At 71.0% G+C, this 226,575-nt stretch carries 204 protein-coding genes, 2 tRNA genes, 1 rRNA gene, 2 pseudogenes and 1 riboswitch (1 of these 210 cut by a window edge); of the genes and pseudogenes, 93 read left to right on the forward strand and 116 right to left on the reverse strand.

From position 1 onward, the window contains the following. A 16S ribosomal RNA gene (locus OG522_RS12490) occupies positions 1-341 on the reverse strand; it reaches 1,185 nt to the left of the window's first position. Between the two features lie 1,417 nt (positions 342-1,758). Between OG522_RS12490 and OG522_RS12495 the strand changes: the two genes are divergently transcribed. The 6 genes from OG522_RS12495 to OG522_RS12520 all read left to right on the forward strand — a co-directional run bounded on the left by OG522_RS12495 (position 1,759) and on the right by OG522_RS12520 (position 11,672). Continuing rightward, complete coding sequence (locus OG522_RS12495; RefSeq protein WP_329463040.1) at positions 1,759-2,736, forward strand: pentapeptide repeat-containing protein; 978 nt, start codon at positions 1,759-1,761, stop codon at positions 2,734-2,736. Positions 2,737-2,800: 64 nt separating this feature from the next. Next, positions 2,801-3,112, forward strand: a complete 312-nt coding sequence (locus tag OG522_RS12500) for a hypothetical protein (RefSeq protein ID WP_329463041.1) — start codon at positions 2,801-2,803, stop codon at positions 3,110-3,112. 13 nt (positions 3,113-3,125) lie between these two features. Then, the gene (gene eccD / locus OG522_RS12505; RefSeq protein WP_329463042.1) at positions 3,126-4,490 is read left to right on the forward strand and encodes a type VII secretion integral membrane protein EccD; all 1,365 of its coding nucleotides are present in this window, start codon (positions 3,126-3,128) and stop codon (positions 4,488-4,490) included. A 20-nt stretch (positions 4,491-4,510) separates the two neighbouring features. Beyond that, the gene (locus OG522_RS12510) at positions 4,511-6,250 is read left to right on the forward strand and encodes a hypothetical protein (RefSeq protein WP_329463043.1); all 1,740 of its coding nucleotides are present in this window, start codon (positions 4,511-4,513) and stop codon (positions 6,248-6,250) included. After that, complete coding sequence (gene eccCa, locus OG522_RS12515) at positions 6,247-10,254, forward strand: type VII secretion protein EccCa (RefSeq protein ID WP_329463044.1); 4,008 nt, start codon at positions 6,247-6,249, stop codon at positions 10,252-10,254. Before OG522_RS12510 ends, eccCa begins: the two co-directional genes overlap by 4 nt. Then, positions 10,251-11,672, forward strand: coding sequence for a DUF6177 family protein (locus OG522_RS12520; protein ID WP_329463045.1), 1,422 nt, complete (start codon positions 10,251-10,253; stop codon positions 11,670-11,672). Before eccCa ends, OG522_RS12520 begins: the two co-directional genes overlap by 4 nt. A gap of 10 nt (positions 11,673-11,682) precedes the next feature. On the opposite strand, the pseudogene OG522_RS12525 reads toward OG522_RS12520, so the two are convergent. Beyond that, positions 11,683-11,892: pseudogene (locus OG522_RS12525) on the reverse strand (SpoIIE family protein phosphatase); the annotation flags it as partial. Positions 11,893-12,051: 159 nt separating this feature from the next. Next, positions 12,052-13,134, reverse strand: a complete 1,083-nt coding sequence (gene ku, locus OG522_RS12530) for a non-homologous end joining protein Ku (RefSeq protein ID WP_329463046.1) — start codon at positions 13,132-13,134, stop codon at positions 12,052-12,054. A gap of 59 nt (positions 13,135-13,193) precedes the next feature. On the opposite strand from ku, the gene ligD reads away from it, so the two are divergent. Next, positions 13,194-14,078, forward strand: coding sequence for a non-homologous end-joining DNA ligase (gene ligD / locus OG522_RS12535; protein ID WP_329463047.1), 885 nt, complete (start codon positions 13,194-13,196; stop codon positions 14,076-14,078). Further along, positions 14,075-14,986 (forward strand): ATP-dependent DNA ligase, encoded by a 912-nt coding sequence (locus tag OG522_RS12540; RefSeq protein WP_329463048.1) that lies wholly within the window; start codon positions 14,075-14,077, stop codon positions 14,984-14,986. Before ligD ends, OG522_RS12540 begins: the two co-directional genes overlap by 4 nt. A 68-nt stretch (positions 14,987-15,054) precedes the next feature. Here OG522_RS12540 and OG522_RS12545 read toward each other — a convergent pair whose 3' ends face one another. After that, positions 15,055-15,858, reverse strand: coding sequence for a nuclease-related domain-containing protein (locus tag OG522_RS12545; RefSeq protein ID WP_329463049.1), 804 nt, complete (start codon positions 15,856-15,858; stop codon positions 15,055-15,057). Between the two features lie 152 nt (positions 15,859-16,010). Between OG522_RS12545 and OG522_RS12550 the strand changes: the two genes are divergently transcribed. The 5 genes from OG522_RS12550 (at position 16,011) to OG522_RS12570 (ending at position 19,260) form a co-directional block, all read left to right on the forward strand. Further along, a complete protein-coding gene (locus OG522_RS12550; protein ID WP_329463050.1) occupies positions 16,011-16,316 on the forward strand; it encodes a zinc-ribbon domain-containing protein in 306 nt (101 codons plus the stop codon). 92 nt (positions 16,317-16,408) lie between these two features. Then, complete coding sequence (locus OG522_RS12555; protein WP_443074688.1) at positions 16,409-16,633, forward strand: sortase domain-containing protein; 225 nt, start codon at positions 16,409-16,411, stop codon at positions 16,631-16,633. Between the two features lie 67 nt (positions 16,634-16,700). Next, the gene (locus OG522_RS12560; RefSeq protein WP_382805579.1) at positions 16,701-17,486 is read left to right on the forward strand and encodes a hypothetical protein; all 786 of its coding nucleotides are present in this window, start codon (positions 16,701-16,703) and stop codon (positions 17,484-17,486) included. Continuing rightward, positions 17,483-18,829 (forward strand): HAMP domain-containing sensor histidine kinase, encoded by a 1,347-nt coding sequence (locus OG522_RS12565; protein WP_329463051.1) that lies wholly within the window; start codon positions 17,483-17,485, stop codon positions 18,827-18,829. The genes OG522_RS12560 and OG522_RS12565 overlap by 4 nt, the downstream gene beginning before the upstream one ends. An 89-nt stretch (positions 18,830-18,918) precedes the next feature. After that, a complete protein-coding gene (locus tag OG522_RS12570; protein ID WP_329463052.1) occupies positions 18,919-19,260 on the forward strand; it encodes an SH3 domain-containing protein in 342 nt (113 codons plus the stop codon). 9 nt (positions 19,261-19,269) lie between these two features. Here OG522_RS12570 and OG522_RS12575 read toward each other — a convergent pair whose 3' ends face one another. Further along, complete coding sequence (locus OG522_RS12575) at positions 19,270-19,533, reverse strand: SHOCT domain-containing protein (RefSeq protein WP_329463053.1); 264 nt, start codon at positions 19,531-19,533, stop codon at positions 19,270-19,272. Positions 19,534-19,536: 3 nt separating this feature from the next. Further along, entirely contained in the window at positions 19,537-19,980 is a 444-nt protein-coding gene (locus OG522_RS12580; protein ID WP_329463054.1) for a DUF6325 family protein, read from the reverse strand. A gap of 96 nt (positions 19,981-20,076) precedes the next feature. On the opposite strand from OG522_RS12580, the gene OG522_RS12585 reads away from it, so the two are divergent. Together OG522_RS12585 and OG522_RS12590 are read left to right on the forward strand one after the other, a co-directional pair. Further along, positions 20,077-21,468: an FtsW/RodA/SpoVE family cell cycle protein gene (locus OG522_RS12585; RefSeq protein ID WP_329463055.1), complete on the forward strand. Its 1,392-nt coding sequence runs from the start codon at positions 20,077-20,079 to the stop codon at positions 21,466-21,468. Continuing rightward, a complete protein-coding gene (locus OG522_RS12590; RefSeq protein WP_329463056.1) occupies positions 21,465-22,910 on the forward strand; it encodes a penicillin-binding transpeptidase domain-containing protein in 1,446 nt (481 codons plus the stop codon). The genes OG522_RS12585 and OG522_RS12590 overlap by 4 nt, the downstream gene beginning before the upstream one ends. A 120-nt stretch (positions 22,911-23,030) precedes the next feature. Here OG522_RS12590 and OG522_RS12595 read toward each other — a convergent pair whose 3' ends face one another. Next, positions 23,031-24,131: a ferritin-like domain-containing protein gene (locus tag OG522_RS12595; protein WP_329463057.1), complete on the reverse strand. Its 1,101-nt coding sequence runs from the start codon at positions 24,129-24,131 to the stop codon at positions 23,031-23,033. A gap of 199 nt (positions 24,132-24,330) precedes the next feature. On the opposite strand from OG522_RS12595, the gene OG522_RS12600 reads away from it, so the two are divergent. The 4 genes from OG522_RS12600 to OG522_RS12615 all read left to right on the forward strand — a co-directional run bounded on the left by OG522_RS12600 (position 24,331) and on the right by OG522_RS12615 (position 27,622). Then, positions 24,331-25,260 carry an AurF N-oxygenase family protein gene (locus OG522_RS12600; protein ID WP_329463058.1) on the forward strand — a complete coding sequence of 310 codons (930 nt, stop codon included), beginning with the start codon at positions 24,331-24,333 and terminating at the stop codon, positions 25,258-25,260. Positions 25,261-25,289: 29 nt separating this feature from the next. Further along, positions 25,290-26,009, forward strand: coding sequence for a TetR/AcrR family transcriptional regulator (locus OG522_RS12605; protein ID WP_329463059.1), 720 nt, complete (start codon positions 25,290-25,292; stop codon positions 26,007-26,009). Between the two features lie 10 nt (positions 26,010-26,019). Beyond that, the gene (locus tag OG522_RS12610; RefSeq protein WP_329463060.1) at positions 26,020-26,319 is read left to right on the forward strand and encodes a hypothetical protein; all 300 of its coding nucleotides are present in this window, start codon (positions 26,020-26,022) and stop codon (positions 26,317-26,319) included. A 100-nt stretch (positions 26,320-26,419) separates the two neighbouring features. Continuing rightward, a complete protein-coding gene (locus tag OG522_RS12615) occupies positions 26,420-27,622 on the forward strand; it encodes a C40 family peptidase (protein ID WP_329463061.1) in 1,203 nt (400 codons plus the stop codon). Here the strand turns inward: OG522_RS12615 and OG522_RS12620 are convergent. From OG522_RS12620 to OG522_RS12640, 5 genes are read right to left on the reverse strand one after another with little or no spacing between them, the layout of a single operon-like run. Next, the gene (locus OG522_RS12620; protein ID WP_329463062.1) at positions 27,595-28,830 is read right to left on the reverse strand and encodes a styrene monooxygenase/indole monooxygenase family protein; all 1,236 of its coding nucleotides are present in this window, start codon (positions 28,828-28,830) and stop codon (positions 27,595-27,597) included. The genes OG522_RS12615 and OG522_RS12620 overlap by 28 nt on opposite strands. Positions 28,831-28,875: 45 nt before the next feature. After that, positions 28,876-29,496, reverse strand: coding sequence for a GTP-binding protein (locus OG522_RS12625; protein WP_329463063.1), 621 nt, complete (start codon positions 29,494-29,496; stop codon positions 28,876-28,878). Further along, positions 29,474-29,848: a DUF742 domain-containing protein gene (locus OG522_RS12630; RefSeq protein ID WP_329467560.1), complete on the reverse strand. Its 375-nt coding sequence runs from the start codon at positions 29,846-29,848 to the stop codon at positions 29,474-29,476. Before OG522_RS12630 ends, OG522_RS12625 begins: the two co-directional genes overlap by 23 nt. A gap of 29 nt (positions 29,849-29,877) precedes the next feature. Beyond that, positions 29,878-30,393: a roadblock/LC7 domain-containing protein gene (locus OG522_RS12635; protein WP_329463064.1), complete on the reverse strand. Its 516-nt coding sequence runs from the start codon at positions 30,391-30,393 to the stop codon at positions 29,878-29,880. Further along, positions 30,390-33,116, reverse strand: coding sequence for a sensor histidine kinase (locus tag OG522_RS12640; protein WP_329463065.1), 2,727 nt, complete (start codon positions 33,114-33,116; stop codon positions 30,390-30,392). The genes OG522_RS12635 and OG522_RS12640 overlap by 4 nt, the downstream gene beginning before the upstream one ends. Positions 33,117-33,519: 403 nt before the next feature. Between OG522_RS12640 and OG522_RS12645 the strand changes: the two genes are divergently transcribed. Then, positions 33,520-34,290 (forward strand): hypothetical protein, encoded by a 771-nt coding sequence (locus OG522_RS12645; protein WP_329463066.1) that lies wholly within the window; start codon positions 33,520-33,522, stop codon positions 34,288-34,290. A 118-nt stretch (positions 34,291-34,408) separates the two neighbouring features. On the opposite strand, the gene OG522_RS12650 is transcribed toward OG522_RS12645, so the two are convergent. Further along, positions 34,409-34,861 (reverse strand): MarR family winged helix-turn-helix transcriptional regulator, encoded by a 453-nt coding sequence (locus tag OG522_RS12650; protein WP_329463067.1) that lies wholly within the window; start codon positions 34,859-34,861, stop codon positions 34,409-34,411. Between the two features lie 344 nt (positions 34,862-35,205). Between OG522_RS12650 and OG522_RS12655 the strand changes: the two genes are divergently transcribed. Both OG522_RS12655 and OG522_RS12660 read left to right on the forward strand, forming a co-directional pair. Beyond that, positions 35,206-36,060 (forward strand): lysozyme, encoded by an 855-nt coding sequence (locus OG522_RS12655; protein WP_329463068.1) that lies wholly within the window; start codon positions 35,206-35,208, stop codon positions 36,058-36,060. Positions 36,061-36,186: 126 nt separating this feature from the next. Further along, the gene (locus tag OG522_RS12660) at positions 36,187-36,999 is read left to right on the forward strand and encodes a trypsin-like serine peptidase (RefSeq protein ID WP_329463069.1); all 813 of its coding nucleotides are present in this window, start codon (positions 36,187-36,189) and stop codon (positions 36,997-36,999) included. A gap of 151 nt (positions 37,000-37,150) precedes the next feature. Here OG522_RS12660 and lon read toward each other — a convergent pair whose 3' ends face one another. Then, positions 37,151-39,574 carry an endopeptidase La gene (gene lon, locus OG522_RS12665; protein WP_329463070.1) on the reverse strand — a complete coding sequence of 808 codons (2,424 nt, stop codon included), beginning with the start codon at positions 39,572-39,574 and terminating at the stop codon, positions 37,151-37,153. A 158-nt stretch (positions 39,575-39,732) separates the two neighbouring features. Between lon and OG522_RS12670 the strand changes: the two genes are divergently transcribed. Then, entirely contained in the window at positions 39,733-40,395 is a 663-nt protein-coding gene (locus OG522_RS12670) for a GNAT family N-acetyltransferase (RefSeq protein ID WP_329463071.1), read from the forward strand. A 9-nt stretch (positions 40,396-40,404) separates the two neighbouring features. Here OG522_RS12670 and OG522_RS12675 read toward each other — a convergent pair whose 3' ends face one another. Beyond that, positions 40,405-41,190 carry a rhomboid-like protein gene (locus OG522_RS12675; protein WP_329463072.1) on the reverse strand — a complete coding sequence of 262 codons (786 nt, stop codon included), beginning with the start codon at positions 41,188-41,190 and terminating at the stop codon, positions 40,405-40,407. Positions 41,191-41,419: 229 nt separating this feature from the next. On the opposite strand from OG522_RS12675, the gene OG522_RS12680 reads away from it, so the two are divergent. The 4 genes from OG522_RS12680 to OG522_RS12695 all read left to right on the forward strand — a co-directional run bounded on the left by OG522_RS12680 (position 41,420) and on the right by OG522_RS12695 (position 48,218). Then, positions 41,420-42,088: a spermidine synthase gene (locus OG522_RS12680; RefSeq protein WP_329463073.1), complete on the forward strand. Its 669-nt coding sequence runs from the start codon at positions 41,420-41,422 to the stop codon at positions 42,086-42,088. A 90-nt stretch (positions 42,089-42,178) separates the two neighbouring features. Further along, positions 42,179-42,916 carry a response regulator transcription factor gene (locus OG522_RS12685; protein ID WP_329463074.1) on the forward strand — a complete coding sequence of 246 codons (738 nt, stop codon included), beginning with the start codon at positions 42,179-42,181 and terminating at the stop codon, positions 42,914-42,916. After that, entirely contained in the window at positions 42,913-44,103 is a 1,191-nt protein-coding gene (locus OG522_RS12690) for a HAMP domain-containing sensor histidine kinase (RefSeq protein WP_329463075.1), read from the forward strand. Before OG522_RS12685 ends, OG522_RS12690 begins: the two co-directional genes overlap by 4 nt. 281 nt (positions 44,104-44,384) lie before the next feature. After that, on the forward strand, positions 44,385-48,218 hold the full coding sequence (locus tag OG522_RS12695) for a multifunctional oxoglutarate decarboxylase/oxoglutarate dehydrogenase thiamine pyrophosphate-binding subunit/dihydrolipoyllysine-residue succinyltransferase subunit (RefSeq protein ID WP_329463076.1): 3,834 nt from the start codon (positions 44,385-44,387) through the stop codon (positions 48,216-48,218). Positions 48,219-48,381: 163 nt separating this feature from the next. Here the strand turns inward: OG522_RS12695 and OG522_RS12700 are convergent, their stop codons facing one another. Beyond that, positions 48,382-48,573, reverse strand: a complete 192-nt coding sequence (locus tag OG522_RS12700) for a DUF6191 domain-containing protein (RefSeq protein WP_329463077.1) — start codon at positions 48,571-48,573, stop codon at positions 48,382-48,384. Positions 48,574-49,047: 474 nt separating this feature from the next. On the opposite strand from OG522_RS12700, the gene OG522_RS12705 reads away from it, so the two are divergent. After that, the gene (locus OG522_RS12705; RefSeq protein WP_003961784.1) at positions 49,048-49,230 is read left to right on the forward strand and encodes a DUF6104 family protein; all 183 of its coding nucleotides are present in this window, start codon (positions 49,048-49,050) and stop codon (positions 49,228-49,230) included. A gap of 28 nt (positions 49,231-49,258) precedes the next feature. Here OG522_RS12705 and OG522_RS12710 read toward each other — a convergent pair whose 3' ends face one another. After that, positions 49,259-50,071 carry a hypothetical protein gene (locus tag OG522_RS12710; RefSeq protein ID WP_329463078.1) on the reverse strand — a complete coding sequence of 271 codons (813 nt, stop codon included), beginning with the start codon at positions 50,069-50,071 and terminating at the stop codon, positions 49,259-49,261. A gap of 215 nt (positions 50,072-50,286) precedes the next feature. On the opposite strand from OG522_RS12710, the gene OG522_RS12715 reads away from it, so the two are divergent. Beyond that, positions 50,287-51,219: a DUF4097 family beta strand repeat-containing protein gene (locus OG522_RS12715; protein WP_329463079.1), complete on the forward strand. Its 933-nt coding sequence runs from the start codon at positions 50,287-50,289 to the stop codon at positions 51,217-51,219. A 1-nt stretch (position 51,220) separates the two neighbouring features. After that, positions 51,221-52,243 carry a PadR family transcriptional regulator gene (locus OG522_RS12720; protein ID WP_329463080.1) on the forward strand — a complete coding sequence of 341 codons (1,023 nt, stop codon included), beginning with the start codon at positions 51,221-51,223 and terminating at the stop codon, positions 52,241-52,243. Positions 52,244-52,290: 47 nt separating this feature from the next. On the opposite strand, the gene OG522_RS12725 is transcribed toward OG522_RS12720, so the two are convergent. Together OG522_RS12725 and OG522_RS12730 are read right to left on the reverse strand one after the other, a co-directional pair. Further along, positions 52,291-53,256 carry a zinc-binding dehydrogenase gene (locus OG522_RS12725; protein WP_329463081.1) on the reverse strand — a complete coding sequence of 322 codons (966 nt, stop codon included), beginning with the start codon at positions 53,254-53,256 and terminating at the stop codon, positions 52,291-52,293. 148 nt (positions 53,257-53,404) lie between these two features. Continuing rightward, the gene (locus OG522_RS12730) at positions 53,405-54,610 is read right to left on the reverse strand and encodes an NAD(P)-dependent malic enzyme (RefSeq protein WP_329463082.1); all 1,206 of its coding nucleotides are present in this window, start codon (positions 54,608-54,610) and stop codon (positions 53,405-53,407) included. A gap of 614 nt (positions 54,611-55,224) precedes the next feature. Between OG522_RS12730 and OG522_RS12735 the strand changes: the two genes are divergently transcribed. Genes OG522_RS12735 through OG522_RS12745 form a run of 3 tightly spaced genes read left to right on the forward strand, consistent with a single transcriptional unit; the run spans position 55,225 to position 57,919 of the window. Then, a complete protein-coding gene (locus tag OG522_RS12735; RefSeq protein WP_329463083.1) occupies positions 55,225-56,187 on the forward strand; it encodes an ABC transporter substrate-binding protein in 963 nt (320 codons plus the stop codon). Between the two features lie 27 nt (positions 56,188-56,214). Continuing rightward, positions 56,215-57,147, forward strand: coding sequence for an ABC transporter permease subunit (locus OG522_RS12740; RefSeq protein ID WP_329463084.1), 933 nt, complete (start codon positions 56,215-56,217; stop codon positions 57,145-57,147). Positions 57,148-57,151: 4 nt separating this feature from the next. After that, a complete protein-coding gene (locus OG522_RS12745; protein WP_329463085.1) occupies positions 57,152-57,919 on the forward strand; it encodes an amino acid ABC transporter ATP-binding protein in 768 nt (255 codons plus the stop codon). 189 nt (positions 57,920-58,108) lie between these two features. On the opposite strand, the gene OG522_RS12750 is transcribed toward OG522_RS12745, so the two are convergent. Continuing rightward, positions 58,109-58,360 carry a hypothetical protein gene (locus tag OG522_RS12750; protein WP_329463086.1) on the reverse strand — a complete coding sequence of 84 codons (252 nt, stop codon included), beginning with the start codon at positions 58,358-58,360 and terminating at the stop codon, positions 58,109-58,111. Between the two features lie 308 nt (positions 58,361-58,668). On the opposite strand from OG522_RS12750, the gene OG522_RS12755 reads away from it, so the two are divergent. Next, positions 58,669-59,283, forward strand: coding sequence for a CGNR zinc finger domain-containing protein (locus OG522_RS12755; RefSeq protein WP_329463087.1), 615 nt, complete (start codon positions 58,669-58,671; stop codon positions 59,281-59,283). Here OG522_RS12755 and sodX read toward each other — a convergent pair. Beyond that, positions 59,202-59,627: a nickel-type superoxide dismutase maturation protease gene (sodX, locus tag OG522_RS12760; RefSeq protein ID WP_329463088.1), complete on the reverse strand. Its 426-nt coding sequence runs from the start codon at positions 59,625-59,627 to the stop codon at positions 59,202-59,204. The genes OG522_RS12755 and sodX overlap by 82 nt on opposite strands. Positions 59,628-59,804: 177 nt before the next feature. On the opposite strand from sodX, the gene sodN reads away from it, so the two are divergent. Continuing rightward, positions 59,805-60,200 carry a superoxide dismutase, Ni gene (sodN, locus tag OG522_RS12765; RefSeq protein ID WP_053730656.1) on the forward strand — a complete coding sequence of 132 codons (396 nt, stop codon included), beginning with the start codon at positions 59,805-59,807 and terminating at the stop codon, positions 60,198-60,200. A 129-nt stretch (positions 60,201-60,329) separates the two neighbouring features. On the opposite strand, the gene OG522_RS12770 is transcribed toward sodN, so the two are convergent. The 6 genes from OG522_RS12770 to OG522_RS12795 all read right to left on the reverse strand — a co-directional run bounded on the left by OG522_RS12770 (position 60,330) and on the right by OG522_RS12795 (position 67,059). Next, complete coding sequence (locus tag OG522_RS12770) at positions 60,330-61,526, reverse strand: amino acid kinase family protein (RefSeq protein ID WP_329463089.1); 1,197 nt, start codon at positions 61,524-61,526, stop codon at positions 60,330-60,332. Beyond that, entirely contained in the window at positions 61,523-62,572 is a 1,050-nt protein-coding gene (locus tag OG522_RS12775) for an aspartate-semialdehyde dehydrogenase (RefSeq protein WP_329463090.1), read from the reverse strand. Before OG522_RS12775 ends, OG522_RS12770 begins: the two co-directional genes overlap by 4 nt. Positions 62,573-62,604: 32 nt before the next feature. Further along, complete coding sequence (locus tag OG522_RS12780; RefSeq protein ID WP_329463091.1) at positions 62,605-63,579, reverse strand: GlxA family transcriptional regulator; 975 nt, start codon at positions 63,577-63,579, stop codon at positions 62,605-62,607. Positions 63,580-63,684: 105 nt separating this feature from the next. Then, positions 63,685-64,080, reverse strand: coding sequence for a LuxR C-terminal-related transcriptional regulator (locus OG522_RS12785; RefSeq protein ID WP_329463092.1), 396 nt, complete (start codon positions 64,078-64,080; stop codon positions 63,685-63,687). Between the two features lie 168 nt (positions 64,081-64,248). Continuing rightward, positions 64,249-65,706 carry an aldehyde dehydrogenase family protein gene (locus OG522_RS12790; RefSeq protein ID WP_329463093.1) on the reverse strand — a complete coding sequence of 486 codons (1,458 nt, stop codon included), beginning with the start codon at positions 65,704-65,706 and terminating at the stop codon, positions 64,249-64,251. Positions 65,707-65,751: 45 nt separating this feature from the next. Beyond that, a complete protein-coding gene (locus OG522_RS12795) occupies positions 65,752-67,059 on the reverse strand; it encodes a hydroxyacid-oxoacid transhydrogenase (protein ID WP_329463094.1) in 1,308 nt (435 codons plus the stop codon). Between the two features lie 625 nt (positions 67,060-67,684). Between OG522_RS12795 and OG522_RS12800 the strand changes: the two genes are divergently transcribed. The 7 genes from OG522_RS12800 (at position 67,685) to OG522_RS12830 (ending at position 76,795) form a co-directional block, all read left to right on the forward strand. Continuing rightward, the gene (locus tag OG522_RS12800) at positions 67,685-69,007 is read left to right on the forward strand and encodes an MDR family MFS transporter (protein WP_329463095.1); all 1,323 of its coding nucleotides are present in this window, start codon (positions 67,685-67,687) and stop codon (positions 69,005-69,007) included. 73 nt (positions 69,008-69,080) lie between these two features. Further along, on the forward strand, positions 69,081-70,325 hold the full coding sequence (locus OG522_RS12805; protein ID WP_329463096.1) for an ATP-grasp domain-containing protein: 1,245 nt from the start codon (positions 69,081-69,083) through the stop codon (positions 70,323-70,325). Positions 70,326-70,427: 102 nt separating this feature from the next. Then, on the forward strand, positions 70,428-71,774 hold the full coding sequence (locus OG522_RS12810) for an ATP-grasp domain-containing protein (RefSeq protein WP_329463097.1): 1,347 nt from the start codon (positions 70,428-70,430) through the stop codon (positions 71,772-71,774). A 1-nt stretch (position 71,775) separates the two neighbouring features. After that, positions 71,776-73,038, forward strand: coding sequence for an ATP-grasp domain-containing protein (locus OG522_RS12815; RefSeq protein ID WP_329463098.1), 1,263 nt, complete (start codon positions 71,776-71,778; stop codon positions 73,036-73,038). Continuing rightward, entirely contained in the window at positions 73,035-74,330 is a 1,296-nt protein-coding gene (locus OG522_RS12820) for an MFS transporter (protein WP_329463099.1), read from the forward strand. The genes OG522_RS12815 and OG522_RS12820 overlap by 4 nt, the downstream gene beginning before the upstream one ends. Before the next feature lie 87 nt (positions 74,331-74,417). After that, positions 74,418-75,776 (forward strand): dipeptidase, encoded by a 1,359-nt coding sequence (locus OG522_RS12825; RefSeq protein WP_329463100.1) that lies wholly within the window; start codon positions 74,418-74,420, stop codon positions 75,774-75,776. Then, the gene (locus OG522_RS12830) at positions 75,773-76,795 is read left to right on the forward strand and encodes a class I SAM-dependent methyltransferase (protein WP_329463101.1); all 1,023 of its coding nucleotides are present in this window, start codon (positions 75,773-75,775) and stop codon (positions 76,793-76,795) included. The genes OG522_RS12825 and OG522_RS12830 overlap by 4 nt, the downstream gene beginning before the upstream one ends. An 86-nt stretch (positions 76,796-76,881) precedes the next feature. Here the strand turns inward: OG522_RS12830 and OG522_RS12835 are convergent, their stop codons facing one another. The 5 genes from OG522_RS12835 to OG522_RS12855 form a co-directional block, all read right to left on the reverse strand. Continuing rightward, positions 76,882-77,976 (reverse strand): M14 family metallopeptidase, encoded by a 1,095-nt coding sequence (locus OG522_RS12835; protein WP_329463102.1) that lies wholly within the window; start codon positions 77,974-77,976, stop codon positions 76,882-76,884. 101 nt (positions 77,977-78,077) lie between these two features. Further along, positions 78,078-78,845, reverse strand: coding sequence for a hypothetical protein (locus OG522_RS12840; protein ID WP_329463103.1), 768 nt, complete (start codon positions 78,843-78,845; stop codon positions 78,078-78,080). A 12-nt stretch (positions 78,846-78,857) separates the two neighbouring features. Continuing rightward, complete coding sequence (locus tag OG522_RS12845; protein WP_329463104.1) at positions 78,858-79,586, reverse strand: hypothetical protein; 729 nt, start codon at positions 79,584-79,586, stop codon at positions 78,858-78,860. A gap of 21 nt (positions 79,587-79,607) precedes the next feature. Then, entirely contained in the window at positions 79,608-80,696 is a 1,089-nt protein-coding gene (locus tag OG522_RS12850) for a hypothetical protein (RefSeq protein WP_329463105.1), read from the reverse strand. A gap of 197 nt (positions 80,697-80,893) precedes the next feature. Beyond that, on the reverse strand, positions 80,894-81,979 hold the full coding sequence (locus OG522_RS12855; protein WP_329463106.1) for a hypothetical protein: 1,086 nt from the start codon (positions 81,977-81,979) through the stop codon (positions 80,894-80,896). Positions 81,980-82,188: 209 nt separating this feature from the next. On the opposite strand from OG522_RS12855, the gene OG522_RS12860 reads away from it, so the two are divergent. After that, the gene (locus OG522_RS12860) at positions 82,189-82,590 is read left to right on the forward strand and encodes a VOC family protein (protein WP_329463107.1); all 402 of its coding nucleotides are present in this window, start codon (positions 82,189-82,191) and stop codon (positions 82,588-82,590) included. A gap of 130 nt (positions 82,591-82,720) precedes the next feature. On the opposite strand, the gene OG522_RS12865 is transcribed toward OG522_RS12860, so the two are convergent. Together OG522_RS12865 and OG522_RS12870 are read right to left on the reverse strand one after the other, a co-directional pair. Then, positions 82,721-83,170 carry a DUF6304 family protein gene (locus tag OG522_RS12865; protein WP_329463108.1) on the reverse strand — a complete coding sequence of 150 codons (450 nt, stop codon included), beginning with the start codon at positions 83,168-83,170 and terminating at the stop codon, positions 82,721-82,723. A 57-nt stretch (positions 83,171-83,227) separates the two neighbouring features. Beyond that, the gene (locus OG522_RS12870) at positions 83,228-83,854 is read right to left on the reverse strand and encodes a dihydrofolate reductase family protein (protein WP_329463109.1); all 627 of its coding nucleotides are present in this window, start codon (positions 83,852-83,854) and stop codon (positions 83,228-83,230) included. Between the two features lie 65 nt (positions 83,855-83,919). On the opposite strand from OG522_RS12870, the gene OG522_RS12875 reads away from it, so the two are divergent. Beyond that, positions 83,920-84,531 carry a TetR/AcrR family transcriptional regulator gene (locus tag OG522_RS12875; protein WP_329463110.1) on the forward strand — a complete coding sequence of 204 codons (612 nt, stop codon included), beginning with the start codon at positions 83,920-83,922 and terminating at the stop codon, positions 84,529-84,531. Between the two features lie 13 nt (positions 84,532-84,544). On the opposite strand, the gene OG522_RS12880 is transcribed toward OG522_RS12875, so the two are convergent. From OG522_RS12880 to OG522_RS12890, 3 genes are all read right to left on the reverse strand, one after another. Then, positions 84,545-85,189, reverse strand: coding sequence for a GNAT family N-acetyltransferase (locus OG522_RS12880; RefSeq protein ID WP_329463111.1), 645 nt, complete (start codon positions 85,187-85,189; stop codon positions 84,545-84,547). A gap of 72 nt (positions 85,190-85,261) precedes the next feature. Then, positions 85,262-86,293, reverse strand: a complete 1,032-nt coding sequence (locus tag OG522_RS12885) for a family 2 encapsulin nanocompartment cargo protein polyprenyl transferase (RefSeq protein WP_329463112.1) — start codon at positions 86,291-86,293, stop codon at positions 85,262-85,264. A 77-nt stretch (positions 86,294-86,370) separates the two neighbouring features. Beyond that, complete coding sequence (locus OG522_RS12890; protein ID WP_329463113.1) at positions 86,371-87,768, reverse strand: family 2B encapsulin nanocompartment shell protein; 1,398 nt, start codon at positions 87,766-87,768, stop codon at positions 86,371-86,373. Between the two features lie 238 nt (positions 87,769-88,006). Between OG522_RS12890 and OG522_RS12895 the strand changes: the two genes are divergently transcribed. The 4 genes from OG522_RS12895 to OG522_RS12910 all read left to right on the forward strand — a co-directional run bounded on the left by OG522_RS12895 (position 88,007) and on the right by OG522_RS12910 (position 91,327). Beyond that, positions 88,007-88,450, forward strand: a complete 444-nt coding sequence (locus OG522_RS12895) for an RrF2 family transcriptional regulator (protein WP_329463114.1) — start codon at positions 88,007-88,009, stop codon at positions 88,448-88,450. Between the two features lie 80 nt (positions 88,451-88,530). Beyond that, the gene (locus OG522_RS12900) at positions 88,531-89,721 is read left to right on the forward strand and encodes a globin domain-containing protein (RefSeq protein WP_329463115.1); all 1,191 of its coding nucleotides are present in this window, start codon (positions 88,531-88,533) and stop codon (positions 89,719-89,721) included. Between the two features lie 123 nt (positions 89,722-89,844). After that, a complete protein-coding gene (locus tag OG522_RS12905; protein ID WP_329463116.1) occupies positions 89,845-90,435 on the forward strand; it encodes an N-acetylmuramoyl-L-alanine amidase in 591 nt (196 codons plus the stop codon). 10 nt (positions 90,436-90,445) lie between these two features. Next, positions 90,446-91,327, forward strand: coding sequence for a 1-aminocyclopropane-1-carboxylate deaminase/D-cysteine desulfhydrase (locus OG522_RS12910; RefSeq protein WP_329463117.1), 882 nt, complete (start codon positions 90,446-90,448; stop codon positions 91,325-91,327). Positions 91,328-91,382: 55 nt separating this feature from the next. Here OG522_RS12910 and OG522_RS12915 read toward each other — a convergent pair whose 3' ends face one another. Next, positions 91,383-92,981: a Na+/H+ antiporter gene (locus OG522_RS12915; protein WP_329463118.1), complete on the reverse strand. Its 1,599-nt coding sequence runs from the start codon at positions 92,979-92,981 to the stop codon at positions 91,383-91,385. Between the two features lie 56 nt (positions 92,982-93,037). On the opposite strand from OG522_RS12915, the gene OG522_RS12920 reads away from it, so the two are divergent. From OG522_RS12920 to OG522_RS12930, 3 genes are all read left to right on the forward strand, one after another. After that, complete coding sequence (locus tag OG522_RS12920; protein ID WP_329463119.1) at positions 93,038-93,298, forward strand: UBP-type zinc finger domain-containing protein; 261 nt, start codon at positions 93,038-93,040, stop codon at positions 93,296-93,298. Positions 93,299-93,553: 255 nt separating this feature from the next. Beyond that, positions 93,554-93,967, forward strand: a complete 414-nt coding sequence (locus OG522_RS12925; RefSeq protein WP_329463120.1) for an anti-sigma regulatory factor — start codon at positions 93,554-93,556, stop codon at positions 93,965-93,967. Positions 93,968-93,981: 14 nt separating this feature from the next. Further along, positions 93,982-94,914, forward strand: a complete 933-nt coding sequence (locus OG522_RS12930; RefSeq protein ID WP_329463121.1) for an RNA polymerase sigma factor SigF — start codon at positions 93,982-93,984, stop codon at positions 94,912-94,914. 88 nt (positions 94,915-95,002) lie between these two features. On the opposite strand, the gene OG522_RS12935 is transcribed toward OG522_RS12930, so the two are convergent. Further along, positions 95,003-95,437: a hypothetical protein gene (locus OG522_RS12935; protein WP_329463122.1), complete on the reverse strand. Its 435-nt coding sequence runs from the start codon at positions 95,435-95,437 to the stop codon at positions 95,003-95,005. A 100-nt stretch (positions 95,438-95,537) separates the two neighbouring features. Here OG522_RS12935 and OG522_RS12940 point away from each other — a divergent pair, with 100 nt between their 5' ends. Continuing rightward, entirely contained in the window at positions 95,538-96,503 is a 966-nt protein-coding gene (locus OG522_RS12940) for a diacylglycerol/lipid kinase family protein (RefSeq protein WP_329463123.1), read from the forward strand. A 317-nt stretch (positions 96,504-96,820) separates the two neighbouring features. Continuing rightward, positions 96,821-97,078 (forward strand): WhiB family transcriptional regulator, encoded by a 258-nt coding sequence (locus OG522_RS12945; protein WP_004937597.1) that lies wholly within the window; start codon positions 96,821-96,823, stop codon positions 97,076-97,078. A gap of 165 nt (positions 97,079-97,243) precedes the next feature. Here the strand turns inward: OG522_RS12945 and OG522_RS12950 are convergent, their stop codons facing one another. Further along, positions 97,244-98,710 carry a sensor histidine kinase gene (locus OG522_RS12950; protein WP_329467561.1) on the reverse strand — a complete coding sequence of 489 codons (1,467 nt, stop codon included), beginning with the start codon at positions 98,708-98,710 and terminating at the stop codon, positions 97,244-97,246. Between the two features lie 603 nt (positions 98,711-99,313). Here OG522_RS12950 and nagB point away from each other — a divergent pair. Continuing rightward, positions 99,314-100,099: a glucosamine-6-phosphate deaminase gene (gene nagB, locus OG522_RS12955; RefSeq protein WP_329463124.1), complete on the forward strand. Its 786-nt coding sequence runs from the start codon at positions 99,314-99,316 to the stop codon at positions 100,097-100,099. Positions 100,100-100,172: 73 nt separating this feature from the next. Here nagB and OG522_RS12960 read toward each other — a convergent pair whose 3' ends face one another. The 9 genes from OG522_RS12960 to OG522_RS13000 form a co-directional block, all read right to left on the reverse strand. Continuing rightward, positions 100,173-101,345 carry an MFS transporter gene (locus tag OG522_RS12960; protein WP_329463125.1) on the reverse strand — a complete coding sequence of 391 codons (1,173 nt, stop codon included), beginning with the start codon at positions 101,343-101,345 and terminating at the stop codon, positions 100,173-100,175. Positions 101,346-101,351: 6 nt separating this feature from the next. Beyond that, positions 101,352-101,852, reverse strand: coding sequence for a GNAT family N-acetyltransferase (locus OG522_RS12965; protein WP_329463126.1), 501 nt, complete (start codon positions 101,850-101,852; stop codon positions 101,352-101,354). Continuing rightward, on the reverse strand, positions 101,853-103,025 hold the full coding sequence (locus OG522_RS12970; protein WP_329463127.1) for a type III PLP-dependent enzyme: 1,173 nt from the start codon (positions 103,023-103,025) through the stop codon (positions 101,853-101,855). Further along, positions 103,018-104,352, reverse strand: a complete 1,335-nt coding sequence (locus OG522_RS12975; RefSeq protein WP_329463128.1) for a DUF6271 family protein — start codon at positions 104,350-104,352, stop codon at positions 103,018-103,020. Before OG522_RS12975 ends, OG522_RS12970 begins: the two co-directional genes overlap by 8 nt. Then, a complete protein-coding gene (locus OG522_RS12980) occupies positions 104,334-105,401 on the reverse strand; it encodes a phytanoyl-CoA dioxygenase family protein (RefSeq protein WP_329463129.1) in 1,068 nt (355 codons plus the stop codon). Before OG522_RS12980 ends, OG522_RS12975 begins: the two co-directional genes overlap by 19 nt. 521 nt (positions 105,402-105,922) lie before the next feature. Then, positions 105,923-107,440: a glycoside hydrolase family 3 protein gene (locus OG522_RS12985; RefSeq protein ID WP_329463130.1), complete on the reverse strand. Its 1,518-nt coding sequence runs from the start codon at positions 107,438-107,440 to the stop codon at positions 105,923-105,925. Positions 107,441-107,449: 9 nt separating this feature from the next. After that, positions 107,450-108,304, reverse strand: a complete 855-nt coding sequence (locus OG522_RS12990; protein WP_329463131.1) for a carbohydrate ABC transporter permease — start codon at positions 108,302-108,304, stop codon at positions 107,450-107,452. 29 nt (positions 108,305-108,333) lie between these two features. Then, positions 108,334-109,332 carry a carbohydrate ABC transporter permease gene (locus OG522_RS12995; protein ID WP_329463132.1) on the reverse strand — a complete coding sequence of 333 codons (999 nt, stop codon included), beginning with the start codon at positions 109,330-109,332 and terminating at the stop codon, positions 108,334-108,336. 75 nt (positions 109,333-109,407) lie between these two features. Then, entirely contained in the window at positions 109,408-110,688 is a 1,281-nt protein-coding gene (locus OG522_RS13000) for an extracellular solute-binding protein (protein WP_329463133.1), read from the reverse strand. Positions 110,689-111,161: 473 nt separating this feature from the next. On the opposite strand from OG522_RS13000, the gene OG522_RS13005 reads away from it, so the two are divergent. From OG522_RS13005 to mctP, 3 genes are all read left to right on the forward strand, one after another. Beyond that, the gene (locus tag OG522_RS13005) at positions 111,162-111,926 is read left to right on the forward strand and encodes a GntR family transcriptional regulator (RefSeq protein ID WP_329467562.1); all 765 of its coding nucleotides are present in this window, start codon (positions 111,162-111,164) and stop codon (positions 111,924-111,926) included. A gap of 192 nt (positions 111,927-112,118) precedes the next feature. Next, the gene (locus OG522_RS13010; RefSeq protein ID WP_329463134.1) at positions 112,119-112,385 is read left to right on the forward strand and encodes a DUF3311 domain-containing protein; all 267 of its coding nucleotides are present in this window, start codon (positions 112,119-112,121) and stop codon (positions 112,383-112,385) included. Then, positions 112,382-113,998, forward strand: a complete 1,617-nt coding sequence (gene mctP, locus OG522_RS13015) for a monocarboxylate uptake permease MctP (protein ID WP_329463135.1) — start codon at positions 112,382-112,384, stop codon at positions 113,996-113,998. The genes OG522_RS13010 and mctP overlap by 4 nt, the downstream gene beginning before the upstream one ends. A gap of 73 nt (positions 113,999-114,071) precedes the next feature. Here the strand turns inward: mctP and OG522_RS13020 are convergent, their stop codons facing one another. Next, entirely contained in the window at positions 114,072-114,656 is a 585-nt protein-coding gene (locus tag OG522_RS13020; protein ID WP_443074689.1) for a Uma2 family endonuclease, read from the reverse strand. Between the two features lie 101 nt (positions 114,657-114,757). Next, a riboswitch (cobalamin riboswitch) is annotated at positions 114,758-114,917 on the forward strand. 125 nt (positions 114,918-115,042) lie between these two features. On the opposite strand from OG522_RS13020, the gene OG522_RS13025 reads away from it, so the two are divergent. Together OG522_RS13025 and OG522_RS13030 are read left to right on the forward strand one after the other, a co-directional pair. Further along, on the forward strand, positions 115,043-117,418 hold the full coding sequence (locus OG522_RS13025; protein WP_329463137.1) for a ribonucleoside-diphosphate reductase subunit alpha: 2,376 nt from the start codon (positions 115,043-115,045) through the stop codon (positions 117,416-117,418). A 113-nt stretch (positions 117,419-117,531) separates the two neighbouring features. Then, positions 117,532-118,488, forward strand: coding sequence for a ribonucleotide-diphosphate reductase subunit beta (locus tag OG522_RS13030; protein WP_329467563.1), 957 nt, complete (start codon positions 117,532-117,534; stop codon positions 118,486-118,488). A gap of 73 nt (positions 118,489-118,561) precedes the next feature. Here the strand turns inward: OG522_RS13030 and def are convergent, their stop codons facing one another. The 8 genes from def to OG522_RS13070 form a co-directional block, all read right to left on the reverse strand. Further along, entirely contained in the window at positions 118,562-119,194 is a 633-nt protein-coding gene (def, locus tag OG522_RS13035; protein WP_329463138.1) for a peptide deformylase, read from the reverse strand. A 59-nt stretch (positions 119,195-119,253) separates the two neighbouring features. Continuing rightward, positions 119,254-120,234 carry a tetratricopeptide repeat protein gene (locus OG522_RS13040; RefSeq protein ID WP_329463139.1) on the reverse strand — a complete coding sequence of 327 codons (981 nt, stop codon included), beginning with the start codon at positions 120,232-120,234 and terminating at the stop codon, positions 119,254-119,256. Positions 120,235-120,350: 116 nt separating this feature from the next. Beyond that, positions 120,351-121,586: an HD-GYP domain-containing protein gene (locus OG522_RS13045; protein WP_443074690.1), complete on the reverse strand. Its 1,236-nt coding sequence runs from the start codon at positions 121,584-121,586 to the stop codon at positions 120,351-120,353. A gap of 1 nt (position 121,587) precedes the next feature. Continuing rightward, positions 121,588-123,054, reverse strand: a complete 1,467-nt coding sequence (locus OG522_RS13050) for an HD-GYP domain-containing protein (protein ID WP_329463140.1) — start codon at positions 123,052-123,054, stop codon at positions 121,588-121,590. 184 nt (positions 123,055-123,238) lie between these two features. Next, on the reverse strand, positions 123,239-123,553 hold the full coding sequence (gene rsrA / locus OG522_RS13055) for a mycothiol system anti-sigma-R factor (protein ID WP_329463141.1): 315 nt from the start codon (positions 123,551-123,553) through the stop codon (positions 123,239-123,241). Then, positions 123,550-124,194 (reverse strand): sigma-70 family RNA polymerase sigma factor, encoded by a 645-nt coding sequence (locus OG522_RS13060; protein WP_053729873.1) that lies wholly within the window; start codon positions 124,192-124,194, stop codon positions 123,550-123,552. Before OG522_RS13060 ends, rsrA begins: the two co-directional genes overlap by 4 nt. Positions 124,195-124,440: 246 nt before the next feature. Continuing rightward, a complete protein-coding gene (locus tag OG522_RS13065; RefSeq protein WP_329463143.1) occupies positions 124,441-125,094 on the reverse strand; it encodes an alpha/beta hydrolase family protein in 654 nt (217 codons plus the stop codon). Between the two features lie 65 nt (positions 125,095-125,159). Continuing rightward, positions 125,160-126,002 (reverse strand): SOS response-associated peptidase, encoded by an 843-nt coding sequence (locus OG522_RS13070; RefSeq protein WP_329463144.1) that lies wholly within the window; start codon positions 126,000-126,002, stop codon positions 125,160-125,162. Between the two features lie 50 nt (positions 126,003-126,052). Between OG522_RS13070 and OG522_RS13075 the strand changes: the two genes are divergently transcribed. The 4 genes from OG522_RS13075 (at position 126,053) to OG522_RS13090 (ending at position 129,583) form a co-directional block, all read left to right on the forward strand. Next, complete coding sequence (locus tag OG522_RS13075; RefSeq protein WP_329463145.1) at positions 126,053-126,754, forward strand: M50 family metallopeptidase; 702 nt, start codon at positions 126,053-126,055, stop codon at positions 126,752-126,754. Positions 126,755-126,780: 26 nt separating this feature from the next. Further along, positions 126,781-128,106 (forward strand): 3-phosphoshikimate 1-carboxyvinyltransferase, encoded by a 1,326-nt coding sequence (gene aroA / locus OG522_RS13080; protein ID WP_329463146.1) that lies wholly within the window; start codon positions 126,781-126,783, stop codon positions 128,104-128,106. Between the two features lie 16 nt (positions 128,107-128,122). Next, positions 128,123-129,136 (forward strand): ribosome small subunit-dependent GTPase A, encoded by a 1,014-nt coding sequence (gene rsgA / locus OG522_RS13085; RefSeq protein WP_329463147.1) that lies wholly within the window; start codon positions 128,123-128,125, stop codon positions 129,134-129,136. A 123-nt stretch (positions 129,137-129,259) separates the two neighbouring features. Continuing rightward, positions 129,260-129,583, forward strand: a complete 324-nt coding sequence (locus tag OG522_RS13090; protein WP_329463148.1) for a DMT family transporter — start codon at positions 129,260-129,262, stop codon at positions 129,581-129,583. A 20-nt stretch (positions 129,584-129,603) separates the two neighbouring features. On the opposite strand, the gene OG522_RS13095 is transcribed toward OG522_RS13090, so the two are convergent. Genes OG522_RS13095 through OG522_RS13105 form a run of 3 tightly spaced genes read right to left on the reverse strand, consistent with a single transcriptional unit; the run spans position 129,604 to position 133,629 of the window. Beyond that, a complete protein-coding gene (locus OG522_RS13095) occupies positions 129,604-131,721 on the reverse strand; it encodes an ABC transporter ATP-binding protein (RefSeq protein WP_329463149.1) in 2,118 nt (705 codons plus the stop codon). Next, complete coding sequence (locus OG522_RS13100) at positions 131,718-132,632, reverse strand: ABC transporter permease (RefSeq protein WP_329463150.1); 915 nt, start codon at positions 132,630-132,632, stop codon at positions 131,718-131,720. The genes OG522_RS13095 and OG522_RS13100 overlap by 4 nt, the downstream gene beginning before the upstream one ends. 13 nt (positions 132,633-132,645) lie before the next feature. Then, complete coding sequence (locus OG522_RS13105; protein WP_329463151.1) at positions 132,646-133,629, reverse strand: ABC transporter permease; 984 nt, start codon at positions 133,627-133,629, stop codon at positions 132,646-132,648. Between the two features lie 225 nt (positions 133,630-133,854). On the opposite strand from OG522_RS13105, the gene OG522_RS13110 reads away from it, so the two are divergent. Continuing rightward, positions 133,855-135,543, forward strand: coding sequence for an ABC transporter family substrate-binding protein (locus OG522_RS13110; RefSeq protein WP_329463152.1), 1,689 nt, complete (start codon positions 133,855-133,857; stop codon positions 135,541-135,543). A gap of 3 nt (positions 135,544-135,546) precedes the next feature. Here OG522_RS13110 and OG522_RS13115 read toward each other — a convergent pair whose 3' ends face one another. Together OG522_RS13115 and OG522_RS13120 are read right to left on the reverse strand one after the other, a co-directional pair. Continuing rightward, positions 135,547-135,882 carry a TetR family transcriptional regulator gene (locus tag OG522_RS13115; RefSeq protein WP_329467891.1) on the reverse strand — a complete coding sequence of 112 codons (336 nt, stop codon included), beginning with the start codon at positions 135,880-135,882 and terminating at the stop codon, positions 135,547-135,549. 242 nt (positions 135,883-136,124) lie between these two features. Further along, a pseudogene (locus tag OG522_RS13120) lies at positions 136,125-136,338 on the reverse strand (TetR/AcrR family transcriptional regulator); the annotation flags it as partial. A 148-nt stretch (positions 136,339-136,486) separates the two neighbouring features. Here OG522_RS13120 and hisN point away from each other — a divergent pair. Both hisN and OG522_RS13130 read left to right on the forward strand, forming a co-directional pair. Continuing rightward, the gene (gene hisN / locus OG522_RS13125; RefSeq protein ID WP_329463153.1) at positions 136,487-137,293 is read left to right on the forward strand and encodes a histidinol-phosphatase; all 807 of its coding nucleotides are present in this window, start codon (positions 136,487-136,489) and stop codon (positions 137,291-137,293) included. 253 nt (positions 137,294-137,546) lie between these two features. Further along, positions 137,547-137,945, forward strand: coding sequence for a CBS domain-containing protein (locus OG522_RS13130; RefSeq protein ID WP_329463154.1), 399 nt, complete (start codon positions 137,547-137,549; stop codon positions 137,943-137,945). Positions 137,946-138,004: 59 nt separating this feature from the next. Here OG522_RS13130 and OG522_RS13135 read toward each other — a convergent pair whose 3' ends face one another. Then, complete coding sequence (locus OG522_RS13135; RefSeq protein ID WP_329463155.1) at positions 138,005-139,456, reverse strand: catalase; 1,452 nt, start codon at positions 139,454-139,456, stop codon at positions 138,005-138,007. 145 nt (positions 139,457-139,601) lie between these two features. Between OG522_RS13135 and OG522_RS13140 the strand changes: the two genes are divergently transcribed. Then, on the forward strand, positions 139,602-140,018 hold the full coding sequence (locus OG522_RS13140) for a Fur family transcriptional regulator (RefSeq protein ID WP_329463156.1): 417 nt from the start codon (positions 139,602-139,604) through the stop codon (positions 140,016-140,018). Between the two features lie 133 nt (positions 140,019-140,151). Here OG522_RS13140 and OG522_RS13145 read toward each other — a convergent pair. From OG522_RS13145 to OG522_RS13160, 4 genes are all read right to left on the reverse strand, one after another. Then, positions 140,152-140,225, reverse strand: a tRNA-Met gene (locus OG522_RS13145). A gap of 75 nt (positions 140,226-140,300) precedes the next feature. Continuing rightward, positions 140,301-142,133 carry a tetratricopeptide repeat protein gene (locus tag OG522_RS13150; protein ID WP_329463157.1) on the reverse strand — a complete coding sequence of 611 codons (1,833 nt, stop codon included), beginning with the start codon at positions 142,131-142,133 and terminating at the stop codon, positions 140,301-140,303. 250 nt (positions 142,134-142,383) lie between these two features. Beyond that, a tRNA-Met gene (locus OG522_RS13155) sits at positions 142,384-142,457 on the reverse strand. A gap of 47 nt (positions 142,458-142,504) precedes the next feature. Then, positions 142,505-145,378 carry a UPF0182 family membrane protein gene (locus OG522_RS13160; RefSeq protein WP_329467565.1) on the reverse strand — a complete coding sequence of 958 codons (2,874 nt, stop codon included), beginning with the start codon at positions 145,376-145,378 and terminating at the stop codon, positions 142,505-142,507. A gap of 135 nt (positions 145,379-145,513) precedes the next feature. Between OG522_RS13160 and OG522_RS13165 the strand changes: the two genes are divergently transcribed. Next, positions 145,514-146,059: a PPA1309 family protein gene (locus tag OG522_RS13165; protein ID WP_329463158.1), complete on the forward strand. Its 546-nt coding sequence runs from the start codon at positions 145,514-145,516 to the stop codon at positions 146,057-146,059. Between the two features lie 34 nt (positions 146,060-146,093). On the opposite strand, the gene OG522_RS13170 is transcribed toward OG522_RS13165, so the two are convergent. From OG522_RS13170 to OG522_RS13185, 4 genes are all read right to left on the reverse strand, one after another. Continuing rightward, on the reverse strand, positions 146,094-147,182 hold the full coding sequence (locus OG522_RS13170) for a YlbL family protein (RefSeq protein ID WP_329463159.1): 1,089 nt from the start codon (positions 147,180-147,182) through the stop codon (positions 146,094-146,096). Positions 147,183-147,291: 109 nt separating this feature from the next. Beyond that, positions 147,292-147,462, reverse strand: coding sequence for a hypothetical protein (locus tag OG522_RS13175; protein WP_329463160.1), 171 nt, complete (start codon positions 147,460-147,462; stop codon positions 147,292-147,294). A gap of 282 nt (positions 147,463-147,744) precedes the next feature. Beyond that, entirely contained in the window at positions 147,745-148,206 is a 462-nt protein-coding gene (locus OG522_RS13180; protein WP_329463161.1) for a molybdenum cofactor biosynthesis protein MoaE, read from the reverse strand. Between the two features lie 78 nt (positions 148,207-148,284). Next, entirely contained in the window at positions 148,285-149,391 is a 1,107-nt protein-coding gene (locus tag OG522_RS13185; RefSeq protein WP_329463162.1) for an SDR family oxidoreductase, read from the reverse strand. 189 nt (positions 149,392-149,580) lie between these two features. Between OG522_RS13185 and OG522_RS13190 the strand changes: the two genes are divergently transcribed. Together OG522_RS13190 and OG522_RS13195 are read left to right on the forward strand one after the other, a co-directional pair. Continuing rightward, the gene (locus OG522_RS13190) at positions 149,581-151,035 is read left to right on the forward strand and encodes a zinc-dependent metalloprotease (RefSeq protein ID WP_329463163.1); all 1,455 of its coding nucleotides are present in this window, start codon (positions 149,581-149,583) and stop codon (positions 151,033-151,035) included. Beyond that, positions 151,032-151,553, forward strand: a complete 522-nt coding sequence (locus OG522_RS13195) for an NUDIX hydrolase (protein ID WP_329463164.1) — start codon at positions 151,032-151,034, stop codon at positions 151,551-151,553. The genes OG522_RS13190 and OG522_RS13195 overlap by 4 nt, the downstream gene beginning before the upstream one ends. A gap of 104 nt (positions 151,554-151,657) precedes the next feature. On the opposite strand, the gene OG522_RS13200 is transcribed toward OG522_RS13195, so the two are convergent. The 4 genes from OG522_RS13200 to OG522_RS13215 all read right to left on the reverse strand — a co-directional run bounded on the left by OG522_RS13200 (position 151,658) and on the right by OG522_RS13215 (position 155,494). Further along, positions 151,658-152,413, reverse strand: a complete 756-nt coding sequence (locus OG522_RS13200; RefSeq protein WP_329463165.1) for an AIM24 family protein — start codon at positions 152,411-152,413, stop codon at positions 151,658-151,660. A gap of 13 nt (positions 152,414-152,426) precedes the next feature. After that, a complete protein-coding gene (locus OG522_RS13205; protein ID WP_329463166.1) occupies positions 152,427-153,107 on the reverse strand; it encodes an AIM24 family protein in 681 nt (226 codons plus the stop codon). 13 nt (positions 153,108-153,120) lie between these two features. Beyond that, on the reverse strand, positions 153,121-154,791 hold the full coding sequence (locus OG522_RS13210; protein ID WP_329463167.1) for a TerD family protein: 1,671 nt from the start codon (positions 154,789-154,791) through the stop codon (positions 153,121-153,123). A gap of 106 nt (positions 154,792-154,897) precedes the next feature. After that, positions 154,898-155,494 carry a M48 metallopeptidase family protein gene (locus tag OG522_RS13215; protein ID WP_329463168.1) on the reverse strand — a complete coding sequence of 199 codons (597 nt, stop codon included), beginning with the start codon at positions 155,492-155,494 and terminating at the stop codon, positions 154,898-154,900. Between the two features lie 225 nt (positions 155,495-155,719). Between OG522_RS13215 and OG522_RS13220 the strand changes: the two genes are divergently transcribed. After that, positions 155,720-156,859: a ThiF family adenylyltransferase gene (locus OG522_RS13220; protein ID WP_329463169.1), complete on the forward strand. Its 1,140-nt coding sequence runs from the start codon at positions 155,720-155,722 to the stop codon at positions 156,857-156,859. A gap of 40 nt (positions 156,860-156,899) precedes the next feature. Continuing rightward, entirely contained in the window at positions 156,900-158,270 is a 1,371-nt protein-coding gene (locus tag OG522_RS13225) for an ABC1 kinase family protein (RefSeq protein ID WP_329463170.1), read from the forward strand. A 33-nt stretch (positions 158,271-158,303) separates the two neighbouring features. On the opposite strand, the gene OG522_RS13230 is transcribed toward OG522_RS13225, so the two are convergent. The 5 genes from OG522_RS13230 to OG522_RS13250 form a co-directional block, all read right to left on the reverse strand. Then, positions 158,304-158,495: a hypothetical protein gene (locus OG522_RS13230; protein WP_329463171.1), complete on the reverse strand. Its 192-nt coding sequence runs from the start codon at positions 158,493-158,495 to the stop codon at positions 158,304-158,306. A gap of 108 nt (positions 158,496-158,603) precedes the next feature. Beyond that, a complete protein-coding gene (locus OG522_RS13235) occupies positions 158,604-158,927 on the reverse strand; it encodes a hypothetical protein (protein WP_329463172.1) in 324 nt (107 codons plus the stop codon). Continuing rightward, positions 158,924-159,292, reverse strand: coding sequence for a WhiB family transcriptional regulator (locus OG522_RS13240; protein ID WP_053729898.1), 369 nt, complete (start codon positions 159,290-159,292; stop codon positions 158,924-158,926). Before OG522_RS13240 ends, OG522_RS13235 begins: the two co-directional genes overlap by 4 nt. Before the next feature lie 167 nt (positions 159,293-159,459). Next, complete coding sequence (locus OG522_RS13245) at positions 159,460-159,792, reverse strand: hypothetical protein (protein ID WP_329467566.1); 333 nt, start codon at positions 159,790-159,792, stop codon at positions 159,460-159,462. Between the two features lie 197 nt (positions 159,793-159,989). Further along, positions 159,990-162,173: an ATP-dependent DNA helicase UvrD2 gene (locus OG522_RS13250; RefSeq protein WP_329463173.1), complete on the reverse strand. Its 2,184-nt coding sequence runs from the start codon at positions 162,171-162,173 to the stop codon at positions 159,990-159,992. Positions 162,174-162,430: 257 nt separating this feature from the next. Between OG522_RS13250 and OG522_RS13255 the strand changes: the two genes are divergently transcribed. After that, entirely contained in the window at positions 162,431-162,673 is a 243-nt protein-coding gene (locus OG522_RS13255; protein ID WP_329463174.1) for a mycoredoxin, read from the forward strand. A gap of 101 nt (positions 162,674-162,774) precedes the next feature. Here the strand turns inward: OG522_RS13255 and nudC are convergent, their stop codons facing one another. The 5 genes from nudC to OG522_RS13280 all read right to left on the reverse strand — a co-directional run bounded on the left by nudC (position 162,775) and on the right by OG522_RS13280 (position 173,004). After that, positions 162,775-163,737 (reverse strand): NAD(+) diphosphatase, encoded by a 963-nt coding sequence (gene nudC / locus OG522_RS13260; protein WP_443074691.1) that lies wholly within the window; start codon positions 163,735-163,737, stop codon positions 162,775-162,777. 72 nt (positions 163,738-163,809) lie between these two features. Further along, a complete protein-coding gene (locus OG522_RS13265) occupies positions 163,810-165,249 on the reverse strand; it encodes a dipeptidase (RefSeq protein ID WP_329463175.1) in 1,440 nt (479 codons plus the stop codon). Between the two features lie 10 nt (positions 165,250-165,259). Beyond that, a complete protein-coding gene (locus tag OG522_RS13270; RefSeq protein WP_329463176.1) occupies positions 165,260-168,913 on the reverse strand; it encodes a UvrD-helicase domain-containing protein in 3,654 nt (1,217 codons plus the stop codon). Between the two features lie 186 nt (positions 168,914-169,099). Beyond that, on the reverse strand, positions 169,100-172,450 hold the full coding sequence (locus tag OG522_RS13275) for an ATP-dependent helicase (protein ID WP_329463178.1): 3,351 nt from the start codon (positions 172,448-172,450) through the stop codon (positions 169,100-169,102). A 161-nt stretch (positions 172,451-172,611) separates the two neighbouring features. Beyond that, positions 172,612-173,004, reverse strand: a complete 393-nt coding sequence (locus OG522_RS13280; protein ID WP_382812797.1) for an MGMT family protein — start codon at positions 173,002-173,004, stop codon at positions 172,612-172,614. A gap of 201 nt (positions 173,005-173,205) precedes the next feature. Here OG522_RS13280 and OG522_RS13285 point away from each other — a divergent pair, with 201 nt between their 5' ends. Both OG522_RS13285 and OG522_RS13290 read left to right on the forward strand, forming a co-directional pair. After that, a complete protein-coding gene (locus tag OG522_RS13285) occupies positions 173,206-176,379 on the forward strand; it encodes a lysylphosphatidylglycerol synthase domain-containing protein (protein ID WP_443074692.1) in 3,174 nt (1,057 codons plus the stop codon). Between the two features lie 299 nt (positions 176,380-176,678). After that, positions 176,679-178,265, forward strand: a complete 1,587-nt coding sequence (locus OG522_RS13290) for an alpha/beta hydrolase (RefSeq protein ID WP_329463179.1) — start codon at positions 176,679-176,681, stop codon at positions 178,263-178,265. Between the two features lie 122 nt (positions 178,266-178,387). Here the strand turns inward: OG522_RS13290 and moeZ are convergent, their stop codons facing one another. From moeZ to OG522_RS13350, 12 genes are all read right to left on the reverse strand, one after another. Continuing rightward, positions 178,388-179,566: an adenylyltransferase/sulfurtransferase MoeZ gene (gene moeZ, locus OG522_RS13295; protein ID WP_329463180.1), complete on the reverse strand. Its 1,179-nt coding sequence runs from the start codon at positions 179,564-179,566 to the stop codon at positions 178,388-178,390. A gap of 63 nt (positions 179,567-179,629) precedes the next feature. Next, a complete protein-coding gene (locus OG522_RS13300) occupies positions 179,630-180,406 on the reverse strand; it encodes a spherulation-specific family 4 protein (protein ID WP_329463181.1) in 777 nt (258 codons plus the stop codon). Continuing rightward, complete coding sequence (locus tag OG522_RS13305) at positions 180,394-181,359, reverse strand: NAD-dependent epimerase/dehydratase family protein (RefSeq protein ID WP_329463182.1); 966 nt, start codon at positions 181,357-181,359, stop codon at positions 180,394-180,396. The genes OG522_RS13300 and OG522_RS13305 overlap by 13 nt, the downstream gene beginning before the upstream one ends. 143 nt (positions 181,360-181,502) lie before the next feature. Next, positions 181,503-182,645, reverse strand: coding sequence for a hypothetical protein (locus OG522_RS13310; protein WP_329463183.1), 1,143 nt, complete (start codon positions 182,643-182,645; stop codon positions 181,503-181,505). Continuing rightward, on the reverse strand, positions 182,642-184,354 hold the full coding sequence (locus OG522_RS13315) for a DUF3492 domain-containing protein (RefSeq protein ID WP_329463184.1): 1,713 nt from the start codon (positions 184,352-184,354) through the stop codon (positions 182,642-182,644). Before OG522_RS13315 ends, OG522_RS13310 begins: the two co-directional genes overlap by 4 nt. Positions 184,355-184,545: 191 nt before the next feature. Then, positions 184,546-186,198, reverse strand: coding sequence for an ABC transporter ATP-binding protein (locus OG522_RS13320; RefSeq protein WP_329463185.1), 1,653 nt, complete (start codon positions 186,196-186,198; stop codon positions 184,546-184,548). Next, positions 186,195-187,193 (reverse strand): ABC transporter permease, encoded by a 999-nt coding sequence (locus OG522_RS13325; protein ID WP_329463186.1) that lies wholly within the window; start codon positions 187,191-187,193, stop codon positions 186,195-186,197. Before OG522_RS13325 ends, OG522_RS13320 begins: the two co-directional genes overlap by 4 nt. After that, positions 187,190-188,182 carry an ABC transporter permease gene (locus tag OG522_RS13330; protein WP_329463187.1) on the reverse strand — a complete coding sequence of 331 codons (993 nt, stop codon included), beginning with the start codon at positions 188,180-188,182 and terminating at the stop codon, positions 187,190-187,192. The genes OG522_RS13325 and OG522_RS13330 overlap by 4 nt, the downstream gene beginning before the upstream one ends. Positions 188,183-188,184: 2 nt before the next feature. Beyond that, positions 188,185-189,909, reverse strand: coding sequence for an ABC transporter substrate-binding protein (locus OG522_RS13335; RefSeq protein ID WP_329463188.1), 1,725 nt, complete (start codon positions 189,907-189,909; stop codon positions 188,185-188,187). 178 nt (positions 189,910-190,087) lie between these two features. Then, positions 190,088-190,183, reverse strand: coding sequence for an Ms4533A family Cys-rich leader peptide (locus OG522_RS13340; protein ID WP_329463189.1), 96 nt, complete (start codon positions 190,181-190,183; stop codon positions 190,088-190,090). 88 nt (positions 190,184-190,271) lie between these two features. Further along, positions 190,272-191,528, reverse strand: a complete 1,257-nt coding sequence (locus OG522_RS13345) for a DUF3152 domain-containing protein (protein WP_443074693.1) — start codon at positions 191,526-191,528, stop codon at positions 190,272-190,274. A gap of 8 nt (positions 191,529-191,536) precedes the next feature. Next, positions 191,537-192,529, reverse strand: coding sequence for an alpha/beta fold hydrolase (locus OG522_RS13350; protein ID WP_329463191.1), 993 nt, complete (start codon positions 192,527-192,529; stop codon positions 191,537-191,539). Positions 192,530-192,664: 135 nt separating this feature from the next. On the opposite strand from OG522_RS13350, the gene OG522_RS13355 reads away from it, so the two are divergent. From OG522_RS13355 to OG522_RS13370, 4 genes are all read left to right on the forward strand, one after another. Continuing rightward, a complete protein-coding gene (locus OG522_RS13355) occupies positions 192,665-192,886 on the forward strand; it encodes a hypothetical protein (RefSeq protein WP_329463192.1) in 222 nt (73 codons plus the stop codon). A gap of 144 nt (positions 192,887-193,030) precedes the next feature. Further along, positions 193,031-193,672 carry a TetR/AcrR family transcriptional regulator gene (locus OG522_RS13360; RefSeq protein ID WP_329463193.1) on the forward strand — a complete coding sequence of 214 codons (642 nt, stop codon included), beginning with the start codon at positions 193,031-193,033 and terminating at the stop codon, positions 193,670-193,672. Between the two features lie 153 nt (positions 193,673-193,825). Next, positions 193,826-194,053, forward strand: coding sequence for a DUF3107 domain-containing protein (locus OG522_RS13365; RefSeq protein WP_329463194.1), 228 nt, complete (start codon positions 193,826-193,828; stop codon positions 194,051-194,053). Between the two features lie 296 nt (positions 194,054-194,349). After that, positions 194,350-194,613 (forward strand): hypothetical protein, encoded by a 264-nt coding sequence (locus OG522_RS13370; RefSeq protein WP_329463195.1) that lies wholly within the window; start codon positions 194,350-194,352, stop codon positions 194,611-194,613. A gap of 19 nt (positions 194,614-194,632) precedes the next feature. On the opposite strand, the gene OG522_RS13375 is transcribed toward OG522_RS13370, so the two are convergent. Then, a complete protein-coding gene (locus OG522_RS13375) occupies positions 194,633-195,394 on the reverse strand; it encodes a ferritin-like fold-containing protein (protein WP_329463196.1) in 762 nt (253 codons plus the stop codon). 255 nt (positions 195,395-195,649) lie between these two features. Here OG522_RS13375 and OG522_RS13380 point away from each other — a divergent pair, with 255 nt between their 5' ends. Next, positions 195,650-198,124, forward strand: coding sequence for a DEAD/DEAH box helicase (locus tag OG522_RS13380; RefSeq protein ID WP_443074694.1), 2,475 nt, complete (start codon positions 195,650-195,652; stop codon positions 198,122-198,124). A gap of 209 nt (positions 198,125-198,333) precedes the next feature. Continuing rightward, positions 198,334-199,218, forward strand: a complete 885-nt coding sequence (locus tag OG522_RS13385; protein WP_329463197.1) for an alpha/beta fold hydrolase — start codon at positions 198,334-198,336, stop codon at positions 199,216-199,218. A gap of 8 nt (positions 199,219-199,226) precedes the next feature. On the opposite strand, the gene OG522_RS13390 is transcribed toward OG522_RS13385, so the two are convergent. Continuing rightward, positions 199,227-200,156: an NYN domain-containing protein gene (locus OG522_RS13390; RefSeq protein ID WP_329463198.1), complete on the reverse strand. Its 930-nt coding sequence runs from the start codon at positions 200,154-200,156 to the stop codon at positions 199,227-199,229. A 276-nt stretch (positions 200,157-200,432) separates the two neighbouring features. On the opposite strand from OG522_RS13390, the gene OG522_RS13395 reads away from it, so the two are divergent. Continuing rightward, a complete protein-coding gene (locus tag OG522_RS13395) occupies positions 200,433-200,585 on the forward strand; it encodes a hypothetical protein (RefSeq protein ID WP_329463199.1) in 153 nt (50 codons plus the stop codon). 115 nt (positions 200,586-200,700) lie between these two features. On the opposite strand, the gene OG522_RS13400 is transcribed toward OG522_RS13395, so the two are convergent. The 3 genes from OG522_RS13400 to OG522_RS13410 all read right to left on the reverse strand — a co-directional run bounded on the left by OG522_RS13400 (position 200,701) and on the right by OG522_RS13410 (position 203,049). Beyond that, positions 200,701-201,306, reverse strand: a complete 606-nt coding sequence (locus tag OG522_RS13400) for a MarC family protein (RefSeq protein WP_329463200.1) — start codon at positions 201,304-201,306, stop codon at positions 200,701-200,703. A gap of 135 nt (positions 201,307-201,441) precedes the next feature. Continuing rightward, positions 201,442-202,317 (reverse strand): PHP domain-containing protein, encoded by an 876-nt coding sequence (locus OG522_RS13405; RefSeq protein ID WP_329463201.1) that lies wholly within the window; start codon positions 202,315-202,317, stop codon positions 201,442-201,444. Positions 202,318-202,410: 93 nt separating this feature from the next. Then, positions 202,411-203,049 (reverse strand): DUF6758 family protein, encoded by a 639-nt coding sequence (locus tag OG522_RS13410; protein WP_329463202.1) that lies wholly within the window; start codon positions 203,047-203,049, stop codon positions 202,411-202,413. A gap of 215 nt (positions 203,050-203,264) precedes the next feature. On the opposite strand from OG522_RS13410, the gene OG522_RS13415 reads away from it, so the two are divergent. After that, entirely contained in the window at positions 203,265-204,506 is a 1,242-nt protein-coding gene (locus OG522_RS13415; RefSeq protein WP_329463203.1) for an MFS transporter, read from the forward strand. Between the two features lie 136 nt (positions 204,507-204,642). Here the strand turns inward: OG522_RS13415 and OG522_RS13420 are convergent, their stop codons facing one another. Next, positions 204,643-205,227, reverse strand: coding sequence for a suppressor of fused domain protein (locus OG522_RS13420; protein ID WP_329463204.1), 585 nt, complete (start codon positions 205,225-205,227; stop codon positions 204,643-204,645). Between the two features lie 465 nt (positions 205,228-205,692). Between OG522_RS13420 and OG522_RS13425 the strand changes: the two genes are divergently transcribed. Further along, positions 205,693-206,817, forward strand: a complete 1,125-nt coding sequence (locus OG522_RS13425; RefSeq protein WP_329463205.1) for a magnesium and cobalt transport protein CorA — start codon at positions 205,693-205,695, stop codon at positions 206,815-206,817. A gap of 53 nt (positions 206,818-206,870) precedes the next feature. Continuing rightward, positions 206,871-207,401 (forward strand): hypothetical protein, encoded by a 531-nt coding sequence (locus OG522_RS13430; RefSeq protein ID WP_329463206.1) that lies wholly within the window; start codon positions 206,871-206,873, stop codon positions 207,399-207,401. A gap of 40 nt (positions 207,402-207,441) precedes the next feature. Here OG522_RS13430 and OG522_RS13435 read toward each other — a convergent pair whose 3' ends face one another. Further along, positions 207,442-208,188: a hypothetical protein gene (locus OG522_RS13435; RefSeq protein WP_329467571.1), complete on the reverse strand. Its 747-nt coding sequence runs from the start codon at positions 208,186-208,188 to the stop codon at positions 207,442-207,444. A 200-nt stretch (positions 208,189-208,388) separates the two neighbouring features. On the opposite strand from OG522_RS13435, the gene OG522_RS13440 reads away from it, so the two are divergent. From OG522_RS13440 to OG522_RS13450, 3 genes are read left to right on the forward strand one after another with little or no spacing between them, the layout of a single operon-like run. Beyond that, positions 208,389-209,666 (forward strand): magnesium transporter MgtE N-terminal domain-containing protein, encoded by a 1,278-nt coding sequence (locus OG522_RS13440; RefSeq protein WP_329463207.1) that lies wholly within the window; start codon positions 208,389-208,391, stop codon positions 209,664-209,666. Further along, on the forward strand, positions 209,653-210,231 hold the full coding sequence (locus tag OG522_RS13445; protein WP_329463208.1) for a DUF1003 domain-containing protein: 579 nt from the start codon (positions 209,653-209,655) through the stop codon (positions 210,229-210,231). Before OG522_RS13440 ends, OG522_RS13445 begins: the two co-directional genes overlap by 14 nt. 44 nt (positions 210,232-210,275) lie before the next feature. After that, positions 210,276-211,409: an Mrp/NBP35 family ATP-binding protein gene (locus tag OG522_RS13450; protein WP_329463209.1), complete on the forward strand. Its 1,134-nt coding sequence runs from the start codon at positions 210,276-210,278 to the stop codon at positions 211,407-211,409. A gap of 94 nt (positions 211,410-211,503) precedes the next feature. Here OG522_RS13450 and OG522_RS13455 read toward each other — a convergent pair whose 3' ends face one another. The 5 genes from OG522_RS13455 to sigE form a co-directional block, all read right to left on the reverse strand. Continuing rightward, the gene (locus OG522_RS13455) at positions 211,504-212,184 is read right to left on the reverse strand and encodes a hypothetical protein (protein ID WP_329463210.1); all 681 of its coding nucleotides are present in this window, start codon (positions 212,182-212,184) and stop codon (positions 211,504-211,506) included. A 131-nt stretch (positions 212,185-212,315) separates the two neighbouring features. Further along, on the reverse strand, positions 212,316-212,768 hold the full coding sequence (locus tag OG522_RS13460; protein ID WP_329463211.1) for a sec-independent translocase: 453 nt from the start codon (positions 212,766-212,768) through the stop codon (positions 212,316-212,318). Positions 212,769-213,126: 358 nt separating this feature from the next. Then, positions 213,127-215,196, reverse strand: a complete 2,070-nt coding sequence (locus OG522_RS13465; RefSeq protein WP_329463212.1) for a S1C family serine protease — start codon at positions 215,194-215,196, stop codon at positions 213,127-213,129. Between the two features lie 89 nt (positions 215,197-215,285). Beyond that, positions 215,286-216,272: an anti-sigma factor family protein gene (locus OG522_RS13470; RefSeq protein ID WP_329463213.1), complete on the reverse strand. Its 987-nt coding sequence runs from the start codon at positions 216,270-216,272 to the stop codon at positions 215,286-215,288. Beyond that, complete coding sequence (gene sigE, locus OG522_RS13475; RefSeq protein WP_329463214.1) at positions 216,269-217,045, reverse strand: RNA polymerase sigma factor SigE; 777 nt, start codon at positions 217,043-217,045, stop codon at positions 216,269-216,271. Before sigE ends, OG522_RS13470 begins: the two co-directional genes overlap by 4 nt. Positions 217,046-217,211: 166 nt before the next feature. Here sigE and OG522_RS13480 point away from each other — a divergent pair, with 166 nt between their 5' ends. Continuing rightward, on the forward strand, positions 217,212-217,877 hold the full coding sequence (locus OG522_RS13480; RefSeq protein ID WP_329463215.1) for an O-methyltransferase: 666 nt from the start codon (positions 217,212-217,214) through the stop codon (positions 217,875-217,877). 230 nt (positions 217,878-218,107) lie between these two features. Here OG522_RS13480 and OG522_RS13485 read toward each other — a convergent pair whose 3' ends face one another. Continuing rightward, positions 218,108-218,275 carry a DUF3117 domain-containing protein gene (locus tag OG522_RS13485; protein ID WP_003966491.1) on the reverse strand — a complete coding sequence of 56 codons (168 nt, stop codon included), beginning with the start codon at positions 218,273-218,275 and terminating at the stop codon, positions 218,108-218,110. A gap of 320 nt (positions 218,276-218,595) precedes the next feature. Here OG522_RS13485 and OG522_RS13490 point away from each other — a divergent pair, with 320 nt between their 5' ends. Next, complete coding sequence (locus OG522_RS13490; protein WP_329463216.1) at positions 218,596-219,396, forward strand: enoyl-CoA hydratase/isomerase family protein; 801 nt, start codon at positions 218,596-218,598, stop codon at positions 219,394-219,396. Between the two features lie 18 nt (positions 219,397-219,414). Here OG522_RS13490 and OG522_RS13495 read toward each other — a convergent pair whose 3' ends face one another. Together OG522_RS13495 and OG522_RS13500 are read right to left on the reverse strand one after the other, a co-directional pair. Continuing rightward, entirely contained in the window at positions 219,415-219,999 is a 585-nt protein-coding gene (locus OG522_RS13495) for a DNA-3-methyladenine glycosylase I (protein ID WP_329463217.1), read from the reverse strand. Continuing rightward, the gene (locus tag OG522_RS13500) at positions 219,996-220,439 is read right to left on the reverse strand and encodes a hypothetical protein (protein ID WP_329463218.1); all 444 of its coding nucleotides are present in this window, start codon (positions 220,437-220,439) and stop codon (positions 219,996-219,998) included. The genes OG522_RS13495 and OG522_RS13500 overlap by 4 nt, the downstream gene beginning before the upstream one ends. A gap of 113 nt (positions 220,440-220,552) precedes the next feature. Here OG522_RS13500 and folP point away from each other — a divergent pair, with 113 nt between their 5' ends. Then, positions 220,553-221,437 carry a dihydropteroate synthase gene (gene folP / locus OG522_RS13505; protein WP_329463219.1) on the forward strand — a complete coding sequence of 295 codons (885 nt, stop codon included), beginning with the start codon at positions 220,553-220,555 and terminating at the stop codon, positions 221,435-221,437. A 52-nt stretch (positions 221,438-221,489) separates the two neighbouring features. On the opposite strand, the gene OG522_RS13510 is transcribed toward folP, so the two are convergent. The 3 genes from OG522_RS13510 to dapE all read right to left on the reverse strand — a co-directional run bounded on the left by OG522_RS13510 (position 221,490) and on the right by dapE (position 224,655). Next, positions 221,490-222,611, reverse strand: a complete 1,122-nt coding sequence (locus tag OG522_RS13510; protein ID WP_443074695.1) for an IS630 family transposase — start codon at positions 222,609-222,611, stop codon at positions 221,490-221,492. Positions 222,612-222,645: 34 nt separating this feature from the next. After that, the gene (locus tag OG522_RS13515; RefSeq protein WP_329463220.1) at positions 222,646-223,410 is read right to left on the reverse strand and encodes a TIGR00730 family Rossman fold protein; all 765 of its coding nucleotides are present in this window, start codon (positions 223,408-223,410) and stop codon (positions 222,646-222,648) included. Between the two features lie 165 nt (positions 223,411-223,575). Continuing rightward, positions 223,576-224,655 (reverse strand): succinyl-diaminopimelate desuccinylase, encoded by a 1,080-nt coding sequence (dapE, locus tag OG522_RS13520; RefSeq protein WP_329463221.1) that lies wholly within the window; start codon positions 224,653-224,655, stop codon positions 223,576-223,578. 49 nt (positions 224,656-224,704) lie between these two features. On the opposite strand from dapE, the gene OG522_RS13525 reads away from it, so the two are divergent. Together OG522_RS13525 and OG522_RS13530 are read left to right on the forward strand one after the other, a co-directional pair. Next, on the forward strand, positions 224,705-225,682 hold the full coding sequence (locus OG522_RS13525; protein ID WP_329463222.1) for a hypothetical protein: 978 nt from the start codon (positions 224,705-224,707) through the stop codon (positions 225,680-225,682). A gap of 321 nt (positions 225,683-226,003) precedes the next feature. Next, positions 226,004-226,456: an ATP-binding protein gene (locus OG522_RS13530; protein ID WP_329463223.1), complete on the forward strand. Its 453-nt coding sequence runs from the start codon at positions 226,004-226,006 to the stop codon at positions 226,454-226,456. Positions 226,457-226,575: the final 119 nt, after the last annotated feature.

Here is a 226,575-nt window from a genome sequence, read left to right on the forward strand (position 1 = left end):
TCCCGTAGGAGTCTGGGCCGTGTCTCAGTCCCAGTGTGGCCGGTCGCCCTCTCAGGCCGGCTACCCGTCGTCGCCTTGGTAGGCCATCACCCCACCAACAAGCTGATAGGCCGCGGGCTCATCCTTCACCGCCGGAGCTTTTAACCCCCCAAGATGCCCTGAGGAGTGTTATCCGGTATTAGACCCCGTTTCCAGGGCTTGTCCCAGAGTGAAGGGCAGATTGCCCACGTGTTACTCACCCGTTCGCCACTAATCCACCCCGAAGGGCTTCATCGTTCGACTTGCATGTGTTAAGCACGCCGCCAGCGTTCGTCCTGAGCCAGGATCAAACTCTCCATGAATGTTTACCCGCTATCGGGTGCACACATCACGTAAGAGCGGGACGACCAAGCCGGAATAAGGCCGGTCGTCCACAGCGTCCTCGCTGTGTTGTTGCCTGCCCACCACAAGAGCGGAACAGGACTTTTCAAAGGAACCTCGATCCGCCGAAACGGATACGGGGTTGTCAATCTGGCGTTGACTTTTGGCACGCTGTTGAGTTCTCAAGGAACGGACGCTTCCTTTGTACTCACCCTCTCGGGCTTTCCTCCGGGCGCTTCCCTTCGGTATTTCGTGTTCCCGACTCTATCAGACGCTTTCGTGTCCGACTTCCTCGGTGCCTTTCCGGTTCCCCCTCTCGGGTTTCCCTTTCCGGCGGTTCCGACTCTATCAGATCCTTTCGGACCTGATTCCCGGTCGAAATCGGGGTGTCTTCCCGGCCCTTGGGCCTTTCCGACGTCCCGAACTCTAGCGGATCTTTCCGGCGACTCGTAACCGAGGTTCCGGGCTCGATCGGAAATGGAATTCGGCATGCCGAATTCAACCCCGGTCGAGGGATCGTGCTGAGTTGGGTTGCCGCAGAACCTGCGGCGGACGGTTGCCTCGGAACCGTTCCGGCGCCGCGACAACTCGGAGAACACTACACGAGCCCGAGGGCCCTTCACGCCCCACCCTTGCCAGGCGTCCCACGCTCTTCTCCAGCCCCACCAGTGAGCGGCCGACAGCCTCGTCCACCAAGGCGTGTGTCCGGCTTGTCGGACACCTTGAACTATGCCGCCAATGCCCTGCGGCCTGCCGTTCCAACTTCGTAACCGATCCCTTCGGGGCCGCCGCCCCGAGCTGTCCGAACACCTGCGAACCCGGGGATTCCGGCAGGTCCCGGAGGTCCTGGCAGTGCGTTGCGCGTGCAATCCGCATTGGGTACACATGGACGGCGCGCGGGGTTGCATGCGCGTCGTTCGGGTCTGCTGTGTCTGTTTCGGGGGTGTGCGTGAAGGTCGACATGGGGTCCGCGACCCTGTCCGATCTGTCGTCGACGAACTTCGACGCCGTGCGTTTCGGCGCGCGTCACTGACCATCAGAAGGGTGGAACAAGGCCGCGAACGAGGTCCGCGACATCGTCCGCCTGGTGCGCGCGACGCTGGAGCTCAATGACGGCACGGCGCATTCGACGCTGTCCAAGGCGAAGGCCGCCGTCGACGCGATCGGCTGATTGCCTCAAGTGGCTTGTAAGCACGGGTAATTGGTGTGAAGGGGGTGGTGTGTGGTGGGTAGCTGGGATGTTTCGCCGGCGGTTGTGTCGGGTGTGCTCCAGAAGACGGGGCATGCGGCTGAGGCGATGTCGACGGCTGTCGGGGGCGGGCCGGTGGGCAAGGATGGGATCGAGTCCGGCGGGATGAGGACCGGATCGGGAACGGGAAGCGCGTGGTCATTCCGGACATGCGTAATGCCGATCAGGCCGCCATTGACGATGTCAGGGCAATTGTCGAAGTCCAGTCGAAGACCATGGGTGGGGTGATCGGGTTGTCTGGCATCCGCGACGAGGGCGGAGCGCGGATCGTCCGGGCCATGCCGAAGGATCCGGAGGCCTTGGCCGCGCTTCGCGAATGGGCCGACCAGCCGGATTCCCTGCTCGGTGTCGCAGGGCTCGATCTGACCTCGGCCGACCTGTCCGGGGCGGACTTCGGCGGCGGCATGCTGGCCGGGACCGTGCTCAGCGACGCGGTGCTGGTGGGCACGGACCTCTACCGGGCCCACCTGGAAGGCGCGGTGCTCGACGGTGCCGATCTGACGGGCGCCCGCCTCGTGAAGGCCGTGCTGGATGAGGCCTCTTTGCGGCGGGCGAAGCTGGGCGGGGCGGATCTGGGCAGTGCCGAACTGTGTGCGGCCGATGCCCGGGGCGCCGTGCTCCGCGGCGCGCGGCTCAACGCCGCCTCCCTGATCGACACGCTGTTGCAAGGGGCGGACCTCACCGGAGCCGTGGTGAAGGAGACCTCGTTCCGTGTCGTGGTCGACGAACTCACCGTGGTCGAGGGTCTGTCGGGCACGGTGTACGGGCCGATGGCGCTGGAGAGCGGCGGGCAGCGCAGCGAAATCGGCGGCCGGGCAATGGAGTTGTGGCTGAGCGACCGGGGCGCGGACGTGCGGGTGATCGACCCGGCGTCGCGGCACATCACGTACTACGCGAAGATCAGTGAGGGGTATCCCCGGAGCAGTCCGCGCGGCGTCGTCCGGCGCCGCTTTCTTGACGGGGTCGCGTACGACGAGGCTTTCACCCGGAATCTGAGGTGGGAGCCGACCGAGTACCTGCGGCTCTACGAACTCGGCCACAACGAGGTCGACCATGTGGAGATCACCGCGCAGGAAGCGGACTCCTTTGTCGAAGCGGTGACCGCGAAGCTCCGCGAGCGCCCGTAATTCCGGACCGTACCGGCAGAACTGCCGTGCGGCACATGCAGAATTCGAGGGAGATTGGCCGGGCATGACTGCCGCGCAGGACTATGACAGCCAATTGCTGGAGTCGGTTTCGGTACGACGCCGGCGACTTCGCGATGCCCTTCTGTTCGGGGGGCAGCGGGGGCGGCGGTCGGTCGACGAGCGCCTCGGCAAGGTGTTTGCCGGAATTGTGATTGCGGCGGTGCTGTGCGCGGGGTGCGTCGGCTGGTCGTTCATTTCGCACAAGCTCATCGGCAAGACGCCGTACGGGACTTCGGTCCAGCCCTCTTCTCCACCTCCTTCTCCCCTCTCTTCTCCTCCCGCTTCTTCGCCCGCCGTGAAGTCTTCGGCCCGATGATAGGTTCGCACGCGTGATAGCTACGGGATCTCTGAGCCGTACGGCATTGAGCCGGGTCACTCTGGTCGGGGAACAGCGTCGGGTGGATCTCGTTCTGCCGTCCGAAGAGTCAATTGGGCTGCTGCTGCCCGAAATCATGCGGCTGCTCGGCGACGGTCCGGGTGGCCGGCCGATGCTGCGCCATCTGACGACGGCCGACGGTTCGGTACTCGCCCAGGACTCGACGCTCGCCTCGGCGGGTGTACCGGACGGGGCGGTGCTGCGTCTGGTGCGGGTCGAGGACGCGCCTTCGGCGCCGGTGGTGCACGACGTCACCGACGAGGCCGCGGACGATCTGGACGTACGGGCCTGGCGCTGGCGGCCCGCCGCGCGGCGTGCTGTGGCGGGGCTCGCCACGGTCGGCTGGGCGCTGGCGGCCGGGGTGCTCGCGCGCGAGGAGTTCGCACTGTCGGCCGTCGGCTCGGTGCTGCTGGCCGTGGCCGCGGTCGCGGCGGTCGTGGGGGCGGTGCTCGGGCGCACCGGGCAGCGCGGCCCCGCGACCACGCTGATCGTCACGGCCGGGGTGCTCGGCGTGCTCGGGGCGTGGACACTGGCCGACGCGTACGGCTGGCCGGGCGGGGCCCGGCTCGGTGCGGTCGCGGGCGCGGGGGTGCTGGCGTTCGCGCTGCTCGGGGTCTTCTCGCCGCTCGGGCGGGGCGGGCTGATCGGCGCCGGTGCGGTCGCCGGGGCCGCGCTCTGCTGGGAGGCCGTGATCGCTTCGCAGTCGGGCGCGGGCACGGCGCTCGGGCAGGCGCGGGCCGGGGCGATCGTGGTGATCGTGGCGGCGGTGGTGCTCGGGGTGCTGCCGCGGGTGGCCCTGATGGCGTCCGGGCTTTCGGGTCTCGACGACCGGCGCTCCGGCGGGGCTTCGGTGAGCCGCTACCAGGTGTCGACCGCGCTCGCGGCCACGCACCGCGGGCTCGCGCTCGCCACGGTGGTGGTGGCGGGCTGTGCGGCGGTCGCCGGGATCCTGGTGTTGCGCACGCCGACGGTGTGGACGGTGCCGCTGGCCTCGGTCGTCGCCGTGGTCCTGGCCCTGCGTGCGCGGGCCTATCCGCTGGTCGCCGAGGTCGTGGGGCTGTTCGCGGCCGCGGCCGCGGTGGCCGGGCGGCTGGCCTGGGTCTGGTGGGAGCGCACCGGTGCGTTCGGCCCGCTGGCGCTGCTCGTGGTCCTCGCGGTGGTCCCGGTCGCGATCCTCGTCATCCAGCCCGCGGACCATGTACGGGTCCGGCTGCGGCGGTTCGGCGACGCGCTGGAATCGGTCGGCGTGATCGCGCTGTTCCCGCTGGTGCTCGGGGTGTTCGGGGTGTACGGGCGTCTGCTCGGCACGTTCGCGTAAGTATGCGTAAGGGTCGGGATGTGGCTGTGGGCGAGGACTGGCAGCGCGATGTGCTGCGCGAGCTGAACGCGGGGGGCTCGGCGGAGCCGGACGCGCAGCCGCACGCGGGTGGCTCGACGGATCCCCATGCCCAGCCGCACGCGCGTGGCCCGGTGGAATCGACCGGACAGCCGCACGCGGGCGGCCCGACGCATCCCGATGCCCAGCCGCACGCCGGGAACTCGGCGGCACCGGCCGGACAGCCGTACGCCGGGAACCCGGTGGCGCCGACCGGACAGCCATACGCGGGCCCGGCGGAGGGCACTTTCCGGATACCCCGGGCCGAACCGCGCGGCGCGTCCGCATCCGCGTCCGCGTCCGCGTCCCAAGAGCCGCGTTCGGGTTCGCCCGCGGCGGGCATGGGCGATCCGGTCACCGACCCCCGCCAGCACCCGGCCTCCCCGCACCCCGGCACCGCAGCGCCCGCGACGGCCCATGCCGCGGACTCCCGCCAAGGCCAGCCGTCCCAGCACACCAACCACCCGGCACCCACCCCCGGACCCCCTCACCCGGACCAGCGCTGGGCCGCCCCTGCCGCACCCCGTACAGATCCCCACCCGGCCCCGGCCTCCCCCCACCCCGGCACCGCGGGCCCCCACGACGCGCGGCCGGGCGGGGGCCCCCGCCCGGCTTCGCCGCAGCCCAGCTCCCCCGCGGGGCACGGTGTTCTTCAGCCGGCGCCCGGCATCGACGCCATCGCGGCTGCCCGCGACGCCTCCTTGTACGGCGCTTCGGAGGGGCGGCCCGCCACCCTGCCCGAGCTGCGGGTCCCCGGGGGGCGGGACGCCGCCGTGCCGATGGCCGCGCCCGAGTCCGTGCCCACCGTCGATCCGCGGCTCGCTGTCGCGCTCGGGAAGGCCGTGCACGGGGATTCGGCGACGAAGCGGGCCGGGCGGACGGTGCGCAAGCTGACCTCGTCCGCCGCGCAGGACGTGGCCGAGGAGACCCGGATCGGGCGGGAGTTGCAGCAGCCCGTGACGACCGGCCGGGTCATCGCGGTCACCTCCATCCGCGGCGGCGTGGGGAAGACCACCGTCGCCGCTCTGCTCGCCCGGAGCTTCAACCACTACCGGCACGATCCCGTGCTCGCGCTGGAGGCGGACGGCGCGCTCGGCACGCTCCCGGTCCGGCTCGGCGTCGAGTCGGTCCGCTGGTCCTGCGCCGACCTCGCCCAACTCCTCACCCCCGCCATGCAGTTGACCGACGTCACCGGCTATCTGGTGCCGGTCGCCGACGGCGGCTGGCTGCTGCCCGCGAGCCAGGGCCGCCTCGGCGCACCGCTGAGCATGCAGACGTACCGCACCGTGACCCTCGCGCTGCGCCGCTACTTCGCGGTGACCGTGGTGGACTGCGAGACGCTGCCCGGCGAGGTGGCGCGTACCGCGATGGACACCGCGCACGCGCGGATCGTGGTCGCTCCGATGACGGCGGAGGGCGTCGGCTCGACCCGCGTCGTCCTGGACTGGCTCGGCCGGCTTCCGCACGGGGCGCTGGCCACGACCGTCGTCGCGCTCACCGCCAACTCCCCCGACATGACACTGGACTTGAAGGCCGCCACCGCGCATCTGCGGGAAGCGGGCGTCACCGTGCTGCCGGTCCCCTACGACCGGCATCTGGCCCAGGGAGGCCCCATCCAGACCGCACTGCTCGGCCGGGCGACCCGGCAGGCCGCCGTTTCGCTGGCCGCCGAGGCGATGGAAAGGGCGGTACGGGTGCGATGACGCTGCATCAGATCCACCGCCCGGCCCGCTCCACCCGCCCGGCCGCCCCCCCGGCGCCGCGCGCCGTCGAACCGCCGCCGAACCTGCCCGAGGGCAAGACGGGCGGCGCCGCGACCGCGCTGCTGCCGATGGCCGGAGTGATGAGCTCGGTCATCATGATGACGGTGATCCGCAACAGCCAGTTCGCTGGGCTCGGCGCCATCGTCCTGGTCGTGGCGCTGCTCGGCGCGATCGCCCTGTTCCTGTCCCAGCGGGGCAAGGCGCAGCGCACCCGGCGCACCCAGCGCGAGCGCTACCTCGAATACCTGGAGGAGCAGCGCGAGGAACTCGGCGCCGTGGAGCGGGAGTCGCGGCAGCAGCTGCGGCTGCTCAACCCGCCGCCGCAGGCGCTGTACGACCTGGTGCGCGATCCGGCGCGGCTGTGGGAGCGGCGGCGCGGCGACGCCGACTTCCTGCGGGTGCGGGTGGGCACCGGCACCGTACCGACGCAGGAGCTGTCCATCGGGCAGAACAGCACGGGGGGCGTACTGACTCCGCCGGACCCGTTCATGCTGAACGAGGCGCGGGCGCTGGTGGCCCGGTACGCCACGGCCACCGAGTCGCCGCTGACGGTGCCGCTGGACCGGGCCGGGAACGTGAGCGTGGTCGGTGACCGCGAGGGCGTGCTGCGGGTGGCGCGGGCGCTGCTCGTCCAGACGGCCGTGACGCACGCCCCGGACGATCTGGCGATCGCGCTCGGTGTGCCCGGCGAGCGCCTTGAGGACTGGGAGTGGGCCAAGTGGCTGCCCCACGTGCTGGACGCGCTGGAGAGCGACGGGCCGGTGGCCGCGCGGCGCATCGCGCCGAGCATGCCGCAGCTGGCCCGGCTGATGCGGACGGATCTGCGGCAGCGGGCGTCGTACGCGGCGGAGGTGCGGCGGGGTCTGTCGGACCGCGACGCGCTGCGGATGATCGACCGGCTGCTCGTGGTGAGCGACGAATTCGGCGCCACGGCCGATGAACTGCCGCTCCCGGACACGGCGGTCGGTCTCACCGACATGGGCGTGACGGTGCTGCACCTCCTTGAGCAGCAGGTGCACGAGCCGGACCAGGTGAGCGTCCGGATCAGCGTGGAGGGCGACCGGATCACGGTCGAGGACCTGCGCGACCCCGCCAACCCGACGCCGCCGGTGTCCTACGGCCTGTCCGACGAGGTGAGCCGGGCCGGCGCCGAGGGGCTCGCGCGCATGCTGGCGCCGCTGCGCCTTTCCGCCGAGTCGGTGGCCGAGGGCACTCCGGTGAGCGGTCCGGTGGACTTTCCGCAGCTGCTCGGCATCGACGATCCGGCGGCCCTGGACGTCGCCCGGCTGTGGGCGCCGCGCGGCGAGCGGGCGTTCCTGCGGGTGCCGATCGGTCTGGACGACCGTCACCAGCCGGTGCTGCTCGACCTGAAGGAGTCCTCCGAGCTGGGCATGGGCCCGCACGGGCTGTGCGTGGGCGCGACCGGCTCCGGCAAGAGCGAGCTGCTGCGCACCCTGGTGCTCGCGCTGGTCGCCGGGCATCCGCCGGAGGATCTGGCGCTGGTCCTGGTCGACTACAAGGGCGGCGCCACCTTCGCGCCGTTCGCCGAACTGCCGCACGTGGCCGGCGTGATCACCAACCTGGAGAACCAGGCGGGTCTCGTGGAGCGCGTGCACACGAGCCTCGCGGGCGAGGTCAAGCGGCGTCAGCAGGTCCTGAAGGACGCGGGCAACGTCGCGGACATCGGGCACTACGCGGCGCTGCGCGCCGAGCGGCCCGAGCTCGAACCGCTCCCCCACCTGTTCGTGGTGATCGACGAGTTCGGCGAACTCCTCACCGCCAAGCCGGACTTCATCGACCTGTTCCTGTCGATCGGCCGGATCGGCCGCTCCATCGGCGTGCACCTGCTCCTGTCGAGCCAGCGCATCGAAGGCGGCAAGCTCAAGGGTCTCGACACCTACCTCTCCTACCGGCTCGGCCTGCGTACGTTCTCCGCCGACGAGTCGCGCACGGTCCTGGACACGACGGACGCCTTCCATCTGCCGCCGTTGCCGGGCTTCGGCTATCTGAAGGTCGACACCTCGACGTACGAACGCTTCAAGGCGGGGTACGTCTCCGGCGCCTACCGGGGTCCCGCCGTCCTGGAGCAGCAGGACGACGCTCCGCTCGCCTGGCCGTACGGAACCTTCAACTCCCTTGGCGAGGAAGAGGGTTCGGACTCGGTGGCCGAACCCGCGATGCGGGAGCGGGAGACCGGGCCGACCGTCATGTCGACGATGGTCGACCAGCTGTGCGCGGCCGCCGAGCCGGTGCGCCGGATCTGGCTGCCCCCGCTGCCCGAGGCCATCAGTCTCGATGCGGCGGCGGGGCCGCTCCAGGTCTCCGAGCGCGGGCTCCAGCTCAGTCACCGCCCCGGCGCGATGCGGGTGCCGCTCGGCCTCCTGGACGATCCGGGCCGGCAGTGGCAGGGGCCCTGGACGCTCGATCTGACGGTGGCCGGCGGGCACGTGGCCGTCATCGGCGGCCCGCAGTCCGGCAAGACCACCCTGCTGCGCACCCTCGCGCTCTCGCTCGCCCTGACCCACACTCCGGCCCAGGTCGCGCTGTACGGGCTCGACCTGGTGGGCGGCGGTCTCGCGGCGCTCGCCGGGCTTCCGCACGTCGGCGGTATCGCCGGGCGCGCCGACCACGAGCGGGCCGCGCGCACCGTCGCCGAGGTGCGGGCCATGCTGGCCGCCCGCGAGGAGCTGTTCCGCGAGCACGGCATCGACTCGGTGGACGAGCTGCGCAGCCTGCGCGCGCAGGGTCGGCTGCCCGAGCTCGGCTCGACCGATGTCGTGCTGCTCGTGGACGGGTACGGCGCGCTGCGCGACGAGTTCGCCGACCTGGACGACGACGTGGCCGACCTGCTCAAGCGCGGCAGCGGCTACGGCATCCACATCGTGGCGGGCATGCTCCGCTGGAACGACGTGCGGATCGCCACCCAGTCGATGTTCGGCACCCAGCTGGAGCTGCGGCTCAACGACCCGTCCGACTCGGCGATCGACCGCAAGCTGTCCGAGACGCTCGCCGTGGACACCCCGGGCCGCGTGCTCACCCAGGGCAAGCTGTTCGCGCAGGCCGCCCTTCCGCGCACCGACTCGGTCGCCTCGGCGACCGATCTCGGCCCCGCCCTGGAGGACGCGGCCCGCACGATCAAGGCCACCTGGCACGGTGAACTCGCCTCCCCGGTACGGGTGTTGCCGACCCGGCTGCCGGCGCAGCGACTGCCCTCGGTGGCCGCCGAGCCGAGGCGGATCCCCATCGCGCTTGACCAGGACGCGCTGGACCCCGTGCTCCTCGACCTGTTCGAGCACGACCAGCATCTGCTGATCCTGGGCGACAACGAGTGCGGCAAGACCAATCTGCTCAAGCTCATCGCCCAGCAGTTCACCGCCCGCTACAGCGACGAGGAACTGGTCTTCGCCGTGTTCGACCCGCGCCGCGGGCTGCGCGGGGTGGTGCCCGAGCCGTACCGCGGGGGCTACGCGCACAACGCGAAGATCAGCGTCGGGCTCGCGTCGGGCATCGCCACCGAGCTGGACAAGCGCCTCCCGGACGAGAGCGTCGACCACGACGCGCTGCCGGAGGGCCCGTCGTTCAGTGGGCCGCGCATCGTCGTCCTCGTCGACGACTACGACATCCTCACCACCGCGGGCCAGCAGCCGCTCGCGCCGTTCCTGCCGTACATATCGTCCGCGCAGGACATCGGGCTCCACTTCGTGGTGGCCCGCCGCGTCGCGGGTTCCTCGCGGGCGCTGTACGAACCGTTCCTGACCACCCTGCGCGAGACCGGAACCGCCGCGCTCGTGATGACCGGCGACCGTACCGAGGGCCAGCTGTTCCCGGGCCTGTACGCGTCCGCGCAGCCGCCGGGCCGCGGGTTCCTGGTCCGCCGCGGCCGCCGCCACCAGCTCGTCCAGACCGCCCTCGCGCACCAGCCGGAAGAGGCAGAGCACTCGTGACCAAGGACGTCATCGCCCTCACCCCGAAGATGCCCGACACCTGGGCCCTGCTGGCCGGGCTGTACGCGGGCGGTCCCGGCCTCACCGTCGACACCGGGCACGACGGGGCGGTGGTGCAGCTCTGCACGGCGGACGGACGGCCGCTCGTCTCCCTCGAAGCGCCGCTGCTCGTGCAGGTGCCCGGTGAGGCCGAGCGCCTCCTGGGCGCTCAAGTCCCCTCCCCCGAGGGACCGTTCTGGTGGACGGAGATACGGGCGTCCACCGCGCTGCCCGAGGCAGAACGGCTCGCCGGTTCGGTGGCGGGGCGGCTCACCATGCTGCTCGGCGGCAGCGCCTGGCCGCCCGACGCCGCGAGCACGGAGGTCGTTCCGGTCGCCGAGGACGGCGAGGTGACCGCCCGGCCCGTGTCCGGCGGGGCCCATCCGACGGTGGACGTCCTGACCGAGTCGACCGCGGTCGTCATGTGCGACCGGCCGGTCATCGCGCTGAGCGCCTGGCTCTCGCACATCCTGCGCGCCACCACCGAGAGCCGCCGCGCCCTTCAGATCGTGACGCCGCCGGGGGTGCGGCTCAGCCTTCCGCTGCGTACGGCACTGACCGGCGTCCCCAACCGCTGGGTGGTCAAGGACCCCGACTGCGGTTACTACGACGGGCTTTCCGGGGCGGTGCTGCGCTGGCAGGACGGCACGTTCGCGCCGGCCCGGGACGCTTCGGGCGGGGCGGTGGTGGCCGAGGCGTTCAGCGCGCCCGCGCTCACCTCCGAACGGCAGCTGATCGTCGCGTTCCGCACCGTGCACAACGCGGACGAGAACCTGGTGCTCGGCCGCGCCCTGGAGACCGCCTGGCAGACGCTGACCGGCGCGGGTCCGGTCGGCTGGGGCACCGCCGAGCCCGTCAACCTCCCTTGGTCCGCACGGCAGTTGACGGACCTCGCCCGCGACCGGGCCCCCGAGCCCACCCAGTTGCTTGCCGTCGGCGACCCCGCGCGGCCCGCGCTCGCCGGGCTCCGGGTCACCCGCGTCGAGCGGGGCGTGGCGGCGGACGCCACCCTCACCCTCGGGTACGGCGCGGACGAGGCGCCCCCGCTGGCGGCGGCCCAGGAACTGGCGAAGACGCTGGCCGCCGGACACGGCCTGACCAACATGCTGGTCTCCCTGCGCCGGGCCCGCCGCGACCTGGCGATTCCGGCCCACTTCGAGGCGCCGCCGATCCCGGTGTCCTACACGCTGGGCGCGGACGGCGTGCGCCGGGCGGGCCTGGCCCACGCCCAGCGGCCCCCGCTGGCCCTGCGCCCCACCCCACTCGGCCCGGCGGCCGAACCCGCGCTCCACTACGCGCTGGGCGACGGGACGGACGCGGGCACGTGGCCGATGCTGGAGCAATTGACGGCCCACTTGGAGAGCGGCTCGGCCCGGTAGCGCCCCAGCGCTACTCGCGAAGGCGGAGCAGCAGCATCGCCGCGTCGTCGCGCAACGGGCCCTTCGTGTGCTGCATCAGGTCGCGCCGCAGGGCCTCAAGCGCGGCTTCCGGGGCCGGGTCCTTCAGGAGCGGGGTGCGGGCGCCCAACGGGTAGAAGGTGCCCGCCCGGTCGCGGGCCTCGGTGACGCCGTCGGTGTAGAGCAGGAGCTGGTTGTGAGGCGGTGGGGAGTTACTTGCCGGGCACGATCAGGCACCGGCGCGCTGCTCGGCCGGGCACGGTCGGGCACTGGCACGCTTCTTGGCCGGGCGCGGTCAGGCACCGGCGCGCTGCTCGGCCGGGCACGATCAGGCACTGGCGCGCTTCTTGGCCGGGCGCGGTCAGGCGCTGGCGCGCTTCTTCGGGGACTGGGGCTTCTTCGCCGCCGTCTTCTTCGCGGTGGCCGCCGTGGACTTCTTCGCGCCGGTGGACTTCGGGCTCGCCGCGGCGGACTTCTTGGCCGACGTGCTCTTCGCGGCCGTGCCCTTCGTCGCAGTCTTCCTCGCCGGGGCGGACTTCTTCGCCGCGGTCTTCGTGGCGGTCTTCGTGGCGGTCCTGCGCGCCGTCTTCTTCGCGGGCGCGGACTTGCGCGAGCCGAGGTGGGTGACTTCGGCGACCGACTCGCCGCCGCCCTCCTCGCCCTCGCCGCGGGAGGCCTTCGCCGCCTTGACGCTGTTCTCCAGCGCGGCCATCAGGTCGATGACCTTGCCGCTGCCGGGGGCCGGTGCCGCCTCCTTGGCGGGCAGGGCGCCGTCCGCCTTGGCGGCGATGAGTTCCTCGACGGCCGTACGGTAGTCGTCGTGCAGGGTCGACATGTCCACCTCGCCGAGGGTGTCCATCAGGGCGTCGGCCAGGTCGAGTTCGGCCTCGCGGACGCTGACGTCGGTCTCGGGGGCGGCGTCCTTGGCCGCGCGGATCTCGTCCGGCCAGAGCAGCCCGTGCATCGCGATCACGTCGTCGACCACCCGCAGCATGCCGAGCCGTTCCCGCCCGCGCAGCGCGAACTTGGCGATGGCGACCTTCCGGCTCCGCTTGAGGGCCTCGCGCAGCAGGGTGTACGGCTTCGCGGCGGGCACGCCGTTGGCGGAGAGGTAGTACGCGGCGTCCATCTGGAGCGGGTCGATCGAGTCGGCCTGAACGAAGGCCACGATCTCGATCGTCTTGGCGGTGGGCAGCGGCAGGGACGACAGGTCGGCGTCGGTGATCGGGATCATCGAGCCGTCGGCCTCCTCGTAGGCCTTGCCGATCTCGTCCGCGTCGAGTTCCTCGCCGTCCAGCTCGCACACCTTGCGGTAGCGGACCCGTCCGCCGTCCGCCGTGTGGATCTGGCGGAACGAGATCGAATGGTTCTCGGTGGCATTCACGAGCTTGATCGGGATGCTGACCAGGCCGAACGAAATCGCACCGTTCCAGATTGATCGCACGGTTTCTCCTCTTCGTCCCCGAGGAGTGTGGTTCGTGTGGTTCGTGGGACTCTCATCGTATGACGCCGATCACGGAGGTGGAGGGGCGGCGGATCCCCCTCTCGAACCTGGAGAAGGTGCTGTATCCGGCGACCGGCACCACCAAGGGCGAGCTGCTGCACTACTGCGCGACCGTCGCCGGGGCGCTCCTGGCACATCTGCACAACCGCCCGGTGTCGTTCCTGCGCTTCCCGGACGGCCCCGCGGGCCAGCACTTCTTCACCAAGAATCCGCCGCCCGGCACCCCCTCCTGGGTGAAGATCGCCGAGGTTCCGCGCTCGGAGGGCAAGGCGGCCCGGCAGGTCGTGGTGTCCGATCTTGCGACGCTGATGTGGGCGGCCAATCTGGTCGTGGAGTTCCACACCCCGCAGTGGCAGGCGGACGCCCCCGCGCAGGCCGACCGGCTTGTCCTCGACCTCGACCCGGGAGCGCCCGCGAGCGTGGTCGAGTGCTGCGCGGTGGCGCGCTGGCTGCGCGAGCGCCTTGCCGCGGACGGGCTGCACGCGTACGCCAAGACCTCCGGCTCCAAGGGGCTGCACCTGCTGTCGCCGCTGGAGCCGACCCCTTCCGATCGAGTGTCCACGTATGCGAAAACGCTGGCCAGGGAGGCGGAAGCGGAGCTCGCGGGGCTGGTCACCCACAAGATGGCCAAGGCGCTGCGGCCCGGCAAGGTGTTCATCGACTTCAGCCAGAACGCGGCCGCGAAGACCACCGCCACGCCCTACACGGTGCGCGCCAAGGAGCGCCCCACGGTGTCCACGCCGGTGTCCTGGCAGGAGGTCGAGTCCTGCGCCGACCCGGCCGAGCTGACGTTCCTGATCGGCGACATCGCGGCGCGTCTGGAGCGGGACGGCGATCTGCTGGGCCCGCTGATCAACCTCAACCGGGCGGGCCGGATCCCGTGACCGCGACGCCGCTGCGACCGCCGCTCGCCGTTGCCCTCGCCCAGGCGGTGGCGACCCTGCCGCGCGGGGCGGGCTGGGCGTACGAGCCGAAGTTCGACGGGCACCGGTTGGTGGTGTTCCGGCAGGCCGAGCGGGTTGTTCTACAGGCCCGGTCAGGGCGGACCGTCACGGCCGCGTTTCCCGATCTGGCCGACGCGGCAAGCCAGTTGGCGCCCGGAACGGTGCTCGACGGGGAGGTCGTGGTGTGGACCGGCGGGCGCACCGACTTCGCCGCCGTCCAGCGCCGGGCGGCCGCCACCGCGGCCCGCGCCCCCCTCCTCGCCCGCCGCCTGCCCGCCTCGTACGCCGCCTTCGACCTCCTGGCGGACGGCGGCCGCGATCTGCGGGCCCTGCCGTACGAGCAGCGGCGCGCGCGGCTGTTGGAGGTGCTCGGCCCGCTCGGCCCCCCGCTCCAGGCCGTACCGATGACGACCTCGGCCGAGACCGCGCTGACCTGGTACGAGACGTTGCCCGCGAGCGGGGTCGAGGGGCTCGTCGCCAAGCGCCTGGACGCTCCGTACCGGGCCGGGCACCGCGCCTGGCGCAAGCTGCGGCACACCGACACCCGCGAGGCGGTGGTGATCGGCCACACCGGGAGCCCTTCCCGCCCGGCCGCGCTGGTGCTGGTGCTGCCCGACGACGACGTGCCGGTGGTGTCGGGCCCGCTGCCCGCCGCCCTGCGTGCGGAGGCCGGGCGGGCGCTGGCTCCGCTGGCGGCGGAGGGCGGTGGGACGGCGGTCGCGGCGGGCCGCGGCGAGGTGGCCTACCGGGCGGTGCGGGCGGGCCTGCTCGCGGAGGTCGAGTGGGCGACCACGCGGCACGCGGGGGCGGTGGTGCTGCGCCTGCGGGAGGCGGACGAGATGCCATAGCCCGCACGCCATGGCCCGCTCCGGGCGGGCCGAACGCCGTCGGGCCACCGGCCGCGTCCCGGCTCCCGTCAGACCCGCAGCCAGGTCCTGCGGTCCCTCGCCGTCCAGTACAGGGACTCGATGTCGGCCGGTTTGAGTACGCCGCCGAGGCGGGCGAGGTCCGGAAGCTCGGTGTCCTTGAGCACGCTCACGTCGCCGGCGCCGGATGGGCCGGGCTCCACTCGGTCCGCGCCGACCAGGACCAGCACCGGGCGCACCGCGGTCGCGAGAGCCAGGGAGGCGCGTTCGGCTTCGTGGCGCGTGCCGCGCAGGACGGGCGCGGGGGCCGCGCGGCCCACGGTGACCAACGGGTCGGCGATCCGTACCCGGTGGCGGCGGGCGTTCAGGGCGCGGATGGCGAGGACTCCTGCCGGGCCGACCAGGAGGTGGTCGATCCTGGCTCCGCCCGGCAGCGGAACGGAGTGCAGGACCCGCCAGCCCGCGGCTTCGAGGCGTTCGAGGGCGGCCCCGGTGTGCTGTTGCGCGGCCAGCTCCCGGCGCCGCGGGTCGGTCCTGAAGCGCTGCGCGGCTCCGTACCGCTCCAGCTCGGTCAGGAGCGCCTCGCCGGGCCGGTTGGGGGCGAGGTCGTCGTCCGGGTGGAGGGAGAGCCGGGCCAGTTCGGCCGGGGTCGGCACGGGCGGCGGACCGACGACAAGCTCCCCGACGACATAGGGGCGCAGCGCGGCCAGCACCTCGTCCTGGAAGGCGGTGAGCAGCAGGCAGACGCGTCCGGTGTCGCGGTCGTACCAGGCGGCGCTGCGGCCGTCGGGCAGGCTGACGTACAGTCGCGCCTGTCCGTGCCGGTGCACCGGTGTGACCCGTAGCCCTGCCATTCCCATCACCCCACGACGACCATGGGAACAGCCCGATGCCCACCAGGGCAATAAGCCGGGCGGCCATCCCCACAACACGATGGACGCGGGGCGGTCACGGCCGCGACACTGACGCGCGACACGCAGACAGTCATCCGGGAGGGGAACACTCAATGATCATCTTTGGTACCCGTCGCTATCTCCACCAGCTCGCCATGCTCACGTTGGTGTGCGGCAACTGCGGAAATCCGTCCGCGCACGCGCTGCGCAAGTACGTCACGAAGTTCACGCTGTTCTTCGTGCCGCTGTTCCCCTTCTCCACGTCGTTCCGCACTCAGTGCACGTTCTGCGGTCTTGAGCAGCAGATCACCAAGCAGCAGGCCGACGGGCTGCTCGCGCAGCAGGCCGCGCCGCAGCAGACGTACGGCCAGCAGCCGCAGCCGGGTCAGATGCAGGGCCAGAACCCGTACCAGCAGTAGCGGGCGGGGGGGGCGGGCGCCGCGCGCCTGCGAACCGGGTCGCGCACTACGACACCGCGGACGGCCCGGCGCTGATGCGCAATGTGCGGGACATGTCGGTCGGGGACACCATCGAGGTCGGCAGGGCGGACGGCTCGACCGCCGTATTCAAGATCAGGGAAAGCGAGCAGGTGGGCAAAAAGGACTTTCCAATGAATAAGGTTTACGGGACGACCGACCGCCCCGAGCTCCGCCTCACCACCTGCGGCGGCCCCATCCAGGACGGTCACCGCTCGGCCAACATCATCTTCTATGCCGACCTCCTGAGGGCGTGGTAATTCCGGGCCCTCCGGCGATGACCGGTGGAAGGTGAAATAGCCTGGGTCCCCGCACGACAGGAGCACCTTGACCCGCCACCACCGCATCGCACTCATGGCACCCCTGCTGACCGCAGCGGGTGTTCTGGTGCTGTCCGGCTGCGGCGGGGCCGGGCACCTGGAGAGTTCGGGCGCCACACCGACGGCCGTCGGCCCGATACGCCTGTGGCCGGATCTGCCCGCCGCGACGGCGACCCCCAATGACTTCGGCCCGAACGCGGAGCAGGTGCCCGGGATCAGGGTGAGCGGCGGCGACGTCCACAAGCTGAACCCGGTCGCGGTGGTGCAGGCCGAGGTGAGGGCGCACCCGAACAGCTACAGCGGCAGCGACGGGCTCTACGACGAAACGGTTCGCCAGCTCAACTCCTGCAAGCAGAAGCCGGGCAGCTGCCCGGTGCTCAAGCCCTACTACCGGGACCTGACCGGGGACGGCAAGGACGAGCTGATCGTCGGCATCAGGATGCCCGACCAGCAGCTCGCCGTGCGCTGCTACATGCCGGCCAAGGACGGCGGACTGATCCGCATCATGGCCACCTCCGAGCAGGCCACCCGGGTCGACGTGGCCGGCCGCGACGTCATCGTGCGCTCGGTGGCGGACGGCATGCCCGGATACGAGTACCGCACCGCCTGGTCCTGGGACGACCACCAGCAGGCGATGCTTCCCACCCGGGACGAGATCGTGCGCACCAAGCCGGGCAAGGCCCCCGGCGGCAGCAAGCATCCCGGTCCGTCCGGCGCCGGCCAGTCGCCGTCGCCGAAGAAGAAGCCCCCGACGGCGAACCCGCCGGACCCCAGCACGGCGGACGCCCCATGAAATCGCCCCGCATATCGCGGCTCCCCCGCATGCCGCTGCCCGCCTGGACGGCGACGCTCACCTGGAAGGCCGCGGTGTTCATCACCGCGATGTGCTGCGCGCTCGCGACACTGCTCGGCGTCCTGGTGCACGTGTCGGTGACCCGGCAGACGGTCGGCGAGGCCCGCGGCAAGGCGCTCGCCAAGCTGACCGACGTCACCCAGATGTACGAGGCCGGCGAGCAGCTGCCGCGCGACGCCGGTATCGACCTGCCCCAGCTGCCGCCCTCGCTGCGCGCGCTCGCCGTCTCCGGCAAGCGCGGCACCCTGGTCGACGACGACAACGGCCGTCCGACGATGTGGGCGGCGGGGCCGGCCGACGGCAGGGCGATCGCCGCGGAGATCGACTACACCCAGAGCGCCCGCACCATCAACGGACTCGACAAGGCCATCTTCGGCTCGTCCATCCTGGCCATCGGCGCGACCCTCCTGGTCGGGGTCTTCGCGGTCACCCGGATCACCCGGCGGCTGCACCAGACGGCGACGGTGGCCCGCCGGATCGAGGCGGGCGATCTCGACGCCCGGGTCAACGACCCCCGCACCAAGGACCCCTCCCGCCCCCAGGACGAAGTCGCAACGGTGGCCGGCGCCCTGGACACCATGGCCTCCACGCTCCAGGGCAAACTGCTCAGCGAACAGCGCTTCACCGCCGACGTGGCGCACGAGCTGCGCACCCCGCTGACCGGTCTGCACGCCGCCGCCGAACTGCTTCCCGCGGGCCGGCCGGCCGAGTTGGTGCGCGACCGGGTGCAGGCGATGCGCTCGCTCACCGAGGACCTCCTGGAGATCTCCCGGCTCGACGCGGGCAGCGAGCGGGTCGACCTGGACCTCCAGCACCTGGCCCCGGTGGTGGAGCGGGTGGTGCGCGCCTCGGTCGCCTCGGGGACCGCCGAGCAGGACACCACCCTCACGGTGGTGCGGGACGCCTGTGTGGAGACCGACAAGCGGCGCCTGGAGCGGGTCATCGGCAACCTGGTCGCCAACGCCCACAAGCACGGCAAGGCACCGGTCGAACTGACGGTGCACGGCCCGGTCATCACCGTCCGCGATCACGGCGCGGGCTATCCGGAGTACCTGCTCGACCACGGGCCCCAGCGCTTCCGCACCGACGCCGGGAGCAAGGGGCACGGCCTCGGGCTGACCATCGCGGTGGGACAGGCGGCGGTGCTCGGCGCCCAACTGACCTTCGCCAACGCCTCGGACGGCGGGGCGGTGGCCCGCCTCGAACTCCCCGAGTACGTCAGCTTCGAGGCACCCGGCGCGCCGGGCTCCACCGAGGACCCGCAGAGCCCCCACTCAAAGTGACGCTTTGCGGACTCCAAGTTGCGAATTTAATGTGAGGCAGGCGAGTTGAAGGCCGTTCAGGTGCGGCCCCGCCCCATCCAGGAGGCACCATGTCCCTGCGCTCCCCCCTTGCCGCACTAGGCCTCGTGCTGGCCACCGGCGCCGTCGCCGTCCTCACCTCGGCGACGCCCGCCGTCGCCGAGGAGTCCGCCCACCACGACTTCAAGGGCCGCGTCACCGCCACGTCCGGCCTGCTCCTGCGTGACCGGCCCACCCGGAGCAGCAGAATCGTCGGTATGGCGCCCTACGGCTCGATCGTGCACATCTTCTGCAAGACCGGCGGCGACCATGTCAACGGGAACGACCTCTGGTACCTGCTCACCGACGGCACCTGGGCCTGGGCCTCCGCCTTCTACATCGACAACATCGGGCCCGCCCCCCGCTGGTGCTGACCCGGCCCTTCACCCACCGAGCAGCTTGGACTTCGCGGTCGCGAACTCCTCGGGCGTAAGGAGTCCTTCCCTGGCCATGTCACCCAGACGGCTCAGCCGGTCCGCGATGTCCGCGCCGCCCCGGGCCACCGGCGCGGGCGGCGCGGCGGCCGCGGTCCGCGCCTGGCGGTCGGCGGCATAGGCGGGGCTGCCGGACAACAGACCGCGCAGCAGCGGCGCGCCCTCGGGGCGCGACAGGGGCTGGTCCTCGGGACGGACGGGCCTCACGTACATGACTCAGTCCTCCGACGGTCCGGTCGAAGGGGCCGCGGCCAGTGCCGCGAGCCCCGCTTTCACCTCGGCGAGGCGCCCCTGCGGGATGCGTACCGACGCCGCGATGCGCCCGCCGGCCTCCCGTACCGCGTCGGCCGCCTCCGCCGCCCAGAGGTGCTCGATCAGGACGAGCAGCGCGCAGTTGCCCCGGTCGAGCAGCCCGGCCGATTCGGCGACGTCCTCCGGGCCGATGAGCCGGCTCGCGTCCCGGCCGCCGAGCAGACCCTGGAGTTCCGAGAAATCGTCGAGCTCGGCGGCCAGCACCTGCCCGCCCGCGGTCTTCGTGACGACCAGCGCATCGATCAGACAGACCGCGCCGGACCTGCGCAGGGCACCCAGTGCGGCGATGGCCCGCACCCTCAACTGCTCCTCGGGAAAGGCGAGGACGATGAACTCCACAGGCCCCATGACGCGGCCACCTCCTTGACGGACCGTCAGGCATTGCTGCTCGGCACCCTATGACATACACGGACATAAGCCCGCCGTCTTGCTACGTTGCCTGGCATGACCGCACCGTCGGCGGCGGACGACCCCCCGCCCCAGCTCCGCCGCCCCAAGCAGCGCGGGGTCGAACTCTCGCTGCTCGTCGGTGCCGTCCTCATCGTGGTGTCCGGTTACGTGGACGTGGGCCTGGCCAAGAACGGCGCCGTGCCCCCGGACGCCCTGCGTTACGGCGCCGGGCTCGGCCTGCTCGCCCTCCTCGCCCACCTCGTGGTCCGCTTCCGCGCCCCGTACGCCGACCCCTTGCTGCTGCCGATCGCGGTGCTGCTCAACGGGCTCGGTCTGGTGCTGATCTACCGGCTCGACCTGGAGACCCCGGGCAGCCGGGCAGCCCCCGCCCAGCTGGTCTGGTCGACGCTCGGGGTCGCCCTGTTCCTCACCGTCGTCCTGGTCCTGCGCGACCACCGCGTCCTGGCGCGCTACGCCTACCTCTCGGTGGCCGCCGCGCTCGGCCTGATGCTGGTCCCGGTGTTCTTCCCCGCGGTCAACGGCGCCAAGATCTGGATCAGGCTGGGCGGCTACTCCTTCCAGCCCGCGGAGTTCGCGAAGATCCTGCTCGTCGTCTTCTTCGCCGCCTACCTCGCGGCCAACCGCAACGCGCTGGCCTACGCCGGGCGCAGGATCTGGCGGCTGCAACTGCCCACCGGACGCGTGCTCGGCCCGATCGTGGCGATCTGGCTGCTGAGCGTGGGTGTCCTCGTCCTCGAACGCGACCTCGGCACCTCGCTGCTCTTCTTCGGCCTCTTCGTGATCATGCTCTACGTGGCGACCGGGCGCATCGGGTGGATCGCGGTGGGCCTGCTGCTCGCGTCGGTCGGCGCGGCGGCGGTCGGCATGCTGGAACCCCATGTGCACAGCCGCGTCACCGACTGGCTGAACCCGTACGCCACCATCGAGGCGGGCCTCGGCCCCAGCCAGCTCGTCCAGTCGCTGTTCGCCTTCGCGGCCGGCGGCATGCTCGGCTCGGGGCTCGGCCTCGGCCACTCCATCCTGATCGGCTTCGCCGCGAAGTCCGACTTCATCCTGGCCACCGCGGGCGAGGAACTCGGCATGTCCGGGCTGACCGCGATCTTCCTGCTGTACGCGCTCCTCGTCGCCCGGGGCTACCGGGCCGGGCTCTGCCTGATCGGCCCGTTCGGGCGGCTGCTCGCGATCGGCCTCGCGTCGATCCCGGCGCTCCAGGTGTTCGTGATCGCGGGCGGCGTGATGGGGCTCATCCCGCTCACCGGCATGGCGATGCCCTTCCTCGCGCAGGGCGGCTCGTCCGTGGTCACCAACTGGATCATCGTGGGGCTGCTCATCCGGATCAGCGACTGCGCCCGCAGGCCCCTGCCCGTGGTCGAACCCGGCGTCATCGCACGCCATCACACCTCATTGGAGGGCAGCGGCAAGTGATCCGGTACATCCGGCGGGCAGCCGGTTTCTGTCTGGTGCTGCTGGTGGCGCTACTCGTCAACGCGGCCCGCATCCAGGTCCTGGGGGCCGACGCGCTCGACAGCAACCCGGCCAACCGCCGGGTGGCCATTGCCCGTTACCACCAGCCGCGCGGCGCCATCATGGTCGGCGAGGAGAGCGTCACCGGCTCGAAGGACACAGGACAGCCGCTGCGGTACGAGCGGACGTACAAGAACGGGCCGCTGTACGCATCGGTCACCGGATACGCCTCGCAGACGTACGGCACGACGCTGGTCGAGAACGCCGAGGACAGCGTCCTGGCGGGCACCTCTCCGCTCCTGTCGCCGTTCCCGCTGTGGCATCGCCGGTGGGCGGGCGGGCGGGCCGTCACCACCATCAAGGCGTCGATGCAGCGGGCCGCGTACGACGGTCTGGGCGGCAGGAAGGGCGCGGTGGCGGCGATCGAGCCGTCGACGGGGCGGATCCTGGCCCTGGTCAGCAGCCCCTCCTACGATCCCGGGGTGCTGTCGGGGACGGGCCGGGCCGTGGCGAACACCTGGTCACGGCTCACCCGGGACCCCAACCAGCCGATGCTGAACCGGGCGATCCGCCAGACATATCCGCCCGGCTCCGCCTTCAAGATCGTGACGGCGGCGGCCGTGCTCGACACGGGCACGGTCACCGACGTGAACGCGCCGACCGACACGCCCGATCCGTATGTGCTGCCGAACACGAAGACCACGCTCCCCAACGAGGTCAGCGGCTGCGAGAACGCCTCGCTCGCGTACGCGGTCACCTTCTCCTGCAACACCGTGATGGCCGGGCTCGGGGTGAAGGTGGGGCTCGCCAGAATGCTGGACGCGGTGGGGAAGTTCGGCTTCAACGACACCAGGATCAGGATTCCCTCGGGGGTCGCCAAGTCGAACTTCGACACCCGGATGAGCCCGGACCAACTGGCGCTCTCCTCCATCGGCCAGTTCGACACGACGGCCACCCCGCTCCAGATGGCGATGGTCTCGGCGGCGGTCGCCAACGGCGGGGAGCTCAAGTACCCCTATCTGGTGGACCGTACGACGACGTCGGGCGGCCGCACCGTCTCCACGACCGCCCGGCGGACCTACCGCCAGGCGATGAATCCGGCGACCGCGTTCCAGTTGCGCCAGCTCATGGTGGACGTGGTGCAGACCGGGACCGGCATGAGTGCGGCGATCCCCGGGGCGACGGTCGGCGGCAAGACCGGCACCGCCCAGAACGGCGTCGGCAACACCGGCACCCCGTACGCCTGGTTCATCTCCTGGGCCAAGGCCGACGACGCGGCTCAGCCCGCGGTCGCGGTGGCGGTCGTGGTGGAGGACGCGTCGGTGAAGCGGGGCGACGTCAGCGGCGGCGGCGACGCGGCACCGATCGCGAAGGCGGTGATGGCGGCGGCCCTGGCAAAGTGAGCACCTCGGCCCGCGGTGACAGGGGGGCTCGGCCCACCCAGCGGGAATCCGTGATCACCGGACGAAAAGGTGGAGCCGGGTCGCGCCTTTGGCGGGATGGCGCGACCGGCACGGAAGTCCTCAGACCGTTCCCTCCGCGATCGCTCCCTCCACCTCCGACGCCCTCGCCGCCTCCTCCGCCGCGAAGCGCTCCTTGTCCAGTTGCTCGGCGATCTCCTCGTCCTGGGTCATCAGGAGGTCCAGGTTGGAGTCGCCCAGGTCGAAGACGCCCATGTCGACGTACGCCTTCTGAAGGCGCTCGCCCCACAGGCCGATGTCCTTCACGCAGGGGACGATGCGGCTGAAGAGCAGCTTGCGGAACAGGTGCAGGAATTCGCTCTCCTCGCTCAGCTTCTCGGCCTCCTTCTTCGGGATGCCGAAGTTCTCCAGGACCTCCACGCCGCGCAGCCGGTCGCGCATCAGATAGCAGCCCTCGATGACGAATTCCTCGCGTTCGCGCAGTTCGGCGTCCGAGAGCTCCTTGTAGTAGTCGCGCAGAGCCATCCGCCCGAAGGCCACGTGCCGGGCCTCGTCCTGCATGACGTACGCGAGGATCTGCTTGGGGAGCGGCTTGTCCGTGGTGTCCCTGATCATGCCGAAGGCCGCGAGCGCCAGGCCTTCGATCAGGACCTGCATGCCCAGGTACGGCATGTCCCAGCGCCTGTCGCGCAGGGTGTCGCCCAGCAGTCCCTGGAGGTTGTCGTTGACCGGGTAGAGCATTCCGATCTTCTCGTGCAGGAAGCGGGCGTAGATCTCGGCGTGCCGGGCCTCGTCCATGGTCTGGGTCGCCGAGTAGAACTTCGCGTCGAGGTCGGGGACGGACTCCACGATGCGGGCCGCGCAGACCATGGCGCCCTGCTCACCGTGCAGGAACTGGCTGAACTGCCACGAGGTGTAGTGCCGCCGCAGATCGCCCTTGTTCCGCTCGGTCATCTTGTCCCAGTACGGGCTGCCGTACAGGGTCATCGCCTCGTCGGGGGTGCCCAGCGGGTCGTACGGGTCGACTTCCAGGGCCCAGTCGATGCGCTTGGCGCCGTCCCACTGCTTGTCCTTGCCCTTCTGGTAGAGGGCGAGCAGCCGGTCGCGCCCGTCGTCGTAGTCCCAGTTGAAGCGGGCGGCGCCGGAGGCCGGCACCTGCCAGGGTTCTTGCGGGCCGTTCACATAGAGGTCATGCGTCGACACGTGCGGCTCCTTCGCCTCACGGACCGCGCCCGGCGGCTGGACGGCGGTCCAACTTCTGCACAACGTTGTGCAGTTGGCAGGTTCACACGGTGGTAGACGCCGGGTCAACAAGTCGCGCGCAAGGGATTGACGGCCTTGCTGACAAGCAGTCTCATAAGAGACGACCCCCCGGTAACCCAGCCACGAGGTGCCCCGACCCATGACCACCGTGACCGAACGCGATGCGCTGCGCGACGCACTCGGCCTGCTCAGGGACCGCGAGCAGGTCGCCGAGCGCCTGCTCGAAGCGTCCGCCAAGCACTCCTTCGACCCGGACAGTGAGCTGGACTGGGACGCGCCCGTCGAGGACGGGAAGTGGTTCTGGCCGCCCGAGCTCGTCTCGCTGTACGACACCCCGCTGTGGCGCAGGATGTCCGAGGAACAGCGCATGGACCTGGCCCGCCACGAGGCCGCCTCGCTCGCCTCGCTCGGCATCTGGTTCGAGATCATCCTGATGCAGCTCCTGGTGCGGCACATCTACGACAAGTCGCTCACCAGCAACCACGTCCGGTACGCGCTCACCGAGATCGCCGACGAGTGCCGCCACTCCATGATGTTCGCCCGCATGATCAAGAAGGGCGGGGCGCCCGCGTACCCGGTGCCGCGGGTCTACCACAACCTCGCCCGCGTCCTGAAGACCGTCTCCACCACCCCCGGCTCCTTCGCGGCCACCCTGCTCGGCGAGGAGATCCTCGACTGGATGCAGCGCCTGACCTTCCCGGACGAGCGCGTCCAGACCCTCGTGCGCGGCGTGACCCGCATCCACGTGGTGGAGGAGGCGCGCCATGTCCGTTACGCCCGCGAGGAGTTGAGGCGTCAGATGGTCACCGCGCCGCGCTGGGAGCGGGAGTTGACCCGGCTCAGCTGCGGCGAGGCCGCCCGCGTCTTCGCGACCTGCTTCGTCAACCCGAAGGTGTACGAGAACGTCGGCCTCGACCGCCGGGAGGCCGTCGCCCAGGTGAAGGCGAGCGGCCACCGCCGCGAGGTCATGCAGAGCGGCGCGGGCCGCCTCACGGAATTCCTGGACGACATAGGCGTACTCAACGGAGTGAGCCGGCGGCTCTGGAAGAGCTCCGGACTGCTGGCGTAAACCCCGATCCGGAGGATTACGCTGCACTCATGACCTCCGCCACCCCCGCGTACCGCAGGCTCAGCGTCGAGGAGCGTCGCACCCAGCTCCTCGGCGCGGCGCTCTCGCTCTTCGCGCACCGGGCGCCCAAGGACGTGTCCCTGGACGACGTGGCGGAGGCGGCGGGCGTGTCACGGCCGCTGGTCTACCGCTACTTCCCGGGCGGCAAGCAGCAGTTGTACGAGGCCGCCCTGCGGTCGGCCGCCGACGAGCTGGAGTTGTGCTTCGCGGAGGTCCAGAGCGGACCGCTGACCCGTCGCCTTGCCCGCGCGCTCGACCGCTACCTCGCCTTCGTCGACCAGCACGACGCCGGGTTCTCCGCGCTGCTCCAGGGCGGCAGCGTGGCCGAGACGTCCCGGACCACGGCGATCGTGGACGAGGTACGCCGCGCGGCGGCCGAGCAGATCCTGGTCCACCTCCAGGTGGCGGACCCGGGTCCGCGGCTGCGGCTGATGGTGCGCACCTGGATCGCGGCCGTCGAGGCGGCCTCCCTCATCTGGCTGGACGAGGACAAGCAGCCCGCGCTGCCCGAACTGCGCGACTGGCTGGTGGACCATCTGGTGGCGCTGCTCACCGCGACGGCCGCCACCGACGAGCAGACCGCACGGGTGGTGAAGTCCGCGCTGGCGCTGGAGTCCGCCGAGGGCGCGGCCGGTGTGCTGGCCCGCCGGGTGATACCCGTGGTGAGCGAGGCCGCGCACCTGCTGTGAGACTTGGGGCGTGCGAAGCGAGAACACCCTTTTTGTGGGCGGCCCCCTCGACGGGCGCGTCCTGCCGGTCCTGACCGGCCCGACCGGCAAGCCGCCGCAGTGGTACGAGGTGCCCGTGCCGGATCCCGGCGGCGGCCCGGCGACCGTCCATGCCTACCGGCTCGAACCGGCCTCCCACAGCAAACGGCTCGGACTGCCGCGCGGCTGGAAGTACACGTACGTACCCGAGGGCCGCGAGCCGCGCCGCTGGCCGTGGACGAAGAAGGGGCCCGGCGCAAGCCCCCACACCGGCCTGCCACCGCACGAGTGAGCCGAATACCCCGTTCACCTCTCTCGCCGAGCCCGTCCCGAGCGGGCGTGCCACGATCCGATGGCGCCGGACGGACCGGCGCCTGACCGGAGGTGAGCACATGTCAGGTCGCGTGCGCTCGGTGTGCGCGGCGGCGGCCGTCGCCACGGCGCTGGTGACAATGGCGCCGGCCCCGCCCGCGGGTGCCGCTCCGCAGCCGCCCGGCGAGTCCTCGGCCGCGCTGCCCGAGCAGCCGTCCCTGGCGTCGCCGACCTCGCTCCTCACCCGGCTCCGGACGCTGTACCAGCAGGCCGAGGAGGCCACCGAGACGTACAAGTCGACCGATGTCGAGCTGAAGCGTCGCCAGGCCGAGGAGAAGCAGCTGGCGGGTTCGCTCGCCACGGCGCGCAGCGCGCTGGCGCGAAGCCGGGGCGCGGCCGGGCAGCTGGCCCGAGCGCAGTACCAGGGTGGTCGCAGCGAACTCTCCTCCTACATGCGGCTGTTGCTGGCCCGCGATCCGCAGAGCGCGCTCGAACAGCGCCAGGTCCTGGACCGCGCGGCCCGCGACCGGCAGGCCGCGGTGGCGCGCCTGGCCCGCGGCGAGCGGCAGGCGGCCGAGCTCGCACAGGCCTCGCGCCGGGCGCTGGACGAGCAGGAGGCGCTGGCCAGGCGGCAACAGCAGGCGAAGGACGACGTGGAGCTCCGGCTCAGGCAGGTGGAGAAGCTCCTCGCCGACCTCTCCCCCGACCAGCTGTCCGAACTCGCCCGCCTGGAACGGCAGGGCACCGCCACCGCGCAGCAGAACCTGCTGGCGTCGGGCGCGCTGAGCGGCACGCGGGCCCCTTCGTCGGAGGGCGACCGGGCACTCGCGTACGCCGTCGACCAGATCGGCAAGCCGTACGTGTGGGGCGCGGAGGGCCCCGAGTCCTACGACTGCTCGGGGCTCACCTCGCAGGCGTGGGCGCACGCGGGCCGCTCGATCCCTCGCACCAGCCAGGAGCAGTGGGCCGAACTGCCGCGCGTCCCGCTGAACTCGCTGCGCCCCGGGGATCTGGTGATCTACTTCCCCAAGGCCACCCATGTGGCGATGTACCTGGGCGACGGCCTGGTCGTGCAGGCTCCCCGCCCCGGCACCCGGGTCAAGGTCTCCCCCATCGCCGCGAACCCCCTCCTGGGCGCGGTCCGCCCGGACCCGGCGGCGGCCCCGCTGTCCTCGTACCACCCCCCGAAGCTCCCGGAGGGCGCCACGGAGGGGGTGGACACGGGGTACTCGGCCGGGTCCGGGCCCAAGGAGGACTACGCCCCCGCGACCTCGGCCAGGTAGGCGCCGGTCTTCTCCGGGTCGAAGAAGAAGTTCTCGAAGTCCGCCGGGTCGTCGAAGCCGTTGGCGAACCGGTCGGCCACGGGCTGGAGTTGGCCCGCCGCGCCGATCAGGTTCAGGACGTGCTCCGGGGGGACGCCCAGCATCGCGTTGGTCCACTTCACCACGTGCTGGGCGGTGTCCCAGTAGCGGTCGAAGGTGGCCCGCATCCACGTCTCGTCGAACTCCGCGTCGCCGTGCTCCACGATCGAGGAGAGGTACGAAGCGGCGCACTTGGCGGCCGAGTTGGAGCCCTGGCCGGTGATCGGGTCGTTGGCGACGACCACGTCGGCGACGCCGAGCACCAGGCCGCCGCCGGGCAGCCGCCCGACGGGGTTGCGGACCGTGGGCGCGTAGCGGCCCGCCAGCGTGCCGCCCGCGTCGGTCAGTTCGGCCTTGGTGGCCCGCGCGTGCTCCCAGGGCGTGAACCGCTTCATCAGGTCCAGCGTGAGCGCGAGGTGCTCGGCGGGGTCCTGCACGCCGTTGAACACGTCCAGGGGGCCGCCGGGGACGCCCTCCCAGAACAGGATGTCCGCGCGGCCCGAGGTGGTCAGCGTCGGCATGATGAAGAGCTCGCCCACGCCCGGGACCAGGTTGCAGCGCACCGCGTCGAAGTCGGGGTGCTCGGGGCGCGGGCCGAGGCCGTGGACGTACGACACGGCGAGCGCGCGCTGCGGCTCGGCGTACGGGGAGCGCGACGCGTCGCGGCCGAACATCGAGACCAGCTCGCCCTTGCCCGCGGAGACCAGGACCAGGTCGTAGGTGCGGGCGAAGAAGTCGAGGTCGGAGACGGCCGCACCGTGGATGACCAGCTGGCCGCCGCGCTGGGCGAAGGTCTCCATCCAGCCGGCCATCTTGACCCGCTGGTCGACGGACTGGGCGAAGCCGTCGAGCCGGCCCACCCAGTCGATCGGCCGCGACGAGTCGGGGGCGGCGACCGAGACGCCGACGCCTTCGATGCGCGGGGCCTGGGACTCCCAGAAGTTCAGTGCGAGGTCGCGCTCGTGCTGGAGCGCGGTGTGGAACATGCACTGCGTGGACATGACCCGGCCGGACCGGATCTCGTCCGCCGTGCGGTTGGACATCAGGGTGACCTCGTACCCCTGCGCCTGCAGTCCGAGGGCCAGCTGAAGCCCGGACTGGCCGGCGCCGACGATAAGTATTCTGCGCATGCGGAACCGTTCTCCGTTGAGTGCGTGACGGGGGGTGGGGGGTGACTATTCGGGGCTGAGTTCCAGCGCGTGGCCCACCAGGCTCAGCAGGGACTCGATCACCGAGGTCCGGTTACGTGCGTCCATGATCAGCACCGGGATGTGCGGCGCCACGGTGAGCGCCTCGCGCACGTCGACGGCCTCGAAGGATTCGGTGCCCTCGAAGTGGTTGACGGCCACGACGTACGGAATCCCGCAGCTTTCGAAGTAGTCGAGGGCGGGGAAGCAGTCCGTCAGGCGCCGGGTGTCGGCGAGGACGACCGCGCCGATCGCGCCGCGCACGAGGTCGTCCCACATGAACCAGAACCGCTGCTGGCCCGGCGTGCCGAACACGTACAGGACGAGGTCGTCGTCAAGGGTGATGCGGCCGAAGTCCATGGCGACCGTGGTGGTCAGCTTGTCCGGGGTCGCCGTCAGGTCGTCGGTGGCCTCGCTGGCCCGGGTCATCACCGCCTCCGTCTGGAGCGGGGTGATCTCGGAGACCGAGGAGACGAAGGTCGTCTTGCCCACGCCGAAACCGCCCGCGACCACGACCTTCGTCGCGATGGGGGCCCGGCTGCGGTCCTGCTGCCAGGGCAGCAACTCCTCGGCGGGTTCGAGGGGTTCAGAGGCGACGGCGGAGTCCACCCAACACCCTTTCGAGCAGTGCGCGGTCGGGCTGCCCGGAGCCGTGCCCGGTCCCGTACACACGGATTCTTCCCTGGTCGGCAAGGTCGCTGAGCAGCACCCGCACCACCCCGAGCGGCATCTTCAGGAGCGCGGAGATCTCGGCGACGGTGCGCATGGCACGGCAGATCTCCACGATGGCCAGCATCTCCGGCATGATCCGCGCCTGGCTGCCGCCGAGTTCCCTGCGTTCGGGGGCGGCTTCGATGGCCGCGACGAACGTCTCCACGAGCAGGACGTGGCCGAAGCGGGTGCGGCCGCCGGTGAGCGAGTACGGGCGGACCCGGGCGGGTTTGCGGTCCGCGCCCCGCATCGGGAGCCTCGGGGGTATCGCGGCGGGGGTCACTGGGCGGCCTCCATCGACTGGCGCAGCTCGCTGCGGACTTCGGGGGTCAGGACGTGTCCGGCTCGGCCCACGAAGAGCGCCATGTGGTACGCCACCACGCTCATGTCGCAGTCCGGGGTGGCGTGTACGCCGAGCAGCGAGCCGTCACTGATGGACATGACGAAGACGCTGCCCTCCTCCATCGCGACCATCGTCTGCTTGACGTGGCCGCCTTCCATGAGGCGGGCGGCGCCGACGGTGAGGCTGCCGATGCCGGAGACGATGGTGGCGAGGTCGGCGCTGGAGCCGCGCGGGCCCTGGCTGCGGACGGTGACCTGGCGCTGCTCCGGGTCGGAGGAGAGCAGCAGCAGCCCGTCCGACGAGACGACCGCTACGGAGATGAGCCCTGGCACCTCCTCGACCAGGTTTCCGAGCAGCCACTGCAGATTGCGGGCCTCGGTGCTCGCTCCGATCGTGCCGGTTCCGGACGCGCCGCTGCGGGGCCCACCGGTCCCGGTGCCGGTCGCACTCATCTGCGTACCTCCTCGACTGTCTCCCCCGTGTCCGTGTCTGCCTGCTGGTCGGTCTCTTCGAGTTCCGCCGCCACGTCGCGGCGGCCCTCGTTCGCACCCTGCTGGAATTTGCCGAGCCGGCGCCGCAGCGCCTCGGCGGCATCGGTGCCGCCCTTACGCTCCGGCGTGGTCGCGGGCCCGGCCGAGACGACCTTCGGGGTCCGCTTGGGCAGCCCCTTGTCCGTCACCCGCTGCTCGGGCTCGACCGAACGGGGCTCGGGGAGCCGCATCTCGAAGGTCGGCTCGTCAACGGGCACCGACTCGGCCCCGGCGGACCCGCCAACCCCCGCGAGCCGGTCGGACTCGGTGGGTTCGGGGAGGTCCGGGAGCTCGGTGGGCTCGGTGAATCCCGGGAGCCGGTCGGGCTCGGTGGGTTCGGCGGGTGCCGAAAGCTCTGTGGGCTCGGCCGATCCGGCGGGCCCGGTGAACGCGGCGGACTCCAAAAGCCCCGTGGGGTCCACGGGCTCCGTGGGTTCCGCGGGCCCGGTGAGCGCGGCGGGGTCCGTGGGCTCCGTGGCCTGCGTCGGCTCCGCGCTCTGCCTCGGCTTCGTCGGTTCGGCGGGCTGCGCCGGGGTCGGCCGGGTGACCTCGCCCGAGCGCTCCGTGCGTTCCGGCAGGACGTTGGAGTTGGCCTCGGCGAGCGCGCCCGGGAGGGTGAACCGGGGGGCGTCGCCCCCGGCCGTGTGCGGACCGGGCGCCGGCGCGGCGGTGGGCAGGATCGACGCGGGCAACACCACGACCGCCGCGACGCCGCCCTGCTTCTGCTCGCGCAGCTCGATGCGTACGCCGTGCCGCCGCGCGAGCAGCGCCGAGACGTGCAGACCGAGGCCGCCCGCCTCCGTGCCGGGCTCGCCCGGTTCGTACGCCGACGGGTCGCCGAGCCGCCGGTTCAGCTCGGCTCGCCGCTCCGGGGGCACGCCGATGCCCTCGTCCTGGACCGAGAGCATGATGTCGCCGCCCTCCAACTGCCAGCCGGAGAGCTGCACTTGGGCCTCGGGAGGCGAGAAGGAGGCGGCGTTCTCCAGCAGCTCGGCGACCAGATGGCTGAGGTCGTCGGCCGCGAAACCGGCGACCTGGGCGTGCGGCGGCAGGGCCTGGATGGCGACGCGCTCGTACCGCTCGATCTCGCTGACCGCGGCCCGCATGACGTCGACCAGCGGCACCGGGCCCGGGTGGTTGTGGTGGTGCTCGGTGCCGGCCAGGACCAGCAGGTTCTCGCCGTGGCGGCGGATGACCGTGGCCATGTGGTCGAGCTTGAAGAGGACGGCGAGCTGGTCCGGGTCCTCCTCGCGCTCCTCAAGGCTCTCGATGACGCCGAGCTGGCGCTCGATCAGACCGAGGCTGCGCAGCGCGAGATTGACGAAGGCGTGCTTGACGGTGCCCTGCGCCCGCTCCAACTGGGCGGTCAACTCCCGGACCTGACTGAGCAGTTCGGCCTTCTCCGCGGCGAGCCGGGACAGCCGGCCGCGCTGCTTGACGAGGTCTTGGTCGAGCTCGCCGGCCCGGGTGTGCTGTTCGGTGAACTTGCCGTGCAGCTCATTGAGCGACTGCACGACCCGGGCGAACTCGTCGTTGCGGCCGGTGAAGCGCACCGGTTCCTCGCTCTGCGGCGCCTCGGCGAGCCGGGCCGAGCCGCGCCGCAGCACGGCGAGCGGGCGGGTCAGGCTGCGCGCGGTGGCCGAGGAGACGCCGATGGCGAGCAGCAGCAGTGCGCCGACCAGTCCGATCCTGATTTCCAGGGCGCTCACGTCGTCGTCCCGCAGCTGCTCGAACCGCTTGACCTCCGAGGTGGCGAGCGCCGCCTGGGCGCCGCGCATCCGGTCGATCCGTGCGGACAGGGCGGCGCCGACCACGGCCGGGTCGGACTTGCGCTCGGCGGGGCTGAGCTGGGGCTGGTCGGTGAGGCGGGTGAGGAAGCCGTCGGCGGCCTCCACCTCGGGACCGGTGACGGTGGTGGCGAACTTGTCGCGGGCGTCGGCGCCGGCCGCCTGGTCGAAGTCGGCCAGCGCGGACTGCTCGCGCACGTGCGCCTGCTGGGCGGCGGCACTCAGCGCGTCCCGCGCCCGGCCCGCATCGCCGTCGTCCTTCTCCTTCTGTACGTACTTGCCCGCGATCGGGTCGTACACCTTGGCGGTGGACCCGGACGGCACCGAGAGCGCGCCAAGCAGCAGACCGCGGGTGACCGAGGCCTGTTCGACGGCCCGTCCGAGCGCACCCGGCGCCCGGACGTCCTGCGCGGCGCGCGGGGGCGTGCGCGCGGCGAGCTCGTCGGCGATGGAGAGCAGCTTGGCGATGACGTCGGAGTAGGCGTGCTGCGCCTCCAGGGCCGAGCCCTTGCCGGTGAGCGCGGTGCGGCGCACGGCGGGCACGGTGGCGAGGTCGCGCGCGAGACCGGCGGGCGCGGTGGCGCGGATCTCGTCGATCTGGCGGTCGACGCGGGCCGCGGATTCCTTGAGCGCCGCGTCCTTGCCGCTGGGCCTGCCGCCCGCGACGTACTGCGTGACGCCGTCCCGCTCGTCACCGAGCGCGTGCGCGAGGCTGACCGCCTGCTGGTCGAGCTGGGCGAGGGTGACCAGGTGCTGCGAGTCCGTGAGGTCCGCGGAGGCCGCGAAGAGGGTGGGCGCACCCGCTCCGAGCACGGTGAGGGAGACAACGGCGACGGATACGACCAGGCGACTGCGCACCCCTACGGTGCGTTGCGCGCGGGTTCCGTCGTTGCCCCGAGGCCGCTTGTTCTGCACCGGTGCTCTCAATCTTCACTCGTGTTCGCCAGTCCACCAAGGAAGCCCAGGTGACGACTGGTCATGACGAGTAGTCACTGCTCGGCCACCTGAACGAGTGAACATCACTCGGGAGTTGACCATCAACTCGCGCGGAATCCGCGGCCCCGGTCGTGCACGACGCCGGTTGGAACTTCCGCGCGGCCTTTGGCAAGATGCCCGCCCACAGCTCGGCGGAGCAATGGATTCCCCCAGGAATGCCGCAGCTGACCCACTGGTACAGGCCAATTGACGGGGTGTTCACCATCCGTCGGAAGCCGTCAAGGCCCATGAAGGCCGGGTGAAGGCGTCGTGCAGACTGGCACGCATGCGCATCCAGCTGGCGACCACCCCCGGAGACCCCGCCCGCCCCAATGAGGACTGGGCCGCCACCGCGTTGCCCGCGTCCGGGCTGGGCGGAGTGCTCGTCGTCCTCGACGGTGTGACGCCGCTGCCCGGCAATGGCGACTGCGTGCACGATGTGCCCTGGTTCACCGCCCGGCTCGGCGGAGCTTTGACCGAACTGTCGGCTTCGCGGCGGGATATGACGCTGACGAACATCCTGGCCGAGTCCATTCGGCGCACCGCCGAGGCCCACGTCGACACCTGTGACCTTTCTCACCCGCGTACGCCTCAGGCGACGGTGGTGCTGGCGCGTTGGGACGCTGCGGAGCTGGAGTACCTCGTCCTGTCGGACTCCGCGCTCCTCCTCGCATCCCCCGACGGCACGGTGCGGGCAGTCCTCGACGACCGCCTCGACCGGGTGCCGCGGGCTTTCCTGGTCAGTGACGCGGTGGCCGACGCGAGGGTCCGCAACAAGGAGGGCGGCTTCTTCACGGCGGCGGCGGACCCGTCGGTGGCGGCCCGCGCGGTGACCGGCCGCGAGCCGGTATCGCGAGTCCGTACGGTCCTCGCCCTCACGGACGGGGCGACCCGCTGGGTCGAGAAGTTCCACGAGGGCTCGTGGGCGGACTGCGTGGCACTGGTCCGCAAGGTGGGGCCGGAGGGGTTGATCGAGCGGGTCAGGGAACTGGAATCGGACTTCGTGGGGGGCGGGAAGCGCCACGACGACGCGACGGTGGTGGCAGCAGAGCTGTAGGCCCCCCGCCCCCGGGCTCCGCCCCCCGGACCCCGGACCCCGGACCCCGGCTCCTCGTACGCCGCAGAGGCCGGGCACCCCGGGCCACCGGCGGGCACCCCGTGGCAGAGCGAAGAACCTAGCCTTCCGCCGCCGCGTTCAGCTGCCGCAGGAGCCGGGCCAGTTCGGAGATCTCGGCGCGGTCCCAGCCCGCCAGCTTCCGGACGTACCGCTCGCGTCGCGCGTCCCGCACCCGGCCGAACCGCGCCTCCCCCTCCGCGGTGATGCGCACCAGCGACGCCCGCCCGTCCGCCGGGTCGGGTTCCCGGGCCACAAGCCCGAGGTCCTCAAGGGCGTGGAGTTGTCGGCTCATCGTCGCCTTGCCCACGCCGAAGTACCCGGCAAGCTCGGTCGCACGCTGCGGCCCCGCCTCTTCAAGGCGTACGAGCAGCCCGTACGCCGCCGGTTCCAGCTCGGGGTGGACCTCGCGGGCCATCTCACCGGACGAGGCCCTGGCCCGCCGCAGAAAGACCGCCAGCTCGCGTTCGAGCGCGAGGAACTCCTGATCCGGACCGTGCACATCGGCTCCCATTGCGTGGTGTGTCGTGACGGCACAGTATTTCCCAGCATGCTGTGCCCCCGGCACGCCGGCGGCCCCGGAGTCCGAAGTCGGACCCCGGACATGGCTCGTCATGAGGCGGCGGCGGGCGGGCATGACGCCCGGACCAACGGCGGATGAAAGTTTCTTCCAGGCCACGCCGTTGTCGCAGCGTGTCGCCACCGCCACAGGTCTGAACCAACGGCATACCCTGGGGCCTCTTTCGCGCCAGCGGTCTACGTGCGTAGCGTCTTTCCTGACATGTCCACAGCGACACGTCGGCATGTCGACCCAGGCCGTCAAGTCCCCAGCCCCACCGAGCCTTTCGGAGGCACGCAATGCCCGTGCACAGATCCGGAACGGCCCGCCGCGGACCCATTGCCGCGGCCGGGATCCTCCTCTCCTCCCTCGCCCTCGTCCTCGGCTTCACCGGCCCGGCGGGTGCCGCCGACGGGCCGGCGGGCGCCGCCGGCACCCCGGCACGCGGCTCCGCATCCATGGGCATGGGTGTCGCCGCGCACGACGGTGTGGGCGGTCCGCCGCGCGACACCCGCGAGCTTCAGACCGTACAGACGGAGGGCGTCGACACCAGCAGCCACAACGGCAACGTCGCCTGGTCCACCCTGTGGAACAGCGGCGTGAAGTGGGCCTACGTCAAGGCCACCGAGGGCACGTACTACAACAACCCCTACTTCCCGCAGCAGTACAACGGCTCGTACGACGTCGGCATGATCCGCGGCGCCTACCACTTCGCCACCCCGGACACCGCGAGCGGCGCCACCCAGGCCAACTACTTCGTGGACCACGGCGGCGGCTGGTCGCGCGACGGCCGGACCCTGCCGGGCGCCCTGGACATCGAGTGGAACCCGTACGGCGCGGCCTGTTACGGCAAGTCGGCGTCCGCGATGGTCAGTTGGATCGGCGACTTCCTCACCCAGTACCGGGCCCGCACCGGCCGGGACGCGGTGATCTACACCGCGGCCAGCTGGTGGAGCCAGTGCACCGGCAACTCGGGCGCCTTCGGCTCCACCCACCCGCTCTGGATCGCCCGCTACAACACCGACCCGGGCACGCTGCCGGCCGGGTGGGGCTACTACACGATGTGGCAGTACACCTCGTCCGGCCCGACGGTCGGCGACCACTCCCGTTTCAACGGCGCCTACGACCGGTTGCAGGCGCTCGCCAACGGCTGACCCGATCCGCCCCGGGGACCGGGCCTCCGGCGCCTCGTGCGCCGGGGGCCTTTCGTCGCGCCGAAACGGACCAGCACGTCGCACACCTGCCTCCCTCTCCCGCGAGGCATGCGCAAGGATGGAGCCATGCACAGGCTGGGAGTGGTGGGGCGGGTGATGGCTCTGGTCACGGCCGTCATGGTCGGTGGCGCGGGGTGCGGCGGACCGGCGGCCTCATCGCCGCAGGCGGGCGGCTCCCCGAGCGCGAGCGGTACGCCCGCGTCCTCCCCGCCCGGCATCCAGACCGCCGCCGTGGCCGCGCCGAAGATCCCGTCGGTCGGCGTGCTGGTCAGCGGCGACGACCACTACTGCACCGCGAGCGTGGTGGACAGCCCGCGGGGCAACGTCATCGCCACCGCCGCCCACTGCCCGGCCAGCCTGTCGCCCGACGGGCTCGAATTCGCGCCGGGCTTCTCCGGCGCCGCCAAGGGCACGTACCCGTACGGGAAGTGGAAGGTGCGGGCCATCCAGGTCGACGACAAGTGGAACGCGGACCAGGAGGACTCGGTGGACTTCGCCTTCCTCACCGTCGAGCCGGACGCCCAGGGCCGGAGCGTCCAGAGCGTGGTCGGCGCCTCGACGCCCGAGTGGGGCGCGGGCACCGACCAGCGGGTGACCGTGATCGGCTATCCGGTGGAGGACCACAACCCCGACAACCGTCCCATCATGTGCACCACCAACGCCGCGCGGGACCCCCAGGAGCCCGCGATGATGCGCATGCGGTGCGGCGGCTTCTGGGACGGCACGAGCGGCAGCCCCTGGCTGATCAGCTACCAGGGACCGGACCGGCCGGGGCGGATCATAGGCGTACTGAGCGGCGGCGACACGGATGCGGAGTCCACGGCCGCCCCGTTCGACGCGAGGGCCCACTCACTGTACGAGCGGGCCACTCGGGCCTGAGGCGGCCACGGCCACCCCGGAAGGCCTCATACCGGCGGACTTCGTTCTCTCCGGCACTTGGCGAGCGGGGCCGGGGGTAGAGCCCCCTGCGGCCCCGCCGCGCCGGGCGGTCACCGGAGGCCTGAAGCAGGCCCCCGGCGACCTCGTCGCGCTACGCGGCCGCCGCCACCACGACCTCCGCCGGGGCCAGCGCGATCTCCAGCACCTGCCGGACATCCGTCACCGGGTGCACCTCCAGCTTCTCCAGCACCTCCGCCGGGACGTCGTCCAGGTCCGCCTCGTTGCGCTTGGGGATCACGACGGTCGTGATCCCGGCCCGGTGCGCCGCGAGCAGCTTCTGCTTCAGGCCGCCGATCGGCAGCACCCGCCCCGTCAGGGACACCTCACCGGTCATCGCCACGTCCGTGCGGACCAGCCGCCCGGAAAGGAGCGAGGACAGCGCGGTGACCAGGGTGATGCCCGCGCTCGGGCCGTCCTTGGGGACCGCGCCCGCCGGGAAGTGGACGTGTACGCCCCGGTCCTTCAAGTCGCCCACCGGAAGCTCCAGTTCGGCCCCGTGCGAGCGCAGGAAGCTCAGCGCGATCTGGGCGGACTCCTTCATCACGTCACCGAGCTGGCCGGTGAGGTTCAGGCCCGCCGCACCCGTCTCCGGGTCGGCGAGTGAGGCCTCCACGAACAGGACGTCGCCGCCGGCGCCGGTGACGGCGAGGCCGGTGGCCACGCCGGGCACCGCGGTGCGCCGCTCGGCCGGGTCCTGGGCGGACTCGGGCACGTGGTGCGGGCGGCCGATCAGCTTGCGCAGATGGTCGGGAGCGATGGTGAACGGCAGCTCCTGGTCGCCCAGCTCGTGCTGCGCGGCCACCTTGCGCAGCAGCCGGGCGATGGAACGCTCCAGGTTCCGCACGCCCGCCTCCCGCGTGTACTCCCCCGCGAGCTTGCGCAGCGAGGCGTCCTCAAGGACGACCTCGCCGGACTCGAGACCGGCCCGCTCCAGCTGGCGCGGCAGCAGGTGGTCCCGGGCGATGACGACCTTCTCGTCCTCGGTGTAGCCGTCGAGCCTGACCAGTTCCATGCGGTCGAGCAGCGCCTCGGGGATGGCTTCGAGGACGTTGGCGGTGGCGAGGAAGACGACATCGCTCAGATCGAGCTCGACCTCCAGGTAGTGGTCGCGGAAGGTGTGGTTCTGCGCCGGGTCGAGGACTTCGAGGAGGGCAGCCGCGGGGTCGCCCCGGAAGTCGGAGCCCACCTTGTCGATCTCGTCGAGCAGCACCACCGGGTTCATCGACCCGGCCTCCTTGATGGCCCGCACGATCCGGCCGGGCAGCGCGCCGACGTAGGTGCGCCGGTGGCCGCGGATCTCGGCCTCGTCCCGTACACCGCCGAGCGCGACGCGCACGAACTTGCGGCCCATCGCGTGGGCCACCGACTCACCGAGCGAGGTCTTGCCGACGCCGGGCGGGCCGACGAGCGCGAGCACCGCGCCGCCGCGGCGGCCGCCGACGACCCCGAGGCCCCGGTCCGCGCGCCGCTTGCGCACCGCCAGGTATTCGGTGATGCGCTCCTTCACATCGGCGAGGCCCGCGTGCTCGGCGTCGAGGATCGCCCGTGCGCCCCGGATGTCGTACACGTCCTCGGTGGTCTCGTTCCACGGCAGTTCGAGCACGGTGTCGAGCCAGGTCCTGATCCAGGAGCCCTCCGGCGACTGGTCGCTGGCGCGCTCCAGCTTGTCGACTTCCTTGAGGGCGGCCTCCCGGACCTTCTCGGGGAGGTCGGCGGCCTCGACGCGGGCGCGGTAGTCGTCGCTCTCGTCCTCCTCGCCGCCCTCGCCGTTGAGCTCGCGCAGCTCCTTGCGCACGGCGTCGAGCTGGCGGCGCAGCAGGAACTCGCGCTGCTGCTTGTCCACGCCTTCCTGGACGTCCTTGGCGATGGACTCGGCGACGTCCTGTTCGGCGAGGTGCTCGCGCAGCTGCTCGGTGGCGAGCTTGAGGCGGGCCACCGGGTCGCTCGTCTCCAGGAGCTCGACCTTCTGGGCGGTCGTCAGGAACGGCGAGTAGCCGGAGTTGTCGGCGAGCGCGGACACGCCCTCGATCTGCTGCACCCGGTCGACGACCTGCCAGGCCCCGCGCTTCTTGAGCCAGTTGGTGGCGAGTGCCTTGTATTCCTTGACGAGTTCGCCGACGTGTCCGGGCAGCGGGTCGGCGAGGATCTCCTCGACACGGGTGCCCTCCACCCAGAGCGCGGCGCCCGGCCCGGTGGTCCCGGCGCCGATCCGCACGCGATGCCGGCCCCGGATGAGGGCGCCCGGGTCCCCGTCGGACAGCCGTCCGACCTGCTCGACGGTCCCGAGCACACCGGTCGCGGCGTACGTTCCGTCGATCCGCGGCACGAGCAGCACCTGCGGCTTCCCCGCCTCCGCGCGCGCATCGGCCTGGGCGGCCTCGACGGCGGCCCGCACCTCGGTGTCGGACAGGTCGAGCGGCACCACCATGCCGGGCAGCACGACCTCGTCGTCGAGCGGCAGCACGGGCAGGCTCATCGGTGTGTACGCCGCGTACGCCGTGGATTCAGCAGCCATGATCTCCCCTTCGGCAGTCAAGTTGAGCTATGCCGACTCAATGCAGCTGAGTCGAGGAATGTTCCCCAGGCGCTGTTCGCTCTGAGCGATCACACATTCAAGCCGCCCCATGTAAGACTTCCTACCGAACTTCAGCCATTACGCACAGGGGGTTGGCAATGACGGCGACAGTGACGGACGAGTCCACGGTCGGCACGCTCGTACGGTCCTGGATCGACGGCTGGATCGTGTCGCGGGGGACCTCGGACCCGGCCGACCGGCCCTGGGGCTGGACGATCGACGCCGGACACGTCAACCACGTGTCGCGCCATGTGCTTCCCGCCCCCGCCGAGGCCGACGTCCGCGCGCTCGTCGCCGCGACGAGCGCGCCCGGCACCTGGCTGAAGCTGTTCGCCGACGACGACACGGTGCGGCCCTGGGTGGGCGAGGGCTGGCACTTCGACAAGCCCGGCTACCTGATGACGGTCCCGCTCGCCGCCGAACGGCCCGCGATCCCCGCCGGGTACACCCTCACGTCGTGGACCCGGGGCGGCGTCACCCGGATCCTGGTCCGCACCGCCGAGGGCCACTTCGCGGCGCGCGGCCAGGTCGCCGCGACCGGCCCGACGGCGGTCGCCGACCAGATCGAGACCGACCCGGGACACCAGCGCCGCGGCCTGGGCAGCCTGGTGATGCGAACCCTCCAGAACACGGCGTACGAAGCGGGCGCCACCACCGGCGTCCTGGTGGGCACCCCCGAGGGCCGCTCCCTGTACACGTCCCTGGGCTGGCGCACCCACTCACCGATGGCGAGCCTGTACTTCAAGCCGACACCGGCCTGAGCGCTCTCCCTATATCGCGGAGCCGGACGCTGCCGGGCGGGGCGTTGCGGTCCGCGCGCCGACCCTGCGCACCGCCGGCCAGCACGCCACGCCCACCAGCAGGGCCACCGGATGACCCCACGCGGCGAGCGGCTCCACCAGTTCCACGAGGTCCTGGACCAGCAGCACCCCCACCACACCGAGCGCCGCCCAGCGCACGAGCGGGGTGAGCAGGCCGGTGAGCGCGCCCACGGTCGCCATCAGGCCGAAGCTGATGCCGTAGTCCAGGCGGTGCAGCGAGCTCTGGGGCAGGTGCCCGGCGAGCACCGCCACAGCGACCGGGAGCTCGGTGGCCAGGGTCGCCACGACGTGGCCGAGCAGGAAGACGCCCGCCGTGCGCCAGCCGCCGATGCGGCGCTCCAGCGCGGCGAGCACGAAGACGAAGACGAGCGCGTACGGGGACGCGATACCCCCGGCGATCCACAGCGCGCTCGCGAGCAGGGTGGGGACCGGCGCGGCCGACAGGTGGGCCACATCGGTGCTCGACCCCTGGAGCAGGGCGTCCACGGTGTGCGGGTCGCCGTACTCGGTGTACATCGAGGTCGCCAGGAGCAGCAGGGCGTAGCCGAAGGCGAACGGCGTGGACGCGGGCGAGGGCAGCAGGTCCCGGACCCGGGCGAGCCCGGTCCGCGGTCCGGGGACCGGGCTCGCCGCGGGCTCGGCGACGGTCCGCGGCGGCGGTATCGCGCCGAGGAGGCCGGGGGCGGCGAGGTCCACGGATTCGGCGGCGGGGTCGGCTGATTCGAGCGGGTGCACCGGGTGGGCCCCTTCCCGGGGCCGCGTCGCCGCGTCCCGAATCGTCAAGCCACGCCCGCCTGCCCGGCCGTGTTCCGTGCTCGCTTACGTCCCTACAACGCTCACCCTCCGCGAACGACTCCGGAGGCGTCTATGGCGTGCGCCACACCGGGCAACCTTTGACACATTCCGTGCGTCGGGAGCGGAATCCGGCTGCACCGGCGGCGCCGGGCACGGCATCCTCACAGCCATGGACGACATCGCCACCCTCGACCGGCGCCAGGGACCGCACGGGGAAGTCGTGCTGCGGCAGCGCGGAGCGCACTTCGAGATCATCGCCAACGGGTGCTTCCTGATGGACACTTCGGACGGCCGTTCGGAACGCCTCCTCATCGATGCGGCGTACGACACACTTGCGGCCGCCACCGCTCGGCCCTCCCTCCTCATCGGCGGACTCGGCGTCGGCTTCTCGCTCGCCCACGCCGCACGGGACGCCCGCTGGGGCCAAATCGCCGTACTGGAGAGGGAACAAGCCATCATCGACTGGCACCGCGGGGGTCCGCTCGGCGCCATCTCGGGCCCGGCTCTGGCCGATTCCCGTACCCGGATCATCCACGCCGATCTGGTCGATTACGTACGTACCGCGCAGGACACCTACGACGCGCTCTGCCTCGACATCGACAACGGACCCGACTGGACGGTCACGGAGGGCAACAGCGGGCTCTACTCACCGGCCGGACTCGCCCACTGCGTACGGCGGTTGAACCCGGGCGGGGTGCTCGCCGTCTGGTCCGCGCAGCCGTCCCCGGCCTTCGAGCGGACTCTCCGGTATGCCGGATTCACCGGGGTACATACCGAAGAGATCCGAGTTGCCCGGGGCGTCCCTGACGTGGTCCATCTCGGCGTTCGCCCTGCGTAGCCGAGAGGCGGAAAGTGCCTCTAGTCTCTGACCGACACAGGGGATCACCCCACGGATCCCCGGGCGAGCACAGTCAGGGCGGGGCAACCGATGGAGCAGACACACACCGGGCACAACGGCGTCGCGGCGACCCCGGGCGCCCAGCGCAGGGTGCTGGTCGTCGAGGACGACACGACGATCGTCGACGCCATCGCGGCCCGTCTGCGGGCCGAGGGCTTCCAGGTGCAGACGGCCGTCGACGGCCCCGCCGCCGTCGACACGGCGGAGGCCTGGCAACCGGACCTGATGGTCCTCGACATCATGCTGCCCGGCTTCGACGGGCTTGAGGTCTGCCGCCGGGTCCAGGCCCGCCGGCCGGTGCCGGTCCTCATGCTGACCGCCCGCGACGACGAGACGGACATGCTGGTCGGGCTCGGCGTCGGCGCGGACGACTACATGACCAAGCCGTTCTCGATGCGCGAGCTCGCGGCCCGGGTGCACGTTCTGCTGCGCCGGGTGGAGCGCGCGGCCCTGGCCGCCGCCACCCCGCGCACCGGCATACTGCGCCTGGGCGAGCTGGAGATCGACCACGCCCAGCGCCGGGTGCGGGTGCGCGGCGAGGACGTCCACCTGACGCCGACCGAGTTCGACCTGCTGAGCTGCCTGGCGAACACGCCGCGCGCCGTGCTCTCCCGCGAGCAGCTGCTCGCCGAGGTGTGGGACTGGGCCGACGCGTCCGGAACCCGCACCGTGGACAGCCACATCAAGGCGCTGCGCCGGAAGATCGGGGCCGAGCGCATCCGTACCGTCCACGGCGTCGGGTACGCCCTGGAGACCCCGGCGCCATGAGCCGGGCCGGAGACCGGGCCCGCCAGCTGCGCGGCAGCGGCGAGCGGCCCGGCTGGGACGAGCCGGCCGGGCGGTACGCCTTCGCCCGGGTGCGGCGCGGGCTCGGCGGCCGGGTCAGGGCCGGTCTGCGGTCGGTCTCGATATCGATCAAGACCAAGCTCGGCTCGCTGGTCGTGGTCTCCGTCTTCATCACCACCGGGCTGCTCATGGTGGCCCTCCAGACCCGCACCGAGGTGCGCTTCATCACCGTGTTCTCGGTGATAGCGACCCTGCTGATCACCCAGTTCGTCGCCCACGGCCTCACCGCCCCGCTGGACGAGATGAACACCGTCGCCCGCGCCATCTCGCACGGCGACTACACGCGCCGGGTGCGCGGCGCCGACCGCCGCGACGAGCTCGGAGACCTCGCGGGCACCATCAACCGCATGGCCGACGATCTGGAGGCCGTGGACCGCCACCGCAAGGAACTCGTGGCGAATGTCTCGCACGAGCTGCGCACCCCCATCGCGGCGCTGCGCGCGGTCCTGGAGAACGTGGTGGACGGCGTCTCGGCCGCCGACCCCGAGACCATGCGCACGGCCCTCAAACAGACCGAGCGCCTGGGCCGCCTGGTGGAGACCCTGCTCGACCTGTCCCGCCTGGACAACGGCGTCGTCACGCTCCGCGCCCACCGGTTCGAGGTGTGGCCCTATCTGTCGGGCGTCCTCAAGGAGGCCAATCTGGCGGCCGCCCAGCGCCGGCTGTCGTCCGGCTCGGGCAACCACCAGCGCGCCGACGTCCACCTCCACCTGGACGTGTCGCCGCCCGAGCTGACCGCGTACGCGGACGCGGAGCGGCTGCACCAGGTCGTCGCCAACCTCATCGACAACGCCGTCAAGCACTCACCGCCGCACGGCCGCGTGACGGTACGGGCCCGGCGCGGCCCTCAGCCCGAGTCGCTCGACCTGGAGGTCCTCGACGAGGGGCCCGGCATTCCGCAGTCGGAGTGGCACCGCGTCTTCGAGCGCTTCAACCGGGGCACGGCGGCCGCTCCGCACGGTCCGGGCAGCGACGGCGGCACGGGACTCGGCCTCGCGATCGCGCGCTGGGCGGTGGATCTTCACGGTGGCCGGATCGGCGTGGCCGAATCCACCCGGGGCTGCCGGATCCAGGTCACCCTCCCGGGCATCGGACGCCAGCAAAATTGACGTAAAGTTCGAACCGGAAGCAGTCGTTCTGCGTGGTGTTCAGCGGAAGCGGTCGATCAGGGGTGCGGGCCACGGGGTCGCAGCCACACTGTCGCGTACCCGAAGTGGCGCACAAAGAAGCGGAACCACGCTTGTTTCCCGCCATTTCAAGCCCCGAAACCCTGCCTTCGGTGTGACTTACGCGACTGTGGCATGCCCGGCCTGCGCGTCCCGGCCAGGGAGGCGTAGCCTTTATTTCCGCTGTCCATCACCTTGTGAAGCGGAAGAGGGCGGTTACCGCCGTGTCGTCTCAGTCCCCCAGTAATTCGAGCGTCTCGACCGACCAAGACGGGCAGGGCAAGAACCCTGCGGCCGGCTTTGGTGCCAATGAGTGGCTTGTCGACGAGATCTATCAGCAGTACCTCCAGGACCCCAATTCGGTCGACCGTGCCTGGTGGGACTTCTTCGCCGACTACAAGCCGGGCGCCTCCGGCACGGCGGACAAGCCTGTGCAGGGTGCTCCCGCCGCAGCCGCGGGGGCTGCGGCAGCCGCGCCTGCGGCCGCTGCCCCGGCCGCGCCCGCCACCCCGGCCCCGGCCACCCCGGCGCCCGCCGCCGCGGCCCCCCAGGCCGCCGCTCCGGCTCCCGCCGCGGCTCCGGCTCCGGCTCCGGCGAAGCCCGCGGCTGCTGCCGCGCCCGCCAAGCCCGCGGCCAAGGCCGCCCCCAAGGCGTCCGACGCCACGGAGGCTCCCGCCGGTCCCGAGTACGTGACGCTGCGCGGCCCCGCCGCCGCGGTCGCCAAGAACATGAACGCCTCGCTGGAGATGCCGACGGCCACGTCCGTCCGCGCCGTCCCGGTGAAGCTCCTGTTCGACAACCGCATCGTCATCAACAACCACCTCAAGCGCGCCCGGGGCGGGAAGGTCTCCTTCACGCACCTCATCGGGTACGCGATGGTGCAGGCCATCAAGGCCATGCCGTCGATGAACTACGCGTTCGTCGAGAAGGACGGCAAGCCGACGCTGGTCAAGCCGGAGCACGTGAACTTCGGTCTGGCCATCGACCTGGTGAAGCCCAACGGCGACCGCCAGCTCGTCGTCGCCGGCATCAAGAAGGCCGAGACGCTCAACTTCTTCGAGTTCTGGCAGGCGTACGAGGACATCGTCCGCCGTGCCCGCAACAACAAGCTGACGATGGACGACTTCACCGGCGTCACCGTCTCGCTGACCAACCCGGGCGGCCTCGGCACCGTGCACTCGGTCCCGCGCCTGATGCCCGGACAGTCGGTCATCATGGGCGTCGGCTCGATGGACTACCCGGCCGAGTTCCAGGGCACCTCCCAGGACACCCTGAACAAGCTGGGCATCTCGAAGGTGATGACCCTCACCTCGACGTACGACCACCGGGTCATCCAGGGCGCCGCCTCCGGCGAGTTCCTGCGCATCGTCGCCAACCTGCTGCTCGGCGACAGCGGCTTCTACGACGACATCTTCGAGGCGCTGCGCATCCCCTACGAGCCGGTCCGCTGGCTCAAGGACATCGACGCCTCGCACGACGACGACGTCACCAAGGCCGCCCGGGTCTTCGAGCTGATCCACTCCTACCGGGTCCGCGGCCACGTCATGGCCGACACCGACCCGCTGGAGTACCGCCAGCGCAAGCACCCCGACCTGGACATCACCGAGCACGGCCTCACCCTGTGGGACCTGGAGCGGGAGTTCGCGGTCGGCGGGTTCGCCGGCAAGGGCCTGATGAAGCTGCGCGACGTCCTGGGCGTCCTGCGCGACTCGTACTGCCGCACCACCGGCATCGAGTTCATGCACATCCAGGACCCCAAGCAGCGCAAGTGGATCCAGGACCGCGTCGAGCGCTCGCACTCCAAGCCGGAGCGCGAGGAGCAGCTGCGCATCCTGCGCCGCCTGAACGCGGCCGAGGCGTTCGAGACCTTCCTGCAGACGAAGTACGTCGGCCAGAAGCGGTTCTCGCTGGAGGGCGGGGAGTCCGTGATCCCGCTGCTCGACGCGGTGATCGACTCCGCGGCCGAGGCGCGTCTTGACGAGGTCGTCATCGGCATGGCCCACCGCGGCCGCCTGAACGTGCTCGCCAACATCGTCGGCAAGTCGTACGCGCAGATCTTCCGCGAGTTCGAGGGCAACCTCGACCCGAAGTCGATGCACGGCTCCGGCGACGTGAAGTACCACCTGGGCGCCTCGGGCACCTTCACGGGCCTGGACGGCGAGCAGATCAAGGTCTCCCTCGTCGCGAACCCCTCGCACCTGGAGGCGGTCGACCCGGTCCTGGAGGGTGTCGCCCGCGCCAAGCAGGACGTCATCAACAAGGGCGGCACGGACTTCACGGTCCTGCCGGTCGCCCTGCACGGTGACGCGGCCTTCGCGGGCCAGGGCGTGGTCGCCGAGACGCTGAACATGTCCCAGCTGCGCGGCTACCGCACCGGCGGCACCGTCCACATCGTGATCAACAACCAGGTCGGCTTCACCGCCGCCCCGGAGTCGTCGCGCTCGTCCATGTACGCCACCGACGTGGCCCGCATGATCGAGGCGCCGATCATCCACGTGAACGGCGACGACCCCGAGGCCGTGGTCCGCGTCGCGCGGCTTGCCTTCGAGTTCCGCCAGACGTTCAACAAGGACGTCGTGATCGACCTCATCTGCTACCGCCGCCGCGGTCACAACGAGGGCGACAACCCGCAGTTCACCAACCCGCAGATGTACAACCTGATCGACAAGAAGCGCTCGGTGCGCAAGCTGTACACCGAGTCGCTCATCGGTCGCGGCGACATCACCCTGGAAGAGGCCGAGCAGGCGCTTCAGGACTTCCAGGGCCAGCTGGAGAAGGTGTTCGCGGAGGTCCGCGAGGCCACTTCGGCGCCGGGCGAGATCCACTCGTCCGACCCGCAGGCCGAGTTCCCGGTCGCGGTCTCCACGGCGGTCTCTCAGGAGGCCGTCAAGCGCATCGCCGAGTCGCAGGTGAACATCCCCGAGCGGATCACCGTCCACCCGCGTCTGATGCCGCAGATGCAGCGCCGCGCGGCTTCGGTCGAGGACGGCTCGATCGACTGGGGCATGGGCGAGACCCTCGCCATCGGCTCGCTGCTGATGGAGGGCGTCCCGGTCCGGCTGTCCGGCCAGGACACCCGGCGCGGCACGTTCGGTCAGCGCCACGCGGTCCTGGTCGACCAGGTCACCGGCGAGGACTACACGCCGCTCCTGTACCTCTCCGAGGACCAGGCGCGCTACAACGTCTACGACTCGCTGCTCTCCGAGTACGCGGCGATGGGCTTCGAGTACGGCTACTCGCTGGCCCGTCCCGAGTCGCTGGTGATGTGGGAGGCGCAGTTCGGCGACTTCGTCAACGGCGCCCAGACGGTCGTGGACGAGTTCATCTCCTCGGCCGAGCAGAAGTGGGGCCAGACCTCGGGCGTCACCCTGCTCCTGCCGCACGGCTACGAGGGCCAGGGCCCGGACCACTCGTCCGCCCGCCCGGAGCGCTTCCTCCAGATGTGCGCGCAGAACAACATGACGGTCGCGATGCCGACGCTCCCGTCGAACTACTTCCACCTGCTGCGCTGGCAGGTCCACAACCCGCACCACAAGCCGCTGATCGTCTTCACGCCGAAGTCGATGCTGCGTCTGAAGGCGGCGGCGTCGAAGGCCGAGGAGTTCACCAACGGCGGCTTCCGCCCGGTGATCGGCGACGAGCACGTGGACCCGAACGCGGTGCGCAAGGTCGTCTTCTGCGCGGGCAAGGTCTACTACGACCTGGCCGCCGAGCGCGACAAGCGCGGCGCCACGGACGCTGCGGCTGCCAACACGGCCATTATCCGCATCGAGCGCCTGTACCCCCTGCCGGGTGCCGAGCTCCAGGCGGAGATCGCGAAGTTCCCGAACGCCGAGAAGTACCTGTGGGCCCAGGAGGAGCCGGCGAACCAGGGTGCCTGGCCGTTCATCGCGCTCAACCTGATCGACCACCTCGACCTGGCCGTCGGCGCGGACGTGCCGCACGGCGAGCGCCTGCGCCGCATCTCGCGCCCGCACGGCTCGTCGCCGGCGGTGGGTTCGAAGAAGCGTCATGAGCAGGAGCAGGAGCAGCTGGTGAACGAGGTCTTCGAGGCCTAGTCAGCGCCTGTCGCACGCGGCCGAAGGGCCCGGCATCCCGAGCTGGCGGGGATGCCGGGCCCTTCGGCGTAGCGGTCCAAGTGCCGCGCCCTGAAAGGGGCGCGGGGCCGCGACATCGTGCGGCCACGTCCCGCAGCCGACGGGCGCCCGGCCCACCGATCGCTCAGCTGTCGTCCTGCTGCTCGGCGCCCCGAGCCGTGGGCACCCGTATCACCACGCTGCCGCTGGCCAGATCTATCGGCCCGCGCCCGGGATCGGCGTCTCCCACCTCGTCCAGCGTGATCTCAAGGCGCCGGCGTTCCTCTTCCGTGTGCCGTCGACCGGGTGCGAAAAGCTCGTCCAGCCCACCGAACATCCCAAGCCACCTCCGTCAGCCGTGCCGTACTCATCCAACGCTGTGCGGCGCCTGACAAATCCCGATCATGCTTGCCGGATCTGCCGGCTGCACCCGGGGACAAGGACCCGCGGCCGTCCGGGGACGGCGACCATCGCAGTACCCCGTACCCCTCCAGCGAACCACGGCCCGCGGCCTACGACGCTCTTCCGGGACCACCGGCTTTCGGCAGCCGGGCCGCTCACATGGTCGGCACGACTGGCTCGGACGCCAACTCGGGGTGCTGACACGGGAGTTGGCCGACGAGCGGCGGCAGCCCGTGCTTCACACCGGCCCGCGGCGTCTTCCACGCGATGAACCCGTCCGACCTCGATCTTCGACTTGCGCGGCGGCGAGCCGTGCGGGGCCGACCGGGGTGGCCCACGGCCTGTCCGGGCGGACGCGGTCGCCGGATACGCTGAGGACCGAACATCCGGTACGTCCCAGGAGCAAGTTGTGTACTTCACCGACCGCGGCATCGAGGAGCTGGAGAAGCGGCGCGGCGAGGAGGAGGTCACTTTCGAGTGGCTCGCCGAGCAGCTGCGTACCTTCGTCGACCTGAACCCGGACTTCGAGGTTCCGGTCGAGCGGCTCGCCACGTGGCTGGCGCGGCTCGACGACGAGGACGAGGACGAGTAGCCCCGCCGGTCGCATCGCGTAATACGCGTCAGGGGCGGGCGCGCATCCGGTCGTACGCCAGGCCCAGGGCGCCGTGGACGATCAGGATCGCACCCGCCGCCATCCAGCCGCCGCTGCGCCGGCGCAGGCCCCACGCGGCGAGCGGAAGGCCCGCCGCGAGCTGGACGGCACCCAACAGGCGCGCCTTGGGGCCGCGCACCCAGGGCCCCAGCGGACTGTCCTCGACCGCGTCGAGTTCGGCGCGTACGGCATCGCGCCAGCCGGACCACTCGATCGTCTCGGCGCCCTGCGCGGCGGCCACCGAACGCAGCCGGTCGGTGGGTTCGCCCGGGGTGAGGCCGGCGGGCAGGGCGACGCCCGTGCGGGCCAGGATCGCGATCAGGCCGAGGAGCCGGGCCCTGGCGTCGGCGGCCGAGTCGGGGCGGGTCAGGCCACCCAAGGCCTCCACATCGTGTACGGGGTCGAGACCGAGCCGGGCCGCGAACGTACGCATCGCCTCGTCCTCTCCGACCGGTGTGCCGTCGGCGAGCCAGACGTAGCCGACCGTCCGGCGAAATCCCGCGGCCAGGGTGAAGCCGGCCCGGGACGCGTCCCACCACAGCGCGATGGCGGGCCAGCCCGCCCCGACCGTGAGCGCGCCCGCCCATCCCGCGAGCACCTGGTCCACGGGGTCGGCCCCGGTCAGCCAGGGCTTGGCCGCGGGCACCAGCACGCTCCAGCCGTCGCCCGCCGGGGCGAGCAGCATCTTCTCGCGCAGCAGGTGGGCGACGGGCCGGACCGCCGCGGGCTCGGCTCGGCAGAGGAGCAGCGCTCCCGGGGTGGCGACAGAGGCGTCGGGCATGATCCATACGCTAGGGCATTTTTGCGGTGATTTCGCCCCATTGGGGTGCCTCAGGACGTACCCGCACGGCCGGCGGGCCCTCACGCCCGCGCCTTGACTTTCCCTGAGCGCGATATATCGTGTTTATCGAGAGACACGATATGTTGCGTCTTGGAGCATCCAAGCCCCGCCACACCCTCGCCGTACCCACCCGACGTGCCCAGGAGGTCAGCACCATGTCCGAGTCCACGTGGGCCGTCCCGGAGCCGCGAAAGTTCACTTTCGACGAACCGGTGACCACGCTCAAAGTGCGCATCTTCAACGGAACGGTCAACGTCGTGGGCGGCGAGGAAGGTTCCGCCCGCCTGGAGGTCTCGGCCGTCGAGGGCCCGCCGCTGATAGTGACGCGCGAGGGGTCGACGCTCACCGTCGCGTACGAGGACCTGCCCTGGCGGGGCTTCCTCAAGATGCTGGACCGCCGGGGCTGGAACCGCAGTGCGGAGGTCTCGCTCGCGGTCCCCGCCGGCACCGACGTCGAGGTCGGCACGGTCAGTGCGAGCGCCGTGGTCTCGGGCATCCGGGGCCGTACGGAGGTGCGCGGCGTCAGCGGCGACACCACGCTGGTCGGCCTCTCCGGGCCGGTCGTGGCCGAGTCCGTCACCGGCGGCCTCGAAGCCCACGGGGTCACCGGGGAACTGCGGTTCACGTCGGTGTCCGGCGGCCTGACCGTGATCGAGGGAGCGGGGCCACGGGTCCAGGCCGAGACGGTCAACGGCGACATGGTCCTCGACCTCACCCCCGACGGACGGCCGACCGACATCCGGCTGACCACCGTCACGGGCGAGGTCGCGGTCCGGCTGCCGCACCCGGCCGACGCCCGGGTCGAGGCAAGCACCACGAGCGGCGCCGTCTCCAACGGCTTCGACGACCTGCGGGTCAGTGGCCAGTGGGGCGCCAAGAAGATCGTCGGGACCCTGGGGGCGGGCAACGGCACGCTCAAGGCGACGACGGTGTCGGGATCCATCGCACTACTGCGCCGGCCGGTGAGCGACGAGGAGCCCGGCGTACCGTCGGACGGTCCGCGCGACAGCGCCCCGGGTGACCTTGACCCTCACGACCCCGTTGACCGGTCCGAGCCCACCGGCCCGACGCACAAGAAGGTGCTCTGACATGCCCCCCGTCTTCGCCCACGGCCGCCTCCGTCTCTACCTCCTCAAACTGCTCGACGAGGCACCGCGCCACGGGTACGAGGTGATCCGCCTGCTCGAAGAGCGCTTCCAGGGCCTGTACGCGCCCAGCGCCGGCACCGTCTACCCGCGGCTCGCCAAGCTGGAGGCCGAGGGCCTGGTCACCCACGCCACCGAGGGCGGCCGCAAGGTCTACTCGATCACCGACGCGGGCCGGGCCGAGTTGGCGGGCCGGGGCGGTGAACTCGCCGATCTGGAGCTGGAGATCCGCGAGTCCGTGTCCGAACTCGCCGCCGAGATCCGCGACGACGTACGCGGTGCGGCGGGCAGCCTGCGCGACGACATGCGCCGCGCGGCCCGTGAGGCCCGAGCGGGGCAGGCCTCCGCGGGCGCGGGCCGCGGCGCCCGCAAGGGGTTCCCCGACGCTTCCGACCTCATCGACGGCGCCTGGGGCGACGGGGAGGCCTGGCAGCAGGCCAAGGAGGAGTTCAAGCGCGCCAAACAGGAGTGGAAGGAGCAGGCGCGGCGGGCCAAGGACGAGTCCCGGCGAGCCCGCGACGAGGCCAGGGAGGCGCGCCGCCAGGCCAAGGAGGCCCAGGAGAAGGCGCGCGAGGAGATGCAGCGGGTCGCCAAGGACGTGCAGCGCCAGGTGCAGGAGCACTTCGCGCGGGGCGACTGGCCGACGGGTGTACGCGAGGGGCTCGCGGAGATCACCAAGGAGCTGGGGCGGTTCGGCTTCGGCCAGCCGCCGGCCCCCGGGACGGACGTCACGGTCGAGCGCGTGGACCTCGGCAAGCCGGACGCGCCTGAGCCGGAGTGGGCCCGTGAGGAACCGTCCGAGAACCCGGCGCGGGATCTCGACCGGCTGCTCGACCGTTTCCGGGACGACATCAGGGACGCGGCACGCGACCACGGGGTGAGCGAGGCCCAACTCCGCGATGCCCGCCGCCACTTGTCGGCGGCGGCGGCCCACATCGGCGCGGCCCTGCGCTCCCCCCGGGCCTAGCCCTCGCGGGTTCAGGCCTCCGCGGGCGCGGGCCGCGGCGCGGCCCCTCAGCCCGTCGTCAGCACGACCTTGCCGAAGAGGTCCCCCGAGGCCACCTTCTGGAAGCCCTCGCGCGCCCGGTCCAGGGGGAGCACCTCGTCGATGACGGGGCGTACCCCCGTCGCCGCGCAGAACGCCAGCAGGTCCTCCAGCTCGTCCTTCGTGCCCATCGTCGAGCCGACGACCTTGAGCTCCAGGAAGAAGATGCGGGTCAGTTCGGCGTGGGCGGGCCGGTCGCCGCTGGTGGCGCCCGAGATGACCAGGGTGCCGCCGGGGCGCAGGGACTTGATGGAGTGGGACCAGGTGGCGGCACCCACCGTCTCGATCACCGCGTCGACGCGCTGGGGCAACCGCGCGCCCGGCTCACAGGCCTCGACGGCGCCCAGTTCCACGGCCCGCTTGCGCTTGTGCTCGTCACGGCTGGTGGCGAAGACCCGCAGGCCCGCCGCCTTGCCCAGGACGATCGCGGCGGTGGCGACGCCGCCCCCGGCACCCTGCACGAGCACCGAATCGCCCGGCCGCACGCCCGCGTTGGTGAACAGCATCCGGTACGCCGTCAGCCACGCGGTCGGCAGGCAGGCGGCCTCCGCGAAGCTCAGGCCCTTCGGCTTGGGCAGGACGTTCCAGGTGGGCACGGCGACCTGCTCGGCGAAGGTGCCCTGGTACTTCTCGGTGAGGATCGAGCGGCCCTCGGTGGGGCCGACGCCGTGGCCGCTCTGGCCGATGACCGAGTGCAGCACGACCTCGTTGCCGTCCCGGTCCACTCCGGCCGCGTCGCAGCCGAGGATCATCGGCAGCTTGTCCTCGCTGAGTCCGACGCCGCGCAGCGACCAGATGTCGTGGTGGTTGAGGGAGGCGGCTCGTACGTCGATCAGGCTCCAGCCGGGGCGTACCTCGGGGGCCGGTCGCTCCCCCAACTCAAGGCCGCTGAGCGGCTGGTCACGGTCGATGCGGGCGGCGTAGGCGGCGAACATGGCCCTGACCATAAGGCGCGCGGCCCGGCCGCCGGAACCTCCCACGGCTGTGACACCCCGCACGCCGGAACAACCGCCGAAAAAGCCGTGCCGGGCTCCCCCGAAGGGAAGCCCGGCACGGCTCGTGGGAGTCGCCCGGTCCAAAGGGCTACCGGCGGGCCACGCCCTCGGCGCGCGCGGCGGCCGCCACCGCCGCCGTGACGGCGGGGGCGACCCGCTCGTCGAACGGGGACGGGATGACGTAGTCCGCGGCGAGCTGGTCGCCCACGACGTCGGCCAGCGCGTTCGCCGCGGCGATCTTCATGCCCTCGGTGATCCGGGAGGCCCGGACCTGGAGGGCGCCCGCGAAGATGCCGGGGAAGGCGAGCACGTTGTTGATCTGGTTCGGGTAGTCCGAGCGGCCGGTGGCCACGACGGAGGCGTACTTGTGCGCGATGTCGGGGTGCACCTCGGGGTTCGGGTTGGCCATCGCGAAGACGAAGGCACCCGGCGCCATGGAGGCGACCGCGGGCTCGGGGACCGTACCGCCGGAGACGCCGATGAAGACGTCGGCGCCCGCGAGTGCGGTCTCCAGGGAGCCGCTCAGGCCCGCCTTGTTGGTGAGCTCGGCGAGCTCGCGCTTGACGTCCGTCAGGTCCGTCCGGTCCGTGCTGACGATGCCCTTGCGGTCCGCGACCGCCACGTCACCCAGGCCCGCTTCCAGGAGGAACTTGGCGATGGCGACGCCAGCGGCTCCGGCGCCGGAGATCACCGCGCGCAGGTCGCCGAGCGTGCGCCCGGTGAGCTTGGCGGCGTTGCGCAGGGCGGCCAGGGTGACGACGGCCGTGCCGTGCTGGTCGTCGTGGAAGACCGGGATGTCCAGGGCCTCCTGGAGGCGGCGCTCGATCTCGAAGCAGCGCGGGGCGGAGATGTCCTCCAGGTTCACCCCACCGAAGGACGGCGCGAGCCGGACGACGGTCTCGATGATCTCGTCGGTGTCGGTGGTCGCGAGCGCGATCGGAACCGCGTCGACGCCGCCGAACTGCTTGAAGAGGATGGCCTTCCCCTCCATGACCGGAAGGGAGGCCTCCGGACCGATGTCGCCGAGTCCGAGCACCGCGGTGCCGTCCGTCACGACGGCGACGACCTGCGACTTCCAGGTGTAGTCGTGCACCAGCTCCGGGTTCTCCGCGATCGCGCTGCACACCTTGGCCACGCCGGGCGTGTACGCGAGGGACAGGTCGTCCTTGTCCCGGATGGGCACGGTGGCCTGCACGGCCATCTTGCCGCCCCGGTGGAGGGCGAATGCCGGGTCGAAGGGCTCGTCCGAACCCTCCGTGCTGTCACTGCGAGGATTGACGATCTCCGCTGCCATTGTGTTTGACCCCTTAAGTCTTCATCAGTTGAGGGTGGCCACTCCTTGTTGAGGAGGGGTGGGCGGACCCGCGTACGTTCCCCGCTGAGGGCGGTTGGCCCGCCCCGCGGGGTGGAGGTACGTACGCGCGGGCGCGCCGCACACGCGCCCTGAGCCCCGGATGAGGGGTGTAAGGATCCTTCTTACCGGACAGAAGCGTCCGCCGACGAGTCCATATTGGCTCAGCGCCGAAGCTGCGCCGCAAGCGGTATCGGTACGGTGACACGACTCTTGGTGGGATGTCACGACATACCGGCCATGCGACCTGGAACGTGTCCACAACGCGAGATGAACCGGAGGATCTCCGGTCCGCGCGGAGGTTCTCCGCACGTACTCCGGTTGGCCGCGTCGTGATGTACCGGCCTGTCGGGATTCGGGGGGTGACCCGTTATCCGATTTTGACATCGCTGCGACCCTGATTTCCGCGGTCCGAATGGCAAGATGCCACTTCATACGCGGTTCACACCGCGGTCGCGACACCCGAGGACGCGTGCACGACCACCACTCAGTACCTGTGCGCCGATCGTGTACGCACTCGATGGCCACTCCTTTCACACTGCCGGAGGAACCCGACCATGACCGCAAGCACCACCCGCCGTACGACCGCCTCCAAGTCCCGGATTGCCGCGGTCGGCGCGATCGCGGTCGCGGGCGCCCTGCTGGTCACCGGCTGCGGTGACCAGACGAAGAAGGGCTCGGCCCCCGAGTCCTCGGGCGGGGCCTCGAAGTCCGCGCCGCTCTTCTCCAAGCTGCCCGCGAACATCCAGAAGGCCGGTGTCATCAAGGTCGGGACGGACGCCACGTACGCCCCCATGGAGTTCAAGCAGGGCGAGAACATCGTCGGCATCGACCCGGACATCGCCGCCGCCCTCGGCAAGCAGCTCGGGGTGAAGTTCGACTTCACCAGCGGCACCTTCGACACCCTGCTCGGCGCGCTGCCGACCGGCCGTTACGACGCGGTCATGTCCTCGGTGAGCGACACCAAGGCCCGCCAGGAGGGCCTCGACAAGGACGGCAAGAAGACCGGTACGGGCGTCGACTTCGTCGACTACTACACCGCGAGCACCGGCATCCTGGTCAAGAAGGGCAACCCGGAGGGCATCAAGTCCACCGACGACCTGTGCGGCAAGAAGATCGCCGTGCAGCGCGGCACCACCTACGAGCAGGCCGCCAAGGACCTCGCCGCCAAGTGCAAGTCGGGCGGCAAGGGCGAGCTGACCTTCGAGGCCTTCGCCACCGACGCCGAGGCGCAGACCCGCGTCAAGGCCGGCGGCGCGGTCGCCGACCTCAACGACTCCCCGGTCGCCGCGTACATCGCCAAGACCGCGGGCGGCGGCGCCGACTTCGAGTCGGTGGCCAACCCCTCGGACGCGGGCCCGTTCGGCATCGCGGTGGACAAGAAGAACACCCAGCTGCGTGACGCCCTCTCGGCGGCCCTTGACGCGATCATCAAGGACGGCTCGTACAAGACGGCCATCGACAAGTGGGGCGGCGCACAGGGCGCCGTCACCAAGGCAGCCATCAACGGCGGCTCCTGACCCGCGCACCACTGAAGGGCAGTCGCTGTGACTGACAAGCTCGACAAGACTCCGGGGTCGGCGGACGCCGCCCCGGAGCAGATTCCGCCGGACGTCATCCGTGCCATCCCGGTGCGCCACTACGGGCGCTGGATCAGCGCCGTACTGGTCGTCGCCGTGCTCGGTGCGCTCGGGTACGCGTTCGCCCAGGGCAATGTGCGCTGGGCGACCGTCACGGACAAGCTGTTCGACCCCAGCATCCTGACCGGTCTGTGGCACACCGTGCTGATCAGCGTGGTGTCCATGGCCGTGGGCCTGATCCTCGGCGTGCTGTTCGCCGTGATGCGGCTCTCGAAGAACCCGGTGACCAGCTCGGTCGCCTGGCTGTACATCTGGTTCTTCCGCGGCACACCGGTCTATGTGCAGCTCCTCATCTGGTTCAACCTGGCGCTGATCTTCCCGATCCTGAACCTCGGGTTCTACAAGGACTACATGACCGCGGTCATGACTCCGTTCCTCGCCGCCCTGCTCGGCCTCGGTCTGAACGAGGGCGCCTACATGGCGGAGATCGTCCGGGCCGGCATCCAGTCGGTGGACGAGGGCCAGACCGAGGCCTCGCACGCGCTCGGCATGACCCAGACGCAGACCATGCGCCGCGTGGTACTCCCCCAGTCGATGCGGGTGATCATCCCGCCGACGGGCAACGAGTTCATCAACATGCTCAAGACGTCGTCCCTCGTCGTCGCCGTCCAGTACCAGGACCTGCTGCGCAGTGCCCAGGACGTCGCCGCGACCTCGTTCGCGGTGATGGAGATGCTCTTCCTCGCCTCTCTCTGGTACCTGGCCCTGACCAGTGTGTTCAGCGTCGGCCAGTACTACCTGGAGCGCCGATTCGCACGAGGCTCGCTGCGCGCCCTGCCGCCCACGCCGCTGGAGCGCATCAAGGCGAACCTGGTCTCCCTTACCAACTGGCGGCGGTGATCCCATGACTGCACAACCGATGGTCAAGGCGGAGGGCGTCCACAAGTCGTTCGGCCCCGCCCACATCCTCAAGGGCATCGATCTGGAGGTGGCCGAGGGCGAGGTGTTCTGTCTGATCGGCCCGTCCGGTTCCGGCAAGTCGACCTTCCTGCGGTGCATCAACCACCTGGAGCAGATCAACGCCGGACGCCTTTACGTCGACGGCGAGCTGGTCGGGTACCGCCAGAAGGGGGACAAGCTGTACGAGCTGAAGGACAGTGAAGTCGCCCTGAAGCGGCGGGACATCGGCATGGTCTTCCAGCGCTTCAACCTGTTCCCGCACATGACGGCCGTCGAGAACGTCATGGAGGCGCCGGTCCAGGTCAAGCGCGAGTCGAAGTCGGTGGCCCGCGAGCGGGCGTTGACGCTGCTCGACCGGGTCGGCCTCGCCGACAAGGCGGGCAACTACCCCTCGCAGCTCTCCGGCGGCCAGCAGCAGCGCGTGGCGATCGCCCGCGCTCTCGCGATGCAGCCGAAGCTGATGCTCTTCGACGAGCCGACCTCGGCGCTCGACCCGGAACTCGTGGGCGACGTCCTGGACGTCATGCGGGGCCTCGCCGAGGACGGCATGACGATGATCGTGGTCACCCACGAGATGGGCTTCGCGCGCGAGGTCGGCGACTCGCTGGTCTTCATGGACGACGGGGTGGTGGTCGAAGCCGGCAACCCGCGCGACGTCCTGACGAACCCCCAGCACGACCGGACGAAGTCGTTCCTGTCGAAGGTGCTGTGACGGCCGGGCCCACCGGCCTCACCACATAGCCCCATGAAGAAGGGTGGTTACGGGAGCGATCCCGTAACCACCCTTCTTTTGCTGCCACTCGGCGCTACTGCTCGGCCCGGAGGAAGGGCACGACACCGGGCTCGCGACCCGGGCGCCGAGACCCATTTCGGTGAGCTGCGTTACGCGATTCCGCGCTGCTCAGCGACCGCCGTGTCCGCATTCGGAACCGACGCCGTCGAACTGTGCGCCTGGATTTCCCTCGCCGTTGAGCGCATTGCCCAGCAGGCCGTTGAGAATCCCGACCTGGCCGAGGACATCGACGTTCAGGTCATGGGACCTACAGCCGCCGTGCCTGCCGTCCGCGCCTTGGGCGGTGGCCGTGCCGGTGGCTATGAAGCTCAGGCTTCCGAGGATGGCGGCCGCGACAGCGGCCTTCTGAAGCTTGCGCATTGTCTTCTCCTCCTTGGGTTGAGTAGAGCGCACACCAAAGATCCACTTAGCGCTCAATCCGGAGGCTAATCCGATATGTCCCTCGGCGCTCACCGGAGCTGGCATCCGGGGGCCTGAGGCTCCATCAGCTTGCGCTCGGCCCCGATCGCGAGGGGCGCGGGGTCCGGCCCGAGCCCTCGCTCGCGGCGTCCGGGAACCTCTTGAGGGCCCGGTCCGTTTCACAGGAGGCCACTCTGTAATACCCTCGAAGGGTAATCAGCCGTTACCTGGACTCTTCACACCAAAGACCGCCGCCGTAAGGACTACAAGTGGAACTGGCCTTTTACTCGGACTATGCCGTGCGTCTGGTCAACACCGAGGAGCCGGCCCGCAACAAGGACGTGCTGACCTCGGTCGACGCGGTGCGCGAACTGTTCGGCCAGAACCAGTCGGCGGCCCGCCGGGCGACGGACGCGGACGTGACGCGCTTCCGTTCGGTACGGGCCCGGCTACGGGCGGTGTTCGAGGCGGCGGACCGGGGCGAGGAGGTCCAGGCGGTCGATCTGCTCAACTCGCTGCTGCTCGAATTCCCCGTCAGCCCCCAGGTGTCGGGCCACGACCACCGCGACGAGGACGACCGCCCACTGTGGCACATGCACCTCGCCGACCACCCCTCGAACGCGACGGCGGGCTACGCGGCCATCGCCTCGATGGGCCTGGCCTTCCACCTCACCGAGTACGGGGTCGACCGGCTCGGGCTGTGCCAGGCGGCGCCCTGCCGCAACGCCTACCTGGACACCTCGACCAACCGCTCGCGCCGCTACTGCTCGGACCGCTGCGCGACCCGGGCCAACGTGGCGGCCTACCGGGCCCGCAAGCGCCTGGATGCCGAGCGGTCGGAGAACACCGGCCGCACCGCGGAGACGGCCCACGAGGCCAAGTAGCCGACGGTGCGCCGACGTCCGGCCGCCATCGGCCGGTAGCGTCCGCGCACCCGGCCGAGCACGAGCTCGACGGGCACCGCACCGAAGGCCCTGCTGTCGACCACCTCGTCGGCGGTGTTGTCGCCGAGCACCCACCAGCCGCTCTCGCGCAGCTCAAGCAGGCGCTTGACGATGAGCAGATCCTGCTGGAGCGGGTGGCGCAGCACCGCCACGTCACCGGCCCGCAGCCCGGCCCCGTAGTGCACGAGCAGCTGGTCCCCGTGCAGCAGCGTGGGCACCATCGAGGTCCCCAGGACCTCGGCGATCCCCAGCGGGGCCCTCGGTTCCCGCCCCTCATCCGTCATACGCCACCCACCTCCCGGTCGTCGGCACCACGCGCCACCGGACCCACGGTACGTTCCGCCACGAGTCCCATGGTGACCCTGGACTTTTGGCCTAAGCCCATGGGGGCACCCGCGAAAACCCGTCTCTCACCGAGTAATGTCCCACCTGAGAAGACGATCACGAGGAAGGACAGCTCAATGCTTTCCCGCCTGTTTGCCCCCAAGGTGAAGGTCAGCGCGCACTGCGACCTGCCCTGCGGTGTGTACGACCCGGCCCAGGCCCGCATCGAGGCGGAGTCGGTCAAGGCCGTGCAGGAGAAGTTCCAGGCCAACGAGGACGCGCACTTCCGTGCGCGTGCCGTGGTCATCAAGGAGCAGCGCGCGGAGCTCGCCAAGCACCACGTGTCGGTGCTGTGGAGCGACTACTTCAAGCCGCCGCACTTCGAGAAGTACCCGGAGCTGCACCAGTTGGTCAACGACACCCTGAAGGCCCTCTCGGCCGCCAAGGCGTCGACCGACCCGGCGACGGGCCAGAAGGCGCTCGACCTCATCGCCGAGATCGACCGCATCTTCTGGGAGACCAAGAAGGCCTGATCTCGCATCAGGCTTTCTTGACCTGCAATCGCTTCGCTTGCAGCGTCCTGTCCGCACCCGGTCCGCGGGCCGCCGAAAACGGCGTCCATGGCGGTCCGGGTGCGGTCTTTTTTTTCCGCCCCCACGGAGTCAGTCCAGCGGCTTGTTCTCGCAGCGGGGGGCCGGGCTCGAACCGATCAGGACGTCGCTGTGCGCGGAACGGGCCTTGCCCGGCGCAGGCACGAACGGCCGCGGGGTGCCCGCGTCCGGATACAGCAGCGCGTGGCGTCGGCGGGCCTCGGCCGTCGCGTCGGAGCGCGGCACCACCGTGTGTTCGGCGAGGCCGTCCGCCCCCAGGCTGGTGACCAGGCACAGGCCGTCGAGGCGCCGCGCGGTCCGCAGGTGCCCGGCCACGCCCCGCGCTCCGGCCGGCACCGTCAGACAGGGCTCGCCCGCGGTGTCGAACTCGGTGGCCCCCAGGCCCTCGGCCCGCAACCGCGCCCCCACCGCCCGGCGTTCCCGGCCGGTTGGGAAGCACCACACGTCGCTGCCCTGGTGCACGACCACCGCGGCCGACTCCGGTCCCGGCCCCACGGCGGTCCCGCCGTGCGGGTCCCCGCTCCAGGGAAAGGGACGGCACAGCAGCCGTACGCCCGCCCGCTCCGCCCAGTCCACCGCGCCCTCGTGGACGACCTTGGCACCGTGCCGGGACATCCGGCGCACCCCCTCGTAGCTGATCTTGGAGACGACGCGGGCCTCCGGCACCAGGTAGGGGTCGGCGGTGCACACTCCGGGCACGTCGCTGAAGAGCTCGCACGTGTCGGCGCCCAGCGCGGCGGCCGCCGCCACCGCCGAGAGGTCGGAACTGTTGCGGCCCAGCATGACGGTCCGCCCGGCCGAATCGAGGCCCTGGCCGCCGGGGACTATCGCGATCGGGCAGTCGGCGAGCGCCCGGAAGAGCGCCTCGGGACTGGCCGATGCCAGTCGCGCCCGGTCGGCGGGGCCCTCGGCCAAAAGCCCGGTGCCGGCCGCCGGGAGCGGGCACGCGGCCACGCCCTCGGCGGCGAGTGCGGCCGCGAGCAGGGCGACGCTGACCGTCTCGCCGGTGGTCAGGAGCATCGCGGCGGCATCGGCCGGCGGGTCCGCGGACACGGCGTCCAGGGTCTGCTTGAGTCTGCCCGTGGTGCCGGACATGGCGCTCACCACGATGACCAGCGGGCGCTGCTCCTCGGTGCCGCGGCGCACCGCGTACCGGGCCACCCGGTGGAAGCCGTCGAGGTCGGCGAAGGCCGAGCCGCCGAACTTCAGCACCAGCGGACGGCTGCCGGGCCCGCGGTGGGCCGTCACCCCAACCACCCGTTCTTCACGGCGAGTTCCACGATCTGCAACGCGTTCAGCGCGGCCCCCACCCACAGGTTGTCGGCGACCACCCAGAGCGCCACCGCCCTGTCGTCCTCGGGCTCGACGCGTATGCGGCCCACGTGCACCAGGGCCCGGTCCTCGGGCCGGGCGAAGACGGTGCGCGGCATGGGGTACGACGGGCTCTGGGAGCGGCGGTAGACCCGCAGGCCCGGCGTCGCGGTCAGGGCCTCCTCGACGGACCCGGTCGTGACCGGCTCGCGCAGCCGGATGTGCACGGCTTCGGAATGGCAGTCGAAAACCGGCACCCGCACCGCCGTGGCGCTCACGCGCAGGCCGGGCAGGCCGAGGATCCGGCGTGGTTCGCGGACGAGTTTGCGTTCCTCGTGGGTGAGCCCGGTGTCGTCCTGTACCCCTATCTCCGGGACGACGTTGAAGGACAGGGGCTGTCCGAAGCGCCCGCCGGGGGCTCCCTGCGCACGGGAGTCGTCCAGGATGGCTCTTGACCCCTCCGCCAGTTCCCGCAAGCCGCGCACACCGCCGCCGGACGCCGCCTGGTAGGTGGCCACCACGACGCTGTCCAGGCCCGCCAGTTCGTGCAACGGGTGCAGGGCGCGCACCAGTTGGATGGTCGAGCAGTTGGGGTTGGCCACCAGGTTGGACCCCGGCCGGTCCGCGAGCGCGCCGGGGTTGACCTGCGGCACCACGAGCGGGACGTCCGGCCGCATCCGGAAGGCGGAACTGTTGTCGACGACCAGCACCCCGGCCGATGCCAGCCGCTCCGCCTCCCGTTCGCTCACCGGGGCGCCCGCGGAGAAGATGGCGACGTCCAGCCCCCCAGGGTCCAGGGCGTCGAGGGTGACGAGTTCCGTCATGGGCAGGGACAGCGCCAGTTCGGCGCGCAGGTCCCGGCCGACGCTGCGCGTCGATCCGACGGGCACCACCTGTTCCACGGGCACGATCCCGCCGTCGAGCAGGGCCAGGCACTCCCGGCCCACTGCTCCGGTGGCGCCCACTACCGCGATGCGCAGCATTGCCATCCTCCTGTTGACCCCCGCGCGGGGGTTCAGTGCGTGGTCGTGTCGGGTAACCGGCCCCGGAAGGTGCGCCGGTAGGCGTTGGGGGTGGTGTTGAGGAAGCGCACGAACTGGTGCCGCAGCGCGGCCGCGTTGGCGAATCCCGTGCGCGCCGCCACCACCTCGATGGTCTCGTTGGTGTTCTCCAGCATCCGCTGGGCGCTCAGCACCCGCTGGGCAAGCAGCCAGCGGTAGGGGGTGGTTCCCGTCTCCATCCGGAAGCGGCGGGCGAAGGTGCGCGGAGACATGCAGGCCAGCGCCGACAACTGCTCGATGCTGATCTCCTGGTCCAGGTGCCGCTCGGCCCAGGCGAGCACCTCGCCCACGCCGTCCCCTCCGTAGTGCGCCACCGGTCGTTCGATGTACTGGGCCTGGCCGCCCTCCCGGTGCGGGGGCACGACCATGCGCCGGGCGATGGCGTTGGCGACGTCGCTGCCCTGGAGCTTGCGCACCAGGTGGAGGCAGGCGTCGATTCCCGCGGAGGTGCCGGCCGAGGTGAGGATCGGGTCCTCGTCCACGTAGAGCACGCCGGGTTCGACCAGGGCCTTGGGGTAGCGCTCGGCGAGTGCGTCGGCGTACCGCCAGTGCGTGGTGCAGCGACGCCCGTCGAGCAGCCCCGCGGCACCCAGCACGAACGCGCCGACGCAGACGCTGACCACCCGGGCACCCCGGGCCACCGCCTGGCGCAGGGCTTCCAGAAGGGCGGGCGGGAAGTCCCGGGTGTGGAAGTCGTCCCCCACCGGGATGGCGATGAGATCGGCGGCCTCCAGCCGGTCGAGCCCGTAGGGCGTGCTGATGGTGAATCCGGGCACGGCCCGTACAGACGAGGATTCCGCCGCGACGAGCGCGAAGTCGTACGCGGGCAAACCCTCCTCCCGGCGGTCGATCCCGAATACTTCACATACGACGCCCAGCTCGAAGGGATGGACGTTGTCGAGCAGGACTGCGACTACGTTCTTCAGCATGGGACCCAATGTGGCAGTAATGCGTGGTGTTCTGACAGACCCTCCGCTGTCCCCTGACCCGATTGCCCCTCATACTCTGGGCATGGACCTCGAAGCGGTCGGGAGTCACTCACTCGCGCTCACGGGCGGGACATGCATCGGTGAGGGCTCACCAATGGAAACGATGCCGCTGCGGATGCCCATCACCACGGCTTGGGTGCGATCGGACGCGCCGACCTTCGTGAAGACGGCGGACAAATGGTTCTTGACCGTCTTCTCGGATATGCCGAGCGCCCTGGCCACCCGCCGATTCGAATTGCCCTGGGAGATGAGCTCCAGAATCTGGCGTTCGCGGGCGGTGAGCAGGGCGAGTGCCTCCCGGGCCGCGAGCACCTCCTCGGAGGGGGGCGGATCGGCGTCGGCCCGTAAACCCTCGATCAACTGCTCCTGGGTTTCCAGGGCGCCCTGCGCCTCGTCCAGTGCCTTGTGCACCTTGGCGACAACCTCGGCCAAGGCCGCCACGGACTGCCCGGGAGCCCCACAGAACTGGCAGCACCGCTGGCCTCTCAACTCCACGGCCGGCCCTCGTGCAACACGCGACATCAGTTGAACTCCCTCCACCGATGTGAATTGAACGAACCGCTCTTCTCCTCAGGTCCGGGGGCTGTGCGGGTGGGTCGACCCCACGGGTCAGTAAGGAAGCCGCGCGTGGATGGCCACCGTCTTGCACCGCGTGTATTCACGCAGCGCCTCCAACCCCTTCTCCACTCCAATTCCCGAGCGTCGGTAGCCGCCGAACGGCAGCTCGACTCCCCCGGCCGCGCTGTAGTTGTTCACGAATACCTGCCCGGCCCGCAGCCGCTGGGCGAGCCAGTGGGCGGTGGTCACGTCGGAGGTCCAGACTCCGGCGGCCAGGCCGTACGTGGTGTGTTCCGCCAGAGCGACCGCTTCGTCCAGCGAGTCGAAGACCGACACGCACAGGACCGGACCGAACACCTCCTCGTTGAACACCCGGTGTTCCGGGGTCACTTGGTCGAGGATGGTGGGCTCCACGAAGAAGCCGTCGCTGTACGCCTCCCCTCCGGGTACTCCACCGCCCGCGCGGACCACGGCGTCCCGTCGGCCCTCGGAGAGGTAGCCCAGTACCCTGTCGCGCTGTTTCGCGGAGATCAGCGGCCCCATGTCGGGATCATCGATCCCCGCGCCGAGACGTAACGAGCGAAACCTTTCAGCGAGCGCGTCCACCAACTCGTCGTGGACGGACCGGTGGACGAGCAGCCGGCTTCCGGCCGAGCAGTTCTGCCCCGCGTGCTCGGTGATCGACTCCACTATCTGCGGCACCGCCAGCGCGGCGTCGTAGTCGGGGAGCACGAGGTGCGGCGACTTTCCGCCGAGCTCAAGGGTGACCGGCACGATGTTCCGCGCGGCCGCGATCATCACAGCCTCGCCGACCTCCCGGGAGCCGGTGAAGGCGAGGCGGTCCACGTCGGGATGCGCGGCGAGTGCGGCGCCGGCTTCTCCTCCGTAGCCCGGTACGACGTTCAGGGCCCCCGTCGGCAGACCCGCTTCCTCAACGATTTCGGCCAGCCGGAGCGAAGTCAATGGTGCGTCCTCGGCCGGTTTGAGGACACAGCAGTTTCCGGCCGCGAGCGCGGGTGCCACGGTCCTGGCGGCGATCTGCAAGGGGTAGTTCCAGGGGATGATGTGACCGCACACGCCATACGGTTCGCGCAGGGTGAAGGCCAGTCGGCCCGGCTGCTGCTGGATGGTTTCGCCGCCCAGCGCCTCGACGGTGTTGGCGTAGAAATCGAAGTACCGGGCAGCGACATCGGCGTCGACGAGCGACTGACTCAGCGGCTTGCCGGTGTCCAGCGTCTCCAGCCTTGCCAGGTCCTCGCGCTCGGCGCGCAGGACCTCGGCGATGCGATGACAGACCCGCGATCGCTCCACCGGCGTCGTGAACCGCCAGAGGGTCTCGTAGGTGTGCCGCGCCGCCTCCACGGCCGCCCCGACCTCGGCCGCGCCACAACGCGCGACGCGTGCGAGCAGGCGGGCGTTGGACGGATCGAGGACGTCGATCCACCGCGTGGTGGGAACCTGCTTCCCCGCGATGACAGCCGTGTACTGCGGTACCACTGCTTCACTCACCGGTGTATCCAGCTCCTTGGCGTGGGGGGCCGCGCTGCTTCGGTGTCAGCCGGCCATCGAACCGGCGATGATCCGCCCGAGGTCCCGCGCGTCGACGTCGCGCGGGCAGCACACCAGCAGCCGCTGCTGTTTGAGCGCGCCTTCGACGAGGGCGGGGAGGTCCTTCTTGCCATAGCCGAAGTCCCCAAGGCCGGTGGGGCCTTGGGTGTCCGCGACGATGCTCAGCAGCGTGGCCGGCAGGACGTCCGAACCGTTGGCCTCGGTCACGCCGTTGAGGTTGGCGCCGAGCAACTCCGCTGCGCGCAGATGGCGTTCGGGAGACGTCGGGTACGTGAACTCGAAGGCCGCCGCCGCGGTGGAGACCACCGCGGCGCCGTGCGGCACCATGGCGTGGTCGACTTCGTATCCCGCCGGTCGGTAGTCCCGGACGAGACCGGCTATGGGATAGGCGCAGGCATGGGGAATGTGGGTTCCGGCGTTGCCGAACCCCATTCCCGCGAAGCTCGCCGCCCGGCTCATCCCGGTACGCGCCTCCAGATCGGCCGGGTTGAGGACGGCCCGCCTGAGGTAGCGGCCCACCAGCACCAGCGCCTGCTCCGCCCACACGTCGCTGATCGGGTTGGCGCCGATGTACAGCGGCCGGTCCCCGGGCGCGGGGTAGGGGGGCCGCCGGTCGTAGGCGCGTGCCGTGTACGACTCGCAGGCGTGCGTCAGGACGTCGTAGCCGGAAGAGGCGGTGACTGCCGGGGGCAGCGTCAGGGTGTTCGCCGGGTCGACCACGGCCAGGGCGGGCAGCAGCCGCAGGTCGCTGATCCCCGTCTTCACGTTCAGGCCCGTGACGCCGAGGGCGACCATGGCGGTGCACTCGCTGCCGCTGCCGGCCGTGGTGGGCACTGCCACCAGGGGCTTGAGCGGGCCGGGAATCGGGGCCCCGGCGCCGATCGGCGCGTTCAGGTAGTCGCGCACCGGGCGCCCGGGGTAACTGAGCAGCAGGTTCAGCATCTTGGCGGTGTCGATCGAGCTGCCGCCACCGAGACCCACGTAGCCGTCCACCTGGAGGGACTCCAGTTCACGGGCCGCCTCGGCGCAGCTCTCGTCGGTGGGTTCCACCCGGGCCCGGTCGAACAACGCGACCGAGACCCCCTCCTGTTCGATCTGCTTGGCGACCCGGGCGGGCAGGCCGAGACCGGCCAGGACGGGGTCGGTCACCAGCAGCACCGAGTTGATGCCGGCCTTGCGCAGTTCGTGGCCGATCTCCCGGGTGGCGCCGACTCCGAATTTCAGCGGTGGAGCCTGCCAGCTGATTATTCGTTCCTGCTCCGGCGTGTTTGCGCCATACCCGAAAGACTCCACAGTTCATCCCCGTCTTCATTGCTCACTGAACTCGAAAGATCGAACTTGAAAGATCCGAAAACTCGAATGATCCGAGAACTTGAAAGTTCCGACCGAGAAACAATATGGCGAACAACGACGCGCAGTCGGACGGCTCGGCCGAATTGGCGAAATGATGTCGCCTGCACAGAGAATTCGACCGAAGTGAGAGCCACACTAGTCAGTCGATTTCGGTCACGCCATAGGACTACAGACCTACTGCGCTACCGGGTGAGAGCCACCCTAGTCAGTGGATTTCGGACACGCCATAGGACTGGAGTCCTATGGCTGGATTAGCCTGGTGCCATTGCGCTGAAACCGGTGGATTCCCCACTTGATCGCGCAGCGGACAAGACAAGTACCCAGGTAGTCGCAGGTGATGCGCGGTCGGCATCGCACGGTGCGCGCACGGCATATACGTCATGAACGAATTCCGCCAGCGGCACGGGTGATCAGCGCGGTGGGGTCGCGCGCCCCGGTCCCGCCCTCCCCCACCGACCGCCCTCCCCCGCCGACCGTCACATGCCGGCGGCGATGGCAGTAATTCGGTGTCCCTCGTCAGTACGGTCACTGTTGCCGTCGCGACTCTTTCCTCAGAGTTGGCTGTATGGCACAGAACAACGCGACGAGTGCGCCGGACGGGACCGGGAAGCGGCACGCGGGGGTGTGGCAGGTCTGGCGCGAGTCCCCGACGGCGGTGAAGTCCCTGCTGGCCGGCACGATGATCAACCGGCTCGGCGGCTTCGTGCAGGTCTTCATGGTGCTGTACCTGACCCACCGCGGCTTCTCCACCTCACAGGCGGGTGCGGCGCTCGGCGTGTACGGCGCGGGAGCGGTGCTCGGGACGCTGTTCGGGGGGTGGCTGTCCGACAAGGTCGGACCGCGGCTGACGATGGTGTCCACCCTGCTGGGCTCGGCGGTGCTGCTCCCTTGTGTTCTCTACCTGAACAGTTACGGGTCGATCCTCGCGGTCATCGCCGTCAGCGGTGCGGCGAGCCTGGCCTACCAGCCCGCCTCCACCAGCATGATCAGTACCCTCACTCCGCCCGAACGGCACGTCATGATCTTCGCCATGGGCCGGTTGGCGATCAACCTCGGCACGACGGCCGCGCCCCTGCTCGGCGCGGCGCTCGTCAAGATCTCCTGGAACTTCCTGTTCTGGGGCGAGGCGCTGGCCGTGGTGATCTTCTCCGCGATCGCGGCGGTCACCCTGCCGCACCACGCGGAACCGGACCCGACGGGTCAGGCGGACGACGGCACCGGGGACAGCGGGAAGAAAGCGCCCAAGGCCTCGTATCTGGCGGTACTGGCCGACCGCCGCTATCTGCTGTTCCTGCTGGCGATGTTCGTCAGTTCCGTGATCTACATCCAGCACATTTCGACGCTGCCGCTGACCGTGAAGCACCTCGGTATGGGAATCGAGGCCTATGCGGCGATGATCGCGCTCAATGGTCTTCTCGTGATCGCCTGTGAACTCCTCGTCGCCAAGGTGGTGCAGCGCTGGCCGATCCGGATCGCGGTCATCGTGGGCGTACTGCTGACGGGTATCGGCATGAGCCTGTACGCCCTGCCCTGGGGGCTGGCCGCGCTGGTGATCGCCACCCTCGTCTGGTCGCTCGGCGAGATCATCGGCTACCCGTCCCTGTTCTTCGCCTACCCCGCGCAGGCGGGCCCGCCCCGGCTGCGGGGACGCTATCTGGGGGCCTCGAACGCGCTGTACGGACTCGGCAGCGCGATCGGCCCGTTCATCGGAGTGATGCTCTGGAACCGCTTCCAGGAAGGACTGTGGCTCGGCTGCGGCGTGGTGGGCCTGCTCGCCGGAGCCGCCGCGTGGAGCGGGGTGCGGCCGGCCGGCGCGGCGGACAAGGGCGAGGCGGCCCGGATCGATGACTCCGGAACAGCCGATGCGGAGATCCGAAGCGGGGCTTAGGGCGGCGGCCGCGTCCGCACAACCGAAGATCGCGTAAGCAGCGCGAACCGTTCTCAGAAGGGGAAGCGAAAAGATGCAACGCCACGTAATCCTGGTCGACCCCTATTCCGAAGCAGTCGAGTACGCGCACGCCTTTCGGAAGCGCGGTGTCGAACCGGTGGCGGTGCTGAGCACACCGGCACCACTGAAGTCCTACCTCCACGGCTGGAAACCGGATTCCTTCAGCGCGACGCACTTCCACGACGGCGACTTCGCGAAGCTCGCCCGGATCATCCGCGGCTACGATCCGATCGCCGTCATCCCGGGTAACGAGTCCGCGGTCAGGCTCGTGGACTCGCTGATCGAGGAGCTGGCGCCCGGGACGGGGAACGTGCCGGAGCTCTCCGCGGCCCGCCGGGACAAGTGGCCCATGGCGCAGGCGGTGGCGCGGGCGGGCATACCGCACCTTCGTACATTCGCCGCCGCGACCGAGCAAGAGGCGGCGAACTGGCTGCGGGAGACCGGGCTGGAGGGACAGGCCCTGGTGCTCAAGCCCCGGTGCAGCGGAGGGACGGACGGGGTGCACAAGGTGGAGGCCGGCGAGGACTGGCGGCTCCCCTTCAGGCAGTTGCTGGGCTCCGTCAACATGTTCGACCTGTCCAACGACAGCATTCTGCTACAGGAGTTCGCGTCGGGAACCGAGTTCGTCGTGGATACGTACTCCGTCAACGGAGAACTCGGTCTGGTGGCCGTGGTCCAGTACAGCAAGTCAACGAGGGGAAACCGTATCGGAGTTTATGACGCGGAGGACTATCTGCTTCCCGAAGATCCGCTGGTCGGCGTGCTGGAATCGTATACGCGCCAGGTCGCGAGGGCGGTCGGCATTCGGACGGGGTGCACCCACACCGAGATCATGATGACGGACCAAGGTCCCAGGCTGATCGAAATCGCGGCACGCCTCGACGGGGGATGCGGACAGCAGGCCGCGCGGCTCGCGACCGGCGATTGCCAGATCGACCGCGCCGTGCGCCACCATCTGGACTCCGTCTTCGTGCCCGGCTACGAGATCGTGCGGCCCACCCGGGTGGCGTGGCTCTCCGCCGCGAACAGCGGCACCATGCGCAACGCGGAAGTGCTCGACGGGGTGCGCGAGCTGGCCTCCTTCCAGAAGCTGGGCTGCCGCTACCCCAACGGCTCCCGGGTGCCCATGACCGAGGACCTCTTCACCACGCTCGGCTGGGTGCTGCTCTCCGCCCCAGACCAGGACGTCGTCGACCAGGACACCAAGCGGGTGCGGGAGATCGAGGCCAAGGTGGTGATCGATCCGCTCGGACCGTAGCGGGCCACGTCCCGGCCGGGGGCGCCGACTGGCAGCAAATCGCGGTTGCGTGGCAGTTTCGCCACTGTCGCGGTTAGCGCCCCGACCAGCACTGTTTGAGCCATGAAGTCCACTCGGCAGCGACATGTGATCGTTGTAGACGGCTACCACATACGGGACGGCGACGACCGGGGCTTCGCCAGCGCTTTCCGGGCCCGGGGCGTGCTGCCGGTGACGGTGATGAGCACCCCGCGGCCCCTGGCGAAATTCGTCAAGAAGAACATCTGGTACCCCGACGACTTCGAGGCCGTGCACTTCTACGACGGCGACTTCGAGGCGATGGTGAAACTCGTCGAGTCCTACGACCCGGTGGGTATCGTCACCGGCAACGAGAGCGGCGTCGAATTCGCCGCCCAGCTCGTGGAACGCATCATGCCGCAGTTCCAGAACGTGCCCCAGAGCGCCAAGTGCCAACGCCACAAAGGGGAGATGGCGCTCGCCCTGGAACGGGCCGGACTGCCCGGACCGCGCACCCTGTCGAGCGACGACCCGACCGAGGTCGACGCCTGGATCAAGGCCAACGGCCTCACCGACCGGCCACTCATCCTGAAGCCGCCGCACAGCGCCGGGACCGACAACGTCCACTTCGTTCCGCCCGGCGGCGACTGGCTCGGCCACTTCACCCACATACTCGGCCGGGTCAACGGGTTCGAACTCCGCAACGACACCGTCATCGTCCAGGAGTTCCTGGAGGGGCCCGAGTACATCGTGGACCTGTACTCGGTGGACGGGCAGCACGGACTCGTCGACACCTGCATCTACGCCAAGCACGACCGGGGCCCGCGGATCGGCATCTACGACGTCGCCGACTTCCTGCCGCCGGACCACCCCGACGTGGCGGTGCTCGCCGACTACGTGATGCGCGCGGCCGACGCCGTCGGCATCCGCAACGGCTCCACCCACGCCGAAGCGATCATGACCGCGGACGGGCCGCGGCTGGTGGAACTGGCCGCCCGCTACTCGGGCAGCTGCATGATGATCTCCGGATCCCTCGCCACGGGCGACAACCAGATCGAGCGCACCGTACGGCACGTCCTGGACGGGGATTTCAGGCCGTCCTTCGAGCTCGTCAAGGAGGTCCGCACGCTCTGGCTCTGTTCGGACTGGGCCGGACCCGTGCGGCACATGGAGATCCTGGAGGCGATCGCCGAGCTGCCCACCGTCCACTCCCTGTCGATCCCGCCCGACGGCCGGGACATGCCGGTCACCAACGACGTGACCACCAGTCTGGGCTGGGTCATCCAGGGCGCCGACGACTGGGACGCCATCCACCGGGACTCGGCCCGCATCCGCGAACTGGAGCAGACCTGGAACGCGGCCCGCGCACAGGACGGCCAAGCCCCGGACACCGGCGGCGGGGGCCGCACCGAGCAGCCCGGGAGCGCCGCCGCGGCGGGGAGGAACACCTGACATGTCGCACCAGCCGGCCCGCCTGCCCCATCTCCTGCTCATCTGCCCGCGCTCGGACGTCCTGGGCAAGTTCGTCGGGCTGCCGGTAGCCCTGACCGTGGTGCACCGGCCGGGCGGGGACCGGCAGTTGGAGGAGTCCCTCGCCCTCGCGGTGGTCGATGCCGACTTCACCGACCCGCACGCGCTGCTCGCCGTGGCCCGCGAGGTGCACGCCCGGCGCCCGGTGGACGCGGTGCTCGCGCTCACCGAGCTCTCCCTCCATCCGGCGAGCGTGGTGGCGCAGGCGCTGGGCGCGCGCGGCAACTCGCCCGCCACCCTCACCCTCACCCAGGACAAGGCCGCCATGCGCGGCCGGCTGCGGGACCGCGGCCTGGGCGAGGTGGCCCACCAGGTGTGCGCCACGCTCGACGAGGCCCGCGCGGTGCTGCGCCGCTGCCCGAGCGGCGTGATCCTGAAGCCGGTCGACGGCAACGGCGGAACGGGTGTCCATCTGGCGCGTACGGAAGGGGAGTTGGCCGAGGCGTGGGCCTGGGCCAGCGGCGCCAGGACCGGGTTCGTCTGGCCGCAGGCGGCAGACGCGTCCAGTGTCCTGGCCGAGGAGTTCCTCACCGGCCAGGAGTTCAGTGTCGAGTCACTGTCGGCCGCCGGGCGCCATCAGGTCCTCGCGGTCACCCGCAAGCACACCTCGGGCGCCCCGCACTTCGTGGAGACCGGCCACGACCTGCCTGCGATGCTGACGCCCGCCCAGAACCAGGTGGTCCTCGACGCGACCCTGAACGCGCTGGACGCCGTCGGCTACGCCTGGGGCCCCTGCCACACCGAGGTGATGCTCGCCGAGGGCGGCGAGCGCGCCACCGTCGTCGAGATCAACGCCCGTCAGGGCGGCGACCAGATCTGGGAGCTGGTCCACCACGTCACGGGCATCGACATGCTCCAGGCCGCGGTCCTCGCTCTCGCCCACGGGGTGCTGCCGGGCCCCGGGGTGGCTCTCGCGGGCGGCGCGGCCATCCGCTACCTCACCCCGCGCTCCGGCCGGGTGACCTCGGTGACGGGCGTGGCCGAGGCCCGCGCGATCGAGGGCGTCATCCGCATCGGCGAACTCCGCGAGGTGGGCGACGAGGTGATGCCGCTCGGCGACTCCTGGAACCGGGCCGGGCACGTCGTCGCGGCGGGTCCCGATCCGAAGGCCGCCGCGGCCGCGGCCGACGCGGCGGCCGACCGGATCACCGTGCACACCGAACCGATCGAAGGGAAGACGCCGTGACGCCCGCCGGGAACTCCGGAACGGAAACGAAGCACGCCCCGGGGGCTCGACCCGGGCGTTTCGTCGAAGGCAAGGGTCCGGCGTACGTCGTCATCCTCGGCCGCTTCACCACCAATATCGGCTTCTTCATGATCATCCCGTTCCTGGCGGTCCATCTGACCAGGGACGAAGGGCTGAGCAGCTTCCAGACCGGTGTGCTCTTCGCCGTCATGGAGTTCACCCGGCGCGGCCTCGGCATCCCCTCCGGCTGGGTCAGCGACCGTTTCGGCGCCGCCCGGATCCTGGTCCTGGGTCTCGTCGTCGAGGCGGGCGCCTACGTCGTGTTCACCTTCGCCGGCGGCAACGTGGGCCTGTGGGGCGCGGCGGTCTCGCTGCTCGGCATCGGCGGCTCCCTCAACAACAACGGCTCCCGCAGCGTGCTGGCCTCCGGCAACTCCGGCGGCGTCGCGGCCAACCTCAGCCGCTACTACGTGTCCATCAACGGGGCCGCCCTGATCGGCCCGCTGATCGGCACCGCGCTGATGGCGGGCGGCGCGATGAAGGCCGGGTTCCTGATCGCGGCGGCGCTGCACCTGGTGTTCGCGGTGACCTCCTCGGTGCTGCTGCGCGGCCTGCACGCCACGAACGCGGCGCCCATCAAGGCCGCCGCCATGGCCGAGGCGCTGCGCGACCGGCCGCTGATGATCTTCTGCGCGCTCGCGGTCGGCGGCTGGTTCCTGATCACCCAGTACCGGATCGCGCTGCCGCTGACCATCGTCCACCAGAAGCTCTCCTCCGACCTGGTCGGCCCGCTCACCGCCGGTAACGCCGTGGTGGTGATGGTGACCGTGTGGCTGCTCGGCTCGCGCATCGAGAAGCGGTCCGCGGTCGGCCGCCTCGACGTGTTCATCGCGTCCGGCGTGCTGCTCGGGGGCGGCTGGCTCCTGTGCGCGGTCGACGGGATCAGCCCGGTCGTGGCCGCGGTGATCGTGACCTCGATCGGCGAGTCGCTGTTCTGCGGCGTGGTGGACGCGGTCGTCGCGGGTCTGGCGACCGAGGGCCGCACGGGTCTCTACCTCGGCTACTCCACGATGGCTTGGGGCGTCGGCGGCATGCTGGGCGGCTTCGTCGCAGGCGGCTTCGACCTGGCCGACCACCACGGCGTACTGGTCCTGTTCTGGCTGGTGCTGGCCCTGGTGGGGGTCGGGTACGCGGTCGGCACCCGGGTGGTGCGCCGCTCTCTGGCCGCCGAGGTGGACCGGCGCCGCCCCCGCGAGACCACCCCGGCCGACGCGCCCTCCCCCGCCGGCTGACCCGCTCCCCGCCACACCCCGCGATCCCCCGGGCACTCGTACCGAACGGCCCGGAACGCCCGAACCAGCGACCGAGAAGGAGACCGCATGCCGGCCAACGCCCTGCGGGAACGTGTGCACCAACTGATGGGCCGAGCCGAGGAGGACCTGCGGGACCTGGTCGCGCACCGGTCCGTCGCCGACGCCCGGCAGTACCCAGTGGAAGAGTGCGAGCGCGCGGCCCTGCTGGTCGCGCGGCTGTTCACCGAGGCCGGCATCCCCGACATGCGCCTGCTGGACACGCCGGACGGCAGCAAGGCCGTGTTCGGCCATCTGCCGGCCGCCCCCGGCTCCCCCACCGTCCTCCTCTACAGCCACTACGACGTCCAGCCGCCGCTCGACGAGGCCGCCTGGACCACCCCGGTCTGGACCCTCACCGAGCGCGGCGACGGCCGCTGGTACGGACGCGGGGCCGCCGACTGCAAGGGCAACATCGTCATGCAGCTCACCGCGCTGCGGGCGCTCGGCGACCTGTCCCGCCTCGGCATCGGCATCAAGGTCATCTCGGAGGGCGCCGAGGAGCAGAGCACCGGCGGCCTGGCGACGCTGGTCCGCGAGAACCCCAAGCTCCTGTACGCCGACACCGTGCTGGTCTGCGACACGGGCAACTCCGCGGCCGGGGTTCCCACCGCCACCACCGACCTGCGGGGCGTGGTGCACGCCACCGTCTCCGTCCGTTCGCTGGCCGGGCCGGTGCACTCCGGTTCCTTCGGCGGCCCGGCCCCCGACCCCCTCAACGCGCTGATCGCGATGCTCGCCACCCTGCACGACGCCGACGGCAACACCACCGTGAACGGCCTTGACAACAGCGGGCGCTGGCAGGGCGCGGACTATCCCGTCGAGCGGTACCGCCGCGACATCGGGGTGCGCGACGGCGTTCGCCTGATGGGGGACGGCACCGTGGCGGACATGTTGTGGGCAAGGCCCGCCCTGACCGTCACCGGCATCGACTGCCCGCCGGTGGTCGGTTCGGCCCCGGCCGTGCTCGGCGAGGTCACCGCCAAGCTCAATCTGCGCATCCCGTACGGAACCGACCCGGACGCCGCGTGGCAGGCGCTGGCCGCGCACCTGGCGGCCGCGGCCCCCTGGGAGGTCGAGGTGGAGACCACGCTGATCTCCTCCAGTCGCCCCTTCCGCTCCCGCACCGACGGCTTGGCCTACGCGGCGCTGGCCGAGGCGATGCGCGAGGCGTTCGGGCAGGAGCTGACGACCACCGGCCAGGGCGGCTCGATCCCCGTCTGCGACGCGCTCCAGGAGACCTTCCCCGACGCGGAGATCGCGCTGATCGGTGTGGAGGAGCCGCAGTGCCTCATCCACGCGCCCGACGAGAGCGTGGACCCCCAGGAGATCGAGCGCATGGCACTCGCCCTCGCGTACTTCCTCCAGACCCAGGGGGAGCAGCCGTGACCGAGAACCTGACGAGACCTCAAGTGACCTTCGGACCGGCCGACATGGCGGACCATCTGAGCCGACTGCGTCAGGCGGCGCCCGAGCTGCACGCCTGTGTGGATCCGCAACGGGCTCGGACCTGGGCTCACGAACTGGCCCGGTCCGGCCACATCGAGGATGACTTCGCCGACGACACGGACGGCGGGAGGGGCACCTCCTACCTACGCGCGCAGGCCCGCAATCTCTCGGCCCGCGCCCAGGGCATCGGCCACCTGCTCTCCCTGGTGCCGGCCGGGACCCAGCGGCGGCCCGCCGTCGTCGTGGACGTGCTCGGCGGCGACGGCCTGGTCCGCAGGGTCGCGAAGGCCCGGAACCTCACCGGCCTATCGGTGCTGACCTGCGACGCGTCCCCGTACATGGTGCGCGCCGCCTGGGCGGCCGACTGCCCGGCGCTGGTCCAGCGCGCCGACCGGCTGCTCGTGCGGGACGGCTGCGTCGACGCGGTCCTCGTCGCCTACGGCTCCCACCACATCGCGCCCGAGGATCGCGCCGAGCTCGCCCACGAGGCGTACCGGGTACTACGGCCGGGGGGAGTACTGCTGCTCCACGACTTCCTCGTCGGGTCCCCGATGGACACCTGGTTTCGGGACGTGGTCCATCCGTACTCGCGAACCGGTCACGCCTTCGACCACTTCACCCGGGAGGAGATCTCGGGATATCTGACCAAGGCGGGCTTCGAGTGGGCCGAGGTGAGCGACATGGCCGACCCCTATGTCGCGACGGCGGCCACCGCCCGGGAGGCCGAACTGGAAGTGGGCCGCTACCTGTTGGACATGTACGGGCTCGCCGAGATCGAACGGCTGCACCCGGCGGACGCCGATCACCACACCATCGAGCGGGCCAAGGCGATATTCCGCCAGGAGCGGGCGGACGGCTCCCTGGAAACGGCCTGTGTCGAGTACGACGGGTCCGCTGGGACATGGAAGTGCACGGTGCCGCGGGTGGCCGTTCTCGGGGTGGGCCGCAAGGCCGACTGAGGGCTGAACGGTTTCGCGAGGACAACGTGCTGATGGAGGGGGCGCCTGGGCGCCCCCTCCATCGCGTGTCATATGGCTTGTGCCGGTTACTTGGCTTCCGCGAGGCCGACGACGGCCTGGTCGAAGACCTCGCGCGCCCGCTGGAGGACCTGTTCGCGCCAGCGGGCGTCGTCCGCGGGGCAGAAGGCGTCGCGGATCAGTTGCTTGAGGTCGTGGCGGACCGCCTCGGTCGGCGGATGGCTCCGGTGCAGCCACGCGTCGGCACACAGGGCGAGGAGCACCTCGGGGCCGGGCTGAGTGCCGAACTCCAGGGTGATCGCGGTCAGTCGGCCGCCGTCGCCGAGGCCGTCGGCCACGGCGGTCGCCGTGTTGCCCACGATCGGCGTGGAGGAGGAGGTGCCGTGCTCCGAGGCGGTCAGCGCCTCGCCGTACCACCGGCGGGCCCGCTGGTGGGCGTCGGCGTCGCGGCCGCCGCGGAAGATGGGTTCGCCGACGCCGCGTTCGCCGAGCCCGGTGTGCAGGTCGATGTAGCCGACGTGGGCGGCGCCGGCGACCTGCTCGGCCACCACCGTCTCGAACACCCGCCGGGACCAGGCCGGCGTGTCTCCGCCGTAGAACAGGCCGTCGCTGTGGCGGTACTGGCCCCGGGTCACGGCCTCCTGAAGGCGCTGGGGGCCGAGCCGGTCGCGGAGCGCGGTGAGGTTCGCGACCAGCTCGCCGGGAGCGAACCCGGCGGCGTCCGCCGGCACCAGGGTGCGGTGCACGGCGTCGTAGGCGTCGTTGTGCGGCGGGGCTTGGTGGTCGACGAAGTTCCGGTTGAGGTCGACGTTGTCCTCGTTGACGCGCCGCAGGTAGGCGAAACCGTACGGGTTGAGGGCATGGACGAGCAGCACGCCGGTGGTGGCCCTGGCGGCGGCTTTCGCGACGCCCTCCCGCAGCAGGACCGTGGTCTGGCAGGCCGAACCGCAGAAGCCCTCGATGCCGTGTGTCCCGGACACCGTCATCAGCAGCTTCGCCGGGTCGGGCGGCCCCAAATACGCGGTGTCAACGGCGAGTTCGGCGCCGTCGGGCCCGCGGTGCCGGGGCAGCGTGAAGTTCCTCAGGCGTGCGCCGGCCTCCTCCGCGGCGGCCAGGAACTCCGCGCGTGCCCGGGAGTAGTCGGGGGGAAATGCGTGTCCCATGCTGCCTCGCGTTCCTGGAGTGCCTGGAGTGCCTGGAAGGTGTGGCGCGGGCGGCGGGTCCGGAGCCTCGCAGGGCGCCGGACCCATCCGGTCGGCAGGGCTCAGCGCTGCCCGGAGGGCAGCGGCACACCGAGGGCCGTGAGGATCGCGTGCGCTCCCGCCTGCGTGGGCACGTGCAGCAGGCACAGCACCCGGTCGCCGGGCTCCGCGTGGTCGGCGAAGTACCGGTTGGCCTCGGGCACATGGCTCAGCGGCCGCTCCCGGTAGAGGTCGAGCGGGCGCCCGATGCCCGGGACGACTCCGTGCGCCGGGTCGAAGGCCGCTCCGGGAGCGAGCGACGCGGCCACCTCGGCCGCCAGGGCCGCCCGGCTGTCGTCCTCGCCCGCGAGGTCCGGGTACATGCTGATGTCCGGATGGCCACTGAACGCCGACATCGCGCAGTGCACCACCGGGTTGTACGTCTTGAGCGCGATCACCTCGGGGAACGGGCGGCCCTCGGCGAGCAGCCGGGCGAAGTGCAGCGCCCAGCTCTCCTTGAAGACCGCGCCGTTGCGGTACGTGTCGCCCACGAACTGGATCATGATGTGCAGACAGGGCCGCCCCGACGGGATCTCCGTCCATCGGGAGGTGAGCAGCGAGACCACCCGGTCGCGCTCCCGGTCCACCCCGACGACGACGTAGTCGGCCTTCGTCAGCATGTCGCGGCGGAGCGTGAACAGTTGCCGGGTCTGTAGTCCCGGCATGGCGAGGACCAGACCGTCCACGATCCACTTCTCGGTCTCGGTCGGCAGCTCCCGGCCGGGCGGCAAGGCCAGTACCTCTACGCCCTGCCGCCCGTCGGGACGCGTGGCGCGGTCGTCATCGGCCACCGCTGCTCCCGCTCAGGCCTCGGCCGCAGTGGGCAGCGGAACCTGGCCGTCGCTCTTGCCGAGCACCGTGAGCTGGTGCAGTTCGACGAAGTAGAGCTTCCACAGCCAGTAGATGTGGCCGAGGTGCTCGACGACCTTGTGCTGGTCGGCCTCCGACTTGACCAGCGTGGACAGCACCCGCCACACGAAGTCGTCGTGGTCGTCGTCGAGGTCGGTGTTGACGTGCGCACGGGCACCCTTGACGTTGTCCTCGCCCAGGACGTCGCCCAGGTTGTCGAGCCAGTCGGGCTGGGTGCGCGTGGTGACGTACTCCACGAAGTACACGCTGGTGATCAGCGCCAGCGGGCTGTCCTCGAACTCCATGCCGTACTGGAGGTATCCCGTGAGCAGCTTGGTGGAGAGCAGCGGCTCGGTGGAGTAGATCTGGTCCTTGGTCACGCCGACCTTGGCGAGGTCGGCGGCGAACAGCCGGTCGTGCAGCATCTCGTCGTCGGTGTAGTGCGCCCACGCCTTGGCCTGTACCGGGTCCACCTTGGTGAAGTACTTGATGGCCAGCGCGTCGACGGTCCGCTTGCGGCGCAGCCGCAGGATCGTCTCGATGTTGTGGCGCTTGTAGTAGTCGAGGTTCAGCTCGGAGGCGTTCTTCTGGTGCTGGGCGTACGGCACCGTCTCGTAGAAGTCCTTGATGAAGGTGTCGAGGATCGCGTCGACCTTGTTGCGCAGTTCGGGGTTGACCGTCATAGCGTGCTTCCCTCCTTGGGGTCAGTGGCAGCCGCAGCTCGCGCTGGACACGCGCTGCATCCGGCCGCGGCGTACCGCCTTGCGGGCGCCGAGGACGGCCGTACCGTCCGATGTCACCAGCGAGCTGCGCGGGCACAGGAAGGCCAGGGCGTAGCGCGTGGCCGGCGTGATCCCCAGCCCGAGGTTCACGACGCCACTGGTGGCGCCGTACACCTCGTTCGGGCCGCAGTTCGCCGGAATGATCTCCGTCGTGGTGTTGATCCCGAAGCCGAGTTCCCAGATGACGCGGTAGCGCGGGTCGTCGGTGAGGAGCTTCTCCAGCTCCCCCGCGGCCGACGCCGCCCCCGGCGTCTGCGGGGTGACGCCCTCGATGCTTCCGGCGGCGACGTGCAGCGTCACGGCGTTGGCGACGAGCGGCGAGAGCGCCTCGAACAGCCTTTGCTGGTCGGCGCCGTCGGCCGGATCCTCGTGGCGGTGCACGATCGGCCATCCGCGCAGGGTCAGGTCCCCGTTGAGGCCGCGCAGCCGGGCCTCCGGTTCGAAGGTCGTGATCTCGGCGGCGGTGACGCTCAGCTTGCCCGAAGGGAAGATCTGCTGGTCGCCCGGTTCCAGGACGCCGGCCTGCTGGTTCCAGACGCAGTCGCCGACCGTGTGGTCGAACTCGGCCTCGGTGGCGGAGGCGTCGTCGACGATCGTCAGCCGGTCGCTGTCGCCCACCAGGTCGAAGAACTCCTCGGCCACCCGCGCGTGTTGGGCCACGTCCGTGGCGGCGGCGGTGCGCAGGAAGTAGCGGACGTGCTCGTCGGTCAGCGGGGTGGACCCGGCGGGCAGCACGGCCAGCTTGCGTTCGCCCAGCTCCTGCGGGGTCGGCGAGTCGAGGAACCGTCCGGGGCAGACCGCGAGTACGTGTGCGTCCGCGGGGACGCTCGCGGCGATCAGCTCGCCCAGGCGCGTGCCGGGCGGAAGCCTCAGGTGGAGCACGCGGGAATACCCGTCACCGCGCAGCAGGGAAATCGGCTCGCCGCTCTGTTCACTCGTGATCAGACAGAATGTCCCGGCCGGCTCGCCGAACTGATCGAAGTCGCTTGTCGTGAGATCCAGCGGTGGCACGGACGCACTCCCTAGAAAAGACAGCGGGAACCCCGTGGCGGGGCATTTCGCATGCCCCGCCACGGGTCGGTACTCAGCCCAGGAGCGTGCCCAGGTAGTTGCGGTTCTTCTGCACCTTGATCTTCTTCATGGGGAGTCACCTCCTGTTTGTTTTATTGCCTTGCGTTCACCCCGACGGTCGGACGGTCGTGAATCCGCTAGGAAGCGGGCACGACCCTCTCCACGGTGGGGTGGTCCGGGTGGCCGATCACCGCGACTCCATTACTGGTCAGCACGCGGGTGTCGGGCGAAATGATGTCCAGGTGGTACTGGGTGTACGGAGTGAGTCCGAGGCCGAAGTGCAGGCATCCTTCGGTACCGCCGTACACCTCGTTCATGGCGTGGTTCCCGGGCAGGATGTCCAGGGAGGTGTTGAGGGCGTGGCCGATCTCCCACACGATCCGGTAGCGGGAGTCCACGGCGAACATCTGCTCCAGCATCGCCACGGCCGGCGCCGCTCCGGCATCCAGCGCCTCCAGACGCGTGATCCTGCCGTCCTCCACGGTGGCCTTGATCGCGTTGTCGCGCATCGCCCACAGCTGGGAGTGGATGCGGGCCTGGTCGGCCCGGGAGAAGGAGGGGGTGCCGTTGTGCAGGATCGGGTACCCGCGCAGCGTGATCTCGCCCTCAAGGGGCAGCTTCAGGGTCTCGCCGAACTCCCTGATCTCGACGGGCAGCACGCTGATCTCGCCGGCCGGGACGATCTGCTGGTCACCCCAGTCCAGCGGGCCGGCCTGCTGGTTCCACACCAGGCCCTCCTGCAGGTGGTCGAGGGTGGCGCGGGTCCCGTGCACGGGGTCGACGTACACCAACTGGTCGGAGTCCTCGGCCAGTTCGAAGAAGGTGTCGCAGAACGCCGCCTGCTCGGCCGCCGAGGTCCGCTCCATCACCCCGAGGAAGTGCCGCAGCTCCTCGAAGCCGGTGGGCGTCGAGTTGCACGCCATGCCCATGATCTTGCGCTGCCCCACCAGATCGGGGTCCGGTGATTCGAAGAACCGGTGGGGAGAGATCACGAGTACGTGTGCGGGTTCCGGGATCCGCTTTTCCAGAATTTCCTCGAAGCGGTCTCCCACATCAAGCGTGATGGTGAGGAATTCCCGGTACGGGGCCGTCTTGACGATGTCGATCCGATCGACCAGCTCGGAATTCGTGATCAGACAGAAGGTGCTTCCGGTGGCTTCGCCGAACTGGCTGAAGCGGCCGGGATCAATTGTTATCTGGGCGGACACGATCACTCCCGTCATGACCTTTGCGTATTTCCTCGCCGTGGTCATTACTCTCACGTGTCGCGGGGTCTTCGCGCCATAGGACGATGGTCCCGGCCCCTTGTTCCGCCGCTAGTACTTCCGCCTGCGCCGGCGCGCGAACAAGGTGGTGGAATTCGCGGGGACAGGAGGCCCGGCGTGATCGTCGGCACACGGCGGAGGGTCGTCTTCCGGGTTAGGTTTCGGGCATGGAACCTCCGTACCCGCGGCTCCTCGTCGACCGCTACGAACCGGCCTTCCGCTTTTACGAGGCGATCCTCCCCGAGCTCACCGGCTGCACGCTCGCGCGGGGCAACTCATCGTCCGGTTACGCCAGTTGGGACGCGCTGGACGGGCGTACCGCGCTCGCCCTGTTCAGCCGGGACGCGATGGTCTCGGCGCTCGGGGAGTCCAGCGTGCCGAGCCCGGGTGCCTCCCTGGTGCTCCACATGGCCACCGCCGAGGCGCTCGACTCGGCCGTCGAGCTGTGCGCGGGGGCGGGGGGCACGGTGGTGGCCGCGGCCCGCGATTTGCCGGAGTGGGGACCGGGGCTGCGAGCGGCGCACGTCCTGGACCCCGACGGAAATCTGGTGGAGTTGCAGACGTACTGATCGCCCCGCGCGAAAGGTCGCTCGCCGCCGGGCGGGCGCCCATCGGCGCCGCACCGAATCCTGACGTAGAGCGGCCGCCGTGTGCGGGAGTCATGGGACTCCCGCACACGGCGGCCGCGGGGAAGAGGGGCTAGATCGCGTCCAGCAGGGAGCGCTCAAGGCTCGCGCCGGACGGGAGCTGGCGGCGGATGTCATTCAGGACCGAGCCGAAGTCGAGCTCCGCCCGGCCGCTGGCGTACACCGTTCCCCCGAAGTGCAGGGCGACCCCGAGGTCCGGCTCCGGAGGTTTGAGGGAGAGCAGGCAGCTCAGGGTGGCCTGCTGAACGCGGCCGTCGTCGGAGGCGACGGGCACGGGCATATCCCATTCGAGTACGAAATCGCGGAGGTTCCCGCCGTCGAGCGCGAAAGTGTTGCCGCTCTCCGTTGGTATCCCCGGTACCGGGCCGAGCGAGTCAAAGCTCGCTCCGGCGAAGTCGACCCCCCTGATCCGGGTCCGCAGTTGCGTCCCGTCAGTGGTGATCGTCAGCGCTTCGGATCCTAGGCGGTCCCGGTACCAACCCGCCCATGACTGTGGTGTCATGGGCGGAGATTAGCGGCGCATCCTGCTGTTCGTCACAGGGGGTGACCGAAATGAGCGTTACCGCTTCCTTTCGTACCTCGACACAACCGCTCCGTTGTCGAACGAACGGGACTCGGTCAGACCGAACTGACGGGGTGTGAACTCACCGTCCACGGCACGGATTCCGGCGCCCACGAGCACCGGATACGTCTTGATGACCAGTTCGTCGATCTCCTCGGCCAGCTGACCGGCGAGGTTTCCGCCGCCGCAGAGCCAGATGCCGAGGCCGTCCCGCTCCTTGAGCTCGCGCACCTTGGCCACCGGGTCTCCCGCCACCAACTCGACTGCCGGGTCGGGTGATTCGATGAGGCTGCGAGAGAAGACGTACTGCCGGAGATGGGCGTACGGGCTGGTCAGCCCGTCCTTGAGGCCCAGCGCATAGGTGGACCGGCCCATCAGCACGGTGTCGTAGTGGGTGTTGGGGGCCTTGTCGAAACCGAAGTGCCGCCTCCCGGCGGTCGCCATCGTCTCGGGCCATTGCGTCTTCAGGTACTCGAAGTACCCGGTAGTCAACTGGTCCAACAGGAACTGGATCTCGCCATCGGGCCCGGCGATGAAGCCGTCCAGGGACATTCCGATGAAGTACGAGAGCTTGCGCAAGCCGACCTCTTGGGGTTCGGGGGCGTGGTCTTCCGTGCTGACCACTACGGATAGAGTGCTCCATGTGTAGTGGTTGATGCAACCCCCTTTTTCCGCAGAGGAGTTCGGACATGGCCAGTAATCCCGAGCGCAGAACCGCCCTCATCGACGCGGCCATCGAAGTGCTCGCACGCGAAGGGGCGCGCGGGCTGACGTTTCGTGCCGTGGACGCGGAGGCGGGCGTGCCCGCGGGCACCTCCTCCAACTACTTCACCAGCAGGGACGACCTGTTCACCCAGGCCGGGCGGCGCATCCACGTACGCATGACACCGGCTCCACAGGATGTCGCCGAGGCGATGCGCCCGGCGCCCTCGCGCGAGCTCATCACCTCGCTGATGCACTGGCTGGTGCGGCGGATGGCCGCCGAGCGCACCGGGTACCTGGCCCTCCTCGAACTGCGCCTGGAAGCCACCCGGCGGCCCGCGCTGCGGGCGGAGCTGACCCGGGCGATCCGCGCGGAGCTGGACGCCAACATCCAATTCCACGTCGACTCCGGGCTGCCCGGCGACCCCGACACCGTCCGGCTGCTCCACCTGGCGATCACCGGGCTGCTCGTGGAGACGTTCACGCTGCCGGGGGTCTTCGGCGACAACCTCGGACAGGGCGGCCACGGACGGAAGCTGGCGGCACTGGAGCGTGACCGGCTCATCGATCTGATCGTGTCCCGCATCGTGCCGAGTTGACCGGGCGGACGCGTCAGACCCGCGGCTCGCGCCACATCGGGTACATCGGCGGGCCGTCCGGCAGGCGCAGCGGCTCGCCCAGCGGGGCGAATCCCAGGCGCTCGTACAGCCGCGGGCTGCGCTCGCTGCTCGCCTCCAGGTAGGCGGGGCGGCCCACCCGGTCGCACTCCTGAAGTACGGGGGCGATCAGCGCGGAGCCCAAGCCCTCGCCCTGCCGCTGGGGGGTCGCCGCGATCATCATGAGGTACGCGTGGGCCCGGCCGTGCGGATGGATCGCGGCGGTGAAGCGGGCGATCTGCTCGATCCGTTCGTTGTCCGGGTCGACGAAGGCCCGAAGCTGCGCCGGTCCCTCCTCGTCACTCTCCCCCGCATCGGCGGGGACATCGATCCACAGGGCGGCCGCCGAGCCGTCCTCGGTGATGTCCACATGGCCCTCCGCCAGGGCGAGTTCGAAGAACGCGGCCATCAGGAGATGGTGCACCTCGCGCCGCCGCGCCTCGTCGGGGAAGACCCAGCTGCTCACCGGGTCGTACTGGAAGCCCTCGTCCAGGATCCGCACCACCGCCGCCCGGTCGTCCGGGCCCGCCCGCCGTATTCGTACGCCCTTCTCCGCTTCCGCACCCTCGGCTCCGGTCCCGCCCATCTCGGCCCCACCCATCGGCGTCGCTCCCCGCCGCCCGGTCGTCCGGGCGACAACTGACGGGAGCGATCCTAGAGTTGGCGGCCGGTGTCAGCGGCTGCGGCGGGTCACGAACTCCGCCAAAGCGAGGAGTTCCCCCGCGGCGGTCAGATCGGGAACCGCGCGCGAGAGGTGCCCGACCGCTCGGGCCATCCGGTCGGCGGCGTGGATCTGGGCCCAGTCGCGGCCGCCCGCCCGGTCGACCGCTTCGGCGGCCCTGCGGACCGCGGTGGCACCCATCGGGCCCTGGTACAGCTCGGCGAGTTCGGCCGCCGCCGGGGTGGCCGAGCCGAGGGCCGCGACGACCGGCAGGGACTTCTTGTGTGCGGCGAGGTCGGCGCCGACGGGCTTGCCGGTGCGTCCGGGATCCCCCCAGATCCCGATCAGGTCATCGATGAGCTGGAAGGCCAGCCCGGCTTCGCGGCCGAACGCGTCCATGGCGGCGACCTCCTCCTCGCCCGCCCCCGCGTACAGCGCGCCCAGCGCGCAGGCGCAGCCGAGTAGCGCTCCGGTCTTGGCCATCGCCATGCCGAGGCACTCGTCCAGCGACACGTCCTGCGGGCCTCGCTGCTCGAAGGCGCAGTCAGCCTGCTGGCCCGCGCAGAGCTCGATGACACAGGCCGCGAGCCGGGCGGAGGCGGCGGGCGCCGCGGGGTGGCCGTCGTCGGCGAGCAGGCGCAGCGCGAGGGCGTGCAGCGCGTCCCCCACGATGATGGCGTCCGGCGTGCCGAAGACGGTCCAGGCGGTGGGGCGGTGCCGGCGTGTGGCGTCCTCGTCGATGACGTCGTCGTGCAGCAGCGTGAAGTTGTGGACGAGTTCGACGGCGGCCGCGGCGCGCACCGCGATGTCCGGCTCGCCGCCCAGCGCCCGGGATCCGGCGAGGACGAGGGCGGGGCGGATCGCCTTTCCCGCCTGCCCGCCGGCCGGGGTGCCGTCCGCGTGCTCCCAGCCGAAGTGGTACATCGCGACCCGACGCATGGAGGTCGGCAACGACTCCACGGCCGAACGCAGTTGAGGGTTGACGATGATGCGGGTCCGTTCGAGCAGCTCGACGGCCTCGCGGCCCTCAATGGCTTCCGGCATTGTCAACTAGGGGGACCTTTCTCGGAGTTGACGGTCGACGCCGGGCGCGCCGCGGCCGGTGCGCCCGGACCGGAAGCTCAGCGCCAGCGGCTGACCTCGACGTTCTCCAGCACTCCGAGCGCGTCGGGCACCAGGATCGCGGCCGAGTAGTACGCCGTGACCAGGTACGAGATGATCGCCTGCTCGTCGATGCCCATGAACCGGACCGACAGGCTCGGCTCGATCTCGTCCGGGATGCCGGACTGCTGGAGGCCGATGACGCCCTGCTCGGCCTCTCCGGTACGCATGCAGATGATCGAGGTCGTGCGGGCCTCGCTCACCGGGATCTTGTTGCACGGGAAGATCGGCACCCCGCGCCAGGCCGGCACGTGGTGACCGGCGACCTCCACCGACTCCGGGACCAGACCGCGCTTGTTGCACTCGCGCCCGAAGGCGGCGATGGCCCGCGGGTGGGCGAGGAACAGCTTGGAGCCGCGCCGGCGCGAGAGCAGCTCGTCCATGTCGTCGGGGCTGGGCACCCCGTCGTGCGGCTGGAGGCGCTGGCCGTAGTCACAGTTGGTCAGGAGGCCGAACTCGCGGTTGTTGACGAGCTCGTGTTCCTGGCGCTCGCGCAGCGCCTCGACGGTGAGCCGCAACTGGTGCTCGGTCTGGTTCATCGGCTGGTTGTAGAGGTCGGCAACCCGGCTGTGGACCTTCAGGACGGTCTGCGCGACGGAGAGTTCGTACTCGCGTGGCGAGCCCTCGTAGTCGACGTAGGTGTGCGGGATGACGGCCTCGCCGACGTGGCCCGCGGAGAGGTCGATCGCCGCCTCGCCGTAGGTGTTGGTGCGCTGTTCCGGCAGGTGCGAGACCGAGGCGAGGTGCGTCTGGAGGGACTCGGCGCGCTCCGCGAGGTTGAGCACGTCGGCCCGGCTCAGCACGAGGACGGTGCACGCGGTCGTGGCCCGGACCGTCCACTCCCAGGTGGCGTCCCCGGAGACCAGCGCCTGATCGCCGAAGTACGCCCCGTCCGCGAGGAAGCCGAGCTCCGTCTCGTCGCCGTACGGGCCGGTGCCGATCTTCTCGACCCGGCCGTGGGCGAGCAGGAAGACCCGGTCGGCGATGTCGCCCGCGGTGGCGATGACCTCGCCCGCCGCGTACTGGCGCTGTTCGCAGCGGTTGGCCAGCTCGCCGAGCGCGCTCTCGTCGTCGTAGTCCCGCAGCGCGGGCAGCTCGCCCAGCTCCGCGGGGATGACGGCGACCCGCTCGCCGGTCTGTACGAACGTGATCCGCCCGTCCCCCACCGAGTAGCTCAGCCGTCGGTTGACCCGGTACGTGCCGCCCTGTACCTGGACCCATGGCAGCATCCGCAGCAGCCAACGAGAGGTGATCTCCTGCATCTGCGGGGCGGACTTGGTGGTGGTCGCCAAGTTCCGCGCGGCGGCTGTGCCGAGACTCTGCTGGGCGCGGTTCTCGGGACCTGCCTCGACCGACATGTGACTCCTTCTGAACTCTCACGATCAAGAAGCTGAACTGCGGGAAGAAACACTTCCAGCACGGAGAGTCGGCGCGCCATTACTCAAATGAGTGGGATTAGAACACCAGAAGGGCGGGCAGGCGGCCCCATCCTGCTCGAACAGTCCGCTCGCGCCCGTTGCGTCCCCGCCCGGAAGTCACCGGCCGGAAACCTCCACTTAATTTGCATACGAGATGCAAGTTATCTACGGTGACCGCATGCGGCTGACGAGATACACCGATCTGGCGCTGCGGGTGCTGATGCGCCTCGCGGTCATCGAGGGCGCCGAGGGCCAGGACCCGCCCACCACGCGCGCGGTGGCGGACTCGATGCGCATCCCGTACACCCACACCGCGAAGGTCGTCGCCCGCCTCCAGCACCTCGGCCTCGTCGAGGCGCGGCGCGGCCGGGGCGGCGGGCTCGCACTGACCAAAGCGGGCCATCTCGCGTCCGTGGGCGGCCTGGTGCGCGAGCTCGAAGGGCCGGGCGACGTCGTGGACTGCGAGGGCGCCACACCCTGCCCACTGGCCGCGGCGTGCCGGTTGCGCCGGGCGCTGCACCGGGCACAGGAGGCGTTCTACGCCTCCCTCGACGACCTCACGGTGGACGACCTCGTCGCCGCCCCGACCGGCCCACTGCTCGTCGGCCTCACTCCCCGCTGACACCCTGTCAGCCGCGAGCGGGTCGTCTCATGCCGCTAAATGTGATTCTCAGATACCAATTAAATCAGGGAGTTCCTTCGATGCTGTCCGAGAAGTCGACCGCGACCGTACGCGCCACCCTGCCCGCCGTTGCCGCGGCCATCGCCACCATCACCGAGCGCTTCTACGAGCGGCTCTTCGCGGCCCACCCCGAGCTGCTGCGCGATCTGTTCAACCGCGGCAACCAGGCCGCCGGTCTCCAGAAGCAGGCGCTGGCCGGCTCCATAGCCGCCTTCGCGACGCACCTCCTGGACCGCCCGGACGACCGCCCGGACGTGATGCTCAACCGCATCGCGCACAAGCACGCCTCGCTGGGCGTCACCGCCGACCAGTACCGAGTCGTCCACCAGCACCTGTTCGCCGCGATCGCCGAGGTGCTCGGCGAGGCCGTGACACCGGAGGTCGCCGAGGCCTGGGACGAGGTGTACTGGCTGATGGCGAACGCCCTGACCGCCATCGAGGCCCGGCTGTACGAGGAGCAGGGCGTGCTGGCCGGGGACGTCTGGCGCGAGTGGGCCGTGGTGGGCCGCAACGAGGAGACCGCCGACTGCGCCACCTTCCGGCTGCGCCCCGCCGACGGCGCACCCGCCCCCGCCTTCAAGCCCGGCCAGTACGTCTCCGTCCAGGTCGAACTCGCCGACGGCGCCCGCCAGATACGCCAGTACAGCCTGAGCTCGGCGCCCGGCAGCGAGCTCCGCTCGATCACCGTCAAGCGCGTCCGGGGTGACATCGACGGCGAGGTTTCCGGCCACCTGCACGCCCACGTCCGCGAGGGCGATGTGCTGCGCGTCTCGGCCCCGTACGGCGACCTCGTCCTGCACGCGGACGACGCCCCGCTGCTACTCGCTTCCGCCGGGATCGGCTGCACCCCGATGCTGTCCATGCTGGAGCAGCTGGCGGCCACCGGGCACCGTGCGCCGGTGACCGTGGTGCACGCCGACCGATCCCCCGCCGAGCACCCGCTGCGCGACGACCACGCGGCGCTCACCGCCAAACTCCCCGACGCCGCCGCCCACTTCTGGTACGAGGCGCCGGAGCCCGGTCACCCGGCCGACCGCACGGGCCTGGTCGACCTGACGGCACTCACGGTCCCGTCCGGCACCCGCGCCTACCTGTGCGGCCCGCTCCCGTTCATGCGCGCGGTGCGCACCCAGCTGCTCGCCAAGGGCGTGGCGGCGGCCGACATCCACTACGAGGTGTTCGGCCCCGACCTGTGGCTCGCGCAGGACTGACGCCTCCCCGGGGCGGGGACTGTCCGGATCGGCTCGCACGGCAAACCGAACAGATCTCCTCATAGCGGAAGTTGGGGTACAAGCGGTACGAGACATTCCGCACCGCTCCGAAAGGAGGCGGCCATGGCCCCTCCCCTGTCCGCAGACCAGTTCCTCGCCGCCCTGCGCGCCGAGGGCCTCACCGTCGTCGAGGTCGGCCAGTGGCGCAGCCACAACCGGGCCGGCCACGGCGGCTGGGGCCCGCTCAACGGCGTCGTCATCCACCACACCGCCACCAGCGGCGCCGACGCCACGGTCAGCATCTGCTACGACGGCTACGACTCCCTGCCGGGGCCGCTCTGCCACGGCGTGATCACCAAGGACGGCACGGTCCACCTGGTCGGCAACGGCCGCGCCAACCACGCGGGCGCGGGCGACGGCGACGTGCTGCGCGCGGTGATCGCCGAGAAACGGCTGCCTCCGCCACAGAAGAACGACATCGACGGAAACACCCACTTCTACGGTTTCGAGTGCGAAAACCTCGGAGACGGGCACGACCCCTGGCCGCAGGCCCAGCTCGACGCCATCGAGAAGGCGGCCACCGCGGTCTGTCGCCACTACGGCTGGACCGAGCGCTCCGTCATCGGGCACAAGGAATGGCAGGTCGGCAAGGTCGACCCGCTCGGTTTCACCATGGACTGGCTGCGCGAACGCGTGCACGAGCGCCTGAAGTGACAATGGAGCCATGACCCACCGAGCCCTCGCCCCCCGCCTCCCCTCCCCCCTGGAGGAAGCGCGGGACGAGCGGTTCGAGCGGCACGGCGCACGCCTGCTGCTCAAGCGGGACGACCTGATCCACCCGGACCTGGTCGGCAACAAGTGGCGCAAGCTGGTGCTGAACCTCGAAGCCGCCGACGGCCGCCCCGTGCTCACCTTCGGCGGCGCCTACTCCAACCACCTCCGGGCGACCGCCGCCGCCGGGCGCCTGCTCGGTTTCCCCACCATCGGTGTCGTACGCGGCGACGAGCTCGCCGGACGCCCGCTCAATCCCTCCCTCGCGCGGTGCGCGGCGGACGGCATGCGGCTCCACTTCGTGGACCGGTCGACCTACCGCCGAAAGTCCGCGCCGGACGTCCTCTCGGGACTGCTCGACCTGCTCGGCCGGGACGCGTACGTGGTACCCGAGGGCGGCAGCAACTCCCTTGCGGTGCGGGGCTGTACGGCGCTCGGCGAGGAACTGCGCGGGCTCGCGGACGTGGTCGCGGTGGCCTGCGGCACCGGCGGCACGCTGGCCGGCCTGGCCGCCGGCCTCGGACCGGGGCAGCGGGCGGTCGGCGTGCCGGTGCTGAAGGGGGGCTTCCTGGGGGAGGCGGTGGGGGAGCTCCAGCGGGCCGCGTTCGGCGAGACACGGGGCACGTGGACCCTGGACGACCGCTTCCACTTCGGGGGCTACGCCCGCGTCCCCGCCGAACTGGACGCCTTCGCGCGGGACTTCGAGGAGCGGCACGGGGTGGAGGTGGAGCGGGTCTACGTGGCGAAGCTGCTGTACGCGCTGCTGGAACTGACGCGGGAGGGGGCCTTCGCTTCGGGGACGAGGGTGGCGGCGGTGGTGACGGGCAGGCCCTGAAACACCGCTCGACACGATCAAGCCCCTCCGGCGCCCTGAGGAGCGAAGCCGCGGGCTACGCCTCGCCCTCGCGGTACGCCGCCGCCTCCTCCAGGTCCAGCCTGCGCAGCAGCGTCCGCAGCAGTTCGTCATCGATGCGGCGGGCGTCGCGCAGCTCCACGAAGACCTGGCGCTCCGCCTCGATCATGGCGCGGGACAGCCGCCGGTAGGTGTCGTCCGCCGACTCCCCCGTCGCCTCGTTCACCGCCCCCAGTCGCTCCCACACCGCGTTCCTGCGCCGCTCCAGAACCGTCCGCAGCCGGTCGGCGAGGGGCGGCGGCAAGGCGTTGCGCTCATCGGCGAGGAGTTCGTCCAGCCGGTCCTCGGCGGCACGGGAGGCCTCGCTCTGGGCCTGTGCCTCGGCCAGCGTCTCGGCCTGCGTGTCCCGCCCGGGGAGCTTGAGCAGCCGGATCAGCGGGGGCAACGTGAGCCCCAGCACCACCAGGGTGGCGATGACCGTCGTGAACGTCAGGAAGAGGACGAGGTTGCGGGCCGGAAAGGCGGCGCCGTTCGCCGTCGTCAGCGGGATCGAGAAGGCGATCGCGAGCGAGACCACCCCGCGCATCCCGGCCCAGCCCACGATCACCGGCGCCGTCCAGTCGGTGTCCGGCTCGCGCCGCCTGATCTTCGCGGACAGGGCACGCGGCAGGAACGTGGCCGGGAAGACCCAGACGAAGCGCGCGGCCACCACGAGGGCGAAGACGCCCGCCGCGCACCACGCCGCCTGGGCCATCCCGTACGCCCCAAGTCCCCTGAGGACCACCGGCATTTGCAGTCCGATGAGGGCGAAAACCGCCGATTCCAGGACGAAGGTGACCATTTTCCAGACCGCTGCCTCCTGGAGCCGGGTCGCGAAGTCGACCTGCCAGGAGTGGTGTCCGAGGTAGAGCGCGACGACCACGACCGCGAGCACCCCGGATGCCCCGACCTGTTCCGCCGCGGCGTACGCGACGAACGGGATGAGCAGCGACAACGTGTTCTGGAGCAGCGCCTCGCGCAGGTGCCGGCGCAGCCAGTGGATCGGCAGCATCAGCACGAGCCCCACCCCGACGCCGCCGATCGACGCGAGCGCGAACTCCCTGATCCCGTCCGCCCAGGTGGCCCCGGCGCCGACGGCCGCCGCGAGGGCCACCTTGTACGCGGTGATCGCGGTCGCGTCGTTCACCAGGGACTCGCCCTGGAGGATCGTCGTGATCCGGCCGGGCAGCCGCAGCCGTCGTGCGATGGCGGTCGCCGCGACCGCGTCCGGCGGCGCGATCACCGCCCCGAGCACGAGCGCCGCGGTCGCCGGAAGATCGGGCACCAGCAGATACGCGAGATAGCCGACCGCCAAGGTCGCGAACAGCGTGTAACCGACGGAGAGCAGCGCCACCTGCCGCAGGTTCGCGCGCAGATCGAGGTACGAGCTGTCCAGCGCGGCCGTGTGCAACAGCGGGGGCAGCAGGAGCGGCAGCACGATGTGCGGGTCGAGGGTGTAGGCCGGGACGCCGGGCAGGTACGAGCAGATCAGCCCGACCGCGACCAGGAGCAGGGGCGCCGGTACGGGGGTGCGGCGGGCCGCCCCCGCCACCGCCGTGCTCGCCGCGATCAGCGCCACCAGCGGCAATGCGTCCATCACAACCGTCCGTCCCCGCTCACCCGCGCCACGCGCTCCGTCGTAACCTGGCCATCATGAGCGAGTGCCCGCACGTTGCAGAACTGCCGCGCCCCGAGCCGGCCCCGCTGAGCGAGAGCTGTCCGGAATGCCTGAGGGAGGGCACGCACCCCGTCCAGCTGCGGCTGTGCCTGGTCTGCGGGCACGTGGGCTGCTGCGACTCCTCGCCCCGCCAGCACGCGACGGGGCACTTCAAGGAGACCGGGCACGCGGTGATGCGGACCTTCGAGCCCGGCGAGAGCTGGCGCTGGTGCTTCGTGGACGGCGTACTGGTGTGATCGGGGAGGTTCGACCCCGCGGCGGCTGGGTACGTCAACCCGGCGTCGGTCCACAGCAATTGGGCCCCGCAAACCCCTAGCCACTGTCCGTACTCATAGGCTTACCATGAGTGACAGCCGCCGGGAGGGCTCCGGCGACAGGGCACCATGGATCGCGATAGCGTCGCCAGTCCAGGTACGGACCCCGTACCCACGGCCCCGGGATCTCCCCTCTCCCCGGGCCTCGATAGAGCTTGTGCCACCTTGGAGGTGAGGGTGTCCCAGATCGCAGGCGAGCCCGGGAATCAGGACTTCGTGGAAGTCCGGCTGCCGGCTGCGGGTGCCTACCTGTCGGTGCTGCGTACGGCCACGGCCGGACTCGCGGCACGTTTGGACTTCACCCTCGACGAGATCGAGGACCTGCGCATCGCGGTCGACGAGGCCTGCGCGATCCTGCTCCAGCAAGCGGTGCCCGGCTCCGTGCTGAGCTGTGTGTTCCGTCTCGTCGACGACTCACTCGAAGTCACCGTCTCGGCCCCCACCACGGACGGCCGGGCCCCGGAGCGCGACACCTTCGCCTGGACGGTGCTCTCCGCGCTGGCCGGCAAGGTCGACTCCTCCGTCGCCGAGGACCGTACGGTCTGCATCAGCCTGTACAAACAGCGCGGCGCGGGACCCGGACCGGCGTGAGCGGGGAGGGTCCGGTGCGGGACGAGAGGCGCATCCCCGAGGCGGTGCGCTCCGCGGGCTTCCCGGAGCAGCAGGCCCGGCCGCACCCGGTGGACAGCGCTGTGGATGGCCCAAATGGCGTTTTGGACGCGGCGGAGCAGGCAGAGCGGGCGGCCCTTATGAGCGAGCACACCGAGCACAGGCACCACGATCCACACGATCGCAGCGGGGCGCGGGCGATGTTCATCGAGCTGCGCAAGCTGCCCGACGGCTCACCGGAGAAGGCCGAGCTGCGCAATCAGCTGGTACGGATGCACCTGCCGCTGGTCGAGCACCTGGCACGGCGCTTCCGCAACCGCGGCGAGCCGCTCGACGACCTCACCCAGGTCGCCACGATCGGCCTGATCAAATCGGTGGACCGGTTCGATCCCGAGCGGGGCGTGGAGTTCTCGACGTACGCGACGCCCACCGTCGTCGGCGAGATCAAGCGGCACTTCCGCGACAAGGGCTGGGCGGTGCGCGTGCCGCGCCGGCTCCAGGAGCTGCGCCTGTCGCTCACCACGGCGACGGCCGAACTGTCCCAGCAGCACGGCCGCTCCCCCACGGTGCACGAGCTGGCCGAGCGGCTGGGCATCTCCGAGGAGGAGGTCCTGGAGGGCCTGGAGTCGGCCAACGCCTACTCCACGCTGTCCCTCGACGTTCCGGACACCGACGACGAGTCTCCGGCGGTGGCGGACACCCTGGGCTCGGAGGACGAGGCGCTGGAAGGCGTCGAATACCGCGAGTCGCTCAAGCCGCTGCTGGAGGACCTTCCCCCGCGGGAGAAGCGGATCCTGCTGCTGCGCTTCTTCGGGAACATGACCCAGTCGCAGATCGCGCAGGAGGTGGGCATCTCACAGATGCACGTCTCCCGTCTGCTGGCCAGAACCCTGGCCCAGCTCCGCGAGAAGCTGCTGGTGGAGGAGTAGGCCCGCGAAGACCAAGCCCCATGAGGGGCTGGGCGAGATCGCGAAGTGGGGGCCGGGGGCGTCGCACCCGGCCCCGGCGACAGCGGTGCTACGCGTCCCGCATCGGCCCGCGCATGCCCAGCGCCTGGGTGGTGGCGGGGTTCACCAGGAGCACGAGCCCGGTAATGGCCACCCCCGCGAGAGCGATGCCCGCCGGGATCCACGGCGCCCCGTCGGAGTTGAGGAACGTCCAGGCGACCGGCAGCGCCATGATCTGGGTGATCAGCGCGGGTCCACGGCTCCAGCGGCGGCGCAGCAGCAGACCGCGGGCCGCGATCAGCGGGATCAGGCCGAGGACCACCAGCGTCAGGCCGCCCATTTCGGCCTGGGTGGGCTGGTCGGGCCGGCCGGCCAGGCCCATCACGAGCAGGTAGATACCGCCGGCGACCAGGGCGAGACCTTCCAGTGCGGACAGCGCCGCCGCGGCGGTCAGCCGGCCGGGGCGGGGTCCGGTGGGGGCTTCGGGGGTCTGCTCAGTACTCACCCGGCCAGGGTAGCCCGCCGCGATCCGGCGGCCCCCGCGCCGCTTGGGGCCCTCCAGCCCAAGTGCGCCCCGGTACTCCCCGGTAGGTAGTCTGGCGCCCATGCGTGCACTCCTCGTGGTCAACCCGGCGGCTACTTCCACCAGTGCGCGCACGCGTGACGTCCTGCTCCACGCCCTCGCCAGCGAGATGAAACTGGAGGCGGTGACCACGGAGTACCGCGGGCACGCCAGGGACCTCGGGCGGCGGGCGGCTGAGAGCAGCGACATCGACCTGGTGGTGGCGCTCGGCGGCGACGGCACGGTCAACGAGGTCGTCAACGGACTGCTGTACAACGGCCCGAGCCCCGAACTGCCCGAATTCGCGGTGGTTCCCGGCGGATCGACGAATGTCTTCGCGCGGGCGCTCGGGCTGCCCAATGACGCGGTGGAGTCGACCGGTGTGATTCTCGACGCCCTGCGTGAGAACCGGAGCCGCACCGTGAGTCTGGGTCTCGCCTCCGGCGTGCCGGGCACCACGGACGAGGGCGTTCCGCCGCGCTGGTTCACTTTCTGTGCCGGGTTCGGGTTCGACGCCGGTGTGGTCGGCCGAGTCGAACAGCAACGGGAGCGCGGAAAGCGGTCGACGCACGCGCTCTATTTGCGCCAGGTGGCCCGCCAGTTCTTCGGCGAGGCGCACCGCAGACACGGCCAGATCACGCTGGAGCGGCCGGACGGGGAGACGGTCGACGACCTCGTCCTGTCCATAGTCTGCAACACCTCCCCCTACACCTACCTGGGCAATCGTCCGCTGTACGCCTCCCCCGACGCCTCCTTCGAGTCGGGCTTGGACGTACTGGCGCTGACCAAGATGACCACGCCCGCCGCGACCCGTTACGCGACCCAGTTGCTCACCTCGACGCCCGAGCGGGGTCCACACGGTAAGCACGCCGTATCACTGCACGACCTGACGGACTTCACCTTGCATTCCAAGGCGCCGCTCCCCTTCCAGATGGACGGCGACCACCTGGGCCTGCGTAGCAGCGTCGCGTTCACAGGCGTACGTCGTGCACTGCGTGTGATTGTGTGAGTGGAAGGGCCCAAAGTCCTTTCACTCGAACGTTTAGGCTGCCATCCACCCCATGGAAGTACGACTGTGACCCAGTCGACACCGAGGAATCCAAAAAAACTTTCCGGAAGGGGTTGTATCCGCAGCCGAGGTTTGCGAATCTCTACATGGCGATCGGGACGGCCCGCAACACCGGCCTCCACTGAAAGCCAGAACCCCTCCTCATACCAGGACCACCACCAGTCCAACTGGAAGATGGCCCTTCCCTTGTTGAGGGATTCGTGAAAGCGTTCACATTCACAAGCCCCCTGCATGTAACACCGAGAGAGGTAGCAGCCATGGACTGGCGTCACAACGCCGTTTGTCGTGAGGAAGACCCCGAGCTGTTCTTCCCCATCGGCAACACCGGTCCTGCGCTGCTGCAGATCGAGGAAGCCAAGGCCGTCTGCCGCCGCTGCCCCGTCATGGAGCAGTGCCTGCAGTGGGCGCTCGAGTCCGGCCAGGACTCCGGCGTCTGGGGTGGCCTCAGCGAGGACGAGCGCCGCGCGATGAAGCGCCGTGCCGCTCGCAACCGGGCGCGCAACGCGACCGCCTGAGCCACCACTTCCTGCCTTAGCAACGCGCGGCGCGTACAGAGCGTACGCACTCACCGCCCCCCGAGCCGCAGCGCGCAGCAGTAACCCACAGCATTCGAGCCCCGAACCGTTCCTCGGTTCGGGGCTCGCTGCTGTGCGTGGGCCCTGGCCGCCGGCTACCGGCTGCTACTTCTCGGCTCCCACGGGAATGTCGAGGACGACCTTGGTGCCGCGGTCCGGCGCCGGCACCATGTCGAAGCTGCCCCCCAACTCGCCCTCCACCAGGGTCCGTACGATCTGCAAGCCCAGGTTTCCGGTGCGCTGGGCGTCGAAGCCGGCGGGCAGTCCGCGGCCGTCGTCCCGCACCGTGATCAGCAGCCGGGACTCCTCGCGGGTTCCGCCGCGCAGCGCCGCGACCTCGACCGAGCCCTGTTCCCCCGGAGCGAAGGCGTGCTCAAGGGCGTTCTGCAACACTTCGGTCAGGACCATGGACAGCGGGGTGGCGACCTCGGCGTCCAGTATCCCGAAGCGGCCGGTGCGGCGGCAGTTGACCTTGCCGGGCGAGATCTCGGCGACCATGGCGAGCACCCGGTCGGCGATCTCGTCGAACTCGACGCGCTCGTCCAGGTTCTGCGAGAGCGTCTCGTGCACGATCGCGATCGAACCGACCCGCCGGACCGCCTCGTTGAGCGCCTCGCGGCCCTGGTCGGAGTCCATCCGCCGGGCCTGGAGCCTGAGCAGCGCCGCGACCGTCTGGAGGTTGTTCTTCACCCGGTGGTGGATCTCCCGGATGGTGGCGTCCTTGGTGATCAACTCCCGCTCGCGGCGGCGCAGTTCGGTCACGTCGCGCAGCAGCACGAGCGAGCCGATGCGTGTCCCCTTCGGCTTGAGCGGAATCGCGCGCAGCTGGATCACCCCGCCGCTGCCCTCGACCTCGGTCTCCCTGGGCGCATAGCCGCTGGCCAGCTTGGCGATCGCCTCGTCCACCGGGCCGCGCGAGGGCGCGAGTTGGGCGGTGAGTTCGCCGAGGTGGTGCCCGACGAGGTCGGACGCGAGGCCGAGGCGGTGGTAGGCGGAGAGTGCGTTGGGCGATGCGTACTGGACGATGCCGTCGGCGTCGAGCCTGATCAGGCCATCGCCGGCGCGCGGGGACGCGTCCATGTCGACCTGCTGGCCGGGGAAGGGAAAGGACCCGGCGGCGATCATCTGGGCGAGGTCGGACGCGGACTGGAGGTAGGTCAGTTCCAGCCGCGAGGGGGTGCGCACGGTGAGCAGATTGGTGTTCCGGGCGATGACGCCGAGGACGCGTCCTTCACGGCGTACGGGAATGGACTCGACCCGAACCGGAACCTCCTCGCGCCATTCCGGATCACCTTCGCGCACGATGCGGCCCTCGTCGAGCGCGGCGTCGAGCAGCGGGCGCCGGCCGCGCGGGACGAGGTGGCCGACCATGTCGTCCTGGTACGAGGTGGGGCCGGTGTTGGGCCGCATCTGCGCAACCGACACATAGCGGGTGCCGTCCAGGGTGGGGACCCAGAGCACCAGGTCGGCGAAGGACAGGTCGGAGAGCAGCTGCCACTCCGAGACCAGCAGATGGAGCCACTCGAGGTCGGACTCACTCAGAGCGGTGTGCTGGCGTACGAGGTCGTTCATGGAGGGCACGATGCGAGCGTACCTGCGAAAACCGCCGGGAAAGACTGCGGGCCGCGGCGCCGGGGCGGGACCCTCAGCCCGTCCGGCACCGCAGCCCGAGCTGCCGGCCGACGGGTGTGCGGTCCCCTCGGCCTGTGAGGAACGGGCGCGGTCAGGGCAGAGAGCGCCGGTCCTCGGTTCCGCCCGCCTGTGCGGGGTGGGCGGAAGTCACTGTGTTCATTGTGGACTAGACCATTCTGCCTGTCCATTGGTGTGCACCGCGCAATCTACGGCCTTCGGCGCCGGGCCGCACCCCGGGGCCGCCCCCGGGTGGTCAGGGGCTCGGCGACCTCGGCGACGCGGTCGGGCCCACACGGCGGGCCGGGGTGATCGCGTGGGCCAGGGCTGGAGCCGGCGGAGCTTGGGGAGCGGCCCGGCGCCCGGTCGAGGAGGAGTACGACCGCGACACCGTCCGTGCCTCCCGATGGCCGACTCCGTATGGGTGGCGGCAACCCGTTCAGCCGACCATAGGACCAGTGCGACCGCCGACCGGAGGACCCCCGTTCTGCTAGATTGGTCTATACCACGCCCGTTGAATTCACGTCTCCAGATCGGCAGGCCCACGTGGAAGTTGTCATCGTCCCGGACGCCAGGGCAGGCGGCGAGCTCATCGCGGAGTCGATCGCCGCCCTGTGGCGCCGCAAGCCCGACGCGCTGCTCGGGGTGGCCACCGGCTCGACCCCGATCCCGATCTACGACGCGCTGACCGCCAAGGTCGCCGCCGGTGACGTGGACGTGACGCGGGCCCGCGTCTGCCAGCTCGACGAATACGTCGGGCTGCCCGCCGGGCACCCGGAGTCCTACCGCGCCACCGTCATCCGCCAGGTGGTCGAGCCGCTCGGCCTCGGCCCCGACTCCTTCATGGGCCCGGACGGCTCCGCCGAGGACGTGCAGGCCGCGTGCGAAGCGTACGACCTGGCGCTGGCCTCGGCCGGCGGCGTGGACCTCCAGATCCTGGGCATCGGCACCGACGGACACATCGGCTTCAACGAACCCTGCTCCTCGCTCGCCTCGCGCACCCGGATCAAGACGCTCACCGAGCAGACCCGCGTCGACAACGCGCGGTTCTTCGGCGACGACATCGACCAGGTGCCGCACCATGTGATCACCCAGGGCATCGGCACCATCCTGGAAGCCCGCCATCTGGTGCTGCTCGCCACCGGCGAGGGCAAGGCCGAGGCGGTCGCGCAGACCGTCGAGGGCCCGGTCGCGGCCGTCGTGCCCGCCTCCGCGCTCCAGCTGCACCAGCACGCCACGGTCGTCGTGGACGAGGCCGCCGCCTCCAAGCTGAAGCTGGCCCCCTACTTCCGGCACACCTTCACCAACAAGCCGGTGTGGCAGGGCCTGTAGATCTTCCTCCGCGTACGACGGTGCCGGGCACCCCAGCGATGGGGTGCCCGGCACCGTGGCATGCCGACCGGGATCAGGCGTCGGCGAGCACCGGGAAGCGGATGCGGGTGGTGCACAGTGAGACGACGAGCGCCGACGCGGCGACCGCGCCCATGCCCCACACAAGACTGGTGCCGCTCGCTATGAAGCCGATCATGGCGGGGCCTGCCAGCAGACCCGTCGTCCCCATGGCCGCGACGAGCGCCAGGGCGTCCGCGCCCTGCCGGGCCGCGGCGACGTACACGCACGGCGTGACGGCCGCGATGCCGAGCCCGACGCAGGCGAAGCCGAGCAGCGTCGGGACCACCCCGCCCACCAGCAGGGCCACGGCGAGGCCCATGCCGGCCAGCGCGCTTCCGGCCCGGACGATGCGGGCGTCGCCCCAGCGGGAGCGCCAGCCGTCGGCGAAGACGCGGGCGAGCACCATCATGACCGAGACCACGGCGATGCCCAGGGGGGCGAGCTGTGCCGCCGCGTTGACCACGTCCTTCAGGTAGAGCGCCGACCAGTCGTTCATGGCGCCCTCGGTCACGGTGCCGAACGCCATGGCCAGTCCCATCCAGATCGTTACGCGGGTCGGCAGGCGCAGCCCGCCCCGGCGCTTGTCCTCGGCGGACCCGGCGGCCGGTTCCGGTTTCTGATCCTCCGTCAGCAATCCGCTCCGGGTGACGAGCACCAGCAGCGCCAACAGTGCCGTCGCCACGGCGAAGTGGGCGGTCAGGGCCGAGGAGAGCGAGGTGACGCCGGAGGCGAGCAGCGCGGCGAACAGCGAACCGGCGCTGAAAGTCGCGTGCATCTTCGCCATCGTGGTGCGCCGGTACGCCACCTCAAGCGCGGCCGCCTGCGCGTTCATCGCGACGTTCAGGCAGCCCACCGCCACGCCGTCGCAGCACACGATGAGCAGGGTGACCGGATAGTTCGGCGTGAGAGCCAGGGCGAGCAGCACCAGGCCGAGGCAGAGCGCCGACACCAGGGCGAGCCGGCGCGAGCCGAGCCGCCTGGTCAGGATCGCCACGAGCGGGAAGGAGACGGCGGCGCCCGCTCCGCAGACCATCAGGAGCAGACCCAGCTCCGCCTCGGACAGGTCGAGCCTGCTCTTGAGCGCGGGTATCCGGGAGACCCAGGTGGCGTACTGGAACCCGAGGAAGCAGAACAGTGCCGCGATCGCCACTTGCGATCGACGGTATTCGTCGCGCATGCGAAACATCCGGATTCAGCCTACTTCCAGGGACATGTACATCGCGTTCGCGCCGTAGCTCGCCGGGAGCTCGACCTCGGGATGGGGCCGGTAGCCCAGGCGGCCCCACAGGACGTCGGCGCCCCGGACGGCCACCATGGAGATCCGCTCGAACCCCAACTCCCGTGCCGCGACGAGCAGATGGGTGAGCAGAGCCGGGCCGAGGCCCCGGCCGCGCAGTTCCTCGGCGATCACCAGGTCGTGCGCGTGCAGGTTGCGGGAGTCGAAGCCCAGCTCCTCCGCCCGGCTGAGGTCCGGGCAGGAGAACGGCGGGTAGGGCAGCGCGAGCAGATAGCCCCCGACGCGCCCCTCGTGCTCAAGGACGAAGCAGGTGCCGGGAGCGTGGCGGGACTTGAGCGCCGCCCGCCCCTCGGAAAGGCCGTCCCGCGCATAGGCGCCCGCCTCCAGCGCCACGATCGTGTCCCAGTCGCGCTCGGCCAGCGGGCGGACAAGGATGTCGGTGTCCAGCAGGGGCATTTACTTCGAACCTCCGATGCAGGTGTACGGCAGCGGGTCGAAGCCGTTGAAACCCTGGGTCGTGTAGCCGACGGCGTACGCGCCGCAGGAGTGGATCCACACCGGATCCCCGGAGGCGGCAGCCGCCGGCACCCGGACCGGACCGCCCTCCCGGGCGAACGCGTCGTCGCTGTCGCAGGTGGGTCCGGCGACCATGGCGTCCACCCGCTCCCCGTCTTCGTGGCCGGGGAACTCCAGGCGGTACTGCAACTCGTCCATCTCGTAGAGGCCGTTGAACTTCCCGCAGCTCAGGTAGAGCCAGTTCTCGCGCTCGCCGTCCAGCTGCCGCCGGGAGGAGAGCCGGGACACATGGGCCCGGATGGCGCCGTGGTCGGCGACCAGATGGCGCCCCGGCTCCATGAGGAACTCCAGCGGCGACGCCGACTCCCCGCTCAGCCTCTCCATGCCTTCGCGGAGCACCGCGAACATCTTGTCCAGCGGCGGATCGAGCGGCCGGCCTCGCCGGTCGAGGCAGCCGAGGGCGGGCAGACCGCCGCCGAGATTGATCCGGTCGAGCGCGATGCCCCGCCGGTTGAGCGCCGCCAGCACGTCCCCCAGCAGGTCAAGCGCGCTGCGCCAGGCCTCGGAGGTCATCTGCTGCGAGCCGACGTGCACGGAAAGACCCGACGGCGTGAGGCCGGCCGCCCGCGCCGCCTCCAGGACGAGCACGGCGTCCCGGGCCGAGCAGCCGAACTTCCGGCTCAGCCCCCACAGCGCGCCCTCCCCGCTGGTGGCGAGCCGGCAGAACACCCGGGAGCCGGGCGCGTGCGCGGCGATCGCGGCCACGTCCTCGACGCTGTCGGTGGCGAAGTCCCGTATGCCCAGGCGGTAGGCGTCGGCGATGTTCTCGTCCGACTTGATGGTGTTGCCGTAGTGGACGCGCTCCGGGGGCACGCCGGTCTTGAGGGCCTGCTCGATCTCCTGCGGGCTCGCCGCGTCGAAGCCCGCGCCCTGTGCCGCGAGGCAGGCGAGCACCTCGTCCACCGGGCAGGCCTTCATGGCGAACCGGACCGATACGCCGGGCAGTTCGCGCAGCAGCTCCCGGTGCTGGGCCTCGATCCCGGTGAGGTCGAAGACGATCCGGTCGTCGTCGGCGTCCGCCAGGGCGGCCCGGATGGCTGTGCTGTCAGGCATCGTGGGCGCTCCGGATCGGGCCGCCGGCGGTCAGGGGCTCGGCCCGGCCGGCTTCGATCAGCGGTGCCCACGCCTCGATGAGCAGCGCGAAGTCCTCGATGTCGGCCTGCGCCTCGTCCAGGAGGCGCTCGCGCAGGGGCACCAGATGATCGGCGAACTCGGCGTACCTGCCGCCCAGTTGGTGGTAGCAGCGGTCGATGACGTCGAGGCGCCGGACGTTCTCGGCCCGGTCCTCGGCCGCGCTGCGCCCGGCCAGCTCGGCGATCGTGGCCGCGCGCACGTGGTGGCGCGTGTCGAGCAGCGCCCCGCCCGCCGCCTCCATCGCGGTGTAGATCGGGTAGAGGTAGAGCATGGAGAGCAGGAACTTCGTGAACCTGAGCTGGTAGGCGGTGAAGCCGGGGCCGCTCCGCCGCTCGGGGGTGTAGTAGTTGACGATGTTGCGGTTGTGGACGACCCCGGGCAGCGTCGAATCGCGGACCAGGTGCAGCAGGAAGTAGTCGCTGCCGATGGTGCTGGTGGCGGGCAGCAGCGGCACCCGCTCGTACACCTCGTGGTCGAGCGCGATGTTGCACATGTCGACCCGCCAGATGTCGGGGGTGCCCAGGGTCGACTCGTCGCCGGTGAACGGGTCGGTTCCGGCGCCGATGAAGGACTCCTCGACCAGCTCGCGCCGCTCCTGCTCCGACGCCCCGGCCTCGGCCCACAGGCCGACGACCTCGTAGTAGACGTCGGGGTCGAGTTCGCGCATCTCGCCGATGTCCACCGACAGCTCGCCCACGAAGGAACTGCCCACCATCGCCACCGGCTTGTGGGCGTCCGCGGGGTCGAGAAGGCTGCGCGAGACGCCGGGCACGGCGTCCGCCGCCCGCTTCCCGAGCGAGAGCAGTTCGTGGTGGATGGGGAAGACTGGCCGGCCGTCGTGGATCTGGTAGCTGCTGTCGGAGTCCCTGCGGTGCACGGAGGCACATCCCAGGGCCGCCGCGATGAGGAAGGCCCGGTTGGTGCACGCCCCGTACGAGACGTCCGAGGGCAGCATGAGGTCGAGCAGCAGATCGGGCTTGGGGAGCGCGGACCGCTGGATCACCCGGTGCAGGAAGTCCCGCTGCGCGGCCTCGTCGAGGTGGTGCACGACCACGTTCGCCGTCCCGTGCAGGGCGCCCGCGACCCGGGCGTGCTCGGCGAAGGCGTCCTCGTCGCAGGAGTCCAGGATCAAAAGGTGCACCTCGACGCCGAAGTACTCCGCCGCGTGGGCGGCCTCCTCGCCGAGCGCCGAAATCGTGTCGGCGCAGGGCCTGTTCGTGGGCAGGGTCAGGCAGATTTTGCGCATGACAGCTCTCCGGTCGACTGCTCCGTGTGCTCGTCGCGCCAGGTTTCGAGCCCCAGCAGCTTGGCGCCGAGCTCGTTCAGCGAGGCGGCTTCGTACCTGAGCGACTCGTGCCGTCGCGCGTCGCCGACCAGCGTCTTGTTCCAGTCGGGGGTGCTCAGGTGGCGCCAGGACTCCACGCGGGAGCGCCGCAGCTCCTGGCTCGACTCCAGCGCCGGCATCATCGAGAGGTACTGGACGGCGCGGACACCGTTGTCAGAGCTGTTGCGGGCCACGCCGTGCGCGAGCATCCCGTTCCAGATCAGCAGGTCACCGGCTTCGAGTTCGGGCCGGATCACGGGGAACTCGGCGCGGTCGACTCCGGGCCTGATGGGGTCGCGGTCGGCGGGCTGCTCGGTCTTCCACTGCTCGAAGCGCCGGAAGAGCTCGGGCGAGCACTGGAATCCGCCGTGGTCCGGGCGGGTGTCGTTGAGCGCGATGATGCCCTGGACCCGCTGCGGCAGCACGCTGAGCGTGGTGTCCACGTCCCAGTGCAGCTCGATGTCGAAGCCCGTGTCGGTGGGCTCGATGAGCGCGCGGTCGCGGTTCTTGACGTTGGGCGGGTTCAGGTTGAGCCGGTCCAGGGTGACCCACAGCTCCTCGCAGTCCCACACGTCGACGAAGGCGTCGTACACGCGCTGGGTCTGCCGGCTGTCCCAGATGAGCTGGTGGTGGTAGGCCTCGACGAAGCCGTAGACGTACAGGTGCCGCTCCAGGTCGGTGGCGAATTCCCGTTCCTCGTACCAGGTTTCGGGGCGCGCGGGATCGAGGCCCTGGAATTCCCACGCGAAGTCGAGCAGGCTCCGCGCCGCCGCCGCGGGTATCGCCTCTTTCACGACCACGTAGCCATACGTCTGCCAGAACGCGAAGTCCTCCTCGGAAAGCACCCGCAGCGGCCGGGATTTCCTGATGTCCTTCAGCGGGGTTCGGGCCAGATACGTCTCACCGCCGTCCGAACTGAAGTAGGGAGTGTCCGAAGAGGCTCGATAGAGATAGGGGTCGGGCGTCGGCATGCAAGGGCTCCAAAGCTCGAAATGGGGTGTGGACAAGAAGATTTCGTACGAGGCACACGGGGTCACGGCCGTCCGACGGTCAGTGATTGACCTGGGAGGATCCAGGGGTGTCCGGCCGCTCCCCCCTTCGTGCGCGCACATCCCAATTCCCCCAAGGAAAAGGAATGTTACGAACGCGTACGGTCACTCACACCGCGAAAGCGTGCGGCATGGGGAAAGGCGTGCGGGTTTCGCAGTCCCACCGAACTTGCTTTCTTCCAAGCTGGACTAGACCAACTTGCGGTGTCAACCCCCGTATTACAGAGATCGATTGACATACTGTCAAACGCGCGGAGACCGCCAGGCCACACCCCCCTCCGCAGGCCGAAGGGCCCGAGCGGGCCATGCGATCTGCCCTCGTGGACATCCAAACCCGGGGCTTGCGTACCGTTCCGTGGCGGCGCGGGTCCCGGGTCCGGACATGCCGAAGAGGCGGAGTGACAGCCCGCCGGCTGTCACTCCGCCTCTTCGGCCTTGCGGTCCTAGACCCCGGTGATGGCCTCGGCGGCCGCGCGGCCGCACACCCGGGCCGCGCCGTGCGTGGCGATGTGCAGGGCGCCGCGCGGCGTGGCGCGGGGCACGCCCATCTCGACCACGACCGTGTCCGGGCGGGCCGCGAGGAGTCCGTCCAGGGCCGCCGCCATCCAGGGGTGGCGGTGTTCGTCGCGTACGACCGCGACGATGCGGCGCTCACCGGCCGCCGCGAGCACGTCGGCGGCGGCGCTGTCGGTCCCGAAGGTGCCGCCCTCGGTGCCGGGCAGCAGGGCGGCGAGCTCGCCGCCGATGCTCCAGGGGGTCTCGCTGCTCACCGCGATGTTCATGACGGGCGTGAACGTCGCCACGTACGGCGCCGTCTCCAGCGGACGCCAGGACGGCGCCGCGGTGACGCGGGCGGCCCGGCGTGCGGCCACCAGGCCGATGTCGCTGCCGGTGCCGGGCGCGGTCCCCTCCTGCACCGCCGCGCCCGGCGCCGCCACGTCCCCCCTGGCCTGCTGGGTCCACGCCGCCAGCGCACGTACCCGTGCGGCGGCGTCGGCCAGGCGTTCCTCGGCCAGCTCGCCGTCCCGTACCGCCTTGACCAGCGCGTCGCGCAGCCGCAGTACGGTGCCCTCGTCGGCCAGGCCGCCGCCGACGCACAGGGCGTCGGCGCCCGCCGCGATCGCGAGGACGGAGCCTCGCTCGATGCCGACCGTCCCGGCGATGGCCTGCATCTCCACCGCGTCCGAGACGATCAGCCCGTCGTAGCCGAGCTCCTCGCGCAGCAGTCCGGTGAGGATGCGCGGGCTGAGCGTGGCGGGACGGGCGGGGTCGAGCGCGGGAAGAAGGATATGCGCGCTCATGACCGACTTGGAACCCGCCGCGATCGCGGCGCGGAAAGGCACCAGCTCACGCTGGTGCAGCGTGTCGAGATCCACATCGATGCGGGGCATCGCGTGGTGCGAGTCGACATTGGTGTCGCCGTGGCCGGGGAAGTGCTTGGTGCAGGCGGCGACCCCGGCGGCCTGGAGGCCCTCGATGTAGGCGGCGGTGTGCCGGGCCACCAGGTCGGTCTCGGCCCCGAAGGCCCGTACCCCGATGATCGGGTTGTCCGGGTTGGAGTTCACGTCGGCGGACGGCGCCCAGTTGAGGTTGACGCCGCACTCGGCGAGCCGGCGGCCGAGTTCGCGGGCGACCTCGCGGGTCAGCTCCACGTCGTCGACCGCGCCGAGCGCGAGGTTGCCGGGGAAGGAGGAGCCGGTACGGACCTCGATCCGGGTGACGTCACCGCCCTCCTCGTCGATGGCCACCAGGAGGTCGTCCCGCTCGGCCCTCAACTGGGCGGTGAGCTCGGCCACTTGGGGCGCGGAGACGATGTTGCGGCCGAACAGCCCGACGGAGGAGAGGCCTTCGCCGATGCGGCGGAGCAGCCAGTCCGGCGCGCTGGTGCCGGTGAACCCGGGCTGGAGGACGGCGAGCGCGTCGCGGGTCAGTGTGTCGGAACCCGTGGTCATTGTCGTCATGGGGCGGGGTTATCCCTTCACTGCGCCGGCCGTCAGACCCGCGGCCATCTTGCGCTGGACGAGGAGGAAGAGAACCACGATGGGGACGGCCATCATCGTGGATCCGGCCATCATGGGGGCGTACTCGGTGCCGTGCTGGGTGGTGAAGTTGGACAGCCACACGGTCGCGGTCTGGTGGTTCTGGCTCATCAGCATCAGGGCGTAGAGGTACTCGTTCCACGCCTGGATGAAACCGTAGACGGAGGTCGCCACCATGCCGGGGGCGAGCAGGGGGAAGACCACCCGGATGAAGGCGCCGGTGCGGCTGCACCCGTCGACCATGGCCGCCTCCTCCAGCTCCTTGGGGACGTTGACGATGAATCCGCGCAGCGTCCAGACCGTGAAGGGCAGGATGAAGGTCAGGTACGTGATGATCAGGCCCGAGAGCTTGTCGTACTGGCCGAGGTCGTTGAGCAGCAGGAAGACCGGGATGATCATGGCGACCAGCGGCACCATCTGGACCGCGAGGATGCCGACGATGACGACCTTGCGGCCGCGAAAGGCGAAGCGGGAGATGGCGAGCGCGGCGAGCAGGCCGACCGCGATGCCGATCACGACCACGACCACGGAGACGGTCAGGGACCGCCCGATGGAGCCCCAGAAGTCGCCGATCTGGAGCGCCCGCCGGAAGTTGTCGAGCGTGAAGTTCGTCGGGAACAGGTGCGGATCGGGGTCGATCGCGTCCTTGGCGGGCTTGAACGCGGTGTTCAGCATCCAGTAGACCGGGAAGCCCGCGGTGACGAAGACGAGCAGGCCGAGCAGGTTCCAGCCGAGCTTGGTCTTCTTGCGGGCGGGGCGGGCGAGCGCCGCGGTTGAGGCAGCCATGACTACGCCCCCATTTCCGTTCGCGGGGCTCACTCGACGTCCCCGATCTTGAGCATCTGGCGCATGTACACCGCGATCACACCGAGCAGCAGGATCACGGTGAGCAGGGCGATCGCGGAGCCCTGGGAGTAGTCGTTGACCACGAAGGCCTTCTCGTACGAGTACGTGGTGAGCAGCTGGAAATCGGCTTCGGGGTGGCCGCCGCGCATCACGAAGACCTGAGGGAAGACGCCCATGTCCCAGATGACGGAGAGCGTCGCGAGCATCACGATGATGGGCTTGAGGATCGGCATGGTGACGTGCCGGAACACCCCCCAGGATCCGGCGCCGTCGAGCCGGGCGGCCTCTTCGAGTTCCTTGGGGACCTGGGTGAGGCCGGCACTGAGCGTGATGACGACGAACGGCACCGCGCCCCAGACCACGAGCAGCATGATGACGGCGAGGCCCTGGGTGCCGTCGGCGAACCAGTTGTGGCCGTGCATCTCGACGCCGGGCAGCTGGCTGAGCAGCCAGTTGAGGACGCCGAAGTCGGAGTCGAACATCCACTTGAAGACGGTGATCGCCACGACGATGGGCATGCCCCAACTCGCCACCAGGGCAATGTTGATGAGCGTCTTGACCCAGCCCGAGACCCGCTGGAGCAGCAGGGCGATCAGCATGCCGATGACCATGGTCAGGATGACCGCGGTGGCGGCGAAGAGGATGGTGCGTACGACGACGTGCCAGAACTCGGCGTCACCGAGGACGTTGCTGAAGTTGTCGAAGCCGACCGACTCGGCGGCCTGGAATCCCCACAGCTGCGGCTGCCCGAACTTCTGGAAGGACAGGGTGACCAGACGGACCAGCGGATAGCCGAGGACGAGCGCGAGGACGAGCAGACAGGGTGCGAGCAGTGCCCAGGGCACCGCCGCTCCCCCGCCCGTGCCGCGCTTCTTCCCCGGCTTGCCGGGTTGACCGGATCCAGCACCCGGTAGTGGGTCGCGCCGCGCCGGCGGCACCTTGGCGGTGGTTGTCTCTGCGGCACTCATCGCGTGCTCCTGGTGATCCCTCTCTGGAACTGGCCGGGCAGGGCCCCGTCGTGGTGACGGGGCCCTGCCCAAAGGTCACTTGGTGTTGATGACCTTGTCGATCGCGGCGTCCGCGTCCTTCGCGGCGGCCTCGACCGTCTGCTTGCCGGTACCGATGTTCTGCAGCATGGTCTGCAGGACCTGGGCCTTCTCGACCTGGCCCCAGCCCGGCGCCATCGGCACGAACCAGCTGGACTCGGCCGCGGTGGCCGGAACGGCCGTCTTCGGGTCCGACTTCAGCGGTGCGAGGTCCGTCTTGTTGTTGGGCAGGTTGCCCTTGGCGATCAGGCCCTTCTGGCCCTGGGTCCCGGTGAGCGCGTTGATCCACTCGGCCGCGAGGCCCTGGGCCTTGGACTTGACCGGGACGGCGAGGTCCGAGCCGCCGAGGAAGACCGGCATGGCCTTGCCGGACGGGGCCGGCATCACAAAGCTCTCGATCTTGTCGGCGAGCTTGCCGACCTTGTCGTTCTCCGGCAGGGCGGCGTTGGCGCCCTCCCAGGCCGGGCTGAAGACGAGGCCGGACTTGCCCTGGCCGTAGACGATCGGGCGGTCGGACTCGTCCTTGGTCTTGTCGCCCTTCATGTACTTGTCGACGACGTTCTTGAACTCGGTGAGGCCCTTGACGGACTCCGGCGAGGACAGGTTGGCCTTGAACTGGCCGCCGTCCTCCTTCGCGATGGAGCCGCCGGCGTCGTACACGAAGGACATGGCCGCGTACCAGTCACGGGTGGGCTGGTACCAGGCGCTGAACTTGTCGCCCTGCTTGGCCTGGATCTTGTCCAGGTCGGCGGTCAGCTCGGGGTACGTCTTCGGGGTCGCGGTGATGCCCGCATCGGCGGCGATGTCCTTGCGCCAGGTCGCCGTGCGGCCACCGGCGTAGTAGGGGACGCCGTAGGTCTTGCCGTTGTAGGTGACGGAGGACTTGAGGCCGTCCAGCCAGGCGGCGGAGTTGTCGAACTTCGAGGGGTCGACCTCGGCGAACGCGCCCTTGATCGAGTAGGACAGCATCTCGGTGTTGCCCATCTCGACCACGTCCGGCGCCTTGTCGGTGGCGAGGACGGCGTCCAGCTTGGCGTTCTTGTCCGGCCAGCCGTAGTACTCGTGGTTGATCTTCAGACCGGGGTGCTTGGCGATGATGGCGTCGTCCGCCGCCTTCACCAGTTCGGGCCAGTTCTTCTGCGCGTCGACCGTCAGCCAGACGGTGAGTTCCTTGGCGTCGCCCCCCGCGGCGCCGTCCTTCTTGTCACTGCCGCCGCAGGCCGCGGCGCCGATCATGATGCCCGCGACGCCGATTGCCGCGATGAGCTTGCGCTTCACGCCACTCTCCTCAGGGATGACTGAAACCCCCCGCCCACCGCGATGCCACATACGACGAGTACTGCCCGTGGGGCTGGGTTCTGGTCTTTAATGGTTTAGACCAGTACCGGGAGCTTGGCCTAGACCTTTAGGGGTGTCAAGAGTCGATAAGAACGCCGAGACCGTCCGTTATCGGACCGACACCTCGCCGTCCACGACTCCCCACAACTCGCCCCCCACCGGCCCCGTTCACGGCCCGTCGGCCCGCCCGGCCCACCCTCCGGAACACCGCCTGGGCTTTAATGGTTTAGACCAACTTGCATACTCCCCCGCACGTCCGCCGCGCGGCGGTGTATAAGAAGGCTGTCGATCGCGTTACCCGACCGACACCCTGACGGAGGGCGACGACCCGTGACCGGTCCGTGCCACCATGTGAGCCGCGACAGACGGAGGAGCCGGTGACGGCAGCAGCGCACCACTCGGGAAGGCAGGCCATGGCCACCGACGGGAGCGGCAGCGAGACGGAGGCGGGCGCCGGCGCCCGTACCGCCCGCGTGCCCAAGTACTACCGGCTCAAGCGCCACTTGCTGGAGATGACGGAGACCCTGCCGCCCGGCACCCCGGTGCCGCCCGAGCGCACCCTCGCCGCCGAGTTCGACACCTCCCGCACCACCGTGCGCCAGGCCCTTCAGGAGCTGGTCGTCGAGGGCCGCCTGGAGCGCATCCAGGGCAAGGGCACGTTCGTCGCCAAGCCGAAGGTCTCCCAGCCGCTCCAACTCTCCTCGTACACCGAGGACATGCGAGCCCAGGGCCTGGAACCGACCTCACAGCTCCTGGACATCGGCTACGTCACCGCCGACGACACCCTCGCCGGGTTGCTCGACATCACCGCGGGCGGCCGGGTGCTGCGCATCGAACGGCTGCGCCTGGCGAGCGGCGAGCCGATGGCCATCGAGACCACCCACCTGTCCGCCAAGCGCTTCCCCGCGCTGCGCCGCTCCCTGGTCAAGTACACCTCGCTCTACACCGCGCTCGCCGAGGTGTACGGAGTGCGCCTCGCGGAGGCCGAGGAGACCATCGAGACCTCGCTCGCCACCCCGCGCGAAGCTGGGCTGCTCGGCACCGATGTGGGCCTGCCCATGCTGATGCTGTCCCGCCACTCGCTCGACGGCGACGGCGAGCCGGTGGAGTGGGTGCGGTCGGTCTACCGGGGCGACCGGTACAAGTTCGTGGCGAGACTCAAGCGCCCCACCGACTGACGGTCCACCAGCCGGCCGTCCACCGACTGACGATCCACCGGCTGACGGTCCGCCGACTGACGATCCACCACATCCGCGCCATCGTCCGCTATCCGGACGGGGGTTCCCTTGACCGGCGACGTCCCCTAGATTTCCTGCGCATTACCGAAGTGATCCAACACACAGGTGATCGTGAGGGGACGGAGCCACCCAATGCCGGAATCGACGGAAGTGAAGAGACCGGTGATCACGCCCTTGCGCGTGGTCATCGCGCTCTGCCTGATCGCGCCCTTCGTGGCGATGATGTGGGTGAGCTCGTACGCCAAGACCGACCCGAAGCTCGGCGGCATCCCGTTCTTCTACTGGTACCAGATGCTCTGGGTGCTCATCTCCACCGCGCTCACGATGATCGCGTACAAGCTCTGGCAGCACGACCAGCGCTCGCGCACCTCTGACGAGAAGGGGGGTGCGTCCGCGTGAAGCATGGCGTGAACGGCGTCGCGCTCGGCGTCTTCATCTTCTTCTTCCTGGCCGTCACGGTCCTCGGCTTCATGGCCGCCCGCTGGCGCAAGGCCGAGAACGAGCACACCCTCGACGAATGGGGCCTGGGCGGGCGCTCGTTCGGCACCTGGGTCACCTGGTTCCTGCTCGGCGGCGACCTCTACACGGCGTACACCTTCGTCGCGGTGCCCGCCGCGGTGTACGCGGCGGGTGCGGCGGGCTTCTTCGCCGTGCCCTACACGATCCTCGTCTACCCGCTGGTCTTCACCTTCCTGCCGCGCCTGTGGTCGGTCTCGCACAAGCACGGCTACGTCACCACCTCGGACTTCGTGCGCGGCCGGTTCGGTTCGAAGGGCCTCTCCCTCGCGGTCGCGGTGACCGGCATCCTCGCGACGATGCCGTACATCGCACTCCAACTGGTCGGCATCCAGGCCGTGTTGGACGTCATGGGCGTGGGCGGCGAGTCCAGCAACTGGTTCGTCAAGGACCTGCCGCTGCTCATCGCCTTCGCGGTGCTCGCGGCGTACACCTACTCCTCCGGGCTGCGCGCCCCCGCGCTGATCGCGTTCGTCAAGGACGGACTGATCTACCTCGTCATCGCGGTCGCGATCATCTACATCCCGATCAAGCTGGGCGGCTTCGACGCCATCTTCAGCGCGGCGCAGCACAAGTTCGCGGGGCCGCCCGGCGGGAAGCCCACCGGGGCGATCGCGCCCGGCGAGGCGAGCCAGTGGACGTACGCCACCCTCGCGCTCGGCTCGGCGCTCGCGCTCTTCATGTACCCGCACTCGGTCACCGCGACGCTGTCCTCGCGCAGCCGCAACGTCATCCGCCGCAACACCACGATCCTGCCGCTGTACTCGCTGATGCTGGGCCTGCTCGCGCTGCTCGGCTTCATGGCGATCGCGGCGGGCGTCAAGGTCACCAACGGCCAGCTGGCGATCCCGCAGCTGTTCGAGGACATGTTCCCGGACTGGTTCGCGGGCGTGGCGTTCGCGGCGATCGGCATCGGCGCGCTGGTTCCCGCGGCGATCATGTCGATCGCCGCGGCCAACCTGTTCACCCGCAACATCTACAAGGACTTCATCAAGCCGGACGCGACGCCCAAGCAGGAGGCCCAGGTCTCCAAGTTCGTGTCGCTGCTGGTGAAGGTCGGCGCGCTGGTCTTCGTCCTCACCATGGACAAGACGGTGGCCATCAACTTCCAGCTGCTGGGCGGCATCTGGATCCTTCAGACCTTCCCGGCCCTGGTCGGCGGCCTGTTCACCCGCTGGTTCCACCGCTGGGCGCTGCTCGCGGGCTGGGCGGTCGGCATGGCCTACGGCACGCTCGCGGCGTACGGGGTCGCCTCGCCCACCCAGAAGCACTTCGGCGGCTCCTCCAAGGAGATCCCGGGCATCGGCGAGATCGGCTACATCGGCCTCACCGCGTTCGTCCTGAACGTGGTGGTAACGGTGGTCCTGACCTTCGTCCTGCGCGCCGTGAAGGCCCCCGACGGCATCGACGAGACCTCGCCCGCCGACTACACCGCGGACGCGGGCGACCCGGGCGTCGCCACGGAGCTGCCGGCGACGGCGGGCGCGGTGCACTGAGTTCTGGCGGTACCTGTACGCGGAAGGGCCGCCGCATCCCGGAAGGGTGCGGCGGCCCTTCTGTGCGCGTTGGTCAGCGCACCCAGTCCTTGAGCTGCTCGGTCTGGAGGGTGATGTTCACCGGGTCGGGAAGCTCGATGTCCTTACCGAAGGGCACGGTGCGGATGCTCTCGTAACGCATGCCGTCAGGCTCGCTGCGGACGGTGACCTCGCAGCGCTCCCGGTCGATGAGGAGGTACACAGGGATTCCGGTCTCTGCGTAGGCGCGCGGCTTCTCGTTTCGATCACGCGCGTCCGTGTCGGAGTCGTACGAGGTGACCTCGACAACCATGAGGACGGGTGCCGGATCAGCCCACTCCCCCTGCCCCACAAACGCGTCGTCCGGAGCCATGGACGCGTCCGGGCGCGCGCGACCCGAACGGTATTCCTGAACCGCCAACCCCCGCTCGACGTGAAGCCACAACTCAGGCCGATGCTGCATACAAATGCGAGCCAGCCACAGAACGATTCGGTCGTGGTCCCCGTCCGGCACGGCCTTGACCCCCAGCTTCCCGTCAATGAATTCAAGCCGCAGCCCCTCGACCTCGCGGGCACCTACGCGCGCGAGGGTCTCGAAGTCTTCGGTCTGCATCTGGGCCCGGTAAGTCATGACGACCATGCCTCACTCGCCTTCCTCGACGGTCTGTCATCGACCATAGCGGAGGCCGCTGACACTTGCCCGGCTTCCATCCGATGCCCCCTCACGCACACGCGACACAACATGTGGGGGGTGCTCTTGGCAGTGCCCCCCACATGTATGCTCATCCTCGCTGTCGCCGCAGGGGAATCCGGTGCGAATCCGGAACTGTCCCGCAACGGTATGACCCGTACCCCTTTGTACGGGCCGAGTCCGAAGACCTGCCGATGGCGCATCCGGTTCGACCGATCCGGGTGCCAAACGTCCGGGTCTCGCGGTTGGGCCGGTGGACGACGCGCTCAGGGCTGCCCCGACGCGCGCCGACGCCTCCCCCGAAGGCCCCGTGCCGAGCGAGGGAGTGCCCCCACGTGACCATCGCCCCAGCGGATCCCGCTTCAGCGATCACCGAAGAACCGGCGGATGCGCCGGGGACCGCGCTGCTGCGGACCCTGACGGATCTCACCGCCGATCTTCCGGACACCGACCCCGGCCGGGTTGCCGCCGCCGCGCTGCGCGGCCGTAACGCCCGCTCCGACGGGGCCGAGCTGCGGGAGCTGGCCACCGAGGCCGCCGCGGGGCTCATCTCCGAGGACCCGGCGTACTCCCGCCTCGCCGCCCGTCTCCTGACCATCACCATCGCCGAAGAGGCGGCCACCCAGGGCGCGTTGTCGTTCTCCGCTTCGGTCGAGACCGGTCACCGCGAGGGCCTGATCGCCGACCGCACCGCGGACTTCGTGCGGACCCACACGGGCCGCCTCGACGCCCTGGTCGACGCCGCGCTCGCCGACGGCGCCGACGACCGCTTCGGCTACTTCGGTCTGCGCACCCTCTACTCCCGCTACCTGCTGCGCCACCCGATCACCCGCAAGGTCATCGAGACCCCCCAGCACTTCATGCTGCGCGTGGCGTCCGGCCTCGCCGAGGACGAGTCGGTCCGCGCACTGGACGAAGTGGCGTCCCTGTACGGCCTGATGAGCCGCCTGGACTACCTCCCGTCCTCCCCCACGCTCTTCAACTCCGGCACCCGCCACCCCCAGATGTCGAGCTGCTACCTGCTCGACTCTCCGCTGGACGAGCTCGACTCGATCTACGACCGCTACCACCAGGTCGCCCGGCTCTCGAAGCACGCGGGTGGCATCGGCCTCTCGTACTCCCGCGTCCGCGGCCGCGGTTCGCTGATCCGGGGCACCAACGGCCACTCCAACGGCATCGTCCCCTTCCTCAAGACGCTGGACGCCTCGGTCGCGGCGGTCAACCAGGGTGGCCGGCGCAAGGGCGCCGCCGCGGTGTACCTGGAGACCTGGCACTCCGACATCGAGGAGTTCCTTGAGCTGCGCGACAACACCGGCGAGGACCAGCGCCGTACGCACAACCTGAACCTCGCGCACTGGATCCCCGACGAGTTCATGCGCCGGGTCGACGCGGACGGCCAGTGGTCGCTGTTCTCGCCCGCCGACGTGCCCGAGCTCGTCGACCTGTGGGGCGAGGAGTTCGACGCCGCCTACCGCAAGGCCGAGGCCGCCGGACTCGCCCAGAAGACCATGCCCGCCCGGGACCTGTACGGCCGCATGATGCGCACCCTCGCGCAGACCGGCAACGGCTGGATGACCTTCAAGGACGCCTCCAACCGCACCGCCAACCAGACGGCGGAGCCGGGCCACACCGTCCACTCCTCCAACCTGTGCACCGAGATCCTTGAGGTGACCGACGACGGCGAGACGGCCGTCTGCAACCTCGGCTCGGTCAACCTCGGCGCGTTCGTGGTGGGCGACGGGATCGACTGGGAGCGCCTGGACGAAGCCGTCCGCACCGCGGTGACCTTCCTCGACCGGGTCGTCGACATCAACTTCTACCCGACCGAGCAGGCCGGCCGCTCCAACGCCAAGTGGCGCCCGGTGGGCCTCGGCGCGATGGGCCTTCAGGACGTCTTCTTCAAGCTGCGCCTGCCCTTCGACTCCCCCGAGGCGAAGGCGCTCTCCACCAGGCTCGCCGAGCGGATCATGCTGACCGCGTACGAGGCCTCCACCGACCTCGCCGCGCGGTCGGGCCCGCTGCCCGCCTGGGACAAGACCCGTACCGCGCGCGGTGTGCTGCACCCCGACCACTACGACGTCGAGCTGAACTGGCCGGAGCGCTGGGCGGCGCTGCGCGAGCGCATCGCCACCGTCGGCATGCGCAACTCGCTGCTCCTGGCGATCGCCCCGACCGCCACCATCGCTTCCATCGCGGGCGTCTACGAGTGCATCGAGCCGCAGGTCTCCAACCTCTTCAAGCGCGAGACGCTCAGCGGTGAATTCCTCCAGGTCAACGGCTACTTGGTGGAGGATCTCAAGAAGCTCGGCGTGTGGGACGCGCAGTCCCGCGAGGCGCTGCGCGAGGCCAGCGGCTCGGTGCAGGACTTCGGCTGGATCCCGGCCGAAGTCCGCGCGCTGTACCGCACGGCGTGGGAGATCCCGCAGCGCGGCCTGATCGACATGGCCGCCGCGCGCACCCCGTTCCTCGACCAGTCGCAGTCGCTGAACCTGTTCCTGGAGACGCCCACCATCGGCAAGCTGTCGTCGATGTACGCGTACGCCTGGAAGCAGGGCCTGAAGACGACGTACTACCTGCGCTCGCGCCCGGCGACCCGCATCGCGCGCGCGGCCCAGGCAGCCCCCACCATTCCAGTCCAGCAGGCGGCCCCCGACGCCGACGCAATCGCCTGCTCGCTCGAAAACCCCGAGTCCTGCGAGGCCTGCCAGTAATGACCGCCCACCCGTCGCCCGACCGCCGCCCCTCAACGACGGCGCTTCGCGCCGACACCTCTTCTCTGCAAAAGAACCTTCTCGACCCGGGCTTCGAGCTGACTCTCCGTCCGATGCGCTACCCGGACTTCTACGAGCGCTACCGGGACGCGATCAAGAACACCTGGACCGTCGAGGAGGTCGACCTCCACTCCGACGTCGCCGACCTCGCGAAGCTCACGCCGGGTGAGCAGCACATGATCGGCCGCCTAGTGGCGTTCTTCGCCACCGGGGACTCGATCGTCTCGAACAATCTCGTCCTCACGCTCTACAAGCACATCAACTCCCCTGAAGCGCGGCTCTACTTGAGCCGTCAGCTCTTCGAGGAGGCCGTGCACGTCCAGTTCTATCTGACGCTGCTCGACACCTACCTGCCCGACCCGGACGACCGCGCGGCCGCGTTCGACGCGGTCGAGGAGATCCCCTCGATCCGCGAGAAGGCGCAGTTCTGCTTCAAGTGGATCAACGAGGTCGAGAAGCTGGAACGCCTGGAGACCCAGGCCGACCGCCGCCGGTTCCTGCTCAATCTGATCTGCTTCGCCGCGTGCATCGAGGGGCTGTTCTTCTACGGCGCCTTCGCGTACGTGTACTGGTTCCGCAGCCGGGGCCTGCTGCACGGTCTGGCCACCGGCACCAACTGGGTGTTCCGCGACGAGACGATGCACATGAACTTCGCGTTCGAGGTCGTGGACACCGTCCGCAAGGAGGAGCCGGAGCTCTTCGACGATCTGCTCAAGGAGCAGATCACCGACATGATGAAGGAAGCGGTGGAGGCGGAGCTCCAGTTCGGCCGCGACCTGTGCGGTGACGGCCTGCCCGGCATGAACACCGAGTCGATGCGCGAGTACCTGGAGTGCGTCGCCGACCAGCGCCTGACGCGCCTGGGCTTCGCCCCGGTGTACGGCTCGCAGAACCCGTTCTCGTTCATGGAGCTCCAGGGCGTCCAGGAATTGACGAACTTCTTCGAGCGCCGGCCGTCCGCCTACCAGGTGGCGGTCGAGGGCTCGGTGGGCTTCGACGAGGACTTCTAGTCCGCGAGAACATGGAAGGGGCCCGGCACCGCCACGGTGCTGGGCCTCTTCACGCGCTTCCGGGTGACCGGGATCAGGCGTTCGGCACGACCTCGTAGCGAGCCGTACCCTCCGCCATCTGCTTCAGCGCGTCCTTGCGGTCGCGCTTGGACAGGCGGTCGATGTACAGGTAGCCGTAGAGGTGGTCGGTCTCGTGCTGGAGGCAGCGCGCGAAGTAGCCCGTGCCGCGCACCTTGATCGGGTTGCCCTCGGCGTCCTGGCCGCTGACCTCCGCGTAGTCGGGGCGGGCCAGCTCCGCGTAGGCGGTCGGCACCGACAGGCAGCCCTCGTTGGACTCGTCCAGGACGCGCAGCTCGGCCGGGAGCTCTTGGAGGACCGGGTTGCAGACGACGCCGACGTGCCGGACGCCCTCGTCGTCCATGCAGTCGTAGACGAAGACCTTGAGGTCGACCCCGATCTGGTTGGCGGCCAGGCCCACGCCCTCCGCCGCCTTCTGGCTGGCGAACATGTCGTCGATCAGCTTGGCCAGCTCACCGTCGAACTCGGTGACGTCCTTGCACTCCTTGTGGAGCACCGGGTTGCCGACCACCGTGATCGGGCGGGCGGTGCCGCGCTCGCGGAAGGCCAGCTCGCGCGCCTCGCAGTCCTCCGTGTCCACGACGAACCCGTCGTTCTCGACCTGCTGGTCCGTCTCCTGCTGCGCCATGTCCGCCGTAAGCCTTCCTCAAAAACCCGATTCCGATCCCGTACAGCCTAAGGCCCGGCTCAGCAGACTTCTTCTAGATCCCGCCACTCCCGGCTGTCCGGGTTGTCGGCGACCCAGCCGTCGAGCAGGCCCCGCACCAGGCCGGCGGGGGCCGCGATGCCGCATTCGCGTTCGGGGACCCACAGGTCGCCGGAGGTGCGGTGGCCGAGCGGGCCGGGGTGGCCGGGCTCGCTGTGGTCGTGCGGGTCGAGGTGCTCGCCGTCGCCCTCGTCGCTGGGCATCTGCGATTCGGAGCAGGCCCGGCACAGCAGGCGCACGGAGGAGGACCAGTCCTCGGCGGCGAAGCCCGCGTCGGCGGCGAGCCGCTCCAGGGCGTCCCGGTCGGCCTCGGTGGCCGCCTCCAGCAGGACCACCCAGGTCGGCACGGGCGAGGGGGCCCACAGCTCGATCTCGTCGAAGACCGGGAAGGACGGGCCGGCGGCGACGGTGCGTTCGCCGTGCGGTACGCCGTCGTGCAGCACCACCTCGCCCCAGCGGCGGCCCGAGGACGGCAGCGGAATGGACAGGACCTCCATCCGCGCGGGGTCGAGCCGGCGGCCCCACACCACCTCGGCCTCGCCCTCCGGAGACAGGCGCACGGCGGCGCTGCCGAGCTCCATGCCGACCGGTTCACCGCTGCCGGTGGCCTCGCCCGGGACCTTCAGCCCGTACGCCTGCCAGGCGCGGCGGGCCAGTGGCCAGTCCTGGAGGGCGGTCGCCGCGATGCCGACGTTCCACCAGTCGGGGGCGCCGGTCTCCTTGTCGATCAGTGCGACGGCACGCAGCCCGGCGGCCCGCGCCTGCTCCCAGTCGTGCCGGAACTTGTGCAGCAGCGCCAGGTTGAACCAGGACTCGGACAGCCAGGGCTCCAGGTCCGCGGCGCGCGTCAGAAGCGCTCCGGCGTCCTCGTACCTGCCGTCACCGATCAGCGTGAACGCACGGTCTGTGGCCTGCCGCCACGAGGCGGAGGGCCGGTGCCGTCCCTTGCCGAAGATCCTCACGATTCCCGCCTGCCCAGACCGGCCCCGACTAGCGGGTCGGTCTTACGGTCGCCCAGTTTTCTGGGTTCTTTCGCATCCAACCATGCCCAGCCGGAAGGCCGCTCATTACTCCTGGGTTACCCAGGTGGCACCGGGGTCAGACTGCCTCGGGCGAGGATGCGTGCCAGGGATTCCACCACCTGCGGGTGGTAGTCGCGGCCGGTGCCGAGCCGCAGCTGTTCGAGTGCGTTCAATGAGCTGCCGGGGGCTGTGGAGCCTCCTGCGAGATCGTCGTACGCGTTGACCGCGCGGACGATCCGGGCGGGCAGCGGCTGCTCCCGCCAGGGGTCTGCCTGCCGCTCGACGATCACCGCCACGCCCGCGGGCACCCCGGTCTGTCGTACCACGGCTCCCCCCAGGAGCGCGATCCGGCGCTGCTCGGCGGCGGGCAGCGGGGCGGTGGCACCGGCGGGCACCGCGTCGAGCAGGGACAGCTGCCCGATGTCGTGCATGAGGGCCGCGTACTCAAGGACGGTCAGCTCGGGCTCGCACAGGCCCAGCTCGCGCCCGACGGCCCGGCTGAGCGCGGCGACCCGGCGGGCGTGGCCGGGCTGGGTGTACCCGGCGACCTCGGTGGCGCGGGCCAGTGAGGTGATGGTCTGGCGATAGGTGGTGCGCACCGCGGCATACCGCCGGAAGGCCAGCTGGGCCAGGAGCAGCGGCACGCAGAACACGGGCAGCGCCCACAGCCCCGCCACGGCGACCGCGAGCGCGATCACGGCGCCGGTCGCGCACACGGCGGAGCCGATCCCGAGCAGCCCGCGCAGCTCGTCGCGCAGCAGCGGCCCGTACCGGTAGGGAGTGCGGGCGTGCACCAGCAGCGCGGCCACCACGGCGTCACACAGTGCGGTCAGCACGAGCAGCAGCAGGAGCACGAGGGCGAAGTACGGTCCGTGCCCGAACCAGCGGTCCAGGAGCCCCGCGTTGTACAGCGGCTGAAAACAGACGGCGGCGAACGCGACGGTGAGCACCCGCCGGGCCGCCTGGTCCGGGCTCGGCCCGCGCCCGACGGCCACGTGCGGTACGGAGCCGACGAGGGCCGCGGCCACCACGACCGCGATCACCTGGAGCACCCCGTGCCGGGTGGGGTGGCCGGCGTTCGCCCCGAGCAGCGCGTAGGCCAGCGCCCCCGCCGAGGCGAGCGGCGCGGGCTCCCGCTCCCCCTCCCCCGCCCCCCAGCGGGTCAGCTCCCCCACGACGATGAGCCCTCCGAAGGCCATCGCGACCCCGGGCTCCACCAGCCCACCGCGCAGGGTGGCACCCAGGGCCCAGAGGGTGAGGGTGCCGGCCAGGGAGTAGAGCGCGGTGACCAATTCAAGCCCCCTTGGCGTTCGAGGGGCGGGGTCTGGGGCGGAGCCCCGGGTCGGGAAGGGGCGCGGTGGCGCGGAGCCCCGGGTCGGGAAGGGGCGGGGTGGGGATGGGGCCCGCCCCAGGCGGCACGTTTCCTCGCGCACCGGCGGCCCCCGCCTCGTCCGCGGTGACCTCCACGTGCCACCCGTACCGGGAGAGTGCCCGCACAAGGGCCCGCACCATCAACGGATCGAACTGCTCCCCCGCACACCGCTCCAGTTCGGCGACCGCGGCCGCGACGGGCCGCGCCCGGCGGTAGGACCGCGTCGACGTCATCGCGTCGAACGCGTCGGCCACCGCCACGACCCGGGCTGCCTCGGGGATCTGGGTGCCGGCCAGGCCGTAGGGGTACCCGCTCCCGTCGAGCCGCTCGTGGTGGTGCAGGATCGCCGCGCGGGCCTCGCCGAGGAAGCCGATGCCCCGCACCATCTCGTGGCCGTACTCGGGATGCAGTTCGATGACCGCCCGCTCCTCGGGTGTGAGCGGGCCGTCCTTCCTGAGCACCCGGGTGGGCACCCCGAGCTTGCCCACGTCGTGCAGGATCCCGGCGAACCGCAGGACGTCCAACCTCCCTTCCGCCATGCCGAGTTCGCGCGCGATCATCTCCGAGGCCCGGCCGACCCGTTCGCTGTGGCCGCGGGTGTACCTGTCCTTGATGTCGACGGCCTGGACGAGGGCGCGGATGGTGGCCTGGTGGGCGGCGTGCTCGCGGTGGTACTGGGCGAAGACCCAGCAGGAGATGTACATGGGCAGCAGCACGAACAGCGCGGCGGGCGGTCCGAACGGGCTGCGCCAGAGCACCGCCATCATCAGCCCCGCGAGGCCGTGCACACAGTGCGGGGCGAGCGAGCGAAGCAGGATCCCGCGCCATGCGGTGCGGGCGGGCAGCCGTTCGGCGGTGGCCCGGATGAGTCCGTCGAGGGCGGTCAGGACCAGGCAGAAGACCAGGGCCGCGGCCCCGGCGGGCAGCAGCACGTAGGGAAAGTCGGGGAGCGTCGCCGGGCCGCTCCCGCCGAGCGCGGCCCGTCCGCCGAGCAGCACGTGGGCAGTCGCCGCCGCCGAGACCGCGATGGCCAGCTGGGCCGCCCGCCACAGGCGGCGCACCGCGCGCGGTTGTTCCTCGGCGTAGGAGATGAGCGCCCCGGGCACCGCGGTGAGCGCCGCCGCGTACGGCGGGAGCAGGAAGGCGGCGGCGAGCAGTACGGGGAAGAAGGAGCCGGAGGCGATCGGCACGGCCACCCGGCCGGCCAGCACGGGGCAGCGGGCGGGCCATTCGCACAGCGCGTACAGGCCGGCGAGGAGGGCGACGGCGGCCCAGGGGGTGGGGCCGTGGAGCACGGGCAGTGCGCAGGCGAGGGCGCCCGCGACGGTGGCCGCCACGACGGCGCGCGCCGCCACCGGAAGGCTCACAGGACCCGCTGGTCCGGCCATGGCACCCCCTTCCCCTCCAGGCTCCGGAGAATAGGCCCGCACGGGACGGCGGTCAGGTCGATGGTCGTAATGAGGGGGTTCGGGCCACCGGGATTAGCACCATCGGGTGACCTCGGGCGACGCACGAGAGCGGCCCCGGCTGCCTGCCGGGACCGCTCTCAACTCCCTTGATCCAACGCCTTGTTCACTCCCGGTCGAGAGTGGGCACCTCGCCGGTGACGATGTCCTGCTCGGGGACGGCCTGGCCGGAGCGGATCAGGTCGATGCGACCCATCACCTTGGAGCGCAGGTCGCTCGGCACGTCGTCCGAACCGCAGCAGCGCTTCACCAGCTTCTTCACGGCCTGCTCCAGGCCGTACTTCTCCAGACAGGGCGAGCACTCCTCGAAGTGCACCTCGAACTTGTTGCAGTCGCTGTCGGGCATCTCGTGGTCGAGGAACTCATAGAGATGGTCCAGGACCTCAGAGCAGTCCGTCTCGTGCGGCTCTCCGCAGCTCATGAGCCCGAGCCTTTCGCTTCGTCCGACTCGCCGGCGCCCGCCGGGACGAGCCCGCGGTCCCGGGCGTAGTCCTCCAGCATTCCGCGCAGTTGGCGGCGGCCCCGGTGCAGCCGGGACATCACTGTACCGATGGGTGTACCCATGATGTCCGCGATCTCCTTGTACGCAAAGCCCTCTACGTCCGCGAGATACACGGCGATGCGGAACTCTTCCGGGATGGCCTGCAGGGCCGACTTCACGTCCGAGTCGGGCAGGTGGTCGAGCGCCTGCGACTCGGCGGAGCGCAGCCCCGTCGACATGTGCGACTCGGCACGCGCGAGCTGCCAGTCCTCGATCTCCTCCGCTGCGCTGCGCTGGGGTTCGCGCTGCTTCTTGCGGTAGGAGTTGATGAAGGTGTTGGTGAGGATCCGGTAGAGCCAAGCCTTCAGGTTGGTGCCCTCGCGGAACTGGTGGAAGGACCCGTACGCCTTGGCATACGTCTCCTGCACCAGGTCTTCCGCATCGGCCGGATTGCGCGTCATGCGCAGCGCGGCCGAGTACATCTGGTCGAGGTAGCCGAGGGCATCCCGCTCGAAGCGCGCGTTGCGCTCGGCGGTGGTCTCTTCCACGTGGCCGTCGTCGGTCCCTGTGACCGGACCCACCTCCTCGAACGGTACGGCGGGACCGAAAGCGGACCCGCTCGAATCGGAGGATAGACGACGACCCGGTCCGCCCGCCGCTCGAATAGGAGCGGTTCCGGCCGCGGAGAGCACCGTCCACTCCAGGTCAGCGGCGGTCTTGCGACTGGGGCAGATGGTCGAACCCATACGACGGACTCCCTCTCCACAACAGGTCTGCGTATCCCTACGTCCGCCATAACAGTGGCCCCTCGGCGGGCATTCCCGGTGTCAGTGGGGCAGCGCGCCGAGCCAGGCACCGGCCGCGTCGGTGATCACCGCGAGCGCGTCCTCCTGGGTGAGGGGGGCCCGTTTGGGGACGGCGAACCCGTGGTCCGCGAACGGCACTTCCACCAGTTCGTAGGCCCCGTCGGGGAAGGCGTCCGGCGCGGGGAACTCGGCGGGTCTGCCGAACGGGTCGCTGCCGCCCTGCACGACGAGGGTGGGCACGCCCGCGCCCAGCAGTTCGTCCGCCCTGGACTTCTCCGGTCGGCCCGGCGGGTGCAGCGGGAAGCTGAGCGCGAGGACCGCTACCGCGCCGAGCTCGGCCGCCGTGCGGCAGGCCACCCTCGCTCCGGCGCTGCGGCCGCCCGCGACGACCGGCGGGCCCTGCTTCGCCACGGACGGCCACAGCTCGCGCCATCCGGTGTCCAGCGTCCTGGGCGCCGGCGCCACCTTCTTGCCCGCCACCCGCCAGGGCTGCTCCACCAGGGCCACGCTCACCCCGAGCGGCGGCAGGGCCAGGGCCAGCGCCTGGAGGTCGCGGGCCTCGATGCCGCCGCCCGCGCCGTGGCTCACGGCCAGGACGAGCCGGGCCTTCTTCGCGGGGTGCCAGGTGATCCGCGCGTCCCCGGCACCCGTCTGGACGATCTCGCTGTTGGTCACGGGGCCATCCTGCCGTCAGGCCCGGCGCCGGGGACGCAGGACATGAGCACCGCCACGGCCCTCGCTCAGAACAGCGTGCCCTCCTCGGGCCCCTCCAGTTCCTTCAGGAGTTCGGGCCCGTTGTTGCGAACGTTGCTGACCGCCGTCGACACCGGGTAGGCCCGCAACAGGCCGCCCGGCGGCGGCACGAGCAGGCCGCGCAGTTCCGCCACGTCCGTACGGGACGGGTCGAGCCAGGACGACCAGCGGTCCGGCGTGAGCATCAGCGGCATCCGCGGGTGGATGTCGGCCAGCGAGCGGGGGCCCTCGGCCGGGGCGATGCCCAGCGGTCCCGGGTCCGCCTCGGTGGTGACCACCGAGCAGGTCGCCCACCAGGCCGAGGGGTGATCGTCCGGAAGTGTGCGGTCGCGCCAGAACTCGTACAGACCGGCCATCGCGAAGACCGAGCCGTCGGCCGGGGTGACGAAGTACGGCTGCTTGCGCGGCCGCTTCTTCTTCCCCTCGACCTCCAGGTCGCGCTCGCCGGCGCCGGTGACCCACTCGTAGTAGCCGTCGGCCGGGAGGATGCAGCGGCGGGCCGCGAAGGCCTTCTTGAACGACGGCTTCTCGTGGACGGTCTCCGCGCGGGCGTTGATCATCCGGGCCGCGCCCTCGGGCGACTTGGCCCAGGACGGGACGAGTCCCCACTTCAGCTTGCGCAGCTGACGAACCGGACGGGGGTCGTCGGCGTCTTTGAGAGGGCGCTCCAGGACGACGTAGACCTCTTTGGTCGGGGCCACGTTCCAGTCGGGCTCCAGCGGCTGCGCCGGATCTCCCGATCCCGCTCGACCGGAGGGGACCCCCATCTCGACCTCAAAGATTCCTGCGAGATCCTCGGGCCTGCGACTCGCTGCATACCTACCGCACATAGGTGCCACACTGCCACGGCGCCACCACCCCGTGAGGAGCCGTCCCAGAAATGTCCGCGCTGCAAGACTTCCAGCTCTTCGGCACCCAGAGCGCGCCCGCCCAGTGGCTGGTCGTCGCCACGGGCATAGCCGCGCTCGCCGTCGTCGTCCCGCACAGCCTGTGGCGGGTCTCCCGCAACGCCATCACCATCGCCCACGAGGGCGGCCACGGTCTGGTGGCGCTGGTCTCCGGCCGCCGTCTCGACGGCATCCGGCTGCACTCCGACACCAGTGGTCTCACCGTGAGCCGGGGCAAGCCGTACGGCCTGGGGATGATCCTCACCGCGGCCGCCGGCTACACCGCGCCGCCGCTGCTGGGCCTCGGCGGAGCCTGGCTGCTCGCCGCCCACCACGTCACGCTCCTGCTGTGGCTGGCGACGGCCCTGCTGCTCGCGATGCTGGTGATGATCCGCAACGCGTACGGGGTGCTCACCGTCGTGGTGACCGGCGCCGCCTTCCTGCTGATCTCCTGGCTGACCGGCCCCGACGTCCAGTCGGCGTTCGCCTACACGGCCGTGTGGTTCCTGCTGCTCGGCGGCGTGCGCCCGGCGTTCGAGCTACAGCGCAAGCGGCGGCGGTACAACGACGGCGACTCCGACGCCGACCAGCTCGCCCGGCTCACCCACGTACCACCAGCGCTCTGGCTCTTCCTTTTCCACGCCGTTTCTGTCTGTTCGCTGATCGGCGGTGGTCGCTGGCTGCTCGGCCTGTAGGTGGCGTCCCCACTAAAGTGAGCACCATGACCGAAACGCCCGTGCATCCCGCCCTCTGGCCCGCCCCCCTCGCGAGCGGAACCGTCGATGCGACGGTCTCCGTGCCCGGATCGAAATCGGTCACCAACCGCGGACTCGTGCTGGCCGCGCTCGCCGCCGAGCCCGGCTGGCTGCGCCGCCCCCTGCGCTCCCGCGACACCCTGCTGATGGCGGAGGCGCTGCGCACGCTCGGCGTCGGCATCGAGGAGGGCGTGGGCCCGGACGGCTCGGGCGAGGCCTGGCGGGTGATCCCGGCCGGTCTGCACGGCCCGGCCACGGTCGACGTCGGCAACGCCGGTACGGTCATGCGCTTCCTGCCCCCGGTCGCGGCCCTGGCCGACGGCCCGATCCGCTTCGACGGCGATCCGCGTTCCTACGAGCGCCCGCTCGGCGGCGTGATCAACGGTCTGCGCGCGCTCGGCGCCCGCATCGACGACGACAACCGCGGCGCGCTCCCGATGACCGTGCACGGCGCGGGCGCCCTCGAAGGCGGCCGGGTCACGATCGACGCCTCGTCCTCCTCCCAGTTCGTCTCCGCGCTGCTGCTCTCCGCACCGCGCTTCAACCAGGGCGTGGAGGTGCGCCACGTCGGGGCCACCCTGCCGTCGATGCCGCACATCCGGATGACGGTCGACATGCTGCGCTGCGTGGGCGCCCAGGTGGACGAGCCGGAGACGGGCGGCGAGCCGAACATGTGGCGGGTCTCGCACTCCGCGCTGCTCGGCCGCGACCTGACCGTCGAGCCGGACCTCTCCAACGCCCAGCCGTTCCTCGCCGCGGCCCTCGTCACGGGCGGCACCGTGGTCATCCCCGACTGGCCGATCCGCACCACCCAGCCCGGCGACCAGCTGCGCGAGATCTTCACGGAAATGGGCGGCAGCTGCCAACTGGCCGACCGCGGGCTGGTGTTCACCGGCTCCGGCAAGATCCACGGCATCGACGTGGACCTGAGTGAGGTCGGCGAGCTGACCCCCGGCATCGCGGCCGTCGCGGCCCTCGCCGACTCCCCGTCCACGTTGCGCGGCGTCGCGCACCTGCGGCTGCACGAGACGGACCGGCTGGCCGCGCTCACCAAGGAGATCAACGAGCTCGGCGGCGACGTGACGGAGACCGCGGACGGTCTGCACATCAGGCCGCGCCCGCTGCACGGCGGGATCTTCCACACCTACGACGACCACCGGATGGCCACGGCCGGCGCGATCATCGGTCTCGCCGTCAAGGGCGTACAGATCGAGAACGTGGCGACCACCGCCAAGACGCTGCCCGACTTCCCGGACATGTGGACTTCCATGCTGGCAGGGTCCGGAAACTGAGCGGAGCCTGACGATCATGCGCCGCTACGGCAAGAACCCGGACGAGGACGACATCCGCGTCCGCCCCAACCCCAAGGGCAACCGCCCCCGCACCAGCATCCGCCCCAAGCACGAGGACGCCGCCGAGGGCATGGTCCTCACCGTCGACCGCGGGCGGCTGACCTGCCTGGTCGGGGACCGCACGATCCACGCCATGAAGGCCCGCGAACTGGGCCGCAAGGCGGCGGTGGTGGGCGACCGGGTCGACATCGTCGGCGATCTGACCGGCAAGAAGGACACGCTCGCGCGGATCGTACGGATCGGCAAGCGCACCTCGGTCCTGCGGCGCACGGCCGACGACGACGACCCGTACGAGCGCGTGGTCGTCGCCAACGCCGACCAGCTCGCCATCGTCACCGCCCTCGCCGACCCCGAGCCGCGCCCCCGCCTCATCGACCGCTGCCTGGTGGCGGCGTACGACGGCGGCCTGGAACCGCTCCTGGTCCTGACGAAGTCGGACCTCGCCCCGGCCAACGAACTCCTGGAGATGTACGGCGCGTTGGGTGTCCCGTTCGTGGTCACTTCACGCGAGGAGCTGTACGAGGGCAACGCGGCGGACCGGGTGCGCGAGCAACTGCACGGCCGGGTAACCGCGTTCGTCGGTCATTCAGGCGTCGGCAAGACGACCCTGGTCAACGCGCTGGTCCCGGAGGCCCAGCGGCGCATCACCGGCCATGTGAACGCGGTCACCGGACGCGGCCGCCACACCACCACCTCGGCACTGGCGCTGCCCCTGGACAGCGCGGACGGCGGCTGGGTCATCGACACCCCGGGCGTACGGTCCTTCGGCCTCCACCACGTCGACCCGTCCCGCGTGATCCTGGCTTTCCCCGACCTCGTACCCGGCACCGAGAACTGTCCGCGCGCGTGCAGCCACGACGAGGCCGAGTGCGCGCTCGACCAGTGGGTGGCGGACGGCCACGCCGATCCGGCACGGCTCTACTCGCTGCGCCGGCTGCTCTCGACACGGGAGCGGCGCGAGGGCGACTGACGCCGTGGTCCGCCGCGCGGAGCCCGCGGTTTCCGGGGGCAGGCCCCAAGCGCCCATTGCATAATCGCACCAAGCGTTGACCATGCAGTCAGTGACGACGATGCGTTGTGGGAGGCCCTGGACATGGCGTGGCTGCTGGTCGTGGTGGCGGGAATCCTCGAAACGGGCTTCGCCGTCTGTCTGAAGCTGTCGCACGGTTTCACCCGGCTGTGGCCGACGATCGCCTTCGCCGCGTTCGCGCTCGGTTCGTTCGGACTGCTCACCCTCTCGCTGCGGAAGCTGGACGTGGGCCCGGCGTACGCGGTGTGGACGGGCATCGGGGCCGCCGGGACCGCGGTCTACGGCATGGTCTTCCTCGGGGACGTGGTCTCGACCCTGAAGCTGGTGTCGATCTCCCTGGTGATCGTGGGCGTGATCGGCCTCCAGATCTCCGGCTCGGCGCACTGAGCCCGGGGCCCGCGGGCACCTCAGACGACCTCTCGCACGCGCGGGAAGTGACAGGCCGCCACATGGTCGGCGCCGTGCGCGGTGGGCCGCGGGTCCTCGGCCGCGCAGCGCTCGCGCTGTTCCGCCTCCAGCTGTGCGTACACCGGGCAGCGGCCCCGGAAGCGGCAGCCCTCGTAGCGGCGGGTGGGGCTCGGCGGGTCGCCGGCGAGCAGGATGCGGCCGCGCTGCCGTTCGCGCTCGCGTTCCGGATCCGGCAGCGGTACGGCGGAGAGCAGGGCCTGGGTGTAGGGGTGGCGGGGGCGTTCGAAGACGTCCTCGACGGTGCCGGCCTCGACGGTCCGGCCCAGGTAGACGACGCTCACCCGGTCCGCGATGTGCCGTACGACGGACAGGTCGTGCGAGACGAAGAGGTAGGCGAGACCCAGTTCGGACTTGAGACGGCGCAGCAGGTTGAGCACCCCGGCCTGCACGGACACGTCCAGTGCCGATACGGGTTCGTCCAGGACGAGGAGCTTCGGCTCGACCGACAGGGCGCGGGCGATGCCGATCCGCTGGCGCTGCCCGCCGGAGAACTCGTGCGGGAAGCGGTCGGCGGCGGCCGGGTCGAGCCCGACCTGTTCGAGCAGCGCGGGAATCCGGCGCGCCGCGCTCGCCCGGTCGCCTCCCTGGGCGCGCAGCGGCTCGACGATGATGTCGCCGATGGGCATCCGGGGGTCGAGGCTGGCCATCGGGTCCTGGAACACGATCTGCATCTGGCCGCGCAGCGCTCGCCGTTCGGATGTGCCGAGCCCCGCGGGCGCCTTCCCGAACAGCTCGATCGCACCGCCCTCGGGGCGTTCGAGGCTCAGCAGCTCGAACAGGGTGGTGGACTTGCCCGATCCCGACTCCCCGACCAGCGCGAGTGTCTCCCCGGCGCGGATGGCGAGGTCGACGCCGTCGACGGCGTGCACGGTGCCCACCCGTCGTTTGAAGGCTCCGCCCTTCAGCACGGGGAAGGTTTTGATGAGGCCGTCGACCTTCAACACCGGGTCGCCCGCGGCGCGTTGGGCGGGTACGGGTATCTCCGGTACGGGGTACACGTCGAGGACCCCGAGCCCCTGTTCGGCGATCTCCGCCGCCCTCACGCACGCGGCAAGGTGCCCCACGCCCCCAGGGGGCTCCGCCCCCTCCTCAGCCGAGGCGCGGACCTGATTTCCGCCGAGGCCATCGGGTTCCACCCCGCGGAGCACGCTCCGAAGCGGCGGCACCGCCTGCGTGCAACGGGCTTCTGCCAGCGGGCACCTCGGTGCGAAGGCACAGCCGTCCACGACGCCGCCCGCCGCCGGCGGCGAGCCCGGGATCGGGACCAGCGCGCCTCCCGCCGAGTCCAGCCGCGGCACCGCGCCGATCAGCCCCATCGTGTACGGCATCGCGGGTTGCGCGAACAGCGCGTCCACCGGGGCCGTTTCCACCACCCGGCCCGCGTACATCACCGCCACCCGGTCGGCCACCCCCGCGATCACCCCGAGGTCGTGGCTGACCAGGACCATCGCCGCCCCGGTCTCGCGCTGGGCGGTGCGCAGGACGTCGAGGACCTGGGCCTGGATGGTCACGTCCAGTGCCGTGGTCGGCTCGTCGGCGAGCAGCACGTCGGGGTCGTTGGCCATCGCCATCGCGATCATGGCCCGCTGCCGCATCCCGCCCGAGAACTCGTGCGGGAAGGCCGAGGCCCGTACGTCCGGCTCCGGTATGCCGACCAGGTCGAGCAGTTCCACGGCCCGTGCCCGCGCCCGCTCGCGGGAGACGTCCTGGTGCGCGCGGACGGCCTCCGCTATCTGGTCGCCGATCCGGTACACCGGCGTGAACGCGGAGAGCGGGTCCTGGAACACCATGCCGATCCGGTTGCCCCGCACCGTCGAGAGCTGCCGGTCAAAGGCGCCGACCAGCTCGGTCGAGCCCAGCCGCACCGAGCCCCGTACCGTCGCGTTCGAGGGGAGCAGGCCGAGCATCGCGAGCGCGGTGGCGGACTTCCCCGAGCCCGACTCGCCGACCAGGCCCAGGACTTCGCCGCGGGCCAGCGAGAAGCTCACCCCGCGCACGGCGGGCACCCCGTCGAAGTCGACCGCCAGGTCCCGCACCGTGAGGACTTCGGCGCTCATCGCTCAACTCCCTTGCGCTTGCGGCGGGTTGTCGGATCGAGCGCGTCCCGCAGCCCGTCCCCCACCAGGTTCACCGCCAGTACGAACACGATCAGCAGTCCGGCCGCGAAGAAGAACATCCAGGGGTAGGTGACGGCCGCCCCGGTGCTGCTCGCGATCAGCGTGCCGAGCGAGACGTCCGGTGACTGCACGCCGAACCCGAAGTAGGACAGTGCCGTCTCGCTCATCACGGCGCCGCCGACCGCGATCGTCGCGTCGATGATGAGGAAGGAGGCGAGGTTGGGGATGATGTGCCGCCAGATGATCCGGAAGGGGCCCACTCCCATGAAGACGGCGGCCCGGACGAATTCGCGCTCCTTGAGGGAGAGCGTCATCGAGCGCACCACCCGCGCGGTGATCATCCAGCCGAACACGGCGAGCAGCCCGACGAACGCGAACCAGCCGCCGCCGCGCAGCCGCGGCGAGATGATCGCGATGATCAGGAACGAGGGGAAGACGAGGAGCAGGTCGACCAGGAACATCAGGATCCGGTCCGGCCATCCCCCGAAGTACCCGGCACAGGCACCCACCAGCGAGGCAAGCACGGTGGAGAACAGGGCCACGAGCAGGCCGATGAGCAGCGACTTCTGGAGTCCGCGCACGGTCTGCGCGAAGACGTCCTGGCCGATGCGGTTGGTGCCCCACCAGTGGTCGGCGCTCGGCGCCCCGCGCAGCGCGGTGTAGTCGATGTGGGTGTAGTCCCAGGGGCTGATCAGCGGCCCGGCGAAGGCCAGCAGGAAGAGCAGGAGGAGGAGCACCGCGCCGGCCAGCGCGCCGCGGTTGCGGATGAACCGGCGGAGCACGACGGTGGCCCGGCCGGCCGGGCGGGGGGCGGGTTCGGCGCCGAGGGCGCTTTCGATGACGGCGGTCATGGTCGGCGTACTCCTAGGCGTTGCGGATGCGCGGGTCGAGCGCGGCGTGCAGCGCATCCGCGAGGAAGCCGGACAGGAGCACGGTCACGGCGGCGAACACGTTGACGGCGACCACCGAGTTGACGTCGTTCTTGCCGATGGAGGAGATGAACCACTCGCCCATGCCGTGCCAGCCGAAGATCGTCTCGGTGAAGGTGGCGCCGGTGAACAGGGCGAGGAAGCCGTAGCTGAAGTACGTCGACATGGGGATGAGGGCCGTGCGCAGGCCGTGCCTGAGCAGGACGGTGCGCCGCGCGAGCCCCTTGGCGGCGGCCGTGCGCAGGTAGTCGGAGCCGAGCACGTCGAGCATGGTGGAGCGCTGGTAGCGGCTGTAGCTCGCGATGGTGCCGAGGCCGATGGAGATGGTCGGGAGCAGGAGGTGGACGCCTCTGTCCTTGAACACCGCCCAGAAACCGGAGTTCACGCCCGGAGTGCTCTCACCGGTGAACTGGATGGCCTCGGTGCCGGTCTTCTGGTTGAACCAGATGGCGCCGATCTTGAGCAGAACGGCCAGCAGGAACACGGGAGTTGAGAGCAGGGCGAAGGACGCCAGGGTCACGACCCGGTCGGAGAGCCGGTACTGGCGCACCGCCGTCCAGGCGCCCGCGAGCACCCCGATCACGGTTCCGGCGATCGTGCCGAGCAGCAGCAGTCGAAGGCTCACCCCGATCCGGCGCCCGAACTCGGCGCCCACCGACGTCCCGTCGATGGTCTGCCCGAGGTCGCCGCGCAGCGCGTGCCCGGCCCAGGTGGCGAAGCGGGAGAGCAGTGGGGTGTGGTCGTTGACCCCGAGCGCCGTGAGGTGGTGGTCGACGGAGGCCGCGGACAAGGGGGGTTGGCGCCCCTCGTAGTACGCGCGCGGATCCAGGGCGTACGAGGCGAGCAGATAGGACAGGCAGACGGCGGCGAGCAACAGCGCGGCGTAGTAGCCGAGTCGCTTCGCCAGGAAGGCGGCCACGGGCGTTGGTCCTCCGCAGTGGATCGTCAGGGGATCACGGCCGCGGCAGGCTCAATCGGTCCAGTACGTCGGCTTGTTGATCCAGCTTGGCCCTTGTTTGTTGCGGACATGCTAAGAAAGTATGTCGGCATTCCGGCACCCCTCGCAGCAACCTGTGTGATCGCCCTACCGTCGGCGCAAGCTGCGGCCTCGATCAGGCCGCCCAGAACCGGAGGAAGTATTCCGATGCGCAGATCCACCGTCATCGCCATCGCCGCGGCCCTGTCGGCCACTGTGGTGGTGTCCGGCTGCGGTTCCTCCGGCAAGGACGACAACTCCGCGAAGAAGCAGGCCGCCCCGCAGGCCGACGGGCAGAACATCAACGCCCGGCCGGTGGCGGACCTCAAGCAGGGCGGGTCGCTGCGGTTCGGCATCGACCAGTGGATCACGCAGTACAACATCAACCAGGTGGACGGCCAGCAGGGCGACGCCCAGGACCTGATCATGGCCGTCATGCCGGACCTGTTCGACCCCGACGCCAAGGGCGTCCAGCGCCTCAACCCGAGCTACCTCGTCTCGGCGAAGGTCGTCTCCACCAGCCCGCAGGTGGTCGAGTACCAGCTCAACCCGAAGGCCAAGTGGTCGGACGGAACACCGCTGAGCTGGAAGGACTTCGAGGCGCAGTGGAAGGCGCTGAACGGCTCGAACCCGGCGTACGAAGCCGTCGACACCTCCGGCTACGACCAGGTGTCCAAGGTCGAGCAGGGCGCCGACGAGCACGGCGTGAAGGTCACCTTCGCCAAGGCGTACGCCGACTGGCAGCGCCTCTTCGATCCGCTGTACCCGGCCGCGTACATCGACACCCCGGAGAAGTTCAACAAGGGCTGGTCGCAGAAGGCGGCGGCCACCGCCGGCGCCTTCAAGGTGGGCACGTACGACAAGACCGCGCAGACCGTCACGCTGGTGCCGGACCCCGCCTGGTGGGGCCCGAAGCCCAAGCTGGACACGATCGTCTACCGGGTCCTCGACAGCGCCGCCAAGACCGAGGCGTACCTCAACAAGGAGGTCGACGAGGCGCCCGCGCTGCTGCCCGAGGACTACAAGCGGCTGGCGAAGGACCCCACCACCGACATCCGGCGCGGCGCCCGCTGGGACGAGGTGCACATCACCCTCAACGGCGGTCACGGCCCGCTCCAGGACGTCAAGGTGCGCAACGCCGTACAGGCGGCCGTCGACCGCAAGGGCATCAACGCGAGCTTCGCCAAGGACCTCTCCTTCCAACTGGCCCCGCTGAACAACCACTTCTTCATGCCGAACCAGGCGGGGTACCAGGACAACTCCAGCGAGTTCGACACGTACGACCCCGCGAAGGCGAACAAGCTCCTGGACGAGGCGGGCTGGAAGAGTCCGGGCGAGGGCAGGACGCGCACCAAGGACGGCAAGGAGCTCAGCCTCGACTACACGCTGAGCGCGGGCGGCACCTCGGCCCAGACCGACCAGGCCGAACTGGTCCAGCAGCAGCTCACCGCCGTCGGCGTGAAGGTCAACATCAAGAAGGTCCCGGCCAACGACTACTTCCCCAAGTTCGTCAACACCGGCAACTTCGACCTCGTCAGCTTCCGCAACGTCGACGCCGTCTACCAGACGATGCTGACGCCGACGTTCCGGCAGCCCCAGGGCAAGAACCTCTTCCAGAACTTCGGCTCGGTCGGCTCACCCGAGATCGACGCCCTGCTGACCAAGGCGGGCGAGACCACCGACAAGGCGGAGTCGATCAAGCTCTACAACGAGGCCGACCAGCAGATCTGGAAGCTCGGCCACTCCATCGAGCTGTATCAGCGCCCGGAGATCGACGCGGTCCGCAAGGGCCTGGCGAACTTCGGCGCGTTCGGCCTCGGAGCCACTGACTACACCAAGGTCGGCTGGGTCAAGTAGCGCTCAGGTGCGGCCCGTTGGGCGTACGGGGACGACGGCGAGGACCGCGCGGATATGGGCCGAGGGCCCCTCGGCCGTGCCCGCGCGGGCCACGACGTAGGAGAGCCCGAGCCGCACCGCCGTCTCGCAGAACCGCCACAGCTCCGCCGGGTCCGCGCCCGGCACCTCCTTCTCCAGTGCCGCGCACGCCCGGTCCCGTACGGCGGCCAGCAGCTCGGCGGGGCCCGGCACCCCGGCATCCGCGCGGCGCTGGGCGGGCACCGGGGACACGGTGGCGGTCGTGCGGCGCGAGGGCGCCGGGAGCCGCTCGCTCCAGCAGCCCGTGAGCAGAGCCCGCACGAGGGCACTGGAACGGGCCGCGCCGACGGTCCACTCGGCGATGTGGACGAGGCGGTCGGTGGGGTCGATGGGGGTTCCCCCTGCATCGGAGCCTGTCGGAGATGCTTGGATGGGGGTTCCCCCTGCATCGGAGCCTGTCGGAGATGCTTGGATGGGGGTTCCCCCTGCATCGGAGCCTGTCGGAGATGCTTGGATGGGGGTTCCCCCTGCATCGGAGCCTGTCGGAGATGCTTGGGGGCGCTCGGCGAGCACTCTGTCGACGCCCCGCAGATAAACATCGGCCTCCCGGCGCACGAGCGCGCGGGCCAGACCGTCCTTGCTTCCGAACTCGTTGTAGAGGGTCTGCCGCGAGACCCCGGCGGCCAACGCCACGTCCACCATCCGCACCCCTGACCACGGCAGCCCCGCGAGTGCCGACAGAGCGGCGTCCAGTAGGGCTTCCCGCGCTGTGGACATGGCCGCTCCCCGGGGGCGTCCGGTGGTTCCGAGTTCAGAGTTGACGCGCTCGGGGGCACTGTCAAGGGCTCCGGATCGCGGTCACCCGGACGGTTTTGCGAGGCGGGCGCTGTGGTCCGTACCGCGGACGATCGCTACCGTGGTGGCCATGCCCGACTATCACGATGATCTGCGTCTCGCCCACGTCCTCGCGGACGCCGCCGACGCGGCCACCATGGACCGGTTCAAGGCCCTCGACCTCAAGGTCGAGACCAAGCCGGACATGACGCCGGTGAGCGAGGCCGACAAGGCGGCCGAGGAGCTCATCCGGGGTCATCTGCAACGGGCCCGGCCGCGGGACGCGATCCTCGGCGAGGAGTTCGGCCTGGAGGGCACCGGGCCGCGCCGCTGGGTGGTCGACCCGATCGACGGCACCAAGAACTACGTCCGGGGCGTGCCGGTGTGGGCGACCCTGATCTCCCTGATGGAGGCGGGCGAGGGCGGCTTCCAGCCGGTGGTCGGCGTGGTCTCGGCGCCCGCGCTGAACCGGCGCTGGTGGGCGGCGAAGGGCCACGGCGCGTTCACCGGCCGCAGTCTGACCTCGGCGACCCGGCTCAAGGTCTCCAGCGTGTCCAAGCTGGCCGACGCGTCGTTCTCGTACTCCTCGCTGAGCGGCTGGGAGGAGCGGGGCAAGCTGGACGACTTCCTGGACCTGACCCGCGAGTGCTGGCGCACCCGGGCGTACGGCGACTTCTGGCCGTACATGATGGTCGCCGAGGGGTCGGTGGACTTCTGCGCGGAGCCGGAGCTGTCCATGTGGGACATGGCGGCGAACGTGATCGTGGTCCAGGAGGCGGGCGGCACGTTCACCGGCCTCGACGGCCGGCCGGGCCCGCACAGCGGCAACGCTGCGGCCTCCAACGGCCTGCTCCACGAAGAGCTGCTCGGCTACCTCGGGGACGGCGGCGGCGCGTAGCCACCACGGCAGGGGCGCCCGGTGGGGGCCGCGGCTCGCGGCGGGGCTGAGATGCACGGCGGAGCTGAGATGCACGAGAGGCGTGAGTCGTACTTTTACGCGCCCCTCGGCTGACCTCTACCCGCCCCTTGTTGACGGCCGGTCCGGATGCGACTCTAGGAGTCCCCCCACTTGTGAACTTGTGAATTCATTCCTGAGCGGACCACGCTGGATCGCCCCGGGACCGTAATTCACCAAGGAGGTGGCTCCGTCCATGCTCGTCCGAGACGCCATGAGCACGATGGTCCTCACCATCGGACCCACACACACCCTCCGTCAGGCGGCCCGCCTGATGTCCGCCCGCCGGGTCGGCTCGGCCATCGTCCTCGACCCCGACACCAGCGGCCTCGGCATCCTCACCGAGCGCGACATCCTCAACTCCATCGGCCTGGGCCAGAACCCCGATCACGAGACGGCCAATACCCACACCACCACCGACGTCGTCTTCGCGGCGCCGTCCTGGACCCTTCAGGCGGCCGCCGAGGCGATGGCGCACGGCGGCTTCCGGCACCTGATCGTGCTCGACGGCGACGGCCCGGTCGGCGTCGTCTCGGTACGGGACATCATCCGCTGCTGGGCCCCCGCCCGGCACGAGGCCGCGATGGCCAACTGAACGCCAGAAGGCCGGCCCCCCTTGGGGAATCCGGCCTTCCGTCCTCGGCGAGCGGTCCGTCAGCCGCGAAGGGCCTGGACCGCGGCTTCGAGCCGCTTGCCGAAGTCACCGTCCGCCTGGCGGAAGTTGTTGATCGCGCGCTCTGCGATGTCGTCGCGCGAAACCTTGGCGATGAAGCCCGCCAGATTGTCGATCAGACGGGTCTTCTCCTCCTCCGAGTACAGCCGGTAGAGGTTCCCCGCCTGTACGAAGTCGTTGTCCTCGGCGTGCACGGGCGCCGCGCTGTTGCCGGTGACTCCGGAGACCGGGGTCGGCTGCCACATCGGGCGGTCGCTCTGGAACGGGCCGCCGAAGCTGTTCGGCTCGTAGTTCTTCGCGCCCTTGTGGCGGCCGTCGTACAGGTAGCCGTCACGGGAGTTGGTGCGCGCCTCGGTCGCGTGCGGGCGGTTCACCGGCAGATGGTCGGCGTTGATGCCGACGCGGTAGCGGTGCGCGTCGCCGTACGCGAAGAGGCGGCCCTGGAGCATCTTGTCCGGGGAGGGGCCGATACCGGGCACGAAGTGCGCCGGGCTGAAGATGGACTGCTCGACCTCGGCGAAGATGTTCTCCGGGTTGCGGTTGAGCTCCAGCTTGCCGATCTCGATCGGCGGGTAGTCCTCGTGCGGCCACACCTTGGTGAGGTCGAACGGGTTGAAGCGGTAGGTCGCCGCGTCGGCCGCCGGCATGATCTGCACCTGCACGGTCCACGACGGGAAGTCACCTCGCTCGATGGCTTCGCGAAGGTCGCGCTGGTGGCTGTCGGGGTCCTCGCCGGCGAGCCGGTTGGCCTCGGCCTGGGTCAGGTTCTTGATGCCCTGGTCGGTCTTGAAGTGGTACTTGACCCAGAAGACCTCGCCGGCCTCGTTGTTCCACTGGTAGGTGTGCGAGCCGTACCCGTTCATGTGGCGCAGCGTGGCCGGGATGCCACGGTCACCGAACAGCCAGGTCACCTGGTGGGTGGACTCGGGCGAAAGCCCCCAGAAGTCCCATACGTTGTCAGCCTCCTGGCTGCCGGTGTACGGGTCGCGCTTCTGGGTGTGGATGAAGTCGGGGAACTTGATGGCGTCCTTGATGAAGAAGACGGGGGTGTTGTTCCCGACCAGGTCGTAGTTCCCCTCCTCCGTGTAGAACTTCAGCGCGAAGCCGCGGGGGTCGCGCACGGCGTCGGCGGAGCCGAGGTTGCCGGCCACGGTGGAGAAGCGCAGGAAGGTCTCGGTCTGCTTGCCGACCTCGGAGAGGAACTTGGCACGCGTCCACCGCGAGACGTCCCGAGTGAGGGTGAAGGTGCCGTACGCACCCGCACCGCGCGCGTGGACGATGCGCTCCGGGATGCGCTCGCGGTTGAAGTGGGCGAGCTTCTCCAGGAGCGACTGGTCCTGGATCAGGACCGGGCCGCCGACGCCCGCGGTCTCGCTGTTCTGATTGTCGGCCACCGGCGCGCCGGCCTCCGTGGTGAGCGGTCCCTGCGTCACGTGCGCCTCCTGCGTCATTTCCTGCAAAGTCCTGTCCTGGGCGTTTACTGGTCCCGATCCTACAATGGACAATGTCTAAGTCAAGCAACGATCCAAACCCACACCCGTTCGGGACTGGGCCCCCTCCCCTGTTAGGCTGGTGTCCATGAGTGACCTGTTGGAGCGACTGCGCGGACGCGGCTGGCGCATGACCGCACAGCGACGCGTCGTGGCCGAGGTCCTGGACGGCGACCACGTACACCTGACGGCTGACGAGGTGCACGCGCGAGCGGTGGAGCGACTGCCCGAGATCTCCCGGGCGACGGTGTACAACACCCTGGGCGAGCTGGTGACCCTCGGCGAGATCCTTGAGGTGTCCACGGACCGCCGCGCCAAGCGCTACGACCCGAACGCGCACCGCCCGCACCACCACCTGGTGTGCGCCCAGTGCGGCGCGATCCGCGACGTCCACCCGCAGGGCAACCCGCTGGCCGACCTCCCCGACACCGAACGCTTCGGCTTCACGGTCTCGGCCGTCGAGGTCACCTACCGGGGCACCTGCCCCAACTGCGCGGCGGCCTGAGCACCACCGGACACACCGAAGCCCTCCGGCACTCGCCGGAGGGCTTCTTTCATGACACTGATCGAGCTGACACGTTCGAGCTGACACGACTGAGGCCCGAATCCCCCAAAGGATTCGGGCCTCAGTCTTCAAGTAGCGGGGACAGGATTTGAACCTGCGACCTCTGGGTTATGAGCCCAGCGAGCTACCGAGCTGCTCCACCCCGCGTCGGTGAACCCAACCTTACGGGACCGTGTGGACCAGTGCAAATCCCTTCCCGGCCGCCCCGAACCCGCCGGACCGTCAGGCCGTGAGTTCCTGGTGCAGCGCCTCACGCAGCCGCGCCGCCCGTTCGGCGACCTCCGCGGGGCCCAGCTCCACCGCCTTCGCGCACCAGCGCTGCCCCTCGGTCAGCTCGCCGTGGCGGGCGGCGAGCAGGGCGAGACGCAGCGCGGCCCGGCCGTGTCCGGCGTGGGCGGCGCGAGCCCACCACAGGGCGGCCTCGCGCTCGCGGCCCTCGCGGGCGAGCAGCAGCCCGAGGTTGAAGGCGCCATTGCGACTGCCCGCCTCGGCGGCCTCCCCGTACCAGCGCGCGGCCGCCTCCAGGTCGCCCCGGGCTGCGGCGAGCATGCCGACCCGGACCTGGGCCCGGCGGTGGCCCTGCTGCGCGGCCCGCTCGTACCACTCCTCGCACTCGGTCTTCTCGGCCATCGGCTCGCCCAGCGCGGGCGGCCCCGGCGGCGGCTGCCGTGCGTCGAGCAGGGTGGCGAGGCGGAAGGCGGCCTCCGAGCTGCCGCCGCCGGCCGCGCACCGCAGGTGCCGCTCGGCGGCGTGCTCCTCGCCGTCGCGCAGCAGCGCGATGCCGACTTGGAGCGCCGCGTCGGTGTGCCCGGCGGCCGCGGCCCGCTCGTACCACTTCAGGGCCGTACGGTCGTCGTCGCGGCTCGCGAAGAGGATGCCGAGATTGAACGCGGCGTCCACGCTGCCCGCTTCGGCGGCCTTGGAGAACCAGGGCTCGGCGCCGGTCGCGTCGCCGGCCTGGAGCAGCAGGATGGCCAGCGCGTTGGCGGCCTCGCGGTGCCCGGCGTAGGCGGCCCTGCGGTACCACTGCTCGGCCTGGGCCGTCCGGTTCTGGGCGGCGCAGAGCAGGCCGAGGTTGTACGCCCCGTTCACGTCTCCGGCGCTCATCGCGGCCCGGTACCAGCGCTCAGCGGTCTGCTGCTCACCGCGCGCGGCGTGCAGGGCACCCAGCGCGTTGGCGGCGTTGCCGTCGCCGTCCTGGGCGGCGCGCAGCCACCACACGGCGGCGCTCTCCTCGTCGCCCGCATCGCGCAGCAGAAAGCCGAGGGCGCAGGCGGCCTTCGCCTCGCCGTCCTTGGCGGAGGTCAGGTACCAGCGGCCCGCCTCCTTGAGGTCGCCGCGCTTCTCCAGGATCGCGCCGAGGTGCAGCGCGGCCCGGCGGTGGCCGCGGGCGGCGGCCTGCCGGTACCAGGGTTCGGCCTCCTCGCCCGCCCCCTCACCCTCGCCCGCCTCCGCGACAGCGATGTCACCGGGGCCCTCGCCGCTCCCCTCCGCGTCCGTACGGCGGTCAAGGAGGCGGGCCAGGCGGTAGGCCGCCTCGCGGTGGCCCTGTTCGGCTGCGGCGCGCAGCCAGCGCTCCGCGCCCACGTCGCTGCGGTGCTCCAGGAGGTCGGCGAGGGCGTACGCACCGAGCGCGTGGCCCTGTTCGGCGGACTGGCGCAGCCAGTACTCGGCGGCCGGCTCGTCGCCGCGCTCGCGGTAGTGCCGGCCCAGCGCGTGCGCGGCGGCGGCGGATCCGGCGACGGCGGCGATGCGCCACCAGCCGGCCGCCTCGTCCGCGTAGCCGCGCTGGTGGAGCAGCACGCCCAGGTTGTTGGCGGCGGCCCGGTCGCCCACCGCGGTGGCACCCCGCAGATAGTGCTCGGCGCCGTCGAGGTCACCGCGGCGCAGCAGCAGGGAGCCGAGGACGCTCATCGACTCGGCGTCGCCGCGGTCGGCGGCACGCCGGTGCCGCGCCTCGGTCTCGGCGTCAGCGGTGTCAGCGTCCTCATCGGAGCGTGTCTGCACAAACCGCCCTGTCTCCAACAGAGTTGCCCTGTCCCCCATAAATACCATCGTCGCACCACCCGCAACCGCCGTACACCTGGTATACCGCAGCCAGTGAGGTCACTTCAGCGTTTTGTCGACATGCCCACAGAGAGACAAGCCAAACCCCTTGTACCCAACTCCCCCCGGCTAGAGCAGTTTTCACACCGGTCGGTTCCAGCCACGGGCGGCAGCGGCAACCGGACAGCTCCGGGTCGGCCGGAGGTCGGACGCGACGAGGGCCCGGATCCTTGAAAGGATCCGGGCCCTCGTCAGTGAGTAGCGGGGACAGGATTTGAACCTGCGACCTCTGGGTTATGAGCCCAGCGAGCTACCGAGCTGCTCCACCCCGCGTCGGTAAACACAACGCTACCACGGCGCGGGGTGGCCCTCTGACCAGGTCAGCTCTGGGGTTTGGTCGCCTTCGCCTCCGCGTCGGCGGCCTGCTTCAGGGCGTCCTGGAGCGCCTTCTGGGCATCGCCGTACGCCTTCCAGTCACCCGATCCGAGCGCCTTCTGGCCGTCGTCGTAGGCCTTCTGGGCGTTCTTGATCGCCTGGTCCACGGTGGCGTTCCCGGTGGCCGGGGGTGTGGTGGTCGGTGGTGGGGTCGTGGGCGGTGGTGTCGCCCCGTCCGCGCCGAAGACCGCGCTGAGCGCGTCCGCCAGATTGTCCTTGAAGACGGTCTTGTCGCCGTAGGAGACGCCGACCTTCTTCAGGAGCGGGTAGTTGGCGCTGCCACCGCGTGCGTACACCGGCTCGATGTAGAGGAAGCCTCCGCCGAGCGGCACGGTGAGCAGATTGCCGTAGTCGATCTCGGAGTCGGTGCCTCTCAAGTTCCTTACGAACTCGGCTACTTCGGGCAGACCGTTCAGCTTGCTCTGCACCTGCTGCGGGCCCTGCACGTTGTCGGTGACCCTGAGCAGTCTGATCTTGCCGTAGTCCTTGCTCGCGGCGTCGGCGTCGATCGCCATGAACCCGCCCAGGTTGGGCCGGCCGTTGGGCGTGAACGTCGTCGTGAGCGAGAACTTCTTCCCCTCGGCCTCGGCACCCGGCATCTTCATGGACAGGTAGTACGGCGGGACCGCGCTGTTGTCCTTGTTGGTCGGGTCGTCCGGAACCTGCCAGGCGTCACTGCCGCTGTAGAACTGCGCGGGGTTGGTGACGTGGTAGCGGGTCAGCAGCTCGCGCTGGACCTTGAACATGTCCTGCGGGTACCGCAGGTGGGCCAGCAGATCCGCGGGGATCGCGGACTTGGCCTTCACGGTGCCGGGGAACGCCTTCATCCAGGTCTTGAGGACCGGGTCCTTGTCGTCCCACTGGTACAGCGTGACTGTGCCGTCGTACGCGTCGACGGTCGCCTTCACCGAGTTGCGGATGTAGTTGACCTGGTTCTGCTGCGCCATCACCGCGCGCTGGTTGTCGGTCAGCGAGTCGGTGGTGGTCTCACCGAGCGTGGTGCGCGAGGCGTAGGGGTAGCCGTTGGTCGTCGTATACGCGTCGACCACCCACTGGATGTGCTTGCCCACGACCGCCGGGTAGGCGTCGCCGTCGATGGTCAGCCAGGGCGCGACCGCCTCGACGCGCTCCTTCGGGGTGCGGTTGTAGAGGATCTTCGAGCCCTTGCCGATGGCCCCCGAGTAGAGGATCTGCGGCTCGCTCAACGTGACGGCGTACGCGGCGCGGTTGAAGGGGTTGGAGAGGCTGACCCCGCCCTTGCCGGCGAAGCTCGTCGTCTCCTGGCCCTTGCCCTCGCTCTCGTAGTCGAGCTCCTTCTGGGGCCCGCCGACGATCGAGTACTGATCGGTCTTCTCGCCGTAGTAGATGCGCTGCTCGTAGCCGGAGGCGAGCTGGCCGGTGGTGGGCAGCCCGGACTCGGTGAAGTCGGGCGCTCCGTTGACGTCCACGCTGGTGCCCTTGGCCGCGATCGCGCCGAAGCCGTGGGTGTAGGTGAAGTGGTCGTTGATCCAGTTGCGCTTGTCGATGCCCTTGAGGTTGAGCTCGCGCAGCCCGATGACGGTGTCCTGCTCCTTGCCGTCGCTGCCCGTGTAGCGGTCCACATCCAGCGTCGAGGGGAACTGGTAGTACTTGCGCTCCTGCTGGAGCTGCTGGAAGGCGGGCGAGACGACGTTGGGGTCGATGAGCCGGTAGCTGGCCGCCGTGTCGGCCGCCGAGCGCAGCTTCGGGTTGTCCTTGGCGTCGGTGGTGCCCTTGTAGTCCGTCACATCCGCGGTGTCGATGCCGTAGGCCTTGCGGGTGGCATCGATGTTCTTCTGGATGTACGGCGCTTCCTTGGCCTGCTCGTTCGGCTGGACCTGGAACTTCTGCACGATCGCCGGGTAGAGCCCGCCGATCAGGATCGCCGAGAGCACCATCAGGCCGAAGCCGATGACGGGCAGCTGCCAGGTGCGGCGCCACAGGGTCGCGAAGAACAGCACGGCACAGATGACCGCGATGCAGAACAGGATCGTCTTCGCCGGCAGATAGGCGTTGGCGTCGACGTACCGCAGGCCCGTCCAGTTGTTGGTCGCCTTGAAGTCGCTGGACTTCACCGCGAGGCCGTACCGGTCCAGCCAGTACGCCACGGCCTTCAGCAGCACGAACACGCCGAGCAGCACCGAGAGGTGACCGGTGGCGGCGCCGGTGGCGCGCGCGCCGGGGCTGGTGACGCGCAGACCGCCGTACAGGTAGTGCGTGAGGGCGGCGGCGATGAGCGAAAGGACGGCCGCGGCGAAACCGAAGCCGAGCATGAAGCGGTACCACGGCAGGTCGAAGGCGTAGAAGGACACGTCCAGCTTGAACTGGGGGTCCTTCTGACCGAACGGCACTCCGTTGACCCACATCAGCCAGGTGCGCCACTGACCGGAGGCGGAGGCGCCGGCGATGAGCCCGACGAGCGCGGTGATCCCGAGCAGCATCCACTTCTTGTACGGCGCGATGCCCATCCGGTAGCGGTCCAGGCTCTGCTGCTCCAGGGACATCGCGCTGAGCGGCGGCCGCAAGCGGTGCGCCAGCCAGATGTTCAGGCCGACGGCGAAGGCCATCAGCAGTCCGAAGACGCAGAACAACCCGATCTTGGTCCACAGCTGAGTGGTGAAGACCGACGAATAATGGACCGAGCGATACCAGAGCCAGTCGGTCCAGAACCCGGCGAACATGGCGAAGGCCATGGCGAGCACGGCCAGAATGCCCAGTGTCATCAGCAGGGTCCGGACCCGGCGGGACGGCCGGCCGACTCTGATCCGTGGCCCGGACGGGCCTGAGCCGCGGTCCGGCATCTGGAAAGCCAAGGTGCGCACCTCGAAGTTCGCTGTCGTATGGGCGGGCCCCGCGATCGTAGAGCCCACTCATGCAACTTACTGAGGCTTTACTCAGTTCCCGATCGGGGGGTGAAAGAGGGCAGGATGTTGTCCATGTCCAACGTTTCCCCCTCCGGTCCCCCGATGGCCGCCAGCCCGCTCACCCGCGCGGTGCTCGAAATCGACGAGTACGCATCCGGCCTCGGCTGGGACAAGCCGGCCCGCCTTTTCGCGCTCGTCGACACCGCGAAGCTCCGTGCCCAGGCGCCCGGTCTGGTCTCCCCTGCCGACGACGCCCAGGTCTCCGGGCTGACCCCGATCGAGCAGGAGGAGATCCCGCGCAACAAGCCGCTGGACAAGTTCCTCGGCACCATCGCGTGGCCCGACTCGGTGGCTGGCTGCGCGCTCACGGTGGAGCGCATGATGCTGCCGCCGTCCGCCGAGACCTCCGTGCCCGAAGGCCTCGGCGACAAGGAGCTCGCCAAGTGGGTGGCCGCCCATCCCGACCGCCAGGAGGTCCGGATGACGGTGGCGGTGCTGCGCGGCGGAGCCCGCGAGTCGGCGATCCGGCTGCGCGAGAAGGATTCCCCGACAGAGGTCCTGACCGGCCCCGACCTGGTCCCGGGCCTCGCCGAGGCACTGGCCGCGACCTTCGCCTAACGGCGGCGCGGGGACGCGGCCGGCGTCGGCGGCCTCACTTGGCCGAGCAGTTCGGCAGTCCGGCCGTGTCCCCCGTGCGGATCTTGTCCAGGGACTGCCGGGCGTCGTGGATGGTGTCGACCTTCACCAGGGTGAGGCCCGACGGAATGTCCGCCGCGGCGGCCGCACAGTTGTCGTTCGGCGTCAGGAAATAGCGGGCCCCCGCCTGGCGAGCGCCGATCAGCTTCATCTCGATACCGCCGATCGGGCCGACCTTGCCGGAGTCGTCGATGGTGCCGGTGCCGGCGACGAACTTCCCGCCGGTCAGATCCTGGGGGGTCAGCTTGTCGACGATGCCGAGGGAGAACATCAGGCCGGCGCTGGGGCCGCCGACGTCCGCCAGCTTGATGTCGACGGAGAACGGGAAGGCGTGGTCGGTCCCGGCCTGGATGCCGACGATCGCCCGGTCGCCGTCAGTGGCCTTCTCCGTGGTGATGGTGAGCTTCTCGCCGCCCTCGGGCGCCGTGCCCGCCTTCTTGGCGACCTCCGCCTGCTTGGCCGGGACGACCGTGAAGACCACGTTCTGGCCGGGCTTGTGCTTGGTGACCAGGGCCGCGACATCGGCGGGCTTGGTGACCGTGGTGCCGTCGACGGCCTTGATCGCGTCACCGGCGTGCAACTTGCCCTCGGCAGGGCTGCCCTTGACGACCGAGGAGACGATGACCCAGCTCTTCACCGGGATGGCCAGCTCGTTCAGGGCCGCGACCTTCGCGCTCTCCTGGGACTGGCTGAACTCCTCGGCGTTCTCCTGGTTGGACTGCTCGTCGGTCTTGCCGTCCGGGTAGAGCGTGTCGTGCGGAACGACGACGCTGTCGTGTGCCAGCCAGCCGTACACGGCCTCGACCAGGTTCATCCGGTAGTCCGCACCAGTGACCCGGACCGTCGTCATGTTGAGGTGCCCGGTCGTCGGGTACGTCTTGTGGCCGGAGATCTGCAGCACCGGCTCGCCACCGGAGTCGCCGAGCGTGTTCACGGTGGGCCCGGGAGACATCTCGGCGTACGGCACTGTGATGAGCACCCCGGCGCAGAGCAGCGCGATCAGGACGAGGGTGGAGGCGAGCATCGTCGCGGTGCGGCGTGGCATGGAACGACAGTACGGGACCGGTCTGTGCGCCCACCCCTGGGGCCGGTCCGTACGGGGCCCGTTGGCGACCGCGCACGTACCTGAGGCGCTCGGCGCCGGTCAGGAACGCTCAGACGGCGTCGGATCCGGAATGGGATTTCTCCATCGCTTCACGGAACCGGCTGTATCCGGTGAGTTCAGCTACATCGCCGGACGTACGATTACGGGCGGCCCAGCTCGCCCATATCGCCGCGCCGACAGCAGCGAAAAGCGGAATCAGCAGCCAAGCGAGTGCAGCCATTCCGACCTCCCGTCCCCAATGAGCGACCGCAACTGACAGATCAGCAGATTAGTCATCTGCGAGTTCAACGCTCACGCCAGGGGGGCGGTTACGCAAATCGGGGCGCATGCCGTCCGACGGGGTTTCAGATCCACCGGGCGGCCCAGCGGGGCAGCGTGGACCCCCAGGTGACGGCGCTACGCGCCGACCCGCCCTCCCGTCGCCCGACCACCACCCCCAGGTGACGGCGCTACGCGCCGACCCGCCCTCCCGTCGCCCGACCACCACCCCCAGGTGACGGCGCTACGCGCCGACCCATTCTTCTGTCCCGTCCGAGAAGTGCTGGTGCTTCCAGATGGGGACCTCGTGCTTGAGGGCGTCGATGAGCTTGCGGCAGGCCTCGAAGGCCTCCCCGCGGTGCGGGCAGGACACCGCCACGACGACCGCGATATCGCCGACCTCCAGTTCCCCCACACGGTGGACGGCGGCCAGCGCGCGGACCGGGTACTCGGCGATGACCTTCTCGGCGATCCGGCGCATCTCCGCCTCCGCGGAGGGGTGGCAGGAGTACCCCAGCCTGTCGACGTCCGAACCGCCGTCGTGATTGCGCACGGTGCCGACGAAGAGCGTGGTGCCGCCCGCCGCGGAGTCCCCCGCGGCGGCGAAGACCTCGTCCACGGAGAGCGGGGTGTCACGGATCGCCAGGAGCCGGATGGGGTCCTGCGCCGGCTGCTCGCCGGGGTGCTCGGGGTACGTGCGTGCCATGGTTCCATCGTGCCGCACGGCACCGACATCCCGAAATGGCTCTTCCGACGGGGTGCCACGACCCTCCGTAGGACGGTCCTACAGCCCCCGCCGCTTGCGGGCCCTGCGCACCACTGCGGCGGCACCGAGCAGCGCGACGGTCGCGCCCGCGGCCCCGGCGGCGGTGGCGTCCTTGCGGCCGAGCCGACGGCCCGCGACGGTGTGCCGGCCCGCGGCCTCTTCGAGGAGTTCGGCGAGCACTTCCTCGTTGGTCCAGCGCGGCCGCCAGCCCGCGTCGTGCAGCCGCCCGACACTGACCACCCACGGGTGCATCGTGTAGGCGAGGTCCCCCGCGGGAGACGGTGTGAGGCCGATCCGGTGCAGCCGGGCCGCGGCGCCCAGGGCCACCGCGGAGGGCAGCTCCATGCGGCGGATGCCGCTGAACTCCTCCACCTCCTCCTGTTCGAGCCATCCGTCGCAGCCGACCGCGAACTCGCCCTCGACCTTCTCCAGGGCCGCGTACTCCAGGGCGCTGCACAAGTCCTCGACGTGGCAGAACTGCCAGGTCGGACGGGATCCGGCAACCACCAGGAGGCGCGGGGACTCGAAGTACCGGGTCAGCGCGGTGTCAGTACCGCCCACCAAGACGGCGGGCCTTACCACCGTGACGTTCAGACCGGGGTGGGCGCGGGGCGCGCGCCGCCCCAGCCGCTCGATCTCCAGCAGGTCGCCGACGCCGGTCGCCTCGGCGGTGGCCCGCAGCTCGGCGTCCTCGGAGAGCGGGATGTCGTTGTCGGGCAGCGCCCCGTAGACCATCGCCGAGGTGCAGAGAACCACCCGGTGGACGCCCGCGGCGGCCGCGGCGGTCAGCACCGTCTGGGTGCCGCGCACGTTGTACGCCGTGCGGGCCGCGGAATCGGTCTCCAGGTCGAGGTCGAGCGCCAAGTGCACGACGACGTCCGCGCCCCGCAGCTTCTCGGCGATCGCCGGGTCGCGTACGTCCAGGATGTGCCAGGTCGCCTCGGAGACCTCGCCACGGCGCTCGTCGATGGCGATGACCTGCTTGACCTCGTCGGACGCGGCGAGCCGCGCGGTCAGCAGGGCGCCGATCCCGGACGCGGCACCGGTCACGGCGACGACGGGACCGCGCGATGTTGAGGTTGAGAGGTTTCGCGCTGCGCGAACCTGCGGATCTGGGGAACTCACCGGGCGTCTCCAGCGGTTGTCTTCAGTACGTACGTTAATGACGCGTGCGTACCAGGTGGCGTCCATCCTGCCGCAGGCCGCGAGGCGGCGGAGCACCGAGCCCTTTTCCGGTTCGGATGTCTACGCTGGTGGTGTTGTCGGGCAGCCGCCGTCGGCAGGAGCCGGCGGCCTAACGAGCCGAGGAAACCCGTGAGTGACACCCCATTCGGATTCGGCCTTCCGCCGGAGGAGCCGGAGAACGGCGACGGCAAGAAGAAGGACCCTGCCGGAGGTGGCCAGGGTGCCGGCGGCCAGGGCGGTAACCCCTTCGGGTTCCCGGGCGCCGGTGGCGGGGACAACCCGTTCGCCGCGATGTTCGGTTCGATGAACCCGAACGACCTGGGCGCCGCCTTCCAGCAGCTCGGTCAGATGCTCAGCTACGAGGGCGGTCCCGTGAACTGGGACATGGCCAAGCAGATCGCCCGCCAGACGGTCGCGCAGGGCACCGCCGACGGCACCAAGGACGAGAGCGTCGGCCCCGCCGAGCGCGCCGCCGTCGAGGAGGCCGTGCGCCTGGCCGACCTGTGGCTCGACGACGCGACGTCGCTGCCGTCGGGCTCCACCACCGCCGTGGCGTGGAGCCGCGCGGAGTGGGTCGAAGCCACCCAGCCCGCCTGGAAGGAACTGGTCGACCCGGTCGCCGAGCGCGTCGGCGCGGCCATGGGCGGCGTCCTGCCCGAGGAGATGCAGGCCATGGCGGGCCCGCTGATCGGCATGATGCGATCCATGGGCGGCGCCATGTTCGGCCAGCAGATCGGGCAGGCCGTGGGCGTGCTCGCGGGCGAGGTCGTCGGCTCGACGGACATCGGGCTGCCGCTCGGCCCGGCGGGCAAGGCCGCGCTCCTTCCGCTGAACATCGAGGCGTTCGGCAAGGACCTGGGCGTCCCCAAGGACGAGATCCGCCTCTACCTGGCGCTGCGCGAGGCCGCCCACCAGCGGCTCTTCGCCCATGTGCCGTGGCTGCGCTCGCATCTGTTCGGTGCGGTCGAGGGCTATGCGCGCGGCATCACCGTCGACACGGCCAAGCTGGAGGACGCCGTCGGCCAGCTGGACGTGTCGAACCCCGAGCAGTTGCAGGAGGCGCTCCAGCAGGGCATGTTCCAGCCGGAGGACACCCCTGAGCAGAAGGCCGCGCTGGCCCGCCTGGAGACTGCGCTCGCGCTGGTCGAGGGCTGGGTGGACGCGGTGGTCCACGAGGCCGCCAAGCCCCGGCTGACCTCGGCGGACGCGCTGCGCGAGATGCTGCGCAGGCGCCGGGCGACCGGCGGTCCGGCGGAGCAGACCTTCGCCACACTGATCGGTCTGGAGCTGCGGCCGCGCCGACTGCGCGACGCCTCGCGCCTGTGGGCCTCGCTCACCGACGCGCGCGGGGTGGACGGCCGGGACGACCTGTGGGAGCACCCGGACATGCTGCCGACCGCCTCCGACCTGGACGACCCGGACGGCTTCGTGCACCGCGAGCACCTCGACTTCTCCGAGCTGGACAAGATGCTGGGCGAGGCCGCCGAGCAGAGCGGCCCGTCGCTGAAGAAGGACAAGCCGGGCGAGGCGGGCTCGACGGACGAGAGCACCGACAGCGACGACAAGGGCGATTCGGGCAAGTGAGTCTGCATGAGGACGCGGTCCTCGTACTGAAGGCGTACGAGGCTCAGCCCGAGCTGCGCCAGACCTATCTGGACCATCTCTCGGCCCACCCGGACGGGATGTGGAAAGCCTGCGAGGCCGGTCACCTCACGGCGAGCGCGCTGGTCGTGGACCGGGAGCGGGGCCGGGTGCTGCTGACCCTGCACAAGAAGCTGAACATGTGGCTCCAGATGGGTGGCCACTGCGAGCTGGAGGACACCTCGCTGACGGTCGCGGCCCTGCGCGAGGCCCGGGAGGAGTCGGGCATCGCCGGTCTCACGCTGCTCGCGGGCGGTCCCGTACGGCTCGACCGGCATGCCATTCCGCCGCCCTGCCACTGGCACCTGGACGTCCAGTACGCGGCGCTGGCCCCGGCCGGCGCCGTCGAGGCGATCAGCGACGAGTCCCTGGACCTGCGCTGGTTCGACTACGACGAGGTCGCGAAGGTGGCCGACGAGTCGGTCGTACGCCTGGTGGAGGCGGCTCGCGCCCGGTTGTGACCGCCGGGTGAGACCGGGGCAACGCCTTGCGGGTTCGGCCCCAACTGCCTTGTGCGTAAGGGGCGTTCGCCATTGCGAGCGCCCCTTACGCATGCCCCTGGAGGCTAGCTCCAGGCGTTGCCCTGGTTCTGCGCGTGGGCGCCCTGCTGGCCCATCCCGTACTGGGCCCGCAGCCCCTGGCCGATCATCACGTTCTGCGGCGGCAGCACCTCGCTCGGCTGCACGAGGGCGAAACCCTGCCCCAGGAAGCTCAGTTCCCAGCCCTCGCCCGTGTTGCCGCGGCGCCGCCACACGCCCGTGGAGTGCGTCTGCGCCTGCATCTGCACCCGGAGCGAGGTCGACCAGGCGACGATCGCGTCCGCGTCCGCGTTCACGTATTTGTCCGGTGTGACCTGAAGCATCAGCGGCTGGCCCGAGGTCATCAGGACGACCTTGCCGGTGCCGGTGATGTTGAGCTGGTACTTGCCGGTGCCGGAGATCCCGTACTGGCTGTCCACGGCGACGACTTCGTAGTGCAGCGATGAGTCCATGGCCAGGACGTAGCCGCTGTCGACCGTCAGGCCGTCCCGGTCGACGTCCACGATGTGGACGTGCTGGGCCAGGTTGGCGAGGTAGACCGTGCCCTGTCCGGAGACGCGCATCAGGTCCAGACCCTCACCGGTGTGGGCGCGGGCGCGCTGCTGACCCTGCGACTGGTACTCGCCGTCGAACTCCATCAGCCCCTGGTAGGCGACCATCGAGCCCTTGCGGGCGAGGATGTCGTCGTGGCCGGTGAGCACGGCTCGCAGCAGTTGCGCGTTCTGTGCGGTGTACCGCTCCTGGGACTGCTGCTCGGTGTAGCTGAAAAGCGGGCTCTGCATGGTGTCTCTCCCCCTAGCCCCGGGCCCGCAGGCGGTCCGTGCTGTCCTCACTCGGCTGTACGACGACGATGCCCTGGCCCGAGAAGGCCATCTGGTACGCCTCTCCGCTGCCCCGGCCGATCAGCGAGGACGCCTTGAAGCTGCGCTTGCCCTTCACCTTCAGGTTCGGGGACCAGGCGACAAGGGCGTCCGGGTCGACGTACGTCTCGTCCTCGCCGCTGCCGCAGTCGACGACGACCGGGGTTCCGCGCGAGGTCAGCGCGACCCAGCCGGTGCCGGAGATCCTCACGTTGAACAGGCCCTGGCCGGCGAACTTGGCGAGCCCCTTGACCCGTTCGACTCCCCACTGGAGGCTCGCGTCGAAGGCGAGCACATTGGTGCCGTTGACGGAGAGAGCGTCATTGTTGAGGTTGACGATCACGACGTTGGCCCCGTAGTCGGCGAGGTAGAGCAGTCCGTCGCCGGTGCACTTCATCAACGGGGCGCCCTCGCCGGTGATCCAGTCCCGGGCCATCTGCCGCATGGCGGGCGGGTTGGGCTCGTACTGGATGAAGCCCTCGTAGGCGACCATCGAGCCGACCCGCGCGAACAGGTCCTGGCCGGTGGCCATGGCCACCTTGAGCATGGCGCTGCCGTGGTTCTCCATCCGGGCGGCGACGGGGGTGGGGGCATAGCCCGCGAGTTGCTGGTTCATTCTTCGGGCTCCCTCAGACCTCGTACGGCTGGACGACGATGAAGTTGCCGGGGGCGCCCCGGAACTGGAGGTTGACGGACTCGCCGCTGTCTCCCGGATAGGCGTTGCGGCGCATCCTGACCTGGCTGGAAATGATCACCTGGGACGCGGCGGACCAGGCGACGACCGCGTCGCTGTCGGCGAACGTGGTCGGGGTGACCGGCAGCACCACCGGCGTGCCGTGGGTCATCGCGACGACGGTGCCGGTGCCCTGGAACAGCATGGTGAACAGGGCACCGCCGGGAATGCCGTGGCCTTCGATGCGGCGGACCTCGTACTGGAGGGACTCGTCGAAGGCCAGGACATTCTCGGCGGAGACGCAGATGCCGTCGCCCTGGAGCTCGATGGGGTGCAGATAGGCGCTGTTCTCGGCGAGGAAGACCTGGCCGCGGCCGGTGCAGCGCATCAACTGCATTTCCTGGCCGGTCGCACCGCCGACGATCCGGCCGGCGAAACCGGCTCCCTTGTAGCCGAAGTCGACCTTGCCCTGATACATGACCATGCTGCCCTGGCGGGCGAGGACCGGCTGGCCGCCCGCACCGAGGTCGACCCGGACCAGGTGCTTGTTCTGCGAGGTCCAGCGCTGGCCGGTGGGCAGCTCCTTGTACATCTGGATCGCGGCCTGAAGGCCGCCGCCGGCCTGGGGCATGGCCTGCGGCTGCCCATGGGGAGCGGGCTGGCCATAGGGCGCCGGCTGACCGTACGGGGCGGGGGCGCCCGGCGGCGGGACCTGGCCCGGAATATGGCCGGGCTGCTGGCCGAACTGCGGCTGCTGCCCGTGCGGCTGCTGGTACGGCGCTCCGTACGGCGCCGGGGCGGGCGGCGGCGGGATCGTGCCGGGCGGCAGGTGCATCGGCGCGGCGATGGTGGGCGCGGCGTGGATCTGCGGGCTGGGCGCGGGGGCCGGAGGCGGTGTCGAACCCTGCGGCGGCGGCGCGTAGTGCTGCGGGGCGGCCGGGGCAGGTGAGGGCACCGGCGTCCCGAAGGAGGGTGCGGGCTGTGGAGCCTGCGCGGGAGCCCCGAACTGCGGGGCGGGGCCGGTGGCCTGGGGCGGCGGTGCGAATCCGGGGGCCGCGCCGCCCTGTGACTGCTGCGGCGGCGCCGGGGCGGGTTCCTCCTCCAGGACCTCGCCGCCGAAGTTCTTGAGGAGCGCTTCGAGTCCCCCGTCGAAACCCTGGCCGACGGCGGCGAAGCGCCAGACGTCCTTCAGGTAGAAGTCGCCGAGCATGACGGCGCGTTCGGTGCTGAACTCCGCCCCGGTGAAGGAGTACCGCACCACTTCCTCACCGCCGGCGACGACCCGGATGTATCCGGGGCCGACCTGCGACATCTGGCCGGCGCCGTCGAGCGTCGCGGTGAAGGAGAGCTTGTGGATGTTCGCCGGAACGCGGTCCAGGGTGACGCGGAACGACTCGGTGTCACCGGACTGGGCGCCGAGGAGCTGGATCGACTCCTCGGGCGACTTCGGCTGGTTGAAGAAGACGAAGTAACGGTCGTCGGACAGCTGCTCGTTCGCGTCGAGGCCGAAGCAACTGATGTCGAAGGTCAGCCCGGGACCACCGATCTGCACCCCTACGTACAGATCCGTCCCTGCGGTGAGATCACTGACCTTGGCCTTGTGGCCGCGCTGGAATTCCCTGGCCATGCGTACCGACCGTCCCCCATCCCGAGGTGATTGCGTCGCGCCAGGCTAACGGCTGCCTCGGACAATCGGCCAAGCCGGTACACATTCGGTACAGAACCGCCGAGTCCTACTCGTCGCGCGCCGCGGGCAGATGCGGAAGGCGCTCGGCGGCCACCACGCCCTCCAGATATCCGCGGGCCCGCTCGGTGCGCGGATAGGCGTCGAGGAGGCGCCAGAAGCGGGGGCCGTGACCGGGCACCAGGAGGTGGGCCAGCTCGTGGACGAGCACATAGTCGACGACGTATTCGGGCATGCCCTGCAACCGGTGCGAGAGGCGGATGCTGCCCTCGGCCGGAGTGCACGAACCCCAGCGGGTGTTCTGGTTGGTCACCCAGCGCACCGAGGCGGGGCGGGCCCGGCCCTCGAAGTACTGCTCGGACAAACGCTCGGCGCGCTCGGTGAGTTCCGCGTCGCCCAGCATGCGCTTGCTCTCCTGCGCCGCCAGCTTGTCGAGCATCACGCCGACCCAGCGCTGCTCCTCGGCCTCCGACATCCGGGCCGGGATCAGCACGATCGTGCGGTCGCCCTCGCGGTATGCCGAGACCGTTCTGCTGCGCCGGGCGCTGCGGCGGACCTCGACCGCACTGGTCGCCGGACCGCGTGGCGGCAGACGGTTCGGGCTGCGCTGCGGGCTTCCGGCACTCTGCAGGGGGTCGGCGGGCACGCCCCGACGTTACCCGCTGTCAGTGGGAGAAGTCCCGCCTCCGGGACGGTTGAGCCATGATCCATCCGCTGGGGTGCGGCATTCGAATGACTAATACCCATCGCCTGTGGACAACTTTTCACGCCGTCCGGCACCGCCGTGCATTCTGGCCCCATGCCGCACGACGGCCCGCGATCGAGCGGGCCTCGGGGAGGTGCGGGTCAGCACGACGACGGGGGTTCGATCATGCATCCGATGCTCAAGCCGGCACTGCGCCGAGCCTGGCGGGACCGGCAGACCGTGCAGTTCGGGATCACTCCGGCGCAGGCGGTGGTGGTCTCGCCGGTGGATCCGGCGACGGGCCACTTCCTGGAGCTGCTCGACGGCACCCAGGGTCTGCCGATCCTGTACGAGCGGGCGCGCGCCCTGAACATGGGGCCCGGCCAAGTGGACGAACTGGTAAAGCGGTTGGCGGCGGCCGGCGTGGTGGACGATCCGACGGCCGGCGGCGCCACGGCCGATGCGTTACGGAACCGGGCTGGCACCCTGGAGCGACTACGGCCGGATCTTGCTTCCCTCTCGCTGATCCATCCGGAGCCGGGCGCCGCCGCCGGACGGCTTGCGGCCCGCCGGGCGATGCGGGTCCAGGTGCGGGGCGCGGGCCGGGTGGGCGCGACCGTCGCCGCCCTCCTCGCGGGAGCGGGGGTGGGTCAGGTCGACGTGCTGGACGGGGGCGTCGTGCGACCGGGCGACGTGACACCGGGCGGTCTGCCCGAGCGGTCCGTCGGTGAGCGGCGTTCGACAGCGGCGCGCCACCTGGTGCGGCAGGCGGCGCCGGGCGGACCACCGCGCCAGGGACGGGACCCGGACACAGGCCCGCCCGCCTTCTCCCTGATCGTCGTGGCTCCGCGCGAGGGGCTCGATGTGTACGCGCCGAACACGGCGGACGCCGAGGACTGGGTCCGAGCCGGAATTCCCCATCTCTATACGGGAGTCGTGGAGACGACGGGGGTGGTGGGGCCGCTGGTGCTGCCGGGCGGGACCGGCTGCGCGGGCTGTCTCTCGCTCGCCCGCACGGAGCGGGATCCGGGCTGGCCCCGGCTGCTGGCGCAGTGGCGCTCGGGGCGGCAGCGCACCGCCGTGCCGGCCTGCGACCTTGCGCTGGCGACCGCGGTGGCGGGGCTCGCGGCCGGGCATGCGCTGGCGTTCCTCGACGGCGATCTGCCCGCGAGTGTAGGCAGCCGCTGGGAGGCGTCGCTGCCGCAGCTGGACTGGCGGTCCCAGCCGGTCGGGCCACACCGCGACTGCTTCTGCGGCGCGGTGGGGAACACTCGGGGGGAGCAGGTCTCCGGGGCGTCCGGGCCACAGGACACAATGGCCGGGTAACGCCTGAGAGGGCGCGGCTGTCTGGGATTTGGAGGGGCGCATGTCTGATCTTCCCCGGAAGGCGGTCACCCGGACCGCCAAGCTGGCCGCACTGCCACTTGGCTTCGCGGGCCGGGCCACCTGGGGCCTGGGCAAGCGGATCGGCGGGAGGTCCGCGGAGCTGGTCGCCCGTGAGCTCCAGCAGCGCACCGCGGAACAGCTCTTCAAAGTCCTGGGTGAACTCAAGGGCGGTGCGATGAAGTTCGGGCAGGCACTGTCCGTCTTCGAGTCGGCGCTGCCGGAAGAGGTCGCGGGCCCCTACCGGGCCGCCCTGACCAAGCTCCAGGAGGCGGCGCCCCCGATGCCGACCCGCACGGTCCATGCCGTACTGGAGGAGCGGATCGGCGCGGACTGGCGGGAGTTGTTCCTGGAGTTCGAGGAGAAGCCGGCCGCTGCCGCGTCGATCGGGCAGGTGCACCGCGCGGTCTGGCACGACGGGCGCGAGGTGGCCGTCAAGGTGCAGTACCCGGGAGCGGGCGAGGCGCTGCTCTCGGATCTGACCCAGCTCAGCCGGTTCGCCCGGCTGCTCGGGCCACTGATTCCGGGGATGGACATCAAGCCGCTCATCGCCGAGCTCCGCGACCGGGTCTCGGAGGAACTCGACTACGAACTGGAGGCGCGGGCCCAGCGGGAACACGCGGCGGAGTTCGCGGGCGACGCCGATGTGGTGGTGCCCGACGTGGTGCACCAGTGCGACCAGGTGCTGGTCACCGAATGGATCGACGGGATACCCCTGTCGGAGGTCATCAACGACGGAACCCCCGAACAGCGGGACAGAGCGGGGCAGTTGCTGACCCGGTTCCTGTTCTCGGGACCGGCCAGGACCGGTCTGCTGCACGCCGATCCGCATCCGGGCAACTTCCGGCTGCTCCCGCCACAGAAGCCGACCGGCTCGTGGCGGCTCGGTGTCCTGGACTTCGGCACGGTCGACCGGCTGCCCGGCGGGCTGCCCCGCACCATCGGTGAATCACTGCGGATGACGCTGGAGGGCGAGGCCGAGGCGGTGTACGAGCTGCTGTGCGGGGAGGGCTTCGTCAAGGAGTCCATCGACCTCGACCCGGACGCGGTGCTCGACTATCTGCTTCCGATCATCGAGCCGGCGCAGGCCGACGAGTTCACCTTCAGCCGGTCGTGGATGCGCGGGCAGGCCGCCCGGATCGCCGATCCCCGCTCCCCCGCGCATCAGTTGGGCAAGCGGCTCAATCTGCCGCCTTCGTATCTGCTGATACACCGCGTGACGCTGTCCACCATCGGGGTGCTCTGTCAGCTGGACGCGACGGTACGGATGCGGGACGAGCTGGAGAAGTGGATGCCCGGGTTCCTGGCGGACGCACCCCCGGCGGTGGAGCCGCAGGCGGTCGAGGAGGCGTGAGCGAGGCCGGGGCAAGGGTCGGACACCGCGCTCCTACCACCAGGCGGAGTCGAGCCTGCCCTCGATGGCCCTGATGTTGGTGCGGGCGCAGTCGTCGCAGTAGTAGCGGCCGGTACCGTTCTCGACCGAGTAGGTCCAGGTCGGCGGCGGGCCCTCGGCAGGGGCCGGGGTCCCGCAACGAGCGCACACGATGGTTTCGGCCACAGGCCGATTCTGGTCGTCCACCTCGCGACGATACCGCCGCGCCCGGCGCTTTGGCAGCCACAACGCACCGCGGGGACCGGCCCGTTCGGACCGATCCCCGCATGTAGTTTCCGGCTGCCCGGCCGACCGTCAGTGCATGACGGCCATGGCCAGGGCGCGGCGGGCGCGCAGCGACGCGCGCTCGGCGCGTCGCTGCATCCGCCGGGCGGCGACCAGGCGCAGCGCCTGGCGCTCCGCCTCGGCTTCCCGCCGGAGCTGATGCATATGCGCACGGGCCAGGGCTTCTGGCATGAGTTGCATTTCGAGGGTCCTGTTCTGACGCGACTCGTTCGCGCCGGTGGTGGTGAAGTCTGGGGTCGCGGAGCCGGTGGGCTCGTTGGCGGACGTCGTCATCGGGGCCTGCTTCTGGGGGTCGTTCGTTCGGGGATGGTCGATGGTGCCCGGCCGGTTCATGCGGCGACCGGGTTCTTGCGCGGACGGCCACGCGGCCGCTTGCGGGCAACGACAACACCCTGGACGAAGAGCTCGCCGCCCCAGACGCCCCACGGCTCGCGCCGCTCCTTGGCGCCGGCGAGGCAGGCGGCCATCAGGGGGCAGGTCTGGCAGAGGGACTTGGCGTACTCGACATCGGCCGGCGACTCGGCGAAGAAGACCTCCGGGTCGAAGGAACGGCAGGGGACGGGCACGCCGAGGTTCTCGATGGCGTCGTCGAGCGCGGTGAGCGCGGTGAGGGGAGTCAAGGCGGGGTCCTCCGTGAGACCGGGCGGGGGAAGAGTCGGGGCGGGCGGTACGGACGGGGCGTGCGCTTCGAGTTGCACGGTGGTTTCTCTTCCTCGTCTTGTTCGGCTGTGTCGGTCCGGCCGGTCGGCCGGGTGCGGCTGGTACCGAGGCCCCCTTCGCTCCGTCCATCCCGTTCGGGACAAACAGAAGGGCCGCGGATCCCGGGTGGGGTTCCGCGGCCCTGAAGGCGCCTGCCTGATCTGGATCAGGCTGGATCACTCCAGGGTTCGAGCCCACGGAAGGCCCACATCGTGTGGTGCTGGTACTGCTTCGTCTGCTTCTCGGCTCCGGCACCGGTCGCCGCAAAGGCGTGGGCCTGAGCCCGTCCCTTCGCTACTGCTGCTCCCGGCGCCTGGATCGGTCGCTCATTGCGCTCATCACGCACGGGGAGGCTCGCCAGGGGCGCCGGGATGGCGGCGGGAAGGCCGACCAGACCGGAGACGCCGGTGGACAGACCGGTGCCCTGGAACGAGGAGCCGAGCGTGCAGGCGGCGACGGCCGAGCGGTCCGTCACTTTGGTGCTGATGAAGCTGGTGATCTCGATGTAGCTGGCCACTGGTCTCGCCTCCTCTCGGCGTCTCGGGGACTTCGGCCCGGGGGCCTGATCCCATGCGTATTCGGATAAGTACAGCTAAGTACAGCACGGAGACCGGGCTTCGGAGAAGCTCCCGTTTCCGTGGTTAAGAACCTATGGGGATTCCTGGGGCGGGCGCAAACTATTTTTTCGACGAGTTTTCAAGAGGTCGCCTCGTCGTCTCCGCCAGGCGTCTCACCTGCGCAGATGGCCAGGACATCGGTGCCGAAGCGGTCCAGCTTGCGGGCGCCGACGCCGGAGATCACCGCGAGCTCGTGGCCACTGGAGGGCACGGCCTCCGCGATCGCCATGAGCGTCTTGTCCGTGAAGATCACGTACGGCGGCATGCCCAGCTCCTTCGCCTGGTGGGAGCGCCAGTCGCGGAGCCGCTCGTACAGCGCCTCGTCCATGTCCGAGGGGCAGTCCTCGCAGCGCATCAGCTTCATCTCGCCGGCTTCGGTGAGTGTTTTCCCGCACACCCGGCACAGCACCGGCCCCCGGCGGGTGCGCTTGCGGGCGGCGGGGCCGCGCTCGATGCCGCCCGCGCCACCCGCCACCGAGCGTGCCCCGCGACCCGCCGAGCCCGGCCGCAGGCCGTTGAGGAAGCGGCTGGCGCGGCGGGAGGCCCGGCCCCCGGGAGAGCGCGAGAGCGACCAGGACAGCGCGAGGTGGACCCGGGCGCGGGTGACGCCGACGTACAGCAGCCGGCGCTCCTCCTCGACCTGTTCGTCCGTCTTGGCGTACGTGATCGGCATCATGCCCTCGGTGAGGCCGACCAGGAACACGGCGTCCCACTCCAGGCCCTTGGCCGCGTGCAGCGAGGCGAGGGTGACGCCCTCGACGGTCGGGGCGTGCTGGGCGGCGGCGCGCTCGTCGAGCTCGGCCACCAGGTCGGAGAGGGTCGCGCCCGGCTTGGCCCGCTCGTAGTCCTCGGCGAGGCGGACCAGGGCGGCAAGCGACTCCCACTTGTCGCGGACGGCTCCCGAGCCCGCCGGGGCCACGGCCGTCCAGCCCTTGGTGCCGAGCACCGCCCGCACCTGGGACGGAAGGTCCACGGCGTCATCCAGCAGCGAGTCGTTGCCCCCGGCGCGGGCGGCGCCGCGCAGGGCGATGCCGGCCTCCCTGACCTCGGGCCGCTCGAAGAACCGCTCGGCGCCACGCAGCTGGTAGGCCACGCCCGCGTCCGCGAGGGCCTGCTCGTAGATCTCGGACTGGGCGTTGATGCGGTAGAGCACGGCGATCTGGCCGGCCGAGACCCCGGAGGCGATGAGGTCGCGGATGCGCCGGGCGACGCCCTCGGCCTCGGCGGGCTCGTCGCCGTACTCCGTATAGACCGGCTCGGGCCCCGCCTCGCGCTGTGAGACCAGTTCGAGCCGGTGCTCGGCGGCGCGGCCGCTCGCCTGGCCGAGCAGCCCGTTGGCGAGGTGCACCACCTGGGGGGTGGAGCGGTAGTCCCGCACCAGCTTCACCACGGTCGCGCCCGGGTGGCGGGTGCGGAAGTTCAGCAGGTGGTCGGGGGTGGCGCCGGTGAAGGAGTAGATGGTCTGGCTGGCGTCGCCGACGACGCACAGGTTGTCCCGCTCGCCCAGCCACAGTTCCAGGAGGCGCTGCTGGAGGGGGCTGACGTCCTGGTACTCGTCCACCACGAAGTGCTGGTACTGGCGGCGGATCTGGTCCGCGATGTCGTGCCGGTCCTGGAGCACGCCGACCGTGAGCAGCAGCACGTCCTCGAAGTCGATCACGCCGCGGTCCTGTTTGAGCTGCTCGTACATCGCGTAGATCTGGGCGATCTCGGCTGGGTCGCGGGGCGCGTCCCGGTGCAGTTTGGCGGCGGCCGCCGGGTAGTCGGCGGGCACGGTCTGGGTGACCTTGGCCCATTCGATCTCGCCCGTCACATCGCGCAGTTCGTTGCGGTCGAGCCGGATCCGGCAGCGGGCGCCCGCCTCGGCGACCAGTTGGACCTTGCGCTCGACGAGCCGGGGCAGCTCGCCGCCGACCGCCTTGGGCCAGAAGTACTGGAGCTGGCGCAGCGCGGCGGAGTGGAAGGTGCGGGCCTGGACGCCGCCCGCGCCGAGCTGGCGCAGCCGGCCGCGCATCTCGCCGGCCGCGCGGTTGGTGAACGTGACGGCCAGCACGCTGGACGGCTGGAGGATCCCGGCGCGCACCCCGTAGGCGATCCGGTGGGTGATCGCGCGGGTCTTGCCGGTGCCGGCGCCGGCCAGCACGCACACCGGGCCGTTCAGGGCCGTCGCGACCTCGCGCTGCTCGGGGTCGAGCCCGTCGAGCACCGCGTCGGCCGTCTCGGGGACCTGCGGGAAGAGAGTGGAGTGCGTTGCTGCTGTCACCCCGCCATGCTGCCAGGTCGGCGGGGACGGATGCGCCGCGTTGTCCACAGGGGGCGCCCGCAGTCGTACTAATCCGAACCCGGCGCCCGGCCGCGCCCGGTCACCGGCCCGCCTGCGACCGGCCCGAAGCGGGCAGGCCCGCCGTCATTGGCGATTGGGTCACATACGGGAATGGCGACCGGATCCCGTACGTTCTACGGCCTGCGGGACCGCATTCGGCGGGGGCGCATTCGGCGATACAGAGGAGCGCGAGAGACATGCCGGGCACTGTGACGATGTACAGCACCACCTGGTGCGGCTATTGCCAGCGGCTGAAGAAGCAGATGGACCGCGAGGGCATCGCGTACACCGAGGTCAACATCGAGCACGACTCCGAGTCGGCGGCGTTCGTGGAGAAGGCCAACGGCGGCAACCAGACGGTCCCCACCGTCCTCTTCCACGACGGCTCGACGCTCACCAACCCGTCGCTCGCGCAGGTCAAGCAGAAGATCGGCGTCTGACGCCGGTCGGCCCCACGCTCTGCCGAAGGCCCCGTCCGCATGCCGGATAGGGGCCTTCGGTGTGGGCGGACCGGGTCGGTGGGTCCCTTCGCACGAACGGGTCAGTGGGTCGGCCTCGGGAGGGGCTCGCCGTACCAGAGCTCGATGAGCCGGGCCGCGATCGAGATGCCGTACGGCGGCAGGACCTCGCCGGACACGAAGGCGGCGGCCAGGTCTTCGCGGGAGAACCAGCGGGCCTCGTGGATCTCCTCGCCGTCCACGTTGATCTCGGACGAGGTGGCCTGCGCCATGAAGCCGAGCATGAGGCTGGACGGGAAGGGCCAGGGCTGGCTGGCCACGTACTCGACCGGGCCGACGGTGACTCCGGCCTCCTCGAAGACCTCGCGGCGGACCGACTGCTCGATGGATTCGCCCGGCTCGACGAAGCCCGCCAGGGTGGAGAAACGGCCTTCGGGCCAGTGGACCTGGCGGCCGAGCAGCGCGCGGTCGTGCTCGTCGGTGACCAGCATGATGACCGCGGGGTCGGTGCGCGGGTAGTGCTCGGCTCCGCAGGCCGGGCAACGGCGGATGTGTCCGGCCGCCGCGATGACGGTGCGCTCGCCACAGCGGGAGCAGAACCGGTGCAGGCGCTGCCAGTTCTCCAGGGCGACCGCGTGCACCAGCAGACCCGCGTCGCGGGGCGACAGGAGCAGCCCCGCCTCGCGCAGCCCGGCCGGGCGGGCCGACTGGTCCATGCGGCCGGGCAGGGCGTCCTTCTGGAGGGCGAAGTAGCTGACGCCGTCCTCGTCGGTGCCCAGGAAGTAGCGGTGGGTCTCGGTGACCGGGGCCTCGAAGGCCGGGGTCATGACGAGCTCGGTGCGGCCCTCGGGGGTGTCGTCGATCAGGGCCTGGCCGCCCGACACCACGAACACCCGGGTCATCGGGTGGCTCCAGGCTGCCGCCAGCCAGGCCTCGTCGAGGCGGTGGTGGGCGGCACGGTCGATGCCGCTGTACTCGGTGAGGCCGATGGGCGTGGCGAGCCCGGTCGGCCGGTCCGTGATGGTTTCACTGCTGGTGGTGCTCACAGGTGCTTCCAACTCCCCCGGGTGGATGGTGTGTTCAGCGATGTCTGTCAGCCGGTGGCTCAGGCTGGTGGTTCAGGCTGTCGTGGCGGCCGGGGTGCCCGGCGCACCGGATCCGAGGTCGCTCCACAGGTGGGCGGTGGTCTCGACGCCCTTGAACAGAAGGTCCAGTTCGATCTTCTCGTTGGGGGCGTGCCAGCCGTCGGAGGGGACCGAGATCCCGAGGAAGAGGACGGGCGCGGCCAGCACGTCCTGGAGGTCGGCGGCGGGGCCCGAGCCTCCCTCACGGGTGAAGCGGACCTTCTTGCCGAAGGCCTCGCCCATGGCGCGTACGACCGACCGCAGTGCCGGGTGGCCGAGCGGGGTCAGACAGGGACGGGTGCCCGCGCTCCAGGTGATCTCATGCCCGATCCCGGCGGGGACCCGCTCGGCGACCCAGGCCGTGACGAGCTTCTCGATCCGCTCGGGGTCCTGGCCCGCGACCAGGCGGAACGACAGCTTCACCATCGCCGACGAGGGGATGATCGTCTTGCCGCCGGGGCCCTGGTAGCCGCCGCCGATGCCGTTGACCTCGGCGGTCGGGCGGGCCCAGAGCCGCTCAAGGGTGGAGAACCCGGCCTCGCCGACGGCCGCCCCCGACTTGGCGGTGCGCAGCCATTCGGCCTCGTCGAAGGGGAGCTCCGCGAACAGCTCGCGCTCGGCGTCGGTCAGCTCGGCGACGCCGTCGTAGAAACCCGGCACGGTGACGCGCTCCTCGGCGTCGTGCAGGGCAGCGACCAGGCGGGCGGCGGCCGTCGCCGGGTTGGGCACGGCACCGCCGAAGGAGCCGGAGTGGATGTCCTGGGCGGGGCCGTACAGCCGGATCTCGCACTCCGCGAGGCCGCGCATGCCGGTACAGACGGTGGGGGTGTCCTTCGACCACATGCCGGTGTCGGACACGATCACCGTGTCGGCCGCGAGGCGCTCGGCGTGCTGCTCGACCAGGGCCCGGAAGTGCGGCGAACCGGACTCCTCCTCGCCCTCGATCAGGAGCTTCAGGTTGACGGCGGGGGCGGTGCGGCCGGTGGCGGCCAGGTGTGCGCGGACCCCGAGGGTGTGGAAGAACACCTGGCCCTTGTCGTCGGCGGCGCCCCGCGCATACATCCGGCCGTCGGTGATGACCGGCTCGAACGGGTCGGTGTGCCAGCCGTCCTCGCGGGCCGCGGGCTGCACGTCGTGGTGTCCGTACACCAGGACGGTGGGCGCGCCCGGCTCACCGGACGGCCACTCGGCGTAGACGGCCGGGGCGCCCGGGGTTGGGAGGATCTCGGCGACCGGGAACCCGGTCTCCCTGAGCTTGGCGGCGAGCCAGTCGGCGCTGCGCCGTACGTCCGCGTCGTGGTCGGGCTGGGCCGACACGGACGGGATGCGCAGCCACTGTGCGAGGTCGCCGAGGAAGGCGGCACGGTGCTGCTCGATGTACGTGCGCACCGTCTCGGTGGCGGTCTGGACGGCGCTGTCCGGGGTCTCGCTCATGTCCTTGAGCCTATCCGCCCGGAGGTGGTGGCTCGTCCTGCGGTCCGCTCCTCGGACTGCGCCCGAGCAGGATGTCCTCCAGCTCCGCGCGGCCCGGCAGCCGGGCCGGGCGCACCGTCTCACCTGTGCGTACGTACACGAACGAGGCCTCCACCGCCTCCAGCGGGATGCCCAGCTGCTCGGCCCAGGCGACCCGGTAGACCGCCAGCTGGAGGGGGTCGGCGGTGGCTTCGCGTCCGGTCTTCCAGTCCACGATCTCGTACCTGGCGAAGGCTCCGTCGCCCTCCTTGTACACGGCGTCGATCCGGCCCCGGACCACCCGGCCCGCGAGGGCCAGCTGGATCGGGGCCTCGGTGCGAAATGGGGTGCGGGTCGCGTACGGACTGCGCTCGAAGGCCTCTTTGAGGGCGGCGAGGTCCCGCTCGTCCGCGATGTCGGCCTCGCTGTCGTCCGCCCCGGGCAGCTCGTCGGGGCCGAGCATGGGCAGCGGGAGCTCCTCGAAGCGGGACTCCACCCAGGCGTGGAACCGGGTGCCCCGGCGGGCGGCCGGCTGCGGGCGGCGCGGCATGGGGCGGGCCAGGTCCTTGGCGAAGCCGTCGGGGTCGGCGGCGAGCCGCAACAGCTCGGACGCGGTGAGGGAGGACGGCACCGGAACGTCGCGGGTGGTGGCGCGGGCCCGCCGGAGTTCGGTGGTGAGCGCCTCCAGGTCGCGGTCCCAGGAATGCAGGGTGCGGCGGTCCTCGGGGGCGAGGCGTGGGGCGGGGATCGCCACGGGAGCGGGAGCGGGAGCATGTTCGCGGGCGCCGGTGTCGGTGCCGGGGGCGCTGCGGGCGTGCTCGGGCCGGGATTGTGCGACGTGGGCTTCGCCCAGCGGGCCGAGCTCGGCGGCCGGGACACCGTGCGCCCCGGTGGCCGGGCGCTCCTTGGGCAGCAGGTCCCAGTCGTCGGCCAGTTCGGCGGAATCGGCCGGATCGGCGGGGGCGTCGAACTCCTCGTCGTCCGGAGGGAACGGTTCACCCTCGTAAGGCGCCTCGCCGTCCGGCGGGGACAGCTCGCCCTCGTAAGACAGCTCGCCGTCCGGCGGGGACAGCTCGCCCTCGTAAGACAGCTCGTCGCCCAAAGGGAACGGCTCGCCCTCGTAAGAGGTGTCGTCGGACGCCGACTCCCTCGCTGCCTGGGCCGCCGCCCCCGCCGCCAAGTGGGCCAGGACCCGCTCGGCCGCGGCGCGGCGGCGGGCCAGGGACGCCGGGTCCAGGGGGAGTGGCCAGGCGTGGCTGGACGCGGACTCGTGGAGGGCCGGGTTCTCGGCGCCCTCGGCGGGTTCGTCCGCCCACGCCTCGATCTCACCGTGGCCGGCCGCGCAGTGCTCGTACAGCGCGTGCAGGAAGGCGGAGGGGCCCCGGGGCTTCTTCTGGCTGGGGCCCCACCAGTGGCCGGAGCCGAGGAGCAGGGTGCGGGGACGGGTGAACGTGACGTATCCCAGGCGCAGTTCCTCGGTGTGCTGGTGGTCCTTCATGGCCTCCTTGAAGGACTTGAGGCCCTTGGCGTCCCACTCCTCGACGGCGGGAAGCGTCAGGGCGTCGCCGCGCAGCGCGTGCGGCAGGACCTTGGCCTGGGCGGTCCAGGCCTCCCTCGACTGGGTGGAGGGGAACGTCGCGGTGACCAGACCGGGGACGGCGACCACGTCCCATTCCAGGCCCTTGGACTTGTGGGCGGTGAGGACCTTCACCGTGTTCTCGCCGCCGGGCAGCGCGTTGTCCAGGCCCTTCTCGTACTGGGCGGCCGTCCGCAGGAAGCCGAGGAAGGCGAGCAGGGACGCCTCGCCGTCGAGCGCGGCGAAGCCGGCCGCCGTGTCGAGGAACCCGGAGAGCGTCTCGCGACGGCGGGCGGCCAGCGCGTGCGGCGACGCCGAGAGTTCGACTTCGAGGCCCGTGACGGTCAGGACGCGGTGCAGTACGTCCATGAGCGGATCGGCGAGCGAGCGGCGCAGGTCGCGCAGTTCGGCGGCGAGCCGGGCGAAGCGGACGCGGGCCTCGGCGGAGAAGGGGAGTTCGTCGTCCCCGGTGCTTTCGAGGAAGGTGTCCAGGGCGTCGGCCAGCGAGATCACCTCGGCCGGGTCGACGCCCTCCACGGCGTCGGCGAGACGCTGGTCGGGGTCGTCGGTACCGCTCGGTGCGCGCCGTACCAGGTTGCGGGCGCGGCGGCCGAGCAGCGCCAGGTCCCGGGGGCCGATGCGCCAGCGCGGGCCGGTCAGGATCCGTACCAGGGAGGCGTTGGCGCCCGGGTCCTGGAGGACTTCGCAGACCGCCACGAGGTCGGCGACCTCGGGCAGGTGGAGGAGACCGGAGAGGCCGACGACCTCGACGGGCACGTCGCGGGCCACCAGCGCGCCCTGGATCTGCGGGAAGTCGCCCGCCGTACGGCACAGGACGGCGATCTCGCCGGGCGCCTTGCCGGTGCGCACCAGGTGGGCGATCGAGTCGGCGAGCCACTCGATCTCCTGCTCGTGGGTGTCGAGCAGGGCGATGCGGACGCTGCCGTCCCGCTCGGCGCCGGGCGCCGGGCGCAGCGCCTCGACCCCTTCGTGCATCGAACGCAGCGGCGCGGCAAGGGAGTTGGCGAGATCCAGGAGGCGGCCGCCGCTGCGGCGGTTCTCGGAGAGGGAGTATCGGGTGGCGGGGGTGCCGTCGGCGTACGGGAAGTGGCGGGGGAAGTCGTCGAGGTTGGCGACCGAGGCGCCGCGCCAGCCGTAGATGGCCTGGCAGGGGTCGCCGACCGCGGTCACGGCGTGGCCGGTGCCGCCGCCGAAGAGCGCGGCAAGTAGTCGGCGCTGGGCGACGGAGGTGTCCTGGTACTCGTCCAGGAGCACCACCTTGAACTCCTCGCGCAGGATCCGGCCGACCTCGGGCCGGGTGAGGGCGAGCTCGGCGGACAGTGCGATCTGGTCGCCGAAGTCCAGCAGGTCGCGGCTCTTCTTGGCGGCGCGGTAGCGGGTGGTGAGGTCCAGCAGTTCGAGCCGGGCCGCGGCGGCCTCGGGGACCTTGCGCAGATCGGCGTTGGTGAGCTTGGCGCTCTCCAGGGTGCGCCGCAGGTCCCGGTCGTACGCGGCGAGCTGTTCGGGTCGTACGAGGTGTTCCGCGAGCTCGGCGTCGAGCGCGAGGAGGTCGCTGACCAGGGAGGCGAACGACTTGGTCAACGTCGGGTACGGGCCCGGGGCCTCGCGGAGCACGCGGGCGGCGAGCTGGAAGCGGGTGGCGTCGGCGAGCAGCCGGGATGTGGGCTCCAGGCCTATGCGCAGGCCGTGGTCGGTCAGGAGCCGGCCGGCGAAGGCGTGGTACGTGGAGATGCCGGGCTCGCCCTGCTCCGGGTCCGGGGCGTCCGGGTCGGTGATGCCCGCCCTGATCAGCGCGGTGCGCACGCGGTCGGCGAGCTCGCCCGCGGCCTTGTTGGTGAAGGTCAGGCCCAGGACCTGCTCGGGTGCGACCTGGCCGGTGCCCACCAGCCACACGACGCGGGCCGCCATGACCGTGGTCTTGCCGGAGCCGGCTCCGGCCACGATGACCTGCGGGGCGGGCGGGGCAATGATACAGGCCGTCTGCTCCGGGGTGAAGGGGATGCCGAGCAGCTCTTTGAGCTGCTCGGGGTCGCTGAGGTGGGTGGGCACGTTGAAAAGGGTAGTGGGGGGTGCTGACAGTGGGGGTTCGTGTGGGTTCGGGTGCGGGTGGGGGCGCCTGCGGCTGGCTTTGCCGCACCCCCGCCCCTTCCCGAAACCCTCCGGGGGCGGGGGTCGGAGGAAGGGCGCTTCCGGGGGCTGCACCCCGGGCCCCCGCGGGGCTCCGCCCGGACCCCGCTACTCCACCACCTGCCGCCCCTCCGGCTGGGCCGTGCACGACGCCCGGAACGTGCAGTGCGTGCAGTGCGTGCCGGGGGTCGGGGTGAAGTGTTCGTCCAGGACCCGGCCCGCGGCTGTGGCCAGCAGGTCGCCCACCCACTCGCCCGCCAGCGGCTGCTGCGCCTGGACCTTGGGGTAGGCGTCGCCGCCCTCGCGTTTGGGGGCGCTCTGGCGCAGGTGGACGAGTTCGGCGCCGCCGGGGTCGGGGCGGCGGCCGTCGAAGGCCTCGTCGACCGCGCCCTCGCGGACGGCGAGCTGGTAGACGGCGAGCTGCGGATGCGCGGCGACCTCGGCGGCGGTGGGCGCCTGCTTGCCGGTCTTGAAGTCGACGACGTAGGCGCGGCCCTCGACGTCCTGCTCGACCCGGTCCATGGAGCCACGGATGCGCACCGCGTACTCGCCCGCCTCCAGGGTCACGTCGAAGTCGTGTTCCGTGGCGACCGGAGTGCGGCCCGCACGGTCCAGGGTGTGCCACTGGAGGAAGCGTTCCAGGGCTGCGCGGGCGTTCTGCTTCTCCTGGACGGACTTCCAGGGCGCGTCGAAGGCGAGCGCGTCCCATACCGAGTCGAGGCGCTCCATCAGGACGGCGAGGTCGGCGGGCGTACGGCCGGAGGCGACCTCGTCGGCCAGGACGTGCACCACGTTGCCGAAGCCCTGCGCCGCGGTGGCGGGCGAGTCGGCCTTCACCTCGCGGCCCAGGAACCACTGGAGCGCACAGGTGTTGGCGAGTTGGTCGAGGGCGCTGCCGGACAGCACGACTGGGGCACCGCGGTCGCGCAGCGGAACCTCCGAACGGGTCGGCTCGTACAGGCCCCACCAGCGGTAGGGGTGCGCCGCGGGGACCAGCGGCTGGCCCTCGTCGTCGGTGAGCGCGGCCAGCCGGGCGAGGCGCTCGGCTGCCGCCTCGCGCAGCGCGTCGGAGGCCTCGGGGTCGACGGTGGTGGCGCGCAGTTCGGCGACCAGCGGGGCGACGGCTAGGGGACGGCGGGGGCGGCCGGTGGTGTCGCGCGGCTCGACGCCGAGCTCGGTCAGAAAGCGGGAGGGCTGGTCGCCGTCCTCGGCCGGGGCCTTGACGGCGGTGACGATCAGGCGGTCGCGGGCGCGGGTGGCCGCGACGTAGAAGAGGCGCCGTTCCTCGGCGAGGAGCGCGCCCGGGGTGAGCGGCTCGGCCAGGCCGTCGCGGCCGATGCGGTCGGCTTCGAGGAGGGAGCCGCGGCGGCGCAGGTCGGGCCAGAGTCCTTCCTGGACGCCGGCGACCACCACCAGGCTCCACTCCAGGCCCTTGGCTCGGTGGGCGGTCATGACGCGTACCGCGTCCGGGCGGGCGGCGCCGCGGGTCAGGGTGTCGGCCGCTATGTCCTGGGCGTCGACCTCTTCGAGGAAGTTCAGCGCGCCCCGGCCGCCGGTGCGCTCCTCCGCGCGGGCCGCGGTGTCGAACAGGGCGCAGACCGCGTCGAGATCGCGGTCGGCGTTGCGTCCGCCCGCTCCGCCGCGCAGCGCCGCGCGCTCCAGGCGCTGCGGCCAGGGGGTGCCGTTCCACAGCTCCCACAGGGCCTCGGCCGCGGTGCCGCCGCCCGCCAGGAGTTCGCGGGCCTTGCGCAGCAGCGCGCCGAGGCGCTGGGCACCGCGGGCATACGAGGGGTCGTGCGCGACGAGCCGTTCGGGCTCGGCGAGGGCACGGGCGAGCAATACGTCCGAGGGGGCCGGGAGGCGGGTGCCCGAGGCCCGCTCCTCGTCGCGCAGGGCGCGGGCCAGGCGGCGCAGGTCGGCGGTGTCCATGCCGCCGAGCGGGGAGGTGAGCAGGGTGTGCGCGGTCTCGGGGTCGAGCCAGGCGGGCGCCGGGTCCTCACCCCCGGCGGCCTGGTCCTCGGTCTCCCCCGAAGCCTCGGCTGGGTTCGCGGCCCGCGCCGCAGCGGCCGAACCCGCCAGCGCCGCCTCCGCCACCGCCCGCAGCGCGGTCAACAGCGGCGCAACCGCCGGTTCGTGGCGCAGCGGGGTGTCCGCTCCCGAGGTGTCCAGGGGGATGCCCGCCGCGGTCAGGGCGCGGCGCAGCGCCGGGATGGTGCGGGTGCCCGCCCGGACCAGGACCGCCATCTCCCGCCAGGGGACGCCCTCTTCGAGGTGGGCGCGGCGCAGCAGGTCCGCGATGTTGTCCAGCTCGGTGGAGGCCGTGGGGTACGTGTAGGCCTCCACGCGGCCGCCCGCGCGCGTGGGCGTCAACTCTCGGTGCGCGCGGACCTGCTCGGCGGGCAGTCTCGGCAGCGGCATGCGGCGGGTCAGCAGCCGGGTCGCTTCGAGCAGGGCCTTGCCGGAGCGGCGGGAGGTGGTGAGGACCTCGACCGGCGCCGGGGTTCCGTCCGTGCGGGCGAAGGCGTCGGGGAAGCCGAGGATGCCGTTGATGTCGGCGCCGCGGAACGTGTAGATCGACTGGTCGGGGTCGCCGAAGGCGACCAGCGTGCCACCGCCGCCGGCCAGCGCCCGCAGCAGCCGCACCTGCGCCGGGTCGGTGTCCTGGTACTCGTCGACGAACACCGCGTCGTAGCAGGGCAGCGCGACGCGCTCGGCGAGCAGCACCGCGCGGTGTACGAGTTCCGCGTAGTCCAGGATGCCCTGGAGGTCGAGGACGTCGAGGTATTCGGCGAGGAACGCCGATGCCGCCGTCCAGTCCGGGCGCCCGGCCCGCCGGGCGAAGTCGGCCAGCGCGTCGGGGCCGAGGCCCAGTTCGCGGCTGCGGGCGAGCACCGCGCGCACCTCATCGGCGAAGCCGCGCGTGGTCAGGCAGGCGCGCAGTTCGTCGGGCCAGCCCACCCGCGCGAGACCGGTGCGCTCCAGGTCGAGCTGGCCGGCCAGCAGGTCGCGTACAGCCACGTCCTGTTCGGGACCGGACAGCAGGCGCAGCGGCTCACGGAACAGCTCGGCGTCCTGGTGCGCGCGGACCAGGGCGTAGCAGTACGAGTGGAAGGTCGTGGCCTGCGGGCTCTTCGCGCCCGCGCCCAGCCGCAGCGCCATCCGGTCGCGGAGCTCGACCGCGGCTTTGCGGCTGAAGGTGAGGACCAGGATGCGTTCGGGGTCGGCGCCCGCCGCCACCCGGGCCGCGACCGCCTCGACCAGGGTGGTGGTCTTGCCGGTGCCGGGCCCCGCGAGCACCAGAAGCGGACCCGAACGGTGGTCAACCACCCTGCGCTGGGCTGCGTCAAGGACAGGGGGGTCCACCGGGTCCGGCAAGGTACGCACCAGTCGGTACGCGCCGGGGGTCCGCCGCCGTACCTGCTGGTACGTCGTACGCCCGGTGGAGGAGGAGGAGCTCACGTGGATCGCCGGTCCTGGTGGGTGTGCTGGTCGTGATGGTGATGAAGAGGTCCGCGCCGCGGGTGCGGGCCCTCGACGGTACGCCCAACCGCGCCGGGAACGCAGCGAGTCATCCGTACGGTCCTCAGTCCACCCCCGGCGGCGCCGGATGGCGGAAGCTGTCACACATGAGCCGCTTCGCCGCCGGTCTTGCCGCCGGAGCCGTCCCAGCGGGCCCGCTTCATGTCGAGCCGCGGCAGATGGCCGTCGGCGGACCGGCCCGCCTCGCGCAGCGGGGTGGCCTCGTCCCGGTAGTGCTCCAGGGCGCGCAGTTCGTGGCCGGGCAGCAGCGCGCCGTCCGCCCGCACCACCCGCCACCACGGCACGGCGCCGCCGTACAGCGCCATGACGCGGCCGACCTGGCGCGGCCCGCCGGCGCCCAGCCATTCGGCAACGTCGCCGTACGTCATCACCCGGCCGGGCGGAATGTGCTCGGCGACGTCCAGTACCCGTTCCGCGTATTCCGGGAGCTCGGGGGGCGCCGCATCCGCCCGGTCCCTGTGGTCCTCGCTCATCCGCTCCATCCTGCCGTACGCCACCGACACCCGGCCCGGAACCGGCACGGGCGGCGGCAAAGGGGCGCAACTCACACCGCGCACCCCCGGCCAATGCACCCTGATGCCCCCCGTGGGCCCCTGGTCATGCCACCATCGTGCGGGCGGTGACCGGTGATACGAGACAGAGACAAGACGGACGAGACAGCGAAGGAGCGGGGCGTGCAGCCACCCGACGCGGCGGCAAGCAGCACCCCTGAGACGGGGCGGCGCCCCGTCGCACCCGAACCCCCCGAGCCGACGCCCGAAGCCGCGCCCGCCCCCGCCGGCAGCCCCGCCGGACCCGGCGCCGAGAGCCGCGAAGAGCACGATGACCGCGAGGTGCGCGGGCGCCGGGAAGACGCACGGCGCCGCGAAGAGGGGGCGCCTGAAGCCCACAGCGGCAAGGAGAAGCCTGGCAGCACGAGGAGCCCCGCCAGCCCCAAAGAGCCCGGCGGCCCGGAGAAGCCCCGCGGCCCCGAGGACCCCGCCAGCCCCAAGGATCCCGGCAGCCCTGTAGGACCTACCAGTCACAAGGACCCCGGCAGCCCGGACAAGCCCAACAGTCCGCAGGACCCCGCCAACCCCAAAGTGCCCGGCAGCCCGGAGAAGCCCCGCGGCGCGGACGCCACCCCCGGCCCCGAGAAGCCCAGCGGCGCCGAGGAGCCCGGCAGTACGGGGAAGCCCCGCAGCGCGGAGAGTGGGCGAAAGGGGGCCGGCGGTCGGTGTGACGAGGCCGTCGGGTCCATCGAGCGCGTCTCCGTCGACGAGCCGCTGCTGCCCGCCAGGGTGCACCGCCCATCGGATCTGCTGCGGCTGCTCACCGGTGTGCTCGCCATCGCCGTCGTCCTCGCCATCGCCGCGTTCGCGCACGGCACGACGTCCGGTCTGGAAGACGACATCACCAAGGGGACCGGCGGCACCCCCGACGTACTGATCCGCCTCGCGGGTCTGACCTCCAGCATCGCCGTCCTGGTGCTGCCCGTCGCCTTCGCCATCGAGCGGCTGATCAAACGGGACGGACTGCGGATCGCCGACGGCGTACTGGCCGCGGTCCTCGCGCACGGCGTCGCCCTCGCCACGGACCTGTGGGTCGCCAAGTCCGCACCGGGCTCCATCACCGAGGCGCTGACCCGGCAGTCCCCCACCGGTGGCCTCACCGATCCCGTACACGGCTATCTCGCCCCCGTCATCGCCTACATGACCGCGGTCGGGATGGCCCGCAGACCCCGGTGGCGGGTGGCGCTGTGGGCGGTACTGCTGCTGAACTCCTTCGCCGTGCTCGTCGGCGGGCAGACCACACCGTTCTCGATCATCGTGACGATCCTGATCGGCTGGACCGTCGCGTACGGCACCCTCTACGCGGTCGGCTCGCCCAATGTGCGGCCCACCGGGCAGACCCTGCTCGCCGGGCTGCGGCACGTCGGCTTCAACCCGGTGACGGCGATGCGCGCCGAGGACGTACCGGACTCGATGGAGCAGGGCGAGCGCGGCCGGCGTTATCTGGTCACGCTGGAGGACGGACCCCCGCTCGATGTGACGGTGGTCGACCGCGAGCAGCAGGCGCAGGGCTTCTTCTACCGGGTGTGGCGCCGTCTGACGCTGCGCTCCATCACCACCCGCCGCTCCATCCAGTCGCTGCGCCAGGCCCTGGAGCAGGAGGCGCTCCTCGCGTACGCGGCGATCGCGGCCGGGGCGAACGCGCCCAAGCTGATCGCCACCTCCGAGCTCGGCCCGGACGCCGTGATGCTGGTGTACGAGCACACCGGCGGCCGCTCCCTGGACTCGCTGGAGGACAAGGAGATCACCGACGAGCTGCTGCGCGAGACCTGGCGGCAGGTGGACGCGCTCCAGTCCCGGCGGATCGCGCACCGCAGGCTGGCCGGCGACGCCATCCTGGTGGATCGTTCCGGCAGGGTGATCGTGACCGATCTGCGCGGCGGTGAGATCGCGGCCGGCGACATCGTGCTGCGGATGGACATCGCCCAAATGCTCACTGCGCTCGGCCTGCGGGTCGGCGCCGAACGCTCGGTCGCCTCCGCCCTCGCTGTGCTCGGCCCGGACGCGGTGGCCGACAGCCTCCCCCTGCTTCAGCCGATCGCGCTCCCGCGCTCCACCCGCGCGACGCTGCGCAAGCTCGGCCGGGAGCAGGCCCAGCGCGAGCGCGAGGCGGTCATCGAGGCGTCGGACGCGGCGAAGGAGGCGAAGGCCGCCGAGGCCGCCGCCGCGAAGGAGGCCGCGGCCCACCCCGAGGCCGTCGCGCCCGCCGACGACCGCAAGGCCGTACGGGCCGAGAAGAAGGCCGAGAAGCTGGCCATCGACGAGGCTCTGGAGGAAGCGCACGAGGACGATCTGCTCACCCAGATCCGCCACCAGGTGCTGCTGATCCGCCCGCAGGCCCCGGTGGAGCCGGTGCGCCTTGAGCGCATCAAGGTGAAGACGCTGATCAGTTTCGTGGCGGGGGCGTTCGCCGCGTACTTCCTCCTGGTGCAGCTCACCAACATCAAGTTCGGCGACCTGATCGCGAACGCCCAGTGGGGCTGGGTCGCGGCCGCCGCGCTGTTCTCGGCGCTGTCCTACCCGGCGGCGGCGGCCAGCCTGCTCGGCTTCGTCCCCGAGCGGGTGCCGTTCTGGCGGGCGGTCGTCGCCCAGGTCGCGGGGTCGTTCGTGAAGCTGGTGGCACCGGCTGCGGTCGGCGGCGTCGCCCTCAACACGCGGTTCCTCCAGCGCGCGGGGGTGCGCCCGGGGCTCGCGGTGGCGAGTGTCGGCGCGTCGCAGCTGTTCGGGCTCGCCTCGCACATCTCGCTGCTGCTGATCTTCGGCTATGTGACCGGCACCGAGCAGACCTCGGACCTGTCGCCGTCCCGGACGGTCATCGCGGGGCTGCTCACGGCGGCCGTGCTGATCCTGGTGGTGACGGCGGTCCCGTTCCTGCGGAAGTTCGTGGTCAGCCGGGTCCGCTCGCTGTTCGCCGGTGTGGTGCCGCGCATGCTCGACGTGCTCCAGCGGCCGCAGAAACTGGTCACCGGGATCGGCGGCATGCTGCTCCTGACCGGTGTGTTCGTGATGTGCCTCGACGCGTCGATCCGGGCGTTCGGCACCGGAAGCGAGCACACGCTGAGCTATGCGAGCGTGGCGGTGGTCTTCCTGACCGCCAACGCGCTCGGGTCCGCGGCCCCCACACCGGGCGGCGTCGGCGCGGTTGAGCTGGCGCTGTCAACGGCGCTGACCATCGCCGGCATGACCGCCGAGACCGCGACTTCCGCAGTGCTGCTGTACCGGCTGCTGACCTTCTGGCTGCCCGTGCTGCCGGGCTGGCTGTGCTTCAACTACCTCACCAGGAAAGGCCAGTTGTAATCGGCCGAGGTCAGCGACTCGGCCGCGGACGGTGTGGGGCCGGGTCGCGCAGTCGCCCGCACCCCTTCACGCGCTGATTCGCCCCGGTCTCCCGCGGTCCCGCCGGGCCGGGGCCGAACCGCACCCAGCCCGGGGCGCGGGGCCGCAACGACATGCGCCCTCGGCGGCCCGCACCCGGCGCTCCAGCGGGGTGAGGGGATGCCCCCACAGGTGGTGCCGAACGGGCGGATGGGCGGGAAAACTCCCCCCATCGCCCCTCACCACGCGCACCCCCCGCGTCCCCGCCCCAGGATGGGGGGATGGAACACCACCCTGCCCCGCGGAAGCGGACCCTGGCCGCCGCGTTCAGCGCTGCCGCCGTACTGCTCGCCGCCGTCGGCTGTTCCGGCGGGGGCAAGGACGCCAACGGGGTCGGCTCCGGCACCGCCGACCAGGCCGAGCTCGCCACGCAGAAGCTGAGCTGGAAGGCGTGCTCCGCGCCCACCCCGGCGCAGGGCAGCGGCTCCGCCCCCTCTCCGCTGCCCGGGGGCGCCCAGTGGAAGTGCGCCACGATGAAGGCGCCGCTCGACTACAACGACCCGCACGCCGGCACCGTCGACCTCGCCCTGATCCGCGCCGAGGCCCGTGACAAGAACAACCGCATCGGCTCGCTCGTCTTCAACTTCGGCGGCCCCGGCGGCTCGGGCGTGAGCACCCTGCCCGCCGCCGCGGGCGACTACGAGGCCCTGCGGGCCCGCTACGACCTGGTCAGCTTCGACCCGCGCGGGGTCGGCGCCAGCGCCCCCGTGCGCTGCGAGAACGACTCCCAGCTCGACACCTACTTCGCCCAGGACGCCACCCCCGACGACGCGACCGAGGAGAAGTCGTACGTCGAGGGCCTCAAGTCGTTCGCCACCGCCTGCCAGGACAACTCCGGCAAGGTGCTCCCCCACGTCGGCACCACCGACGCCGCCCGCGACATGGACCTGCTGCGGCAGGTGCTCGGCGACAAGAAGCTGTACTACATGGGGATTTCGTACGGGACCGAGCTCGGCGGCGTCTACGCCCACCTGTTCCCGAAGCACGTCGGACGGGCCGTCTTCGACGCCGTGGTCGACCCCACCAGCAACGCCGAGCAGGGCGCGCTCGGCCAGGCCAAGGGCTTCCAGCTCGCCCTCGACAACTTCGCGCAGGACTGCGTCAACCGCGGTGACAAGTGCCTGCTGCGCGGCGCCAACGTCAAGGAGGTCGAGGACGTCATCGTCAAGCTGCTCGCCGATCTCGACAAGAATCCCATCCCGGCCGGCAACAGCGGCCGCCAGCTCACCCAGACGCAGGCCACCAACGGCATCGCCCAGGCCCTCTACTCCAAGGAGTACTGGCAGCTGCTCGAACAGGGCGTCGATGAGGCGGAGGGCGGGAACGGCGCCCTGCTCCTGGCGCTGTCGGACGCCATGAACGGGCGCGGCAAGGACGGCACGTACAGCAACATCCAGGCGGCCAACGCCGCCGTCAACTGTGCTGATTTCAAGGAGCGTTACTCACTGGACCAAACGAAGGCCAAGCTCCCCGAGTTCCAGCGCGCCTCGGCCGTCTTCGGCAGCTTCATGGGGTGGGGGCTCATGGGCTGTACCGAGTGGCCGGTGGCCGGACAGTGGGAAACCCCCGACGTCAGCGCGCCCGGCGCCGCTCCCATCGTGGTCATCGGCAACACCGGCGACCCGGCGACCCCGTACGCGGGCGCCAGGAACATGGTGGACAAGCTGGGCCCGGGGGTCGGCGTGGAGCTCACGTACAAGGGCCAGGGCCACGGCGCGTACAACAGCGGCAACAAGTGCGTGCAGGGCGCGGTGAACGCGTATCTCCTGGACGGCAAGGTCCCGGCCGCGGGCACGGTCTGCCAGTAGCGGCACGGCGAAGGGGGCCGGCCCGCACGCGAAGTGCGGGCCGGCCCCCCTTGTCCTGCGGGGCGCTGGGCTGCCACCGCGGCGCGACCGGCCACCGACGGTGCCCAGCCGCAGACCGCGCCTCAGTAGATCGGCTTCTCCGGCTCGATCTGGTTGACCCAGCCGATCACGCCGCCGCCCACGTGCACCGCGTCCGCGAAGCCCGCGGCCTTGAGGACCGCGAGGACCTCCGCCGAGCGGACGCCCGTCTTGCAGTGCAGGACGATGCGCTTGTCCTGGGGCAGCGACTCAAGGGCCGTGCCCATCAGGAACTCGTTCTTCGGGATCAGCCTGGCGCCCGGGATCGAGACGATCTCGTACTCGTTCGGCTCGCGGACGTCGATGATCTCGATCTTCTCGTCGGCGTCGATCCACTCCTTGAGCTGCTTGGGAGTGATCGTGGCTCCGAGCGCCGCCTCCTGGGCCTCCTCGGACACGACGCCACAGAAGGCCTCGTAGTCGATGAGTTCGGTGACGGTCGCGTTCGGGCCGCAGACCGCGCAGTCGGGGTCCTTGCGGACCTTGACCTGGCGGTACTGCATCTCCAGGGCGTCGTAGATCATCAGGCGGCCGACCAGCGGTTCGCCGACGCCCGTGAGGACCTTGATCGCCTCGGTCACCTGGATCGAGCCGATCGACGCGCAGAGCACGCCGAGCACGCCGCCCTCGGCGCAGCTCGGGACCATGCCCGGCGGCGGGGGCTCCGGGTAGAGGCAGCGGTAGCAGGGGCCGTGCTCGGACCAGAAGACCGAGGCCTGGCCGTCGAAGCGGTAGATCGAACCCCAGACGTACGGCTTGTTCAGGAGCACGCACGCGTCGTTGACGAGGTAGCGCGTCGCGAAGTTGTCCGTGCCGTCCACGATCAGGTCGTACTGGCTGAAGATGTCCATCACGTTCTCGGCTTCGAGCCGCTCTTCGTGCAGGACCACGTTCACGTACGGGTTGATGCCGAGCACGGAGTCACGCGCGGACTCCGCCTTCGAACGGCCGATGTCGGCCTGGCTGTGGATGATCTGGCGCTGGAGGTTCGACTCGTCGACCTCGTCGAACTCCACGATGCCGAGCGTGCCGACACCGGCGGCGGCCAGGTACATCAGGGCCGGGGAGCCGAGCCCGCCGGCGCCCACGGCGAGCACCTTCGCGTTCTTCAGCCGCTTCTGCCCGTCCATCCCGACGTCGGGGATGATCAGGTGGCGCGAATACCTGCGGACCTCGTCTACGGTGAGCTCAGCTGCTGGCTCGACCAGGGGTGGCAGCGACACGGAAACTCCGTTGGTCGGTAAGTCAGTACGGTTGTTCTCTCCGTAACACTGCCACGCGCCGCCTCATTCCGAGATACCTGGTCCGATCCGCGAGACAATTTCGTCCCAGTAGCCGGGCAGCGCCTCGAACGGATTGATTTGTCCGCTTTCGCGGCGCGCGCGGTCGGTGCGGTCCGTGAAGTAGACGGTGCCCGCGCCCTGCCAGCGGGCGATCCGCAGGGCTTCCTCCAGGCGCGCTCTCGGCACACCGTGGACCAGGTGGCAGAATCGCTCGGGTGGATGGTCTGCGGTCCATTCCGCCACCTGTGACCAGCGGTAGTCGGTCCACGGACCGCTGAAGGTGACGAGCTGGTCGGCGGCCTCCGCGTAGCCGGGGTGGGGATGCGTGCCGTGCCCGAAGACCAGGTGGGAGCCGTCGCGCAGGGTCCGCAGCGCTTCGGCCGACCTCCGCATCGCGGGCAGCTCGTCTCGGTCCGTGGGACAGCGGTCGAGCAGGAAACCGTCGACCCGGTACCAGTCGTGGTAGCGCTGCGCTTCGGTGAGCTGCTCGCCGAGACAGCGGGTGCCGTACACCGTGTCGAGGTGGCCGAGGACCCGGATCCCCGCGTTGCGGAGTTTGCCGACCGCTTCGAGGCAGTGCGGGTCGGGCCGGCTGCCGGGGCCGCCCGGAGTGCCGCCGGACACGTTGAGCACGGCCCAGTGCAACGGCGTTCCGGGGCGGGTCAGTTCGGCCCATTCGACCGGGGCGACCAGCGGGTGGGCGTAGCCGGGGACACCGAGGCCGAGCCGGTCGGCGCCGGTCGCCGCCCGCTGTCCCGCGAGCCGGGTCAGATTCGGCATGCCGCCTCCATCCAGATGTCCGCCAGCGATTCCTCCAGATTGATCCGGGGCCGCCAGCCAAGCCGGTCCCGCGCGGTGCGTACGTCGGCCTGCTGCCAGCTTCCGCAGCCGTCCGGGTACGGGGCGGGCGCGGCCAGGTGTTCCAGTGCGGCCTCACCGGAGCGTGGGGATCCGATGAGGCCGGGCCGCATGGGGGGCGGGCCGTCCAGTTCGTGGAGGGCGCCCGCGTAGCCCGCGACCCTGGACAGGACGGCGGCCGCGTCCCGGAGCTTCACCGAGCGTCCGGTGCCAATGTTGACCACGCCCTGCGCGGCGGAGAGCGAGGCGGCGTGGACGGCCCGCGCCACATCGCGTACGTCCACGAAGTCCCGCTGCACGCCCAGTCCACCGAGCTTGAGCTCGCCGTCGCCGGACTGCATGGCGCGCCGCATCGCCTCGGCGAGGCGGCCGAGCGGCGACCCGGCGGGGGTGCCGGGGCCGACGGGCGAGAAGACGCGCAGCACGATGGCGTCGAGTCCGGAACCAAGGACGAGCTCGGTCGCGGCGAGCTTGGAGACGCCGTACGGTCCCCCGGGGCGCGGCACCGCGTCCTCGGCGGTCGAGGAGCCGGGCTGCGAGGGCCCGTACTCCGAGGCGCAGCCGATCTGCACCAGGCGGGCGCCGCAGCCGCTGCGCCGCAGGGCCTCGCAGACGGTGGCCACGGCGACGGTGTTGTGCCGGGTCAGGTCCCGGGCGCCGCCGCGGGTGGCTCCGGCGCAGTTGACGACGACCCCGGGGTGCACGGCGTCCAGGAAGCGGGTGAGGGCTCCCGGGCTGCCGGTGGCGAGGTCGAAGCGCACGTCGGCGTCGTCGCCGCGCCCGAGGGCGGTGAGCTGCACGGCGGGGTCGGCGAGCAGGCGGTCGGCGACGAACCGGCCGAGGTATCCATTGGCACCGAGCAGTAGCACCCTCATCGCGCGGCCCTTCGGTGCGGGCGGCGGGTGGCCGGTGGCAGGGCGGTCATGTGTCGTTCTCCTTCAATGCCTTCTCGCCTGCTCGTGAGGTGACCGGGCGAGGTCGGCGCTTTTGTGGGGTGGGCGCTCGGTCGTCGGGCGCCTCACTGGTCGGAGTGGGCCGAGGCGCGGGCCAGGACCGCGGTGGCACGGACGAGCAGGGCGAGGGCGGCCGCGGCGCACGCGGCGGTCGGCAGGACCCCGGCGCCCCAGGTCTCGACGGCCGCCGTCACGGGGCGGCCGAGGAACCGGCAGCCGGGGACCCGGGCCGCGAACACGGAGGCGAGCGCGAACAGTTCGGTGCAGCAGGCCGCGGCCAGCACCTTCTCGGCGGCTCGCGCGAAGCCATGCACGGCGAGCAGACGAGCCGTCCACAGCAGCACCCCGAGCGCGGCGGCAGGCACCAACGTCCCGGTTCCATAAGCGAGTTGGGTAACCCCCAGGCAGGCTGCCAGCCCGCAGAGGAACAGCACGGCGCTCACCATCAGGAGCGGTCGCGAGCGTCCGGCGAACTCGGCGAGCCCCCGGCTGGAGGCGAGCTTCTTGCGGGCCCGCACCGAGAAGAGCTGGGCGCACCAGACGGCGGGGGCGACGGCGAACGCGAGGCCGGTGGCCGCCGCGGGGTCGAGTGCCCAGGCCCCGTCGGGACCGCCCCGGACGGCCTCGCCGAGCAGCCCGTCACCGCAGATCGCGTACGCCACGAGCCAGGCGGTGCAGAGCCGCACGGCGGGGCCGGTGCGCGGTCCGGCGCGCAGGGGTCCGCGCCGCAGGGCGATGGCCAGGGCCGCGACGACGGCGACCGTGGCGAGGAGGGCCGCCGCCGGGCGGATCTGGCCGCCGGTGAGCCGCACGCCCGTGACGGCGACGGCACAGACGGCGCCGGGCAGCAGTGCGATGAGCGCCCATCCGACGGGCGGCCGGGTCAACTCCCTTGTGGGGTAAGGAGTTTCGCTGTCCCGCGGGACCCGGGCGTACAGCTCTTCGGCGAGTGAGAAGACGTCCCGGTGCCGGAAGCGGGCGGCGGTGCGGTCGGTGACGCCGTGGGCTTCGAGGCCGGCCGCGATCTCCAGCGGGTCGACGGCCCGCTCGCACAGTTCGCGGTGGCGGTGCATCAGCGCCCTGACGGGATCGGCGGGGCCGCGCCGGGGAGTGGCCCGGCTCGCGGCGGCGCGCGCGGAGGACAGTGCGCCCTGCGAGCGGACGTCCCAGGCGGTTCCGGAGGGCGGGGCGGAGGGGATGTCGGTCATGAGCCCGCCTCCTGAGCCGATCCGGTGCGTTCTTCGAGCAGGACCGCGAGCGGGCCGCCCGCCCAGCTCGGAGCGGCACCGGCGGGCGCGGCGGGCAGCCGGGCCGCGGTCGGGGCCGCCCAGCGGCCCGGCACATGAGCCTCGGCGGGGTGCGCGAAGGGCTGGAGGTCGTCGGAGTCGTGCGCGCTCTCCCGGTGGACCGGGTTGTGCGACATCAGTTCCAGGTAGATGCCGCGAAATGCCGCGAGGTTCTGCTCGACGGTGAACAGTTCGAGCGCGCGGGCGCGGGCGGCGGCGCCCAGGCGCGAGCGGCGTTCGGGGTCGCGCAGCAGCGCAACGCAGGCGTCGGCGAGGGCGCGCGGGTTGCGCGGCGGCACCACCAGGCCGGTACCGCCGATGACTTCGACGACGGCGCCGGTGTCGGTGGAGACGGTGGCCCGGCCGCAGAACATGGCCTCGACCAGGCTGACGGGGAAGCCCTCTACGACGCTGGACAGGACGACAACGCTTCCGGCGGCGTACGCGTCGGCGAGTTCGGGGGCCTCGGGGCCGCCGATCTCCTCGAACGACACGGGGTTGTCGCCGACCGTATGGGCGTCGGCGGCCTCGTCGGGGAAGAGCTGAGCGGCCAGCGCGCGGCAGTGGGCGAGGTAGGTGACGGCCTCGGGGCTCCGTGCGGGCGCCGCGATCAGCCGCAGCCGCGCCTCGGGTTCGGCCTTGCGGACCTCGGCGAAGGCGTGCAGGAGCGCGATGAGGTCCTTGGCGGGTTCGATCCGCCCCACCCACACCAGGGTGTTCGGATCGCCGCCGTAGGCGCCCTCCCCCACGGCGTGGAACCGGTCGGCGGGCATGCCGGGGTAGACCGTGCGCAGCTTGGCGCGATCGGCGCCGCAGCGCTCCTGCCAGCGTCGGGCGTGGGTGTTGCCGGGGGTGATGAGGGCGGCCTGCGCGTACACCTCGGCGGCCAGGCGGCGCTGGAAGGCGGCGTTCAACGCCCTTACCGGGACGGCGAGTTGAGCGTTGGCGAGATACTGGGCGCGCACCTGGACGCCGTACTCGGTGACCAGGAGCGGGACCCCGAAGAAGCGTTTGGCCAGCAGGCCGGGCAGGGCGGCGCAGCCGCCGGACGCGGCGTGGCTGAGGTCGACCGCGCCGAGTGCGTCGTCGCCGTACCAGTCGAGTGAGAGCGGGCGCAGGCCGCGTTCCAGGAGGCTCGCGAAGGCGAGGTGGTCGGGCACCCGGGCGGCCTGCACGGCGCGGTTCGCGCCGGGGGCGCGGCACGCCGCTTCCAGGATGCGGACGGCCGTCTCGGATCGCAGCTCGCCGCCGAGCGCGCCGTGGTCGCGGGCGAGGGCGGCCAGTCCGTAGAGCCCCTCGGTGAAGCCGTTGGGGCCGGGCGCGGTGGGGCTCCCGGTGCAGATGGCGCTGGCGAGCCGTGCGAAGTACGCGGCGAACACGCGCCGCTCGCGACGTCCGTAACGGCGTTCGGCGTGCCGGGCGTCGGCAGTGGTCCAGAGCGGGGCGGTGCGCACTTGGCGCACCTGGGGCGGCAGGGCTGCCAGGCCCCGCGCCTCCTGGTCGGCGCTGCGGCTCAGCGCGTATATGTCGAACTCGTGCCGCGCGAGCCCGCGTACGAGCCGGTCGCACCACAGCCTCGACTCGCCGGTCGGGTACGGAAAACCACCGTCCGTGAGCAGTCCGATCCGCATGTGCGCACCCCCGATCTCCCTTGTGGACGGCCGCCGTTGGCAACGGCGACTCGCAGCGGGAAGAACGTATGCGGATATGCCGGTGGCGCGACGGACGGTTGTCCATCGCGCCACCGGAAGGGGTGAATGCGCGTAACTTTCGCCACCTGGTGGCGTTCCGTCGCGCTACGGGGCGATTCGGTCACACACAGCTATGCTGCGGCCTCCTCCTGGGGCGCCTCGCGCAGTTCGCGGCGGGCCGTGCGGCGCGCCGATGCCAGTGCCGGATCCAGCGAGGGCACCGCCGCGAGCAGTCGCCGGGTGTAAGGGTCCCGGGGCGCCCCGTACACGGCGGCCACCTCGCCCTCTTCCACGATCCGCCCCTGCCGCATGACGGCGACCCGGTCGCTGACCTGGCGCACCACCGCGAGGTCGTGCGCGACGAAGACCAGCGCGAGGCCGAGTTCGCGCTGCAACTCGGCCAGCAGGGAGATGACTTGGGCCTGCGTCGTCACGTCGAGCGCGGATACGGGTTCGTCGCACACGATCAGCTGCGGCTCGGCGGCCAGGGCGCGGGCGATCCCGACGCGCTGACGCTGCCCGCCGCTGAACTCGTGCGGGTAGCTGTCGTACCGGTCCGGATCGAGCCCGACACGCGTCAGCAGTTCCCCGACCCTGGACCGGATCGCCGCTTCGTCGCGCTCGCCGGCGGCCCGCAGCGGGTCGGCGACCGACTCGCCGACCGAGCGGCGGGGGTTGAGCGAGGCGACGGGATCCTGGAAGACCATCTGCACGGAGCCGGTACGGGTGACGTGACCGTCGCTGGGCTCCAGCAGCCCCACGAGCATGCGGCCCAGAGTGGTCTTCCCGCTCCCGCTCTCCCCCACGATCCCGAGGGTTTCCCCGCGGCGGACCTGGAGGGATACGCCCTCCACCGCGGTGAACGCGGTCCGGCCGCGCCCGAAGGTCCTGCGAAGCCCGACGGCTTCGAGCACGACATCGCCCGCGGCGGCCTCCCCCGCCCCGGACGGGCGCCGTTCGGGCGCGGCCTGAGTGGCGGAAAGCCCGGAAACCCTGGGGACCGCGGCCAGCAGGGCCCTCGTGTACCCCTCGCTCGGAGAGGTCAGCACCTCGCCCACCGGCCCACGCTCCACCGCCCTCCCGTGACGCATCACCAGCACCTCGTCCACGCTCTCCGCCGCCACCCCCACGTCATGGGTGACCAGGAGCAGGCCCAGGCCCGTCTCGCGGCGCAGGTCGTGCAGCAGGTCCAGGATCTGCGCCTGGACGGTCACGTCGAGCGCCGTCGTCGGCTCGTCCGCGATCAGCAGTCGCGGCTCACACGCCAGCGCCATCGCGATCAGCGCCCGCTGCCGCATGCCGCCGCTGAACTCGTGCGGGCGGGAGCGCGACTTGCGGGCGGCGTCCGGGATGCCGACCCGATCCAGGACGGAGACCGCGCGGGCGCGGGCCGCCCGGCGGGAGCCGCCCTTGTGCACCCGGTACACCTCGGCGATCTGGTCGCCGATCGTGTAGTAGGGGTCGAGCGAGGACAGCGGATCCTGGAAGACCATCGCGGCCAACCCGCCCCGTAGTGAACGGAGTTCGGCATCGGAGGCGGCCGCCACATCGACCCCGGCCACCCGCACCGAGCCGGTGACCCGCGCCCCCGTCCCCCGGTGCAGTCCGAGCAGCGCGTACGCGGACGCGCTCTTGCCGGAGCCGGACTCCCCGACGACGCCGAGGGCCGCGCCGGGCCGGAGCGTGAAGGAGAGGCCGTCGACGGCCCGTACCCCGCCGAAGGAGATCCCGAGGTCGGCGACCTCCACCAGAGGTACCGGAGGAACCTGAGGAACCGGAGTCATGACAGCACCACCCGTCGGTCCGCCATCGCGTACAGCACGTCCGCGACCGCATTGGCAAGCACTACGAAGAATCCGGTGGTCAAGACGATGCCGACCACCACCGGCAGGTCGACCGTGCGCACCGACTGCACGAGTTGCTGGCCGATGCCGGGGATGCCGAAGAGCGTCTCGGTGAGCACCGCGCTGCCGAACATGGTGCCCGCGTCGAGCGCGCTGAGCGCGATCACGGGGGCGACCGCACCGCGCAGCGCATGGCGCCCCACGATGGCCCGCTCGGTCAGTCCGTACGCCCGGAAGGTGCGCACGTGGTCTTCGGCGAGCGTCTCCAGCATCGAACTGCGGGTGAGCCGCGCATACTTGGCCGATTCGATCAGCGCGAGGGAGAACCAGGGAAGCAGCAGTCCCCAGAACCACTGCTGGGGGCTGTCCGTGAACGGCACGTACTGCGGGAAGGGCAGCCATTGCAGGGTGGAGCACAGCACGATGATCAGCAGCAGCCCGATGACGAACACCGGGGTGGACGTGCCGGCCAGGGTCAGCCAGGTCAGCAGCCGCTCGATCACCCCGCCGCGCTTCCACGCCGAGAGCACCCCGGTGCCGACGCCGATCAGGAGCCACAGCGCGAACGCGCCGACGACCAGCGATCCGGTGACCGGGAGTTTGCCGAGGATGAGGTCGGTGACCTGCTCGTCGGTGCGGTAGGACTGGCCCAGGCACGGCGCGGAGCAGTGCACGGTGGCGGTGCCGGACGAGAAGTCGCGGCCCGCGAAGATCCCCTGGATGAAGTGGCCGTACTGGACGTACAGCGGGTCGCCGAGGCCCAGCCTGTCGTGGACCAGGGCGACTTGCTGCGGGGAGCAGCGTTCGCCGCAGACGATCTGGGCGACGTTGCCGGGGGCCACGTAGAAGACGAGATAGACGATGACGGAGAGGGCGAGGAGCACGAGGGCGGCGCCGGCGATCCGCCGCAGCACAAAGCCTGGGAGGCCGGTCAACTTGCCTTCTCCTTAAGGGACTTGTCCTGCCCGCGGGTGCCCACGCGCAGCCTTGACGCCGCCCTCGGGTCCAGCGCCGTGCGCACGCCCTCACCGATCACGGTCAGCGAGAGGACGGTGATGAACAGCAGCCCGGCCGGAAGCAGCAGATAGGTCGGCGCCGCCTGGTACCAGGTGTTGGCGTCGGTGAGCATCTGCCCCCAGGACGGGGTCGGCGGTTTGATGCCGACGCCGAGGAAGGACAGCGCCGCCTCGGCCACCACGTTGGAGGGGACGAGCAGGACCGCGTACGTGATGACGGGTGCGGCGAGCGCGGGCAGCAGTTCGCGGCGGGCGATCGCCCAGGCGCCCCAGCCGCTGAGCCGCGCCGCCGAGACGTGGTCGAGGGTCTTGAGCGCGAGGGCGCCCGCCCGCACGATCTTCGAGGTGCCGAACCAGCCGAGCCCCGCGATGATCAGGGTGATCAACACCGGCCGGGGCACGGAGGCGGGGGCCACCGCGAGCAGGCCGAGGGTGATGACGAGCATGGGCAGGGCGGCCGCCACGTCGGTGACGCGGCTGACGATCTGGTCGGCCCAGCGGCCGCCGAGCGCGGCGAACAGCCCGAGGCCGACGCCGAGCGCGACCTGGAGGAGCGTGGCGGCGAACGCGACCCCGAGCGAGACCCGGGCGCCGTACACGATCCGGGCGAACAGGTCGCGGCCGGTCTGCGGTTCGACGCCGAGCCAGTGCTCGCCGCTAATCCCGCCGAACGAGCCGATCGGGACGCCGCCGCTGGCGGAGTCGACGAGCGTGGGGTGGAAGGCGTTGGGGTCCTGGCCCTCAAGGGCGGTGAGCAGGGGCGCGGCGAGCGCGACCAGGACGAGCAGGGCGAAGACGGCCGCCGCGGCGGTGACCGCGCGCTGGGCGCGCAGCCGGCGCCAGAAGAGACGACCGCCCGGGGCGGGCGCGGCGGCGCCCGCCCCGACGGTCAACAGGGCTTCGGACATGGCTACTTGACCGCTACCTGCGAGACGTCGAGCACGCCGGTCCAGTCGCTGATGACGACGTTCTTGACGTCCTTGCCGACGAGCCGCTTGTAGACCGGGTGGAACAGCGGCACGACCACGGCCTGCTCGCCGATCTTCTTGTCGAGCGCGCCCCAGCGCGGGGCGGCCGCCGTCAGGTCGGTCAGCTTGTTGATCTCGTCGATCTCGCTGTTGACGGAGGCGTCATTCAGGAAGCCGGTGTTGAAGTTGGCGCCGTCCTGGACGATCTGGCGGCCGTCGAAGACCGGCGCGAGGAACGGGCCGCCGGAGGGCCAGTCGGCGCCCCAGCCGCGCAGGAAGAAGCCGGGCTCCTTCTTCGCGCTGGCGACGGTGTCGTTGTAGTCGTTGCCTTCGAGCCCCTGGAGCTTGACGGTGATGCCCGCCTTCTTCAGCGCGTCCTGGAGGGCGGTGGCGACCTCGGGCCCCTTGGGGCCGCCCTTGGCGTTGGAGTGGGTGAGCGTGACGGTCAGACCGTCGGCGTAGCCCGCCTCCTTGAGGAGCTCCCTGGCCTTGTCGGCGTTGCCGGACGCGCCCGCCGGGAAGGGGTCGTACGGGGTGTACCCGAAGGCCTTCTGGTTGGGCAGGAACGTGGTCGCGGGCTCGGCGAGCGAGGAGCCGCCGACCGCGTTGACGACCGAGGTGCGGTCGACGGCGTACGCGATGGCCTGGCGGACCTTGGGGTTGTCGAACGGCTTCACGTTCGGGTTGAACGCGATGTAGTTGGTGTAGCCGAAGTGCCCGGTGCCGACCCGAGCGGCGAGCTGCTTGTCGCCGGTGACCTTGGCGAGTTCGGCCGGGCCCAGGTTGGTGTCGGTGGTGACGGCGGCCGCGTCCGGGCCCTGGGACGCGGAGAGCCGCTGGTTGATGACGGCCTGGTCGAGCCCGGAGCGAACATCGATGTGGTCGGGGTAGGCCTTGCGCTCGGTGTCGCTCGCCGCGGACCAGTTGGGGTTGCGCTCCAGGACCAGGTGTTCGCCGTCGTTCTCGTTCTTGACGACCTTGTACGGGCCCGAGGAGACGGGGTGCTCCTCGTACTTGGTGCCGTCGTCCTTGGCCTTGGGGACGGGCGCGAACTGCGTCTGGGTGGCGAGGAAGGGGAACTCGCCCTCGGGCTTGTTCAGGTGGAACACGATGGTCTTCGCATCGGGCGTCCCGATCGAGTCGAGCCCCTTGCCGCCGTCCTTGTACGGGCCTTCGTACTTCGCCCCGCCGACCAGCCAGTCCCTCAAGTACGGTGCGCCGCCGGAGAGTTCGGCCGCGAAGGAGCGCTCGATGCCGTACTTGATGTCGGCGGTGGTGATCGGGCTGCCGTCCTCGTACTTCAGCCCGTCCTTGAGCGTGTACGTCCACACGGTGGCGTCCGCGTTGGGCTTCCCGGTGTCGGTGGCGAGGTCGGGGACGACCTTGGTGCCCTCGGCGCCGTTCTCACGGTTGCGGGTGGTCAGGGTGCGGAAGACGAGCGAGGGGACGTTTCCGCCGCCGGAGGTGTAGAGCCGTGCGGGATCGAAGTCGGTCTGCGCCTCGTTGTTGAGGACGCTGAGCGTGCCGCCCTTGCGCGGCGTGCCGGACGCGCCGGCGCTCTTGGCGTCGCCGCCCTCGGGGCCGCAGGCGACGGCGCCCACGGCGAGAACCACGGCTATCGCTGCCGCTCTTGCGGCGTACCCCGACGAAATGGACGTGTGACGCATCGGAAGGAAACCTCTCGGTGACTGCTCGGGCAGGGCGGGAAGCGCGGGCACCCGCGCCACGCACACAGCACCAAAAGGAAAGAGGGGGATGGCTGCGCCCGCGTGCGGAAACCGTGTGGAGACACGGAAATGCCCGGCGCAGAGGGAAAAGGGAAGGTCGAACGCGCTCGGACAGGCGTCAGCGACAGAGGATGTCGGCCACGCTGTGTCCGGTCACGCCGATGAGCGCCAGCTCGATGGCGGCGCGTTCGGAGGCGGCGTGGCGGTGCGACATGCCGAGAAATATGACCGAACCGCTGAACACTGTCAATCGGGAATGAGACGGCCGTCCCACATCGTGAACAGGCCGGTCTCCCGTCGGCTCAACCCTGGGGATACACCCACGCGTTGGGCAGGCACTTGATCCCGTCGATGTCCAGGGACTTGGTCTGCTGCTGCATCACGGGGGCGAGCGTGCCGGGCGTGCGGCAGCTCACATGGTTGTGTCCGAGCCGGTGGCCCACCTCGTGGTTGATGAGCATCTGGCGGTAGGCGTGCATCGCCTGGGCGCCGAAGGTGACCGAGCCCTGCGCCCAGCGGTAGGCGTTGATCATCACGCGGTCGGTGGCGGCCGAGTCGCAGGAGACGTTGTCCTCGTTGGTGTCGAGCCCGGACTTGGCGCACCATGTGCCGGTGGTCCCGGGGCTCGCCAGTGTGATCACGAAGTCGGGCTTGCCGGACGAGATCCGCTCGAAGGTCATCGCGCCGGAATGCGCCCAGCTCCGGTCGTCGTTGAGGGTCTTCTGCACGGCCTCGGCGAACAGACCGCCGTCCAGGCCGAGCCCCTGCTCGATGTCCACCCGGTAGCGGTACTTGCGCCCCTTGCCGGGCGCCGCCTCGAACCCGGGCACGGCCTCGAAGTTGCCCGAGGCGGTGAGCTTGGCGTCGAGCGGGAACTGCTGGGCCATCTTCTGCTCGTACGTGGCGGCCGCCGGCTCGACCGACGGGGTGGCCCGCCCGTTGCCCCGGGAGGCCGCGTCGCCCTGCGCGTCACGGTCGCTGCCGACCGCGGACTTGCCCGCGACATCGTGGTCCTGACCGCCGGACGCGACCTGCCCGGCGACGACGACCGCGAGCACGGTGGTGACCGCCGCGGCCGCTATCCCGGTGAACGTCCGTCCCTTGGAGCCCTTGCCGCCCTTGGTGGCGGGTTCGGCCGCCGCCGGGTCTTCCTCTGCGGGGGTGCGGGGCGCCGTCTCGGTGACCGCGCGCCGCGCCCCGGTGTCCGTGACCTTCGGGTCGTCGAAGGCCTCGGTGTACTCGCGGCGCGGCCCCGGTATGCGGGGCACCGCGACGCGCGGACTCTGCCGCACCGGGCCGGGCCCGTGGGCCGGGGCCTCGTGGTGCGCGGGGCCGCCCCAGCCACCCCCGCCCTCGTGGTGCTGGGGGTGCCCGCCGCGCACCTGCGGGGTGCCGAACGCGGGAGTGCCGCCCTGGTGCTGGGCGTTGGAGTCGTCGCCGGGGGCCTGCCGTCTGCGCCGGCCGCCGCCCTCGGGGCTCTGCTCGGACCGCGGTGCGGGGGGCGCCTCGGTCATGGGTGCTGGCCCGGTGGAGCCCTTGGGTCGGCTGTGTCGTCCCACGCCCCGGATCAGCTCCTGTTTTCTCGGTCGTCGTCGCGGTGTCCGTCACCGCTCTCGTCGAGCAGCTCCCGCACGGCCTGGGCGACCGTCTCGGGGTACTCCATCATGGCCACGTGCCCGGCGTCGGGCAGGGTCAGCAGTCGCGCGTCCCGGAAGGCGGCCGCCGCCCGGCGGGCCATCCGGTACGAGACCAACTGGTCGCGGCCGCCGTACACGAGCAGCGTCGGCGCGAGCACCCGCTCCGCCTGCCGCCACAGACCGTGCTGGCCGCCCAGTGTGTAGGCGTCCACGATGCCACGGGCCGAGCGGGCCATCGCGTCCCAGAAGTACGGCAGTTCCAGGCGCCGCCGCATCTCCTCCACGGCGGCCTCGAAGCCCTCGGGGCTCACCCGTCCGGGGTCCCCGTAACAGAGCGCCAGCACGCCGCGGGTGCGGTCCTCGGGGCTCCAGCCCCGCGTCATCCGGGCGAACAGTGCGGCGACGCCGGGCACCGCGACCAGCGCGGTCGGCCAGGCGTTGCGCTGCACCCGGATCTCCGGCAGCGCGGGCGAGATGAGCGTCAGGGTGCGCACCAGATCGGGGCGGACGGCCGCTATCCGGGTCGAGACGGCGCCGCCGAGGGAGTTGGCGATGAGGTGGACCGGGCCCCGCTCGGCCGAGTCGAGCAGCCGGATCACGGCGCGGGCGTGCCCGGTGACCGAGTAGTTGCCGTCGTCCGGCGGCGGGGAGTCCCCGAAGCCGGGCAGATCCAGCGCCTCGCCGTCCAGCCGGTCGGCGAGCAGCTTCATCAGCGCCGACCAGTTCTGCGAGGACCCGCCGAGCCCGTGGACGTACAGCGCGGGTTCGAGGCCGGGCCGGGTGCCGGGGCGCGAGCGGACGCTCAGCGTCAGGCCGGGCAGGCTCACGGAACGCAGCTCCTCGCCCTCCGCGACCCTGACCGCGCCCACCCGTGGGGCCACTGAAGCGGTGGCGAGGGTTTCCGGCAGCTCGGTCGAGGACATGCGGGCAATGTTACGAGACGATCACACTGTGGTTCATGTGTTCGCCGTCACAGGCCGCATAGCGTCTTCCCCGGGGACCTCCTAGGCTCATAAGTAGCCCCTACCTCACTCCGAGTGGACCAAAAAGGGAGCGTCATGCCCGTCGACCCGAGCGATCCGGAAACCTTCCAGGAAGAAGAGGACGACGCCGCGGAACTGTCCGAGGAGAGCAACGAGGCGGACGCCGCCGAACAGCACACCGCCGTACGGCAGGACCACGACGACCCGCTGACCCGCCTCGACCCGGCCGTCGCCAACGAGGCCGATGCGGTCGATCAGGCGCGCGTGGTGGCACTGGACGAGGACGACTACCGCTGATTTGTACGGTTTCTCTGGATATATCCAGCTGCCCTGCGCGTCCGGTCCGTGAAATTCTGCGTTCGCACCGCGCACAGCCGGGTTACCCAAAAGTACGATGGCGGCGCGCGTACATCGCGCACCGAAACAACTTTGGGAGGCGGCGTGACAGCCATCGAGCAGACCGAGGCGGCGCGCCCGCGAGGCACGCGCCTGCCGCGCCGGGCCCGCCGCAATCAGCTCCTGGGCGCGGCCCAGGAGGTCTTCGTCGCACAGGGTTACCACGCGGCCGCGATGGACGACATCGCGGAACGGGCAGGCGTCTCCAAGCCGGTGCTCTACCAGCACTTCCCCGGCAAACTGGAGCTGTACCTGGCCCTCCTGGACCAGCACTGCGAGTCACTGCTGCACGCGGTCCGCACCGCGCTCGCGTCCACCTCCGACAACAAGCTCCGCGTCGCCGCGACGATGGACGCCTACTTCGCGTACGTCGAGGACGAGGGCGGCGCGTTCCGCCTGGTATTCGAGTCGGACCTGACCAACGAGCCCGCCGTGCGCGAGCGGGTGGACCGGGTCAGCCTCCAGTGCGCGGAAGCGATCTCGGACGTCATCGCCGAGGACACCGGCCTGTCCAAGGACGAGTCGATGCTGCTCGCCGTGGGGCTCGGCGGGGTCTCCCAGGTGGTGGCCCGCTACTGGCTCTCCAGCGAGTCGACCATCCCGCGCGACAAGGCGGTCCAGCTGCTCACCTCGCTGGCCTGGCGCGGCATCGCGGGCTTCCCGCTGCACGGCAGCGAGGGCCACTGAGAGCTCGCGGGGAGGGGCCGGGGCGGCCCATTCCTGAATTCTGTTCGCTCCTGGCGTTCAGCGACCGGCCATGTCCGGTCGCCTCTCCGGGCTAATGTGTGCAGCGTACGGCGCGGCTGACCGCGCACCGCACGAGGTCGGAGGGACATAGCCGTGGAGGTCAAGATCGGTGTGCAGCACGCACCCCGGGAGATCGTTCTGGAGAGCGGGCAGTCCGCCGAAGAGGTCGAGAGCGCGGTAGCCGACGCCCTCGCCGGCAAGGCGCAGCTGCTCAGCCTCACGGACGACAAGGGCCGCAAGGTCCTGGTACCGGCCGACAAGATCGCGTACGTCGAACTCGGCGAACCGTCGGTCCGCCGCGTGGGCTTCGGCGCGCTGTAGTACACCGGACGCACAGTAGGGGTGCCACCAGTGATCACTGGTGGCACCCCTTCTGCGTATCCGTGGGCCCGCTCGGCGCCGCGCGTCCCCTCGCCCGCTGACGCCGGGTCACGGTGACACCCTCCGGGGGGATTTCACCAGGTGTGATCATGCGCACACAAAAAGGAAGGGCGGAGCGGGTCTCGGGCTCGTTGGCGTTGCTTCCTCCCGGTGAGGGGAGGGTTGCGTTCCGCGAGCGTCGGGTAGGACGGGGGTGACCGGTCAACGGCCTGGCCACCCCGTAGGAGGCGACGTACATGCTCCTGGAAGCCCTCGGCTCCGTACTGCTGGGACTCGCCCTCGCGTGGGCCGCCGCGGCCCGGCTCCCCCACCGGCTGCCCGAGCGCCGCATGGTGCTGTCCGCCGGCCCGCTCGCGGGGCTCTTCGGCGCCTTCCTGACCCACTCGGCCGTCGGCCCGGGGCACGGAGTGACGACGGTGCTCGGCGCCACGTTCGTCGCCTCGGTCCTGCTGTCGCTACTGCTGCGGCCGACCCGCCGCCTGCGCCGGTCCGCGGCGTAGGCGGCGCTGTTGGCCGCGGCTAAGCGGCCAGGCCCAGGGCCGCCATCCGCCGGGTGTGGGCCTTGGTGATCCGGGTGAACATCTCGCCGACCGCCGCCAGGTCGAAGCCGACGGCCACCCCGTCGACCCCGCCGACCAGCATGGTCGAGAGCGCGTCGCGCTCGGCGACCACCCGCTGGGCCTGCGACAGGGCCTCGCCCATCAGACGTCGCGCCCACAGCGCGAGCCGGCCGCCGACGCGCGGGTCCGCCTCGATCGCCGCCCGCACCTTCTCCACGGCGAAGTTGCCGTGCCCGGTGTCGTCGAGGACCGACAGGACCAGCGACCGGGTGTCGGAGTCGAGGTGGCTGGCGACCTCGCGGTAGAAGTCACTCGCGATCGAGTCGCCGACGTACGCCTTGACCAGGCCCTCCAGCCAGTCCGACGGGGCGGTCTGGTGGTGGAAGTCGTCCAGGGCCTTCGCGAACGGCTCCATCGCGGCCGTCGGCTCGGCGTCGATCTGTGCGAGCCGGTCCCGCAGCCGCTCGAAGTGGTGGAATTCCGCGGAAGCCATCTTCGCCAGCTCCGCCTTGTCCTCCAGGGACGGCGCCAGCTTCGCGTCGTCGGCGAGCCGCTCGAAGGCCGCGAGCTCGCCGTAGGCGAGAGCGCCGAGGAGGTCCACGACCGCGGCGCGGTACTGGGGTACCGCCGACGCCACCGCCCAGTCCTGGGCGGCGATCCCGGTGCGCTCGGGCTCCGGGGCGGATTCTTCGGCTGCAGTGGCGTTGTCAGACGTCTCCATAAACCGCACAATAGCCCGCCCGGCGCAGGCTGTAAGGGGTGCCTCGGTCACACCCGTCGCCCCCGTCCCGCGAATTCTCCCAACACACATGCGCGAATCCGGGGTACAGTGGTAATGCGCCCGCTGAGTATTTCGACGGGCTGCATGAATGAGGATGCCCGGTCGGTTGCCCCGGTCGGCTCCGACCTGACAGCCCTCCGCAGGGCACGTATCAGTACGTGTCACCGACGAGGGATCCCTCAGCGGCACGAGCGCTTGAGCGACGGCAGTGGTCCCACGCCCCCCGGCAACACGATCGAGTCTGATCCCGCCGGACGACATGGGCACGGTACGACCCGCCGCGTTCGCCTCCGTACCGCGTCTCACAGAAGAGGCAGCACCCTGACTACGTTCCGAGAGCTCGGGATCCTCCCCGAGACCGCCGAAGCCCTTGAAGCCGTCGGCATCGTGTCCCCGTTCCCCATCCAGGAGCTGACGCTCCCCGTCGCGCTCTCCGGCGCCGACATCATCGGCCAGGCCAAGACCGGTACCGGCAAGACGCTCGGCTTCGGCCTTCCGCTCCTTGAGCGCGTCACCGTCCCCGCCGACGTCGAGGCGGGCCGGGCCGAGCCCGAGCAGCTCACCAACGCCCCGCAGGCCCTCGTCGTCGTCCCGACGCGCGAGCTGTGCCAGCAGGTCACCAACGACCTCCTCACCGCCGGCAAGGTCCGCAACGTCCGCGTTCTGGCGATCTACGGCGGCCGGGCGTACGAGCCCCAGGTCGAGGCGCTGAAGAAGGGCGTCGACGTGATCGTCGGCACCCCGGGCCGCCTGCTCGACCTCGCCGGTCAGCGCAAGCTCGACCTCTCCAACGTCAAGGCGCTCGTCCTCGACGAGGCCGACGAGATGCTCGACCTCGGCTTCCTGCCGGACGTCGAGAAGATCATCCAGCACCTGCCGCCCAAGCGTCAGACGATGCTGTTCTCCGCGACCATGCCGGGCGCCGTCATCGGCCTTGCCCGCCGCTACATGTCGCAGCCCACGCACATCCGCGCCACGTCGCCGGACGACGAGGGCACGACGGTCGCCAACACCGAGCAGTTCGTCTACCGCGCCCACTCCATGGACAAGCCGGAGATGGTCGCGCGCATACTGCAGGCCGAGGGCCGCGGACTCGCGATGATCTTCTGCCGTACGAAGCGGACCGCCGCAGACATCGCCGAGCAGCTCGCCAAGCGCGGCTTCGCCTCCGGCGCGGTCCACGGCGACCTCGGCCAGGGCGCCCGCGAGCAGGCGCTGCGCGCCTTCCGCAACGGCAAGGTCGACGTGCTCGTCTGCACCGACGTCGCCGCGCGCGGCATCGACGTCGAGGGCGTCACGCACGTCATCAACTACCAGTCGCCCGAGGAGGAGAAGACCTACCTCCACCGCATCGGCCGCACCGGTCGCGCGGGCAAGAAGGGCATCGCGATCACGCTCGTCGACTGGGACGACATCCCGCGTTGGCAGCTGATCAACAAGGCGCTCGACCTGAAGTTCCCGGACCCGCCGGAGACGTACTCGACGTCTCCGCACCTGTTCGAGGAGCTGAGGATCCCGGTGGGCACGAAGGGCGTGCTGCCGCGCGCCGAGCGCACCCGGGCGGGTCTCGCGGCCGAAGAGGTCGAGGACCTCGGCGAGACCGGTGGGCGCGGGCGCAAGTCCGCCGCCGCGGCTCCCGTCGTCACCGAGGAGCGTCCGGCCCGTACGCGCACACCGCGTCAGCGGCGCCGCACCCGGGGCGGGTCGCAGCTCGACGGTGCCGAGAGCGCTGCCGCGCCGGTCGCCGCCGCTGTCGCTTCGGTCGCGGCTCCCGCTGTCGCGGACACCGCCGAGACCGTGACCGAGCCGCGCACGCCGCGTCGTCGCCGTCGTACCCGGGTGGCCGCGCCGTCCCTCGCGCCGCAGGCCGCCGCCGCGCCCGTGATCGAGGCCGCGCCGGTCGCAGAAGCCGTTGCGCCCAAGCCGCGCCGGCGTCCCGCGCCGGTCGCCGAGACCGTCGCTGTGGCGGTCGCCGAGCCGGTCGAGCCCAAGCGTCCCCGTCGCCGGGTGCGCAAGGTGGCCGAGACGGCCGAGGTCGGTTTCGTGACGCCGGAGTCCGCCGCGCTGGAACTGGCGAGGGCGGCCAAGGCCGCGAACGCCGCCGCGATCGCCACGGTCGCCGACGCCGCGGTGGAGGAGGCGCCGGCGAAGCCGCGTCGCACCCGCGCCAAGAAGGCAGCGGCTGTCGTCGAGACGGTTGCGGCCGTGGCGACGGTCGAGGCCGTCGAGCCGGAGGCACCGGTCAAGCCGCGCCGCACCCGCGCCAAGAAGGTCGCCGAGGCGCCGGTCGTCGAGGTCGCCGAGGCGGTGGCCGAGGAAGCTCCGGTGAAGCCGCGTCGTACGCGCAAGAAGGCGGCGGAAGCCGTGGTCGAGGCCGTTGAGGCCGTCGAGACCGAGGCGCCCGTCAAGCCGCGCCGCACCCGCGCCAAGAAGGTCGCCGAGGTCGCGGCCGAGGTCGCCGAGGCGCCGGTCGCGCCGCGTCGCACCCGCGCCAAGAAGACCGCGGAGGTCGCCCCGGAGGCGGTCGCCGAGGTCGCGGAGGCTGTGGTGAAGCCGCGTCGAACGCGCAAGAAGGCTGCGGAAGCCGTGGTCGAGGCCGTTGAGGCCGAGGCTGTGGTGAAGCCGCGTCGCACCCGTGCGAAGAAGGCGGCGGCCGCGCCCGAGGCGTAACCCGCACCCCGCTGCGGCCCGGTTCCCCCTGCGGGGGGTGCCGGGCCGTTTGCATGTCCCCGCGCCTTTCCCGCTGTGACGTTGTGCGGCCGGCGCCGCGGGGGGGGCGCGCCCCGAACCCCGCTCCTCAAGGTGCCGGAGCGGCTGGAAGCCGCATCTGAGCGGTCTTTCCCCGGTACACGGCCGACGGGCGAAGTTACCCTCTGGTTATGAGCAAGCCCCGTTCCCTCGAACTTCCGCCCCGTACGCGGGCGTACCGACTCCGCACCGATCGGCAGGAGTTCGCCGTGCTCGACGCGGTGCCCGAAGGGCGCTCGCGCGGGACCGTGTTGCTGGTGCCCGGGTACACCGGCAGCAAGGAGGACTTCCTCGGGCTGCTCGGACCGCTGGGCGACGCCGGATACCGGGCCGTGGCAGTCGACGGGCGGGGGCAGTTCGAGAGCCCGGGGCCGCGGCGTACGACGGGGTACACGCCGCGCACGCTGGGCGCCGATGTGCTCGCGCAGGTCGCGGCGCTCGGTGGCGGGCCCGTCCATCTCGTCGGACACTCCTTCGGCGGGTTCGTGGCGCGGTCCGCGGCGCGCCTGGATCCCTCCGCGTTCCTCTCGCTCACGCTCCTCGCGTCCGGGCCGGGCCGGGTCGGCCCCGACCAGCGCACCAAGATCCGGATGCTCCAGGCGGCACTGCCGGTGCTGCCGCCGTCCTGGGTGTGGGCGGCCACGCAGTGGCTGGACGGCAGGGACCCGGCGTACGTCGCCGACCCGCCCGAGATCGTCACCTTCCTCACCCGGCGCTGGTACGCCACCCAGCCCGCCCAACTCATCGCCACCGGGCGGCAGTTGAGGGTCGAGCCGGACCGCACCGAGGGCCTCGCCAGGCTGCCGCTGCCTCTTCACGTCGCGTACGGGGACGGCGAATCGGTGTGGACCACCGGCGAGTTGGCGCACATGGCACGCAGCATCGACGCCCGGCACACCGTGATCCGGGGCGCCGACCACTCCCCCAACGTCTCCCACCCCGAGGAACTGACCGCCGCCCTGGCCGAGTTCTGGCAGGAGGCGACCACGCGCCGCGCCGCGTCGCGGACCGTCTAGGCCGCGGCCTAGTACTGCGACTGAAGGTGCTGCCAGAAGCCGTCGCGCAGCGCCCGGCGCAGGTCGGCGTGGCCGCGCAGGGAGCGCTGGAGCAGCCGTTCCGCCTCGTTGAGGAGTTCCTGGTCGACCGAGCCCGGCAGATAGGGGTGGCCGGGCAGCAGGTCGGCGAGGGCGGCGCGGCCGCGCTCGGAGAGCCAGGTGGCGGCGATGCGGGCGCCCACGAAGCGCACGTCCTCGCGGCTGGGCGCCGGGCCGTCCTGTTCGTACATCGTGACCGGCCGCCGGGTGACGTACGGCTTGCAGAAGTCGAGGTCGAAGGTGCGCTGGCTGTCGACCTCCCAGAGCAGCGGTTCGGCCTGGTTGCGGCCTTCGGCGGCTTCGATGCCCCAGAGGTGGACGCGGGCGCCGTAGCCCTGTGCGGCCTCGACGGCGGAGACGAGGTCCTCGTCTCCGCCGACCAGCGCGGCGTCGCTGATGGCGCGGTGCCTGGCCAGTGACTCCAGGTCGGAGCGGATCAGGGAGTCGACGCCCTTCTGCTGGTTGTTGGCGTTGAGGTTGCCGAGCCGGACCTTGACGTCGGGCAGCTCGGCGATGGACTGCTGCTCGATGGTGTGGATGCGGCGGCGGGCGCCGTCGTACCAGTACACCCGGAGCAGCCGGCTGTCCGCGAAGATCGTGCGCGCCTTGTCGATGAAGGCCTCGATCAGCCCTTCGGCGTCGAGGTCGAAGGAGCGCCGGTCCTCGGTGCCGGTGACGAGGAGACCGGCCGCGGCGTAGACGTAGCCGGCGTCCACGAAGATCGCGTGCGTGGAAGGCGTCTTGGCGACCTCGGCCAGCATGCGCTGGAGCAACTCGTTGGTGCGGTCCAGCTTGCGCTCCAGCTGGGCGGCGCTACCGCGGGGCGCCTGGGCTGGCTGGGGTTCCTGGGAATCGTCCATACGCCTCCATTGTCGGCGCCGCGGCGGACGGGGCACAACCGGGCGCCTGTGCTCGCCCTACGCCTTAGTAGTTAGCGAATCAAAAAATTTCCTTAGCGTAGGGAATGTTTGCTGGGGGCAACCCGTTGTACCCATACGGAACGCGTTGCACAGGAGCCACGCAATCCACTCTTAACGGGCGGGCAACCGCCCTGACGCCTCGCGGGAGCAGGCTGTGACCGCAGCCCCCCGCACCAGTAGTTCTCCTAGCAGGAGGATCAGACGAAGGGAGAAGCCTTGCGCTTCGAAATCATGCGCCTGGACGACGTCGACGGTACCGCCGTTGACAGCACCGTCGTGGACGCCGCCTCCGTCAACCGGATTGTGCAGCAGGCCGCCGCAATGGGTCAGCGCATCTACATCCGCCCGGCCGAATCCGCGGCCTCGTAACGCGTGAGAAGCAGTGCCCCGCGAGCGCGGTCCGCGCTCGCGGGTGCCGTATGTGACGAGCGCCCCCGTACAGCATGTGTACGGGGGCGCTTCGCGCACTGTGGGGCGGTGGGCCTCAACCGCCGTGGATCACCTGGGTGATGCCGTTGATGATCTGCTGCACCGCGAGGGCCGAGAGCATCATGCCCGCGAGCCGGGTCACCAGGACGACGCCGCCGTCCTTGATGACGCGGATGATCAGCAGCGAGTACCGCATGGTCACGTAGAGGACGACGTGGATCGCGATGATCGCGGACCAGACCGCGACCTGCCCGGCCACCGAATCGTGGTTCTGCACGGCCAGGATCACCTGGACGATGGCGCCGGGCCCGGCGAGCAGCGGCATGCCGAGCGGTACCAGCGCGACGTTGACGTCCTTGGTCTGCTTGGGCTCGTCGGTCTTGCCCGTGAGCAGGTCGAGCGCGATCAGAAGCAGCAGCAGACCACCCGCGATCATCAGCGCGGGGACGTCGATGTGCAGGTAGCTGAGGATCTGGTGGCCGACGAGGCCGAAGAGCGTGATCACCCCGAGCGCGACGGCCGCGGCCTGCCAGGCCATCCTGCGCTGGACCTTCGCGGCCCGGCCGGCGGTCAGCGCGAGGAAGATCGGCGTGATCCCGGGGGGATCCATGATCACGAACAGAGTGAGGAAGAGGGAGCCGAAAACGGCAGCGTCGAACACGGTGAGCCTTGCGGGATGAGGGTGTACGTACAGAAAAGGGCCCGGGGGCCGAAAGGACTGCCGCTCGGGCATCCAAGGAGCCGGAGCGGGGCGCGGGGCGGAACCCCCGGCCAAGGTGGCCGGGACGGAGCGCCGCTAGGAACGAGCGCTTCCACCCGCCCCCGGCACGGGGAAGGCCCCCGTGGCGCGGCGGGTGATCTCGCCGTAGATCTCGGGGTCGGTCGTGCACTCCCCGAGCCGGACGGCCTTGCGGCTGCCGTGGTAGTCGCTGGAGCCGGTGGCCAGCAGGCCCAGCTCGCGGGCGAGTGAGCGCAGCCGCGCCCGGGTGGGCGCGTCGTGGTCGGTGTGGTCGACCTCGATGCCGTCGAGTCCGGCGGCGGCCAGTTCGGCGATGGCCGACTCGGGCACGACCTGGCCGCGCTTGAGGGCGAGCGGGTGGGCGAAGACGGTGACGCCGCCCGCGGCCTTGACCAGGCGGATCGCATCGAACGGGTCGAGCTCGTGCTTGCCGACGTAGGCCCGGCCGCCGTCGGCGAGCCAGTCCGGCACGAAGGCGTCGGAGACGGAGTCGACGACGCCGAGTTCGACGAGGGCTTCGGCGACGTGGGGGCGGCCGACCGAGCCGTCGCCCGCGATCCGCGCGACCTGCTCCCAGGTGATGGGCACCCCGAGTTCGCGGAGCTTGGCGACCATGCCCCGCGCGCGCGGCACCCGGTCGTCCCGCACCAGCTCGCGCTCGCGGACGAGCTCGGGCTCCTCTGGGTCGAAGAGGTAGGCCAGCATGTGCAGGCCCACGCCGTCGATGCGGCAGGAGAGTTCGGCGCCGGTGACCAGGGTGAGGTCCCGGTCGAGGCCCGGGAGCGCGGCGATGGCCTGGGCGTAGCCGCGGGTGGTGTCGTGGTCGGTCAGCGCGATCACGTCGAGCCCGGCGGCGGCCGCGTTGCGCACCAGCTCGGCGGGGGTGTCCGTACCGTCCGAGGCCGTGGAGTGGGTGTGCAGATCGATGCGCACGACGCGTACTCCAGGGCATAAGGGGCGGATCAGGGGACAGTCAAGGATAACCGGCCGCTCGGGCCCCGCCGTCCCCCCGCGAGCGGGCCCCGGTCAGGACAGGACGCGGGGGGTGAGGGCCCCGCAGGGCAGGAGTTCCACTTCGGCGCCCGCGTCGCGCAGATCGGTCAGGACGAGCTCGTCGTACATGAGGAGCCCGGACTGCTCGGGCCACACGATCGCCCACAGCCACAGACCGCGCGCCTCGCCCGCGAAGACCGCGCGGTCGTCGGGGGTGCCGGTGACGTGCCACAGCGGGGTGGGCCGGCCGGCCGCCAGGACCTTGGTGTGCGGGGGGCGGTCGACGCTCATGAACGGGCCCGGGTCGGGTCCGTCGATGCCCGCGTACCGCGCGCCGAGCCCGACGCCCAGTTCCTCCGCGACCAGGATCAGCTCACCGATGCCGCCCAGCGGCCCCGGTCCCGAGCAGGCGACGGCGGTCGCGCGGCCGCCGCTGCGGTCGTCACCCGCGTACGCCACCCCCGTGAACAGCCAGCCGACCGGCAGCGGCCAGGGCATCCACACCGGGACCTGCGCCCGGCGCACGACGACCTCCAAGGCCTCGACACTGGGCGGGATCACCGGCTGGAGCGGATACACCGGGCCGTGTACATCGCACTGCCAGGTGTCGGCAAAGAGACCGGGCGCCCTGACCCGGCCTCCGCACTTCGGGCAACTGGGTTCGCCCCTCATAGAGCCCCACGGTCCTCCCCGGCCGTCGCCCCGTCAAGGACGATCACCCGTCCGGAGTGCGCTCCGCCTGTCGCCGCGGGCCCGGAAAAAGTAGTTTCATGTTGCAGTCATTAGCCTCCCTAAGCTATTGTGTGTATTGCGCAACGATCTGGCACGACCATCCAGGGCCGCGGTCGAACCCGTGGCCGAGGACCCGACGGAAAGTGGGAGCAGACATGCGGCAAGGAAAGGACCCTCTCGACGCGGGCGCGGGAACCGGCGGCCTGCTGCGCCAGCCCAGGGCGGTCTGGGCGACCGCCGGCGCGTCCGTCGTCGCCTTCATGGGCATCGGCCTGGTAGACCCGATCCTGCCGTCCATCGCCAAGGGCCTGGACGCCACGCCCAGCCAGGTGTCCCTGCTCTTCACCTCGTACTTCCTGATCACCGCGGTCGCGATGCTGGTCACCGGCTTCGTGTCCAGCCGGATCGGCGGCAAGAAGACGCTGCTCGCGGGCCTCGCCCTCGTGGTCGTCTTCGCCGCGCTCGCGGGCACCTCGAACTCGGTCGGCGAACTCGTCGGCTTCCGGGCCGGCTGGGGACTCGGCAACGCGCTGTTCGTCTCGACCGCGCTCGCCGTCATCGTGGGCGCCGCCGCCGGTGGCAGCGCGCAGGCGATCCTGCTGTACGAGTCCGCGCTCGGCCTCGGCATGGCGTGCGGCCCGCTGCTCGGCGCGGTCCTCGGCGACATGAAGTGGCGCTACCCCTTCTTCGGCACCGCGGCCCTCATGGCGATCGGCTTCATCGCGATCAGCGCCTTCCTGAAGGAGCAGCCCCGGCCCGCGCGCCGGACCTCGCTGCTCGATCCGGTCCGGGCACTCGGCCACGGCGGGCTCGCCTCGGCCGCCGCGTCCGCCTTCTTCTACAACTACGCGTTCTTCACCGTGCTCGCCTTCACCCCGTTCGTGCTCAACATGTCGCCGTACAAGTCGGGCGGCGTCTTCTTCGCCTGGGGCGTGCTGCTCGCGGTGTTCTCGGTCCTCGTCGCGCCACGGCTCCAGGAGCGGTTCGGCTCGTTGAAGGTGCTCGGCGGCTCACTCGTACTGCTCGCCGCGGACCTGATCGTGCTGGGCTACGGCAACCACACCACCGCAGTCGCCGCGACCATCGCGTCCGGCGCGTTCATCGGCCTCAACAACACCGTGTACACCGAACTGGCCCTGGGCGTCTCCGACGCGCCGCGGCCGGTGGCGAGCGCGGGCTACAACTTCGTCCGCTGGTTCGCGGCGGCCGCGGCCCCCTACTTCGCGCCGAAGATCGAGGAGTGGAGCGACATCCACACCCCGTTCGTGGTCGCGGCCGTCGCGGCGGTGGTCGGCGCGGTGATCGTATGGGTCCGCCGTACGTCGCTCAGCCACGAGGCAGCCGAACTCCAGCCGTCCCACGCGACCGAGGACGGCGTCTCGGTCTTCGCCAGCTGAGCACGGGGCGGGAAGTGACGCGTCCGTCGGCCGCGGGCCGTCGCCGCGAGACCGCGCAACGTCACAGCCCCGGGTCCCGGTGGGGCGCGCCTCCCACTGAACCCCCCGGCGCGTCCGCAAGAACGACAGGGCGCGCTCAGTCCAGGGGCACGGACTTGCGCAGGGGGTCGCGCAGGTCCGTGCCGTTGGCCAGCCAGCGCTCCTCCAGCTCCTGACCGCCGCGGACCCGCTTCCACGCGGCCTCGTTCGTGGTCATCGGGAGCAGCGGCAGGAAGCGCACCGGGTCCAGCGGCGCGTCCAGCTCCAGGTCCTCGACCAGACCGCCCGGCTCGGCGACCAGGACCGAGCTGAACGGGGCGCCCGGCCACAGCGGTTCGCCGAGGTCGAGCGAGGCGCCCGGGGCCACCACCAGGCCCTCCACCTGCGGGGAGGCGGCGAGTACGGCGAGCGGGCGGAGCACCTTGTCGGTGTCGGCGAGCCCGGCGCGCACGGACAGGACCAGCTCGGCGCGCGGACCCTTCACCGGGTCGGCGAGCGGCGCGGTGGGATCGGCCATCGGCTGGGCGGACATGCCGAGGGTGGCGTACCGGACGATGTCCCCCTCGGTGAAGCGCAGCACCTCGATGCGGTCGGTACCGAGAAAGGTCACCGCGGCGCGCGCGTCCGGCTCGCCAAGTGCGGTGCGCAGCCTGGCCTCGACCAGAGCAAGAACATCAACCATGGGGTGAGCATAGAAGGCGTATCGAACGGGCAAAGAGGGGCCTTGACACAACAGTGGGCTGATAGTCTTGGCCGCTGTTCAGGACAGCAGGAAGTCCCCCACGGGGGACCGGCTGGAGGAGGTGGGGCTGCGATGGATCGAAGTCGGCCTGGCAGTACCAACCGCTCTTCTGTACGCCTTCGTTGTTCCCGGTGATCTGAGACCCTCCTTACCCGGCCTCCGGCCCCGGAAACCCCGAGTCTCATGGCATTTCGCGCGGCGGAAGAGCACATCGCCTCACCCAGTCCGTTTCAGTAGCGAACGCCGTCTCCGCGTGCCCCTGTGGTGCCGCCCGCTGTGTGAACGTATGCGATTGATTCCTTTTGGGGTCGATATGGACCCTTGGTTTCGCTTGCCGCTTTGCGTCCCATTCGGGCAGTTCCAGAGTGTCACGCCCCGACGGCCCCTCCGTGAAGGAGTCCCGCCATGTCGATGATCCGTGACCTGCGCGCCGTGGTCCGCCCCGCGCTGCGCAAGACCAGCACCCCCTACAGCGGCTACGACACCACCCGCGACCCGTCGGCGAGCAGCGCCGTGGTCGACTGCGCGGTCTACCGCGACGGGCGCCGCGTCCAGCCCGTCGAGGACGCCGCCTGTCTGACGCCGCGTGAGGCGATGCGGCGGGTGCGCGAGGACGGCGGCTTCGCCTGGATCGGTCTGCACGAGCCGACCGAGGCCGAATTCGCCGGTATCGCCGCCGAGTTCGGGCTGCACCCGCTGGCGGTGGAGGACGCGGTGCACGCGCACCAGCGTCCCAAGCTGGAGCGCTACGACGACACCCTGTTCACCGTCTTCAAGACGATCCACTACGTCGAGCACGCCGAACTCACCGCCACCAGTGAGGTCGTGGAGACCGGCGAGGTGATGTGCTTCACCGGGCGGGACTTCGTCATCACCGTCCGGCACGGCGGCCAGGGCTCGCTGCGCGCCCTGCGCAAGCGCCTCCAGGGCGACCCGGAGCTCCTCGCCAAGGGCCCCTCCGCGGTGCTGCACGCCATCGCCGACCAGGTGGTCGACGGCTATCTGGCGGTCGTGGACGCGGTCCAGGACGACATCGACGAGGTCGAGATCGAGGTCTTCTCGGCACCGGCCAAGGGCAGCCCGCGCGGTGTGGACGCCAGCCGGATCTACCAACTCAAGCGCGAGGTAATGGAGTTCAAGCGCGCGGTCTCGCCGCTGCTGCGGCCCATGCAGCTGCTGAGCGAGCGCCCGATGCGGCTCGTGGACCCCGACATCCAGAAGTACTTCCGCGACGTCGCCGACCACCTCGCCCGGGTGCAGGAGCAGGTCATCGGCTTCGACGAGCTGCTCAACTCGATCCTCCAGGCCAACCTCGCGCAGGCCTCCGTCGCCCAGAACGAGGACATGCGCAAGATCACGGCCTGGGCGGCGATCATCGCCGTACCGACGATGGTGTGCGGCGTGTACGGCATGAACTTCGACAACATGCCGGAGCTGCACTGGAAGTACGGCTACCCCATCTCGATGGGCATGACGGCCGTCGTCTGCGTCGCCATCCACCGCATCCTCAAGCGCAACGGCTGGCTCTGACCGCTCGCGACCTGCGGCGCCGACCGATGCCGGGGGCCTTTACTGTGGTGGCCATGACGCAGACGTTGCTCGACCAGGCCCTCGTCGAGGAGGCCACCAAGAAGTCCGGGCTCATCTGGGTGCGTGGCACCCAGGTGGCCGAGCGGGCGCTGTGGCACGCGTGGCTCGACGGTGCGGCGTACGTCGTCGGCGGGGGGAACGGCGAGCAGCCGCTGGACGGCCTCGCGGACGGCGGGACGGCGCAGGTCACCGTCCGCAGCAAGGACAAGGGCGGCCGCCTCGTCGCCTGGACGGCGGCGGTGACAGAGGTCGCGGCGGGCACGGAGCAGTGGGACGCGGCGGTGGCGGAGCTGAAGGGCAAGCGCCTGAACGCACCGGACGGGGAGGCGATGACAGGGCGCTGGGCCAGGGAGTGCCGGGTGCTGCGCCTGACCCCGCAGGACATCACCACACAGGCCCCGACGGGCTCTCTGGCCATGCCTCCGGTCGCCACCCCGGTCACGACCAGACACCCGGTCCCGGCGGGCCTGCCCCGTCTGCTGTTCAAGCGCCGCAAGGCGAAGGACAGCCCCTCCGGCGCCTGAGGAGCGGGGTGGCGGCGGCTTCCGTAACTCCGGGGCCCGGTCAGGTCTTGGGGAGCTGGCGGCCGTAGTCCACCGTGTCCCCCTTGGCCGGCGGCGCAAGCGGGAAGTCCATGCTCCAGTCGGCCAGTTCGAGCACTCCCGCCCCGCCCGCGCGCTCGAAGCGCAGCGGGTAGGGCGTGCCCTGGAGGGCGACGTCGAGGGTGCCGCCCTCGCCGTTCTTGCCCGCCGCGATCCGTACCGTACGGACGTTGCCGACCTGCGAGTGGTCGCCCTTGGACAGCGTGCCCTGGAGGCCGAGCATGTCCTTGAGGAGTGCCGACTTCTCGGTGAAACCGCGCAGCTGCTGGTAGGCGGGGTCGTCGGACGGCACCTTGACGTACTTGTCGTCCAGCTTGCCTGCCGCGGACGTCGGCCCGCCCGCGCCGCTCGGCTCCTTGTGCGACCAGAACCCCGCGTCGGCCTTCAGGAACAGGTCGTCCCCGACCCGCAGCAGCCCGAACGTGCTCTTCTGCGAGGTGACCGTGCCCGTCCCGCCGGCCCCCTTCAGCTTCATGTCGATCTTGTACGAACCGCCCTTGCTGACCAGCGTGCCCGAGAGCCGTACCGCGTCGGCGCCGTCGGCCGCGGTGCGCGCCTTGTTCTCGATCTCGGTCGCCGACAGCCTGCCCACGCCGTTGGTCCCCTCGTCCGGGTCGGACGCGCACGCGGTGAGCGCCGCGGCGAGCCCCGCGCAGAGCGCGACGGGCAGAGCGGCCCGGCGGGCCCGTACCCGTACCCGTACGGACATCAGGGTTGAGGTCACCTGCGCACTGCCTCTCACAAGGGGTGTAGGGGTCGGCAGAGGGCACCATACCCGCCCGGCCCACGCCGTCCGGGTCAGCGCCGGACGGGCGACCCGCAAGCGCGTCCCGAGTCGGCAGCGGATAGCCTGAGGCCCTTGCAGTTGCGGTGTTTCAGGCGCTGCCCTGAACAGAAGGAGGCGCTCACATGGCGGCAGGCGCCCCCCGGGTCTTCGTTTCGCACCTCGCCGGCGTTGCCGTCTTCGACCCGAACGGTGATCAGGTCGGCCGGGTACGCGACCTGGTGGCGATGCTGCGGGTCGGCCGCAGACCTCCCCGGCTGCTCGGCATCGTCGTCGAGGTGGCGGGCCGCAGACTCATCTTCCTGCCCATGACCCGCGTCACCGGTGTCGAATCGGGCCAGGTCATCACCACCGGCGTGGTCAACCTGCGCCGCTTCGAGCAGCGTCCCACCGAGCGACTGGTCCTCGGTGAACTCCTCGACCGCCGCGTCACGCTGGTGGAGAACGGCGAGCAGGTCACCGTCCTCGACGTGGCGATCCAGCAGCTGCCCGCCCGCCGCGACTGGGAGATCGACAAGGTCTTCGTACGCCGGGGGAAGTCGGGCGCGCTGCGCCGCAAGGGCGAGACGCTGACCGTCGAGTGGTCGGCCGTCACCGGGTTCTCCCTGGAGGAGCACGGGCAGGGCGCCGAGAACCTGGTCGCCACCTTCGAGCAGCTGCGCCCGGCCGACCTCGCCAACGTCATGCACCACCTGTCGCCCAAGCGGCGCGCCGAGGTTGCCGCGGCGCTCGACGACGACCGGCTCGCGGACGTAATGGAGGAGCTGCCGGACGACGACCAGGTGGAGATCCTCGGCAAGCTGAAGGACGAGCGCGCCGCCGACGTCCTGGAGGCGATGGACCCGGACGACGCCGCCGACCTGCTCTCGGAGCTGCCCGAGGAGGACAAGGAGCGCCTCCTGACGCTGATGCAGCCGGACGAGGCGGCGGACGTGCGACGGCTGCTCTCGTACGAGGAGCGCACGGCGGGCGGTCTGATGACCACCGAGCCGATCGTGCTGCGCCCGGACGCGACGGTCGCCGACGCCCTGGCCCGGGTGCGCCAGCAGGACCTCTCGCCCGCGCTCGCGGCCCAGGTGTACGTCTGCCGGCCGCCGGACGAGACACCGACCGGCAAGTACCTGGGCACGGTGCACTTCCAGCGGTTGCTGCGCGAGCCGCCGTTCGCGCTGGTCAGCTCGGTGGTGGACAGCGACCTCAAGCCGCTGCCGCCGAACGCCTCGCTGCCGTCGGTGACCAGCTTCCTGGCCGCGTACAACATGGTCGCGGCGCCCGTGGTGGACGAGAGCGGGTCGCTGCTCGGCGCGGTGACCGTCGACGACGTGCTGGACCACCTGCTGCCGGAGGACTGGCGCGAGACGGAGTTCCACGGGCCGGAGGGGGTTCCGCATGGGCGCCACTGACCGGACCGAGGAGCGCACCCGCGCGAGCGGCGCGAGCGCGCTGACGCGCGGCCCGCGCACCCGCCTCGACCAGCCGCGGGCCCCCAGGGTGCGGCTGCTTCCGGAGTACGACCCGGAGGCGTTCGGCCGGTTCAGCGAGCGGATCGCCCGCTTCCTGGGCACCGGGCGGTTCATCGTCTGGATGACCCTGATCATCATCCTCTGGGTCGCCTGGAACATCTTCGCGCCGAGCAGCCTGCGCTTCGACAACTATCCGTTCATCTTCCTGACCCTCGCGCTGTCGCTCCAGGCCTCGTACGCGGCTCCGCTGATCCTGCTCGCGCAGAACCGGCAGGACGACCGGGACCGGGTCACCCACGAGCAGGACCGCAAGCAGAACGAGCGGTCCATCGCGGACACCGAGTACCTCACCCGGGAAATCGCCGCGCTGCGGATGGGCCTCGGCGAGGTGGCGACCCGCGACTGGATCCGCTCCGAACTCCAGGACCTGGTCAAGGAGATGGAGGAGCGGCGCCATCTATTCCCGCCGGAGCGGGGGTACGGACGTGACGAAGGCGACCGCTGAGAGGGCTTTCCGTACTGCGCGGTAGGCGCCGTACCATCGACCGTATGGCTACGGAAGACGCGGTGCTTGAGGCACTGGCGACGGTGAACGACCCCGAGATCCACCGACCGATCACTGAACTCGGCATGGTCAAATCAGTTGAGATCGGGACGGACGGGGCGGTTGCCGTCACGGTGTACCTCACCGTTTCCGGCTGCCCGATGCGCGAGACCATCACCAAGAACGTGACGGAGGCGGTCGAGCGGGTCGAGGGCGTCACCCGCGTCGACGTGACGCTCGACGTGATGGGCGACGAGCAGCGCAAGGAGCTCGCCGCAGCCCTGCGCGGCGGCACCGCCGAGCGCGAGGTGCCGTTCGCCCAGCCCGGCTCGCTGACCCGGGTCTACGCGGTGGCGTCGGGCAAGGGCGGCGTCGGCAAGTCCTCAGTAACGGTCAACCTCGCCGCGGCGATGGCGGCGGACGGGCTGAAGGTCGGTGTCGTGGACGCCGACATCTACGGCCACTCCGTGCCCCGCATGCTGGGCGCCGACGGCCGTCCCACCCAGGTCGAGAACATGATCATGCCGCCGTCCGCGAACGGCGTGAAGGTCATCTCCATCGGCATGTTCACGCCGGGCAACGCACCCGTCGTATGGCGCGGCCCGATGCTGCACCGCGCGCTCCAGCAGTTCCTCGCCGACGTGTACTGGGGCGACCTGGACGTCCTGCTGCTCGACCTGCCGCCGGGCACCGGCGACATCGCGATCTCGGTGGCCCAGCTGGTCCCGAACGCCGAGATCCTCGTCGTGACCACCCCGCAGCAGGCCGCCGCCGAGGTCGCCGAGCGGGCGGGCTCCATCGCCGTGCAGACCCACCAGAAGATCGTCGGCGTGGTCGAGAACATGGCGGGCCTTCCGTGCCCGCACTGCGACGAGATGGTCGACGTGTTCGGCACCGGCGGTGGCCAGAAGGTCGCCGACGGCCTGACGAAGACGACCGGAGCCAGCGTCCCCGTGCTCGGCTCCATCCCGATCGACGTCCGCCTGCGCGAGGGCGGCGACGACGGCCGCCCCGTCGTCCTGTCCAATCCGGACTCCCCCGCGGGCGCCGCGCTGCGCGCCATCGCCGGCAAGCTGGGCGGCCGCGCCCGCGGCCTGTCGGGCATGTCGCTGGGCATCACCCCGCGCAACAAGTTCTAGCCGCCAGGTACGCGTAGGGGGCGCCCGCCATTGCGGGCGCCCCCTACGCGTACGGCCGCGCACGAGCCCGGATGCTTCCGCGCCCCGCTCGCTCCTACTGGTACGAGGCGATGTCCACGATCACCGAGAACGCGAGCCCGTAGGCGCTCAGCCCGCGGCCGTACGCTCCGAGGTGCACTCCGCTGCGCGCCGAGCCGGCGAGCACCCAGCCGAACTCGGATTCGCGGTAGTAGAAATCGGTCGGCACACCGTCGACGGGGAGCGAGAGCGTCGACCAGTCGGCACTCTCCAGGTCGTCGGCGAGCTCCCAGGCCGTCTCGGTCTGCTGGTCCAGCCATTCGCCGCGCCGCACGTGGTCCATCTGTGCGGGCCAGGTGAAGGACGGCAGGCCCGAACCGGCGAGCCAGGCCGCCGAGGAGACCGAGGTGGCCTCCAGGACGCCGGTGCCGTCATCGCGCACCGGGTTCGCCGGAATGGTCACCACCACCGCGAACCGGTCCCTGTCGGCCGCGGAGCCCTCGGAGGCGTCCGGTCGTATCGACGGCTCGTCACCGTGTCCGACCGCGCCGTGCTGGACCGTGCCGTCGGCGGCCATCGCCACCTGCATCAGCCAGCGCGGTCCGGTGTAGGCCTCGTCGAGTCCGTACCAGGGGAAGGGCGCCCGCAGATAGCCGTCGAGCATACGCCAGGCCCCCGGCACTCCCTCCGGTGTGGACTGGGCACCTTCGGGCGCCCCTTGAGCGGGCTGGCCCGCCACCCGGCTTGTCGTCTCCATCTGCCCGGCCGCCTCCTAGATCAGTAGCGTCCGGAGCGGCCCGCCCCCCTCGGGCGTCCTGGCTGCCGGACAGATGGAGGATAGCCACCCCGATGCCGCTGATCGGGAAGCCCATGTCGGATTGGCGTGTATCAGGTGGCGTCGGCGTCGAACGGGGGACGCTCGCCCGGGTCGAGCTTCTCGCGCTTCTTGAGCAGGTCCGGGGTGGCACCCGAGCCGTTCACCGAGCCGTTGGCGGCCGTGGTGGCGGCGGCCGACTCGCGGCCGTGTACGGCGTCCGCGACCTCTTCCATGTCCTTGCGCAGGTCGAAACTGTTGCGGATCTCCTTGAGCCCCAGGTCGTCGTTGTCCATCAGCTGCTTGCGAACGAACGTCTTGGGGTTGAGGTCCTCGAATTCGAAGTCCTTGAACTCCGGACCCAGCTCGGCCCGGATGTCCTGCTTGGCGCTCTCGGAGAAGCTGCGCACCTTGCGGATGACGTTCGATACGTCCTGGATCAGCTTGGGCAGCTTGTCCGGGCCGAAGATGAGCACGGCGAGGACCACGAGTGTGACCAGCTCCATGGGCCCTATGTCAGTGAACACCCGCTGCTCCTCGTGTTCTCAGTGCTCGCGATCTCGGCGCTTGATGCCCAGCTCCGCGTCCAGTCATGGACCGCTCCACGGTACCCGGCGAAACTGTCGGCACGGTACATCCCGGGTGACCTTTGAACATCGGCGAAGACACCCGACGACGCCCGAAGACGCGGGATGAGGCTTTCGAAGCCCCGAGACGCCCGGATGCCCGGGTATGCCCACGAGGTCTCGGGGCAGGCGTTCGCGCCCGGGGAAGCCCGAACAGGCCCGGGGAAGCCGCAGGCGCCGGGGACGTTGATGTCCCCGGGAACGCTGACGACCCTGGGGACGCCTCCGACCCCGGGGACGCTGATAACCCCGGGGACGTTTATGACGCGGAGCCCAGTGTCAGGGTGAGCTCCTGCTCCTTGCCGTCGCGCTGGAGCGTCAGCCTCAGCTGGTCACCGGGGCGGTGCGCGCGGATCTTCACTATCAGTTCCTCGCCGCTGTGCACCCGCTGGCCGTCCACCTTGGTGATCACGTCCTGCGGCTTGATGCCCGCCTTGGCGCCGGGTCCGTTGGCGGCCACGGCCGGGCCGCCGTCGCCCGCCTTGTCTCCGACGCGGGCCCCGTCTCCGGTGAACTTCATGTCGAGCGTGACGCCGATCACCGGGTGCGTCGCCCGGCCCGTGTTGATCAGCTCCTCGGCGACCCGCTTGCCCTGGTTGATCGGTATGGCGAAGCCGAGCCCGATCGATCCGGGCTGGCCGCCACTCCCGTCCGTGCTGCCGCTGCCCGCCGACCTGATCGCGCTGTTGATGCCGATGACGCGGGCCTTGGAGTCGACCAGCGGACCGCCGGAGTTCCCCGGGTTGATCGGGGCGTCGGTCTGGAGCGCGTCGACATAGCTGACGTCCGTGCCGTCGCCCTTCTCGCCCCCCGCGGTGATGGGACGGTCCTTGGCGCTGATGATGCCCGAGGTGACGGTGTTGGAGAGGTCGAAGGGCGCGCCGATGGCCACCACGGGGTCGCCGACCAGCACGTTGTCGGAATTGCCCAGCGCCAGCGGCTTCAGCCCGGATACGCCTGCGACCTTCACGACGGCGAGGTCGTACCCCGTGTCGCGGCCGACCACCTCGGCGGGCGCGCTCTCGCCCCCGCTGAAGGTGACCGAGATCTTGCCCGAGGAACCGGCGGGCTCGACCACGTGGTTGTTGGTGAGGATGTGCCCCGCGTTGTCGAGCACGAAGCCGGTGCCGGTACCGGACTCGGTGGCGCCGGTCACATGGAGGGTGACCACGCTCGGCAGCGCGCTCGCGGCGATCCCGGCGACGCTGTCCGGCGCCCGGCCCTGCGGTTCCTTATCGGCCTGCGGGAGATGCACGCTGGTGATCCCGCCATTGCGCTCGATGTAGGCCCCGACGCCGCCGCCGATGCAACCGGCGACCAGCGCCAGCAGCACGGCCCCGGCCAGCAGCGCCCCGCGCCGCCGCTTCTTGACCACGGGCTGCCCCGCCACACTGAACGGCTCGGCCGACGCTCCCCAGGGGTCGTACTGAACCCACTGGGAACTCGGCGGAAGTGCGGCGGCTGCCTGCGGCGCGGGGTGCGGGGATTGCGGTGCGGGTACGGACCCGGGGGCCGCCGGCGCCGGGTGCGCGGCCTGCGGGGCAGGTGCCTGCGGTACGGCGTGCGGGGCTTGCTGGGCCGGTGCCTGCGGTGCAGCATGCGGGGCTTGCTGCGCCGGTGCCTGCGGTGCAGCATGCGGGGCTTGCTGCGCCGGTGCCTGCGGTGCGGCATGCGGGGCTTGCTGGGCCGGTGCCTGCGGTGCTGGGTAGGCGGCCTGTGAGGGCAGCTCGGTGCCGCCCGGCGGCGTCGGCACCGGCCGCTGCACGGGCGGCGCGGGCGCCCACGGCCCCGGCCCGCCGTAGGGAGGCGTCCCATAGGGGTCGGGGGCGTGCAGGGGCTGGCGGGGGGCCGGGGGCGCGGGGCGCGGTTCCGGAGGTACGTCGTGGCGCTCGGCGGAGGGCCCCTGCTCGACGGCGTTGGGCGCTTCGACGCCCTGGGCGACCGTGCTTAGCGGGGCCGGTTCGGCAACCGGAGCGGACCCAGCGGCGGGACCCGCGCCAGCGACCGGGCTCGCCTCGGCGGCGGGCCCCCCGTCGGCAACCGGAACCGGCCCCCCGGCGGGACCCGCGCCACCGACCCGAGCCGACCCACCCGCAGGACCCGCATCAGCAACCGGAACCGGCCCACCCGCAGAACCCACATCAGCAACCGGAACCGGCCCAGCGCCAGGACCCATCTCAGCGACCGGGCTTGCCTCGGCTGGGCGGATCGGCGGGGCCAAGTCGTAGGTTTCGGTGAGGGGTTCGGCGGGGGCGGTGTCGCGGGGGCGGCCCGCCAGGGGGCGGCTCCACCACTTCGGCTTCGGCCCGGTGGGTTTCCCCTCGTTCATGCTCTCCCCGCAACTCGCTGACCCGCGTGCCCTGACGGGCACCCTCCCCCGGATTCAACCAGGTTGCCGGGGGCGGCGGCAGGGCGCGGTCAGTGCCGAGCGGTGAACGGCAGCCCGGAGGCGAGCGGGGCCGCCAGGTGCGTCGGCGTCGGCGAGGTGATGGAGGGGGCCACGGCGAGCACTCCCACCGGAAGGTCCGTCGTGGTGAGCGGCAGGGTCGCCACCGCCGGGCGTATCAAAGGCGGCAGGGACGAACCGTTCAGCCGGCCCGCCGGGAACGCGCCGCCCAACGGCCGGACGGGGCCGTTCTGCACGGGCATGCCGTTGAGGTTGCTGAAGCCCCCCGCCGCCGGAGCCATGGGCTGCGCGGACGCCACCGAGAGCACCCCGCCGCCGCGCCTGCGGTCCTCGGCGGAGCTGCTGCTCGGCGCCGAGAACCCGGACCGCAGCGGGGTGACATTGCTGCCGCCCGCCGTACGCGCGCCGCTCACCGAACCCAGCGGAAGGGTGCCGCCGAGCGCAATCGCCGCCAGGGACACGGCACTTGCGGCCGCGAAGGCGAATCTGCGCCCACGCCATGCCGAGCCGGACCGGTCCTGCTCGGGTCTGTCCACCTCGTGGATGCGGAAACCGCCGCCTGTCAGCGCGCCCGGCAGCACCGCGGCGTGGGAGCCGACCGGGACGTAGCCGAAGCCGCCCGATCCTCGGGGCACACGCGGGTCCGCCGCGTCGCCCGCGGTCGGACTCAGCGCTCCGAGCCCTCCGAAGAACCCGTCGGCCCGGCGCCCTTGGCCAAGTGGGCCCCCCGGACCGTCGTCGTCACCCCCGGGTCCGGTGGGCCCGCCGGGCAGTCCTTGGAGCCGGGCGAGGAAGCCTTCCGACGGGGACGGCGGGGCCGCCTGGGCGAACACGCTCTTCAGCCGGCGCTGAGCGTCGGCCTCCGCCTTGCACTTGGCGCAGGTCGCCAGATGGGACAGGACCCGCTCGCGGGCATCGTGGTTCAGCTCGCCATCGACCAGGGCCGCGAGCCGGTCCCCCAGGTGTTGTTCCGCGGGGGTGGGACTCGTACCACTCACGCCGTCCCCTCTCCGACCACCCCGAGAACTCCGGGCGCCACCCCCGCGAGCGCGCGCTGCTGCTCCGCGCGGGCTTCGGGCGAGCGGTGCTGAAGGGCCTTGCGCAGGTGGGAGCGGCCGCGGTGGATCCGGCTGCGGACGGTGCCGAGCTTCACTCCGAGGGTGGCGGCGATCTCCTCGTACGAGAGTCCCTCGATGTCGCACAGGACGACGGCCGCACGGAACTCGGGCGCCAGCGTGTCGAGCGCCTGCTGTACGTCGGCGTCGAAGTGGGCGTCGTTGAAGACCTGTTGGGGCGAGGGCTCGCGGCTCGGCAGGCGCTCCGCCGCGTCGTCGCCGAGCGCGTCGAAGCGGATCCGCTGGCGACGGCGGACCATGTCGAGGAAGAGGTTGGTGGTGATGCGGTGCAGCCAGCCCTCGAAGGTGCCCGGCGTGTACGTCGACAGGGAGCGGAAGACGCGGACGAAGACCTCCTGCGTGAGGTCCTCCGCATCGTGCTGATTGCCCGTCAGGCGGTAGGCGAGACGGTAGACGCGGCCGCTGTGCGTGCTGACGATCTCCTCCCACGTAGGGGGAGTCCACGCCTGGGAATCCGCGTCGGCGAAGGTCGCGGTGGTTGCGGAGCTGGTAGCGCGGGAACGGTCAGCAATGTTGGTCACGGATTTCGGCTCACCCGCCGACCTGAGAAAGCGCCGCAGCACTCCTCCCCGATCCACAGGCGCAGCCGCACCTCCCCTGTCGGCTCTGGTGGTGTCCAGTGGAGCCCCTACCATAGCCACCTCGCCCGTTAGCTCCGGATAAGAATCTTTACGTGCATTTGGGACCGGCTTCCGGCCCTCTGCTCCGAACTTGTCCATGCGCTCCCCCCGCTGTTCCCCCTCTCCTGCATAACGCGCGGTCCCATCTGCGGGTTCCCGACTCCAGCGGATACAGTCACCGTTGCGCCAACCAAGGGGACAGGAGAGGGCCATTACCGCCAACCGGCAGACGAGCTGGGCGTTCGCCGACGCCTTTGTCGCCGAGGACGACGCGCTGCGCTGGGCCCGGGACCGGGCCCGTGAGGCAGGTCTGCGTTCGGTGTCTCCGGGGACCGGCGCCGCGCTGCGGCTGCTCGCTGCCACGGCGGACGCCAAGGCGGTCGCGGAGATCGGCACCGGCACCGGCGTCTCCGGGATCTATCTCCTCCAGGGGCTGCGGCCGGACGGCGTGCTGACCACCGTCGATCCCGAGCCGGACCGCCAGCAGTTCGCCAAGCAGGCGTTCCGCGCGGCGGGCTTCGCCGCCAACCGGGCGCGCTTCATTCCGGGGCGCGCCCTGGACGTCCTGCCGAGGCTCGCCGACGGCGGTTACGACCTGGTGTTCTGCGACGGGGACCGGACCGAGTCCCTGGACTGCCTCGCTGAATCGTTGCGCCTGCTGCGCCCCGGCGGAATCGTCTGTTTCGAGGGCGTCTTCGCGGACGGCCGCACGGTCGATTCGGGGGTGCAGCCTGCCGAGGTGCTGCGGCTGCGCGAGCTGCTGCGCGCGGTGCGCGAGAGCACCGAGCTGGTGGAGTCGCTGCTGCCGGTCGGCGACGGGCTGCTCTGCGCGGTCCGCCGCGGCTGACCCGGCCGCACCACAGCCGCCCCGGCCCGGCCTCCGCCGTCCATCAGCGAAATCCGCAACGGCCACAGGACTCGGTCGCCCGCCGATTGAACCCGGCCCGACGGGGCACCCGACACCACACGGGACCGCCCCCAGCCCAGGACCCGGAAACAGCACAGCCCCGGCACGGCATGCACAGTCGTACATACCGAACCGGGGCGGTGCAAAGAGTCTGGGTCGAACCCGCTAGCTCAGCCGACGACCTTCTTCAGGGCATCGCCGAGGGCATCGGCCTCGTCCGGAGTCAGCTCGACGACAAGCCGACCGCCGCCTTCGAGCGGAACGCGCATGACAATGCCCCGCCCCTCCTTGGTCACCTCGAGCGGGCCGTCGCCCGTCCGCGGCTTCATGGCCGCCATGCTCGTTCCCCTTCCTGAAACCAGCTCATCGTCAGCCGACGGCCCCCGGGATTGGGCACGCGTCACGGCATCGAACACATTGCTTCCAGGTCATTATCCCGCATCGCAGGACCCGATGACCAACATCGGTCTGCATCGCTTGCGCAACGCGCTCTATCAAAACCACCCAATTCGGCGATCCGCCTGCGATACTTCGCCGCCGCGGGTTCCTCCCACAAGGCCGATTGTTTGACGCAGGTCACATGCCCACCGCTGGTGATCTCCGCCATGCTGGGCGGACACGACGACTGCGCGACATCCGCGACGGAGGGGATCCGACCATGGCCGACAGCGTGCTGTACGAGGTGAGCGACGGGCTCGCGACGATCACGATCAACCGGCCCGAGGCCATGAACGCCATGAACACGGAGGCCAAGGTCGCGCTGCGCGAGGCGGCGCGGGCCGCCGCCGCGGACCCCGCGGTACGGGCCGTGCTGCTCACCGCGACCGGCCGGGCGTTCTGCGTCGGCCAGGACCTCAAGGAGCACGTGGCCTCGCTGACGGCGGACCGCGAGGCGGGCACCGGGCAGACGATGAGCACCGTGCGGGAGCACTACAACCCGATCCTGAAGGCGCTCACGGAGATGCCGAAGCCCGTGGTGGCCGGCGTCAACGGGGTCGCGGCGGGTGCCGGGCTGGGCTTCGCGCTGGCCGCGGACTACCGGGTGGTCGCGGACACGGCGGCGTTCAACACGTCGTTCGCCGGGGTGGCGCTGACCGCCGATTCGGGCGTCTCGTGGACGCTGCCGCGCCTGGTCGGCCAGTCGCGCGCGGCCGACCTGCTGCTCTTCCCGCGCTCGATCTCCGCACAGGAGGCGTACGAACTCGGCCTCGTGAACAGGGTCGTCCCGGCCGCCGAACTGGCCGCCGAGGCCCTGGCGACGGCCCGCACGCTGGCGTCCGGCCCGACGGTGGCGTACGGGGCCCTGAAGGCGTCCCTGGCCTATGGCGCGGGCCATACGCTCGCCGAGACGCTGGAGAAGGAGGACGAGCTCCAGACGAAGGCGGGCGCCTCCGAGGATCACGCGATCGCGGTCACGGCCTTCCTCGCCAAGGAGAAGCCGAACTACGTCGGGCGCTGACGGCCGCCGGGGCGGTGCTCAGGCGGCGCCGCCCCGCGCCACACAGTCCGCCAGGTGGTCGTCGACCAGGCCGCACGCCTGCATCAGGGCGTACGCCGTCGTCGGGCCGATGAAGCGCAGGCCCCGCTTCTTCAGGGCCTTGGCCAGGGCCGTCGAATCGTCGGTCACGGCCGGGACGTCCGCCAGGGTCCGGGGCGCCGGGCGAGTGGCCGGGTCCGGGGCGTACGACCAGATCAGGGTGTCGAGCTCGCCCGGTGACCACTCGGCCAGGACCCGCGCGTTGGCGACCGCCGCCTCGATCTTGGCGCGGTTGCGGATGATGCCCTCGTCGCCGAGCAGCCGCTCCTTGTCGGCGTCGGTGAACTCCGCGACCGCCGGGATCTTGAAGTCCGCGAAGGCACGCCGGAATCCCTCGCGGCGGCGCAGGATCGTTATCCAGGAGAGCCCCGACTGGAAGGCCTCCAGGCAGAGCCGCTCGAACAGCGCGTCGTCGCCGTGCACCGGGCGGCCCCACTCGGTGTCGTGGTACGTCACGTAGTCCGGGGTCGACAGACCCCAGGGGCAGCGCAGCCGGCCGTCGGGGCCGGGGATCGCGGCGGTCACGCCTGGGGCTCCTCGTCGGTCGGCCGGGCGGTGTCGGGCTCGTGCGCCGCCGGGCTCGGGCCGCCGGTCGTGAGCCCCGGCCGGTCCTGCTCGTGTCCGGCCACGGCGCTGGACCCGGCGGGGCCCGCCGAAGCCGTCGCGCGGCTGCCGCTCAGGGCCGCCTGAAGGTCGGCGATCCGCGCGTCCCGCTCGGCGAGCTCGGCGCCGAGCCTGCTCAGCACGTCGTCCACGTCGGCCATCCGGTAGCCCCGCAGCGCCACCGGGATGCGCAGCGCCTCCAAGTCATCGCGGGCCACCGGGCGGTGCTCGGGCAGCGGATCCACCAGGTGCTCGGGCTCGGCGTCCGGCAGCACCCCGCCGTCGTCACCGCCGCCGCCCACCACGGCGAGGGTCACCGCGGCGACCACGACGACCATCGCGATCAGCAAGAACCAGAACACGAGCGAGCCTCTTCCCGACGCCGGAAACTGTCGGGTCCGATCGTGCCATGCGGCACTGACAGTTAGGGTCGCAGGCGGACATCGACCAGGGAAGACACCGGAGGACACAGGGGATGCACAGCGGAACGGAGCGCGGCACGCTGCGGCTTGGCCGACGGGAGTTCGCCGCGCACGAGCCGGTGATCATGGCGATCGTGAACCGGACCCCCGACTCCTTCTACGACCGGGGCGCCACGTTCCGCGACGCGCCCGCCTTGGCCCGCGTGGAGCAGGCGGTGGCGGAGGGCGCCGCCATCATCGACATCGGCGGGGTGAAGGCGGGCCCCGGCGAGGAGGTGACCGCCGAGGAGGAGGCGCGGCGCACGGTCGGATTCGTCGCCGAGGTGCGCAAGCGGTTCCCCGAGGTCGTCATCAGCGTCGACACCTGGCGGCACGACGTGGGTGCGGCGGTGTGCGAGGCCGGCGCGGACGTCCTGAATGACGCGTGGGGCGGCGTCGACCCCAAGCTCGCCGAGGTCGCGGCGCGCTACGGCGCCGGTCTGGTCTGCACGCACGCGGGCGGCGTGGAGCCGCGCACCCGGCCGCACCGGATCGCGTACGACGACGTCATGGCGGACATCCTGCGGGTCACGGTCGGCCTGGCCGAGCGGGCCGTGGAGCTGGGCGTGCGGCCCGACGGGATCATGATCGACCCCGGTCACGACTTCGGGAAGAACACCCGGCACAGCCTGGAGGCGACGCGGCGCCTGGAGGAGATGGCCGACACCGGGTGGCCGGTCCTGGTCTCGCTGTCCAACAAGGACTTCGTGGGCGAGACGCTGGACCGGCCGGTGAAGGAGCGGCTGCTGGGCACCCTGGCGACGACGGCGGTGTCCGCCTGGCTCGGCGCCCGCGTCTACCGCGTGCACGAGGTCGCCGAGACCCGCCAGATCCTCGACATGGTGGCGTCCATCGCGGGCCACCGCCCTCCGGCCGTGGCCCGCCGGGGGCTGGCCTAGGACGCGGACAGGGGGCGCCGCGGTCCGCCGCACGCCCTCGGGCCGGCCGCGGCTAGTGTCCTGCGCCGGAGATCCGTTGGCAGTAGCGGGCGAGGGAGTCGAGGATTTCTGCGGCGGTTTTGGTCCAGATGAATGGCTTGGGGTTGGTGTTCCACTCCTTGACCCATGTGCGGATGTCGGCTTCTAGGGTTTGCACGTTGTGGTGTGTGCCGCGGCGGATCTTCTGGTCGGTGAGGAAGCCGAACCACCGCTCGACCTGGTTGAGCCAGGATGAGTAGGTCGGGGTGAAGTGCAAGTGGAACCTGGGGTGTCTGCCCAGCCATGCTCTGATCGTAGGGGTCTTGTGGGTGCCGTAGTTGTCGACGATGAGATGGACCGCCAGGTGGGCAGGGACTGTCTTGTCGATCCGGATCAGGAACTTCTTGAACTCCAGGGCCCGGTGGCGTCGGTGCAGGGCGGTGATGACTTCACCGGTGGCGACGTCGAACGCGGCGAACAAGGTGGTCAGCCCGTTGCGCACATAGTCATGGGTGCGTCGCTCGGGCATGCCCGGCATCATCGGCAGTACGGGCTGGGACCGGCCCAGGGCCTGGATCTGGGACTTCTCGTCCACCGAGAGAACCACCGCGCCCTCGGGCGGGTTGAAGTACAGGCCGACGACATCGTGGACCTTCTCCACGAACAACGGATCCGTCGACAGTTTGAAGGTGTCCGTCAGATGGGGCTTGAGCTGGAACCTCCGCCAGATCCGGCCGACGGTCGACTTCGACAGCCCACTGCGGTCCGCCATCGAAGAACGCGACCAGTGGGTCGCGTTCTTCGGGATCTCCTCCAGGGTCGCCACCACCACGGCTTCCACCGCATCGATCCCGATGACGGGCGGCCGGCCCGGCCGGGGCTCATCCACCAGCCCGTCCAGACGCTGAGCCAGGAACCGGCGCCGCCACTTGCGGACCGTGTCCGCAGCCACCCCCAGGTTCCGGGCCACCTCCACGATCGGCGGCACTTGCGGGCCCGCACACGCCAGCACGATCCGCGCCCGCAGAGCAAGTGACTGCGCCGACTTCGCACGGCGGGTCCACCGCTCGAGCACCGCACGCTCGTCCTCGGCCAGGAGTAACGCCTCCAGCTTCGGACCCCGACGAGGAACTGACGCACCAGCAGCAGAAGTCACACAACAACTAACGAACCACTACTGGCGCAGGACACTAGCGCCCGACCTCCTTGGTCACCAGGGCCACCGCCTCGTCCACGTCGTCCGTGACGTGGAACAGCAGGAGGTCGCCCTCGGAGGCCTTGCCCTGGCCGACCACGGTGTCGCGCAGCCAGTTGACGAGGCCGCCCCAGTACGCCGTGCCGAACAGCACGATCGGGAAGCGGGTGACCTTGCGCGTCTGGACCAGGGTCAGGGCCTCGAACAGCTCGTCCAGGGTGCCGAGCCCGCCCGGCAGCACCACGAACCCCTGGGCGTACTTGACGAACATCGTCTTGCGGACGAAGAAGTACCGGAAGTTGACGCCGATGTCGACGTGCGGGTTCAGCCCCTGCTCGAAGGGCAGCTCGATGCCGAGGCCGACGGAGATGCCGTTGCCCTCCCTGGCTCCCCGGTTCGCGGCCTCCATCGCGCCGGGCCCGCCGCCCGTGATGACGGCGAAGCCCGCGTCGACCAGCGCCCGGCCGATCCGCACGCCCGCCTCGTACTCGGGTGCGCCCGGGGGCGTCCGGGCCGAGCCGAACACGCTGATGGCGCTGGGCAGTTCGGCCAGTGCGCCGAAGCCCTCGACGAACTCGGACTGGATGCGCATGACCCGCCAGGGGTCGGTGTGCACCCACTCGGAGCCGTCGCCGTCGGAGTCGAGCAGACGCTGGTCGGTGGTGCCGGCCTGCACCTGGTCGCGCCGGCGCAGCACCGGCCCGAGCCGCTGTTCGAGCCGCTGCTCCGCCGGAAACGGTGCTCCCTCGGGGTTGGCCATGCCGTGCTCCCTCCACTGACGATGTTGCGCGTGCTCAGCCAGGGTAGGTCCGCGAACGTTACGAATGGCGGAATTCCGGCAGGCCACCCCACGACCGGGGCCCGGAGAAAGGCCACCGCGCCGTCACCGGGCCCCGGGGCCTCGCTCGGCCCGCCGGCCGGGCGCTCAGTCCGTCAGCCAGGACCGCAGCCGCACCTCGCAGTGCGTGATGCGCTCCACGGCGACGCGCTCGTCGCGCTTGTGGGCGAGCACCGGGTCGCCCGGCCCGTAGTTGACCGCCGGGACGCCGAGCTCGCCGAACCTCGCGACGTCGGTCCAGCCGAACTTGGGGAGGGCGCTGCCGCCGACGGCCGCCATGAACGCGGCCGCGGCCGGGTGCGAGAGGCCGGGCAACGCGCCGCCCGAGTGGTCGTCGACGACGAACTCGGCGATGTCGCAGTCGGCAAAGACCTCGCGGACGTGGGCGATGGCCTGGTCGCGGGTGAGGTCGGGGGCGTAGCGGTAGTTGACGGTGACCGTGCACTCGTCCGGGATCACATTGTTGGCGACCCCGCCCTCGATGCGTACCGCGTTGAGGCCCTCGTGGTACTCCAGGCCCTCGATCACCGGGCGGCGCGGTTCGTACGCGGCCAGCTTCGCCAGGATCGGTGCGGCACTGTGGACGGCGTTGGAGCCCATCCAGCTGCGCGCGGAGTGGGCGCGCTCTCCGGTGGTCTTCAACAGGACCCGCAAGGTGCCCTGGCAGCCGCCCTCGACCTCGGCGTTGGAGCCTTCGAGCAGCACCGCGAAGTCGCCCTCCAGCCAGTCCGGGTGGGCCTCGGCCACCTTGCCGAGGCCGTTGAGGTGGGCCGCGACCTCCTCGTTGTCGTAGAACACGAACGTGAGGTCGCGGTTGGGCTCGGCGACCGTCTGCGCGATCCGCAGCTGCACCGCCACGCCCGACTTCATGTCGCTGGTCCCGCAGCCCCACAGCATGCCGTCGTCGTCCAGGCGGGAGGGCACGTTGTCGGCGATCGGCACGGTGTCGATGTGGCCGGCCAGGATGACCCGCTCGGCGCGGCCGAGGTTCGTGCGCGCCACGATGTTGTTGCCGTACCGGTCGACGGTGAGGTGCGCCAGCTTGCGCAGCTCGTGCTCGATGGCGTCCGCGAGCGGCTTCTCCTGGCCGCTCTCGGAGGGGAAGTCGACGAGCTTGGCGGTGAGCGTGGGGGCGTCCGCGGTGAGATCCAGGGTGGTGTCAGCCATGCGCCCGACCCTAACTCCACCTCCGGTCGGCGAAGGACGCTCCAGTACGGTGGGCACCGTGTCCGAGCCCATCGACCTCCCGCGCCCCAAGCGACGCGGCCGCCTCCTGCGCATCACCGCGGCTCTCGTCGTACTGCTCTCGATCGCCGGATATCTGGTGGTTCAGTACGTCAGCGGGGGCCCCGGCGCGCCGAGATGCGTGGCGGGCACGGGTGACGGTGACGGCGCCACGTTCGGGATGAGCCCGGAGCAGGCGCAGAACGCCGCGACGATCACCGCCGTCGGCATCTCGCACGGGATGCCGGAGCGGGCGGTGACGATCGCGCTCGCCACCGCGCTCCAGGAGTCGGGCCTGCGCAATCTGAACCATGGCGACCGGGACTCGCTCGGGCTGTTCCAGCAGCGGCCCTCGCAGGGCTGGGGCACCGCCGAGCAGATCATGGATCCGGTCTACTCGGCCGGGAAGTTCTACAAGCACCTCGCCGAAGTCCCGGACTACTCGCGGCTTCCGCTGACGGTGGCGGCGCAGCGGGTGCAGCACAGCGGCTTCCCGGACGCGTACGCGAAGCACGAGCCGGACGCCACGGTGCTGATGGACGCGCTGACCGGGCGCGAGTCCGCGTCACTGACCTGCACGGTGGCCAAGACCGCGCAGCCGGGCGACCCGGCGCGGGTGCGCACCGATCTGACCCGGGCGTTCGGCGAGGGCGTGGTGGACGCGCGCCAGCCCGACGGCGCCGGCCAGGAGGTCGCGGTGCCGGTCCGGGTCACCGACGGCGCCAGTGGCGCGGGTTCCGGCCGGGAGCAGCGCGGCTGGGCCCTCGCGCACTGGGCGGTCGCGCAGGCCGAGTCGCTGCACATCGCGCAGGTCTCCTACGCGGGCCGCGTCTGGAGCGCCGACGACGCGGCCAAGGGCTGGGCCTCGGCCGCCGCCGCGGCCACGGACGCCGCCGCCTCCTCGCCGGGTTCCGCCGCAGGCGCTTCGGGCGCCCCCACGGACGAAGTGCGCATCACCGTCGCCCCCTGAGGAACCGGACACCCCGAGGAACCGGACACCTGTTCCGGAGCGCACTCGATGGGGGGCACCGCATCATTCCCCGTAGAGCGTTTCGCACCCCCGTCCGGACAACGGGGTGCCGAATCGTCAATCCCCTTGCGAGCACAGGGATCTGACGTATCGTCAGGGATTCGTGAGCGGATTCATTTGCCCGTTTTTATCCACAGTAGATAATGCGACGCATTACGAACTCTTTGCTCGGGGTCGCCGCAACTTCTCCTCCCCCAATGGCGGTTGTCACTGCGTCCGAGACCGGACAGCAGAAACTTCCAACCCGTCTGAAGGAGCATCATGTCCCTCCCCCTGACCCGTCGGATCGCCCGCGCCGCGCTGCTCATCGCGGCAGGTGCAGCGCCCGTGGTCGGTGCGGCCGGCTCCGCAAGCGCCGTGGACCTGCCCCAGGCCGCCCCCAACCTGAGCGGCCTGACCCAGATGGACCCGAGCTCCGTCAGCAACACCCTCGACGGTGCGGCGCAGAAGGCCACCGGCCTGGCCGGTGAGACCGGCGCCGCCACGGTCAAGAGGGCCGTGCCCGCCGCGGGCCGGACCGTCGGACAGGCGGGCAAGGCGGCCACCCCGGTCGCGCAGAAGGCGGCGGGCGACGCGGCGAGCAGCGCCGGCGAGATCCTCGGCTCGACCGCCGGTACGGCCACCCAGGGCGGCCTTCCGACCGGCGCCCTGCCCACCCAGGGCCTGCCGAGCACCGACCAGCTCCCCCTGAAGGGGCTGCCCGTCGGCGGCTGACCTGGACTCGGGTGATGTGAAGGGGCCCGGGGAGCGCGGACCGATGCCGCTGGTATGCACCAGTGGCGTCGGCGCGAACTCCCCGGGCCCCTTCGCGTACGGATACCGCCGGTCGCCCG

It is taken from the genome of Streptomyces sp. NBC_01431 (genome assembly GCF_036231355.1).
Lineage (GTDB): Bacteria > Actinomycetota > Actinomycetes > Streptomycetales > Streptomycetaceae > Streptomyces.

Excerpts from the sequence above, each read along its gene's own strand:
- ligD (WP_329463047.1), top strand. The coding sequence starts at position 13,194 with ATGACGCCGATCACGGAGGTGGAGGGGCGGCGGATCCCCCTCTCGAAC.
- OG522_RS13490 (WP_329463216.1), top strand. The coding sequence starts at position 218,596 with ATGGCCGACAGCGTGCTGTACGAGGTGAGCGACGGGCTCGCGACGATC.
- OG522_RS13110 (WP_329463152.1), top strand. The coding sequence starts at position 133,855 with ATGCGCAGATCCACCGTCATCGCCATCGCCGCGGCCCTGTCGGCCACT.
- OG522_RS13140 (WP_329463156.1), top strand. The coding sequence starts at position 139,602 with ATGAGTGACCTGTTGGAGCGACTGCGCGGACGCGGCTGGCGCATGACC.
- OG522_RS12680 (WP_329463073.1), top strand. The coding sequence starts at position 41,420 with ATGGACGACATCGCCACCCTCGACCGGCGCCAGGGACCGCACGGGGAA.
- OG522_RS12750 (WP_329463086.1), bottom strand. The coding sequence starts at position 58,360 with ATGCGCAAGCTTCAGAAGGCCGCTGTCGCGGCCGCCATCCTCGGAAGC.
- OG522_RS13355 (WP_329463192.1), top strand. The coding sequence starts at position 192,665 with ATGCCCGTCGACCCGAGCGATCCGGAAACCTTCCAGGAAGAAGAGGAC.
- OG522_RS12780 (WP_329463091.1), bottom strand. The coding sequence starts at position 63,579 with ATGCTGAAGAACGTAGTCGCAGTCCTGCTCGACAACGTCCATCCCTTC.
- OG522_RS13515 (WP_329463220.1), bottom strand. The coding sequence starts at position 223,410 with ATGGCCAACCCCGAGGGAGCACCGTTTCCGGCGGAGCAGCGGCTCGAA.
- OG522_RS13205 (WP_329463166.1), bottom strand. The coding sequence starts at position 153,107 with ATGAACCAGCAACTCGCGGGCTATGCCCCCACCCCCGTCGCCGCCCGG.
- OG522_RS13300 (WP_329463181.1), bottom strand. The coding sequence starts at position 180,406 with ATGCCGAATCTGACCCGGCTCGCGGGACAGCGGGCGGCGACCGGCGCC.
- hisN (WP_329463153.1), top strand. The coding sequence starts at position 136,487 with ATGCCCGACTATCACGATGATCTGCGTCTCGCCCACGTCCTCGCGGAC.
- OG522_RS13160 (WP_329467565.1), bottom strand. The coding sequence starts at position 145,378 with ATGCCGGACCGCGGCTCAGGCCCGTCCGGGCCACGGATCAGAGTCGGC.
- OG522_RS12685 (WP_329463074.1), top strand. The coding sequence starts at position 42,179 with ATGGAGCAGACACACACCGGGCACAACGGCGTCGCGGCGACCCCGGGC.
- OG522_RS13175 (WP_329463160.1), bottom strand. The coding sequence starts at position 147,462 with ATGGCTGCACTCGCTTGGCTGCTGATTCCGCTTTTCGCTGCTGTCGGC.
- OG522_RS12690 (WP_329463075.1), top strand. The coding sequence starts at position 42,913 with ATGAGCCGGGCCGGAGACCGGGCCCGCCAGCTGCGCGGCAGCGGCGAG.
- OG522_RS12565 (WP_329463051.1), top strand. The coding sequence starts at position 17,483 with ATGAAATCGCCCCGCATATCGCGGCTCCCCCGCATGCCGCTGCCCGCC.
- OG522_RS13320 (WP_329463185.1), bottom strand. The coding sequence starts at position 186,198 with ATGACTCCGGTTCCTCAGGTTCCTCCGGTACCTCTGGTGGAGGTCGCC.
- OG522_RS13255 (WP_329463174.1), top strand. The coding sequence starts at position 162,431 with ATGCCGGGCACTGTGACGATGTACAGCACCACCTGGTGCGGCTATTGC.
- OG522_RS13280 (WP_382812797.1), bottom strand. The coding sequence starts at position 173,004 with ATGAGCGAGGACCACAGGGACCGGGCGGATGCGGCGCCCCCCGAGCTC.
- OG522_RS13165 (WP_329463158.1), top strand. The coding sequence starts at position 145,514 with ATGTCCAACGTTTCCCCCTCCGGTCCCCCGATGGCCGCCAGCCCGCTC.
- OG522_RS12545 (WP_329463049.1), bottom strand. The coding sequence starts at position 15,858 with ATGGCAGGGCTACGGGTCACACCGGTGCACCGGCACGGACAGGCGCGA.
- OG522_RS13305 (WP_329463182.1), bottom strand. The coding sequence starts at position 181,359 with ATGAGGGTGCTACTGCTCGGTGCCAATGGATACCTCGGCCGGTTCGTC.
- OG522_RS13430 (WP_329463206.1), top strand. The coding sequence starts at position 206,871 with ATGACGCAGACGTTGCTCGACCAGGCCCTCGTCGAGGAGGCCACCAAG.
- OG522_RS12495 (WP_329463040.1), top strand. The coding sequence starts at position 1,759 with ATGCGTAATGCCGATCAGGCCGCCATTGACGATGTCAGGGCAATTGTC.
- OG522_RS12615 (WP_329463061.1), top strand. The coding sequence starts at position 26,420 with ATGTCAGGTCGCGTGCGCTCGGTGTGCGCGGCGGCGGCCGTCGCCACG.
- OG522_RS13485 (WP_003966491.1), bottom strand. The coding sequence starts at position 218,275 with ATGGCGGCCATGAAGCCGCGGACGGGCGACGGCCCGCTCGAGGTGACC.
- OG522_RS13335 (WP_329463188.1), bottom strand. The coding sequence starts at position 189,909 with ATGCGTCACACGTCCATTTCGTCGGGGTACGCCGCAAGAGCGGCAGCG.
- OG522_RS12550 (WP_329463050.1), top strand. The coding sequence starts at position 16,011 with ATGATCATCTTTGGTACCCGTCGCTATCTCCACCAGCTCGCCATGCTC.
- OG522_RS12975 (WP_329463128.1), bottom strand. The coding sequence starts at position 104,352 with ATGCGCAAAATCTGCCTGACCCTGCCCACGAACAGGCCCTGCGCCGAC.
- OG522_RS13200 (WP_329463165.1), bottom strand. The coding sequence starts at position 152,413 with ATGCAGAGCCCGCTTTTCAGCTACACCGAGCAGCAGTCCCAGGAGCGG.
- OG522_RS12905 (WP_329463116.1), top strand. The coding sequence starts at position 89,845 with ATGGCCCCTCCCCTGTCCGCAGACCAGTTCCTCGCCGCCCTGCGCGCC.
- OG522_RS13075 (WP_329463145.1), top strand. The coding sequence starts at position 126,053 with ATGTCCGCGCTGCAAGACTTCCAGCTCTTCGGCACCCAGAGCGCGCCC.
- OG522_RS13225 (WP_329463170.1), top strand. The coding sequence starts at position 156,900 with ATGTCTGATCTTCCCCGGAAGGCGGTCACCCGGACCGCCAAGCTGGCC.
- OG522_RS12810 (WP_329463097.1), top strand. The coding sequence starts at position 70,428 with ATGAAGTCCACTCGGCAGCGACATGTGATCGTTGTAGACGGCTACCAC.
- OG522_RS12650 (WP_329463067.1), bottom strand. The coding sequence starts at position 34,861 with ATGGGAGCCGATGTGCACGGTCCGGATCAGGAGTTCCTCGCGCTCGAA.
- OG522_RS13455 (WP_329463210.1), bottom strand. The coding sequence starts at position 212,184 with ATGGAGACGACAAGCCGGGTGGCGGGCCAGCCCGCTCAAGGGGCGCCC.
- OG522_RS13450 (WP_329463209.1), top strand. The coding sequence starts at position 210,276 with ATGGCTACGGAAGACGCGGTGCTTGAGGCACTGGCGACGGTGAACGAC.
- OG522_RS12700 (WP_329463077.1), bottom strand. The coding sequence starts at position 48,573 with ATGTTCGGTGGGCTGGACGAGCTTTTCGCACCCGGTCGACGGCACACG.
- OG522_RS12990 (WP_329463131.1), bottom strand. The coding sequence starts at position 108,304 with ATGGCTGCCTCAACCGCGGCGCTCGCCCGCCCCGCCCGCAAGAAGACC.
- OG522_RS12635 (WP_329463064.1), bottom strand. The coding sequence starts at position 30,393 with ATGAGTGCGACCGGCACCGGGACCGGTGGGCCCCGCAGCGGCGCGTCC.
- OG522_RS13265 (WP_329463175.1), bottom strand. The coding sequence starts at position 165,249 with ATGAGCGAGACCCCGGACAGCGCCGTCCAGACCGCCACCGAGACGGTG.
- OG522_RS12880 (WP_329463111.1), bottom strand. The coding sequence starts at position 85,189 with ATGGGTGGGGCCGAGATGGGCGGGACCGGAGCCGAGGGTGCGGAAGCG.
- OG522_RS13465 (WP_329463212.1), bottom strand. The coding sequence starts at position 215,196 with ATGAACGAGGGGAAACCCACCGGGCCGAAGCCGAAGTGGTGGAGCCGC.
- OG522_RS12965 (WP_329463126.1), bottom strand. The coding sequence starts at position 101,852 with ATGCCCCTGCTGGACACCGACATCCTTGTCCGCCCGCTGGCCGAGCGC.
- OG522_RS12900 (WP_329463115.1), top strand. The coding sequence starts at position 88,531 with ATGCTGTCCGAGAAGTCGACCGCGACCGTACGCGCCACCCTGCCCGCC.
- OG522_RS12865 (WP_329463108.1), bottom strand. The coding sequence starts at position 83,170 with ATGACACCACAGTCATGGGCGGGTTGGTACCGGGACCGCCTAGGATCC.
- OG522_RS12825 (WP_329463100.1), top strand. The coding sequence starts at position 74,418 with ATGCCGGCCAACGCCCTGCGGGAACGTGTGCACCAACTGATGGGCCGA.
- OG522_RS13170 (WP_329463159.1), bottom strand. The coding sequence starts at position 147,182 with ATGCCACGCCGCACCGCGACGATGCTCGCCTCCACCCTCGTCCTGATC.
- OG522_RS12645 (WP_329463066.1), top strand. The coding sequence starts at position 33,520 with ATGCGCATCCAGCTGGCGACCACCCCCGGAGACCCCGCCCGCCCCAAT.
- OG522_RS12855 (WP_329463106.1), bottom strand. The coding sequence starts at position 81,979 with ATGACGGGAGTGATCGTGTCCGCCCAGATAACAATTGATCCCGGCCGC.
- OG522_RS12875 (WP_329463110.1), top strand. The coding sequence starts at position 83,920 with ATGGCCAGTAATCCCGAGCGCAGAACCGCCCTCATCGACGCGGCCATC.
- OG522_RS12630 (WP_329467560.1), bottom strand. The coding sequence starts at position 29,848 with ATGCGGGGCGCGGACCGCAAACCCGCCCGGGTCCGCCCGTACTCGCTC.
- aroA (WP_329463146.1), top strand. The coding sequence starts at position 126,781 with ATGACCGAAACGCCCGTGCATCCCGCCCTCTGGCCCGCCCCCCTCGCG.
- OG522_RS13440 (WP_329463207.1), top strand. The coding sequence starts at position 208,389 with ATGGCGGCAGGCGCCCCCCGGGTCTTCGTTTCGCACCTCGCCGGCGTT.
- OG522_RS12980 (WP_329463129.1), bottom strand. The coding sequence starts at position 105,401 with ATGCCGACGCCCGACCCCTATCTCTATCGAGCCTCTTCGGACACTCCC.
- OG522_RS12600 (WP_329463058.1), top strand. The coding sequence starts at position 24,331 with ATGACCACCGTGACCGAACGCGATGCGCTGCGCGACGCACTCGGCCTG.
- OG522_RS13330 (WP_329463187.1), bottom strand. The coding sequence starts at position 188,182 with ATGTCCGAAGCCCTGTTGACCGTCGGGGCGGGCGCCGCCGCGCCCGCC.
- OG522_RS12725 (WP_329463081.1), bottom strand. The coding sequence starts at position 53,256 with ATGTTCGCCGCCTACGCCGCCCGCATCGACCGTGACCAGCCGCTCAGC.
- OG522_RS13410 (WP_329463202.1), bottom strand. The coding sequence starts at position 203,049 with ATGAGGGGCGAACCCAGTTGCCCGAAGTGCGGAGGCCGGGTCAGGGCG.
- OG522_RS12885 (WP_329463112.1), bottom strand. The coding sequence starts at position 86,293 with ATGCCGGAAGCCATTGAGGGCCGCGAGGCCGTCGAGCTGCTCGAACGG.
- OG522_RS13070 (WP_329463144.1), bottom strand. The coding sequence starts at position 126,002 with ATGTGCGGTAGGTATGCAGCGAGTCGCAGGCCCGAGGATCTCGCAGGA.
- OG522_RS13210 (WP_329463167.1), bottom strand. The coding sequence starts at position 154,791 with ATGGCCAGGGAATTCCAGCGCGGCCACAAGGCCAAGGTCAGTGATCTC.
- OG522_RS12605 (WP_329463059.1), top strand. The coding sequence starts at position 25,290 with ATGACCTCCGCCACCCCCGCGTACCGCAGGCTCAGCGTCGAGGAGCGT.
- OG522_RS13100 (WP_329463150.1), bottom strand. The coding sequence starts at position 132,632 with ATGACCGCCGTCATCGAAAGCGCCCTCGGCGCCGAACCCGCCCCCCGC.
- OG522_RS13090 (WP_329463148.1), top strand. The coding sequence starts at position 129,260 with ATGGCGTGGCTGCTGGTCGTGGTGGCGGGAATCCTCGAAACGGGCTTC.
- OG522_RS12500 (WP_329463041.1), top strand. The coding sequence starts at position 2,801 with ATGACTGCCGCGCAGGACTATGACAGCCAATTGCTGGAGTCGGTTTCG.
- OG522_RS13130 (WP_329463154.1), top strand. The coding sequence starts at position 137,547 with ATGCTCGTCCGAGACGCCATGAGCACGATGGTCCTCACCATCGGACCC.
- OG522_RS12660 (WP_329463069.1), top strand. The coding sequence starts at position 36,187 with ATGCACAGGCTGGGAGTGGTGGGGCGGGTGATGGCTCTGGTCACGGCC.
- OG522_RS13350 (WP_329463191.1), bottom strand. The coding sequence starts at position 192,529 with ATGTCCTCGACCGAGCTGCCGGAAACCCTCGCCACCGCTTCAGTGGCC.
- eccCa (WP_329463044.1), top strand. The coding sequence starts at position 6,247 with ATGACGCTGCATCAGATCCACCGCCCGGCCCGCTCCACCCGCCCGGCC.
- OG522_RS13020 (WP_443074689.1), bottom strand. The coding sequence starts at position 114,656 with ATGGTCGTCATGACTTACCGGGCCCAGATGCAGACCGAAGACTTCGAG.
- OG522_RS13005 (WP_329467562.1), top strand. The coding sequence starts at position 111,162 with ATGGCCACCGACGGGAGCGGCAGCGAGACGGAGGCGGGCGCCGGCGCC.
- OG522_RS12890 (WP_329463113.1), bottom strand. The coding sequence starts at position 87,768 with ATGTCGGTCGAGGCAGGTCCCGAGAACCGCGCCCAGCAGAGTCTCGGC.
- OG522_RS12920 (WP_329463119.1), top strand. The coding sequence starts at position 93,038 with ATGAGCGAGTGCCCGCACGTTGCAGAACTGCCGCGCCCCGAGCCGGCC.
- OG522_RS12580 (WP_329463054.1), bottom strand. The coding sequence starts at position 19,980 with ATGGGGCCTGTGGAGTTCATCGTCCTCGCCTTTCCCGAGGAGCAGTTG.
- OG522_RS13425 (WP_329463205.1), top strand. The coding sequence starts at position 205,693 with ATGTCGATGATCCGTGACCTGCGCGCCGTGGTCCGCCCCGCGCTGCGC.
- folP (WP_329463219.1), top strand. The coding sequence starts at position 220,553 with ATGCACAGCGGAACGGAGCGCGGCACGCTGCGGCTTGGCCGACGGGAG.
- OG522_RS13095 (WP_329463149.1), bottom strand. The coding sequence starts at position 131,721 with ATGAGCGCCGAAGTCCTCACGGTGCGGGACCTGGCGGTCGACTTCGAC.
- OG522_RS12720 (WP_329463080.1), top strand. The coding sequence starts at position 51,221 with ATGCCCCCCGTCTTCGCCCACGGCCGCCTCCGTCTCTACCTCCTCAAA.
- rsgA (WP_329463147.1), top strand. The coding sequence starts at position 128,123 with ATGCGCCGCTACGGCAAGAACCCGGACGAGGACGACATCCGCGTCCGC.
- sodN (WP_053730656.1), top strand. The coding sequence starts at position 59,805 with ATGCTTTCCCGCCTGTTTGCCCCCAAGGTGAAGGTCAGCGCGCACTGC.
- OG522_RS13180 (WP_329463161.1), bottom strand. The coding sequence starts at position 148,206 with ATGGCACGCACGTACCCCGAGCACCCCGGCGAGCAGCCGGCGCAGGAC.
- sodX (WP_329463088.1), bottom strand. The coding sequence starts at position 59,627 with ATGACGGATGAGGGGCGGGAACCGAGGGCCCCGCTGGGGATCGCCGAG.
- OG522_RS12815 (WP_329463098.1), top strand. The coding sequence starts at position 71,776 with ATGTCGCACCAGCCGGCCCGCCTGCCCCATCTCCTGCTCATCTGCCCG.
- OG522_RS12670 (WP_329463071.1), top strand. The coding sequence starts at position 39,733 with ATGACGGCGACAGTGACGGACGAGTCCACGGTCGGCACGCTCGTACGG.
- OG522_RS12915 (WP_329463118.1), bottom strand. The coding sequence starts at position 92,981 with ATGGACGCATTGCCGCTGGTGGCGCTGATCGCGGCGAGCACGGCGGTG.
- OG522_RS13370 (WP_329463195.1), top strand. The coding sequence starts at position 194,350 with ATGCTCCTGGAAGCCCTCGGCTCCGTACTGCTGGGACTCGCCCTCGCG.
- OG522_RS12805 (WP_329463096.1), top strand. The coding sequence starts at position 69,081 with ATGCAACGCCACGTAATCCTGGTCGACCCCTATTCCGAAGCAGTCGAG.
- OG522_RS13445 (WP_329463208.1), top strand. The coding sequence starts at position 209,653 with ATGGGCGCCACTGACCGGACCGAGGAGCGCACCCGCGCGAGCGGCGCG.
- OG522_RS12570 (WP_329463052.1), top strand. The coding sequence starts at position 18,919 with ATGTCCCTGCGCTCCCCCCTTGCCGCACTAGGCCTCGTGCTGGCCACC.
- OG522_RS13150 (WP_329463157.1), bottom strand. The coding sequence starts at position 142,133 with ATGGTATTTATGGGGGACAGGGCAACTCTGTTGGAGACAGGGCGGTTT.
- OG522_RS13310 (WP_329463183.1), bottom strand. The coding sequence starts at position 182,645 with ATGACCGACATCCCCTCCGCCCCGCCCTCCGGAACCGCCTGGGACGTC.
- OG522_RS12970 (WP_329463127.1), bottom strand. The coding sequence starts at position 103,025 with ATGCCTGACAGCACAGCCATCCGGGCCGCCCTGGCGGACGCCGACGAC.
- OG522_RS13220 (WP_329463169.1), top strand. The coding sequence starts at position 155,720 with ATGCATCCGATGCTCAAGCCGGCACTGCGCCGAGCCTGGCGGGACCGG.
- OG522_RS12940 (WP_329463123.1), top strand. The coding sequence starts at position 95,538 with ATGCGTGCACTCCTCGTGGTCAACCCGGCGGCTACTTCCACCAGTGCG.
- OG522_RS12860 (WP_329463107.1), top strand. The coding sequence starts at position 82,189 with ATGGAACCTCCGTACCCGCGGCTCCTCGTCGACCGCTACGAACCGGCC.
- OG522_RS12845 (WP_329463104.1), bottom strand. The coding sequence starts at position 79,586 with ATGACGGTCAACCCCGAACTGCGCAACAAGGTCGACGCGATCCTCGAC.
- OG522_RS13530 (WP_329463223.1), top strand. The coding sequence starts at position 226,004 with ATGTCCCTCCCCCTGACCCGTCGGATCGCCCGCGCCGCGCTGCTCATC.
- OG522_RS12950 (WP_329467561.1), bottom strand. The coding sequence starts at position 98,710 with ATGAACGACCTCGTACGCCAGCACACCGCTCTGAGTGAGTCCGACCTC.
- OG522_RS12585 (WP_329463055.1), top strand. The coding sequence starts at position 20,077 with ATGACCGCACCGTCGGCGGCGGACGACCCCCCGCCCCAGCTCCGCCGC.
- rsrA (WP_329463141.1), bottom strand. The coding sequence starts at position 123,553 with ATGAGCTGCGGAGAGCCGCACGAGACGGACTGCTCTGAGGTCCTGGAC.
- OG522_RS12735 (WP_329463083.1), top strand. The coding sequence starts at position 55,225 with ATGACCGCAAGCACCACCCGCCGTACGACCGCCTCCAAGTCCCGGATT.
- OG522_RS13420 (WP_329463204.1), bottom strand. The coding sequence starts at position 205,227 with ATGGTTGATGTTCTTGCTCTGGTCGAGGCCAGGCTGCGCACCGCACTT.
- OG522_RS12710 (WP_329463078.1), bottom strand. The coding sequence starts at position 50,071 with ATGCCCGACGCCTCTGTCGCCACCCCGGGAGCGCTGCTCCTCTGCCGA.
- OG522_RS12575 (WP_329463053.1), bottom strand. The coding sequence starts at position 19,533 with ATGTACGTGAGGCCCGTCCGTCCCGAGGACCAGCCCCTGTCGCGCCCC.
- sigE (WP_329463214.1), bottom strand. The coding sequence starts at position 217,045 with ATGGTAGGGGCTCCACTGGACACCACCAGAGCCGACAGGGGAGGTGCG.
- lon (WP_329463070.1), bottom strand. The coding sequence starts at position 39,574 with ATGGCTGCTGAATCCACGGCGTACGCGGCGTACACACCGATGAGCCTG.
- OG522_RS13385 (WP_329463197.1), top strand. The coding sequence starts at position 198,334 with ATGAGCAAGCCCCGTTCCCTCGAACTTCCGCCCCGTACGCGGGCGTAC.
- OG522_RS13375 (WP_329463196.1), bottom strand. The coding sequence starts at position 195,394 with ATGGAGACGTCTGACAACGCCACTGCAGCCGAAGAATCCGCCCCGGAG.
- OG522_RS12835 (WP_329463102.1), bottom strand. The coding sequence starts at position 77,976 with ATGGGACACGCATTTCCCCCCGACTACTCCCGGGCACGCGCGGAGTTC.
- OG522_RS12945 (WP_004937597.1), top strand. The coding sequence starts at position 96,821 with ATGGACTGGCGTCACAACGCCGTTTGTCGTGAGGAAGACCCCGAGCTG.
- OG522_RS12775 (WP_329463090.1), bottom strand. The coding sequence starts at position 62,572 with ATGCTGCGCATCGCGGTAGTGGGCGCCACCGGAGCAGTGGGCCGGGAG.
- OG522_RS12655 (WP_329463068.1), top strand. The coding sequence starts at position 35,206 with ATGCCCGTGCACAGATCCGGAACGGCCCGCCGCGGACCCATTGCCGCG.
- OG522_RS13030 (WP_329467563.1), top strand. The coding sequence starts at position 117,532 with ATGCGCTACCCGGACTTCTACGAGCGCTACCGGGACGCGATCAAGAAC.
- OG522_RS12910 (WP_329463117.1), top strand. The coding sequence starts at position 90,446 with ATGACCCACCGAGCCCTCGCCCCCCGCCTCCCCTCCCCCCTGGAGGAA.
- def (WP_329463138.1), bottom strand. The coding sequence starts at position 119,194 with ATGGCGCAGCAGGAGACGGACCAGCAGGTCGAGAACGACGGGTTCGTC.
- OG522_RS13390 (WP_329463198.1), bottom strand. The coding sequence starts at position 200,156 with ATGGACGATTCCCAGGAACCCCAGCCAGCCCAGGCGCCCCGCGGTAGC.
- OG522_RS13050 (WP_329463140.1), bottom strand. The coding sequence starts at position 123,054 with ATGGCCGGACCAGCGGGTCCTGTGAGCCTTCCGGTGGCGGCGCGCGCC.
- dapE (WP_329463221.1), bottom strand. The coding sequence starts at position 224,655 with ATGGCTGACACCACCCTGGATCTCACCGCGGACGCCCCCACGCTCACC.
- OG522_RS13340 (WP_329463189.1), bottom strand. The coding sequence starts at position 190,183 with ATGTCGCACCGCCACGCCGCCTCCGAACGCGCCGCCATCGAGCTGGCG.
- OG522_RS13290 (WP_329463179.1), top strand. The coding sequence starts at position 176,679 with ATGGAACACCACCCTGCCCCGCGGAAGCGGACCCTGGCCGCCGCGTTC.
- OG522_RS12555 (WP_443074688.1), top strand. The coding sequence starts at position 16,409 with ATGTCGGTCGGGGACACCATCGAGGTCGGCAGGGCGGACGGCTCGACC.
- OG522_RS12730 (WP_329463082.1), bottom strand. The coding sequence starts at position 54,610 with ATGGCAGCGGAGATCGTCAATCCTCGCAGTGACAGCACGGAGGGTTCG.
- OG522_RS12620 (WP_329463062.1), bottom strand. The coding sequence starts at position 28,830 with ATGCGCAGAATACTTATCGTCGGCGCCGGCCAGTCCGGGCTTCAGCTG.
- OG522_RS12995 (WP_329463132.1), bottom strand. The coding sequence starts at position 109,332 with ATGAGTGCCGCAGAGACAACCACCGCCAAGGTGCCGCCGGCGCGGCGC.
- OG522_RS13435 (WP_329467571.1), bottom strand. The coding sequence starts at position 208,188 with ATGTCCGTACGGGTACGGGTACGGGCCCGCCGGGCCGCTCTGCCCGTC.
- OG522_RS12960 (WP_329463125.1), bottom strand. The coding sequence starts at position 101,345 with ATGTTTCGCATGCGCGACGAATACCGTCGATCGCAAGTGGCGATCGCG.
- OG522_RS13010 (WP_329463134.1), top strand. The coding sequence starts at position 112,119 with ATGCCGGAATCGACGGAAGTGAAGAGACCGGTGATCACGCCCTTGCGC.
- OG522_RS13315 (WP_329463184.1), bottom strand. The coding sequence starts at position 184,354 with ATGCGGATCGGACTGCTCACGGACGGTGGTTTTCCGTACCCGACCGGC.
- OG522_RS12715 (WP_329463079.1), top strand. The coding sequence starts at position 50,287 with ATGTCCGAGTCCACGTGGGCCGTCCCGGAGCCGCGAAAGTTCACTTTC.
- OG522_RS13235 (WP_329463172.1), bottom strand. The coding sequence starts at position 158,927 with ATGAACCGGCCGGGCACCATCGACCATCCCCGAACGAACGACCCCCAG.
- OG522_RS12985 (WP_329463130.1), bottom strand. The coding sequence starts at position 107,440 with ATGACGACAATGACCACGGGTTCCGACACACTGACCCGCGACGCGCTC.
- OG522_RS12800 (WP_329463095.1), top strand. The coding sequence starts at position 67,685 with ATGGCACAGAACAACGCGACGAGTGCGCCGGACGGGACCGGGAAGCGG.
- OG522_RS12745 (WP_329463085.1), top strand. The coding sequence starts at position 57,152 with ATGACTGCACAACCGATGGTCAAGGCGGAGGGCGTCCACAAGTCGTTC.
- OG522_RS12895 (WP_329463114.1), top strand. The coding sequence starts at position 88,007 with ATGCGGCTGACGAGATACACCGATCTGGCGCTGCGGGTGCTGATGCGC.
- OG522_RS13415 (WP_329463203.1), top strand. The coding sequence starts at position 203,265 with ATGCGGCAAGGAAAGGACCCTCTCGACGCGGGCGCGGGAACCGGCGGC.